General features: G+C 66.6%; 183 protein-coding genes, 1 tRNA gene and 1 pseudogene. 106 read left to right on the top strand and 79 right to left on the bottom strand.

Going from position 1 to position 194,208, the window contains the following annotated elements; translation table 11 throughout:
* The 5 genes from AC1DEL_RS16425 to AC1DEL_RS16405 form a co-directional block, all read right to left on the bottom strand.
* Positions 1-104: transposase (locus AC1DEL_RS16425; protein ID WP_477109024.1), on the bottom strand; the 104-nt coding region annotated here is incomplete at its 3' end.
* Positions 105-191: 87 nt separating this feature from the next.
* Positions 192-824, bottom strand: coding sequence for a YidB family protein (locus AC1DEL_RS16420; protein WP_092298743.1), 633 nt, complete (start codon positions 822-824; stop codon positions 192-194).
* Between the two features lie 26 nt (positions 825-850).
* Positions 851-1,603, bottom strand: a complete 753-nt coding sequence (locus AC1DEL_RS16415) for a 16S rRNA (uracil(1498)-N(3))-methyltransferase (protein WP_092298746.1) — start codon at positions 1,601-1,603, stop codon at positions 851-853.
* 7 nt (positions 1,604-1,610) lie between these two features.
* On the bottom strand, positions 1,611-2,042 hold the full coding sequence (locus AC1DEL_RS16410) for a VOC family protein (protein WP_092298749.1): 432 nt from the start codon (positions 2,040-2,042) through the stop codon (positions 1,611-1,613).
* 36 nt (positions 2,043-2,078) lie between these two features.
* Positions 2,079-2,933: a spermine/spermidine synthase domain-containing protein gene (locus AC1DEL_RS16405; RefSeq protein ID WP_477108724.1), complete on the bottom strand. Its 855-nt coding sequence runs from the start codon at positions 2,931-2,933 to the stop codon at positions 2,079-2,081.
* 130 nt (positions 2,934-3,063) lie between these two features.
* Between AC1DEL_RS16405 and tkt the strand changes: the two genes are divergently transcribed.
* Entirely contained in the window at positions 3,064-5,100 is a 2,037-nt protein-coding gene (gene tkt, locus AC1DEL_RS16400) for a transketolase (protein ID WP_177219983.1), read from the top strand.
* An 82-nt stretch (positions 5,101-5,182) separates the two neighbouring features.
* Positions 5,183-6,181 carry a type I glyceraldehyde-3-phosphate dehydrogenase gene (gene gap / locus AC1DEL_RS16395; protein WP_092298755.1) on the top strand — a complete coding sequence of 333 codons (999 nt, stop codon included), beginning with the start codon at positions 5,183-5,185 and terminating at the stop codon, positions 6,179-6,181.
* 54 nt (positions 6,182-6,235) lie between these two features.
* On the opposite strand, the gene AC1DEL_RS16390 is transcribed toward gap, so the two are convergent.
* Positions 6,236-6,847 (bottom strand): flavin reductase family protein, encoded by a 612-nt coding sequence (locus tag AC1DEL_RS16390; RefSeq protein ID WP_092298758.1) that lies wholly within the window; start codon positions 6,845-6,847, stop codon positions 6,236-6,238.
* A gap of 271 nt (positions 6,848-7,118) precedes the next feature.
* Here AC1DEL_RS16390 and AC1DEL_RS16385 point away from each other — a divergent pair, with 271 nt between their 5' ends.
* The 3 genes from AC1DEL_RS16385 to AC1DEL_RS16375 all read left to right on the top strand — a co-directional run bounded on the left by AC1DEL_RS16385 (position 7,119) and on the right by AC1DEL_RS16375 (position 9,365).
* Positions 7,119-8,117 carry a LysR family transcriptional regulator gene (locus AC1DEL_RS16385; RefSeq protein WP_477125969.1) on the top strand — a complete coding sequence of 333 codons (999 nt, stop codon included), beginning with the start codon at positions 7,119-7,121 and terminating at the stop codon, positions 8,115-8,117.
* Positions 8,118-8,279: 162 nt separating this feature from the next.
* Positions 8,280-8,762 (top strand): Hcp family type VI secretion system effector, encoded by a 483-nt coding sequence (locus AC1DEL_RS16380; RefSeq protein WP_477125970.1) that lies wholly within the window; start codon positions 8,280-8,282, stop codon positions 8,760-8,762.
* A gap of 9 nt (positions 8,763-8,771) precedes the next feature.
* Positions 8,772-9,365 (top strand): peptidoglycan recognition protein family protein, encoded by a 594-nt coding sequence (locus AC1DEL_RS16375; RefSeq protein ID WP_477125971.1) that lies wholly within the window; start codon positions 8,772-8,774, stop codon positions 9,363-9,365.
* Between the two features lie 512 nt (positions 9,366-9,877).
* Here AC1DEL_RS16375 and fur read toward each other — a convergent pair.
* A complete protein-coding gene (fur, locus tag AC1DEL_RS16370; protein WP_092298769.1) occupies positions 9,878-10,309 on the bottom strand; it encodes a ferric iron uptake transcriptional regulator in 432 nt (143 codons plus the stop codon).
* 127 nt (positions 10,310-10,436) lie between these two features.
* Here fur and AC1DEL_RS16365 point away from each other — a divergent pair, with 127 nt between their 5' ends.
* From AC1DEL_RS16365 to AC1DEL_RS16325, 9 genes are all read left to right on the top strand, one after another.
* A complete protein-coding gene (locus AC1DEL_RS16365) occupies positions 10,437-11,072 on the top strand; it encodes an outer membrane protein assembly factor BamE (RefSeq protein WP_092298771.1) in 636 nt (211 codons plus the stop codon).
* 95 nt (positions 11,073-11,167) lie between these two features.
* A complete protein-coding gene (dapB, locus tag AC1DEL_RS16360) occupies positions 11,168-11,965 on the top strand; it encodes a 4-hydroxy-tetrahydrodipicolinate reductase (protein WP_092298774.1) in 798 nt (265 codons plus the stop codon).
* 183 nt (positions 11,966-12,148) lie between these two features.
* The gene (leuS, locus tag AC1DEL_RS16355; RefSeq protein ID WP_477105714.1) at positions 12,149-14,770 is read left to right on the top strand and encodes a leucine--tRNA ligase; all 2,622 of its coding nucleotides are present in this window, start codon (positions 12,149-12,151) and stop codon (positions 14,768-14,770) included.
* A gap of 29 nt (positions 14,771-14,799) precedes the next feature.
* Complete coding sequence (locus tag AC1DEL_RS16350) at positions 14,800-15,306, top strand: LPS-assembly lipoprotein LptE (protein ID WP_092298781.1); 507 nt, start codon at positions 14,800-14,802, stop codon at positions 15,304-15,306.
* A 28-nt stretch (positions 15,307-15,334) separates the two neighbouring features.
* Positions 15,335-16,405 carry a DNA polymerase III subunit delta gene (holA, locus tag AC1DEL_RS16345; RefSeq protein WP_092298784.1) on the top strand — a complete coding sequence of 357 codons (1,071 nt, stop codon included), beginning with the start codon at positions 15,335-15,337 and terminating at the stop codon, positions 16,403-16,405.
* 100 nt (positions 16,406-16,505) lie between these two features.
* Positions 16,506-17,786 (top strand): glutamate-5-semialdehyde dehydrogenase, encoded by a 1,281-nt coding sequence (locus AC1DEL_RS16340; protein WP_092298787.1) that lies wholly within the window; start codon positions 16,506-16,508, stop codon positions 17,784-17,786.
* 49 nt (positions 17,787-17,835) lie between these two features.
* A complete protein-coding gene (locus AC1DEL_RS16335; RefSeq protein ID WP_092298790.1) occupies positions 17,836-18,258 on the top strand; it encodes a CopD family protein in 423 nt (140 codons plus the stop codon).
* 48 nt (positions 18,259-18,306) lie between these two features.
* Positions 18,307-18,912 (top strand): 2-hydroxychromene-2-carboxylate isomerase, encoded by a 606-nt coding sequence (locus AC1DEL_RS16330; protein ID WP_092298793.1) that lies wholly within the window; start codon positions 18,307-18,309, stop codon positions 18,910-18,912.
* Positions 18,913-18,992: 80 nt separating this feature from the next.
* Complete coding sequence (locus tag AC1DEL_RS16325) at positions 18,993-20,267, top strand: THUMP domain-containing class I SAM-dependent RNA methyltransferase (protein WP_477159126.1); 1,275 nt, start codon at positions 18,993-18,995, stop codon at positions 20,265-20,267.
* Between the two features lie 22 nt (positions 20,268-20,289).
* Here the strand turns inward: AC1DEL_RS16325 and AC1DEL_RS16320 are convergent, their stop codons facing one another.
* From AC1DEL_RS16320 to AC1DEL_RS16300, 5 genes are all read right to left on the bottom strand, one after another.
* Entirely contained in the window at positions 20,290-21,339 is a 1,050-nt protein-coding gene (locus AC1DEL_RS16320) for a response regulator (protein WP_092298799.1), read from the bottom strand.
* Between the two features lie 264 nt (positions 21,340-21,603).
* Entirely contained in the window at positions 21,604-23,079 is a 1,476-nt protein-coding gene (locus AC1DEL_RS16315) for an NAD(P)(+) transhydrogenase (Re/Si-specific) subunit beta (protein ID WP_477159125.1), read from the bottom strand.
* Positions 23,076-23,399 (bottom strand): NAD(P) transhydrogenase subunit alpha part 2, encoded by a 324-nt coding sequence (locus tag AC1DEL_RS16310; protein WP_477108740.1) that lies wholly within the window; start codon positions 23,397-23,399, stop codon positions 23,076-23,078. Before AC1DEL_RS16310 ends, AC1DEL_RS16315 begins: the two co-directional genes overlap by 4 nt.
* 123 nt (positions 23,400-23,522) lie before the next feature.
* A complete protein-coding gene (panD, locus tag AC1DEL_RS16305; RefSeq protein ID WP_092298805.1) occupies positions 23,523-23,888 on the bottom strand; it encodes an aspartate 1-decarboxylase in 366 nt (121 codons plus the stop codon).
* 75 nt (positions 23,889-23,963) lie between these two features.
* A complete protein-coding gene (locus tag AC1DEL_RS16300; RefSeq protein ID WP_092298808.1) occupies positions 23,964-25,085 on the bottom strand; it encodes a Re/Si-specific NAD(P)(+) transhydrogenase subunit alpha in 1,122 nt (373 codons plus the stop codon).
* A gap of 345 nt (positions 25,086-25,430) precedes the next feature.
* On the opposite strand from AC1DEL_RS16300, the gene AC1DEL_RS16295 reads away from it, so the two are divergent.
* The 5 genes from AC1DEL_RS16295 (at position 25,431) to mnmA (ending at position 29,198) form a co-directional block, all read left to right on the top strand.
* A complete protein-coding gene (locus AC1DEL_RS16295) occupies positions 25,431-26,189 on the top strand; it encodes a TorF family putative porin (protein ID WP_477125972.1) in 759 nt (252 codons plus the stop codon).
* A gap of 131 nt (positions 26,190-26,320) precedes the next feature.
* A complete protein-coding gene (locus AC1DEL_RS16290; RefSeq protein ID WP_092298814.1) occupies positions 26,321-26,677 on the top strand; it encodes a hypothetical protein in 357 nt (118 codons plus the stop codon).
* A complete protein-coding gene (locus tag AC1DEL_RS16285) occupies positions 26,664-27,635 on the top strand; it encodes a 4-hydroxy-tetrahydrodipicolinate synthase family protein (protein WP_092298818.1) in 972 nt (323 codons plus the stop codon). Before AC1DEL_RS16290 ends, AC1DEL_RS16285 begins: the two co-directional genes overlap by 14 nt.
* Positions 27,616-28,122, top strand: coding sequence for an NUDIX hydrolase (locus AC1DEL_RS16280; protein ID WP_092298821.1), 507 nt, complete (start codon positions 27,616-27,618; stop codon positions 28,120-28,122). The genes AC1DEL_RS16285 and AC1DEL_RS16280 overlap by 20 nt, the downstream gene beginning before the upstream one ends.
* Positions 28,119-29,198, top strand: coding sequence for a tRNA 2-thiouridine(34) synthase MnmA (gene mnmA, locus AC1DEL_RS16275; RefSeq protein ID WP_477125973.1), 1,080 nt, complete (start codon positions 28,119-28,121; stop codon positions 29,196-29,198). Before AC1DEL_RS16280 ends, mnmA begins: the two co-directional genes overlap by 4 nt.
* A gap of 54 nt (positions 29,199-29,252) precedes the next feature.
* On the opposite strand, the gene AC1DEL_RS16270 is transcribed toward mnmA, so the two are convergent.
* Positions 29,253-29,870: a glutathione S-transferase C-terminal domain-containing protein gene (locus AC1DEL_RS16270; RefSeq protein WP_477159124.1), complete on the bottom strand. Its 618-nt coding sequence runs from the start codon at positions 29,868-29,870 to the stop codon at positions 29,253-29,255.
* Between the two features lie 398 nt (positions 29,871-30,268).
* On the opposite strand from AC1DEL_RS16270, the gene purB reads away from it, so the two are divergent.
* The 8 genes from purB to AC1DEL_RS16230 all read left to right on the top strand — a co-directional run bounded on the left by purB (position 30,269) and on the right by AC1DEL_RS16230 (position 38,987).
* Positions 30,269-31,645 carry an adenylosuccinate lyase gene (gene purB, locus AC1DEL_RS16265; RefSeq protein ID WP_092298830.1) on the top strand — a complete coding sequence of 459 codons (1,377 nt, stop codon included), beginning with the start codon at positions 30,269-30,271 and terminating at the stop codon, positions 31,643-31,645.
* Between the two features lie 256 nt (positions 31,646-31,901).
* Positions 31,902-32,486: a cytochrome b gene (locus AC1DEL_RS16260; protein ID WP_441592270.1), complete on the top strand. Its 585-nt coding sequence runs from the start codon at positions 31,902-31,904 to the stop codon at positions 32,484-32,486.
* A gap of 33 nt (positions 32,487-32,519) precedes the next feature.
* On the top strand, positions 32,520-33,095 hold the full coding sequence (locus AC1DEL_RS16255; protein WP_092298836.1) for a YceI family protein: 576 nt from the start codon (positions 32,520-32,522) through the stop codon (positions 33,093-33,095).
* Positions 33,096-33,174: 79 nt separating this feature from the next.
* On the top strand, positions 33,175-33,765 hold the full coding sequence (locus AC1DEL_RS16250) for a YceI family protein (RefSeq protein WP_092298839.1): 591 nt from the start codon (positions 33,175-33,177) through the stop codon (positions 33,763-33,765).
* Between the two features lie 334 nt (positions 33,766-34,099).
* The gene (locus AC1DEL_RS16245) at positions 34,100-35,491 is read left to right on the top strand and encodes a class I SAM-dependent methyltransferase (RefSeq protein ID WP_477159123.1); all 1,392 of its coding nucleotides are present in this window, start codon (positions 34,100-34,102) and stop codon (positions 35,489-35,491) included.
* Positions 35,463-36,851, top strand: a complete 1,389-nt coding sequence (locus AC1DEL_RS16240; protein WP_477159122.1) for a sensor histidine kinase — start codon at positions 35,463-35,465, stop codon at positions 36,849-36,851. Before AC1DEL_RS16245 ends, AC1DEL_RS16240 begins: the two co-directional genes overlap by 29 nt.
* A 7-nt stretch (positions 36,852-36,858) precedes the next feature.
* A complete protein-coding gene (locus AC1DEL_RS16235; RefSeq protein WP_092298845.1) occupies positions 36,859-37,992 on the top strand; it encodes a hybrid sensor histidine kinase/response regulator in 1,134 nt (377 codons plus the stop codon).
* A complete protein-coding gene (locus tag AC1DEL_RS16230; RefSeq protein ID WP_092298848.1) occupies positions 37,989-38,987 on the top strand; it encodes a response regulator in 999 nt (332 codons plus the stop codon). The genes AC1DEL_RS16235 and AC1DEL_RS16230 overlap by 4 nt, the downstream gene beginning before the upstream one ends.
* A 67-nt stretch (positions 38,988-39,054) precedes the next feature.
* On the opposite strand, the gene secF is transcribed toward AC1DEL_RS16230, so the two are convergent.
* The 5 genes from secF to queA form a co-directional block, all read right to left on the bottom strand.
* Entirely contained in the window at positions 39,055-40,029 is a 975-nt protein-coding gene (gene secF / locus AC1DEL_RS16225; protein ID WP_092298851.1) for a protein translocase subunit SecF, read from the bottom strand.
* Between the two features lie 24 nt (positions 40,030-40,053).
* Positions 40,054-41,919, bottom strand: a complete 1,866-nt coding sequence (gene secD, locus AC1DEL_RS16220; protein ID WP_092298854.1) for a protein translocase subunit SecD — start codon at positions 41,917-41,919, stop codon at positions 40,054-40,056.
* 237 nt (positions 41,920-42,156) lie between these two features.
* Positions 42,157-42,483 (bottom strand): preprotein translocase subunit YajC, encoded by a 327-nt coding sequence (gene yajC / locus AC1DEL_RS16215; RefSeq protein ID WP_092298857.1) that lies wholly within the window; start codon positions 42,481-42,483, stop codon positions 42,157-42,159.
* Positions 42,484-42,694: 211 nt separating this feature from the next.
* Complete coding sequence (gene tgt / locus AC1DEL_RS16210; protein ID WP_092298860.1) at positions 42,695-43,825, bottom strand: tRNA guanosine(34) transglycosylase Tgt; 1,131 nt, start codon at positions 43,823-43,825, stop codon at positions 42,695-42,697.
* 15 nt (positions 43,826-43,840) lie between these two features.
* A complete protein-coding gene (gene queA, locus AC1DEL_RS16205) occupies positions 43,841-44,893 on the bottom strand; it encodes a tRNA preQ1(34) S-adenosylmethionine ribosyltransferase-isomerase QueA (protein ID WP_441592274.1) in 1,053 nt (350 codons plus the stop codon).
* Positions 44,894-45,044: 151 nt separating this feature from the next.
* Between queA and recG the strand changes: the two genes are divergently transcribed.
* The 5 genes from recG (at position 45,045) to ubiA (ending at position 50,252) form a co-directional block, all read left to right on the top strand.
* A complete protein-coding gene (gene recG, locus AC1DEL_RS16200) occupies positions 45,045-47,231 on the top strand; it encodes an ATP-dependent DNA helicase RecG (protein ID WP_477105712.1) in 2,187 nt (728 codons plus the stop codon).
* Between the two features lie 110 nt (positions 47,232-47,341).
* Positions 47,342-48,298 (top strand): LysR substrate-binding domain-containing protein, encoded by a 957-nt coding sequence (locus AC1DEL_RS16195; RefSeq protein ID WP_092298869.1) that lies wholly within the window; start codon positions 47,342-47,344, stop codon positions 48,296-48,298.
* Between the two features lie 201 nt (positions 48,299-48,499).
* The gene (locus AC1DEL_RS16190) at positions 48,500-48,694 is read left to right on the top strand and encodes a hypothetical protein (RefSeq protein WP_092298872.1); all 195 of its coding nucleotides are present in this window, start codon (positions 48,500-48,502) and stop codon (positions 48,692-48,694) included.
* A 90-nt stretch (positions 48,695-48,784) separates the two neighbouring features.
* On the top strand, positions 48,785-49,270 hold the full coding sequence (locus AC1DEL_RS16185) for a Dps family protein (protein ID WP_092298875.1): 486 nt from the start codon (positions 48,785-48,787) through the stop codon (positions 49,268-49,270).
* Between the two features lie 88 nt (positions 49,271-49,358).
* Entirely contained in the window at positions 49,359-50,252 is an 894-nt protein-coding gene (gene ubiA / locus AC1DEL_RS16180) for a 4-hydroxybenzoate octaprenyltransferase (protein ID WP_092298878.1), read from the top strand.
* A gap of 43 nt (positions 50,253-50,295) precedes the next feature.
* Here the strand turns inward: ubiA and proC are convergent, their stop codons facing one another.
* Together proC and AC1DEL_RS16170 are read right to left on the bottom strand one after the other, a co-directional pair.
* On the bottom strand, positions 50,296-51,126 hold the full coding sequence (gene proC, locus AC1DEL_RS16175; protein WP_092298881.1) for a pyrroline-5-carboxylate reductase: 831 nt from the start codon (positions 51,124-51,126) through the stop codon (positions 50,296-50,298).
* 81 nt (positions 51,127-51,207) lie between these two features.
* Complete coding sequence (locus AC1DEL_RS16170; RefSeq protein WP_092298884.1) at positions 51,208-51,897, bottom strand: YggS family pyridoxal phosphate-dependent enzyme; 690 nt, start codon at positions 51,895-51,897, stop codon at positions 51,208-51,210.
* 65 nt (positions 51,898-51,962) lie between these two features.
* On the opposite strand from AC1DEL_RS16170, the gene AC1DEL_RS16165 reads away from it, so the two are divergent.
* The 3 genes from AC1DEL_RS16165 (at position 51,963) to AC1DEL_RS16155 (ending at position 54,717) form a co-directional block, all read left to right on the top strand.
* Positions 51,963-53,006, top strand: coding sequence for a type IV pilus twitching motility protein PilT (locus AC1DEL_RS16165; protein ID WP_092298887.1), 1,044 nt, complete (start codon positions 51,963-51,965; stop codon positions 53,004-53,006).
* Positions 53,007-53,021: 15 nt separating this feature from the next.
* Positions 53,022-54,161, top strand: a complete 1,140-nt coding sequence (locus AC1DEL_RS16160) for a PilT/PilU family type 4a pilus ATPase (RefSeq protein WP_092298890.1) — start codon at positions 53,022-53,024, stop codon at positions 54,159-54,161.
* A 61-nt stretch (positions 54,162-54,222) separates the two neighbouring features.
* Positions 54,223-54,717 carry a glutathione peroxidase gene (locus tag AC1DEL_RS16155; protein ID WP_092298893.1) on the top strand — a complete coding sequence of 165 codons (495 nt, stop codon included), beginning with the start codon at positions 54,223-54,225 and terminating at the stop codon, positions 54,715-54,717.
* Between the two features lie 23 nt (positions 54,718-54,740).
* On the opposite strand, the gene AC1DEL_RS16150 is transcribed toward AC1DEL_RS16155, so the two are convergent.
* The 9 genes from AC1DEL_RS16150 to AC1DEL_RS16110 all read right to left on the bottom strand — a co-directional run bounded on the left by AC1DEL_RS16150 (position 54,741) and on the right by AC1DEL_RS16110 (position 64,320).
* Complete coding sequence (locus AC1DEL_RS16150) at positions 54,741-55,433, bottom strand: helix-turn-helix transcriptional regulator (protein WP_092298896.1); 693 nt, start codon at positions 55,431-55,433, stop codon at positions 54,741-54,743.
* Between the two features lie 112 nt (positions 55,434-55,545).
* Complete coding sequence (locus tag AC1DEL_RS16145) at positions 55,546-56,271, bottom strand: LrgB family protein (RefSeq protein ID WP_092298899.1); 726 nt, start codon at positions 56,269-56,271, stop codon at positions 55,546-55,548.
* Entirely contained in the window at positions 56,268-56,657 is a 390-nt protein-coding gene (locus tag AC1DEL_RS16140) for a CidA/LrgA family protein (protein ID WP_092298902.1), read from the bottom strand. The genes AC1DEL_RS16145 and AC1DEL_RS16140 overlap by 4 nt, the downstream gene beginning before the upstream one ends.
* 185 nt (positions 56,658-56,842) lie before the next feature.
* Entirely contained in the window at positions 56,843-58,093 is a 1,251-nt protein-coding gene (gene glcF, locus AC1DEL_RS16135) for a glycolate oxidase subunit GlcF (RefSeq protein ID WP_477108699.1), read from the bottom strand.
* A 28-nt stretch (positions 58,094-58,121) separates the two neighbouring features.
* Positions 58,122-59,228, bottom strand: a complete 1,107-nt coding sequence (gene glcE, locus AC1DEL_RS16130; RefSeq protein WP_092298909.1) for a glycolate oxidase subunit GlcE — start codon at positions 59,226-59,228, stop codon at positions 58,122-58,124.
* Positions 59,229-59,268: 40 nt separating this feature from the next.
* On the bottom strand, positions 59,269-60,231 hold the full coding sequence (locus tag AC1DEL_RS16125; protein WP_092298912.1) for an ion transporter: 963 nt from the start codon (positions 60,229-60,231) through the stop codon (positions 59,269-59,271).
* A 60-nt stretch (positions 60,232-60,291) separates the two neighbouring features.
* Positions 60,292-61,800, bottom strand: a complete 1,509-nt coding sequence (locus tag AC1DEL_RS16120) for an FAD-linked oxidase C-terminal domain-containing protein (RefSeq protein ID WP_092298915.1) — start codon at positions 61,798-61,800, stop codon at positions 60,292-60,294.
* Between the two features lie 195 nt (positions 61,801-61,995).
* The gene (locus AC1DEL_RS16115; RefSeq protein WP_092298918.1) at positions 61,996-62,886 is read right to left on the bottom strand and encodes a LysR substrate-binding domain-containing protein; all 891 of its coding nucleotides are present in this window, start codon (positions 62,884-62,886) and stop codon (positions 61,996-61,998) included.
* A gap of 15 nt (positions 62,887-62,901) precedes the next feature.
* On the bottom strand, positions 62,902-64,320 hold the full coding sequence (locus AC1DEL_RS16110; protein WP_092298921.1) for an FAD-binding oxidoreductase: 1,419 nt from the start codon (positions 64,318-64,320) through the stop codon (positions 62,902-62,904).
* A 140-nt stretch (positions 64,321-64,460) separates the two neighbouring features.
* Here AC1DEL_RS16110 and AC1DEL_RS16105 point away from each other — a divergent pair, with 140 nt between their 5' ends.
* The 4 genes from AC1DEL_RS16105 to AC1DEL_RS16090 all read left to right on the top strand — a co-directional run bounded on the left by AC1DEL_RS16105 (position 64,461) and on the right by AC1DEL_RS16090 (position 70,453).
* On the top strand, positions 64,461-65,015 hold the full coding sequence (locus tag AC1DEL_RS16105; protein WP_092298924.1) for a cob(I)yrinic acid a,c-diamide adenosyltransferase: 555 nt from the start codon (positions 64,461-64,463) through the stop codon (positions 65,013-65,015).
* Between the two features lie 194 nt (positions 65,016-65,209).
* On the top strand, positions 65,210-67,159 hold the full coding sequence (gene dnaK / locus AC1DEL_RS16100) for a molecular chaperone DnaK (RefSeq protein ID WP_477125975.1): 1,950 nt from the start codon (positions 65,210-65,212) through the stop codon (positions 67,157-67,159).
* 173 nt (positions 67,160-67,332) lie between these two features.
* A complete protein-coding gene (gene dnaJ / locus AC1DEL_RS16095; protein WP_477159121.1) occupies positions 67,333-68,466 on the top strand; it encodes a molecular chaperone DnaJ in 1,134 nt (377 codons plus the stop codon).
* A gap of 115 nt (positions 68,467-68,581) precedes the next feature.
* Positions 68,582-70,453: a chorismate-binding protein gene (locus tag AC1DEL_RS16090; RefSeq protein ID WP_477159120.1), complete on the top strand. Its 1,872-nt coding sequence runs from the start codon at positions 68,582-68,584 to the stop codon at positions 70,451-70,453.
* Between the two features lie 24 nt (positions 70,454-70,477).
* Here the strand turns inward: AC1DEL_RS16090 and AC1DEL_RS16085 are convergent, their stop codons facing one another.
* The 9 genes from AC1DEL_RS16085 to AC1DEL_RS16045 form a co-directional block, all read right to left on the bottom strand.
* The gene (locus AC1DEL_RS16085) at positions 70,478-71,155 is read right to left on the bottom strand and encodes an energy-coupling factor ABC transporter ATP-binding protein (protein ID WP_092298936.1); all 678 of its coding nucleotides are present in this window, start codon (positions 71,153-71,155) and stop codon (positions 70,478-70,480) included.
* On the bottom strand, positions 71,152-71,850 hold the full coding sequence (locus tag AC1DEL_RS16080; protein WP_092298938.1) for an ABC transporter permease: 699 nt from the start codon (positions 71,848-71,850) through the stop codon (positions 71,152-71,154). The genes AC1DEL_RS16085 and AC1DEL_RS16080 overlap by 4 nt, the downstream gene beginning before the upstream one ends.
* Positions 71,851-71,860: 10 nt before the next feature.
* The gene (gene panB, locus AC1DEL_RS16075; protein WP_092298941.1) at positions 71,861-72,682 is read right to left on the bottom strand and encodes a 3-methyl-2-oxobutanoate hydroxymethyltransferase; all 822 of its coding nucleotides are present in this window, start codon (positions 72,680-72,682) and stop codon (positions 71,861-71,863) included.
* A 52-nt stretch (positions 72,683-72,734) separates the two neighbouring features.
* The gene (locus AC1DEL_RS16070) at positions 72,735-73,376 is read right to left on the bottom strand and encodes a deoxynucleoside kinase (protein ID WP_092298944.1); all 642 of its coding nucleotides are present in this window, start codon (positions 73,374-73,376) and stop codon (positions 72,735-72,737) included.
* A 32-nt stretch (positions 73,377-73,408) separates the two neighbouring features.
* The gene (gene folK / locus AC1DEL_RS16065) at positions 73,409-73,927 is read right to left on the bottom strand and encodes a 2-amino-4-hydroxy-6-hydroxymethyldihydropteridine diphosphokinase (protein WP_092298947.1); all 519 of its coding nucleotides are present in this window, start codon (positions 73,925-73,927) and stop codon (positions 73,409-73,411) included.
* A gap of 1 nt (position 73,928) precedes the next feature.
* Positions 73,929-75,506 (bottom strand): polynucleotide adenylyltransferase PcnB, encoded by a 1,578-nt coding sequence (pcnB, locus tag AC1DEL_RS16060; RefSeq protein ID WP_441592287.1) that lies wholly within the window; start codon positions 75,504-75,506, stop codon positions 73,929-73,931.
* Between the two features lies 1 nt (position 75,507).
* Complete coding sequence (locus tag AC1DEL_RS16055; RefSeq protein WP_092298953.1) at positions 75,508-76,182, bottom strand: histidinol-phosphatase; 675 nt, start codon at positions 76,180-76,182, stop codon at positions 75,508-75,510.
* Positions 76,183-76,287: 105 nt separating this feature from the next.
* On the bottom strand, positions 76,288-76,995 hold the full coding sequence (gene hda, locus AC1DEL_RS16050) for a DnaA regulatory inactivator Hda (RefSeq protein WP_092298957.1): 708 nt from the start codon (positions 76,993-76,995) through the stop codon (positions 76,288-76,290).
* A gap of 51 nt (positions 76,996-77,046) precedes the next feature.
* Positions 77,047-78,117, bottom strand: coding sequence for an AI-2E family transporter (locus tag AC1DEL_RS16045; protein WP_092298960.1), 1,071 nt, complete (start codon positions 78,115-78,117; stop codon positions 77,047-77,049).
* A gap of 184 nt (positions 78,118-78,301) precedes the next feature.
* Between AC1DEL_RS16045 and purM the strand changes: the two genes are divergently transcribed.
* Positions 78,302-79,354, top strand: a complete 1,053-nt coding sequence (gene purM, locus AC1DEL_RS16040) for a phosphoribosylformylglycinamidine cyclo-ligase (protein ID WP_477159119.1) — start codon at positions 78,302-78,304, stop codon at positions 79,352-79,354.
* 93 nt (positions 79,355-79,447) lie between these two features.
* Here the strand turns inward: purM and AC1DEL_RS16035 are convergent, their stop codons facing one another.
* From AC1DEL_RS16035 to mutL, 3 genes are read right to left on the bottom strand one after another with little or no spacing between them, the layout of a single operon-like run.
* Positions 79,448-79,945, bottom strand: a complete 498-nt coding sequence (locus tag AC1DEL_RS16035) for a GNAT family N-acetyltransferase (RefSeq protein ID WP_441592292.1) — start codon at positions 79,943-79,945, stop codon at positions 79,448-79,450.
* Positions 79,946-79,987: 42 nt separating this feature from the next.
* Positions 79,988-80,962 carry a tRNA (adenosine(37)-N6)-dimethylallyltransferase MiaA gene (miaA, locus tag AC1DEL_RS16030; protein ID WP_477125977.1) on the bottom strand — a complete coding sequence of 325 codons (975 nt, stop codon included), beginning with the start codon at positions 80,960-80,962 and terminating at the stop codon, positions 79,988-79,990.
* 10 nt (positions 80,963-80,972) lie between these two features.
* Entirely contained in the window at positions 80,973-82,931 is a 1,959-nt protein-coding gene (mutL, locus tag AC1DEL_RS16025) for a DNA mismatch repair endonuclease MutL (protein WP_454757329.1), read from the bottom strand.
* 110 nt (positions 82,932-83,041) lie between these two features.
* Between mutL and AC1DEL_RS16020 the strand changes: the two genes are divergently transcribed.
* The gene (locus AC1DEL_RS16020; protein WP_092301041.1) at positions 83,042-83,707 is read left to right on the top strand and encodes a VTT domain-containing protein; all 666 of its coding nucleotides are present in this window, start codon (positions 83,042-83,044) and stop codon (positions 83,705-83,707) included.
* A gap of 18 nt (positions 83,708-83,725) precedes the next feature.
* On the opposite strand, the gene AC1DEL_RS16015 is transcribed toward AC1DEL_RS16020, so the two are convergent.
* Positions 83,726-84,574: a SirB1 family protein gene (locus AC1DEL_RS16015; protein ID WP_092301038.1), complete on the bottom strand. Its 849-nt coding sequence runs from the start codon at positions 84,572-84,574 to the stop codon at positions 83,726-83,728.
* 13 nt (positions 84,575-84,587) lie between these two features.
* Positions 84,588-86,138, bottom strand: coding sequence for a murein biosynthesis integral membrane protein MurJ (gene murJ, locus AC1DEL_RS16010; protein ID WP_477108687.1), 1,551 nt, complete (start codon positions 86,136-86,138; stop codon positions 84,588-84,590).
* A 285-nt stretch (positions 86,139-86,423) separates the two neighbouring features.
* Here murJ and rpsT point away from each other — a divergent pair, with 285 nt between their 5' ends.
* Positions 86,424-86,690: a 30S ribosomal protein S20 gene (rpsT, locus tag AC1DEL_RS16005; RefSeq protein ID WP_092301032.1), complete on the top strand. Its 267-nt coding sequence runs from the start codon at positions 86,424-86,426 to the stop codon at positions 86,688-86,690.
* A 159-nt stretch (positions 86,691-86,849) separates the two neighbouring features.
* Here the strand turns inward: rpsT and AC1DEL_RS16000 are convergent, their stop codons facing one another.
* On the bottom strand, positions 86,850-87,155 hold the full coding sequence (locus AC1DEL_RS16000) for a DUF3579 domain-containing protein (RefSeq protein ID WP_477159118.1): 306 nt from the start codon (positions 87,153-87,155) through the stop codon (positions 86,850-86,852).
* Positions 87,156-87,579: 424 nt separating this feature from the next.
* Between AC1DEL_RS16000 and argF the strand changes: the two genes are divergently transcribed.
* Both argF and ppnP read left to right on the top strand, forming a co-directional pair.
* Positions 87,580-88,503, top strand: coding sequence for an ornithine carbamoyltransferase (gene argF, locus AC1DEL_RS15995; protein ID WP_092301026.1), 924 nt, complete (start codon positions 87,580-87,582; stop codon positions 88,501-88,503).
* Positions 88,504-88,580: 77 nt separating this feature from the next.
* Complete coding sequence (gene ppnP / locus AC1DEL_RS15990) at positions 88,581-88,892, top strand: pyrimidine/purine nucleoside phosphorylase (RefSeq protein ID WP_441592300.1); 312 nt, start codon at positions 88,581-88,583, stop codon at positions 88,890-88,892.
* A 31-nt stretch (positions 88,893-88,923) separates the two neighbouring features.
* Here the strand turns inward: ppnP and murB are convergent, their stop codons facing one another.
* Entirely contained in the window at positions 88,924-89,934 is a 1,011-nt protein-coding gene (gene murB / locus AC1DEL_RS15985) for a UDP-N-acetylmuramate dehydrogenase (protein WP_477125978.1), read from the bottom strand.
* Between the two features lie 78 nt (positions 89,935-90,012).
* On the opposite strand from murB, the gene AC1DEL_RS15980 reads away from it, so the two are divergent.
* Positions 90,013-90,498 (top strand): YajQ family cyclic di-GMP-binding protein, encoded by a 486-nt coding sequence (locus AC1DEL_RS15980; protein ID WP_092301017.1) that lies wholly within the window; start codon positions 90,013-90,015, stop codon positions 90,496-90,498.
* 42 nt (positions 90,499-90,540) lie between these two features.
* Here the strand turns inward: AC1DEL_RS15980 and AC1DEL_RS15975 are convergent, their stop codons facing one another.
* The 3 genes from AC1DEL_RS15975 to AC1DEL_RS15965 all read right to left on the bottom strand — a co-directional run bounded on the left by AC1DEL_RS15975 (position 90,541) and on the right by AC1DEL_RS15965 (position 92,099).
* Positions 90,541-91,002 carry a DUF192 domain-containing protein gene (locus AC1DEL_RS15975; protein ID WP_092301014.1) on the bottom strand — a complete coding sequence of 154 codons (462 nt, stop codon included), beginning with the start codon at positions 91,000-91,002 and terminating at the stop codon, positions 90,541-90,543.
* A 168-nt stretch (positions 91,003-91,170) separates the two neighbouring features.
* Positions 91,171-91,362: a hypothetical protein gene (locus tag AC1DEL_RS15970; RefSeq protein WP_092301011.1), complete on the bottom strand. Its 192-nt coding sequence runs from the start codon at positions 91,360-91,362 to the stop codon at positions 91,171-91,173.
* 110 nt (positions 91,363-91,472) lie between these two features.
* Entirely contained in the window at positions 91,473-92,099 is a 627-nt protein-coding gene (locus tag AC1DEL_RS15965; protein ID WP_092301008.1) for a pseudouridine synthase, read from the bottom strand.
* Between the two features lie 238 nt (positions 92,100-92,337).
* On the opposite strand from AC1DEL_RS15965, the gene icd reads away from it, so the two are divergent.
* Positions 92,338-93,588 (top strand): NADP-dependent isocitrate dehydrogenase, encoded by a 1,251-nt coding sequence (gene icd / locus AC1DEL_RS15960; protein ID WP_441643883.1) that lies wholly within the window; start codon positions 92,338-92,340, stop codon positions 93,586-93,588.
* 90 nt (positions 93,589-93,678) lie between these two features.
* Here icd and AC1DEL_RS15955 read toward each other — a convergent pair whose 3' ends face one another.
* Positions 93,679-94,410 (bottom strand): carbonic anhydrase, encoded by a 732-nt coding sequence (locus AC1DEL_RS15955; protein ID WP_477125979.1) that lies wholly within the window; start codon positions 94,408-94,410, stop codon positions 93,679-93,681.
* Positions 94,411-94,610: 200 nt separating this feature from the next.
* On the opposite strand from AC1DEL_RS15955, the gene AC1DEL_RS15950 reads away from it, so the two are divergent.
* A complete protein-coding gene (locus AC1DEL_RS15950) occupies positions 94,611-95,075 on the top strand; it encodes a VOC family protein (RefSeq protein WP_092300999.1) in 465 nt (154 codons plus the stop codon).
* A 206-nt stretch (positions 95,076-95,281) separates the two neighbouring features.
* Here the strand turns inward: AC1DEL_RS15950 and AC1DEL_RS15945 are convergent, their stop codons facing one another.
* The gene (locus tag AC1DEL_RS15945) at positions 95,282-95,488 is read right to left on the bottom strand and encodes a cold-shock protein (protein ID WP_092300996.1); all 207 of its coding nucleotides are present in this window, start codon (positions 95,486-95,488) and stop codon (positions 95,282-95,284) included.
* A gap of 538 nt (positions 95,489-96,026) precedes the next feature.
* Here AC1DEL_RS15945 and clpS point away from each other — a divergent pair.
* The 4 genes from clpS (at position 96,027) to AC1DEL_RS15925 (ending at position 100,679) form a co-directional block, all read left to right on the top strand.
* On the top strand, positions 96,027-96,353 hold the full coding sequence (gene clpS, locus AC1DEL_RS15940) for an ATP-dependent Clp protease adapter ClpS (RefSeq protein WP_008644942.1): 327 nt from the start codon (positions 96,027-96,029) through the stop codon (positions 96,351-96,353).
* Positions 96,350-98,647 carry an ATP-dependent Clp protease ATP-binding subunit ClpA gene (gene clpA / locus AC1DEL_RS15935; RefSeq protein ID WP_092300994.1) on the top strand — a complete coding sequence of 766 codons (2,298 nt, stop codon included), beginning with the start codon at positions 96,350-96,352 and terminating at the stop codon, positions 98,645-98,647. Before clpS ends, clpA begins: the two co-directional genes overlap by 4 nt.
* 184 nt (positions 98,648-98,831) lie before the next feature.
* Positions 98,832-99,830, top strand: coding sequence for a tripartite tricarboxylate transporter substrate binding protein (locus tag AC1DEL_RS15930; protein ID WP_477159117.1), 999 nt, complete (start codon positions 98,832-98,834; stop codon positions 99,828-99,830).
* Between the two features lie 3 nt (positions 99,831-99,833).
* Entirely contained in the window at positions 99,834-100,679 is an 846-nt protein-coding gene (locus AC1DEL_RS15925; protein ID WP_477125981.1) for a VOC family protein, read from the top strand.
* A 22-nt stretch (positions 100,680-100,701) separates the two neighbouring features.
* Here the strand turns inward: AC1DEL_RS15925 and dut are convergent, their stop codons facing one another.
* The 6 genes from dut to AC1DEL_RS15895 form a co-directional block, all read right to left on the bottom strand.
* Positions 100,702-101,199, bottom strand: coding sequence for a dUTP diphosphatase (dut, locus tag AC1DEL_RS15920; RefSeq protein ID WP_454757327.1), 498 nt, complete (start codon positions 101,197-101,199; stop codon positions 100,702-100,704).
* 84 nt (positions 101,200-101,283) lie between these two features.
* The gene (locus tag AC1DEL_RS15915) at positions 101,284-102,318 is read right to left on the bottom strand and encodes an LLM class flavin-dependent oxidoreductase (RefSeq protein ID WP_454757326.1); all 1,035 of its coding nucleotides are present in this window, start codon (positions 102,316-102,318) and stop codon (positions 101,284-101,286) included.
* 12 nt (positions 102,319-102,330) lie between these two features.
* Positions 102,331-103,530: a bifunctional phosphopantothenoylcysteine decarboxylase/phosphopantothenate--cysteine ligase CoaBC gene (coaBC, locus tag AC1DEL_RS15910; protein ID WP_477125982.1), complete on the bottom strand. Its 1,200-nt coding sequence runs from the start codon at positions 103,528-103,530 to the stop codon at positions 102,331-102,333.
* A 22-nt stretch (positions 103,531-103,552) separates the two neighbouring features.
* Positions 103,553-104,095 carry a signal peptidase II gene (gene lspA / locus AC1DEL_RS15905; RefSeq protein ID WP_092300975.1) on the bottom strand — a complete coding sequence of 181 codons (543 nt, stop codon included), beginning with the start codon at positions 104,093-104,095 and terminating at the stop codon, positions 103,553-103,555.
* A complete protein-coding gene (gene ileS / locus AC1DEL_RS15900) occupies positions 104,095-106,974 on the bottom strand; it encodes an isoleucine--tRNA ligase (RefSeq protein ID WP_477125983.1) in 2,880 nt (959 codons plus the stop codon). The genes lspA and ileS overlap by 1 nt, the downstream gene beginning before the upstream one ends.
* A 113-nt stretch (positions 106,975-107,087) precedes the next feature.
* Complete coding sequence (locus tag AC1DEL_RS15895; protein WP_441592313.1) at positions 107,088-108,086, bottom strand: bifunctional riboflavin kinase/FAD synthetase; 999 nt, start codon at positions 108,084-108,086, stop codon at positions 107,088-107,090.
* A 190-nt stretch (positions 108,087-108,276) separates the two neighbouring features.
* Between AC1DEL_RS15895 and AC1DEL_RS15890 the strand changes: the two genes are divergently transcribed.
* Complete coding sequence (locus tag AC1DEL_RS15890; RefSeq protein WP_092301064.1) at positions 108,277-110,082, top strand: ATP-binding response regulator; 1,806 nt, start codon at positions 108,277-108,279, stop codon at positions 110,080-110,082.
* A 69-nt stretch (positions 110,083-110,151) separates the two neighbouring features.
* Here the strand turns inward: AC1DEL_RS15890 and AC1DEL_RS15885 are convergent, their stop codons facing one another.
* Positions 110,152-110,811 carry a response regulator gene (locus tag AC1DEL_RS15885; protein WP_092300966.1) on the bottom strand — a complete coding sequence of 220 codons (660 nt, stop codon included), beginning with the start codon at positions 110,809-110,811 and terminating at the stop codon, positions 110,152-110,154.
* Between the two features lie 234 nt (positions 110,812-111,045).
* Here AC1DEL_RS15885 and purN point away from each other — a divergent pair, with 234 nt between their 5' ends.
* From purN to nadC, 6 genes are all read left to right on the top strand, one after another.
* Positions 111,046-111,705, top strand: a complete 660-nt coding sequence (gene purN, locus AC1DEL_RS15880; RefSeq protein WP_092300963.1) for a phosphoribosylglycinamide formyltransferase — start codon at positions 111,046-111,048, stop codon at positions 111,703-111,705.
* Positions 111,702-113,102 (top strand): RsmB/NOP family class I SAM-dependent RNA methyltransferase, encoded by a 1,401-nt coding sequence (locus AC1DEL_RS15875; protein WP_477125984.1) that lies wholly within the window; start codon positions 111,702-111,704, stop codon positions 113,100-113,102. The genes purN and AC1DEL_RS15875 overlap by 4 nt, the downstream gene beginning before the upstream one ends.
* A gap of 12 nt (positions 113,103-113,114) precedes the next feature.
* Entirely contained in the window at positions 113,115-114,428 is a 1,314-nt protein-coding gene (locus AC1DEL_RS15870; protein WP_477125985.1) for a mechanosensitive ion channel family protein, read from the top strand.
* Positions 114,429-114,730: 302 nt separating this feature from the next.
* Positions 114,731-115,921 (top strand): DesA family fatty acid desaturase, encoded by a 1,191-nt coding sequence (locus AC1DEL_RS15865; protein WP_477159116.1) that lies wholly within the window; start codon positions 114,731-114,733, stop codon positions 115,919-115,921.
* Between the two features lie 139 nt (positions 115,922-116,060).
* Positions 116,061-117,215: a quinolinate synthase NadA gene (nadA, locus tag AC1DEL_RS15860; RefSeq protein ID WP_092300951.1), complete on the top strand. Its 1,155-nt coding sequence runs from the start codon at positions 116,061-116,063 to the stop codon at positions 117,213-117,215.
* A complete protein-coding gene (nadC, locus tag AC1DEL_RS15855) occupies positions 117,212-118,075 on the top strand; it encodes a carboxylating nicotinate-nucleotide diphosphorylase (protein WP_441592319.1) in 864 nt (287 codons plus the stop codon). The genes nadA and nadC overlap by 4 nt, the downstream gene beginning before the upstream one ends.
* Positions 118,076-118,133: 58 nt before the next feature.
* Here nadC and nadB read toward each other — a convergent pair whose 3' ends face one another.
* From nadB to radC, 4 genes are all read right to left on the bottom strand, one after another.
* Positions 118,134-119,753, bottom strand: coding sequence for an L-aspartate oxidase (gene nadB, locus AC1DEL_RS15850; RefSeq protein ID WP_477125986.1), 1,620 nt, complete (start codon positions 119,751-119,753; stop codon positions 118,134-118,136).
* A gap of 180 nt (positions 119,754-119,933) precedes the next feature.
* Positions 119,934-120,104 (bottom strand): 50S ribosomal protein L33, encoded by a 171-nt coding sequence (gene rpmG / locus AC1DEL_RS15845; protein WP_008644909.1) that lies wholly within the window; start codon positions 120,102-120,104, stop codon positions 119,934-119,936.
* 13 nt (positions 120,105-120,117) lie between these two features.
* Complete coding sequence (gene rpmB / locus AC1DEL_RS15840; RefSeq protein ID WP_006575661.1) at positions 120,118-120,351, bottom strand: 50S ribosomal protein L28; 234 nt, start codon at positions 120,349-120,351, stop codon at positions 120,118-120,120.
* Between the two features lie 204 nt (positions 120,352-120,555).
* Positions 120,556-121,248: a RadC family protein gene (radC, locus tag AC1DEL_RS15835; protein ID WP_092301061.1), complete on the bottom strand. Its 693-nt coding sequence runs from the start codon at positions 121,246-121,248 to the stop codon at positions 120,556-120,558.
* A gap of 118 nt (positions 121,249-121,366) precedes the next feature.
* Here radC and AC1DEL_RS15830 point away from each other — a divergent pair, with 118 nt between their 5' ends.
* The 7 genes from AC1DEL_RS15830 to AC1DEL_RS15800 all read left to right on the top strand — a co-directional run bounded on the left by AC1DEL_RS15830 (position 121,367) and on the right by AC1DEL_RS15800 (position 128,575).
* Positions 121,367-121,858: an FKBP-type peptidyl-prolyl cis-trans isomerase gene (locus AC1DEL_RS15830; RefSeq protein WP_092300942.1), complete on the top strand. Its 492-nt coding sequence runs from the start codon at positions 121,367-121,369 to the stop codon at positions 121,856-121,858.
* Positions 121,859-121,884: 26 nt separating this feature from the next.
* Entirely contained in the window at positions 121,885-122,850 is a 966-nt protein-coding gene (ispH, locus tag AC1DEL_RS15825; RefSeq protein WP_177220010.1) for a 4-hydroxy-3-methylbut-2-enyl diphosphate reductase, read from the top strand.
* Positions 122,851-123,526: 676 nt separating this feature from the next.
* Positions 123,527-124,729: a branched-chain amino acid ABC transporter substrate-binding protein gene (locus tag AC1DEL_RS15820; protein ID WP_477159115.1), complete on the top strand. Its 1,203-nt coding sequence runs from the start codon at positions 123,527-123,529 to the stop codon at positions 124,727-124,729.
* A gap of 218 nt (positions 124,730-124,947) precedes the next feature.
* Entirely contained in the window at positions 124,948-125,883 is a 936-nt protein-coding gene (locus tag AC1DEL_RS15815; RefSeq protein ID WP_092300933.1) for a branched-chain amino acid ABC transporter permease, read from the top strand.
* Positions 125,884-125,896: 13 nt separating this feature from the next.
* Positions 125,897-127,051, top strand: coding sequence for an ABC transporter permease subunit (locus AC1DEL_RS15810; protein ID WP_477159114.1), 1,155 nt, complete (start codon positions 125,897-125,899; stop codon positions 127,049-127,051).
* A 13-nt stretch (positions 127,052-127,064) separates the two neighbouring features.
* The gene (locus AC1DEL_RS15805; protein ID WP_477125987.1) at positions 127,065-127,841 is read left to right on the top strand and encodes an ABC transporter ATP-binding protein; all 777 of its coding nucleotides are present in this window, start codon (positions 127,065-127,067) and stop codon (positions 127,839-127,841) included.
* 17 nt (positions 127,842-127,858) lie between these two features.
* Positions 127,859-128,575 (top strand): ABC transporter ATP-binding protein, encoded by a 717-nt coding sequence (locus AC1DEL_RS15800; RefSeq protein ID WP_092300924.1) that lies wholly within the window; start codon positions 127,859-127,861, stop codon positions 128,573-128,575.
* Between the two features lie 79 nt (positions 128,576-128,654).
* Here AC1DEL_RS15800 and AC1DEL_RS15795 read toward each other — a convergent pair whose 3' ends face one another.
* The gene (locus tag AC1DEL_RS15795) at positions 128,655-129,842 is read right to left on the bottom strand and encodes an acetylornithine transaminase (RefSeq protein WP_092300921.1); all 1,188 of its coding nucleotides are present in this window, start codon (positions 129,840-129,842) and stop codon (positions 128,655-128,657) included.
* A 278-nt stretch (positions 129,843-130,120) separates the two neighbouring features.
* A complete protein-coding gene (locus tag AC1DEL_RS15790) occupies positions 130,121-131,176 on the bottom strand; it encodes a CDP-6-deoxy-delta-3,4-glucoseen reductase (protein ID WP_477125988.1) in 1,056 nt (351 codons plus the stop codon).
* A gap of 10 nt (positions 131,177-131,186) precedes the next feature.
* On the opposite strand from AC1DEL_RS15790, the gene AC1DEL_RS15785 reads away from it, so the two are divergent.
* From AC1DEL_RS15785 to AC1DEL_RS15720, 14 genes are all read left to right on the top strand, one after another.
* On the top strand, positions 131,187-132,215 hold the full coding sequence (locus AC1DEL_RS15785; protein WP_477125989.1) for an NAD-dependent epimerase/dehydratase family protein: 1,029 nt from the start codon (positions 131,187-131,189) through the stop codon (positions 132,213-132,215).
* 216 nt (positions 132,216-132,431) lie between these two features.
* Positions 132,432-133,394 (top strand): ABC transporter substrate-binding protein, encoded by a 963-nt coding sequence (locus tag AC1DEL_RS15780; RefSeq protein WP_092300912.1) that lies wholly within the window; start codon positions 132,432-132,434, stop codon positions 133,392-133,394.
* 52 nt (positions 133,395-133,446) lie between these two features.
* The gene (locus AC1DEL_RS15775) at positions 133,447-134,292 is read left to right on the top strand and encodes an ABC transporter permease (protein WP_477108738.1); all 846 of its coding nucleotides are present in this window, start codon (positions 133,447-133,449) and stop codon (positions 134,290-134,292) included.
* Complete coding sequence (locus tag AC1DEL_RS15770) at positions 134,289-135,068, top strand: ABC transporter ATP-binding protein (RefSeq protein ID WP_441592329.1); 780 nt, start codon at positions 134,289-134,291, stop codon at positions 135,066-135,068. The genes AC1DEL_RS15775 and AC1DEL_RS15770 overlap by 4 nt, the downstream gene beginning before the upstream one ends.
* 5 nt (positions 135,069-135,073) lie before the next feature.
* Positions 135,074-135,847 (top strand): histidine utilization repressor, encoded by a 774-nt coding sequence (hutC, locus tag AC1DEL_RS15765; RefSeq protein ID WP_477108672.1) that lies wholly within the window; start codon positions 135,074-135,076, stop codon positions 135,845-135,847.
* 145 nt (positions 135,848-135,992) lie between these two features.
* A complete protein-coding gene (hutH, locus tag AC1DEL_RS15760; protein ID WP_477125990.1) occupies positions 135,993-137,555 on the top strand; it encodes a histidine ammonia-lyase in 1,563 nt (520 codons plus the stop codon).
* Positions 137,556-137,612: 57 nt separating this feature from the next.
* A complete protein-coding gene (hutU, locus tag AC1DEL_RS15755; protein ID WP_092300903.1) occupies positions 137,613-139,307 on the top strand; it encodes a urocanate hydratase in 1,695 nt (564 codons plus the stop codon).
* 32 nt (positions 139,308-139,339) lie between these two features.
* Entirely contained in the window at positions 139,340-139,945 is a 606-nt protein-coding gene (locus tag AC1DEL_RS15750; RefSeq protein WP_441592332.1) for a HutD/Ves family protein, read from the top strand.
* The gene (hutI, locus tag AC1DEL_RS15745) at positions 139,942-141,195 is read left to right on the top strand and encodes an imidazolonepropionase (protein WP_092300900.1); all 1,254 of its coding nucleotides are present in this window, start codon (positions 139,942-139,944) and stop codon (positions 141,193-141,195) included. Before AC1DEL_RS15750 ends, hutI begins: the two co-directional genes overlap by 4 nt.
* Positions 141,192-142,598, top strand: a complete 1,407-nt coding sequence (locus AC1DEL_RS15740; RefSeq protein ID WP_477125991.1) for a formimidoylglutamate deiminase — start codon at positions 141,192-141,194, stop codon at positions 142,596-142,598. The genes hutI and AC1DEL_RS15740 overlap by 4 nt, the downstream gene beginning before the upstream one ends.
* A 27-nt stretch (positions 142,599-142,625) precedes the next feature.
* On the top strand, positions 142,626-143,441 hold the full coding sequence (gene hutG / locus AC1DEL_RS15735; RefSeq protein WP_092300894.1) for an N-formylglutamate deformylase: 816 nt from the start codon (positions 142,626-142,628) through the stop codon (positions 143,439-143,441).
* Between the two features lie 207 nt (positions 143,442-143,648).
* Positions 143,649-144,356 (top strand): hypothetical protein, encoded by a 708-nt coding sequence (locus tag AC1DEL_RS15730; RefSeq protein ID WP_441592335.1) that lies wholly within the window; start codon positions 143,649-143,651, stop codon positions 144,354-144,356.
* Positions 144,353-145,360, top strand: coding sequence for a M35 family metalloendopeptidase (locus tag AC1DEL_RS15725; protein WP_441592337.1), 1,008 nt, complete (start codon positions 144,353-144,355; stop codon positions 145,358-145,360). The genes AC1DEL_RS15730 and AC1DEL_RS15725 overlap by 4 nt, the downstream gene beginning before the upstream one ends.
* Positions 145,361-145,370: 10 nt before the next feature.
* Positions 145,371-145,745, top strand: coding sequence for a hypothetical protein (locus AC1DEL_RS15720; RefSeq protein ID WP_092300885.1), 375 nt, complete (start codon positions 145,371-145,373; stop codon positions 145,743-145,745).
* A 97-nt stretch (positions 145,746-145,842) separates the two neighbouring features.
* Here the strand turns inward: AC1DEL_RS15720 and AC1DEL_RS15715 are convergent, their stop codons facing one another.
* The 4 genes from AC1DEL_RS15715 to AC1DEL_RS15700 form a co-directional block, all read right to left on the bottom strand.
* Complete coding sequence (locus tag AC1DEL_RS15715; protein ID WP_092300882.1) at positions 145,843-147,471, bottom strand: bifunctional aspartate transaminase/aspartate 4-decarboxylase; 1,629 nt, start codon at positions 147,469-147,471, stop codon at positions 145,843-145,845.
* A gap of 19 nt (positions 147,472-147,490) precedes the next feature.
* Entirely contained in the window at positions 147,491-149,176 is a 1,686-nt protein-coding gene (aspT, locus tag AC1DEL_RS15710; RefSeq protein ID WP_092300879.1) for an aspartate-alanine antiporter, read from the bottom strand.
* Between the two features lie 271 nt (positions 149,177-149,447).
* Positions 149,448-150,209 carry a metalloprotease LoiP gene (gene loiP / locus AC1DEL_RS15705; protein ID WP_092300876.1) on the bottom strand — a complete coding sequence of 254 codons (762 nt, stop codon included), beginning with the start codon at positions 150,207-150,209 and terminating at the stop codon, positions 149,448-149,450.
* A 132-nt stretch (positions 150,210-150,341) separates the two neighbouring features.
* Positions 150,342-150,596, bottom strand: a complete 255-nt coding sequence (locus tag AC1DEL_RS15700; protein ID WP_092300873.1) for an RNA recognition motif domain-containing protein — start codon at positions 150,594-150,596, stop codon at positions 150,342-150,344.
* A 194-nt stretch (positions 150,597-150,790) separates the two neighbouring features.
* Between AC1DEL_RS15700 and ppk2 the strand changes: the two genes are divergently transcribed.
* The gene (ppk2, locus tag AC1DEL_RS15695; protein ID WP_441643871.1) at positions 150,791-151,648 is read left to right on the top strand and encodes a polyphosphate kinase 2; all 858 of its coding nucleotides are present in this window, start codon (positions 150,791-150,793) and stop codon (positions 151,646-151,648) included.
* 51 nt (positions 151,649-151,699) lie between these two features.
* Positions 151,700-153,151, top strand: a pseudogene (locus tag AC1DEL_RS15690) (SulP family inorganic anion transporter); the annotation flags it as partial.
* Positions 153,152-153,355: 204 nt separating this feature from the next.
* On the opposite strand, the gene AC1DEL_RS15685 reads toward AC1DEL_RS15690, so the two are convergent.
* A complete protein-coding gene (locus AC1DEL_RS15685) occupies positions 153,356-154,420 on the bottom strand; it encodes an AraC family transcriptional regulator (RefSeq protein ID WP_477125992.1) in 1,065 nt (354 codons plus the stop codon).
* A 180-nt stretch (positions 154,421-154,600) separates the two neighbouring features.
* Here AC1DEL_RS15685 and AC1DEL_RS15680 point away from each other — a divergent pair, with 180 nt between their 5' ends.
* The 3 genes from AC1DEL_RS15680 to AC1DEL_RS15670 are packed head-to-tail and all read left to right on the top strand — an operon-like array spanning position 154,601 to position 158,123.
* Entirely contained in the window at positions 154,601-155,581 is a 981-nt protein-coding gene (locus AC1DEL_RS15680; RefSeq protein WP_092300861.1) for a quinone oxidoreductase family protein, read from the top strand.
* Between the two features lie 11 nt (positions 155,582-155,592).
* Positions 155,593-156,441 carry a TauD/TfdA dioxygenase family protein gene (locus tag AC1DEL_RS15675; protein ID WP_477125993.1) on the top strand — a complete coding sequence of 283 codons (849 nt, stop codon included), beginning with the start codon at positions 155,593-155,595 and terminating at the stop codon, positions 156,439-156,441.
* Positions 156,442-156,461: 20 nt separating this feature from the next.
* On the top strand, positions 156,462-158,123 hold the full coding sequence (locus AC1DEL_RS15670; RefSeq protein ID WP_477125994.1) for a fatty acid--CoA ligase: 1,662 nt from the start codon (positions 156,462-156,464) through the stop codon (positions 158,121-158,123).
* A gap of 84 nt (positions 158,124-158,207) precedes the next feature.
* Here AC1DEL_RS15670 and AC1DEL_RS15665 read toward each other — a convergent pair whose 3' ends face one another.
* The 3 genes from AC1DEL_RS15665 to AC1DEL_RS15655 are packed head-to-tail and all read right to left on the bottom strand — an operon-like array spanning position 158,208 to position 160,497.
* A complete protein-coding gene (locus AC1DEL_RS15665) occupies positions 158,208-159,185 on the bottom strand; it encodes a Bug family tripartite tricarboxylate transporter substrate binding protein (protein WP_477108664.1) in 978 nt (325 codons plus the stop codon).
* 43 nt (positions 159,186-159,228) lie between these two features.
* Positions 159,229-159,423: a DUF1289 domain-containing protein gene (locus AC1DEL_RS15660; protein ID WP_477108663.1), complete on the bottom strand. Its 195-nt coding sequence runs from the start codon at positions 159,421-159,423 to the stop codon at positions 159,229-159,231.
* Positions 159,424-159,441: 18 nt separating this feature from the next.
* Positions 159,442-160,497 (bottom strand): beta-keto acid cleavage family enzyme, encoded by a 1,056-nt coding sequence (locus AC1DEL_RS15655; protein WP_092300846.1) that lies wholly within the window; start codon positions 160,495-160,497, stop codon positions 159,442-159,444.
* Between the two features lie 160 nt (positions 160,498-160,657).
* Here AC1DEL_RS15655 and AC1DEL_RS15650 point away from each other — a divergent pair, with 160 nt between their 5' ends.
* On the top strand, positions 160,658-161,680 hold the full coding sequence (locus tag AC1DEL_RS15650) for an AraC family transcriptional regulator (RefSeq protein WP_092300843.1): 1,023 nt from the start codon (positions 160,658-160,660) through the stop codon (positions 161,678-161,680).
* A 28-nt stretch (positions 161,681-161,708) separates the two neighbouring features.
* Here the strand turns inward: AC1DEL_RS15650 and AC1DEL_RS15645 are convergent, their stop codons facing one another.
* Together AC1DEL_RS15645 and AC1DEL_RS15640 are read right to left on the bottom strand one after the other, a co-directional pair.
* Positions 161,709-162,878: a porin gene (locus AC1DEL_RS15645; protein WP_092300840.1), complete on the bottom strand. Its 1,170-nt coding sequence runs from the start codon at positions 162,876-162,878 to the stop codon at positions 161,709-161,711.
* A 155-nt stretch (positions 162,879-163,033) separates the two neighbouring features.
* Positions 163,034-164,635, bottom strand: a complete 1,602-nt coding sequence (locus AC1DEL_RS15640; protein ID WP_477159113.1) for a phospholipase D family protein — start codon at positions 164,633-164,635, stop codon at positions 163,034-163,036.
* A gap of 193 nt (positions 164,636-164,828) precedes the next feature.
* Here AC1DEL_RS15640 and AC1DEL_RS15635 point away from each other — a divergent pair, with 193 nt between their 5' ends.
* From AC1DEL_RS15635 to aspT (AC1DEL_RS15575), 13 genes are all read left to right on the top strand, one after another.
* On the top strand, positions 164,829-166,346 hold the full coding sequence (locus AC1DEL_RS15635; protein WP_441592352.1) for a DUF3300 domain-containing protein: 1,518 nt from the start codon (positions 164,829-164,831) through the stop codon (positions 166,344-166,346).
* A 66-nt stretch (positions 166,347-166,412) separates the two neighbouring features.
* A complete protein-coding gene (locus AC1DEL_RS15630; protein ID WP_477110304.1) occupies positions 166,413-167,294 on the top strand; it encodes a DUF2950 domain-containing protein in 882 nt (293 codons plus the stop codon).
* Positions 167,295-167,536: 242 nt separating this feature from the next.
* Positions 167,537-168,109: a BPSL1445 family SYLF domain-containing lipoprotein gene (locus AC1DEL_RS15625; RefSeq protein ID WP_092300828.1), complete on the top strand. Its 573-nt coding sequence runs from the start codon at positions 167,537-167,539 to the stop codon at positions 168,107-168,109.
* A 20-nt stretch (positions 168,110-168,129) separates the two neighbouring features.
* Positions 168,130-169,095 (top strand): sensor histidine kinase, encoded by a 966-nt coding sequence (locus AC1DEL_RS15620; RefSeq protein ID WP_441592356.1) that lies wholly within the window; start codon positions 168,130-168,132, stop codon positions 169,093-169,095.
* Positions 169,096-169,099: 4 nt separating this feature from the next.
* The gene (locus AC1DEL_RS15615) at positions 169,100-169,759 is read left to right on the top strand and encodes a response regulator transcription factor (RefSeq protein WP_092300823.1); all 660 of its coding nucleotides are present in this window, start codon (positions 169,100-169,102) and stop codon (positions 169,757-169,759) included.
* 170 nt (positions 169,760-169,929) lie between these two features.
* Positions 169,930-170,301, top strand: a complete 372-nt coding sequence (locus tag AC1DEL_RS15610) for a response regulator transcription factor (RefSeq protein ID WP_477105695.1) — start codon at positions 169,930-169,932, stop codon at positions 170,299-170,301.
* Between the two features lie 109 nt (positions 170,302-170,410).
* Positions 170,411-171,640 carry an efflux RND transporter periplasmic adaptor subunit gene (locus AC1DEL_RS15605; protein WP_092300817.1) on the top strand — a complete coding sequence of 410 codons (1,230 nt, stop codon included), beginning with the start codon at positions 170,411-170,413 and terminating at the stop codon, positions 171,638-171,640.
* Positions 171,637-174,852, top strand: a complete 3,216-nt coding sequence (locus AC1DEL_RS15600; RefSeq protein ID WP_477125996.1) for an efflux RND transporter permease subunit — start codon at positions 171,637-171,639, stop codon at positions 174,850-174,852. The genes AC1DEL_RS15605 and AC1DEL_RS15600 overlap by 4 nt, the downstream gene beginning before the upstream one ends.
* A complete protein-coding gene (locus AC1DEL_RS15595; protein WP_477125997.1) occupies positions 174,849-176,339 on the top strand; it encodes an efflux transporter outer membrane subunit in 1,491 nt (496 codons plus the stop codon). Before AC1DEL_RS15600 ends, AC1DEL_RS15595 begins: the two co-directional genes overlap by 4 nt.
* 1 nt (position 176,340) lies before the next feature.
* Complete coding sequence (locus AC1DEL_RS15590) at positions 176,341-176,922, top strand: DUF1344 domain-containing protein (RefSeq protein ID WP_092300808.1); 582 nt, start codon at positions 176,341-176,343, stop codon at positions 176,920-176,922.
* A gap of 28 nt (positions 176,923-176,950) precedes the next feature.
* Positions 176,951-177,343 (top strand): hypothetical protein, encoded by a 393-nt coding sequence (locus AC1DEL_RS15585; RefSeq protein WP_441592361.1) that lies wholly within the window; start codon positions 176,951-176,953, stop codon positions 177,341-177,343.
* A gap of 154 nt (positions 177,344-177,497) precedes the next feature.
* Positions 177,498-179,162, top strand: a complete 1,665-nt coding sequence (locus tag AC1DEL_RS15580) for a bifunctional aspartate transaminase/aspartate 4-decarboxylase (protein ID WP_092300803.1) — start codon at positions 177,498-177,500, stop codon at positions 179,160-179,162.
* A gap of 39 nt (positions 179,163-179,201) precedes the next feature.
* Entirely contained in the window at positions 179,202-180,887 is a 1,686-nt protein-coding gene (aspT, locus tag AC1DEL_RS15575) for an aspartate-alanine antiporter (protein WP_092300800.1), read from the top strand.
* A gap of 49 nt (positions 180,888-180,936) precedes the next feature.
* Here aspT (AC1DEL_RS15575) and AC1DEL_RS15570 read toward each other — a convergent pair.
* Positions 180,937-181,021, bottom strand: a tRNA-Leu gene (locus AC1DEL_RS15570).
* Between the two features lie 163 nt (positions 181,022-181,184).
* Between AC1DEL_RS15570 and AC1DEL_RS15565 the strand changes: the two genes are divergently transcribed.
* Positions 181,185-182,102 carry an alpha/beta hydrolase gene (locus tag AC1DEL_RS15565; RefSeq protein WP_441592364.1) on the top strand — a complete coding sequence of 306 codons (918 nt, stop codon included), beginning with the start codon at positions 181,185-181,187 and terminating at the stop codon, positions 182,100-182,102.
* A 13-nt stretch (positions 182,103-182,115) separates the two neighbouring features.
* On the opposite strand, the gene AC1DEL_RS15560 is transcribed toward AC1DEL_RS15565, so the two are convergent.
* The 4 genes from AC1DEL_RS15560 to AC1DEL_RS15545 form a co-directional block, all read right to left on the bottom strand.
* Positions 182,116-183,006 carry an NAD(P)-dependent oxidoreductase gene (locus AC1DEL_RS15560; protein WP_477108653.1) on the bottom strand — a complete coding sequence of 297 codons (891 nt, stop codon included), beginning with the start codon at positions 183,004-183,006 and terminating at the stop codon, positions 182,116-182,118.
* A 125-nt stretch (positions 183,007-183,131) separates the two neighbouring features.
* The gene (locus AC1DEL_RS15555; RefSeq protein ID WP_477125998.1) at positions 183,132-184,565 is read right to left on the bottom strand and encodes a DUF1996 domain-containing protein; all 1,434 of its coding nucleotides are present in this window, start codon (positions 184,563-184,565) and stop codon (positions 183,132-183,134) included.
* Between the two features lie 113 nt (positions 184,566-184,678).
* Positions 184,679-185,827 carry a methyltransferase gene (locus AC1DEL_RS15550; protein WP_092300789.1) on the bottom strand — a complete coding sequence of 383 codons (1,149 nt, stop codon included), beginning with the start codon at positions 185,825-185,827 and terminating at the stop codon, positions 184,679-184,681.
* A 54-nt stretch (positions 185,828-185,881) separates the two neighbouring features.
* The gene (locus AC1DEL_RS15545; protein ID WP_092300786.1) at positions 185,882-186,823 is read right to left on the bottom strand and encodes a CysB family HTH-type transcriptional regulator; all 942 of its coding nucleotides are present in this window, start codon (positions 186,821-186,823) and stop codon (positions 185,882-185,884) included.
* Between the two features lie 172 nt (positions 186,824-186,995).
* Between AC1DEL_RS15545 and AC1DEL_RS15540 the strand changes: the two genes are divergently transcribed.
* From AC1DEL_RS15540 to cobA, 7 genes are read left to right on the top strand one after another with little or no spacing between them, the layout of a single operon-like run.
* Positions 186,996-187,769, top strand: coding sequence for a sulfite exporter TauE/SafE family protein (locus tag AC1DEL_RS15540; RefSeq protein WP_092300783.1), 774 nt, complete (start codon positions 186,996-186,998; stop codon positions 187,767-187,769).
* A 31-nt stretch (positions 187,770-187,800) separates the two neighbouring features.
* The gene (locus AC1DEL_RS15535; protein ID WP_477125999.1) at positions 187,801-189,483 is read left to right on the top strand and encodes a nitrite/sulfite reductase; all 1,683 of its coding nucleotides are present in this window, start codon (positions 187,801-187,803) and stop codon (positions 189,481-189,483) included.
* Between the two features lie 20 nt (positions 189,484-189,503).
* Complete coding sequence (locus AC1DEL_RS15530) at positions 189,504-190,079, top strand: DUF934 domain-containing protein (protein WP_092300777.1); 576 nt, start codon at positions 189,504-189,506, stop codon at positions 190,077-190,079.
* The gene (locus tag AC1DEL_RS15525; RefSeq protein WP_441645624.1) at positions 190,076-190,882 is read left to right on the top strand and encodes a phosphoadenylyl-sulfate reductase; all 807 of its coding nucleotides are present in this window, start codon (positions 190,076-190,078) and stop codon (positions 190,880-190,882) included. Before AC1DEL_RS15530 ends, AC1DEL_RS15525 begins: the two co-directional genes overlap by 4 nt.
* Before the next feature lie 26 nt (positions 190,883-190,908).
* The gene (cysD, locus tag AC1DEL_RS15520; RefSeq protein ID WP_092300771.1) at positions 190,909-191,868 is read left to right on the top strand and encodes a sulfate adenylyltransferase subunit CysD; all 960 of its coding nucleotides are present in this window, start codon (positions 190,909-190,911) and stop codon (positions 191,866-191,868) included.
* A 23-nt stretch (positions 191,869-191,891) separates the two neighbouring features.
* A complete protein-coding gene (locus tag AC1DEL_RS15515) occupies positions 191,892-193,196 on the top strand; it encodes a sulfate adenylyltransferase subunit 1 (protein ID WP_092300768.1) in 1,305 nt (434 codons plus the stop codon).
* A 39-nt stretch (positions 193,197-193,235) separates the two neighbouring features.
* Positions 193,236-194,024: a uroporphyrinogen-III C-methyltransferase gene (gene cobA, locus AC1DEL_RS15510; protein ID WP_477159112.1), complete on the top strand. Its 789-nt coding sequence runs from the start codon at positions 193,236-193,238 to the stop codon at positions 194,022-194,024.
* A 68-nt stretch (positions 194,025-194,092) separates the two neighbouring features.
* Here cobA and AC1DEL_RS15505 read toward each other — a convergent pair.
* Positions 194,093-194,208: IS3 family transposase (locus tag AC1DEL_RS15505; protein WP_441592170.1), on the bottom strand; the 116-nt coding region annotated here is incomplete at its 5' end.

Raw genomic sequence — 194,208 nt, 5'->3', positions numbered from 1 at the left:
CCGCTGTCTATTTCATGGCGTTTGGCGATCTCACCATAGCCTGCCTGACCGTCCAGGTAGCTCTGGATAACTGTCAGCCTGAACTGCTCCGAGTACCGATACATGAAAACACCCCAAAAGTTGGTGTCCAACTTTTGGGGTGCAGTTCATTGCAGCGGGCATTTTCTTTTTGCAGGTTCGGACGGGGCAGGTCAGGCCGATGGCGGCAACTGGCCGTTCGGCGTGAGCCGGTCGATCAGCTCGGGCAGGCCCTCGCTGAGGCTGGCCGCCACGTCGTCCTGCGACATGCCCGTGGTTTCCGCCAGCGATTGCAGCGCCCCGCTGCCGCCGAGTGCGCCGCTCAGGTCCGCCGGGCTGACCGGCTCGTTGGCGCCGCCGCCAATCCACGAATCCACCTGCTGGCCGAGACCGGCCTGCGAGAGCATGTCGCGGAGCGCGCCGATGCCGCCCGTGGCCGCACCCATTGCCTGCGCGCTGCCGGTGGCCTCGCCCTGGCCGCCCAGCAGGCCGCCGAGCAGCGAGCCGAGGTCCATGCCGCCGGGCGCCGGCGCGCTGCCACCGCCCAGCATGCCGCCGAGCATCCCGCCCAATCCTCCAAGTCCACCCAGTCCGCCAAGCCCGCCCGCCGCGCCCGGATCGCTCGCGTCGGCCGGCGCCACGCTGCCATCGGCGCCCTGTGTCTTGTTGCGCATCGCCATCATGGCCAGCAGGCCGAGCGCGATCATCAGCTTCGGATTCATGCCGCCCCCGCCGGGCTGGCCATCTTCGCGTTGCCCGCCCAGTTGGCCGAGCACGCCGCCCAGCACGCTATCGAGTAGTCCCATCATCGACTCCTTTGGAGTTTGGAAGGTCAGAATCCGCCAAGTACGGCGTTCAGGGCCGCCAGGCAGGTCAGCCCGGCGGTTTCGGTACGAAGGATGCGCGGCCCCAGCGACACGCCCGTGAATCCGGCGCGGATCGCCGCCGCCTCTTCCTCGGGAGATAGCCCGCCTTCGGGGCCGATCACCAGCGTTACGCCCTGTTCGCGCCAGGCATCGCGGTGCGCGGCGGCCAACTCGGGCAGCGACGCCGACGCGCGTGGCGAAAGCAGCAGCCGCGGCGCACCTCCAGCCGGTTGGGCCGATGCCGCCAGCCACGCTTCCAAGGTAGCCAGCGGCGCCACGTCCGGCAAGCGGTTCCGTCCGCATTGCTCGCACGCGGCCTGCACAAGGGCCTGCCAGTGCGCCTGGCGGCGCGCGGCGCGGTCGCCCGACAGCCGCACGACCGAGCGCGCAGCCTGCAGGGGCTGGATCTCGGTGACGCCGAGTTCGACGGCTTTCTCGATGAGCCAGTCCATCTTGTCGCCGCCGGCCAGCCCCTGCGCCAGCGTCACGCGGTAGGGCAGTTCGGCCTCGGCCGGGTCGTGGCCGGCCACCTGCGCGGTGGCGTGCCGCTTGCCGATGTCCGCCAGCGTGGCCGCGTGGCTGCCGCCGCGGCCGTCGAACAGCGTGATGGCGTCGCCCGGGGCGAGGCGCAGCACCTGGATGTGACGCACCACGGCGTCGGGCAAGTCGAGCACGGCATCGGCAGTCAGTGCCGAGTCAATGAAAAAGCGAGGGGGCATCAGTCAGTCAGGAGTTGGCGGGCGCCTTGGCCGGGTCGAGGCGGGTGGCGAAGCCCCAGCGGTAGCCATCCGGGTCTTCGACCATGCAGTAGCGGTCGCCCCAGAACTGGTCGGCGGGCGGCATCACGCTGATGGCGCCGGCGGCGAGGGCCTGGGCGTAGATGGCGTCCACGTCGCCACAGTAGACATAGAAGGTCTGGGGGGCTTCCACGCCGAGCGAGCGCGGCGTGCGGGCGGTGCTGCCCCAGGCGCCTTCAGGCGCGAACATGACCACGAGTTCGCCCTGGTAGTGCATCTCGGCGTGGGTCGGCACGCCGTTTTCGTCGAGCACATGGCCGGCGGTGAAGCCGAACGCGCGGCTGTAGAAGTCGAGCGCGGCGCGACCACTGGCCACCGTGAGGTACGGGGTCAGCCAGGGCGTGTTGGACGGTCTGGGCATGATGGTCTCCGGATGGGCAGGCGTTTCCGGTGCATGTTACTTGGAGCCGCCGGCGCTGTCGAAGATCGCCTGCAGATGGCGCGGGTGCGTGAACAGCGTCGGATGGAGATCGGCGTGGTAGCAGCGCAGCGCGGACGCAAGCTGCCACTGGCGCAGGCGCGCGGCGATCTGGCTCGCGGGGCAGGCGGCGATGTCGAGTGCGTCGCTGGTCAGCGCGATCCCCCACAGCGCGCCGTAGGCCGGGATGAACGTGGCGAGCGGCGCCACATGGGCGAATAGTTCGCGCAGGCGCGCCAGCAGCAGCCGGGCTGTGTCGGGCCGGTGCAGCGGCGGGCCGAGGTGGATCGACATCGCCCCGCCCGGCGCCAGGCAGCGGCGCGCGGCCTGCAGGCCGTGGAGGGAGAAGAGGGCGGTGGCCGGGCTGCCATCGTCGGCTTCGGTCAGATCGAAGACGATCAGGTCGAAGCGCCGGCCGGCGCGGCCGAAGGCTTCCATCAGCCCGAGCGCGTCGCCGATGGCGATGTGCAGGCGCGGATCGTCGGGCTTGCCGGGCGCACTCAGGGCGCCCTGATGGATGCCCGGCAGCCATTCGCGCGCCAGGCGGACCACCTCGGCGTCCAGTTCGGCCACCACCACCTCGCGGATCGTGGGAATGCGCAGCAGTTCGAAGGCCGAGCCGCCGTCACCGCCGCCCACTACCAGCGCACTGCGCGGGCTGCCGTGCGCCGCGGCCATGGGATGGACCATCAATTCATGCTGGATCCAGGCGTCCGCTTCTGTGCTCATCACGCGGCCATCGAGCCGGAAGATGCGGCCAAATTGGGCGCTGTCGCCAATTTCGATCTGTTGATGGGCGGAACGTGACGCCGCAACCACATGGATATCGCCCAATGTGGCGCCTACGCCGGGTGCCAGCCATTCGGTCCAGCTTTGACGACCCCTTCGAGCCGTGCCCGGGCGTCCGGAAATACCCTCTGCTTCTGCTAAAATTGCGGTTTTCCCGCGCTCAGGTTCTCGCCGCATGTCTGCCCTCGCCCATCCCGCCACCAGCCCTTTCGCCTCGCAGCCCGCCAAATTGATGGCGGACGCCATCCGCGTGCTTGCCATGGACGCCGTCCAGCAAGCCAATTCCGGTCACCCCGGTGCACCGATGGGCATGGCGGATATCGCCGTGGCGCTCTGGGGCCGGCACCTGAAGCATAACCCCACGAACCCGCACTGGCCCGACCGCGACCGCTTCGTGCTGTCCAACGGCCACGGCTCGATGCTGGTCTACGCGCTGCTGCACCTGACCGGCTACGACCTGCCGATCGAGGAACTGCGCAACTTCCGACAACTGCACAGCAAGACCGCCGGCCACCCCGAGTACGGCATCACGCCGGGCGTGGAAACCACCACCGGCCCGCTGGGCCAGGGCATCACCAACGCGGTGGGCATGGCGCTGGCCGAGCGCCTGCTGGGCGAGGAATTCAACCGCCCCGGCTACGACATCGTCAACCATCACACCTATGTGTTCCTGGGCGATGGCTGCCTGATGGAAGGCATCAGCCACGAAGCCTGCTCGCTGGCCGGCACGCTCAAGCTGAACAAGCTGATTGCGATGTGGGATGACAACGGCATCTCGATCGACGGCGACGTGGTGCACTGGTTCGCCGACGACACCCCGAAGCGCTTCGAAGCCTACGGCTGGAACGTGATCCGTGGCGTGGACGGCCATGACGTGGTGGCCGTGGACAACGCCATCGCGCAGGCCAAGGCCAGCGACAAGCCGACCCTGATCTGCTGCCGTACGATCATCGGCAAGGGTGCCCCGAACAAGCAAGGCGGCCACGACGTGCACGGCGCCCCGCTGGGCGGCGCCGAAGTGCTGGCCACGCGCGAGGCGCTGGGCTGGACGCACGCCCCGTTCGAACTCCCGCAGGACGCCTACACCGCCTGGGACGCCAAGACCAACGGCAACGCGCTGGAGCGCGCCTGGAACGCGCTGTTCGAGTCGTACGCCGAAGTGCATCCGTATGAAGCCGGCGAATTCACGCGCCGTATGCGCGGCGAGCTGCCGGGCGCATTCGACGCCGCCGTGGACGCCTTCATCGCCAAGTGCGAGGAAAAGGCCGAAACGATCGCCACGCGCAAGGCCAGCCAGAACACCATCGAGGCCTTCGGCCCGGTGCTGCCCGAATTCCTGGGCGGCTCGGCCGACCTGACCGGCTCGAACCTGACCAACTGGTCGGGCAGCCAGGCCGTGCGCGTGGACGCCTGGGGCAACCACATCAACTACGGTGTGCGCGAGTTCGGCATGAGCGCCATCATGAACGGCATCACGCTGCATGGCGGCTACATCCCCTACGGCGCCACGTTCCTGACTTTCTCGGACTACAGCCGCAACGCGCTGCGCATGGCCGCGCTGATGCGGATCCGCTCGCTGTTCGTGTTCACGCACGATTCCATCGGCCTGGGCGAAGACGGCCCGACCCACCAGTCGATCGAGCACGTGGCCAGCCTGCGCCTGATTCCGAACATGGATGTCTGGCGTACCGCCGACACCACCGAGACCGCCGTGGCCTGGGCCGAGGCGATCCGCCGCGAGAACGGCCCGAGCTGCCTGATCTTCAGCCGCCAGAACCTGCCGTTCCAGCGCCGCGATGACGTCACGCGCGCCAATATCGCACGCGGCGGCTATGTGCTGCGCGATGGCACCAACCCGCGCACCAAGCGTCCGGACGCGGTGATCCTGGCCACGGGCTCCGAAGTGGGCCTGGCCGTGGGCGCCGCCGAGCAGCTGGCTGCCGATGGCGTGCACGTGCGCGTGGTATCGGTGCCGGCGACGACCGTGTTCGACAAGCAGGATGCCGCCTACAAGGTCAGCGTGCTGCCGGCTGGCGTGCCGCGCGTGGCAGTGGAGGCCGGCGTCAGCGACTTCTGGTGGAAGTACCAGGTCCAGGCGGTGGTCGGCATCGACACCTTCGGCGAATCCGCCCCGGCCGGCGTGCTGTTCAAGCACTTCGGCTTCACGGTGGAAAACGTCGCCGATACCGTGCGCGCCACGCTCGCCCAGTAATTCCCGCCCGCGCGGCAGCCGGTGCGACGCGCCGGTTGCGGCGCCGGCCCCGCTTTCATCGATCGCACTCTAGGAGATAGACATGACCATCAAGATCGGCATCAACGGCTTCGGCCGCATCGGGCGCATGGTATTCCGTGCCGCCGTGGCCAACTTCAAGGACGTTGAAGTGGTCGCCATCAACGACCTGCTCGAGCCCGATTACCTGGCCTATATGCTCAAGTACGACTCGGTGCACGGCCGCTTTGACGGCGAAGTGGCCGTGGACGGCAACACGCTGGTCGTGAACGGCAAGAAGATCCGCCTGACCGCCGTGAAGGACCCGGCCGAGCTGAAGTGGGGCGAGGTGGGCGCGGACGTGGTCATCGAATCGACCGGCATCTTCCTGACCAAGGAAGGCGCACAGAAGCACATCGACGCGGGCGCGAAGAAGGTGATCATGTCGGCGCCGTCGAAGGACGACACCCCGATGTTCGTGTACGGCGTGAACCACGCCTCGTACAAGGGCGAAGCGATCATCTCGAACGCCAGCTGCACGACCAACTGCCTGGCCCCGGTGGCCAAGGTGCTGAACGACAAGTGGGGCATCAAGCGCGGCCTGATGACCACGGTGCACGCCGCCACGGCAACGCAGAAGACCGTCGACGGCCCGTCGAACAAGGACTGGCGCGGTGGCCGCGGCATCCTGGAAAACATCATCCCTTCGTCGACTGGCGCTGCCAAGGCCGTGGGCGTGGTAATTCCGCAGCTGAACAAGAAGCTGACCGGCATGTCGTTCCGCGTGCCGACCTCGGATGTGTCCGTGGTCGACCTGACCGTCGAACTCGAAAAGTCGGCAACTTACGATGAAATCTGCGCCGAAATGAAGGCACAGAGCCAGGGCGCGCTGAAGGGCGTGCTGGGCTACACCGAAGACAAGGTCGTGGCGACGGATTTCCGTGGCGACGCGCGCACCTCGATCTTCGACGCCGAAGCCGGCATCGCGCTGGATGGCACCTTCATCAAGGTCGTGAGCTGGTACGACAACGAGTGGGGCTATTCGAACAAGTGCCTGGAAATGGCACGCGTGGTGGCCAAGTAATCGTCGCAGGCTGGACGAAGTACGATAAAAAACGCGCCTTCGGGCGCGTTTTTTTTATGGCTGCGAGGCGAGTGGCGGTAGCGGCTGGGCGTCGACGCCGTCGCCATCGACAATGAAATGGCCGCCGGCCACATGGTGGATGGTGCGCAGTGCATCGTGGCCGGCAAAGTGCCAGCGGCCCTCGCTGAACACGCGGCCGTCGGCATGCGCGGCCACCACTTCGCCGAGGAACAGGTCATAGCCGGCCTGGATGGCAGGTTCCGGCAGCAGCCGGCATTCGAGCCACGCGGCACAGCCCTCGAGCAACGGCGCACCGACGACATCGCCCTGGAAAGTCTGCAGTCCGTAGGCGGCGAACTTGTCGATCCCTTGCTGCTCGGAGATGGCCAGGCCAGAACTGGAGCCGAGGGCTTGCGTGACATCCACCTGGCTCACCGTCGGCACGTGCAGCGCGAATTCACCGCTGGCCTCGAGCAGTTGGCGCGTCCACGTGGCTTTGTCGAGCACCACGGCCACCTTCGGCGGTGCGAAGTCCAGCGGCATGGCCCAGGCCGCCGCCATGATGTTGCGCTGGCCGCCATGCGCGGCGCTGACCAGCACGGTCGGGCCATGGTTGAGCAGCCGGTAGGCTTTGGCGAGTTCGACGGGAAGGCGGTGGGACGTCATGGCGCGAAATCGGACGATTCTGAGTGAAAGATGCGGGCTTCCGCTCACTATACGCCGTCGGCGCAAAGGCTTCCGAGGCGTCTTTTGACATTATCTGTCGCTATCCAGTCAAATCCCGCCCAATCCGAGCCCTCGTAGTGCGAGAAATGATGAATTTGCTTTTCCCGGTAGTTTTTTTCTCTTACACTCGGAAGAATCTGTTGAACTCTGATGTGCAGCCAGTGAAAGTGGTGGGGCCATCTAAGCGTGGGCATAACAACCGGGCCTGATCATGGTGAATGTGGATACCAAGCTGCTGGTGATTTTCACCGAGCTGCTGAGCAAGCGAAACGCCACATATGTGGCGGAAAAGATGCATATGACCGCACCTGCGGTCTCGCATTCGCTTGGCCGCCTGCGCGAGATCTTCGACGATCCTCTTTTTATCCGCGTGCCTCACGGCCTTACGCCGACGCCGCGCGCGCTGGAACTGGGCCCCAAGATCCGCGACATGCTGGATCTCTGGTCGTCCATCAATGAAGGTGAAGTCGACGACTTCGACCCGGCTATCGCGACCGGCACCTTGAATATCGGCTTTGCCGCCGAACTGGGCGACACGGTCTTCAATCGTTTCATTCTCCGTATCAAGCAGATGGCGCCGGAACTGCACATCCGGCTAGTCGAATCCCATTCGTGGGAATCGGACGTCGCTTCGATGCGCGCCAACGAGCTGGACCTCGCATTTTCGCCATTCCCGACCCGGCATCCGGAGATCGTCGAGGAGATGGTGACGTCGTTGAACCTCTGGGTTTGCGCCCGCAAGGACCACCCGCTGCTCAAGACCGATTTGACGCTTGAGCAATACCTCGATTGCAGCCATATCTTCATGGCGCACTCGGGCGGCGCCGGCCGTCCGGCTCCGTCGCTGATTCCGCTCGATTACGCCCTGCAGCAACGAGGCCTCAAGCGCAATGCGACGCTGACGGTACATTCGTGGCGCGCCCAGGCCGAACTGGCTGCCCAGACTGACATGATCTTCACGGTCAACGCGCTGACCAAGGACATGGCCTGCGAGACCTACGGCCTCAAGGCCTTCCCGCTGCCGGCTGAGCTCAACACGATGCTGGGCCTGAACATGTTCTGGCACCGCAGCCGCAACACCCACCCCATGCTGGTGTGGGCGCGCGGCCTGTTCCGGCAAGTGGTAGCCGAGTTCGTCGGCGTCCAGGCTGTCACCCCGCGCGGCCTGCGTGTGGTGGAAGAGCAGGATCAGGATATTCCGCAGCCGTAATCGGACTCTGCAGCAAGCGGTTAAACGACTCGGGCGCCTTGTGCGCCCGAGTCGTTTTTCATTGTGGCTTCGCAAAGCGGCAGCAGTTTCGGACATGTCTCATATCCGGCCAGGTGATGCCCTGCTAGCGTGGTAATCCGCAACCAAGGCAGGGAGCATTGAATGGCGCAGGACATTTTCTTGAACCTCAGCGGCATCGCGGGCGAGTCCATCGACGCGACGCATTCTGGTGATATCGAAGTGCTCGAGTGGGCGTGGTCCGTCAGGCAACCCGCAAACATGCACGCAGGCAGCGGGGGCGGCGCCGGCAAGTGCGCCGTCGAGGATCTGACGTTTGACCACTATACGGATCGGGCCTCGCCCAATCTTGTCCAGTACTGCCTCACCGGCAAGCATATTGCCCGCGCCATCCTCGTCATGAGAAAGGCGGGCGGATCACCACTCGAATATCTGAAGATGACGATGGAGGACGTGCTGGTCACGCAGGTGGCTCCCGTCTACTACAACACCATGCGCGTGCCGAGGGAGCGCGTGGCGCTGTCGTTTTCGCGATTCCGGCAGGAGTATGTCTTGCAGAACGCGGGTGGCGGTAGTGCGGGGACGATAGGGGTGGGGTACGACGTCAAGGCCAATACGGTGATTTGAGGAGAGGTCATGTTGCTTATATCGAAGAGCGGCATCGTTGACGCCGAGCGGGTCAAGGTGAAGATCTTTCCAGGATTGGAGAGAACCCCCATGCTCAAGGTCAACGGGATAGTGGTCCACCAAACGAACTCTTCCACATCGGGCAGTACGTTCGCGCATTATCAGAAGGCGGGAGCGCATGGCGCGCATTTTCTGATCGACAAGGATGGGACGATATACCAGACCGCATCCGTGTATAAGCGTACCAACCATGTTGGCTGGCTTAAATCACGCTGCCTGGAAACCAGGCAGTGTGCGCCTGCCGAATTTCGGGATGCGCAGAGAATCAAGGGGATCAAGAAGCTCTCCGCGTATGAGCACAAGAAAGAGTCTCCAGCGCGATATCCGGGCAACAATGACTCAATCGGAATTGAAATCGTTGGCCGGGAAATCGGTAAAGTCGAGGGATATGAGGCCGTCAACGAAGCGCAAAATAGATCGTTGCGTTGGCTAGTCAGGGAGCTCGCCGAAACGTTGGGAGTGTCGATGCGCGAAGTGCACAAGCACCCCGACATATCCTACAAAAAGCCGTCGGAAGCGAGGTCGGCGAAATGGCAGGACTGAGAAACGCCGCACTAGCGCTATGTCTCTTGAGTGGGCTAGCAACTCATTCTTACGCTAGAGACGTTAAGAAGGTCGTTGTGGAGAGCGTCGGCCTGAGCGATATAGAGGGGGTTGCCGAGGAGGCCTGCAAAGCGTTTAAGCCAACCGCTTCTCAGATCCGGGCGTATTTCTCAAGAGCTTATCCAGTTGACGGATTCTGGTCGACTAATAAATTCTATTCTCCGTGCCATGCGAAAGGCTCTGTGGAATTTTCCGACGGAAATGCGGGGCGGTGGATCCTGACGTCCAGTGGCATCGCCGAGTTGACGTGGAACCTAAGCGGGCGGGTAGTGCTATATCACGAGAAAAATGGGTGGAGCGACCCATTTCGAGGCATGTACGATGGGCCGGAGCAATAGCGCGGCCGAGGGGAGGCGAGGGGGCAACGACTCGATCTAGCCTCCCAAATAAAAAAACCGGCGCCGAGGCGCCGGTTTTTGTTGCCTGCTCGCTGGGTCATGGCCCGCGGCGGCTTATCGTTTGGGTCTGTGGGGACAGTCGTTCTTGGTGCAGTTGCCGTACAGCGACAATGCGTGTTCCTGCAGTGCAAAGCCGCGCTCGCGCGCAATGCTTTGCTGGCGTTGCTCGATGTCGGAGTCGAAGAATTCCTCGACCCGGCCGCAATCGAGGCACACCAGGTGATCATGGTGCTTGCCTTCGTTGAGTTCGAAGATCGCCTTGCCTGATTCGAAGTTGTTGCGCGACAGCAGACCCGCCTGCTCGAATTGGGTCAGGACGCGATATACCGTGGCGAGACCGATATCCATGTGCTCGTTGAGCAGGATGCGGTACACGTCTTCGGCGCTCAGGTGGCGCTGTTCACTGGTCTGGAAGATCTCGAGGATCTTGAGGCGGGGGACGGTCGCCTTCAGGCCGATGTTTTTGAGGTCCGCCGGACTCGGCATAGGCGTGACTCCCTAGAGTACAATGTCTGGATAGTTGAATCATAAGGGTTTTGGCGACAAAAGTCGCCCCGGTGCCACGGCCTGTACCGGACCCGGCACTATCCTTTCCCGTCTGAAAGCGAGATCCATGCGTTCATTCCGTACGACCGCCATGCGCCTGCCGCTGGTGTCTTCCCTGCTGGCGGCCGCCGTGCTGGCCGGCGCCTGCTCGGCCTATGACAGCACGTCGCGCAAGGTGGCCGACGCCATCACGCCGTATCGTATCAATATCGTACAGGGCAATTTCGTCTCGCGTGAGGCAGCGTCGCAGTTGCGCGAAGGCATGACGCGCGATCAGGTCCGCTTCCTGCTGGGCACGCCGCTCTTGACCGACGTTTTCCACGGCAATCGCTGGGATTACGTGTTCTCGTTCCGCCGCGGCAGCACGCCAGTCGTGCAGCAGCGCCGCTACACGGTGTTCTTCGATGGCGACAAGCTGGTCAAGTTTGGCGGGGACGAACTGCCGTCCGAATATGAGCTGATCGCCGAAATCGACGGGATGAAGGCAGCCCTGCGCAACCAGACGCCGGGCAAGATCGTGACGAGTTCGAGCAGCGCACCGGCTGACGCCCCGGCCACGCCGGCACCGGCCGCACCGGCAGGCGCTGCCGATAGTGCCGCCCCCGTGCCGCCGACCGCCGCGCCGGCCCCCGAAGCCGCCCCGGCTCCGGCCACCCCGCCAGCCACGCCCACGCCCGACACGTCCGCCAAACCGGCAAGCTGACCGGCACGCGGCCCGTTGCGGGCCGCGCCCGGACGCCATGCCGCCTCGCCGCCCCGGCCGGGCGGCGCCCCTTCCCCCGACATCGCACAATCACCATGAATATTGCAATCGCAGGCGCTTCCGGCCGCATGGGCCGCATGCTCATCGAACATGTGCTGAATACCGACGGCGTGACGCTGACCGGCGCGCTCGACGTGCCCGGCGCCGCCGCGCTGGGCCAGGATGCCGGGCTATTCCTGGGCCGCGCCACGGGTGTGACGATTTCGTCCGATGTGGACGCCGTGCTCGGCGCCGCCGACTGCCTGATCGACTTTACGCGCCCCGAAGGCACGCTGGCCCACGTGGCGGCGGCGCGCCGGCTCGGCAAGAAGATGGTGATCGGCACCACGGGCTTCGACGCCGCCGGCAAGCAGGCGTTGGCGGACGCTGCCAAGTCGATCGCCATCGTCTTCGCCGCGAACATGAGCGTGGGGGTGAACGCCACCTTCAAGCTGCTGGAAGTGGCGGCAAAGCTACTTTCGACCGGCTATGACATCGAGATCATCGAAGCCCACCATCGTCATAAAGTGGACGCGCCATCGGGCACGGCGCTGGCCATGGGCGAGGTGGTTGCCGGCGCGCTGGGCCGCAGCCTGGACGATTGCGCCGTCTACGCCCGCGAAGGCCATACCGGCCCGCGCGACGCCAACAGCATCGGCTTTGCCACCGTGCGCGGCGGCGATATCGTCGGCGATCACACCGTGATGTTCGCCGGCATTGGCGAGCGCATCGAGATCAGCCACAAGTCGTCGAGCCGCCAGTCGTACGCCGATGGCGCCGTGCGCGCGGCGCGCTTCCTGGCCGACAAGCCGGCCGGCCTGTTCGACATGCAGGACGTGCTGGGCCTGAAGTAAGCCCGGCACACGCCAAAAATTGCCGAAAATGGCCCGCCGCGTGGCCATTTTCAGACTTTTCGCCGTCCGTGGCGGGTGTCCGCCACGGTTATAATCGGCTCTTTCGCAAATCGGTCCGCCCGGCACCCCAGGTGCGCGCGGAACGCCGTCCCCGATCCGACGTCCTGATCCGTCGTACCAAACATGCAAGACAAATATCTTCCTTCCGCCGTTGAACAAGCCGCCCAGCAGCACTGGCAGGCCACCGAAGCCTACAAGGTGGCCGAGCACGCTGTGGGTCCCGACGGGAAGGAGAAGTCGAAATTCTACGCCTGCTCGATGCTGCCGTACCCGTCGGGCAAGCTGCACATGGGTCACGTGCGGAACTACACGATCAACGACGTAATGGCGCGCTACCTGCGCATGAACGGCCACAACGTGCTGATGCCGATGGGCTGGGACGCGTTCGGCATGCCGGCCGAGAACGCCGCGCTGAACAACCACGTGGCGCCAGCCGCCTGGACCTACGACAACATCGCTTACATGAAGAAGCAGATGCAGTCTATGGGCCTGGCGATCGACTGGTCGCGCGAGGTGGCAACCTGCAGCCCGGACTACTACCGCTGGAACCAGTGGCTGTTCCTGAAGATGCTGGAAAAGGGCATCGCCTACCGCAAGACCGGCACGGTCAACTGGGACCCCGTGGACCAGACCGTGCTGGCGAACGAGCAGGTCATCGACGGGCGCGGCTGGCGCTCGGGCGCGGTGGTGGAAAAGCGCGAAATTCCGATGTATTACCTTCGGATTACCGATTATGCGGACGAGTTGCTCGGTGATCTGGATGCGCTGGGCTGGCCCGAGCGCGTCAAGGTCATGCAGCAGAACTGGATCGGCAAGAGCACCGGCGTGCGCTTCGCGTTCCCGCACAAGATTTCGGGCGCGGACGGCAAGCTCGTCAATGACGGCAAGCTGTACGTGTTCACGACCCGTGCCGACACSATCATGGGCGTGACGTTCTGCGCCGTGGCCGCCGAGCACCCGCTGGCTACCCTGGCCGCGGCGAACAACCCGACGCTGGCCGCCTTCATCGACGAATGCAAGCACGGTTCGGTCATGGAAGCCGACATGGCGACCATGGAGAAGAAGGGCATGCCGACCGGGCTCCAGGTCGAGCACCCGCTGACCGGCGAGCCGGTGGACGTCTGGGTCGGCAACTATGTGCTGATGAGCTACGGCGACGGCGCCGTGATGGGCGTGCCGGCGCACGACGAGCGCGACTTCGCGTTCGCGAACAAGTACCAGCTGCCGATCCGGCAGGTGGTGGACGTCAAGGCCCAGCCGTTCTCCACCGAAGCGTGGCAGGAATGGTACGGCGACAAGGAAGCCGGCAAGCTGGTCCACAGCGGCAAGTACGATGGCCTGGGCTATCAGGCCGCCGTCGACGCCATCGCGGCCGACCTCGCCGCCAAGGGCCTGGGCGAGAAGAAGGTGACCTGGCGCCTGCGCGACTGGGGCATCTCGCGCCAGCGCTACTGGGGCACGCCGATCCCGTTGATCCATTGCGATGCCTGCGGCGTGGTGCCGGTGCCCGAGCAGGACCTGCCCGTGGTGCTGCCGGAAGACCTCGTGCCGGACGGCACCGGCAATCCGCTGAACAAGGACCCGCGCTTCCTGAACTGCACGTGCCCGTCCTGCGGCAAGCCCGCGCGCCGCGAGACGGACACGATGGATACGTTCATCGACTCGTGCTGGTACTACATGCGCTACACGTGCCCGGACGCCCCGACGATGGTCGACGCCCGCAACGACTACTGGATGCCGATGGACCAGTACATCGGCGGCATCGAGCACGCGATCCTGCATTTGCTGTACGCSCGCTTCTGGACCAAGGTCATGCGCGATATGGGCCTGGTCAAGTTCAGCGAGCCGTTCACGAACCTGCTGACGCAGGGGATGGTGCTCAACGAGACCTATTACCGCGAGGACGCCTCCGGCAAGAAGCACTGGTACAACCCGGCCGAGGTGGACGTGCGGACCGACGAGCGCGGCCGCCCGCTGGGTGCCACGCTGAAGGCGGACGGCCAGCCGGTGGTGATCGGCGGCGTGGAGAAGATGTCGAAGTCGAAGAACAACGGCATCGACCCGCAGGCGCTGATCGACCAGTACGGCGCCGACACGGCGCGCCTGTTCGTCATGTTCGCCGCGCCGCCCGAGCAGCAGCTCGAGTGGAGCGGTTCGGGCGTGGAGGGCGCGTCGCGCTTTCTGCGCCGCGTGTGGAACTTCGCCCATGCCAACGCGCAGGCGATTCGTGACGGCGCCGGCACGGCGTTCACGGCCGATGACGCCGCGCTGCGCCGCGACCTGCACGGCGTGTTGAAGCAAGCGAATTACGATTATCAGCGCATCCAGTACAACACCGTGGTCTCGGCCACGATGAAGATGCTGAACGCGCTGGAAGACGCTAAGGGCGCCTCGCCGGCCGCGCGCCGCGAGGGCTTCGGCATCCTGCTGCGCGTGCTGTATCCGGTGGTGCCGCACGTTACGCACGCGCTGTGGCAGGAGCTGGGCTACGCCGAGCAGGGCGGCGACCTGCTGGACGCCGCCTGGCCGCAGGTGGACGAAGCCGCGCTGGTGCGTAGCGAGATCGAACTGGTGCTCCAGGTGAACGGCAAGGTCCGTGGCAGCCTGACGGTGCCGGCCGATGCCGATCGCGCCGCCATCGAGGCCACGGCCGCCGCGAGCGAGATCGTGGCGAAGTTCGCCGCCGGCGCCGCGCCCAAGAAGATCGTGGTTGTGCCGGGCCGACTCGTCAACGTGGTGCTCTGAGGCGCCCGGAAACAAGGGAATTGCGAAGCATGGACGGAATCAACACAGGACGTCGCAGGGTGCTGGCCGCGATGGCGGCAGCCGGCTTGCTGGCCGGCTGCGGCTTTCACATGCGCGGCAACGCCGACTTCGCGTTCAAGCGACTCTATATTGGGCTTCCGGCCAATTCGCTGATGGGATCGGACCTGCGCCGCAACATCCGCAATGGCTCGGACACGCAGATCGTCGATGATCTGAAGGAAGCCGACGCGATTCTCGATGTGCTGGGTGACACCCGCGGCAAGTCGATCCTGTCGATCACGACCGAGGGCGTGGTGCGCGAATACCGGTTGACGCAGCGGTTCAGCTTCCGCCTGCGCGACCCGGCCGGCAAGGAACTGATTCCGCCGTCGCAACTGGTCCTGACCCGCGACCTGACCTACAACGAAGCCAACACGCTGGCCAAGGACTACGAGGAGCAGCAGCTCTATCGCGACATGCAGCGCGATATCGTCCAGCAGCTGATGCGCCGCCTGGCCTCGGTCAAGGCCATCTGAGAGCGGCTAGACTCCGCCCCGCACCGCGATGCAACTGAAGCTCGACGGACTCGACGCGCACCTGAAGCAGGCCCAGGCCAAGGGCATGGCGCCGCTGTACGTCGTGCATGGCGACGAACACCTGCTGGTGCTCGAAGCGGTAGACCGGCTGCGCCGCACCGCGCGCGAGGCCGGTTTTTCCGAGCGGGACGTGCTCGTGGCCGAGCGCGGCTTTCACTGGAGCCAGCTGGTCGAGGCCCAGCAGTCGATGTCGCTGTTCGGCGACCGGAAAATCGTGGAATTGCGGATCCCGACCGGCAAGCCCGGCAAGGATGGCGGCGAGGCGCTGCGCGCCGTGGCGGCCCAGCCGTCGCCGGACGTGGTGATGCTCGTCACGCTGCCCCGGCTTGATTTCGCCACATCCAAGTCAGCGTGGTTCCAGGCGCTGGAGTCCGCCGGGGTATCGATCAAGGTCGATGCCGTGGACCGCACGCGGCTGCCGGCCTGGGTTGGCGAGCGGCTGGGATTGCAGCAGCAGCGCGTGGAACCGGGCGAGGCCGGGCGCCGCGCGCTCCAGTTCATCGCCGACAAGGTGGAAGGCAACCTGCTCGCCGCCCACCAGGAAATCCAGAAGCTCGGCCTGCTGTACCCGCCCGGCGTGCTTACCTTCGACCAGGTGCACGACGCGGTGCTCAATGTGGCCCGTTACGACGTCTTCAAGCTGTCCGAGGCGATGCTCGGCGGCGACGTGCCGCGCCTCACGCGCATGCTCGAAGGGCTGCGCGGCGAGGGCGAGGCCACGGTGCTGGTGCTCTGGGCGCTGACCGAGGAAATTCGCGTATTATCCAAAGTCCGGCAAGGGCTGGCGGCCGGCAAGCCGGCGGGCGTGCTGATGCGCGAATTGCGCGTCTGGGGCCCACGCGAGCGGTTGGTGCCGCAGGCCGCGCAGCGGTTGGCGCTGCCGCAGCTGGAAGCCGCGCTGGCCATGGCCGCCCGGCTGGACCGGCAGGTCAAGGGCCTATCCGACCTGCCAGGCGCAGGCGGCCTGGGCGGCAGCCTCCCGGCCGAGCCATGGGATGGCCTGCTGCAACTGGCGCTGATGATCGCGCGCCCGGCCTGAGTTTCCGATCGACCGGTCGCCTGACCTACCCGCACGACACCGGCCCCCGGGCCCCCGAGACACTACTACGCAGTCGAGCCAGGAACGCCTGGACACCATCATGACCGAGTTCGATCTCAACGCTTACATGGACCGCGTTGGCCAGCAGGCCCGCGCGGCGTCGCGCGCGATGGCGCGGGCCACCACGGCCGACAAGAACCGCGCGCTGCTGACCATCGCCGCCGCCATCCGCCGGGATGCCGACAAGCTCAAGGCCGTGAATGCGCGCGATGTGGAGCGTGCCCGGGCCAACGGCCAGGACGCCGCGTTCGTGGACCGCCTGACGCTGTCCGACAAGGCCATCGACACGATGGCGGCCGGGCTGGAGCAGATCGCCGCGCTGGCGGACCCGATCGGCGAGATCACCAATATGAAGTTCCGCCCGACCGGCATCCAGGTCGGTCAGATGCGCGTACCGCTGGGCGTGATCGGCATCATCTATGAGTCGCGCCCGAACGTGACCATCGACGCCGCGGCACTGTGCCTGAAGTCCGGCAACGCCACGATCCTCCGCGGCGGCTCCGAAGCCATCGAGTCGAACACGGCACTGGCCGCGCTGGTGGCGGAAGGGCTTTCGTCGGCCGGGCTGCCGGCCGAGGCCGTGCAGGTCATCGAGACCACCGACCGCGCCGCCGTGGGCCGGCTGATCACGATGACGGAATATGTCGACGTGATCGTGCCGCGCGGCGGCAAGAGCCTGATCGCGCGCCTGATGGAAGAGGCCCGCGTGCCGATGATCAAGCACCTGGACGGCATCTGCCACGTCTACATCGACACCGATGCGGACCTGGACAAGGCCATCCGCGTGGCCGACAACGCCAAGACGCAGCGCTACGCGCCGTGCAACACGATGGAAACGCTGCTGGTGTCGCGCGACATCGCCGCCGCCGTGCTGCCGCCGTTGGCCAGCATCTATCAGGAGAAAGGCGTGGAGCTGCGCGTCTGCGCCGCCACGCGCGCCACGCTGGAAGCGGCCGGCTTCGGCAAGCTGGTCGATGCCACCGAGGAGGACTGGCGCCTCGAATACCTGGCGCCGGTGCTGGCCATCCGCACCGTGGACGGGCTCGACGCGGCCATCGACCATATCAATACCTATGGCTCGGCCCACACCGATTCGATCATCACCGAGAACTACACCGCCGGCATGCGATTCCTGCGCGAGGTGGATTCGGCCAGCGTGATGATCAACGCCTCCACGCGCTTCGCCGATGGTTTCGAATACGGCCTGGGCGCGGAGATCGGCATTTCCAACGACAAGCTCCACGCACGCGGCCCGGTCGGGCTGGAGGGGCTGACTTCGTTGAAATACGTCGTATTCGGGCACGGGGAAATCCGGACCTGAGGATTGCCGGCCACGCTTCTTAAAAACGCCAAAACAACGTCCACCACCAATGCTCTGGGTCAAGTCGTTCCATATCGTCTTTGTCGTGTCGTGGTTCGCGGGGCTGTTCTACCTGCCGCGCATCTTCGTCAACCTGGCGATGGAGACCGATCCGGCCGGCGTGCAGCGGCTGCTGCTGATGGCGCGCAAGCTGTTCCGGTTCATGACCATGCTGGCCGTGCCGGCCGTGGTGTTCGGGCTGTGGCTGTACCTCGGCTATGGCATCGGACGCGGCACGGGGCAGGGCTGGATGCACGCCAAGCTGGCGCTGGTGCTGGTGCTGATCGGCTACCACCACGGCTGCGGCGTGCTGTTGCGCAAGTTCGAGCGGAGCGCCAATGCGCGCTCGCACACGTTCTATCGATGGTTCAACGAAGTGCCGGTGCTGGTGCTGCTGGCTATCGTGATCCTCGTGGTCGTGAAGCCGTTTTAAGCGATCTACGATTCAGCGTTCTCCCCCAAAGCCTTACATGAGGTCATGATGAGCAAGCAGGTCGAGTACTTCCTGGCGCCGCAGTCCCCGTTTACCTACCTCGGACATGCCCGCTTCGTCGACATCGCCAACCGCCATAACGCCCAGGTGCTGCTGAAGCCGGTGGATCTTGGCAAGGTGTTCGCGGTGTCCGGCGGCGTGCCGCTGGCGCAGCGTCCGCCGCAGCGCCAGGCATACCGGCTGGTGGAACTCGAGCGTTGGAGCCAGTTCCTGAACATGCCGATGCATCTGCATCCGACGTTCTTCCCGGTGTCCGGCGATGCCGCCGCCCGGCTGATCATCGCCGCGCAACTGGCGCACGGCACGGCGCGCGCGCTGGAGTTGACCGGCGCCATCTGCCGGGGCGTGTGGGCGGACCAGCGCAATATCGCCGATGCGGCCACGCTGGCGCTGATCGCGGACGAGGCCGGCCTGGACGGCGCCAATCTGCTCAAGGCCAGCGAGGGTCAGGCCGTGCAGGCCGCCTACGCGCAGAATACGCAGGACGCGCTCTCGGCCAACGTGTACGGCGCCCCGTGGTTCGTGCTGGATGGCCAGCCGTACTGGGGCCAGGACCGCCTCGATTTCCTGGACCGCGCCCTGGCCGCCGACTAGCGGTCCGCCGCGCGGTCCGCTACGCTAGTCTCACTCCCGTCCGCCACGGCGGACGTTTTTGTTTGCAGGATGTTCTTCCCATGACCCAAGCCTTCTTTGCTCCTTGCCCGCGTGGCCTGGAATCCGCCCTTGCCGAGGAACTGCGGGAAATCGCCCAGTATCCGGCCGTGGTGGCCGCCGCGCCGTTCCAGGTGCATCGCGAGGTGCCGGGCGGCGTGCCGTTCTCGGGCGAGATGGCGGCGGCCTATGCCGTCAACCTGCACTCGCGCATCGCCAGCCGCGTGCTGCTGYGCGTGGCGCAGCGCGGCTACCGGCATGAGGACGATGTCTACGCGCTGGCCCGCCAGCAACGCTGGGATCAGTGGTTTTCGCCGGATGAGTCGCTGCGGGTGGACATCACCGCGCACAAGTCACCGCTGCACAGCCTGAACTTCACCGCGCTGCGCGTGAAGGACGGTGTTTGCGATGCCATGCGCGAGGCGCTCGGCGACCGTCCCAGCGTCGATACGGTCAGCCCGGATGTGCGGATTTATGCGCATTTGACCGAGTTCGACTGCACGCTCTACCTCGACACCACCGGCGAGCCGCTGTTCAAGCGCGGCTGGCGCATGGAGAAGGGCGAGGCGCCGCTCAAGGAAAACCTCGCCGCCGGCATCCTGCGGCTGGCGGGATGGGTGCAGGGCCAGACCGACCGCCCGTTCTTTGATCCGATGTGCGGCAGCGGCACGTTCCTGGTGGAGGCGGCGCAGGTGGCGCTGGGCCTCCCGCCGGGCGGGGCGCGGACCTTCGCGTTCGAATGGCTCAAGGGCATGGACAACAAGGCCTGGCAGGCCCTGCGCGCCGATGCGCAACGCGCCAAGGAGGCGGCGGCCAAGGGCGTGGCGGCGCTGGAGATCGCCGGATCGGACATTTCCACGGACATGCTGACCATGGCGGACGCCAACTGGCAGCGCGCCGGGCTGCCGGGCGAGGTGCCCCTGAAGCAGGTGGATGCGCGCTTTGTGCAGCCACCGTTCGCCACGCCGGGCGTGATGCTGATGAATCCGCCCTATGGCGAGCGGATCGCCGTGCGCGGCGAGCAGCGCCGGGGCGCACTGCCCGAGGCCCCGCGCGACGAGGCCGAGGAGGCCGCCGCGAACCAGTTCGCCAGCGCCTTCGCTACCACCTTGAAGCAACACTTCGCGGGCTGGCAGGCGTGGGTGTTCACGGGCGACCTGAGTATGCCGAAGCGCCTGCGGCTCAAGGAATCGCGCCGCACGCCGCTCTACAACGGCAATATCGAATGCCGGCTGTTCCGCTTCGACATGGTGCGCGGCGGCAACCGCAAGGAAGGCGGGGAAGCGCCGAAGGAATAAGGGGGATGCGGGACGGTCAGGCTTATGCCTGCTTGTTCCGGCCCGTCAGCGCCTCGGGGTTGCGGGCGAAATCGCTCAGGAACCCCTGCAGGCTCACCACCGGCTCCTGGAGCAGGTGGCGCGGCAGGTCGAACAGCGCGTAGAAATATTCCTCGCGCCCTTCGCACCGCTCGGCCGGCAGGCAGTATTGCTCCCAGTCGGCGCACGCCGGCGTGTACATGCCGTTGCCGGGCCAGAAGAACGGCACGATGCGGCCCTCCCGCAGCCCTTCGATCAGCGTGGCCGGCGCCTCGTAGGCTTCGGCCGACTCCACCTGGCTCATCAGCCCGGCGCGCGTCTCGATCACCATCAGCGTGGCATGTCCCTGCGCCGTCAGCAGCAGGATGCCCACCGGATTCGGATACAGGTAGTACTCGACGAAGCCATAGCGCGCGGCGGTCTGGCGCACGCGGTCGGCCATCACCGGATCGGACAGGAACGCGTACGAGTGCCGCGTGAGCAGGTCGCGCAGCGTGCGCGAGATTGCCGCGAAATACTGTTGCTGGAGTGCGTCGATTTCCTGGTCGAGCCGCGCCACCATGTTCGGATCGTGCTTCTTCACATAGCGGTCGATCAGCCCATGGTTGAAGCCTTGCACCGCAATGCTTTCGTCGGCGGTGCCGGTCAGCAGGATGGTCTTGCACGGCAGGTCCTGCAGCGCCTGGCAGAACTCGAGGCCATCCATCTGCGGCATCGAGTAGTCCACCACGATCACCCCGGGCTGCATGAAGCGATGGATGTCGTGGACCTGGCGATAGATGCGGTCCACGTCGAGTTGCACGGTGCGCCGCTCGCTCAGGAAGGTCAGGTCGTCGTGGGTCACGCGCACGGGCAGGAAGGCCGGATGCCGGGTGGCATAGGCTTCGCGGATCCATGTCAGTGCCTCGCGCGGGTCGGTGAAGCTCACCACGGCGCGCGACGCGTCCATCTGGAATGCCAGGCTGTCGATAAACGATTTGCTGTCGTCCACCAGCACCGTCAGGACGGGGTGATGGAAGACCGACAGGTTCCTGTCATGCGGGCTGAATGTCATGGTGCGATCTACGCTGCGRCCGGCAGCGAATGAAGAGCGAGGGTTTGGGGGCCGTGGCAAGCCAGTATAGCGCGCGGATGGGTCCACGCAATGTTGCCGCACCAAAGGAGGCCAAAAGCAAACGGCCGGCGTTGGTTGCCGGCCGCATGTCTTCGATTTCGTTGATTTCAGGTCTTCACGCCGCTTTAATCACCGAGGGTTTCCGGCCTGATTGTCAGTCGGATTCCGATTCCGATTCGGATTTGCGTTCCGCGGTGTCCGGCCTTATTCCACGGCCTTGAACATGTCCTCGACCACCTTCTTGGCATCGCCGAACACCATCATGGTCTTGTCCATATAGAACAGCTCGTTGTCCAGGCCCGCGTACCCGGCCGCCATCGAGCGCTTGTTCACGATGATGGTCTTGGCCTTGTACGCCTCCAGGATCGGCATGCCGGCGATGGGCGACTTCGGATCGGTCTTGGCGGCCGGGTTGACCACGTCGTTGGCGCCCAGCACCAGCACAACGTCGGCCTGCCCGAACTCGCTGTTGATGTCCTCCATCTCGAAGACCTGGTCGTACGGCACCTCGGCTTCCGCCAGCAGCACGTTCATATGGCCCGGCATGCGGCCCGCCACGGGGTGGATCGCGTACTTTACGATCACGCCCTTGTCGTGCAGCTTCTCGGTCAATTCTTTAAGTGCATGCTGAGCGCGGGCCACCGCCAGGCCGTAGCCGGGCACGATGATCACGGTTTCGGCATTGCCCATCAGGAACGCGGCGTCGTCGGCCGAGCCGGACTTCACGTTGCGCTGGGCCTGCGCGCCGGCCGGGCCGGCTGCCGCCGCGTCGCCGCCGAAGCCGCCCAGAATCACGTTGAAGAACGAGCGGTTCATCGCCTTGCACATGATGTACGAGAGGATGGCACCGGACGAGCCGACCAGCGAGCCGGCGATGATCAGCATCGGATTGTTCAGCGAGAAGCCGATGCCCGCCGCCGCCCAGCCCGAGTACGAGTTCAGCATCGAGACCACCACAGGCATGTCCGCGCCGCCGATCGGGATGATGATCAGCACGCCCAGCACGAAGGCCAGCGCCAGCATGATGAGGAACGGCAGCCACGCCTGCGACAGGAAGAAGATGATGCCGAAGCCGAACATCGCCACGGCCAGCAGCAGGTTCAGCCAGTGCTGGCCCGGGAACACCACCGGGGCGCCCTGGAACAGCCGGAACTTGTAGCGCCCCGCCAGCTTGCCGAAGGCGATCACCGAGCCCGAGAACGTGATGGCGCCGACGAAGCAGCCGATGAACAGTTCGATCCGGTTGCCGGTGGGAATCAGGTGCGAGCCAGCCGGCGCGATGCCGAACGCAGCCGGCTCCGCCACGGCGGCCACGGCGATGAACACCGCCGCGAGACCGATCAGCGAGTGCATCGCCGCCACCAGTTCCGGCATCTTGGTCATCTCGACCTTGCGCGCCACATAGGCGCCGATGCCGCCACCGACGACCAGCGCGCCGAAGATCAGCGCCAGGCCCGTGCCCACCGACGACTGGGCCGTGCCCGCCGCCAGGAACTCCTCCTYGAGCTTGACGATCAGCGCCAGCGTGGTCACCACGGCGATGGCCATGCCGATCATGCCGAAGGTGTTGCCCTTGCGGGCCGAAGCGGGGTGGGACAGGCCCTTGAGCGCCTGGATGAAGCAGACCGAGGCCACGAGGTACAGCAGCGTGACGAGGTTCATGCTGACGAGTCCGGTCATCGTGCCCCCTCCTTGCCAGCCAGCTTCTTCGGTTCCTTCTTCTTGAACATCTCCAGCATGCGCTGGGTCACGAGGAAGCCGCCGAACACGTTGACGGCCGCCAGCGCCACCGCCAGCGTGCCCATGACGCGGCCCACGCTGCCTTCCGTGAGGCCGGCCGCCAGCATGGCGCCGACGATGATGATGGCCGAGATCGCATTGGTCACGGCCATCAGCGGGGTGTGCAGGGCCGGCGTTACCGTCCAGACCACGTGGTATCCCACGTAGATTGCCAGCACAAAGATGATCAGGTTGATCACCGTGTGGTTCACCATCTCCATCGACTTCTCCTCGTTGCTTTCGAATTCTTCGTGCTTCGTATCGATGTGGGACTGCAGGGCCGGCACCGCCACCGCGCCGGGCGGCTCGCCCCGGGCGCGGCTATCGCAAAAAATCCAGAAAGATCAGTCGATCTTCTTGATTTCCTTGATGCGGTTCTTCTCGTCCACCAGGATGACCTTGGGCTTATAGGTCTTCACTTCCTCGTCGCTCATCGGTGCGTAGGTGCAGATGATCAGGTGGTCGCCCAGGTGCGCGCGGCGCGCGGCGGCGCCGTTCAGCGAGATCTCGCCGCTACCGCGTGCACCCTTGATGATGTACGTGGAGAAGCGCTCGCCGTTCTGTACGTTGTACAGCTCGATCTTTTCGAACTCCTTCATGTCGGCAGCGTCGAGAAGATTCTCGTCGATGCCGCACGATCCCTCGTAATGGAGGTCCGCCTGCGTCACGGTGACACGGTGGAGCTTGGCGCGGAGCATGTTGCGTTGCATGGGTGATACGTCCTTGGTTGAGGCTGGGTGGGCCGTCCGCCGGTGTGTCCTGGCGTGGCGGCTCCGGTTGGGAATCTAGGCGGCCTGCCTGACGAGCTGGCCGTCCTTGCACATCAGGCAGGCGGCGACGATGTCGTCCTCAAGGTTGAGCGTGTAGCGCGCATCCTTGTCGACGATCAGCTTGAGGAAGTCGAGCACGTTGCGCGCGTAGAGCGCCGAGGCGTCCGCGGCGACCATGCCGGCCAGGTTGGTGTAGCCGATCAGGACCACGCCGTGGCGTTCCACGACCTCGTCGGCCACGGTCAGCGGGCAGTTGCCGCCCTGGGCGGCGGCCAGGTCGACCACTACCGAGCCGGGCTTCATCTGCTTGACAGTGTCTTCCTGCAGCAGCACGGGCGCCTTGCGGCCCGGGATCAGCGCGGTGGTGATGACGATGTCGGCCTGCGTGGCGCGCTGGTGGACCAGTTCCGCCTGGCGGCGCATCCAGTCGGCCGGCATGGGACGGGCGTAGCCGCCCACGCCCTGGGCGATCTCGCGTTCCTCGTCGGTCTCGAACGGTACGTCGAGAAATTTGGCGCCAAGCGACTCGATCTGCTCTTTTACGGCGGGGCGGACGTCCGAGGCCTCGATCACGGCGCCCAGCCGCTTGGCCGTGGCAATCGCCTGGAGACCGGCCACGCCGGCGCCAAGGATCAGCACGCGCGCGGCCTTCACCGTGCCGGCGGCCGTCATCAGCATCGGCATGAAGCGCTGGTAGTGGTGCGCGGCCACCAGCACGGCCTTGTAGCCGGCGATGTTGGCCTGCGACGACAGCACGTCCATGCTCTGCGCGCGCGTGGTGCGCGGCGCGGCCTCGAGCGCGAACGCGGTGATGGCCGCACTGGCCATGCGCGCGTTGTTCTCGATATCGAAGGGATTGAGCATGCCCACCAGCACGGCGCCCGGCTTGATCTGGGCGCGCTCGGCATCGTCCGGTGCCCGCACCTTCAGCACCAGCTCGGCGCCGAAGGCATCGGCAGCCGTGCCGATCCGTGCGCCGGCGGCTTCGAACGCCGCGTCGGGAATGCTGGCGCGTACGCCTGCGCCAGCCTGCACCGTGACCTGATGCCCTTGGGCAACGTACTTCTTGATGGTCTCCGGGGTGGCGGCGACGCGTGCCTCGCCTGCCCGCGTTTCCTGCGGGATGCCGATATGCATCGTCAATTTCTCCTTTAGCTGGCGTCGTATCTGATTGGGCGGGCTGACGTCCTGGCCCGTTGGTCCACCGCGGCGCGGCGCACCAATTTTTGCGCAGCTTACCCGAAACTTACGTTCGGTGGTGACTGCCCGGTCGACGATTTGTGCGGTCGCCACGACTCATTTTTGCGACGCATGAAACGACTCGTTTAATGCAGGCCGGATTCCCTCTTGATTCGAACATGTTGCCGGGGCGTCCAATCTTGATGCCGATTTGATGCGCCGCTCCGTATCGTGACGGGTACGCCGCTTTCCCCCTTTTTCGGGGAAGGGCGCCTCCAAACACCCGTTACGCATCCAGCATCCATGATCGCTACCCGCCTTACCGCCCTCGTACTCCTTGCCGCCCCGTGCGCCACCGCGCTCGCCCAGGAGGCGGAAGCCTCGCCGCACACCTTCACCGCCAATGTCACGCTGGCCAGCGAATACCGCTACCGGGGCCTGATGCAGTCCGACCGCCGCCCGGCCATCCAGGGCGGGTTCGACTACACCCACGCGAGCGGGCTCTACCTCGGCAACTGGAACTCAAGCATCAGCTGGCTTTCGGACAGCAACGCGGAAGTCTCCGCCCCGGTGGAGATGGATTTCTACGGCGGCTTCCGCAACACGTTCAAGCTGGCCGACGCCGAATTCAACTATGACCTCGGCGTGCTCGAGTACTACTACCCTGGCGATTATCCGAGTGGCTTCACGCGTCCCTACACCACCGAGGTCTATGCCGGCATCGGCTACGGCCCAGTGTTCCTCAAGTACTCGCACGCGCTGACCAACCTTTTCGGATTTGGCGACACCAAGAACAGCTACTACATCGACCTCACGGCCAACGTGCCGCTCAATATGTGGGACCTGACGGTCAACGCGCACGTGGGCTACCAGGGCGTGAAGAACCTCAGCGACGCCTCGTATACCGACTGGAAAATCGGCGTGACCAAGGACTTCGGCAAGGGCCTGAGCGTGGCCGTAGCCTACCTCGACACCAACGCCAAGCGTGGCACTTATACGAATTCGCATGGCCGCTACATGGGCAAGGCGACCGCGCTCGCGTCCATCACAAAGACGTTCTGACCGGGTTCGACGACGCGGCGTTGATGCGTTGTTGATACCCGGCGCCGCGATTGCTGCATCAATTTGAGACGCCGCTCCCTAGCATGGAGCCATGTTCCACAGACGATCCGCCCCGCGCGGATTCAAGCGTAATGCGACAGTCGCGACAGTCCTCGAGCCTCGCCGTTGCCTTTGCCACCGTCCCGCGCCGCCGCGCCGGGCGTGACGCCCTGCCAGCCTCCGCCGCCAGCGATGGCCACTGGATCCGCCTGCGCCTGGCGGTGGCCTCGGCGCAGGTCTTCATGCTGCGCCAGACGCTGCACGTGGCCATCGGCAAGCTCGCCCGTGTGTATGTGGTGGAGGTGGACCATCGGCACGGGGAAACCACGCTCCATGTGGAAGTGGAGCGCGCCGGCCGCGACGCCGCCATGCACGCCATCATGACCGCGCTGCCGGCCGCCGAGTTCGGCATCACGACGATGCTGGGGAGCGATCATGCCGCGCACTGATTCGGTCATCGGCGATGGCCTGTGGCTGCCGCTGGTCACGCCGCTGCGCCACGGCGCGCCCGACCTGCGCGCCGCCCAGCAACTGGCCGCGCACTATGCTGGCGCCGGTGTGGATGGCCTGATCGTGCTCGGCACGACGGGCGAGGGCGGCCTGCTGACCGAGGCAGAGCGGCTGATGGTCACCGCAGCCGTGCTTGAGGTGGCGCAGGGCCGCATGCCGGTCATGGCGGGCGTGGGCGGCGTGGACACGCGCTCGGTCTGCGAGCAGGTGCGCACGCTGGATCGATTCGACCTCGCCGGCTACCTCGTCCCGCCGCCGTACTACCTGCGCGTGTCGGACGAGGGCATCGCCTGGCACGTGCGCCGCGTGGCCAGCCAGACGGCGCGCCCGCTGATGCTCTACAACGTGCCGAAGCGCACCGGCTCCACGATTTCCCCCGCGCTGGCACTGCGGCTGGCCGACCATCCGCAGGTCGTGGCGATCAAGGAATGCGACCGCACCGGGCTGCGCGCGTTGGCCGGGCAGGATGCCCTGCGCGTGTTCTGCGGCGAGGATGCCGCCATGCTCGACCACCTGCTGGCCGACGGCGCAGGCGTGGTGCCGGCTGCCGCCCATATCCGCCCGGACTTGTTCGTCCGGCTGCTGCAACTGGCCCGCACCGGCTGCGACGAAGCGGCGCGCGCGCTGTTCCGCCAGCTCTCGCCGCTGATCGACCTGATGTTCGCCGAGCCGAACCCCGCGCCGGTCAAGGCCGCGCTGGCGCTGGCAGGCCTGGCCCGCGCCGAGGTGCGCCAGCCGCTCACGCCGGCCACGCGCGCGCTGACGGCCCGCCTGGAAGCGGCCATGGCCCTGCTGCCGCCCGCGGTGTTTCCGCCCTTTCCGCCTTCATCCCTGCACATTCCGACAGCAACCGGTAAAATGCCGGATTGCTTAAAAAATGTGCATCATGTCACGTGAATGGAACGCCAGCGTCACAGTTGCCGCTGTCATCGAACGCGGCGGCCGCTTCCTGTTGGTTGAAGAGGAAACGCGCGACGGCCTGCGGCTGAACCAGCCGGCCGGCCACCTGGAAGCGGGCGAGAGCCTGATCCGCGCCGTCGTGCGCGAGACCCTCGAGGAAACCGCCCACACCTTCGAGCCGCGCGCGCTGATCGGCTGCTATATGAGCCGGGGGCTCTCCTCGCGCGACCAGGGCGACACCACCTATATCCGCTTCGCCTTCACGGGCGACCTCGGCACGCTCGATGAAGGCCGCCAGCTCGATACCGGCATCATCCGCACGCTGTGGATGACCGCCGAGGAACTGCGCGCCTGCCCCGAGCGCCATCGCACCCCGTTGCTGATGGCCTGCGTGAACGATTACCTCGCCGGCAAGCGCTTCGCGCTGGATGTGCTTTATACGCATCCCACAAGCGTGGCGGTCAGCACCGGAGACGCATCGTGAGCGGCAAGCGGGTGGTGGTGGGTATGTCGGGCGGGGTCGATTCGTCGGTCACCGCGTGGCTGCTCAAGCAGCAGGGGTACGAAGTCATCGGCCTGTTCATGAAGAACTGGGAGGACGATGACGACAGCGAATACTGCTCCACGCGCGAGGACTGGCTCGACGTGGTGTCCGTGGCCGACCTGATCGGCGTGGACGTGGAGGCGGTGAACTTCGCCGCCGAGTACAAGGACCGCGTGTTCGCCGATTTCCTGCGCGAATACTCGGCCGGGCGCACGCCCAATCCGGACGTGCTCTGCAATGCCGAGATCAAGTTCAAGGCGTTCCTGGACCACGCGATGTCGCTCGGCGCCGAGACCATCGCCACGGGCCACTATGCGCGCGTGCGGCAGGCGGACAACGGGCGCTTCGAGCTGCTCAAGGCGTTCGACCACACCAAGGACCAGAGCTACTTCCTGCACCGGCTGAACCAGGCGCAGCTGTCGCGCACGCTGTTCCCGCTGGGCGAGATGCCGAAGACGCGCGTGCGCGAGATTGCCGCCGAAATCGGCCTGCCGAACGCGAAGAAGAAGGATTCGACCGGGATCTGCTTTATCGGCGAACGGCCGTTCCGCGACTTCCTCAATCGCTACCTGCCGACCAAGCCGGGGCCGATGAAGACGCCCGAGGGCAAGGTGGTGGGGGAGCACATCGGGCTGGCGTTCTATACGCTGGGCCAGCGCAAGGGCATTGGCCTGGGCGGCAGCCGCGAAGGCAGCGGCGACGCCTGGTACGTGGCGCGCAAGGACATGGCCAATAACACGCTTTACGTGGTGCAGGGGCACGACCATCCGTGGCTGCTGACGCCGGTGCTGGAAGCGGCGGACCTGTCCTGGGTGGCGGGTGAGCCACCTGCGGCCGGCGCCGAGATGGCGGCCAAGACGCGCTATCGCCAGAGCGATGCGGCCTGCCGCGTGGAAGCGGCCAACGGCGAGGCGCTGAAGCTGGCCTTCGCCGAAGCGCAGTGGGCGGTGACGCCGGGGCAGTCGGCCGTTCTCTACGACGGCGACGTCTGCCTGGGCGGCGGCATCATCCAGTAATTGTCTGATGAGGCACATCGGCGCACAGAGGCGCCGGCGTGCCCAATCTACCGCTCAACCCGCCGAAGGCGGGGCGGTGTCGATGAACGACTGGCGCTTCTCGATCTTTTCCTGGAACGCGGCGAGGTTCGGGTACTGCTCGCGCCAGGCGATGTCCGGGAAACGGAAATCCAGATAGGCCAGCGCGCAGCCCACGGCCACATCGGCCAGGGTGAAATGGATGCCGGTGCACCACGGGCGGTCGCCCAGGCCGGAAGACATCGCGCCCAGTGCGGCGTCGATCTTGGTCCGCTGGCGCTTGACCCATGATTCGCTGCGCTGGCCCTCTTCGCGCTGGGTGGTTTCCAGGCGGACCAGCAGCGCGGCGTCGAGCAGGCCATCGGCCAGGGCTTCCCAGCAGCGYACYTCGASGCGCTCGCGGCTGCCCTGCGGAATCAGGCGGCCGACTGGCGACAGCGTATCGGCGTATTCGGCGATCACGCGCGAATCGAAGACCGCGCCGCCATCCTCCATGACCAGGCAGGGCACCTTGCCGAGCGGGTTGAACTGGCCGATGATGGTCGCGGGCGACCAGACGTTCTCCTCGATCATCTGGTAGTCGACCTTCTTTTCCGCCAGCACGACGCGCACCTTGCGCGCGTACGGGCTGGTGTGGGACGCATACAGCTTCATGTTCTCCCCTTGAGCTTGTTATGAAGTGCATCGGCGCTCTGTGGCTGCCATGGCGCCCTGGCGGGCGGCATGTCGATGGACTTCATAACAGGCTACTGGAACGGCGAGCGCGAGTATACCCGCGCCGGCCCGCGGATGCCGTGTCAATGCGGCGCTTCGCACGCTCTGTGTCGCCTGACCCATGGCGCGCCGCACAGGCGCGGTGGGCGATGGTAAAATCCCGCGTTGCGCGATGCCGGCCAGCCCTTTGTGGCGTGCCGGCGGCAGGTCCGATGGCGCGCCCGGCGGCTCGCCCCGTGCGGCGCATCGGTCGCTTGAAGCCGCCCGCCTCGCCAGTCTTCGCATGGTTACCGCGCCCCCGCGGAAACCCGTCTTCCCTCTTTCTCCCGGTTGCCAGCATGTCCACCCCATCCCTTTCGCCGCTCACCGCACTGTCTCCCATCGATGGCCGTTATGCCGCCAAGGCCGACGCGCTGCGCGAGTGGCTCTCCGAGGCGGCCTTCATGCGTAATCGCGTGAAGGTCGAGGTCAACTGGCTGATCGCCCTGGCCCAGGCCGGCCTGCCGGACGTGCCGAAGTTCTCGGCCGATTCCGAGGCGAAGCTGCAGGCACTGGTGGAGAACTTCACCGAAGCCGACGCCGCCCGCATCAAGGACATCGAGGCCGTGACCAACCACGACGTCAAGGCCGTGGAGTACTGGCTCAAGGAACAGGTCAAGGGCAACGCCGAGCTGGAGGCCGCGAGCGAGTTCATCCACTTCGCCTGCACCTCGGAAGACATCAACAACACCTCGCACGGCATGATGCTCAAGGGCGCCCGTGACGGCGTGCTGGTGCCCACGCTCCAGCGCGTGCAGGCCCGCCTGGTGGAACTGGCCAAGGCCAACGCTACCCAGCCGATGCTGTCGCGCACGCACGGCCAGCCGGCCAGCCCGACCACGCTGGGCAAGGAAATGGCCAACGTGGCCGCCCGCCTGGCGCGCGCCATCGAGCGCATCCAGCGCGTGGAACTGCTCGGCAAGATGAATGGCGCGGTGGGTAACTACAACGCCCACCTGTCGGCCTACCCGACGTTCGACTGGGAAGCGTTCTCGAAGCAGGTGATCGAGTCGCGCCTGGGCCTGAGCTTTAACCCGTACACCATCCAGATCGAGCCGCACGACTACATGGCCGAGCTGTTCGACGCCATCGCGCGCGCCAACACGATCCTGCTGGACCTGAACCGGGACGTGTGGGGCTATATCTCGCTGGGCTACTTCAAGCAGCGGACCAAGGCCGGCGAGATCGGCTCGTCGACGATGCCGCACAAGGTCAATCCGATCGACTTCGAGAACTCGGAAGGCAACCTCGGCCTGGCCAACGCCGTGCTGCGCCACCTTTCGGAAAAGCTGCCGGTTTCGCGCTGGCAGCGTGACCTGACGGACTCCACCGTGCTGCGCAACATGGGCGTGGCGTTCGGCTACAGCCTGCTGGCCTACGAGGCCTGCCTGCGCGGCCTGGGCAAGCTGGAAACCAATCCGGAACGCCTGAACGAAGACCTCGACAACTGCTGGGAAGTGCTGGCCGAGCCGGTGCAGACCGTGATGCGCCGCTTTGGCGTGCCGAACCCGTACGAACAGCTCAAGGAGCTGACGCGCGGCAAGGGCATCTCGCGCGAGGCGCTGCAGACCTTCGTGTCGGGCCTGGCGATTCCGGACGATGCCAAGCAACTGCTGCTGGACATGACGCCGGCCAGCTACATCGGCAAGGCCGTGGAACTGGCGAACAAGATCTAAGGGCGCAGGGGACCCGGAAGGGTCTGAAGCGATGAGGAAGAAGGGCTGGCGTTGCGCTGGCCCTTTTTTTCGCCCCTGCGGCAATGCGTCACATCAAATCATTTGAACGACTTCATGAAGTTCCGCATCTCATAGCGCACGGACGAATGCCAATAATGCGAGAATTCCTGCCAGCAGGGTAGGGCGACACAAGCCCCCGCTGGCCGATGGCCGGTCCGGACGATCGCTATAAGAAAAATCGAAGGGATTCACAGACATGACTTCATACGGGGTGCACAGCGTCGCGCGCAGTCGCGGCGGCAATGGTGCCAATGGCTACACGGCGACCGCTATCGGCCTGCACTGGCTGATCGCGTTCGGCATTTTCGCGGCGTTCGGGCTGGGCCTGTACATGACCGGCATTCCGGGCCTGACGCCGACCAAGCTCAAGCTCTTCTCGTGGCATAAATGGCTCGGCGTGACGATCTTCGCCGTGGCCGTGCTGCGCGTGCTGTGGCGCGCTACCCACGCCGCACCGCCCGTGGCGGCCGGCACGCCGGCCTGGCAGGCCCGCGCCGCCGCCGCCGCGCACCATCTGCTGTATGTGCTGATTATCGTGGTGCCGCTGACCGGCTACTTCTATAGCCTATCGGCCGGCGTGCCGGTGGTCTACCTGGGTCTCTGGAAGATGCCGGTACTGATCGAGGCCAATACCACGCTCAAGCCGATCCTGCAGGCCGCCCACGCCTGGCTCAACTACCTGATGGCAGGTATCGTGCTGCTGCACGCGGCCGCCGCCATCAAGCACCAGGTGATCGACCGCGACGGCACGCTCGCCCGGATGATTCCGTTCCTGCGCTGAATGACATCGTATTTTCCTGAGAGGAGTGCACCGATGAAACGCATGACCCGTCCTGGCGCCATCGTCGTGGCCGCCGCGCTGGCCACGGCCGGCCTGGCCGCCAACCTGGCCTGGGCGCAGATCGACACAGCCAAGAGCACCGTCACCGCCACGGCGCGGCAGATCGGCGTGCCGATGGAAGGCAAGTTCAAGAAATTCGACGCCACGGTCGATTTCGACCCGGCCAAGCTGGCCACGTCGTCCGCCAAGGTGGAAATCGACGTGTCGAGCTTCGAGATCGGCGATGCCGAGACCACCAAGGAGGTCAAGGGCAAGGACTGGTTCGACGCTGCCAAGTATCCCAAGGCCGTGTTCCAGTCCACCGCCATCAAGGCCGGCGCGGCGGGCAAGTACGATGTGACTGGCAAGCTGACCATCAAGGGCAAGACCCTGGACGTGGTGGTGCCTGCCACGTACAAGCAGGACGCGGCAGGGCAGGTGTTCGACGGTGTGCTGCCGATCAAGCGCACCGTGTTCAATATCGGCGACGGCGAATGGAAGGACACTTCCGTGGTGGCCGACGACGTGCAGATCAAGTTCCACATCGTAACCCCGGCGAAGAAGGGCTGAGGCAGGCCGCGTGCCCGCCCATCGATTTCCTCGCTGTATTTCGACTTTCCTCTCCAACCTTTTGACGGGAGACCTAGACATGAAGATGCGCACCCTGTTCGCGGCTGTTGCCGCTGCCTCCGCCACGCTGGCCGCCGGCGCCGCCATGGCCAATGCCGTGACCTACAACGTGGACCCGACCCACACCTACCCGAGCTTCGAGGCCGACCACCTGGGTGGCCTGTCCAACTGGCGCGGCAAGTTCGACAAGTCGACCGGCGTGGTCACGCTGGACCGCGCGGCCAAGGCCGGCACGGTCGAGATCAAGATCGACCCGTCGTCGATCGACTTCGGCAACGCCAAGCTGAACGAGCATGCCAAGGGCCCGGAAATGTTCGACGTGCAGGCCTTCCCGGAAGCCACGTACAAGGGCAAGTTCTCGAAGTTCAAGGGCGACGTGCCGACCGAAGTGGATGGCGTGCTGACGCTGCGCGGCGTGTCCAAGCCGGTGAAGCTGGAAATTCGCCAGTTCAAGTGCATCGAGCACCCGATGCTCAAGCGCGAGGCATGCGGCGCCGATGCGGTGGGCCAGTTCAACCGCGCGGACTTCGGCATCGACTACGGCGCGAAGTACGGTTTCAAACAGGACGTCAAGCTGGCGATCCAGGTGGAAGCCGTCAAGGCGGACTAAGTCAGGCGTTTGTTACAAGACGCGAAGGGCCGGCAACACGCCGGCCCTTTTTTTCGTTCCTGCCGATACCCCTCTTCATGGCGCGGAAGCAATGTTGTATGGTTTCCGACAGCCACAGTRCAATGGCTCGCCGCAGTCCCACCTTCGGGGGCGCCGCGCCTGCCATTCCTGGCGTGCGTCTGCCCCATAACCGGTCACGCGCATTGTTATGAGTATTGGCTGCATTCCCTGATTCCGGTATCCCCGCCGCAAGCTTCTTGCCTGAGCTGTACCCGGCCGGCCCCTTCGGGTGCCCCGGCCCGCAGCGTTCCCTGGATTTCCCTGGCGCGATACCGTGTACTCCAAAACGCAAATCGATCCGGTAGTTAGCTTCCGCAACTCGCAGGGCGAGCAGGTGCGGGGCACGATCATCAATCTCCAGCGCAAGTCGCTGGTGATGGAAATCTACAATCCTTACTCGATCGTTCAGGTCAGCGAGGTGCTCAGTGAGCTGAGCGTGCGGATGGGGGCGAAGAACGCCTACCTCGGCAAGGCCGTGGTCATGAGCCTGGTGAATACCGGCCTGACCGCCGTGGTCTCCCTGACGCTGATCGACGAATGGCGCGAGCTGACCGACGTCAACGACGCACCGAAATCGGTCGCGCGCGAGGCCGAACTCTTCGTGCAGGACTGGGACACCCGTTTCAATATCCGCCGCGACTACCAGATCGTGGTCAACGAGATGCGCGCGTATCTCTCGGAGGTGTCGCGCTGGGTCGAGCAGGTGGACCTGACCGAGTCGCTGCCGAAGACCGAGGGGCGCCTGCGCGAGGACGTGTTCTACGAGCTGGCCGTGCCGCTGATGGGCAAGGTCAAGGTCTACCTGGACTGGCTCGAGGGCGAGGCCCAGCAGGTGGACCCCGAGATCGCCCCGGTGCACCGTACCTACGCCCAGGCGGCCCTGCACCCGCTGCTGCTGCGAGCCCCGTTCGTCTATCGGACATTTACGAAGCCGCTCGGCTATGCCGGCGACTACGAGATGGTCAACCAGATCCTGAGCGACCCGCAACAGGGGCCGACCACGTACTTCCAGATCGTCAACACGGCGTTTCTGAAGGCGGCGGTGGCCACCGCGCACCGCAACCGGATCGACCTGCTGGTCGATTACCTGACCCGCCAGGCCGAGCGCGCGCGCGCCGAAGGCCGGCCGTTCCGCGTGCTGAACGTGGGCTGCGGGCCGGCGTTCGAGATCCAGCGCTTCGTGCGCGAGTATCCGAATCCGGAACTGCTGTCGTTCCAGCTCGTGGATTTCAGCGAGGAAACGCTCGCTTACACGCGCAGTTCCATCGAGCGCTCGGCGGCTTCGGCCGGGCACAAGGTGTCCGTCGACATGGTCCACCAGTCGGTGCATGACCTGCTCAAGCGCCGCATCTCGCCCGACGACCCCACCACGCGTACGTTCGACGCCRTGTACTGCGCCGGGCTGTTCGACTACCTGTCGGACAAGGTCTGCGCGCGGCTGCTGACCTATTTCGCCTCGCGCACGCGCCCGGGCGGCAACCTGCTGGTTACGAATGTCCACTCCGACAACCCCGAGAAGTTCGGGATGGAGCACCTGCTGGAGTGGTACCTGATCTACCGCGACGAGGCCAGTATGGCCTCGCTGCTGCCGGAGAACTCGAATGCCCACCGACTCTATGTCGATGAAACCGGCGTCAATGTCTTCGCCGAAGCCGCTATCCAGTGACGCCGAGGCGGCGCCGTCCGCCCCGGCCGCGCGTGGCAACGAGCTGTACGCCGGCTACCAGTCCGAACTGGCCGACTTCCGCCTGGCGTTCAGCCGGGGCGGCGCCTACACGGCCATCGTACTGGTGCTGCTGGGCGTAGGGCTCGACTACGGCCAGTATCCGGACAAGCAGCTGCCATTCGCCGTGGCGCGGATCGTGGTGTCGCTGCTGATCGCCGGGGTGATCGTCGCGCTGTACAGCAACGCCGGCCGCCGCTTCGCGCCGTGGCTGACGATGTCGTGGCTGCTGCTGCCGCAGATCATGATCGCGTGGATGATCTCGCAGACCGAAGGCGTGGAGTCGCCGTACTACGTGGGCCTGAACCTGGCGATCTTCGCCTCGGGTATCGCGCTGCCGTTCGGGCTCTGGCAGAACCTCGTCTTCGGCGTGCTCTCGTACCTGCTCTACGCCGCGGCGTGTTTGCTGCACTCGGGCGGCGTCGAGCCGATGGGCACTTTCATCGTCAATTCGCTGTTCCTGCTCTTTGCCGCGGCGGCCAGTGGCGTGTACACGTTCTTTAATGAACGGGCGCGCTTCATGCTGTTCCGCCTGAAGGCCGAAGTGGCTGACAAGAACACCGAACTCGAGGTCATCAACCGCAAGCTGGTCGATATCAAGGGCCAGATGCTCCAGCAGGAGAAGATGGCGGCCATCGGTACGCTGGCGGCGGGGTTGCTGCACGAAGTCAACAATCCGGTGAACTTCTGCCTGATGGCGATCGAGGTGGCCATGGAGGAACCGGTCACCAAGAACGAGCCGGGCCTCGAGGAATGCCTGGTCGATGCCAAGCAGGGCATGCAGCGCATCCAGCATATCGTCTCCGACCTGAAGACATTCGCCTACCGCAAGCCGGGGGCCGAGGTGGAGGGCACCCCGTTCCTGTTCGAGAAGGCGCTCGACTCATCGGTCCGGCTGACCGCGCACGAGTTGCGCGGCGTAAAGGTCACGCGCGARTTGCCCRMCGATACGCTGGTRMTGGGCGACGAAGCGGCSRTKATCGGCGTGCTGATCAAYYTKTTYTCSAATGCCGCGCTGGCCATGCGMAAGGCCGGTACGCAGCAGCCTGCCATCCACACCACGGTGAAGTGGACCGATGGGCGGATGCACGTGGCCGTACGCGACAACGGGCCGGGCATCGCGCCGGAGCATCTCGCGCGCGTGTTCGAGCCGTTCTTCACCACCCGCGAGGTGGGCCAGGGGCTTGGCCTCGGGCTGTCGATCAGCTACGCGGTTGTCGAGCGCCACGGCGGCGTGCTGTTTGCCGAGAGCGAACTGGGCCAGTGGGCCGCGTTCAGCTTCGACCTGCCGCGCGCGGAGTGAGGGGGCAATGAGCGATACCAGCCAGCCGCGCCCGACCGTGCTCTACGTCGATGACGAAGAGATGGCGTGCAAATACTTCGCGCGGGCCGTCGGCAACGAATATGAGGTGCTGTCGGCCACCAGCGCCGATGCCGCCATGGCGGTGCTGCACGCACATCACGCGCAGATTTCCATTCTAGTAACCGATTTCCGCATGCCGGGGCGTGATGGCGGTGATTTGCTGCGCCAGGTGGCGCAGGAATACCCGCACATCGTCCGCCTGCTCGTGACGGCCTATGCCGACAAGGACATGCTGCTGAAGACCGTGAACAGCGGCGAGGTCTTCCGCATCCTGGAAAAGCCGCTGGCCGTGGCCGAGATCCGCGACGTGCTGAGGCTGGCCGGCGAGCGCCACCGGGAACGCGCGGTCCGTCAGCAGCGCCTGATGGCCATCGACGAGACGCTGGCGTTCCTGGCCCATGAGCTGAACACCCCGCTGGCGGCCATCGCCAACTTCGCGCGCGGCATCGGCTCGCGCGTGGCGGGCGAGTACAGCCCGCAGCGCAACGCCGAGATCGGCCATGCGGCCGGTGCGATGCATGACAACGCCCAGTATTGCCTGGCAGTGCTGTCGTCGTTCCTGCAGTCCGTGCGCAGCAGCGCGGGCACGGTGGCGCCCAAGCCGGGTGTTGGGCAGGAGGTCAGCGCGGGCGCGTTGGTGGCGTCGCTACTGGATACCTATCCTTTTGCCGATAACCAACGTGACTGGGTGCAAGTTGAGCTGCATGGCGATTTTCCGGTGCCGACGCTGCCGAATTGCGTGGCGCTGGTGCTGTCGTCCGTCATGAGCAACGCGCTGCGGGCGCTGGGCGACGTGCCCACGCCGGCGCTGCGCTTCGTGGTGGTGGCTGGCGAGCGCCCCGAGATCCGTATTGCTGACAATGGTCCCGGCATTCCCCCGGAAGTGATGGACCGGCTGCTTGTGGACCCGGTCACGACGCACGCGGCGGCCGGCGGCAGCGGCCTCGGCATGATTTTCTGCAACCGCGTGATGCAGTCGTTCGGCGGCGGCATCCGCATTGCGTCGGCAACCGGGGCCGGCACCACCGTTACCCTCGATTTCCCAAATTTCAAGAATCGTATGCACAGGAGTGATCGATGAGCGAACTGAATACTACGCAGGCACCCCCGGCGATTCTGTTCGTCGATGACGAGGCCACGGCCGTCAAATACTTCCAGCGCGCCATTGGCCAGCTGGCTCCGGTGGTAACCGGCGGCTCGGTGGAGGAGGGCAAGGCCCTGCTCGACGCCCATGCCGATAGCCTCGCCGTGCTGGTTTCGGACCAGCGCATGCCGGGCGAGTATGGCAATGAACTGCTGCGCTACGCGCGCGAGCGCTACCCGCACATTGTGCGCATCCTGACCACGGCCTATTCGGAACTGGACCAGACCGTGGAAGCGGTGAACCAGGGCCAGATCCATCGCTATATCAAGAAGCCGTGGGATATCACCGCGCTGCGCATGGAGCTGAAGCAGGCGCTGGAGCTGGCCGGGCTGCGCAAGGAGCGTGACCAATTGCTGCGCGAGAAGCTGTCGGTGCTGCAAAAGCAGACCGTGGCCACGCGCGTCGGCATGGTGCAGGCGTTGTGCGCGAGCCTGATCGGCCCGGGCCGCTTCCAGCCGGTGGAAACCTATCTCGCCGGCACCTCGCTGGCTGGCGCGCGCAACGCGGAACCTGACTGGCAACGCCTGGACTACGCCGATCTGGTCGGCGCGGAGAGTCAGCGCAGCGGCACGTTCGGCCACGCAGTGGGCAAGCGGCTCATCGAATTGCGAGGTCGTCTGGCCGGGAAGGGTGCCGCCGACGCGGTGGCGGTCCTCGCCGAAACGCTGGGCGACGGCGCCGTGCGGCGCGACGGCGATACTGTGACCTGGCTGGCCCCGTCGGCGCTCGGCGAGTTCGTTGGCAACCCGGTGGGCGAGGTGGTTTCGGCCGGGCACGCCGACTGGCTGGCCGTTCTGCTATGGATCGAGGAAGCCGGTGGCGCGCTGAAGTTGCAGCGCGAGGCCGATGCCATCTCGGCACGCGCCGGCGTGCGGACCGAGACGTTCGCTTCGGACCGCCTCGCGGTGTGGATCGAGCAGCTGTCGGACTAAGCCTGCGGCATAGCAACGAAAAAGGCGCCCTCGGGCGCCTTTTTCGTTTCCAGCGTGCCAGCAGCCGTCAGGCCTGCGCGCCGAAGTTCGGGTCGTTGCGGTCGTTGGTATCGCCGGGCTTCTTCTCGCCCTTGATCAGGTCCTCGCGCTTCACGCCCAGCCACATCGCCAGCGCCGCAGCCACGAACACCGACGAATAGATACCGAACAGGATACCCACCGTCAGGGCCAGCGCGAAGTAATGGAGCGTCGGGCCGCCGAAGAAGAACATCGACAGCACCATCATTTCGGTCGAACCGTGCGTGATGATGGTCCGCGACATCGTGCTGGTGATCGCGTTGTCGATGACCTCGTGCGTGGTCATCTTGCGGTACTTGCGGAAGTTCTCGCGAATCCGGTCGAAGATCACGACCGACTCGTTGACCGAGTAACCCAGCACCGCCAGCACCGCCGCGAGCACCGACAGCGAGAATTCCCACTGGAAGAACGCGAAGAAGCCCAGGATGATCACGATGTCGTGCAGGTTGGCGATGATGCCCGCCACCGCGAACTTCCACTCGAAGCGGAACGACAGGTAGATCACGATGCCGGCCACCACGCACAGCAGCGCCAGCAGGCCATCCGTGGCCAGTTCCTTGCCCACCTGCGGGCCGACGAACTCCACGCGCTGGAGCTTCACGTCCGGCGTGGCGGCCTGCAGCGCGCCCATGACCTGCTCGCTCTGCTGGGCCGAGGTCACCGGCTTGCCGTCCGGACCCTTCTGCAGCGGCAGACGGATCATGATGTCGCGCGAGGTGCCAAAGTTCTGCACCTGCACGTCGGTGTAGCCGAGCTTGCCGACCTGTCCCCGAATCTTCTCAAGGTCGGCCGCCTGCGAGTAGGTCACCTCCATCACCGTACCGCCGGTGAACTCGATCGACAGGTGCAGGCCCTTCTGCCAGAGGAAGAAGACAGCCGCGGCAAACGTCAGGAAGGAAATCACGTTGAAGACCAACGCGTGCTTCATGAACGGAATGTCGCGCTTGATGCGGAAAAATTCCATGATGTTGTCCTGATGTGTCCGTGCTTACTTGGCGACCGGCGTTTCGGTGTCCGGCTTCCAGATCTGGCCGATGGCCACGCTCTGGAGCTTCTTCTTGCGGCCGTACCAGAGGTTGACCAGGCCGCGGTTGAAGAACACCGCCGAGAACATCGAGGTCAGGATGCCCAGGCAGTGCACCACCGCGAAGCCGCGCACCGGGCCCGAACCGAAGGCCAGCAGCGCGAGGCCGGCGATCAGGGTGGTCACGTTGGAGTCCAGGATGGTGGCCCACGCGCGGTCGAAACCGACCGCGATGGCCATCTGCGGCGAGGCCCCCGAGCGCAGCTCCTCGCGGATACGCTCGTTGATCAGCACGTTGGCGTCGATGGCCATGCCCAGCACCAGCGCGATAGCGGCGATGCCCGGCAGCGTCAGCGTAGCCTGCAGCATCGACAGCACGGCAATCAGCAGCAGCAGGTTCACGCCCAGCGCGGCCACCGAGAACATGCCGAACAGCATGTAGTACAGCACCATGAACACGGCGATGGCGCCGAAGCCATAGGCCACGGAGTCGAAGCCCTTCTGGATGTTGTCCGCGCCCAGCGACGGGCCGATCGTGCGTTCCTCGATGATGTCCATCGGAGCCGCCAGCGAGCCGGCGCGCAGCAGCAGCGCCAGGTCATTGGCCGCCTCGGTCGAGTACGAGCCCGTGATCTGGAAGCTCGAACCCAGTTCCGACTGGATCGTCGCCACGGTCAGGACTTCACCTTTGCCCTTCTCGAACAGCACGATGCCCATCGGCTTGCCGATGTTCTCGCGCGACACGTCACGCAGCACGCGGCCGCCCTGGGCGTCGAGCTTGATGTTGACGGACGGGCGCTGGTTCTGGTCGAAGCCGGCCGAGGCGGATTCGATGCGGTCGCCGGTGAAAATCACCTGCTTCTTGAGGACCACCGGCGCGCCGTTGCCCTGGGTGAACAGCTCGCTGCCGAACGGCACCGGGTCGCCCGGACGCGGGTTGCGCGGCGCGTCGTTGTCGGCCAGGCGGGCCTCCAGCGTGGCCGTGCGGCCGATGATGTCCTTGGCCTTGGCGGTGTCCTGCACGCCGGGCAGCTGCACCACGATGCGGTCCGCGCCCTGTTGCTGGATCACCGGCTCGGCCACGCCGAGTTCGTTCACGCGGTTGTGCAGCGTGGTGATGTTCTGCTTGACGGCGGCGTCCTGCACGGCCTTGCGGGCTGCGTCGGTGAACGTGCCGACCACGTTGTTGCCGTCCATCGTGAACGACAGTTCCCGCAGGCTGTCGGCCAGCACGGCGCGCGCGCGGTCGCCATCGGCGGCGCTGCCGAAGCGCACGATCAGGCGGGCGCCATCGCGGTCGATGCCGCCATGGCGGATGTTCTTGTCACGGAGCAGGGTGCGGGCATCGCCGGACAGGCTGTCCAGCTTCTTGTCCACCGCGCCCTTCATGTCCACCTGGAGCAGGAAGTGCACGCCACCGCGCAAATCCAGGCCCAGGTACATTGGCAGCGCGTGCATCGCGGTCAGCCAGCGCGGCGAACCGGACAGCAGGTTCAGCGCCACCACGTAGGTCGGGTCGGCCGGATCCGGGTTCAGCGCCCGGGTCAGCGCATCCTTGGCCTTGAGCTGCTCGTCCGTGGTGCGGAAACGCGCCTTGACCGAGCCGGACTGGCCGGACACGTCGAAGAACACGCCGTCAGGCTGGAGCTGACTCTGCGCCAGCACCTCCTCCACGCGCTTCTGCATGGACAGGTCGACCTTGACGGTGGCCTTGGCGGACGAGACCTGCACGGCCGGGGCCTCGCCGAAGAAGTTCGGCAGGGTGTAGATGATGCCGATGGCCAGGGCCACCAGGATCACGATGTACTTCCAAAGCGGATAACGATTCATCTCTGGCCAGTCATTGCGGTTGGCGTGGCCGACGGGCGCGCGGGGGGCGCGCCGATCCGGCCGGACCGGTTGGCAAACAGCCGCCTGGCAGCCCTGGCCGGGTCCGGTATGGACCCGCGGGCTGGTTCAGGCGGCTGCTGGGGCATGCGCACGGCAAGATGAACAGCCGTGCTGACGAACATGCCGGGAAAATCAGGCGGGTTCAGGCGCCGCATGCGTGGCGCCCGGCGGGCCCGGTCAGAGCGACTTCAGCGAGCCCTTCGGCAGCACCGTGGTCACGGCATTCTTCTGCACGGTGACTTCGGTGCCTTCGGAGATTTCCACTACCACGTATTGCTCGTTGACCTTGACCACGCGGCCCAGGATGCCGCCGGCGGTGACGACTTCGTCATTCTTGGCCAGCGCTTCCATCATCGCCTTGGCTTCCTTCTGGCGCTTCATTTGCGGGCGGATCATGATGAACCACAGCACCGCAAACATCAGGATGATGGGCAGGAAGCTCATCAGGCCACCCGCCGCGCCACCGGCGCTGGCAGTCTGGGCAAAAGCGTTGGAAATCAGCACGTTACTTCTCCGTCACAAAGGTCAATCAGGGAATCGGGCATTCTATCACCCGTGTTTGTCCCGCCAGAGCATTCTAGGTTCGAATTGCGGGTTTGTTCGGGGTGATTTGCACGTCCTTTTCCAGACGTTGCAGACACCCGCCAACATTCGACCATGCCACCGCCCGAAGTTCATTCGGTTGTCTGGTTTTCAGAACATTCTCAAGCGGCGCCTACTTGGTCCCGCGCGCGCGGTGCTCGGCGAACTGGCGCCGGAACGGCTCGAAGCGGTGCTCCTCGATAGCCGTGCGCATCTCGCGCATCAGTTCCAGGTAGTAATAGAGGTTGTGGATCGTGTTCAGGCGCGCGCCGAGGATTTCGCCCACGCGGTGCAGGTGGTGCAGGTAGGCGCGCGAGAAATTGCGGCAGGTGTAGCAGCCGCAGGTCTCGTCCAGCGGGCGCGGGTCGTTGCGGTGGGCCGCGTTGCGGATCTTCACGTCGCCAAAGCGCGTGAACAGCCAGCCGTTGCGGGCGTTGCGGGTCGGCATCACGCAGTCGAACATGTCCACGCCCGAGGCCACGCCGGCCACCAGGTCTTCCGGCGTGCCCACGCCCATCAGGTAGTGCGGCTTGTTGGCCGGCAGGCGGGGGCCCACGTGCTCCAGCACGCGCATCATGTCTTCCTTGGGCTCGCCCACGGACAGCCCGCCGATGGCGTAGCCGTGGAAGTCCAACTCGGACAGCCCGGCCAGCGACTCGTCGCGCAGATCCTCGAACATGCCGCCCTGGACGATGCCGAACAGCGCGTTCGGGTTGTCCAGCCGCTCGAACTCGTCGCGCGAGCGCTTGGCCCAGCGCAGGCTCATGCGCATCGAGCGCGCGGCCTCGTCGTGCGTGGCGGGGCGGCCATCGATCTCATAAGGCGTGCACTCATCGAACTGCATGACGATGTCCGAGTTCAGCGTGCGCTGGATCTGCATCGAGATCTCGGGCGACAGGAACAGCTTGTCGCCATTCACCGGCGACGCGAACGTGACCCCATCTTCGGTGATCTTGCGTAGTTCTCCGAGTGAAAACACCTGAAAACCGCCTGAATCGGTCAGGATGGGCTTGTCCCAGCCGACAAAGCGATGCAGGCCCTCATGCGCCTCCACCACGTCCAGCCCGGGGCGCAGCCACAGGTGGAAGGTGTTGCCGAGGATGATCTGCGCGCCGATCTCGTTCAGTTCGAGCGGCGACATGGCCTTGACCGAGCCATAGGTGCCCACGGGCATGAAGATGGGCGTCTCCACGACGCCGTGGTTCAGGGTGACGCGGCCGCGGCGGGCGTTGCCATCGGTGGTCAGCAGTTCGAAATCGAGCATTTGGCGGGTCTCAGGTCAGTCCAGGCGGGTCAACAGCATGGCGTCGCCGTAGCTGAAGAAGCGGTAGCGTTGATCCACGGCGTGGCGATAGGTGGCGCGGATGGCCTCCACGCCGGCCAGCGCCGAGACCAGCATCAGCAGCGTGGACTTGGGCAGGTGGAAGTTGGTGATCAGGGCATCGACCAGCCGGAAGCGGTACCCCGGCGTGATGAAGATGTCGGTGTCGCCGCTGTGCGGGGCCAGCGTGCCGTCCGCCGCCGCGGCGGATTCGAGCGCGCGCAGCGAGGTGGTGCCCACGGCGATCACCCGGCCGCCGCGCGCGCGGGTCTCGCGCACCGCCTCGGCCAGTTCGGGCGTGATGGCGTACCACTCCGCGTGCATCTTGTGTTCGGCGAGATTCTCCGTCCGCACCGGCTGGAACGTGCCGGCGCCCACGTGCAGCGTCAGGAACGCGCGGCGCACGCCCTTGGCATCGAGCCGCGCGAACAGCGCGTCGTCGAAATGGAGCCCGGCCGTCGGCGCCGCCACGGCGCCCGGGTTGCGGGCATAGACGGTCTGGTAGCGGGTTTCGTCGTAGGCGTCGGGATCGTGCGTGATGTAGGGCGGCAGCGGCAGGCGGCCGTATTGCTCGATCAGGTCCAGCGCGGGCGCGGGAAAGCGCAGCGTGAAGAACTGGTCGACGCGCGGCCCCACCGTCACGGCGAAGGCATCGTCGGCCAAGTGCAGTTGGCTGCCCTCAGCGGGCGTTTTCGACGCGCGCACCTGCGCCAGCACCGTATGGCTGTCGACCACGCGCTCCACCAGCACCTCTACCCGGCCGCCGCTCGGCTTCTGGCCGAAGAAGCGCGCCTTGATCACGCGGGTGTCGTTGAAGACCAGCAGGTCGTTGGGACCGAGGTAGTCCAGGATGTCGCTGAACGCGCGGTCGACCAGACGCACGGCGTCGGCACGGTCTTCCGGCGCGGTCCGCTCCACCACGAGCAGGCGGCTGGCGCTGCGGTCGGGCAGGGCGGATTGCGCGATCAGCTCGGGCGGCAGGGGAAAATCGAAGTCGGATAGCGTCAACATTGCTTCAGAATAGCGGGCACGGCAAGCGGGTGGCGGCACCGGGTTAGGGCGTCGTCACAGGCATGGGTACAATCGGCGAATCCGACATTGTAAGGCTTGGGACGTCCGCGCATCGGCCAGTCCCCCGTTTACCGCCCATATTCACGCGCTGATGCCAGGCACCGCCACCGACTCCCTCGACCGTCGCCACGATAGCGAAAACAGCGAACCCAGCGACCGCAACGACACGTCCGTCGAGCGCGCCCCGAAGGGCAAGCCGGCCGCGCCGGCCAAGCCGTCGTCGGCCGTGGCCCGCCTGGCCAAGCTGGGGCTGCGCCGCCCGGTGGACCTCGTGCTGCACCTGCCCATGCGCTACGAGGACGAAACCGCGCTGGAAACCATCGGCGAGGCCATCCGCCGCGCCGGCATGGGCCTGGCCGCGCAGGTGGAGGGCGAGGTCATCTCGAACGAGGTTACCTTCCGGCCGCGCCGCCAGCTGGTGGTCAAGATCGCCGACGACACCGGCGAGCTGACGCTCCGCTTTCTCAATTTCTATGGCAGCCAGACCAAGCAGATGGCCGAAGGCGTGCGCCTGCGCGTGCGCGGCGAGATCCGCGGCGGCTTCTTCGGCGCCGAGATGGTCCACCCGCAGGTGCGCCCCGTGGTGCCCGGCGAGGCCCTGCCAGACCGCCTGACCCCGGTCTATCCCGCCACGGCCGGCATCTCGCAAGCCTATCTGCGCAAGGCGATTGGCGGGGCGATGTCCCGCACGCCGATGCCCGAGACGCTGCCGCAGGCCGTGCTGCAGGGCCCGGTTGCCCAGCTAAAGCTGGCGCCGCTGGCCGATTGCCTGCGCCTGCTGCACAACCCGCCGCCGCAGGAGAGCGAGGCCGCGCTGGCGGACCGCTCGCACCCGGCCTGGCAGCGGATCAAATTCGACGAATTGCTGGCCCAGCAGATCTCGCTGCGGCGCTCGCAGGCCGCGCGGCGCGAGAAGAACGCGCCGTCGATGCCGCGCCACGCGGACGGGCTGCTCACGCGCTTCCTGGCCGCGCTGCCGTTCCGGCTGACCGGGGCGCAGGAGCGCGTGGTGGAGGAGATTGCCGCCGACATGACGCGCCCGCACCCGATGCACCGCCTGCTCCAGGGCGACGTGGGCAGCGGCAAGACCATCGTGGCCGCGCTGGCCGCCTGCCAGGCCATCGACGCCGGTTATCAGGCCGCCCTGATGGCACCCACTGAAATCCTCGCCGAGCAACACTTCCGCAAGCTTTCCGCGTGGCTGGAGCCGCTGGGCGTGCCCGTGGTCTGGCTGGCCGGCAGCCTCAAGGCGAAGGAGAAGCGCGAGGCCGCTGCGCGCGTGGAATCGGGCGAGGCGCAGCTGGTCATCGGCACTCATGCGTTGATCCAGGACACCGTGCGCTTTGCGCGGCTCGGGCTGTCCGTGGTCGATGAACAGCACCGCTTCGGCGTGGCGCAGCGGCTGGCGCTGCGCGGCAAGGCGGGGGAGGCGGACACGAAAGCCGCGCCGGACAAGGTTCCGCATCAACTGATGATGTCGGCCACGCCGATCCCGCGCACGCTGGCCATGACCTACTACGCCGACCTCGATGTGTCCGTGATCGACGAACTGCCGCCGGGCCGCACGCCAATCGTGACCCGGCTCGTCAACGACGCGCGGCGCGACGAGGTGATCGAACGCGTGCACCACGCCGCCGCCGAGGGCCGCCAGGTCTACTGGGTGTGCCCGCTGATCGAGGAATCGGAGGCGCTCCAGCTACAGACTGCAGTCGAGACGTATGAAACGCTAATCGCCGCGCTGCCGGACCTGCGCGTGGGGCTGGTCCACGGCCGCCTGCCGCCCGCCGAGAAGGCTGCGGTCATGGGCGATTTCAGCGCCAACCGGCTCCAGGTGCTGGTGGCGACCACGGTGATCGAGGTGGGGGTGGATGTGCCGAACGCCTCGCTGATGGTGATCGAGCATGCCGAGCGCTTCGGCCTGGCCCAGCTGCACCAGCTGCGCGGGCGCGTGGGGCGGGGCAGCGCGGAATCGGTCTGCCTGCTGATGTATCAGGCGCCGCTCTCGCCCACGGCGCGCGAGCGGCTGGCCACGATGCGTGAGACCACCGATGGCTTCGAGATCGCCCGGCGCGACCTCCAGATCCGCGGCCCCGGCGAATTCCTGGGCGCGCGCCAGTCGGGCGAGGCCATGCTGCGCTTTGCCGACCTCAACACCGATGCCTGGCTGGTGGACTATGCCCAGGAAGCTGCCGAACTGATGCTGGCGCGCTTCCCCGAGGCCGTGGAAGCGCATCTTCTGCGCTGGCTGGGGGGGCGGGAGCACTTTTTGAAGGCGTGACGGCGCATAAGACAAGCCTTATATGTGCCTAAGACGATACATTACAGTGCCGATCTGACAGAAGGCGCAATCGAAGTTAAAATCTATCGCCTAACCGAACCTGATAAGTCATGACGCTCACCGAACTCAAGTACATCGTCGCCGTGGCGCGCGAGCGCCATTTCGGCCGGGCGGCCGAGGCGTGCTTCGTTTCGCAGCCGACGCTGTCGGTGGCCATCAAGAAGCTGGAAGACGAGCTGACCGTGCAGATCTTCGAGCGCGGCACCTCCGAGGTGTCGGTGACGGCCATTGGCGAGCAGATCGTGGCCCAGGCCCAGCGCGTGCTGGAGCAGACCATGGCCATCCGCGAGATCGCCAAGCAGGGCAAGGACCCGCTGGCCGGGCCGCTGCGCGTGGGCGTGATCTATACGATCGGGCCGTACCTGTTGCCGATGCTGGTCAAGCAGATGATCGGCACGGTGCCGCAGATGCCGCTGATGCTGCAGGAAAACTATACGAACAAGCTGATCGAACTGCTCAAGCAGGGCGAGATCGACTGCGCGATCATGGCCGAGCCGTTCCCGGATTCGGGCCTGACCGTGCGCCCGCTGTACGACGAGCCCTTCGTGGTGGCCGTGCCGCGCGGCCATCAACTGGCCGAGCAGCGCAGTGTCGATCCGGACGAACTCAAGCAGCAGACCATGCTGCTGCTGGGCAGCGGGCACTGCTTCCGCGACCACGTGCTGGGCGTGTGCCCGGAGCTGTCGCGCTTCTCGCAGGCCGCCGACGGCATCCAGAAGACCTTCGAAGGGTCGTCGCTTGAGACGATTCGCCATATGGTGGCCAGCGGCGTGGGCATTACCGTGCTGCCGCGCACCTCGGTGCCCGACCTGAAGCCGCGCAACGACATGCTCGCCTACGTGCCCTTCGCCGATCCGGTGCCGGACCGCCGCGTGGTGCTGGCGTGGCGCAAGAGCTTCACGCGCCTGCCCGCCATGGAGGCGCTGGCCAATGCGGTGGCGGCGTGCGACCTGGCCGGCGTGAGCCGGATTGGCGACGCGGCGTCCGTGGAAGCGGTGGCCGCCTGAGCGGATTCTCACGACATCCACGTCGACATCGATCACGGCAGGGGCGCTTCCCTGCCGTTTTTGTTTGCGCCGCATCGAGACATAGCCAATCGCTATGCAATAGGTTGATATTATCGAATGTGAAGTTCGATAGATTTTCCTATACTTCACTCATCGACACCCCGCCTGCGGGGCATCCACCGACTGAAGCGGAGAAACACCATGACGATGCTCGACCTGTTCGTGACCGAATTCCAGCAACTGCGCACGGCCGCCGACGAGGGTCCGCGCACCGAGGAGGCCAGCCGCCTGCGCCGCAAGGTGGTGCGCAAGGAGATCGGCATGGCCATCGTCGCGCTGGGTGCGATGGCGATGTTCTTCCACGCGGCGCAGGGTTTTGCCTTCCTCGGCACATAAAGCTAATGCGATAATGGCCGCCGACTGCCCCCCGACAATCTGAATGGCGTGGGCTGGATTCCTCGTGGCTACAAACGGAGCTGAACGACCATGGCAAAGAAGAATGAGATGAGCGTGAACATCGGCATGTCCGACAAGGACCGCAAGAAGATTGCGGAAGGCCTGTCCAAGCTGCTGGCGGATACCTACACCCTCTACCTCAAGACCCACAACTTCCACTGGAACGTGACGGGGCCGATGTTCAACACGCTGCATACGATGTTCGAGACGCAGTACACCGAGCTGGCGCTGGCCGTGGACGCCATCGCCGAGCGGATCCGCGCGCTGGGCTACCCGGCACCGGGCACGTACAAGGAGTACGCGAAGCTGTCGTCGATCGCCGAGGAAGAAGGCGTGCCCGACGCGACCGAGATGATCCGCAAGCTGGTGGAAGGCCAGGAAGCCGTGGTGCGCACCGCGCGCTCGCTGTTCCCGGCCATCGATGCAGCGGGCGACGAGCCCTCGGCCGACCTGCTGACCCAGCGCATGCAGACGCACGAAAAGACCGCGTGGATGCTGCGCGCGATGCTGGCCTGAGTCTGTCTGACCAGCGCACAACGCGTCACGGCTATCCACGCCGCGACGCGTTTTTTGTTTTGTCTCGCCAGAAGTGAACGCAGTCCCCATGTCCGAACATTCCGCCGCCCCGCCGCAACCCCGCCGTCCCGGACGCCTCGCGCTCTACGCGCGGCTGGTGCGGATCGACAAGCCCATCGGTACCCTGCTGCTGCTGTGGCCCACGCTGTGGGCGCTGTGGATGGCTGCCGAAGGGCCGCCCGCCTGGGGTATTTTCTGGATTTTCTTCGTCGGCACGTTCCTGATGCGCTCGTCGGGCTGCGCCATGAACGACTGGGCCGACCGTGACTTCGACAAGCATGTGAAGCGCACCAAGGAGCGGCCGCTGACCGCTGGCTACATCGCCGGCTGGGAGGCGCTGGTGGTGGCCGCCGTGCTGGCGCTGGCGGCGTTCGCGCTGATCCTGCCGCTGAACGGGCTGACCAAGGCGCTGGCCGTGGTGGCGGCCGTGGTAGCCGGCACCTATCCGTTCTTCAAGCGATTCTTCGCGATTCCGCAGGCCTACCTCGGCATTGCCTTCGGGTTTGGGATTCCGATGGCGTTCGCGGCGGTGCAGGGGGAGGTGCCCCCCGTGGCGTGGCTGATGCTGCTGGCCAACGTCTTCTGGTCCGTGGCCTACGACACCGCCTATGCGATGGTCGACCGTGACGACGACCTGCTGATCGGCATCAAGACCTCGGCGATCACCTTCGGTCGCTTCGACGTGGCGGCGATCATGCTCTGCTACGCCGGCTTCCTGGGCCTGATGGCCTGGGCTGGCGCGCTGCTGGGGCTGGGCTGGCCGTATTACGCCGGGCTGGTGGGGGCGGCCGGTCTGGCCGGCTACCACTACACGCTGATCCGTGACCGCGACCGCATGAAGTGCTTCGCGGCGTTCCGGCACAACAACTGGCTGGGCGGGGTGGTGTTCGCAGGAACGGCGCTCGCCTACTGGCTGAAGTAAGCGGCCGTTCAGCGTTGGTCCGGACTCCCGCCCGGACTATTCCTCAGTCCTTGCCGAACTCGGCGCCCATCTCGCGGCCCCGGGCCGCCGCCGCGTGCATGGCGCGGACGAAGGCGTCCTGCATCTTGTCCGCGTCCATCGACGTCAGCGCCGCGTAGGTCGTGCCGCCCTTCGATGTCACGCGCTCGCGCAGCAGGGACACCGGCTCCGACGACTCGGCAGCTAGCGCGGCCGCGCCCCGGAACGTCTCCACGCCCAGCTGGCGGCCCTGTTCGGCGGTCAGGCCCATCTCCTTCGCCGCGCGCTCCATGGCTTCGATGAAGTAGAAGACGTAGGCCGGGCCGCTGCCCGAGAGGGCCGTCACGGCGTCGATCTGGTTGTCGTCATCGACCCAGACGCACTGGCCCACGGCTTGCGCCACAGCCGTGGCGATGGCGCGGTCCGCCTTGCTCAGGCCCGGCGCGGCGGCCAGGCCGGTCATGCCCATGCCGGCCAGCGCCGGGGTGTTGGGCATCGCCCGTACCAGGCGCGAGGTGCCCAGCCAGCGGCCCATGTCCTGGAGCCGGATGCCGGCCGCCACGCTGATGATCAGATTGCCCTGGCTGGCGCCCAGATGCGGCACGAGCGGCGCCACGGCGTCGCGGAACTGCTGCGGCTTGACCGCCAGCACGATGACGTGGCTGGCGCCGAAGCGGGCGTCCGGCGCGGCCTGGGTCCGGACGCCGAGCGTCTGTTCCAGCCGCTGGCGGGCATCGTCCGACGGATCGATGACGCAAATGGCGCGCGCGGGCACGCCGCGGGCCACCAGGCCGCCGATCAGGGCGGAGGCCATGTTGCCGCCGCCGAGGAAGCCGAAGGTGAGCGTATCGAGCATGTCTTTCCTTGTCTTTTCCGAATGTTGCCGGGTCGATGCGTGTCGCCCGGCGTTCTTGTGGGTGGGGGGGGCGCTGCGCCGTCAGGCGCGCGCGCCGAAAATCGCGGTGCCGATGCGCACCAGTGTGGCGCCCTCGGTGATGGCCGCGCCCATGTCCGCGGACATGCCCATCGAGAGCGTGTCTACGTGTAGACCGGATTGCCGGAGTTGATCAAGCAACCCGCGCAGCGCCGCGAACGGCCGGCGCTGGGCCTCCGGGTCGTCGGCCGGCGCCGGAATCGCCATCAGCCCGCGCAGCCGCAGGTTCGGCAGGGCGGCGATGGCCTGCGCCAGCGGCAGTACCTCGGCCGGCGCCACGCCGCTCTTGCTGGCCTCTTCGCTGATATTGACCTGGATGCAGACCTGGAGCGGCGCCATGCCCACCGGCCGCTGGGCCGACAGCCGCTCGGCGATCTTCAGCCGGTCGATGGCGTGGACCCAGTCGAACTGCTCGGCCACCGGCCGGGTCTTGTTACTTTGCAGCGGGCCGATGAAATGCCAGGCGATCCGGTCGCGCAGGTCGGCCAGGGCGGCGATCTTGTCGAGGCCTTCCTGGACGTAGTTTTCCCCGAAAGCGGCCTGCCCGGCCTGGAAAGCCGCCCGCACGGTGGCCGGCGCGACGGTCTTGGAGACGGCCAGCAGGGTGACCGCGGACGGGTCCCTGCCGGCTTGTTGTGCAGCCGCCGCGATGTCATTTAGCACGGCTTGCAAGTTGGCGGCGATTACAGACATAATCCGGCGGACATACCAAAGAAGTACACAACAACAAGTCGTATATTAGGGTGGGGTCATTATAGATGGACATCGCGCAGCTATTGGCTTTTGCGGTCAAGAACAAGGCATCCGATCTCCACCTCTCGGCAGACATGCCGCCGATGGTGCGTATTCACGGGGATATGCGGCGGATCAACGTGGCGGCCATGGGCCACAAGGACGTCCACGCCATGGTGTACGACATCATGAGCGACGTTCAGCGCAAGAGCTACGAAGAACGCCTCGAGGTCGACTTCTCGTTCGAGATTGCCGGCCTGTCACGGTTCCGGGTCAATGCCTACACCACGCAGCGCGGCTCCGCCGCCGTGTTCCGGACCATTCCGTCGAAAGTCCTGACGCTCGATGACCTCCATGCACCGGCCGTGTTCGCGGACCTCTGCATCAAGCCACGCGGTCTCGTGCTCGTGACCGGGCCGACCGGCTCGGGCAAGTCGACCACGCTGGCGGCCATGGTCGATCACCGCAACGACAACGACATGGGTCACATCCTCACGGTGGAAGACCCGATCGAATTCGTCCACACCTCCAAGAAAAGCCTGATCAACCAGCGCGAACTGGGCCCGCACACGCATTCGTTCTCGAACGCGCTGCGCTCGGCGCTGCGTGAGGATCCGGACGTGATCCTGGTGGGCGAATTGCGTGACCTGGAAACCATCCGGCTGGCGCTGACCGCCGCCGAAACCGGCCACCTGGTCTTCGCCACGCTGCACACGAGTTCCGCCGCCAAGACCATCGACCGGGTCGTGGACGTGTTCCCGCCCGAGGAAAAGGACATGGTGCGGACCATGCTGTCGGAATCGCTCGAGGCCGTGATCTCCCAGACGCTGCTCAAGACGCGCGACGGCAACGGCCGGACCGCGGCGCACGAGATCATGATCGCCACGCCCGCCATCCGCCACCTGATCCGCGAGAACAAGATCGCGCAGATGTACTCGATGATGCAGACGTCGAGCGGTATGGGCATGCAGACGCTCGACCAGTGCCTGAGCGACCTGATCAAGCGCGGCATGATCAACTACAACGACGCGCGGGCGATTGCCAAGAATCCCGACGCCTTCATGGGCTAAGGGGAGGCCGACGCCATGCTCGACCGCGAATCCGCCGCGAAGTACATCAACGACCTGCTAGAGCTGATGGTCAACAACCGCGGCTCGGACCTGTTCATCACGTCCGAATTCCCGCCGGCCATCAAGGTGGACGGCAAGATCACGCCCGTCTCTCAGCAGCCGCTCAACCCGGCGCAGGCGCTGGGCCTGGTCCGTTCGATCATGAACGAGCGCCAGGTGAAGGAATTCGACGAAAGCCGCGAGTGCAACTTCGCGATTACCGCGCCGAACGCCGGGCGCTTCCGCGTCTCGGCCTTCATCCAGCAGGGCAAGGCCGGCATGGTGGTGCGGACGATCAACACGCGCATTCCGTCGGTGGAAGACCTGGACCTGCCCACGTCGCTCCATGAGATCGTCATGGCCAAGCGCGGGCTGGTAATCGTGACCGGCGCCACGGGCTCGGGCAAGTCCACCTCGCTGGCGGCCATGCTCGACCACCGCAACGCGCACTCGTACGGCCACATCATCACGATCGAGGACCCGATCGAGTACGTGCACGCGCACCAGAACTGCGTCGTCACGCAGCGCGAGGTCGGCATTGACACCGAGTCGTGGCACGTGGCGCTGAAGAACACCCTGCGCCAGGCGCCGGATGTGATCCTGATCGGCGAAATCCGCGACCGCGACACCATGGAATACGCGATGCAGTACGCCGAGACGGGCCACCTGTGCCTGGCCACGCTGCACGCCAACAACGCCAACCAGGCCATCGACCGGATCATCAACTTCTTCCCCGAGGAGAAGCGCCAGCAGCTGCTGATCGACCTGTCGCTGAACCTCAAGGCGATGATCTCGCAGCGGCTGCTGCCGCGCGCCGGCCGCAAGGGCCGCGTGCCGGCCGTGGAGATCATGATCGGAACGCCGCTGGTGGCCGACCTGATCTTCAAGGGCGAGATCCACGAGCTCAAGGAAGTTATCAAGAAGTCCCGTGAGCAGGGCATGATCTCCTTCGACCAGGCGTTGTTCGAACTGTACGAGGAAGAGAAGATCGCCTACGAGGACGCGCTCAAGAACGCCGACTCGCTGAATGACCTGCGCCTGATGATCAAGCTCCACAGCGCCCGCCACCGCGACGCCGACCTGGGCGCCGGCACCGAGCACCTGAACGTCATTTGATCGGACGACCGGCGGGCGCGGTATGCTCGCGGTTGTCTGCAATGCATTCTCCGGAGCCGCCATGAGCAACGTCTACCAGTTCGAAGCGAAGTCCCTGTCCGGCCAGCCGGTGCCGCTGGCCGATTTCCACGGCAAGGTGCTGCTGATCGTCAACACGGCCAGCGAGTGCGGCTTCACGCCCCAGTACGCAGGGCTGGAGGCGCTGCACGAGGCCTACGAGCCGCGCGGCCTGGCGGTGCTCGGCTTCCCCTGCAACCAGTTCGGCAAGCAGGAGCCGGGCGACGCGGCGCAGATCGGCCAGTTCTGCGAGACGCGCTTCCAGGTCAAGTTTCCGATGTTCGAGAAGATCGAGGTCAACGGCGCCGGTGCGCATCCGCTCTACAAGTGGCTGACCTCGGAAAAGCCCGGCGTGCTCGGCACCCAGGGCATCAAGTGGAACTTCACCAAGTTCCTGCTGCGCCGCGACGGCACGGTCTTCAAGCGCTACGCGCCCACGACCAAGCCCGAGGACATCCGCGCGGATATCGAGACGCTGCTGAGCGATCCGGCAGCCTGATGGGTCAGCCGGGCCTGACTGCCTCAGCCCGGCATATCGGACTGCACCGCGCGCAGGAAGCCGTTGAGCGAGCGGTCCGGCGTCTCGTGGAATTGCTCGTCGAGGATCTCGATGGTGCGGCAGCGGTCCAGCCGGAAGCTGCGATAGTCGGACCGCGCCGTGCACCACGCCGCCAGCAGCCAGACATTGCCCCAGAAGAACAGCCCCAGCGGCTGCACCACGCGCTCGGTGACGCGCTGCTGGGCATCGATATAGTCGAGCCGCAGCAGCCGTTGCGCGCCAATGGCGCCATGCACGGTGTCGAAGGCCTCGCGCACGGCCGGATGGTTGAGGTACTCGGGCGCGAAAATCCGGCTCTGCTGCGCCGCCACGCGGCGCGGGGGCGGCAGGGCGGCCATCAGCTTCTCCAGCGCCGGATCCGCCGCCGCGGCCAGCGCGCCGCCGCCCCAGGCCTTGAGCAGGCGCAGGCCGGCGACCATCGCTTCCACTTCCATCGCGGTGAACATCAGCGGCGGCACATCGTAATCCGGCCGCAGCCGGTAGCCGATGCCAGCCTCGCCCTCCACCGGCACCCCCGACAGCGACAGCGCCTGGATGTCACGGTAGACCGTGCGCTCGGACACGCCCAGCCGCTGCGCCAGCAATGCCGCCGTGGTCAGCCGGCGGCCACGCAGGACCTGCACGATCTGGAAGAGGCGGTCGGCACGGCGGCTCATGGGCTGGGGAAGAATGAAGGAGGCGGGGGGCCGGATGGGCGCATCATGCCCGCCGGCTCCTGACAGCGTACTGTCAGGAGGGTGTCAGGGGTGGCAGGGGAACCCGCCCCGGTCAGTGGGGCATCCATGCCGCCAGCACCGGCACCACGATGGCGGTCAGCACGCCGTTCAGGCCCATGCCCAGCGCGGCGAAGGCGCCGGCCTCCTGGTTGACCTGGAACGCGCGCGCCGTGCCGATGCCGTGGGCCGCCACGCCGGTGGCGAAGCCGCGAATCACGTAGTCGCGCACGCGCAGCATGTTGAGCAGGCCGGTGGTGCTGACCGCGCCGATGATGCCGGTGGCCATCACCAGCACGGCCGTCAGCGAGGGCAGGCCGCCGATCTTCTCGGACACCCCCATGGCGATCGGGATCGTGACCGACTTGGGCGCCAGCGAGCGCACCACCTCGGGCGACGCCCCCAGCGCGTAGGCGATGCCCACCGCCGACACCACGGCCACCAGCGATCCCGCCACCAGCCCGCAAAGCAGCGGGAAGACGTGCGCGCGCAGCTTCGGCAACTGGGTGTAGAGCGGCACCGCCAGTGCCACCGTGGCCGGCCCGAGCAGGAAGTGGACGAACTGCGCCCCGTCGAAGTAGGTCTTGTACGGCGTGCCGGTCACGGTCAGCACGGTGACGAGGATGGCCACCGAGATCATCACCGGGTTGGCCAGCGGCGAGTACCGCGCGCGCTCGTAGATCCGGAACGCGAAGACGTAGGCGATCAGCGTGGCGGTGAGCCCGATCAGCGGGCTGGCCGACAGGTAGACCCAGATCTCGTTCAGACGCGGCGACATCATGGCTGCGCCCCGCTATCGGCAGCTTCGGCGGCTTCGGCCTGGGGCGGCGCCGGCTTGCGCATCAGCGCCCGGGTGACCAGCGCGGTCACGACGATGGCCAGCCAGGTGGAGATGACCAGCGCGACGACAATCGGCATCCATTCGCCGCCAATCCGGTTGGCGTGGACCATGATGCCGACGCCGGCCGGCACGAACAGCAGCGACAGGTGCTTGAGCAGCTCGCTGGTGGTGTTCTGGATGATGGGGAGCAGGCGGTTGTCGAAGACCAGCCAGCCGAAGAGCAGGAGCATGCCGATCACAGGACCGGGCACGGGCAGGCGCAGCGCGTAGCTGATCACCTCGCCCACGGTCTGGAAGACCAGCAGGATGGCAAACGTCTGGAGCATGGGGGCGCATCAGGGTCGAAATGTGCCGACATGGTACTCCGATGGCGCGGGCCGTGTTTTGCTCCCCTCTCCCTTTGGGAGAGGGCTGGGGGAGAGGGCAGGCGCATCCACGAAGCGTCACCGCGCAGTTCGCTCAATCCCTCTCCCCCGACCCCTCTCCAACAAGCGGGCGAGGGGAGAACTCCCTACGCGCAGACCATGCGCTCCACCAGTTCCACCCAGTGCATCACCGGCGTGTCGGTGCCGCTTTGCAGGTGCGTGATGCAGCCAATATTGGCCGAGACGATGGCATCGGGCGAGGAGGCCTGGAGCTTGGCGAGCTTGTCGTCGCGCAGCGGATAGGACAACTCCGGCTGCAGCACCGAGTACGTACCCGCCGAGCCGCAGCACAGGTGGCTGTCGGCGCAGAGCCGCACCTCGATGCCCAGGCCGGTCAGTAGCGCCTCCACCTTGCCGCGGATCTGCTGGCCGTGCTGAAGCGTACAGGGCGGATGGTAAGCCACGCGCCGGCCGTCGCGCGGCACGGCGCCGGCCAGCTTGTGCAGGTCGTCGGCGAAGTCGGGCAGGATCTCGGACAGGTCGCGCGTCATCGCCGAAACCCGTGCCGCGCGCTCCGCGTAGGCGCGGTCGTGGCGCAGCAGGTGGCCGTAGTCCTTCACCATCACGCCGCAGCCGGAGGCCGTCATGACGATGGCCTCCGCGCCGGATTCGATATAGGGCCACCAGGCGTCGATGTTGGCGCGCATATTGTCCAGCCCGCCGTCGTGGTCGCCGGTGTGGAAGCGGATCGCGCCGCAGCAGCCGGCCTCGCTCGCCACCACCAGTTGCACGCCGAGCTTGTCCAGCACGCGCGCGGTGGCCACGTTGATGTTGGGCGACATCGCCGGCTGCACGCAGCCGTCCAGCAGCAGCATCTTGCGGGTGTGCGTGGTGCGCGGCCACGGCCCCGTCGGCGAGGTGATCGCCGGCAGCTTGTTGCGCAGCGCCACCGGCAGCATCGGACGCATCATCTGGCCGAGCTTCAGCGCCGGGCCGAACAGCTTCGGCCGGGTCAGCCCCTCGCGCAGCAGCCAGCGCGCCATCCGCTCTTTTGCGGGGCGGTGGATGCCTTGCGCCTCGAGTCGCTCATCCACCACCTTCCGGCCGATATCGACCAGCCGCCCGTACTTCACGCCGGACGGGCAGGTCGATTCGCAGTTGCGGCAGGTCAGGCAGCGGTCCAGGTGCAGCCGCGTGCTTTCCGTCACGGGCTGGCCCTCGAGCATCTGCTTCATCAGGTAGATGCGGCCGCGTGGGCCGTCCAGCTCATCGCCGAGCAACTGGTAGGTGGGGCAAGTGGCGGTGCAGAAGCCGCAGTGCACGCACTTGCCGACGATGGACTTGGCTTCTTCGCCTTCGGGCGTGTTGCGCAGGAATTCGGCCAGTGTGGTTTGCATGGTTCGGGGGGCTTGGGCGGTGGGCGGCTCAGAGGCCGGTGTACAGGCGCTGCGGATTGAAGATGCCGGCGGGGTCGAAGGTGGCCTTCAGCCGCTTGTGGATGGCGGCCAGCGGGGCCGACAGCGGCGTGAACACGCCAACTGCCTTGTCGCCGTTGCGGAACAGCGTGGCGTGGCCGCCGGCAGCCTGGGCGATGGCGCGCACCGAATCGGCCGAGACCGTGGCGGGGTCGCCCTCGGGCGCCAGCCACCAGCGCTGGCCGCCGCCCCATTCCACAAGCTGCGTGCCGGGCAGGTCCAGCGGCGGGGCGATGGGCGGCACGGCGATGCGCCACAGTGCGCGGCCATGGTCTTTGGTGTGGGCCGGGGCGAAGAAGGGGTGCGACTGCTCGCGCAGCGCGGCCCAGAGCGCGAGCGCCTCGCCGGGCTCGACGCGATCGCCGCCCAGCTTCTCGCACGCGGCGCGCACGGCCGCCGTGGCGCCCGAGAGCCGCACGTCAAGCACGCCGTCCTGCCACGCCGACGCCGCGATCGGCAGCGGCTGGCCGCCCCAGCGGTTCAGGCGCTCGATGGCTTCGGCCTGCGGCAGCGCAAAGCGGAGCGTGGCGTCGTCGAACGGTATCGGCAGCACCTTCAGCGAGACCTCCAGGATCAGGCCGAGCGTGCCGAGCGAGCCGGTCAGCAGCCGCGAGACGTCATAGCCGGCCACGTTCTTCATCACCTGCCCGCCGAAATGCAGCACCTCGCCGCGTCCGTCCATCAGCTGCACGCCGAGCACGAAATCGCGCAGCGCGCCCACTGACTGCCGGCGCGGGCCGGACAGCCCKGCCGCCACGGCGCCGCCCAGCGTGGCGATGCCGGGCGCGGCGAAATGCGGCGCCTCGAAGGCCAGCATCTGGCGACGTTCGGCCAGCGCGGCCTCGATCTCGGCCAGCGGCGTGCCGCAGCGTGCCGTGACCACCAGCTCCGCCGGGTCATAGTCGACGATGCCGGCGTAGGGGCGGGTGTCGAGCACGGTGCCGACCAGCGCCTGGCCGTAGAAGTCCTTGCTGCCGCCGCCGCGCAGGCGCAGCGGGGCGCGGCTGTCGCCGGCCTGGCGGATGGCATCGCGAAAGGCGTCGAGTGTGGCTTCCATATGGGGGACCCTTGGCGTTTTTTGTTGGGTTGTCGTCGAATCAGGGCTGGCGCGGCGGCGTCTTGCCGGGGCCGCCGAGATCCTCGAACCCCGTCGGGTTCTCGACCTGATAGGGAGGCAGCACCGTCCCGCAATGCTTGCAGAAGCCCGCGTCGGGGTCGTGCCCCTCGGTCAGGCAGTGCTCGCAACAGCGCGTGGTCAGCGGCCGCCGGATGATGCTGGCCGCCAGTTCCGCGCCGACGATGCCGGTCGGGAAGGCGATGATCCCGTAGCCGAGCAGGATGGTCAGCGAGGTGATGAACTGCCCGATGGGCGTGCGCGGCACGATGTCGCCGAAGCCGGTCGTGGTCAGCGTGACGATGGCCCAGTACATGCTGACCGGGATGCTGGTGAAGCCGTGCCGCGGGCCTTCCACCACGTACATGATCGTGCCGAGGATGATCGTGATGATGAACACGGTGCCCAGGAACACGAAAATCTTGCGGCGGCTGTTGGACAGCGCCATGGCCAGGATCTGGGCTTCCTCGAAATAGACCGTGAGCTTGAGGATCCGGAACACGCGCAGCAGCCGCAGCAGCCGCACGTCGATCAGGAAGGCCAGTTCTGGCACGAAGAACGCGGCCCAGGTCGGGATGATCGAGATGAAGTCGATGATGCCGAAGAAGCTGAACGCGTAGCGCAGCGGCCGGCGCACCACCAGCAGCCGCATCACGTACTCGGCCGTGAACAGCAGCGTGAACATCCACTCCAGCAGCGTGAACGCCAGCCCGGCGCGCGCGTTGATCGACGGCACGCTGTCCAGCATCACGATGGCCACGCTGGTCACGATGGCGATCAGCAGCACGATGTCGAACAGGCGCCCCTGGCGCGTGTCGGCCTCGAAGATGATCGTGTACCAGCGCTGGCGCCAGCCGGCTTCGGGCTGGCCCAGGCGCTGCCGGGTGCGCGCGTTGAGGAAGCGCTCCTGGCGGGCGTCCCGTTGGTGGGTGTTGGGGTTGGGCATGGGTGGCGATGGTGAGCGGGTAGCGGTGGGGCGCGTGGCCCGCCCGGTACCCGCCCGCGCTCAGAAGCGCGGCAGGTCCGGATGCGGCAGCAGGCCGCGCCTGACGTGCATCTTGCCGTACTCGGCGCAGCGCGCCAGCGTCGGGATGGCCTTGTCCGGGTTCAGCAGCCGGGCCGGGTCGAAGGCGGCCTTCACGCCGAAGAACGCATCGCGCTCGGCCGGCGAGAACTGCACGCACATCGAATTCAGCTTCTCCACGCCCACGCCGTGCTCGCCGGTGACGGTGCCGCCCAGTTCCACGCAGGACTCCAGGATGTCGGCACCGAACAGTTCGGCGCGATGCCATTCGTCGAGGTCCTCGCCGTTGAACAGGATCAGCGGGTGCATGTTGCCATCGCCGGCATGGAAGACGTTGATGCAGCGCAAGGCGTACTTGCGTTCCATCGCCTCGATCCGCTTGAGCAGCGTGCCGATGTGCTTGCGCGGGATCGTGCCGTCCATGCAGTAGTAGTCGGGCGAGATGCGCCCGGCGGCCGGGAAGGCGTTCTTGCGCCCGCTCCAGAAGCGCAGCCGTTCGGCCTCGCTCTGCGACACCGTGATCCGCGTGGCGCCCGAGCGGCGCAGCACCTCGCTCATCCGCTCGATCTCCTCGGCCACTTCCTCGGGCGTGCCGTCCGATTCGCACAGCAGGATGGCGGCGGCGTCGAGGTCGTAGCCCGCCTTGACGAACTCCTCCACGGCGGCCGTGGCGGGCTTGTCCATCATCTCCAGGCCGGCCGGGATGATGCCGGCGGCAATCACGTCGGCCACGGCGTTGCCGCCTTTTTCCACATCGTCGAAGCTGGCCATGATGACCTGCGCGAGCTGCGGCTTGGGAATCAGCCGGACGGTGATCTCGGTGGCGACGGCCAGCATGCCCTCGGAGCCGATCAGCGTGGCCAGCAGGTCCAGGCCCGGCGCGTCGGGCGCCTCGGAGCCGAAGACCACCACATCGCCCTCCATCGTCACGGCGCGCACGCGCAGCACGTTGTGCACGGTGAGGCCGTACTTGAGGCAGTGCACGCCGCCCGAGTTCTCGGCCACGTTGCCGCCGATGGAGCAGGCGATCTGCGAGGACGGGTCGGGTGCGTAATAGAGATTGTGCGGCGCGGCGGCCTCGGAGATGGCGAGGTTGCGCACGCCGGGCTGGACCACGGCGGTGCGCGAGTAGGAATCGACCGAGAGGATGCGCTTGAACTTGGCCAGCGACAGCACCAGCCCGCCGGCGATGGGCATCGCCCCGCCCGAGAGGCTCGTGCCGGAGCCGCGCGGCACTACCGGCACCCCGAGTTCGTGGCACAGGCGCAGGATGGCGCAGACCTGTTCCTCGGTGTCGGGCAGGACCACGGCGTCGGGCACCTGGCGGTAGGCGGCCAGGCCATCGCACTCGTACGGCACGGTGTCCTCGGCCTTCCAGAGCACGGCGGCAGGCGGGAGGATGCGGGCCAGGCCGGCCAGCAGCGCGGCGCGGGGGCCGTCGGCCTGCGTGGCAGCGCCGGCCAGGGTGTGGGCGTCTTGCGGGGCGTTCATGGCAACTCCTTGACGAGCCGGCCGCCGCGCATCGCTTCACGCACCCGGCCGGGACGGCAGACTATAGCGCAGGCCCCCTGCCACGGGAGCCTTCGCCCACGTGAATTCGGCATGGCAAGCCGATCAAAACTGCTCATGCCATGCGCCCCGGCCCGGCTGGCGCGCGCTTCTCTCTCCAGCCTAGTGGCCCGGACGCTACCAGTCCAGCCCGAGCAGCCAGTCGACGAAGTAGCGCGCCTCTGGCTGGAGCGGCGCCTGCTCGCGCTCGACGATGTAGTAGCCGTGCGGCGAGACCGATTCCACATCGAGCAGCTTGACCATCTGTCCGGCGGCCAGCCACTGGCGCGCCATGCGCTGGCGCACCAGTCCCACGCCCTGGTTCGAGACGATGGCTTCCAGCATCAGGCCGATATCGTTGAATTGCGGGCCGGTCTGGGGCTCCGGCCAGTCGAGCCCGGCGGTCTCGAACCACGGCCGCCACGGCTCCAGCGGACTGCGCAGCAGCACGAGGTTGTGCAGGTCGTCTGGCTTGGCGATGGCGCGCCCGTTGACCCGCTCGTAGTACTCCCGCCCGCACGCCGGAAACACCGGTTCGACTAGCAGTTTCGTGGTTTTGAGGCCCGAATAGCGTCCCGTGCCGTAGCGGATCTCGACATCGGTGTCCTCGGCCTTCACATCGAGGAAGGGCACGGACAGGTGCAGTTCCAGGTCGATATGGGGGTAGAGCGCGCCGAACTCGGGCAGGCGCGGCACCAGGTGCTGCCGGCCGAACGTCGGCGGAATGGCCACCCGCAGCCGCGTGCGCAGCTTGTTGTACTCGGGGCGGGCCAGTTCGTTGAGGGACTTCAGCGCGTCCTGCACATTGCGCTGGTAGCGCGTGCCGGCGGCGGTGAGCCGCAGCGCGGCGTTGGAGCGCACGAACAGGTCGTCGCCCCATAATTCCTCCAGATTCTTGATGCGGTGCGAGACCGCGCTGGGCGTGACGGACAGTTCTTCCGCCGCACGCGCGAAGCTGCCAAGCCGCGCGGCGGCCTCGAACGCGATCAGCAGGTGCAGGGGCGGGACGCGGTGGAACACCGATGCCATGGCGCGGGCCCCCGGTCAGCGCGCCGCGCTGAAGATCTTGCCCGGATTCAGAATCTGATTGGGATCGAGCGCCGCCTTGATCGCCCGCATCAGGTCCAGTGCGTCCTCGCCGTGCTCCTGCACGAGGAAACCCATCTTGTGCAGCCCCACGCCGTGCTCGCCGGTGCAGGTGCCGCCCATGGCCAGCGCCCGTTCGACGATGCGGCGGTTGATGTCCTCCGCCTCGGCCATTTCCTCGGGCTTGGCCGGGTCGACCAGGATCGCCACGTGGAAGTTGCCATCGCCGACATGGCCGACGATGGGGCAGGGCAGCTGCGAGGCGTTCAGGTCGCGCTCGGTCTCGGTCACGCAGTCGGCCAGGCGGGAAATCGGCACGCAGACGTCGGTTGTCACGGACTTGCAACCGGGCTTGAGCTGCAGCATCGCAAAGTAGGCCGTATGGCGCGCATTCCAGAGCCGGCTGCGGTCTTCGGGGCGCGTGGCCCATTCGAAGCCCTGGCCGCCGTGCTCGTCGGCAATCTGCTGCACGGTTTCGGCCTGCTCGCGCACGCCGGCCTCGGTGCCGTGGAACTCGAAGAACAGGTGCGGGGTTTCCGGCAGCGTGAGGTTGTCGTGGCGGTTGATCGCGCGGATGGCCAGCGCATCGACGAACTCCACGCGGGCCACCGGCACGCCAAGCTGGATGGTCTGGATCGTGGCGCGCACGGCGTCGCCCATGCTCGGGAACGCGCACACGGCGGCCGAGATCGCTTCCGGCTGCGGGTAGAGCCGCACGGTGACCTCGGTGATGATGCCGAGCGTGCCTTCGCTGCCGACGAACAGCCGGGTCAGGTCATAGCCGGCCGACGACTTGCGCGCCTGGGTGCCGGTGCGGATCACGCGGCCGTCCGCCGTGACCACGGTCAGGGCCAGCACGTTCTCGCGCATCGTGCCGTAGCGGACCGCGTTGGTGCCGGAGGCGCGCGTGGCGCACATCCCGCCCAGCGAGGCATCGGCGCCCGGGTCGATCGGGAAGAACAGCCCGGTGTCCTTGATTTCCTGGTTCAGCTGCTTGCGGGTCACGCCCGGCTGCACCGTCACGGTCAGGTCCTCGGGATGCACCGCCAGCACGCGGTTCATCTGGGAGAGGTCCAGGCTGATGCCCCCGGCCACGGCCAGCAGGTGGCCTTCGAGCGACGATCCGGCGCCGTAGGGGATCAGCGGCACCCCATGCTGGTTGCAGAGGCTGGCCAGTTCGGCGATTTCCTCGGTGGTGTGGGCGAAGACCACGGCGTCCGGGGCGGCGGGCGGGAACGGGGATTCGTCGCGGCCATGGTGGGCGCAGACGCCGGCCGAGGTGGAAAACCGTTCGCCGAAGCGGGCGGCCAGTGTCTCGGCCAGGGCAACGGGAAGGGGACGGCGCGCCAGGGCGGCGGCGGGCGTGGGGTGGTTCATGCTTTTGTCTCCGGCGAATCCCGCCATTCTACGCCGTCCGCGTCACGCGGCGGACCGCATCGCGGCGCCCGGAACCCGCCCCGAAGCCCGGGTTCGGGGCCATAATTGCGCCACTTCAAACCAAGACGAGGGAGACCGGCATGGGTAACCGCCTGTCCAAGATCGCCACCCGCACCGGTGACGCCGGCACCACCGGGCTGGGCGACGGCAGCCGCACGGGCAAGAACAGCGAGCGCATCGCCGCCATCGGCGACGTGGACGAACTGAATTCCCACATCGGCCTGCTGCTGACCGAGCCGGACCTGCCGGATGACGTGCGCGCCGCCCTGCTCCATATCCAGCACGACCTGTTCGACCTGGGCGGCGAGCTGTCGATTCCGGGCTACACGCTGCTCAAGGAAGCGCAGGTGATCCAGCTGGACGACTGGCTGGCGCACTACAACGCGAACCTGCCCCGGCTGGCGGAGTTCATCCTGCCGGGCGGCAGCCGCGCCGCCGCCCAGGCCCACGTCTGCCGTACGGTGTGCCGCCGGGCGGAGCGGGCGCTGGTGGCGCTGGGCGCCACCGAGGCCCTCAACGAGGCGCCGCGCCAGTACCTGAACCGGCTCTCGGACCTGCTGTTCGTCCTCGCCCGGGTGCTGAATCGGGCCGGCGGCGGCACCGACGTCCTCTGGCAGCGCGAGCGGCAGTCCTGATATCCGCCAAAAAAGATAACAATAAGCCACTTTTTGGCCGCTCCCGACGCAGGCACGGTGCTACCCCGCAAAACCGAGAAAATTACTCGGAATTGCGGGTTCTGCCCTTGAAATGCCCCCGGACGGCCACATTTCGCACTCAGGTTGAATTGCAGCCGCTGCGCCAAAGCAGGGCTCAATAGGAGAGAACACAAATGGGTAAGATCATCGGTATCGACTTGGGTACCACCAATAGCTGCGTTGCGATCCTGGAAGGCAACACGCCGAAGGTCATCGAGAACGCCGAAGGCACGCGCACCACCCCGTCGATCATCGCCTACATGGAAGATGGCGAGATCCTGGTCGGCGCGCCGGCCAAGCGCCAGGCGGTCACGAATCCGCGCAACACGCTGTACGCCGTGAAGCGCCTGATCGGCCGCAAGTTCGAAGAAAAGGAAGTGCAGAAGGACATCGGCCTGATGCCCTACGCCATCGTCAAGGCCGATAACGGCGACGCATGGGTGGGCGCGCGTGACCAGAAGCTGGCCCCGCCGCAGGTGTCCGCCGAAGTGCTGCGCAAGATGAAGAAGACCGCCGAGGACTACCTGGGCGAGCCGGTGACCGAAGCCGTGATCACCGTGCCGGCTTACTTCAACGACTCGCAGCGTCAGGCGACCAAGGACGCCGGCCGCATCGCGGGCCTGGACGTCAAGCGCATCATCAACGAGCCGACTGCCGCCGCGCTGGCGTTCGGCATGGACAAGAACGAGAAGGGCGACCGCAAGATCGCCGTGTATGACCTCGGCGGCGGCACGTTCGACATCTCGATCATCGAGATCGCGGACGTGGACGGCGAGAAGCAGTTCGAAGTGCTGTCGACCAACGGCGACACCTTCCTCGGTGGCGAGGACTTCGACCAGCGCATCATCGACTACATCATCGGCGAGTTCAAGAAGGACCAGGGCGTTGACCTGTCCAAGGACGTGCTGGCGCTGCAACGCCTGAAGGAAGCCGCTGAAAAGGCCAAGATCGAGCTGTCCAGCTCGCAGCAGACCGAGATCAACCTGCCGTACATCACGGCGGATGCCTCGGGTCCGAAGCACTTGAACCTGAAGATCACGCGCGCCAAGCTGGAAGCGCTGGTGGAAGACCTGATCAAGCGCACGATCGACCCGTGCCGCACCGCCATCAAGGATGCGGGCGTCAAGGTGGGCGATATCGACGACGTGATCCTGGTCGGCGGCATGACCCGCATGCCCAAGGTGCAGGAGCAGGTGCGCGAGTTCTTCGGCAAGGAAGCGCGTAAGGACGTGAACCCGGACGAAGCCGTGGCCGTCGGTGCCGCCATCCAGGGCTCGGTGCTGTCGGGCGACCGTACCGACGTGCTGCTGCTGGACGTGACGCCGCTGTCGCTGGGCATCGAGACGCTGGGCGGCGTGATGACCAAGATGATCAGCAAGAACACGACCATCCCGACCAAGCACGCACAGGTCTTCTCGACGGCCGACGACAACCAGCCGGCGGTGACGATCAAGGTGTTCCAGGGCGAGCGCGAGATGGCCAGCGGCAACAAGCTGCTGGGCGAGTTCAACCTGGAAGGCATTCCGCCGTCGCCGCGTGGCACGCCGCAGATCGAGGTCTCGTTCGACATCGACGCCAACGGCATCCTGCACGTGGGCGCCAAGGACAAGGCCACCGGCAAGGAAAACCGCATCACTATCAAGGCGAACTCGGGTCTGTCGGAAGACGAGATCCAGCGCATGGTGAAGGACGCCGAGGCCAACGCCGAGGAAGACAAGCGCGCCCGTGAGCTGGCCGATGCCCGCAATCAGGCCGATGCGCTGGTCCACTCGACCCGCAAGGCCGTGGCCGAGCATGGCGACAAGCTCGAGGCCGGCGAGAAGGAAAAGATCGAAGTCGCGATCAAGGAACTGGAAGACGCCGCACGCGGCGGCGACAAGGCCGAGATCGAAACCAAGATCAACGCGCTGTCCGAAGCGAGCCAGAAGCTGGGCGAGAAGGTCTACGCCGACATGCAGGCCAAGGCCGGTGAAGCCGGCGGTGCAGCCGGTGCCGCGGGCGGCCAGCAGCAGCAGTCCCAGGCGCAGCCGCAGGACGATAACGTCGTGGACGCCGAGTTCAAGGAAGTGAACGACAAGAAGTAAGCGGGAATCAGCGGGAGCGGCGCAGGTGCATCCAGCGCCACTCCCGCCCCGACGCCGGGCGATGGTGTTCTGACACAGGGTGAGAAACCGTGGTCGAACACCTCGCTCGGCTTTTTTGCTATTCGCCCGACCGGTGATTCTTTGCCGGGCAGGCCAATCAGGTAAGAGCCACCATGGCAAAACGTGACTATTACGAAGTGCTCGGGGTAGGCAAGAACGCGAGCGACGAAGAGATCAAGAAGGCTTATCGCAAGCTCGCGATGAAGTACCACCCGGACCGCAATCCGGACAGCAAGGAAGCGGAAGACAAGTTCAAGGAGGGCAAGGAAGCGTACGAGATGCTCTCCGACCCCGAGAAGAAGGCGGCCTACGACCAGTATGGCCACGCCGGCGTGGACCCGAACATGGCTGGCGGCTTCGGCGGCGGCCAGGGCTACGGCGGGTTTGCCGAAGCCTTCGGCGACATCTTCGGCGACATCTTCGGCCAGCAGGGCGGCCAGCGTCGCGGCAACGGCCCGCAGGCCTACCGTGGCGCCGACCTGCGCTACAGCATGGAAATCTCGCTGGAGCAGGCCGCGCATGGCCACGAGGCGCAGATCCGCGTGCCGCACTGGGAAGACTGCGAACACTGCCACGGCAATGGCGCCGAGCCGGGATCGTCGGTGGAAACCTGCCCGACCTGTAACGRCGTGGGCCAGGTGCGTGTGTCGCAAGGCTTCTTCACGATGCAGCAGACCTGCCCGAAGTGCCACGGCAGCGGCAAGTTCATCCCCAAGCCGTGCGTGAAGTGCCATGGCCAGGGCAAGCTGAAGTCGCAGAAGACGCTGGAAGTGAAGATTCCGGCCGGCATCGACGAAGGCATGCGCATCCGCTCGTCGGGCAATGGCGAGCCGGGCATCAACGGCGGCCCCCCGGGCGACCTGTATGTGGAAGTGCACATCAAGGCGCACGAGGTATTCGAGCGTGATGGCGATGACCTGCACTGCCAGATGCCGATCTCCTTCGCCACGGCGGCGCTGGGCGGCGAACTGGAAGTGCCGACGCTGGGCGGCCGCGCCAGCTTCCCGGTGCCGGAAGGCACGCAGGGCGGCAAGACGTTCCGGCTGCGTGGCAAAGGCATCAAGGGTGTGCGGTCGGGCTATCCCGGCGACCTCTACGTCCATGTGAACGTGGAAACGCCGGTCAAGCTGACCGAGGCCCAGAAGGACATGCTGCGTGAATTCGACCGCTCGGTGCACGAGGGCGGCTCGCGCCACAGCCCGCAGGAGCAGTCCTGGCTGGACAAGGTGAAAAGCTTCTTCAGCTAAATCGCCGGATTGCCCGGCAGGCAGGACGATGAAACCGGCCACGTGACCAGCGTGGCCGGTTTTTTCATGCCCGGCGCGGCGATAATGCGGCATTGATGCACCCTGCCGAGTTGCCGTGGTTCCGCCGTCCCCCGCCCCCTCCAGCGCCAGTTTCGACCCCTTCGTCCTGCTTGACGATGCCGCCGCCGCACCCGGCGTGGCGGCGTCGCGCCTCTATACGGGGTTTGTCCAGGCCGATGTCCTGCCCGCCGGCACCGATCCCGCCACGCTGGATGCGCTGCTGGCCGCCGGCTGGCGCCACGGGCTGCATGCCACGCTGTTCGCGCCGTACGAGTACGGCGGGGCGCTGGTCGGGGCGCCGGTCCATTGCGGCGATGCGCTGCCGTTCCATGACGGCGCGCTGCAACTGCTCTGGTTCCGCGACCTGGCCCGGCTTGACGGCGACGCCGTAGGCGCATGGCTGGCCGCGCGGGCAGAATCCTCCCCGGCCGGGGCGATGGACGTACGCGCCGAGCCGTCGCACGCCGTCTACGCGGACGCCATCGCGCGCATCCACGCCTATATCGCGGCCGGCGATACCTATCAGGTGAATTTCACGCAGCGGCTCCGCTTCTCCGCCTTCGGCGACCCGGTGACGTTCTACGCCGCGCTGCGGGCCGCGCAGCCGGTGCCGTTCGGCGTGCTGGCCTGGCTACCCGGCGATGGCTGGGTGCTGTCGCTATCGCCCGAGCTGTTCGTCGAACACGACGGCGCCGGGCATCTGGTGACCCGGCCGATGAAGGGCACCGCGCCGCGCATCGGGGACGCCGAGCAGGATGCCCGCGCCGCGCGCCGGCTGGCTGCCGACGCCAAGAACCGKGCCGAAAACSTGATGATCGTSGACCTGCTGCGCAACGACCTGGGCCGCATCGCCCAGCCCGGCAGCGTGGCCGTGCCCGACCGCTTCGTGGTCCAGCCATTCGGCCGCGTGCTGCAGATGACCTCCACCGTGACGGCCACGGCGCGGCCCGGCACCGGCTTCGGCGCGCTGATGGCGGCGCTGTTCCCATGCGGCTCGATCACCGGCGCGCCCAAGCGGCGGACCATGCAGATCATCGCCGAACTGGAAACCGCGCCGCGCGGCCTCTACACGGGCGCCATCGGCTGGCTCGATGCGCCGGCCGATGGCCAGCCCTGCGGCGCCTTCGGCATGTCCGTGGCCATCCGCACGCTGGTGCTGGGGCCGCAGGGTGACGACGGCCTGCGCCGGGGCGAGATGGGGGTGGGCGGCGGCATCGTCCATGACAGCGTGGCCGCCGACGAATTCGCCGAGTGCGGCTGGAAGGCGCGCTTCCTGACTGCGCACGATCCCGGCTTCACGCTGTTCGAGACCATGCACGCGCGCGATGGCGTGGTGCTGCACCGCGAGCGCCATCTGACGCGGCTGGCGCATTCCACGGCCGTGTTCGGCTTCGCGTTCGACCAGCCCGCCGCGCGGGCGGCCATGCAGGCCGAGGCAGGGCGGCTGGGCGATGGCGACTGGCGGCTGCGGATGGCCGTCGACAAGGCCGGCGTGCTGGCCTTCGCGAGCGGCCCGCTGGCGCCGCGCGCCGAGCCGGTGGCGCTACTCGACCTGGCCGCGACGCCCTTGCCGGTGGCCGACCCGATGCGCCGCCACAAGTCCAGCGCCCGCGCCACGTTCGATGCCGGCTGGCAGGCGGCCGAGCGCGAGGGCGGCTTCGACGCGCTGTTCTTCAACACGCGCGACGAGTTGCTCGAAGGCGGACGCAGTTCGGTGTTCGTGAAGGTGGGCGGGCGCTGGCTGACGCCGCCGCTGTCGGCGGACATCCTGCCGGGCGTGATGCGCGCCGTGGTGCTCGAAGCGGGCGACGCACTGATCGACGGCCCGATCGAACAGGCCGTGGTCACGCGTGAGATGGTGCGGCACGCCGAGGCCATCGTCATCGCCAATGCGCTGCGCGGGACGATGCGGGCGCGGCTGCGCTAAATAGGAAGCGTAGGCGCCAGCCGCCTACCGATGCCGCGTATCGAGCCGGCCGTCCCCCAGTTTCCATCTGACCACCCCGGGCAGGTTGATCAGTTCCCGGTCGTGGCAGACCATCACCACGGAGCGGCCTTCCGCCGCCAGTTCCCCGATCAGCGCAATCACCTGCTCGCGCGCGTGGCCGTCGAGGTTGGAGGTCGGTTCGTCGAGCAGCAGCAATTCCGGCTCCAGCACCTTGGCTCGCGCCAGCGCCACACGCTGGACTTCGCCGCCGGACAGCTTCTCCGGCGCGGTGTCCTGCACATGGACGATGCCGGCCCAGCCCAGCGCCGCGCCCACGCGTCGCTCGATCTCGTCGTGCGCCACGCCCCGCGCCCGCAGGCCATAGGCGATGTTGTCGCGTACCGAGGTGCGGAACAGGTAGGGATGCTGGTGCATATAGGCCACGCGCTGGCGCAGCGCGGGCGGGAGCGGCGTCAGCGGCGCCTCGCGGTGCTTGCCGCCTTCGTCTTGCCACGCCACGGTCGCGCCCGGTGCCGGCTCCAGCCCGGCCATCATCCGCAGCAGCGTGGACTTGCCCGCGCCGTTCACGCCGGTCAGCGCCACGGCGGCGGCGCGCGGGAATACCAGTTCGGGGATGTCGAACAACTGGCGAGCGCCGACGCGCCGCGCCAGTCCCCGCACCGTCAGCAGTGCGCTGGTCATCGCCGGAACCCTCCCGCGCCTTGCAGCCAGGCGAGCATGATGTTGACGGCCAGCGCCAGCGCCACCAGCACGATGCCGAGCGCGATGCCCTGCGCGAACTCGCCCTTGCTGGTCTCCAGCGCGATGGCCGTGGTGATGGTGCGCGTGGAGCCTTCGATATTGCCGCCGATCATCAGCGCSGAGCCCACCTCGGCAATCACGCGCCCGAAGCCGGCCACCACGGCCGCCATCAGGCCGAAACGCAGTTCGCGCAGCACGGTGAAGAAGGTGCGCCAGCGGCCGGCGCCGAGCACCCAGGCGGTCTCGCGCAGGCGCGGATCCGCCGCCTGCATGGCCGCGAGCGAGAACGCCAGCACCACGGGAAAGCCGATCACGGCCTGCCCGAAGACCATGCCGGATGGGGTGAACAGCAGGGAGAAACTACCCAGCGGCCCCTGCCGCGTGAACAGCAGGTAGAGCACCAGGCCAACCAGCACCGTCGGGAACGACAGGAAGGCCTGCGCCAGCACCACCACCACGCGCCGGCCGGGAAAGGCATGGGTGGCGATCAGGTAGGCGGCGCCGATGGCCGGCACGGTAGCCAGCGCCAGGCCGAGCACCGCCACCATCAGCGAGGTCCAGACGATGAACCATAGCGCGCCGTCCCCGCTGCCCAGCAGGCGGAAAGCGTCCAGCGTGGCCGTGCCGATCTCCACGTGGGCGCGCTCAGGCGGAGAACGTGTGCTCGACGGCCGGGAAGCTCCCGTCCTTCACGGCGGCGACATAGGCGCGCACGGCGGCCTCGATCGAGGTCTGGCCGTCCATGAAGTTGCGCACGAACTTGGCCTTGCGGCCCGGATAGATATTGAGCATGTCCTGCAGCACCAGCACCTGGCCGGAACAGTCCACGCCGGCGCCGATGCCGATGGTCGGAATCGTCAGCTGTGCCGTGACCTCGCCAGCCAGCGCGGCCGGCACGGCTTCCATGACGATCAGCTGCGCACCGGCGGCCTGCAGCGCCAGCGCGTCACGCTTGAGCTGCGCGGCGCCGGCATCGGTCTTGCCCTGCACCTTGAAGCCGCCCAGCGCGTGCACCGACTGCGGGGTCAGGCCGATGTGGGCGCACACCGGAATGCTGCGCTCGACCAGGAACTTCACGGTGGGAGCGAGCCAGTCGCCGCCTTCCAGCTTCACCATCTGCGCGCCCGCGCGCATCAGCGCGGCGGCGCTCTCGAAGGCCTGCGTGGGCGTGCCGTAGGTGCCGAACGGCAGGTCCGAAACCAGCAGCGCGGTCTGGTTGCCGCGCGCCACGCATTCGGTGTGATAGACCATGTGCGGCAGCGTGACGGGCAGCGTGGTCTGCTGGCCCTGCATTACGTTGCCGAGCGAATCGCCGACGAGGATGACTTCCACGCCGCAGAAATCGAGCAGTGCGGCGAAGCTCGAGTCGTAGGCAGTCAGCATGACGATCTTGTCGTCCGCGGCACGCATGGCCTGGAGCTTGGGAATGGTGACGGTCTTGCGGGAGGGGTCGAGGAGGTAACTCATGGCAGTGCCCGTGGGGGTGTGTGGCTGCCTGGGCCTGAGGCGGGCAGGGCGGTCAGGGGGCCGCGAGATTCAGGAAGGCCTTGCGGCCCCGCATGTTCTCGATGCGCGACAGTAGTGTACGGAAATCGCCGTCGTTGTCCACCGGATTGAAGCGCGCGGTGTCCACGATCAGGACCGGCGCCTCGTCGTAGCGGTGGAACAGTTCGCCGTAGGCGTCGGTCAGCCGCTGGAGGTAGGTCTCGTCGATGCCGGACTCGCCAGGCAGGCCGCGCCGCGCAATCCGCTCGCGCAGCAGCGACGGCGTGGCCTGGAGCATGATGACCAGGTCCACGCGCTGGGCCGGCACCTGGAGCCGGGCGGCGAGCGCGTCGTAGAGCGCGAGTTCGTCGGCTTCGAGGGTCAGCGCCGCATAGAGGCGGTCACGTGCGTAGAGGAAATTGCCGATCACGCGCTGGCCGGCCAGCAGCGCGGCCTGCCATTGCTGGATCTGGGTGGCGCGCTGGTCCAGGCAGTGCAGTTGCATCGGCAGGGCATAGCGCTGCGGTTCGCGGTAGAAGCGTTCGAGGAAGGGGTTCTGGCGTGCGCCGTCAGGTAGTTCGCCGGCCTGGAGCGTGCGGGCCAGGCGCTGCGCCAGCGAGGTCTTGCCGGAGCCGACGGGCCCTTCGACGACGATGCGGCGCAGATGGTCGAGCATGGCTCGTGGGGTGCCGATGGATCAGGCGTGGATCACGCCTGCGTGCCGCCTTCCTGCAGGCGGGGGCATTTGCATGAGGAAAACTTCTCGATGCGCTGGTCGCGCACGCCGGGCAGGAAGTCCGCCGCGCGGCCACGGCCCGGGATGACCAGTTCGCCGTCCAGCTCCACCAGCGGCACCAGCACGAAGGCGCGCTCGGTGATGCGTGGATGCGGCACGGTCATCGCCTCGGAGTCGATCCGGTCGGCGCCGAACAGCAGCAGGTCGAGGTCCAGCGTGCGCGGCGCGTTGTGAAACGGGCGCTCGCGGCCGAACTGGTCCTCGATGTGGTGGCAGATGCGCAACAGCTGCGGCGCGGTGAAGGACGTCTCCACCTTCACCACGGCGTTGAAGTAGTCGTCGCCGCTGGCGTCGACGGGTGCGGTGCGGTAGAACGAGGACTTGGCCAATACCGTGATGCCGACCTGCTGGGCCAGGCACACGATGGCGTCCTTCAGTGCCTGGCGGGCATCGCCGAGATTGGCGCCGATGCCGATAAAGGCAAGTGTCATGTTATTCCTCCGGCTGGGCGCGGCCGGACTCCGATGCGGCTTGACCCCCCTCCGCCGCGTCCGTGTCGCCCCGGGAAGAAACTTTATCCGATTTCCGCGGACCGCGCCGACGACGCTTCTTGCGCGCCGGGCCCTCGCCATCGACGCCCGCGAAGCCTTCGCCCTCGTCGGCACCCTGGCCGCCCTGGCCACCGGCGGCGCCCGAGCCACCCTTGCCGCGCTTCTGGCGGGTGGCCTCGATCATGTCTTCGCGCGTATCGGGCGGCGCGTTCTGGAAGTCGGTCCACCATTGGCCGATTTCAGCCGGCTGTTCGCCCGATTCGCAGCGCAGTTGCAGGAAGTCATAGCCGGCACGGAAGCGCGGCGATTCCAACAGGCGGAACGGCATGCGGCCCACGCGCTTCTCGAAGCGCGGCTGCATGCCCCAGATGTCGCGCATGTCGGTGACAAAACGACGCTGGATGGCCAGTTGGCCGGTCTGCTTCTCCAGCACCATGTCCATGGCCGTGTTGAGCGCGGCAATCGCGTGCTCGCCCTCGTCGCGCAGCTTGTTCCAGCGTTGCAGCACGTGGTGCCACAGCAGCGCGGCGAACAGGAAACCGGGCGACACCGGCTTGCCGGCCTGCACGCGGCGGTCGGTGTTGTCGAGCGCCAGCTGCACGAAGCGCTGGCCCATCGGCTGCTCCAGCGCCACGTCCAGCAGCGGCAGCAGGCCCTTGTGCAGGCCGGCCTTGCGCAGCTCCTGCAGCGAGGCCCAGGCGTGCCCGGACATCAGCAGCTTCAGCATTTCGTCGAACAGGCGCGCGCTCGGCACGTTGTGGATCAGCGGGGCCAGTTCGGCGATGGGCTCGCGCGTCGCTTCGTCGATCGAAAAACCTGTCTTGGCCGCGAAGCGCACCACGCGCAGCATGCGCACCGGGTCTTCGCGGTAGCGCGTGACCGGGTCGCCGATCATCCGCAGCGTGCGCGCGCGGATGTCTTCCATGCCGTGATGGTAGTCATGCACGGTCTGCGCGGCCGGGTCGTAGTACATCGCGTTGATCGTGAAGTCGCGGCGCTCGGCGTCCTCGGCCTGGGAGCCCCAAACGTTGTCGCGCAGCACGCGGCCGCTGGCGTCGATCGCGTGCGTCTTGCTGTCCAGCTCGGCGCGCTTCAGGCGACGGCCCTCGGGCAGCGTCTCGCTGGCAATGGCGTCCACCAGCGCGCGGAACGTCGAGACCTCGATGATTTCCTGCTCGCGGCCGCCGTAGAAGGTCACGTGCACGATCTGGAAGCGCCGGCCGATGATGCGCGAGCGGCGGAACAGTGCCTGCACCTCTTCGGGCGTGGCGTTGGTCGCCACGTCGAAGTCCTTCGGCTTGATGCCGAGCAGCACGTCGCGCACGGCGCCGCCGACGATGAAGGCCTGGAAACCGGCCTGCTGGAGCGTGGCGGTGACCTTGACCGCGTTGCGCGAGAGCAGCGTGGGGTCGATCTGGTGTTCGTCCACGTTGACGATGCGCTGCGTATGGGCGCGCCCGGTGCGGCGCAGCTTGGGGCCAGGCTTGCCGAGCAGCCGGTTGATGAGCTTCTTGATCACGTCAGAACAGGTCCATGATGCGCCAGCCGGCCGCGGCCGCATGGTTGCGCAGGCGGTCGTCGGGATTGGCGGCGATCGGCTCGCTGACCTTTTCCAGCAGCGGCAGGTCGTTGGCGGAATCGCTATAGAACGTCGTGGTGCCGAAGTCTTCCCACTGGGTGCCGAGGCCCTTGAGCCACTGCTCCACGCGGGCGATCTTGCCCTCGCGGAAGCTCGGCACGCCGAAGACCTCGCCCGTGAAGGCGCTTTCCGGCTTGCCGTCGGACGTGGCCGGCTCGGTGGCGATCAGGTGCTTGATGCCGAAGGCCTGGGCGATCGGCGCGGTGACGAAGCTGTTGGTAGCCGTCACCACGGCGCACAGGTCGCCCGCCTCCAGGTGCTTGTAGACCAGCGCCTTGGCCTGCGGGGTGATGACCGGGTCGATCACCTCGCGCATGAAGCGCTGGCGCCAGGCGTCCAGCCGGTCACGCGGATTGGCAGCCAGCGGGGCCAGCGCGAAGCGCAGGAACGCCTGGATATCCAGGGTGCCCGCCTTGTATTGCCCATAGAACTCGTCGTTCTTGCGACGATAGGATTCCTCGTCGACAACGCCCATGCGGACCAGGAAGCGGCCCCATTCGTGGTCGCTGTCGGTGGGGATCAGGGTGTGGTCGAGGTCAAACAGTGCCAGATTCATGGGCGGCGATTTTACATTAAGGTACACATGGCGGTTGGCGCGGCTTGGCGCGCCAGGACCATTTTGGGAGCGGATTTCGTGCCAGCTTCGGCGCGGATTCGCGATTTATTCGCGGAATTCCGCAAACATCTCGCGCAGCAGCGGCAGGGTGACCGCGCGCTTGCGCTCGAGCGAATACGTGTCCAGCGCGTCCAGCAGGGCCATCAGGCTGGGCATGTCGCGGTAATGCCGCGTGACCAGCCAGTGGGGGATTTCGGGCGATAACTGCAAGCCACGCTCGCGCGCGGCCTGCAGCAGGGCGGCCATCTTGTCGTCATCGGACAGCGAGGCCACCTGGTAGACCAGCCCCCAGCCGAGCCGGGTGCGCAGGTCTTCACGTACCGGCATGGCACGCGGCGCCAGGCCGCCCGCCACCACCAGCGCGGTGCGCACGTGGGCGCGCACCTCGTTATACAGCGAAAACACGGCGATCTGTCGCGCTTCGTCGAGCAATTCCACATCATCGACGGTGTAAAGCCGGCAGGACGGGTCGAAATTGAAGTCGGCGAGCGCGTGGTGCGGGCTCAGGTAGCGGCAGTTCAGGCCGGTATGGAGCGCCGCGTCGCACACTGCGTGCAGCAGGTGGGTGCGCCCCGAGCCGACCTCGCCCCACAGGTAGATCAGCCGGTCGTTGGCGTGTTCCTGGGCGATGGCGGCCGGCAGCTCGCGCAGGCGCTGCACCGGCTCCCGGTTCGAAGCCACGAAAAAGTTCTCGAACGTGGACGGCGGCGGACTGCCGAGCTCGAGCGAAAGCTGCTTATGACGCGATGACATGACGTTTTCGTAACTTCCTACCTCGGTTCCATCAGTTTCTGTGGGCTTCAATCAGTTGCGATACAGATCGCTAGCCATGTAAACGCGCCGGATCTGCCGCGCGCCGACCAGCAGCACCGCACAGGTCGGCAGGGCCAGCAGCACGCCGAAGAAGCCAAACAACTGGCCGAATGCCAGCAGCGCGAAGATCACCACCAGCGGGTGCAGCCCGATGCGCTCGCCCACCAGGCGCGGCGTCAGGTAGAAGCTTTCCACGAACTGCCCGATGCCGTATACCACGGCCACGGCGCCCAGCCCGTACAAATTGCCGAATTGCAGCAGCGCAGCCAGGATCGCCAGCGCTAGCCCCAGCCCGAAACCGATGTACGGGATGAACACGGCCAGCCCGGTGAACACGCCCACCGGAACGCCCACCTCGAACCCGGCGATGGTCAGCCCGATCGAATAAAGTGCAGCAAGGATCACCATAACCAGGATCTGGCCGCGCAGGTACTGGGAAAGCAGCGCATCGGTCTCATTCGACAGCTCGCGCACCTTCGGGACCCAGCGGCGCGGCACCAGCCGCTCGATACGCCGCATGACCATATGCCAGTCCATCATCAGGTAATACATGACGATGGGGATGATGAACAGCATCCCGAACACGCTGATCAGGGCCGAGCCGGACACCTTCGCATAATTCAGCAGCACCTGGAACAGGTCTTCCGGGCTCGCCGCGAAGCGGTCCTGGAGCATGTTGCGCAGGCCGGGGAAGTCAAAGCGCACGCGCACCCCCAGTTCTGCCAGGCGGGGCGACACCACATTGTTGAGCTTTTGCAACAGCAGCGGCACCTGCTCGCGGATCTGCGGGATCTCGCGCTGGAGCACGGCGATCAGCAGCAGCACCAGCAGCACCACGATAATGGTCAGCAGGCCGATCATCAGCGTCACGCCGATAAAGCGCGGCACGCGGCGGCGCTGCAGCCAGTCCACGCCCGGCGTGAGAATGTACGCAAAAATGAACGCGAACAGGAAGGGCGTGAGCACCGGCGCCAGCGCCACGATGGCGGCGAACAGGCCGGCGGCCACGACGATCCAGATCAGGATACGTTTGGAGTCTGGCGAGAGCAGGGGAGCGTTCATCGAAAGGGTCCGGAAACCGCCGGGCGGGGCACTTTGGCCGGTCTGGTGACCGGGTGTCGCCGCGAAACTGGTAGCCGGGAGCCTGTATCCGTTAAAATCGCGATTCTAACGGACTCGCGCCCGCCCTCCGTGGCGCCGGGCGCCGTAATCCACACTTTACCTCGTCAAAGACAAGCAGGATCTCATGAGCGCATCCCAGAACGCCGGCCAGGCAGGCCTTTCCTACCGCGATGCCGGTGTTGACATCGACGCCGGCGACGCGCTGGTAGACCGCATCAAGCCGTTCGCCAAGCGCACCATGCGTGAAGGCRTGATGGCCGGCATCGGCGGATTCGGCGCGCTGTTCGAACTCTCGAAGAAGTTCCAGGAGCCGGTGCTGGTGTCCGGCACGGACGGCGTGGGCACCAAGCTCAAGCTGGCCTTCCAGCTGAACCGCCATGACACCGTGGGCCAGGATCTGGTGGCGATGAGCGTCAACGACATCCTGGTGCAGGGCGCCGAGCCGCTGTTCTTCCTCGACTACTTCGCCTGCGGCAAGCTGGACGTGGACACGGCCGCTACCGTGATCCAGGGCATCGCTCATGGCTGCGAACTGGCCGGCTGCGCGCTGATCGGCGGCGAGACCGCCGAAATGCCGAGCATGTACCCGGACGGCGAGTACGACCTGGCCGGCTTCGCGGTGGGCGCGGTGGAAAAGCGCAAGATCATCGATGGCAGCACGATTATCCCGGGCGACGTGGTGCTGGGCCTGGCTTCGTCGGGCGCGCATTCGAACGGTTACTCGCTGGTGCGCAAGATCATCGACGTGGCCAAGCCGGACCTGAACGCCGACTTCCACGGCCAGCGCCTGCAGGACGCCATCATGGCGCCGACGCGCATCTACGTGAAGCCGCTGCTCTCGCTGATCGAGACGCTGCCGGTCAAGGGCATGGCCCACATCACCGGCGGCGGCCTGACCGAGAACGTGCCGCGCGTGCTGGCCGACAACGTCACCGCCGTGATCCAGAAGGATGCCTGGACGCTGCCGCCGCTGTTCCAGTGGCTCCAGGAGCAAGGCCGCGTGGCCGATGCGGAAATGCACCGCGTGTTCAACTGCGGCATCGGCATGGTCGTGATCGTGGCGAAGGAAGACGCCGAACGCGCGATCCGTCACCTCCAGGCGGCTGGCGAAGCCGTGTGGCAGATCGGCGAAATCCGCGAACGCGAGGAAGGCCAGGCTCAGACCGTGGTGGTCTGAGCGCGGTCCAATCCCTCGCAGGATGGCAAAACGCCCGATGGCAACATCGGGCGTTTTTGTTTTTGGGCTTGCTCGATGCAGGGGCGCAGGGCCTCAGGGCTGGCCGCCGAGCTTGGTCAGCGCATCCCCGGTCACGCGGCAGATGCGCCAGTCCGGCATCACGTTGGCGCCCATCGCCTGATAGAAATCGATCGACGGCTGGTTCCAGTCCAGCACCGACCATTCGAAGCGCCCGCAGCCGCGCGCCACGGCGATGCCGGCCAGATGGCGCAGCAGCGCCTTGCCCAGTCCGTGGCCGCGCCACGCGGGCTCCACGAACAGGTCTTCGAGGTACAGCCCCGGCTTGGCCAGAAAGGTCGAGAAATTGTGAAAGAACAGCGCGAAGCCAACTGCCTGCCTGCCGGCTGCCGTCTCCACCTCCACCAGCACCGCCTCGGCATGTGGGCGGTCGCCGAACAGCGCGGTCTGGATTTTTTCCGGCGTGGCTTCGACGAGATGGGTGAGCTTTTCATACTCGGCCAGCGCGGCGATCAGGCGAAATAGCGTGGTGCTGTCTGCGGGCTCGGCAGGGCGAATGGCGAAGGCGGTCATGGGAACGGTAGTAAGCGGCGAATGCGGGAGCGTGCGGGAATGCTACCCCAACATCCCAGCCAGCCGGGCCACCTGGGCCACGTAGTCCGGGGCGAGGCAGTCCACGCTGACGCGCTCGGGCGTGCTGCGCAGCCAGGTGAGCTGGCGCTTGCAGAGCTGGCGCGTGGCGGCGATGCCGCGTTCGCGCATGGTCGAGGCATCGCAGGCGCCGTCGAGGAACTCCCACACCTGCCGGTAGCCGACGCAGCGCATCGACGGCAGGCCGAGATGCAGGTCTCCGCGCGCGCGCAGCCGTTGCACCTCGTCGATCAGGCCGCCGGCCAGCATCGCATCGAATCTTTCCGAAATCCGCGTGTGCAACACCGCGCGATCCGACGGCTCCAGCGCAATCACGCGGTAGCGCGCATCGGCCGCGCCGGTGAAGGTGCGGGCATCAGCCTGGCGGGCCAGCAGCGCGGACATCGGCTGTCCGCTTAGTCGGAAAATCTCCAGCGCGCGCTGGATGCGCTGCGCATCGTTGGGCGCCAGCCGGGCGGCGGTCACCGGGTCTACCTCGGCCAGCATCGCGTGCAGCGCCGGCCAGCCGCGTTCGGCCGCCCGGGCGTCGAGTTCGGCGCGCAGCGTGGCGTCGGCCTGCGGCAGGTCGTTCAGGCCCTGCGTCAGCGCCTTGTAATAGAGCATGGTCCCGCCCACGATCAGCGGCGCCCGGCCGCGCGCGCGGATCTCGGCGATCAGCCGCTCGGCATCGGTCACGAACTGCGCGGCGGAGTAGCTGTCGACTGGATCGATGATGTCGATCAGATGGTGCGGCACGCTGGCCAGTTCGTCGCGCGTGGGTTTGGCGGTGCCGATGTCCATCTCGCGATAGACCAGCGCGGAGTCGAGGCTGATGATCTCCACCGGCGTGTGCGCGGCCAGCGCCAGCGCGGCGGCGGTCTTGCCGGAGGCGGTGGGGCCGAGCAGGCAGACGACCGGCGCCAGGGCGGAAGACAGCGGAGCGGAAGACAGCGCAGACATCGACAAACTGTTACTGGCCACGCAGGAACAGCCGGTCCAGCTCGGCCACGGTGAGCTGCACCCAGGTGGGGCGGCCGTGGTTGCATTGGTCGGCGCGCTCGGTCTGCTCCATCTGGCGCAGCAGCGCGTTCATCTCTTCCAGCGTGAGCTTGCGATTGGCGCGCACGGCGCTGTGGCAGGCCAGCGTGGCGAGCAGCTCGTTCTGGCGCTCGGCCAGCACGCGCGAGCCGCCATAGGACTGGAGGTCGCGCAGCACGTCGCGCGCGAGCGCCTCGGCATCGGCCTGCTTGAGCAGTGCGGGAATGGCACGCACGGCCAGCGTGGTCGGGGAGACCGGGGCGATGTCGAAACCGAGCAGGGTCAGCGTTTCCTGATGTTCCTCGGCCGCGCCGATCTCGACCGGGCTGGCCGGCAGCGTGACCGGGATCAGCAGCGGCTGTACGGCTAGTTCACGCGCTTCGAGTGCCGTCTTGATCTGCTCGTACAGGATGCGTTCGTGCGCTGCATGCATGTCCACCAGCACCAGCCCGCGCGCGTTCTGCGCCAGCACGTAGATGCCGTGGAGCTGGGCCACCGCGTAGCCGAGCGGGTGATCGGCCTCTGCGCCGTCCGTATCGTGCTGGACGAAGGGCGAGGAGGTGCCCATCGGCAGGCGGTCGAGCAGGCTGGGCGGTTCGTCGGCCCGGGCGGCCTGGGCATCGGCCAGCCAGGCGGGCGGCTGCGCGGACGGCTGCCAGGCGCGGCCGGCGCCATCGCCAGTGGCCTCGCGCACCATGCCGAGATAGGCCTGACGCGGCTGAGCGATGCCGAGTTCGGTCTGGCGGCCTGCGGAGTAGTTAACCCACTGCGGCGCCGCGCCGGGTACGCCGCCGGCCATGCCGCTGCCCCCGATCGGGCTTGCGTTCGGCATCATGGCGCCATCCGCTGCATCGGTATGCAGGCTGTCGCCCTGTTCGCCGGCCTGCCGCGCCAGGCAGCGCTGCACGGCGTGGTAGACGAACTGGTGCACGGCGCGGGATTCGCGGAAGCGCACCTCGATCTTCGACGGATGCACGTTCACATCGACCATTTCCGGCGGCAGGTCCAGGCACAGCACGTACGACGGGAAGCGGTCGCCATGCAGGACGTCCTGATAGGCGCTACGCACGGCGTGGTTGAGCAGCTTGTCGCGCACAAAACGGCCGTTGACGAAGAAGTACTGCTGGTCCGGCCGCCCCCGGGACGCCGTGGGCAGCCCCGCGAAGCCATAGAGGTGCAGCGTGCCGGCTTCCTCGTCCAGCGCCAGCCGGGCGCGTGCGAAGTCGGTGCCGAGCACCTGCGCGGTGCGCGTGGCCACGTCGCCGCCGTTCCAGTGCTCGAGCGGCTTGCCGTTGTGATGGACCGAAATTGTGACATCGGGCCGCGCCAGCGCCGCCCGCCGGATCATCTCCAGGCAGTGTCCCAGCTCGGTTTGTTCCGTTTTAAGGAACTTTCGGCGCGCTGGCGTGTTGAAGTACAGGTGCTGCACATCGACCATCGTGCCGACCCCGCCCGAGGCGGGCTGGAGATGGCCGGTGTCGGCGCTGACCTGGGTGGCATGGGCGGCATCGGCGGTGCGGCTGGTCAGCACGAGGTGCGAGACCGAGGCGATGGACGCGAGCGCCTCGCCCCGGAAGCCCAGCGTGAGCACCGACTCCAGTTCGTCGAGCGAGGCGATCTTGCTGGTGGCGTGGCGCGTCAGCGCGACGGGCAGTTCGTCGGCGGGAATGCCGCAGCCGTTGTCCGTGATGACCATGCGCCGCACGCCGCCTTCCTCGAGCCGGATGGCCAGCTGCGTGGCGCCGGCATCGAGTGCATTTTCGAGCAGTTCCTTGACCACCGAGGCGGGCCGTTCCACCACCTCGCCGGCGGCGATCTGGCTGATCAACTGGTCCGGCAGGGCGCGGATGGGGCGGCTGGGCTGGGTGGTGCGGAGGGCGTCGGCAGGCATGCGGCGATTATACGTGCGGCCGGACACCTTTTCGGCACACTTGGGCCGCCCGGGTGACGGACGCGCCCGGCGGCTCTTGTATCATGGGGACCTTCTTCTAGGGGATCAGTTTGGACACCGTATTGCAACTGCTGGACATGGTCCTGCACATCGACAAATTCCTCGGCCAGTTCGTTCAGGACTATGGCGTCTGGGTGTACGGCATCCTGTTCGCCATCGTCTTCGCCGAGACCGGCCTGGTGGTGCTGCCGTTCCTGCCCGGTGACTCCCTGCTGTTCATTGCCGGCGCCATGTGCGCCACCGGCGCGATGAACGAGTGGGTGCTTTGCGGCCTGCTGTTGGTGGCCGCGATCACGGGCAACACGGTCAACTACTTCGTGGGGAGCTGGATCGGGCCGAAGGTGTTCGACCACCAATGGCGCTTCCTGGACCAGAAGGCGCTGCGCAAGACGCACGACTTCTACGAGCGCCACGGTGGCAAGACGCTGGTGATGGCGCGTTTCATCCCGATCGTGCGGACTTTCGCGCCGTTCGTGGCGGGGGTGTCGCAGATGACGTTCGCGCGCTTCCAGATGTTCAACGTGCTTGGCGCGGTGGCCTGGGTCTGCGGACTGGTGTTCGCCGGCTACTTCTTCGGCAATTTGCCCTTCATCAAGCAGTACCTGAACCTGATCGTGCTGGCGGGCATTGGTGCGGCGGTGGTGCCGCTGGTGCTGGGCGGGCTGTGGAAGCTGGTACGCGGCAAGCCGCGCACCCGTGCGGATCTCAAGGACTGATGGGGATGAGCCCAGCGATTAGCTGAGGCTCCGGCTCATCATCCGCAGCGCCGGCATGCGGTCGCGGATCTGGGTCGTATCGGCCGCATCGGGACGGGCCTGGACGTAGGCTTCCAGGTCCTCCAGCGCCGGCCGGAAGCACTCCAGGTTGGCATACGCCAGCCCCCGATCGCGCACTTCCTCGATCGAATTCGGCAACAGGATCACCAGGCGGTTCTGCACCGCCAGCAGCCGTTGCCAGCGCGATTCCTGCAGGTAGATCGCCTTCAGGTTGCGCAGCAGGCGGGCGACGATCTCGCGGTGGCTCGCCACCTGCAGGAACAGCCCCAGCGGCACCTGGTTCGGGTCCGAAATCCCCTCCCGTTCGAGGTAGGGGTCCAGCATCTCCTGCAGTTGCTCCTTCGACAGCGTCTCCCCGGTGAGCGGGTCCAGCACCACCTCGCCGGCGGGGATGGTCATGCGCACGAGGAAATGATTCGGGAACGACACGCCCTTGAGCGGCAGCCCGATCTGCTGCCCCAACTCCATATAGAGCACGGCCAGCGTGATCGGAATGCCGCGCCGCTGGCGCAGCACCACGTTCAGGTAGGAATTGTCCGGATCGTAGTAGTCGTTGGCGTTGGCGCCGAAACCGAGATCGCGGTAGAAGAAATGATTGAGCAGGCGCAGGCGCTGGATGGCGGGCGTGCCCTCGGCAATCCGCCGCTTGAGCCGCAGCGCGAGTACGTCGAGGGAGGCCAGTTCGGCTTGGAGGTCGAGGTCCGGGTACGCGTCCTGGGCGATGGAGAGCGCGGTTTCCGTCAGCGGGATGCCGTTTTCGTCGGCCACGAGGCTGGCGAAGTAATCCAGGACTTTCGTGGATGTCATTGCGGGTTCCTGACTAGCCGGCGCGGCGCCGGAAGGCGGCGTAACGCAGCCCCATGATCCACAGTGTACCGAAGTAGACCACCGCCGCAAGTACCAGGCACGACGCCATCAGCGCGATGCGCGCAAGCGGCGTGGCGCCCATCGCCACCCAGTCGAAGTTCCGGGCGAACCACAGCAGCATGCCCGCCAGGATCAGCACCGCCGCGAGCAGCCGGGCGAGAAACAGGCCCCAGCCCGGGGCCGGCCGGTAGAAGCCGCGCCGGCGCAGGCCGAAGAACAGCAGCAGGGCGTTGACGGTGGCGCCGAAGCTGATCGACAGCGCCAGCCCGGCGTGGCCCAGCAGCGGCACGAAGACGTAGTTCGACGCCTGCGTGATGACCAGCACCAGCAGCGCGATCTTCACCGGCGTGCGGATGTCCTGCCGCGCGTAGAAGCCCGGCGTCAGGATCTTGATCAGGATCAGCGCCACCAGGCCGGTGCCGTACGACACCAGCGCCTGGCGCGTCATTTCCACCGCGTGGGCGTCGAACTTGCCGTAGTGGAACAGCACGGCCGTCAGCGGCGTGCCGAACACGAACAGGCCCACGGCGGCGGGCACGGCCAGCAGGAAGGTCAGGCGCAGGCCCCAGTCGAGCAGGCCCGAGTACTCCTCGCGGTCGTCCGTGGCGCTGGCGCGCGAGAGGCTCGGCAACAGGATGGTGCCCAGCGCCACACCCAGCAGCGCGGTCGGGAATTCCATCAGGCGGTCCGCATAGGTCAGGTACGAGACGCTGCCGGCGGCCAGGTGCGAGGCGATATTCGTGTTGATGATCAGGCTGATCTGCGCCACCGACACGGCCAGCAGCGCCGGCAGCATCTGACGGATCACGCGCCGCACGCCGGCGTCCGACCAGGCCGCGCGCAGGTTGAACGAGAGCCGCGGCATCACGCCGAGCCGGCGCAGCGCCGGCACCTGGATGACCAGCTGGAGCACGCCGCCCGCCAGCACGCCCCAGGCCTGGGCATAGATCGGCTGGCTCATGTGCGGGCCGACGAACAGCGCCGCCACGATCAGGCAAAGGTTCAGCAGCACCGGGGTGAAGGCCGGCACGGCGAAGTTGCGCCAGGTATTGAGGATGCCCGACGCCAGCGCCACCATCGAGATCAGGCCGATGTACGGGAACATGACGCGCGTCATGAACACTGCCGAGTTGTAGGTCTCGGAGTCGCCCCGGAAGCCGGTGGCCACCACCGTCATCACCACCGGGGCGCCGATCACGCCCAGCACGGACACCGCCACGAGCACCCAGGACATCACCGTGGCCACCGCGTCGATCAGGTGGCGGGTCTCGTCCGGCCCGCGCTTGCCGTGGTATTCGTTCAGGATCGGGACGAAAGCCTGCGAGAATGCGCCCTCGGCAAAGACCCGGCGTAGCAGGTTAGGTATGCGAAACGCCACATTGAAGGCGTCGGTCATGTCCGAGGCGCCGAAGGCCCGGGCAATCAGGATTTCGCGCACCAGCCCCGTGATGCGGGAGAGCATGGTCAGGCTGCTGATGGTGGCAAGCGCTTTGAGCAGGTTCAAGATGGGCCGTGAAAGTTGCTGCGGCGCCACGTATGAGGCGGGGGCCGGCTGGGAATGTGGCGGCTATTATACGGATCGGGCCGCGCGGCACGCCCAGGATGCGGCAGGTGCGTATCGGTCTTGCCCACCGTGCCGGCATGTGTGTATAATCGCCGATTCGCAAAGGACAGTCGCGTTCCGGATTCGTGTGTCAGAGCATCCCGGGTCGCACGATGTGACTTAATTGTTGCGTCCCAAATTATTGCGTCGCCCCGGGCGCGCATTCTGAATTCAGGAAGAAATTACATGGCAAATTCCGCACAAGCCCGCAAGCGCGCGCGCCAGGCCGTCGCCCAGAACGCTCACAACTCGAGCCTGCGTTCGCGTCTGCGCACCGCCGTCAAGGCCGTTCGCAAGGCAATCAACGCTGGTGACAAGGCCGCCGCTGCCGAGATCTTCAAGCAGTCGCAGACCGTGATCGACAGCATCGCCGACAAGAAGATCGTGCACAAGAACAAGGCTGCACGTCACAAGTCGCGCCTGTCGGCTGCCATCAAGTCGATGGCTGCCTGATTGCCGCACGGGCCGCTTCGGCGGTCCTGTAGCAGTCCGAGTGGTACCGCAGTGCGCCGGATCGGCATCGGTCCGGTATGAAAAAAGCTCGTCAATGCGACGAGCTTTTTTGCGTTCTGACGCCAGCTTGGCCCGGGTGTCCGGGCCGGGCAGGGATCTTCAGTCGTTCAGGAAGCAGGCTTCCACCACCTGGAGGTTGTTGTCGCGGGCGAAGTTGAGGACGAAGTCGAGCGCCTTCGGCTCGATGTCGCGCAGGCGGGTGTCGACCACCACGTTCTTCACGCCGGCCACGATCACGGGCCGCACATAGGGCGAGTAGGTCAGGCGGGGATCGCCAGTGTCGCCCTCGGGGCGAAATTGCGCCATCACGCCACACAGCCGCTCCGCCCAATCGCTCGGTCGAAAGGTCTTGCCTTCCTTGGTGAYGCCTTGGATGAAGTATTCGCGAACGTTGGGGGTGGTCATGGGACTGCGGGGATAAGACGGTGACTCGACGGTAAACCCGCTGGACGGGCGCCCGTTTGACGYGTCCGGMSGGCGATTGGTTCGCRCGCATCCGGATGGGAGAGCGGGGCGCTTTGTCTGCGGGGGCACTTTTGATGCCGACGGCGGGCGGTGGCATGGGTATGCCGGGGCCCCGCGTGAATCAGCCAGTATTATATCTTATATAAGACCTGCGCATAGGGGCGAATCCTGTCGGGAAGCTGTCAGCGCGAGCATGCGGGCTGATCTGCCCGGGCTCGCCAAAGCTGGAATAATCCCTTATGATTCTTGCAATTACATTGCGTAAGCGACGCGAAAGGCGGCTCCGCGACACGCTCCGACCCTCAGGGACAGCCAGTACCGGCTTCCGGGTTGCGTGTCCTGATCGAGCCGCCTTCTTTGTTTTATGAGCCCAACCCCGATCAAGCATTACCTCCAGTTCAGCGATTTCGGACCCGAAGAGTACGAATACCTGCTGGACCGCGCGCGGATCCTCAAGGCCAAGTTCAAGAACTACGAGACATGGCACCCGCTGCACGACCGCACGCTGGCCATGATCTTCGAGAAGAATTCCACGCGCACGCGCCTGTCGTTCGAAGCCGGCATCCACCAGCTCGGCGGCCATGCGGTGTTCCTGAACACGCGTGACTCCCAGCTGGGCCGCGGCGAGCCGATCGAGGACGCCGCGCAGGTGATCTCGCGCATGGTCGACATCATCATGATCCGCACGTTCGGCCAGGAGATCCTGGAGCGTTTTGCCGCGCATTCGCGCGTGCCGGTCATCAACGGGCTCACCAACGAATACCACCCGTGCCAGGTGCTGGCCGATATCTTCACCTACATCGAGCAGCGCGGCAGCATTGCCGGCAAGACGGTGGCGTGGATCGGCGATGCCAACAACATGGCGTACACCTGGATCCAGGCCGCCGAGCGCCTGGGTTTCACGTTCCATTTCTCGGCGCCGCCGGGATACCAGCTCGATCCGGCCATGGTGCCGGCCACGGCCGCACACCTCGTCAAGGTGTTCGATAATCCGCTCGATGCCTGCCAGGGCGCGCACCTGGTGACCACCGATGTCTGGACCAGCATGGGCTTCGAGGCCGAGAACGACGTGCGCAAGCGCGCGTTCCAGGACTGGATGGTGACCACGGCGATGATGGACCGCGCCACCGATGACGCGCTGTTCATGCACTGCCTGCCCGCCCACCGTGGCGAGGAAGTGGAAGCGGCGGTCATCGACGGCCCGCGCAGCGTGGTCTGGGAGGAAGCCGAGAACCGCCTCCACGTGCAGAAGGCGCTGATGGAATTCCTGCTCTGCGGCCGCTACTGAACACCGCGCCACACCCGACGAAATGGGGCCTGCAAGGGCCCCGTTTTTACGTCCAAATCCCTGAGGAGAATGAACAAATGAGTCAGTTCGACAATGTTTCCGTCGTCAAGAAGGCCAACCTGTACTTCGACGGCAAGTGCGTGAGCCACACGGTGGTGTTTCCCGATGGCACGCGCAAGACGCTGGGCGTGATCTTCCCGGCCACGCTGAACTTCAATACCGGCGCGCCGGAGATCATGGAGATCAACGGCGGTAGCTGCCGCGTGCGTCTGGCCGGTTCGGAGGAATGGAAGACCTATGCTGCGGGCCAGCAGTTCGACGTACCGGGCAACAGCAATTTCGATATCGAAGTGACCGAGACGCTGGACTACGTCTGCCACTTTGGCTGATTTGCCGGGGTGAGGGGGCCGCGCAGCGGCCTCAGAGGATCACCGGCTCCGGCTCGATCCGCACGCCGAAGCGCGCCTGGACCGTATCGACGATGCGGTCCGCCAGCTTCAGCAGCGCGGCACCCGTGCCGCCGCCGTGGTGTACCAGCACCAGCGCCTGTTTACCGTAGACGCCCACCGGGCCGTCGTCCAACCCCTTGAACCCGCACTGATCGATCAGCCAGCCCGCCGCGAGCTTGTAGCCGCCATCGGGCTGTGGATAACTGACCAGCGACGGGTGCGCGGCCAGCAGCGCGTTGCGCAGCGCGGCATCGACCACAGGATTTTTGAAGAAACTGCCAGCGTTGCCGATCTGGGCCGGGTCCGGCAGCTTGCGCGAGCGAATGGCCACCACGGCATCGCGGACCCGGGCCGCATCGGGCGCCGCCACGGGGTCCAACTCGCGCGCCAGTTCGCCATAGTTGAGCACCGGCACCCACGCCTTCGGCAGGCGCAGCGTGACGGCGGTGATCAGGTAGCGCTCGCGCCCCTCGCGCTTGAACAGGCTGTCCCGGTAGCCGAATGCGCACTGTTCGCGATCCAGGGTGACGAAGACGCCAGTCTGGCGGTCATAGGCGCGCAGGCTGGCGAAGCGCTCGCGCAACTCCACGCCATAGGCGCCGATGTTCTGGATCGGCGCCGCGCCGGCCGTGCCGGGGATCAGGGCGAGGTTTTCCAGCCCGGGGTGGCCGTCCGCGATGGTGCGGCCCACCAGCCCGTGCCAGTTCTCGCCGGCGCCGGCGGTGACCAGCCAGTCGTCGCCGTCTTCCGCCACCGCGTAGCCGGGAATTTCCATCAGCAGCACCAGCGCGTCGAGGTCGCCAGTCAGCACCACGTTGCTGCCGCCGCCCAGCACCACCAGCGGCAGGCCCTGCGCGCGCGGGTCGGCCAGCGCGGCCAGCAGGTCGGCTTCGGAGCGAATGTGGGCCGCGAGGCGCGCCCGGACATCGAAACCGAATGTATTGTGCCGGCGCAGGGGATAGAATTCGTGGAAATCTGCCATCAAGGGAAGGGTTTGCGGCCGCCGCGGCGGGCGACCCGGACTGCGGGGTAGGCCCGATTATACGTAGGAGAATCGAAAATGCCGTCGTTCGACGTAGTGTGTGAAGCCAATATGGTGGAAGTGAAGAACGCCGTGGAGCAGTCCAACAAGGAAATCTCCACGCGCTTCGACTTCAAGGGCTCCGACGCCCGTGTGGAGCAGAAGGAAGGCGAGCTGACCGCGTTTGCCGACGATGACTTCAAGCTCGGCCAGGTCAAGGACGTACTCATCAACAAGATGGCCAAGCGCAACGTGGACGTGCGCTTCCTCGACTACGGCAAGACCGAGAAGATGAGCGGCGACAAGCTCAAGCAGGTCATCACGATCAAGAAGGGCGTGACTGGCGACCTGGCCAAGAAGATCGTCCGCATGATCAAGGACAGCAAGATCAAGGTGCAGGCCAGCATCCAGGGCGACGCCGTGCGCGTCTCCGGCACCAAGCGCGACGACCTGCAGTCGGTGATCGCGCTGCTGCGCAAGGATGTTTCCGACGCGCCGCTGGACTTCAACAACTTCCGCGACTAAGCGCCCGCCGGCGCGGCGGCCTGCGCCGCGCCGAGACCTGTCTTATTGCGCCTGCCGCGCCTGCTGCGGCAGGCCGCCAATCTTCGCGCCCGGCTTGATGCCCTTCTGCGCGAACCATCCCTTGTTCATCTCGAGCGCATAGCGCACCGCCGCGCGCGGGCAGTGGTTGTCTTCGCTCTGCGGGGCCATGTCCTCGATGTTCACGATGCTGCCGTCGTCGGCCAGGAAGGCGATCGAGAGCGGCAGGTTCGTGTTCTTCATCCAGAAGCAGTGACCCGCCTTCTCATCGAAGACGAACAGCATGCCGGCGTTGGCGGGCATGGTCTTGCGATACATCAGGCCACGCTCGCGCGCCTCCGGGGAGGCGGCCACTTCGGCCTGGATGGCATACATGCCGGCCGTCAGCGGGATCACGGGCAGCGCGGCCTGCGCCTGGGCGAGGCTGGCGAAGGACGTCAGCGCGGCGGCGCCGGCGGCCAGCAGAATCTTGGGCACGAGTTGCATGGCTTGGGAGAGGATTTGGATGTTCGACCGCCGAGAGCATAGCGCAGCCCGGCGCCACCGCGCTTGCGCGGACACATCGGCGCAAGAAAAAAGGCAGGCCGCCGATGCGCGCCTGCCTTTCCGAGGGGCGGCGCGCCGGGCTTGCGCCGGGCCGCCGCAGCACCGCCCTTACTGGGTGGTGGTTGCCGAAGCTGCCTTCTTGGTGGAGGCGTGCTTCGTGTGCTTTTTCTTGCTGGTCTTCGCGGGCTTGGTGGCTTCCTTGGCGGCCGGTGCAGCGTCCGTGGCGGGAGCGGCCGGAGCCTGGGCAAACGCGCCAGTGGCGAACAGTCCGACAACCAGGGCAGCGATCAGTTTTTTCATTGCGAGTACCTCAAAGTGGGTTCTGCGTAGGGAAATCGACGGGACCGTGGCTGTCCCGTCTGCCCTCTGAAACGGCGCGCGCAATCGCGCCGTTGACGTCGCGCTTGTCACTATTTGTAACGGCGCCTTACCGGTGGACGAGCCTGCGGGCGAGGGGATGGCCTTGGCGACGACTGCGGCAGGCCGAGCACGGCCGGGTCGATCTCGCACCAGGCGCCAGGCGCCAGTCCCAGCTCGGGCAAGGCCAGCGCGCCGATGCCCACGCGCACCAGCCGCAGCGTGGGAAACCCCACGGCGGCGGTCATCCGCCTGACCTGGCGATTCTTGCCCTCGCGGATCTGCAATTCCACCCAGGTGGTGGGGATGGCCGCGCGGAACCGGATTGGCGGATCGCGGGTCCAGAGCCAGTTGGGTTCGTCGACGATGCGCGCCGAGGCGGGCAGCGTGCGGAAATCGCCAAGATCGACGCCGGCGCGCAGCGTGGCCAGCGCGGCGGCATCCGGCACCCCTTCGACCTGCGCCAGGTAGGTCTTGGCCAGCTTGTGGTGCGGGTCCGCGATGCGGGCCTGGAGCGCGCCATCATCGGTCAGCAGCAGCAGGCCCTCGCTGTCGGCATCCAGCCGGCCGGCCGGATAGACGCCGGGCACGCGCACGCAGTCGGCCAGCGTCGGCCGCGTAGGGTGCGCGGAGAACTGGCTCATCGTGTTGAACGGCTTGTTCAGGGCAATCAAGGTCATGGGCGCGAAGTATGCCAGCGCGGGCGGACTGCGGACAGCGGCCCGATTTGGCGAATCCCAAATCCATGTTGCATAATAATAAGACTAGTCTTATGTCTTATATAAGACTCATTTGACAATATCCATGCGAACCGAGCAGCGAGGCGGGCTTCCCCTCTACAATGCCTCGCATCAGTCACGCATTGGCGTTGCCGGGCACCGGCCGGGCAGCGGACACAACCCGCAAGTGGAGACGTTCATGTACCAGCACATCAAGGTCCCGGCAGGCGAGAAGATCACGGTCAACGCCGACTCCTCGCTCAACGTGCCGGACAATCCCATCATTCCGTATATCGAGGGCGACGGCACGGGTGTGGATATCACCCCGGTGATGCTCAAGGTGGTGGACGCAGCCGTGGAAAAGGCCTACGGCGGCAAGCGCAAGCTGGCCTGGATGGAGATCTACGCCGGCGAGAAGTCCACGCGCCTCTACGGCCCGGACGTGTGGCTGCCGGACGAGACGTTGCAGGTGGTGAAGGACTACGTGGTGTCGATCAAGGGTCCGCTGACCACGCCGGTGGGCGGCGGCATCCGCTCCCTGAACGTGGCGCTGCGCCAGCAGCTCGACCTTTACGTCTGCCTGCGCCCGGTACGCTACTTCAAGGGCGTGCCCTCGCCGGTGCGCGAGCCGGAGAAGATCGACATGGTGATCTTCCGCGAGAATTCGGAAGATATCTATGCCGGCATCGAGTGGGAGGCTGGCAGCGAAGGTGCCAAGAAGCTGATCAAGTTCCTGCAGGACGAGATGGGCGTCAAGAAAATCCGATTCCCGGAGACGTCGGGCATCGGCGTGAAGCCGGTTTCGCGCGAGGGCACGCAGCGGCTGGTGCGCAAGGCGATCCAGTATGCAATCGACAACGACAAGCCGTCGGTCACGCTGGTGCACAAGGGCAACATCATGAAGTTCACCGAGGGTGGCTTCCGTGACTGGGGCTATGAGCTGGCGCTGCAGGAATTCGGCGCGGAGCTGGTCGACGGCGGCCCGTGGTGCAAGCTGAAGAATCCGAAGACGGGCCGCGATATCGTCATCAAGGACGCGATTGCCGATGCCTTCCTGCAGCAGATCCTGCTGCGTCCGGCCGAGTATTCGGTCATCGCCACGCTGAACCTGAACGGCGATTATGTCTCTGACGCGCTGGCGGCCCAGGTGGGCGGCATCGGCATTGCGCCGGGCGCGAATATGTCCGACACCGTGGCCATGTTCGAAGCCACCCACGGCACTGCGCCGAAATATGCCGGCAAGGATTATGTGAATCCAGGCTCGGAAATCCTCTCGGCAGAAATGATGCTGCGCCACATGGGCTGGACCGAAGCGGCCGACCTGATCATCCGGTCGATGGAAAAATCGATCCAGTCGAAAAAGGTGACCTACGACTTCGCGCGGCTGCTGGAAGGCGCCACGCAGGTGTCCTGCTCGGGGTTCGGACAGGTGATGATCGACAATATGTAAGGGCGGTTCCGGCCTCACTGGCCGAAGTCGAAGACAAAACCCCGGTGGCTGAAAGGCCGCCGGGGTTTTTTGTTGGATTGCGGGTACCCCTTACTGACTCAATCCAATCGTCCGCCCATTCAACGGCTGTACCGGCCGGGCGTTCATTGGATAAAGCGCCTTGAATGCCGCGATCTGCGCCGCCGAGATTCCTACCGGCTGCTTTATCACGTGCCACAGCACGCCCTCGCTGCATGGCGGCGTGGTCAAGCTGCCGGTGTAGGCAAAATAGGTGCGATCCTTCGGCAGCAATGCCTCCGGGTTCAACGTGCCAGCCAGTTTCACCGGCTCGGCGCCGTGGGCCGGCATGGACGAGAAAACCTGTTCGATGATTGGATTGGCGCCGCCCTCCTCGAATAGCACGGCCACGACGGCGAATTGCCCGGTACTGTTCATATGGACCATGTGCGCGACCATCGGATAGGTCTTGCCGTCGATGACCTCTTCGCTCGGGGTATGGAAGTGGAACTGGATGAGTTCGTAGTCGCCCGAAGGCAGGTGCGCCTTGCTGCCGCTCTCTGGCCGCACGGCGATGGTGTGGCCGTTGTTGAGCACCTTGGCGCTGCCGGCGGCGTACGCGAAGTGGATCGGCTTGAACCCGCCGGGCACGGCACCGCGGATGTCAATCGGCGATTGTTCCTTGCCGAGCTTGCAAGTCGCGTATTCGGCGTCCAGGTCGCCCCAGGCGGGGCTTTCGTAGGTCCACGGTGCGTGATGCGGCGCTGCCGCAATCGCGCTCAAGGCGCACGTGGATAAGAGGACGGCGGACAGCAACTGTTTCATGTGAAATTCCGTTTCTGAGGGGCGCGGCGCGCAGTCTACCGGCTCGCGTGCCGGACCAGAACGTCAAGACGGTATTTTCAGAAATGCACGATGTGCATGCCGCCGCGCCATATGCATTGCACCGCGACATGGTCCCTTCTGGCGATTGACCTCGCCATCCGCTACAACATCAGAACTCAGTGTTTTACGAGGAGACCTTCATGGATGACCCGTTTGGAAGACGCGCGCTCGGGGCGGCGCTCTTCTACAAGGATCCGCTGACCGCGCTCGACTGGCTCGAACGCGCGTTTGGCTTCGAGCGCGTGATGGTGATTACCGACAAGGAGGGCCATCTCGTGCATTCGGAGATGCGCTATCGCGACAGTTACCTGATGGTGGGGAGCGAGTGGGCCGACTACACGGCCAGCCCGGCGTCGGTTGGCGGCAAGAACACGCAGGCGGTGCACGTGCACATGCCGGACGGTCTCGACGACCATTGCGAGCGGGCGCGCGCCGCCGGCGCGGTGATCGTGCGCGAGCCGGAAGACCAGTTCTACGGCGATCGCGTCTATTCGGCGCGCGACCCGGAGGGCCATGTCTGGAGTTTCGGGCAGTCGGTGCGCAAGGTCAGCCGCGAGGCGGCCGAGCTGTCCAGCGGGCTGAATATCGAGGGGTGGACTGGCTGACGCATGCCGCGCCGACCGTGCAAAACAAGAAGCCCGGTTTTCACCGGGCTTCTTGTTGGATGCGTGGCGTGTCGCTTGTGAACCGCTACTGCAGCGTGCCGCGCTGGCGGACCAGCGTGGCACAGGATCCCGTTCCGGGGGAGCGCGTCCCCCCGCATCCGTTTGACCGCCGCGGCTCTGAGGCCCGTACGGTCGCGGCGCGACTTTTACTGCGCGTCCTGGATATTCGTGGCCTGCTTGCCCTTAGGGCCCTGCACCACCTCGAACTCCACGCGCTGGCCTTCCTTCAGCGTCTTGAAACCCGCCATCTGGATTGCCGAAAAGTGCGCAAACAGTTCTTCCTCGCCATCGTCCGGCTTGATAAAACCGAAACCCTTGGCGTCATTGAACCATTTGACGATACCGCTAGCCATAAACTCCCCCAACGAAAAAACAGATTTTCAAGCGGGGAAACCTGTGGCCAGCCGCATGACGCCGGCGCGCCCGCCGGGCCGATCCTTGTCGGATTCGGCCGGTGGAATCGCCGGGTCTTGTGGAGCGCGTGGCAAGACATTGCGATCCGCCTGATAATCAGGTGGAAAACGTCGTGCCGACGCCGGTCGTGGGCCTCCCTGCTCACGGAATCATCCGGGCCGGCCTTGTACGTTTGGCTCGCCGGTCGGGCCTGGATGTGCGACCGATTTTTCTGGCAAACCACCATACTGTCAAGCTGGCAGATTCCCCACTCGGCGTAGGGTGTGGCGGGATTGAAACGGCGCGGAATGGTACCTTTGCGACAGGCGTGCAGCCTGCCCGAAGGCCGGGCGCGCCGTGCACCACGGACGTGCGGCGTAAGTCGTTTGCGGCATTTCCGTGCGTTCGGACACGTTGGAACTTTCCGAAGGTGTGGCCCTTGAATACGTGGCCATTTCCCCAAATTGCAGACTTGTGAGTAAGGGTTAGAATAAAGCCATGGCGACACGGCTGGCGAATACCCCACAACGCGAGACAGGCACCGTCATCGAACGGAAGGAGCAACAGCTCAAACCCCCGGCGATGTACAAGGTGGTCCTGCTCAACGACGACTACACACCGATGGAGTTCGTCGTGATGATCCTGCAGCAGTATTTCAGCAGGGACCGGGAAACGGCGACGCAGATCATGCTCACCGTCCACCGGGAAGGCAAGGGCGTTTGCGGTATCTACACGCGGGATATCGCGGCGACCAAGGTCGAGCTTGTATCAACCCATGCGCGGCAGGCGGGCCACCCGTTGCAGTGCGTGATGGAGGAAGCATGATTGCGCAAGAATTGGAAGTAAGCCTGCACATGGCTTTTGTCGAAGCCCGCCAGGCGCGCCACGAGTTCATTACCGTGGAACACCTGCTGCTGGCGTTGCTCGACAACCCGACGGCAGCCGAAGTGCTGCGCGCGTGCGCAGCCAATATCGAGGACTTGCGCACCAGCCTGAAGAACTTCATTGCCGATAACACCCCAGTCGTACCGGGGTCGGACGAGGTGGACACGCAACCCACGCTGGGCTTCCAGCGGGTGATCCAGCGCGCCATCATGCACGTGCAGTCCACGTCCAACGGCAAGAAGGAAGTCACTGGCGCCAATGTTCTGGTGGCTATCTTCGGCGAAAAGGACTCACATGCGGTCTACTACCTGCAACAGCAGGGAGTGACGCGCCTCGATGTCGTCAATTTCATCAGCCACGGCATCCGCAAGGACCAGTCCGAGCCGGCCAAGCACGGCGAGGGTAATGCCGAGGGCGAGGGTGGCGACGGCAAGGAAAGTCCGCTCGAGCAGTACACCCAGAACCTGAACGCCCTGGCCAAGGCCGGCAAGATCGATCCACTGATTGGCCGGGATTCCGAGGTGGAGCGCGTGGTGCAGGTGCTGTGCCGCCGACGCAAGAACAACCCGCTGCTGGTGGGCGAGGCTGGCGTGGGCAAGACCGCCATCGCCGAGGGTCTGGCGTGGCGCATCACGAAGAACGAGGTGCCCGACATCCTGGAAAAGGCTGTCGTGTACTCGCTCGACATGGGCGCGCTGCTGGCCGGCACCAAGTATCGGGGCGATTTCGAACAACGCCTGAAGGGCGTGCTGAAGTCGCTCAAGGACAATCCGAACGCGATCCTGTTCATCGACGAAATCCACACGCTGATCGGCGCAGGCGCCGCCTCGGGCGGCACGCTGGACGCCAGCAACCTGCTCAAGCCGGCGCTGTCGTCTGGGGCGCTCAAGTGCGTCGGTGCGACCACGTTCACCGAATATCGCGGCATTTTCGAGAAAGATGCGGCCTTGTCGCGTCGTTTCCAGAAGATCGACGTGGTCGAGCCCTCGGTAGACCAGACCGTGCAGATCCTGCGTGGCCTGAAGTCTCGCTTCGAGGAGCACCACGGCGTCAAGTACGCCGCCGCGGCACTGACTGCTGCAGCCGAGCTGTCAGCGCGCTTCATCACCGACCGTCATCTGCCGGACAAGGCCATTGATGTGATCGATGAGGCAGGTGCTGCGCAGCGCATCCTGCCGAAGTCGAAGCAGAAGAAGACCATTGGCAAGGGCGAGATCGAGGACATCGTCTCGCGCATCGCGCGGATCCCGCCGCAGAGCGTGAACCAGGACGATCGCAGCAAGCTGCAGACGCTGGATCGCGACCTGAAGTCGGTGGTGTTCGGGCAAGACCCGGCCATCGAGGCGCTGTCGTCGGCCATCAAGATGTCGCGGGCTGGCCTGGGCAAGACGGACAAGCCGATCGGCTCGTTCCTGTTCTCGGGCCCGACCGGCGTCGGCAAGACCGAAGTCGCCAAGCAGCTCGCCTTCATCATGGGCATCGAGTTGCTCCGCTTCGACATGTCCGAATACATGGAGCGCCACGCGGTCAGCCGCCTGATCGGTGCGCCTCCGGGCTATGTCGGCTTCGATCAGGGTGGTTTGCTGACCGAGGCGGTGACGAAGAAGCCGCACTGCGTGCTGCTGCTCGATGAGATCGAAAAGGCACATCCGGATATTTTCAATATCCTGCTGCAGGTGATGGACCATGGGGCGCTGACCGATAACAACGGCCGGCGCGCTGACTTCCGCAACGTGATCATCATCATGACCACGAACGCGGGGGCGGAGACCATGAACCGCGCCACGATCGGCTTCACGAGCGCGCGCGAGCAGGGCGACGAAATGGCGGACATCAAGCGTATGTTCACGCCGGAGTTCCGCAACCGCCTGGACGCGACCATCAGCTTCCGTTCGCTGGATGAGGAAATCATCCTGCGCGTGGTGGACAAGTTCCTGATGCAACTGGAAGAGCAGTTGCACGAGAAGAAGGTGGAAGCGAGCTTCACCGAGACCCTGCGCAAGTTCCTGGCCAAGAAGGGCTTCGATCCGCTGATGGGTGCGCGGCCGATGCAGCGCCTGATCCAGGACATGATCCGCAAGGCACTTGCCGACGAACTGCTGTTCGGCAAGCTGGTGACCGGCGGCAAGGTGGTCGTGGACCTGGACGAGGGCGATCAGATCAAGCTGACGTTCTCCGAGGCCGATCCGGAACCGCCGGAGGCACCGGAAAGCGAACAGCGCGCCGAGGCCTGAACCTGACGAGGCGTTGCGGGCCGGCCTCAGTGCCGGCCCGTTTGTTCCTGGATTGTTCCATTTCTGGGCGATCAACGATGCCCGCGCCAGCAACGTGGGCGATCATCGGGCAAAATAGAGGGTGGCGGCGTGCCGCCCTTTCTTTTTTGTACGCGGTCGGTTGACCGCCCAGCCTGAGTTATCGATGTCTTCTCCCGAACGCGCGCGGCTCCGCCGCCTGCTGCTCAAGACGCTGCCGATGGGGGCCATGCTGGCGTYCTTCGCTGCCGTGACCCATGCCGACACTGGTATCGGCAACCGGCCGATTGCGATGGTGTTGCCGTTCCCACCGGGTGGCAGCGTGGACATCGTCGCGCGCCAGCTGCAACCGGGGCTGAAGACTGGCCTCGGCCAGACCGTCGTGGTCGACAACAAGCCCGGCGCGGGCGGCCTGATCGCCAGCAGCACCGTGGCGCGCGCCAAGCCGGACGGCACGACGCTGCTGATGGCGTTCGATACGCACGCGATCAACCCATTTGCGTACAAGAACCTCCCGTACGACACCTTCAAAGACTTCACGCCGATTACCCAGTTGGTGCGTTTTCCGCTGGTCATTGCCGCGAACCCGGGCGTGGGTGCATCGAACGTCAAGGAATTGATCGAGCTGGCCAAGGCCAAGCCGGGCGGCATCCGCTACGCCTCGTCGGGCATCGGCAGCCTGAATCAGCTTGCCGCCGAGGCGCTGGCCACCGAGGCCGGCGTGCAGTTCCTCCACGTGCCCTACAAGGGCGGCGGCCCTGCCGTGCAGGCCGTGCTGGCGGGCGAGGTGGACGTGTTCTTCAGCAGCTTCGCGGCAGTGCAGGCGCACGTCGCGGCCAAGACCATCAAGGTGCTTGGCGTGACTGGCACGAGCCGCATCCGCCAGTTGCCGCAGGTGCCGACCGTGGCCGAGCAGGGCTTCAAGGGCTTCGAGGCCTATTCGTGGATCGGCGTGTTCGGCCCGGCCGGCATGCAGCCCGCCACGGTGATGCGACTGCACGACGCGTTGGCGGAATCGATCCGTCAGCCCAAGGTGGTCGAGGCGCTGTCGGCACAGGGGTTCGAGATCGCCGTGGGTACGCCGGCGGACCTCGGCAACCTGGTGCGGCACGAGCACGACAAATGGCAGGCCGTGGCCCGCAAGGCCAATATCCAGTTCGAATAAGCGATGACGGCTGTCTCCGAACCGTTCGATCACGCCGTGGTGGTCTGCGGCGATCTTGATGCCGCCGCCGCCAATTGGCGTGCACTCGGCTTCACATTGACCCCGCGCGGCTATCACACGCTTGGTTCGCAGAACCACTGCATCATGCTGGCGCGCGATTATCTCGAGCTGCTCCACGTGACCGCGCCGAGCCCGAGCCGCCAGTATTACTGGGACGCCCAGCAGCGCGGCGACGGTTGCGCGGCGATGTCCTGCAAGAGCCGCGATGCGTTTGCCACGGCGGCACGACTGCGTGCGGCGGGCTACAAGACATCCGATCCGATCGAATTCTCTCGGCCGGTGCGGCTGGACGATGGTTCGGAGCATCCGGCCACCTTCCGCGTGACGGCTCTCGACGAGGCCCCCGGCGCGCGTTACTTCGTCTGCGAGCACCGCACGCCCGAGCTGCTGTGGCGTCCGGAATGGCTGGCGCACGCAAACGGCGCCACCGCCATCGAGGCAGCCTACTTGGTTGTGGAAGCGGGGCAGGTGGGGGCGGCGGCTGCCGCCTATGTGGAGATCACGGCCGGCAAGCTGATTGCCGCCGATGATCGCGTCGCGCGCATCGCGGTGGATGGCGCCGAACTGGTTATCTCGACGGCCGCCGCGCTCGCCGAGGTGACGGGTACGCTACAAATTACCGCCGAATCGACGGGCTATGCCGCGATCCGGCTCAGGACCTCGGATCTGGCGAAAGCGCGCACTTGCTGGGGCACGCAGTCGATTGCCACCGTGGACCTTGGCCCGCAGGCCACACTGATCCCGGCGGCCAGCGCCAACGGCGTGGCGCTGATCTTCGCGCAGGCCTGATCGAGCCTTACAGGTTCGGCGCTCAGCCGGCCTTGGCGTGATGCACGCCGGTCGAGCCAAAGCCGCCCGCGCCGCGGGCGGTGTCCGCCGAGAACTCGGTCACGGTCGTGAATACGGGCCGCAGCACCGGCACGAACATCATCTGGGCGATGCGCTCGCCGGGCTGGATCACGATCGGCTCGGTGCCGGGCGCATTGCGATTCCACACACTCACCATGATTTGGCCTTGGTAATCGGCGTCGATCACCCCGATCGAATTGCCGAGCACGAGACCTTTCTTATGTCCCAGGCCCGAACGCGGCACGATGGTGGCGGCCATGTACGGATTGCCCATGTGCACGGCGATGCCGGCCGGCACCAGTTGCGCGGCGGTGCCGGGGGCGATGCTGACCGGGCCGTCCACGCAAGCATGCAGGTCGATGGCGGCGGCCATGTCGCTCTGGTAGGCCGGCAGGCCCCAGTCATTGAGGCGGGTGTCCAGGACCTTGATTTCAACGGCGGGGTTCAGGGGTGCGGTCATGTGCAAATCCGGGTAGTTGGCTCAGGAAAGAGCCAGGAAAGTATCTGAAGAAGGCGGGATGGGATGATACCGCGCGTGCGCGGCTCAGCCGGCCGACGCGCCGGAGAGGTCGAACGCCTCGGCGAGCAACTGGTAGGTGCGCAGCCGCGCCGCGTACGAAGCCGTCACGCTCAGCACCACCAGCTCATCGGCCGCGAAGCGCTCGCGCAGCGCCAGCATGCGCTCGGCCACCACCTCGGGCGTGCCGCAGATGGTGCGCGGACGTTCGCGCTCGATGATCATGCGATCGCGCTCGCTCGGCGTGAAATCGGCCGCCTGGGCCAGCGAGGGGATCGGCGCGTTGACGCCATACGCCATCTGCAGGCGGCGGATGTCCACGGCGCGCTCCAGTTCTGCCGCTTCCGCCTCGGTATCGGCGCAGATCACGAAGACCGCCGCCGCGCTGTAGGGGGCATCCTCATAGCCGGGTTCGAAGCCGGCCCGGTACTGCTGCGCCACGGCGTGCCCGCCATGGGCATTGATGAAGTGGGCGAAGGCAAAGCGGAGGCCGAGCTTGGCGGCCAGCGCGCCGCCGAAATCGCTTGAGCCGAGCACCCAGAGTTCGGGCCGGGTGTCGATGGCCGGCTGCAGCAGCACGCCTTCGGCCACGTGGCCGGGCGGCACCTCGCCGCGCATCAGCCAGGCCAGGTCCTGCACCTGCTGGGGAAACTGGTCGCCCCGGTTGTACTGGCCCATGGACACGGCCTGCGCCGTGCGCATGTCGCCGCCGGGCGCGCGGCCCACGCCCAGATCGATCCGGTTCGGGAACAGGCCTTCGAGCATGCGGAACTGCTCGGCCACCTTGAAGGGGCTGTAGTAGGGCAGCATCACGCCGCCCGAGCCGAGCCGAATACGGTTTGTCACACTGCCGAGCCGCGCCAGCATGACCTCGGGCGCCGGGTTGCACACGCCCTGCAGGCCATGGTGCTCGGCGCACCAGTAGCGGGTGTAGCCGAGGTCGTCGGCGAGTTGGGCCAGTTCGACGGTGGCGGCCAGCGCGTCGCGCGCGCTGTGGCCGGCAATCACCGGGCTCTGGTCGAGCACGGACAGGCGCAATTTGGGACGATTCACAGCAGTCATGCTTACGAAGGCTCAGACGGGTTTGCGCGGCAGGCGTTGGCCGATGGCGGCCACGAGGTCGCGTGCGAGCGAGAGCTTGTCCGCGCGCGGCAGCCGGGTCATGCCGCCCGCATCGAACAGCACGATCTCGTTGTCGTCCATACCGAAGGTGTGGTGGCCGATGTTGCCCACCAGCAGCGGCACGCCCTTGCGCTGGCGCTTCTGCTCGCCGTACTGCTCCAGGTTCTCGCTTTCGGCGGCGAACCCCACGCAATAGGGCGCATCGGCGCGCGCGGCCACGGCGGCCAGGATGTCCGGATTCTGGATGAACTGCAGCGTTGGCGTGTCGGTGTCGTTGGCCTTCTTGAGCTTCTGCCGGGAGACCTCGGCGGGGCGCCAGTCGGCCACCGCTGCCACGGCGACGAAGACGTCGACATCACGCAACTGCGCCATCACCGTGTCGTGCATCTGCTGGGCGCTGCGCACGTCGGTGCGCACCACGCCGCGCGGCGTCTCCAGCGCGGTGGGGCCGGCCACGAGCAGGACATCGGCGCCGGCCTCGCGAGCGGCGCGGGCAATCGAGAAGCCCATCTTGCCCGACGACAGGTTGGTGATGCCGCGCACAGGATCGATCGCCTCGAAAGTCGGCCCAGCCGTGATCAGCACGCGCTTGCCGGCGAGCGGCTTGGGCTGGAAGAAGGCGACGAGATCCTCGACGATCTCCGCCGGTTCCAGCATCCGACCGTCGCCAATCTCGCCGCACGCCTGGTCGCCGGTGCCCGGGCCGAGGATCGCCACGCCGTCCGCGCGCAGTTGCGCGGCGTTGCGCTGCGTGGGCGCGGCGGCCCACATCTGGCGGTTCATCGCCGGCGCCACCAGTAGCGGGCATTCACGCGCGATGCAGAGCGTTGTCAGCAGATCGTCGCACAGGCCGTTGGCCACCTTGGCCAGGAAATCGGTGGAGGCTGGGGCGATCAGGATGGCATCGGCCTCGCGCGAGAGGTCGATGTGGGCCATGTTGTTATCGATGCGCGCGTCCCACTGCGACAGGAACACGGGTCGCCCCGAGAGCGCCTGCATGGTCACGGGCGTGATGAAGTGCGTTGCCGCCTCGGTCATCGCCACCTGCACGGTGGCCCCGGCCTTGGTCAGCAGGCGGACCAGCTCGGCCGACTTGTAGCAGGCGATGCCGCCGGTCAGGCCAAGGACGATGTGCTTGCCTCGCAGATCCATGGGTAGGCTCTCAGGGTTCCAGTCAGTGACGACGAACGCGTCGCAGTTCGTCCAGAATCAGCAGCACCGCGCCGACCGTGATGGCGCAATCGGCCACGTTGAACGCCGGGAAATGCATGTTGCGCCAGTGGAAGTCGAGGAAGTCGATCACATGGCCGTACAGCACGCGATCCACGACGTTGCCGATGGCGCCGCCCAGGATCAGGGACACCGCCAGGCAGAACAGCTTCTGTCCCGTATGGCGGTACAGCAGCCAGACGATGAACCCGCCCACCACCACGCCCAGCAGCGTGAAGAACCAGCGCTGCCAGCCGCCGGCATCGGCCAGGAAGCTGAACGCCGCGCCCTTGTTATAGACCAGCACGAGGTTGAAGAAGCGCGTGACCGGGCGCGACTCGCCGTACTGGAACGACCGCGTGATCAGGATCTTGAAGAACTGGTCGATCAGGACCACCAGCAGCGCGAAGGCCATCCAGAGCCACGGCGTGACGTTGGCACTGCCACGGCTCTTGGAGGTTTTGCGGGCCGGCGTGGCGCGCGTCGATCGGGTGGAGGACGATGCCATCAGGCGTGGCTCCTGTGTTCACCGGCGCCGAACAGGTTGCTGTCGCAGCGGCCGCAAAGGGTCGGATGTTCGGGGTTATGGCCCACATCGGCGCGGTAATGCCAGCAACGCTCGCACTTTGCGTGCGCCGACGGCGTGACTGTGACGAGCAGGTCGCCGCCTTCCGGCGCGGCCGTGACCTTGGCCGCAGAGGTCAGCAGCACGAAGCGCAGGTCGTCGTGCAGGCTTTGCAGGGCCTCCAGCACCGGGCCACCGGCCGCGATCGTGACTTCGGCCTGCAGCGACGAGCCGATCTCGCCTTCCACACGCACCGACTCCAGCTGCTTGGTCACTTCCGCGCGCACGGCGCGGATTTCGTGCCACTTTTGCAGGAGATCGTCGGCGTTGTCGACGGCGGGCACCGCGTAGTACGTGCTCGTGAAGATGGTGTCCGTGTGCGCGGTGCCGTGGGCGAAGACCTGCCATGCTTCCTCGGCCGTGAACGACAGGAACGGCGCCATCCAGTGCAGCATGGCCTGGGTGATGTGATACAGCGCGTTCTGGGCGGCGCGGCGGGCCTGCGAGTCGGGCGCCGTGGTGTACAGGCGGTCCTTGAGCACGTCCAGGTAGAAGCCGCCCAGGTCTTCCGAGCAGAAGGTCTGGAGCTTGGCCACCACCGGGTGGAACTCGTACGCCTGGTAGTGCGACAGCACTTCCTTCTGCAAGCGGTCCGTCAGGGCCACGGCGTAGCGGTCGATCTCGAGCCATTCCGAGGCCGGCAGCGCATGCTTGGCGTGATCGTAGTCGGTCAGGTTCGACAGCAGGAATCGCAGCGTATTACGAATCCGGCGATAGCCTTCCACCACGCGCTTCAGGATTTCGTCCGAGATCGACAGTTCGCCGGAGTAGTCCGTGGAAGCCACCCACAGGCGGATGATCTCGGCACCCATCTTATTGGAGATGTCCTGCGGCGACACGGTGTTGCCGACCGATTTGGACATCTTGCGACCTTCGCCGTCCACGGTGAAGCCGTGGGTGAGCAGCGCCTTGTAGGGCGGCTTGCCGTACAGCATCGAGGCGGTCAGCAGCGACGAGTGGAACCAGCCGCGGTGCTGGTCCGAGCCTTCGAGGTACAGGTCTGCCAGACGGCCATCGGGGGTATCGGCGGACGGATCGTAGAGGTCGTCGCGGTGCGAGCCACGGATCACGGTCCAGTGCGTGGTGCCGGAGTCGAACCAGACGTCGAGCGTGTCGCGGTTCTTCTCGTAGACGGCGGCCTCATCGCCTAGCAATTCCTTCGGATCGAGCGCCTGCCAGGCCTCGATGCCGTGCTGCTCCACGCGCTGGGCGATCTGCTCCAGCAGCTCCGGCGTGCGCGGATGCAGGGCGCCCGTTTCCTTGTGGACGAAGAACGCCATCGGCACGCCCCATTGGCGCTGGCGCGAGAGCGTCCAGTCCGGGCGGTTGGCGATCATATTGTGCAGCCGCTGCTTGCCCCAGGCGGGGAAGAACTCGGTGGCCTCGATGCCGGCCAGCGCGGTTGCGCGCAGCGTGGGGCCGTTGTCGACCGGGTTCACGTCCATCCCCGCGAACCACTGCGAGGTGGCGCGGTAGATGATCGGCGTCTTGTGACGCCAGCAGTGCATGTAGCTGTGCTCGTACTTATGCGAGTTGAACAGGTTTCCAGACTCGCGCAGCACCTCCACGATCTTGGGGTTCGCGGCCCAGATCGACAGCCCGCCGAACAGCGGCAGCGTGCTGGCGTAGACGCCATCGCCCATCACCGGGCTGATGATGTCCGCGTCGGGCATGCCGTGCGCCTTGCACGACTGGAAGTCTTCCACGCCATAGGCCGGCGCCGAGTGGACGATGCCGGTACCGGTATCGGTGGTCACGTAGTCGCCGAGGTAGACCGGCGAGGTGCGCGCGTAGCCGGCATCGATCTTGGCCAGCGGGTGGTGGAAGCGGATTTCCGACAGCGCGTCGCCGCGCGCGGTGGCCACCACGCTGCCTTCCAGCGCGTAGGTCTTGAGCTGTTCCTCGACGCGGTCCTTGGCCAGGATCAGGAAGCCGCGCGGCGTGTCCACCAGCGCGTATTCCACTTCCGGGTGCATGTTCAGCGCCTGGTTGCTCGGGATGGTCCACGGCGTGGTGGTCCAGATCACCACCCAGCCGGGCTTGCCTTCGAGCTGCGCCACCGGCACGTGGAAGGCGTGCGCGAGCTTGTCGACTTCCGCGAACGGGAAGCCCACGTCGATCGACAGGTCGGTCTTGTCCTTGTACTCGACCTCAGCCTCGGCCAGCGCCGAACCGCAGTCGAAACACCAGTTCACGGGCTTCAGGCCGCGGAACACGTAACCCTTCTCCATGATCTTGCCCAGCGCACGCAGCTCATCGGCTTCGTTGCTGAAGTTCATGGTCAGGTAGGGGTGGTCCCAGTCGCCCAGCACGCCCAGGCGCTCGAAGTCCACCTTCTGGCGGGCGATCTGTTCGGTGGCGTAGGCGCGGGCCTTGGCCTGCACTTCCTGCACCGGCAGGCCCTTGCCGAATTTCTTCTCGATCTGGATCTCGATCGGCATGCCGTGGCAGTCCCAGCCCGGCACATACACGGCGTCCAGCCCTGTCAGCCCGCGCGCCTTGATGATCATGTCCTTGAGGACCTTGTTCACGGCGTGGCCAATGTGGATGTCGCCGTTGGCATACGGGGGGCCATCGTGCAGCACGAACTTCTTCGCGCCCTTGCGCGCGGCGCGAATCTTCTTGTAGAGCTGCTTGTCCTGCCACTGCTTCACCCATTGCGGCTCGCGCTTGGGCAGGTCGCCACGCATGGGGAAGGGGGTATCCAGCAGGTTCACCGGATACTTGCTTTTCTCGGGCTTGGCGCGTTTCTCGTCGGACATGTTCGATTCTCGGGGCAATTCAGTGGGGCGCGGCGGGTGGAATGGCCGGCGCGCTGGTCATGGGGTATGGCGGGGCGGGTCCCGGCTGCTGCACCTTCGGCAGCGGCCGGCCGCTAGCTAATTCGGTCGGTGGCGGAGGTGGCGAAGTCGCGCCGGCCCGGGCCGGCCTCGGTGCCGCCGGGGGCGGCCAGGCCGAAGAAGGCGCGGGCGTCGAGGGTGTCCTGGGCGATGGCCGCCGTCAGGGCCTCGAGCGTGTCGAAGCGCGCTTCATCGCGCAGCTTCTTCATGAATTCCACGCGGACCAGCTTGCCGTAAAGGTTCTCGTTGAAGTCGAACAGATGCACTTCCAGCAGCACGCGGCCGGCATCCTCGACGGTGGGGCGCACGCCGATGCTGGCCACGCCGGGCAACGGATGATCGGCCAGCCCGTGCACCTGCACCACGAAGATGCCGTTCACGGCGGGCCGCTTGTGCGAGATCTTGAGGTTCAGCGTCGGGAAACCGAGGTCGCGGCCGAGCTTGCGGCCGTGGATCACGTGGCCGCTGATGGCGTAGCCATGGCCCAGCAGGCGTCGGGCGTGTTCGAGGTCGCCATCGGCCAGCGCCTGCCGCACGGCCGAGCTGGAGATACGGATGCCGCCTTCGGAGACGGAGCCCATTTGCTCGACGTCGAAGCCGAACTGGCGGCCCGCTTCCTCAAGATAGGCAAAGTCGCCGGCGCGGCGGGCGCCGAAGCGGAAATCATCGCCCACCAGCACCCAGCGCGCGTGCAGCCCGTGCCAGAGCACGTTCTCGACGAAGGCTTGCGGAGACTGGGCGGCGAAATGGGCGTTGAAGTGTTCCACCACCACGCGGTCCACCCCGTTGCGGCGCAGGGCGTCGAGCTTGTCGCGCAACAGCGCGATGCGCGTGGGCGCGCGCTCGGGTGTGAAGAATTCGCGCGGATGCGGCTCGAACGTCATTACACAGAGCGGCAGGCCGCGGGCATCCGCGGCGGCGCGCGCGCGCGCGAGCAACGACTGGTGGCCGCGATGCACACCGTCGAAATTGCCGATGGTGAGCGCGCAGGGCGCCCGGCTTTCGGCGTTGGGCAGGCCGCGGAAGACTTTCACGAGGACGGCGGACTAAGCGTTTTGGGGAAAGGGGGCATTATAAGGCGAATGGGGCGGCTTGCCCCGCTTTGGGGGCGGACCGGGGCGGGCAGGGCGGCGCCTTGCCCGCAAGCGTTGACTTTGTGCGTCATCCGGCCCGCCAGGCGTGGCGCCCTCAGGCAAAAGGCGGCATGATATGCGCGACTCCGACATGCCACGGCCCCCTTTGAACGCGCTGCTCAACAAGATCTTGCCCCCGCCCGGGCCACAACTGGACACCGAGACGCGGGCCAAGCTGCTTGCCACGGTGCACCGCGTTTCGCCCACCGGCATCGCCGCGTCGGTCCTGCTACCGTGGCTGACCGCCGCTGCCTTCTGGAGCGAGGCCAACCACTTCGCCCTGCTGGCCTGGTGCGCGATCATGGCGGTCCTGACCGCCGGCGGCACCTGGTTCTACCTTGGCTACCAGCGCGACGCCGGCAAAATGAGCCGTTCGGCGCACACGCGCAAGTGGTGGAACCACATGCGCGCGATTGCCTTCCTCACCGGCCTGACCTGGGGCAGCTCCGCGCTGCTCCATCTGTATTCCAGCTCCGTGGTGTTCTCGAGCGTGCTGTACTTGCTCACGCTCGGCGTGCTGGCGGGCGGCGCCACCTCGCAGTCGCCTATCCCGTCGAACCTTGTCTTCGCGGGCGTCCCGATCCTCGTGCCGAATGTCTTGCTGGCCGATTTCGCCTTCCCGAACCATGGCGGCTACGTGCAGGTGCTGCTCGCCCTGTACGCGCTGATGCTGGCGCGGCACGCGCTGAACCTGCAGCAGACGCTGGTGCGCGCCATCCAGCTGGAGAGCGAAAGCCGCCGGCTGGCCAAGCAGTTCCAGGAGGAAAAGGAGCGCGCGCTCCACGCCAGCGAGGAGAAATCCCGCTTCCTGGCCGCTGCCAGCCACGACCTGCGCCAGCCCGTGCATGCGCTGGTCATGCTCGTGGAAGCGTTGCGTGCGCGCAACCAGTCGAGCTCGCTCCATCCGCTGGTGGAGCAGGTGGCGGCCGGCACGCAGACCATCGACCTGCTGTTCCGGTCCTTGCTCGACCTCTCCAAGCTCGAAGGCCGCAAGGTGCTGCCGACGCTGGAGCCCTGCGAGCTGAGTTCGCTGATCAACGATGTCATGAGCCAGTTCGCCGCCGATGCGCGCGACAGCGGCCTGACCCTGAGCCCGCGCGTGCCGAGCGAGCTGTACGCGATGGCCGAGCCGGTGCTGCTGCGCCGCGCGCTGTTCAACCTCGTGCAGAACGCGCTGCGCTATACCAAGCGCGGCGGCGTGCTGGTGACGGCGCGGCAGCGGCGCAAGCACATCCGGCTCGAAGTCTGGGACACCGGCGCCGGCATCACGCCCGAGCACCTGCCGGACATTTTCTCGCCGTATTACCAGGTCCATAACCCGCAGCGCGACCCCTCGCAGGGCCTGGGGCTGGGTCTGGCGATCTTCAAGGAATGCGTGCGGTTGATGCGCGGCACCTACGGCGTGCGCTCGGTGCCGGGCAAGGGCTCGGTGTTCTGGTTCGCGCTGGCGCCGGTGCCGGCGGAGACCATCGAAGCCGTGCGCGCCATGCGCGCCAACGTCCAGGCGCAGGAGGCCAAGCCGGAACGGCTGCGCGGCACCGTGCTCGTGGTGGACGACGACAGCCAGATCCGCAAGGCCTGGATCGCGCTGATGGAGGCGTGGGGCATCCGCGTGGCCTGCGCCGCCCATGGCGCCGAGGCCGACGCGCTGTTCGCCAAGGGGCTGAAGCCGGACATCATCTTCTGCGACCTGCGCCTGCCCGGCAGCGAAAACGGGCTGGACCTGCTCGAACGCTGGCAGACCACGCAGCCCCAGGCGCGCAGCGCGCTGCTCACCGGCGACCTGAAATCGGCGGCGCTCCAGGCGGCCGAGGAGGCGGGCTACTTCGTGCTGCCCAAGCCGGTGGACCCGAGCAACCTGCGCATGCTGCTGCGGCGCTGGCTCCATCCGGCCTGATCGCTGTTCTGCAATGCAAAACGCCACCGCTAGGGGGGTGGCGTTATTGCTTGAAGATCCTACGATGAATTACTGGCGAAGCCGGAACCGTTCCATGCGCGACATGACCTGCATCCGCGTGCGCACGCCCAGCCGTTGCAGAATGGCGGAGACGTGCTCCTTGACCGTATTCTCGGTGAGGCCCAGCTTGCGGGCGATGACCTTGTTCGGCAGTCCTTCCAGCACCAGCGCGAGCACCGAGCCCTGGCGCGGCGTCAGGCCCAGTTCGGCCGGCGTCACGGGAATGCCGTGGGCGGGGCCGAAGGACTGGGAGCGCCCGGAGAGCGCCTCGTCGGTCGGGAAGCTGGTATCGCCGGCCAGCACTTTGCGCACGGCGGCCGTGAACGCGTTGGCATCGAGGTGCTTGCCCACGAAGCCGCAGGCGGAGAGCGCCCGCGCGCGGCCCACGATCTCTGGCGTGGCCTCGGCGGACATGAAGATGAAGCGCGCGCTCGGGATCACGGTCTTGAATGCCAGCATGGCATCGAAGCCGGTACCGTCGTTCAGCCAGATATCGAGCAGCACGATATCGGGGCGCAATCCCTGGTTTAGCGAGTGGAGGGCTTCCTTGGCACTGCCCGCCGCGTGGACGGCGACATCGGGCATCACCTCCGCGAGAAATGCGGTGGTGCCTGAGAGGGCCATAGGATGATCATCGACCACCAACAAAGTCGGTGCAGCGTTCGACATGCGTATTCCCGTCTAATTTCCCGTCTCGTCCTTGTTGTCACCTACTTGCACAGTGGCGCGTGGACGTAGTGACCACTCTATCAGAGCGGGGGAGGCGTCACAATCCATCACACAGGGGTATATGCATCGTACTGGGCGCCGCGCGCCCGCTCCGGAGGCCGGTTTCGCGTGAATTAAGTACCTAATGTGCTCGCTTTGCAAGCGTTTGGACCACAGCTTGGTAGAATCGCGCCGATGAAAAATATTGTGATCCTGATTTCCGGGCGTGGCAGCAACATGGAAGCCATCGTCCGGGCCTGCGCCGCGGAGCAGTGGCCGGGGCGCGTGGCGGCGGTGCTGTCGAACCGTCCCGACGCCAGCGGTCTGGCGTTTGCGGGGGAACACGGCATTGCCACGGGCGTGGTGGACCACAAGCAGTACCCTGATCGTGCCGGTTTCGATGCGGCGATGCGCGATGCCATCGACGCGCACCAGCCCGATCTCGTTGTGCTGGCGGGCTTCATGCGCATCCTGACGCCCGAGTTCGTGGAGCATTACGCGGGCCGGATGCTGAATATCCACCCGTCGCTGCTGCCCAGTTTCCCGGGTCTCCATACCCATCGCCAGGCCCTTGAGGCCGGCGTCAAGTTTCACGGGGCGACGGTCCATTTCGTCACTCCGGAGCTCGATCATGGTCCGATCGTGCTGCAAGCAGCACTCGATGTTCTGCCTGGCGACACTCCCGAGTCGCTCGCCACGCGTTTGCTCGACTGCGAGCATGTGATGTATCCCCGCGCCGTCCGCTGGTTTGTGGAAGACCGTCTGCAGGTACGAGACGGCGTGGTTCAAGTTCAACCGGCCGAACCGCAGTGGTTCCTGGCCCTCTCCGCTCCGGCGGCAGGCATCTCTCAATGAGTCGTAATCCCGCAACACCTCAGGACAAAATCCAGCGTTCGCGCGGCAGCAAAGGCAAGGGCAGCCCGATCCGCATGGCCCCCACGCCGCGCCCGCAAGGGGTGGATGGCGCACATGGGCGCTCGGGTAGCCTGCAGGCTTTCCACCTGCAACACATCGAACGGCTGCTGGGCAAGGTGCTGCTGTTCGCACGCCCGGCCGACGCCGTGGTCAGCTACTACTTCCGCGAGAACGCGAAACTCGGTCATCGGGATCGCGGCATCATTGCCGAGGCAATCTATGCAGTGTTGCGCCGACGCGTCGAATTCGGCCAATTCGCCGAAAGTGGCACCGGTGCGGCCACCCGCCGACTGGGCCTGCTGGGCCTCGCCGCGACGCTGGGCCGCGATGTCCTGAGCCCGTTCCTTTACCCGGATGAAGCCGAGTGGCTGGACCGTCTGACGACGATCGAGCGCTCCAGCCTCTCGCCGCGCGTGCGGGCGAACCTGCCGGAATGGCTCTACGACGACCTCGTCGCGCACCATGGCGAAGCCTTCACCACCGCCCTCGGCGATGCGTGGCTGCGTCCCGCGCCGCTGGATCTGCGCGTGAACACGGCCAAGATCTCCCGCGAAGAAGCGCTGGCCGAACTGGAAACGGCTGGCATCGCCGCCGAAGTCGCCCCGATGTCGCCCGCCGGCATCCGCCTCAAGGGCAAGCCCGCGCTGAACCAGTTGCCGCTGTTTATCAACGGCGGCGTGGAAGTGCAGGACGAAGGCAGCCAACTGCTGTGCCACCTCGTGGCGCCCAAGCGTGGCGAGATGGTTGTGGATTTCTGCGCCGGCGCGGGTGGCAAGACGCTGTCGCTGGGCGCCGCCATGCGCTCGACCGGCCGGCTCTACGCCTTCGACGTCTCCGAGAAGCGTCTGGCCAACCTGAAGCCGCGCCTGGCGCGCAGCGGGCTGTCGAACGTCCATCCGGTGCTGATCGATTCCGAACGCGACGCCAAGATCAAGCGTCTGGCTGGCAAGATCGACCGCGTACTGGTGGATGCGCCTTGCAGCGGCCTCGGCACCCTGCGCCGCAACCCGGACCTGAAGTGGCGCCAGTCGCCGGAGTCGGTGGTGGAGCTGACCGCGAAGCAGTCGGCCATCCTTGACTCGGCGGCCCGCCTGGTGAAGGGCGGCGGACGAGTCGTATATGCGACTTGCAGCGTGCTGGAAGCTGAAAACGAGGCAATCGTCCGCGATTTCCTGGCAACCCACGAGAATTTCCGCCTCGTGCCGGTGGCTGAAGTGCTGGCCGAGCAAAAGATCGAAGTGCCCCAGTTGCCGGCAGAAGGCGGCATGTTGGCGCTGTTTCCGCATATCCATCAAACCGATGGCTTCTTTGCGGCGGTGTTGGAACGCACCCGATAAGCCCCGGCGCCCATGGAGCATTCCGGATTTGGCAAGATGCTGGACGACCTGCTCCGCGATGCAGGCGGGCCGGGCTTCTTCTGGCAGCTTGGGGTGCTGGCCGCCTGCCTGGTGGTGGCATGGCCGCTCGCGCGCCATGTGACCCGCCGGCTGGAAGCGCGCTACGAATCCTCGAGTTTCTCGCTCCGGCTGGCCGCCGTCAGCCTTGAGCGGGCGATGTTTCCGCTGATTGGCTGGCTGCTGGTCCTGGCCGCGCGCTTCGCGCTGGCGCCGTTCCTGTCGATCAGCGTGTTGCGGCTGGCGCTGGTGCCGCTGTTCGGCATCACCTCGCTTTATGTCGGCTTCTATATCCTGCGGCGCGTATTGTCGGGCAACGGGCAGTTGCACGGCATGCTGGTGCTGGTGGAGAAGGTGCTGACCACGGCGGTCTGGCTCGGCATGGCGCTGTACGTGCTGGGCGTGCTGTCCGACGTGATGGCGTGGATGCATGCGGTGCGCTTCTCGATCGGCGGCAAGCACGACGTCAGCCTGGCCAGCACGCTGATGGCCGTGGTCTGGATTCTGCTGACCGTGCTCGCGGCGATGTGGTTTGGCTCGTGGCTCGAGGAGCGGCTGATGCGCGCGCCGAGCCTCGATTCGAACCTGAAGGTGGTGCTTACGCGCATCGCCAAGGCGTTGCTGCTGCTGGTGTCGCTGCTGCTGAGCCTGTCGCTGGTCGGCATCGATCTGACCGTGCTGTCGGTATTCGGCGGCGCGCTGGGCGTGGGCCTCGGCCTGGGCCTGCAGAAGATCGCCAGCAACTACATCTCGGGCTTCATCATCCTGCTGGACCGCTCGGTCAAGCTCGGCGACCAGATCACGGTGGACAAGTACACCGGCATCGTCTCGCAGATCCGCACCCGCTACACCGTGGTGCGTAATGGTGACGGCGAGACGCTGGTGCCAAATGAGCAACTTGTCGCCCAATCGGTGCAGAACCATTCGTTTTCAGGGACAAATGTGCGCGTAGCGACACGCGTGCAGGCCGACTACGCCGCCGACCCCGAAACGGTGATCACGCTGCTCCAGGATTGCGTGCGCGGCCTGCCGCGTGTGCTGCCCGAGCCGGCCCCGGCTGCGTTTCTTGTCATGTTTGCGGACAGCGGCATCGAGTACGAGGTGGCGGTCAACATTGCCGACCCGCAAAACGGCAAGCTCGGGGTGCAATCGGCGATGAATCGTGCTATTTGGCGCACTTTCCGCGAACATGGCATCTCGATCCCGTATCCCCAGCGGGAGATGCGCGTGCTGGCATCCCAGGCGGCGCCTGCGCCACCCCTCGCATGAAAGGGGAACGAAAGCCATAGGGGGCACTCAAAGTCGGGGAAAAAGCGGATGTTCGAGTGGCGCCGATCCGGTAGAATACCGGGTTGACGCGCGCTTGCAGAGCAAGCCGCAGCCCCACACAAAACAGCCGCCAGATTGCAGCGGCTCGTGCCTTCGCCCGGCTCCCATACTGTTTCGACAGGTTGCGCCAGGCGCCAGTAATAATCGCAATCGCCTGATTTCGCAGTCTTTTTTCTGCGCGTTCGCCGTGCCGCACCATTGTGCCGCGCTGCAAGACCTTCGATTCACAGACGGAGAACAGTTTGTTCGACTCAATTCTTGACTGGGCCGCCAACGGCCTTGCCAACTGGTCCTGGTGGGAGATCGTGATCTTCACCCTCGTGGTGACGCATATCACGATCGCCGGCGTGACCATTTTCCTGCACCGCTGCATGGCGCACCGGTCGCTGGACCTGCACCCTATTGCGCAACACTTCTTCCGCTTTTGGCTCTGGCTGACGACGGGCATGGTGACCAAGGAATGGACCGCCATCCACCGCAAGCACCACGCCAAGTGCGAGACCGAGGACGATCCGCACAGCCCGCAGACCCGCGGCATCCGCAAGGTGCTGCTGGAAGGCGCGGAGCTGTATCGCGAGGAAGCCAAGAACAAGGAAACCGTCGCCAAGTTCGGCCATGGCACGCCTGACGACTGGGTCGAGCGCAACGTGTACTCGCGCTTCGCCTGGCAGGGCGTTGGCCTGATGCTGATCATCGACSTGGCGCTGTTCGGCGTGATCGGCCTGTCGGTCTGGGCCGTGCAGATGCTCTGGATCCCGATCCACGCGGCCGGCATCATCAACGGCCTGGGCCACTGGTGGGGCTATCGCAACTACGATTGCGAGGATGCTTCGACCAACGTGTCGCCGTGGGGCTTTATCATCGGCGGCGAAGAGCTGCACAACAACCACCACACGTATCCGACGTCGGCCAAGTTCTCGATCAAGTGGTACGAGATCGATGTGGGCTGGTGGTACATCCGTGCGATGCAGTCCGTGGGCCTGGCCAAGGTCAAGAAGACCCCGCCCAAGGCGCGTCTGGTGGATGCCCGCCCGGTGGACCACAACACGCTGGAAGCGATCATCGCCAACCGCTACGACGTTATGGCGCGCTACGCCAAGGCCGTGAAGAGCGCATACAACGAGGAACTGGAGAAGCTGAAGGAAGGCCGTGCGGCCGACTACAGCCACTTCAAGCTCGCCCGCAAGTGGTTCCATCGCGAGGAAGGCAAGCTGGCCGCGCCGCAGCGCCAGCAACTGGCCAGCATCGTCGAGCAGAACAAGGCGCTGCATACCTTCGTGGAAATGCGCCGCGAACTCGCCGCGATCTGGGGTCGTTCGAGCCTCACACGCGAGCAGCTGCTCCAGCAACTGCAGGCGTGGTGCCATCGCGCCGAAGCCAGCGGAATCCAGGCCCTGCAAGAGTTTTCGCTGCGCCTGCGCCGGTACGCCTGATACAATTCTCGTCGCGCCCGCATGGTAAAAGCCCCGCCCCTGGCGGGGCTTTTCTTTTCGCTACACTCCCCCATGTCCAGGTCAGACCGCGTGCTTCCAAGCGCGGCGGCCCACGGGTGCCCCGAGGAGTACTGCTGAGATGACCCCACAAACGATCAAGTCCATCGAGTTCGAGAAACCGAACCTGACGGATACCGAAAGCGCAGCCGGCGGCAGTTGCGTGGCCCATGCCTGGGCCAAGGTACCGCCCGCGCTGACCCCCGACGAGCGCCAGGCACTCAAGGCCCGCATCCGCAAGCTGCTCAAGGAGCGCAACGCGGTGCTCGTGGCGCACTATTACGTCGATGCCGACCTGCAGGACCTGGCCGAGGAAACCGGCGGCTGCGTGTCGGACTCGCTGGAAATGGCGCGCTTCGGCCGCGATCATGCGGCCCAGACGCTGGTCGTGGCCGGCGTGCGCTTCATGGGCGAGACCGCCAAGATCCTGAGCCCCGAGAAGACCATCCTGATGCCGGACCTCGACGCCACGTGCTCGCTGGACCTGGGCTGCCCGGCTGACGAATTCTCGGCATTCTGCGACGCCCACCCGGATCGCACGGTGGTGGTCTATGCCAATACCAGTGCGGCCGTGAAGGCCCGTGCGGATTGGATGGTGACGTCGAGCATCGGCCTGAAAATCGTCGAACATCTACACGCGCGCGGCGAGAAAATTCTCTGGGCACCGGACAAGCACCTCGGCGGCTACATCCAGAAGGAAACCGGCGCCGACATGCTGCTGTGGCAGGGCTCCTGCCTGGTGCATGACGAGTTCAAAGGCATCGAGCTGGACCTGCTGCGCAAGGACTATCCGAATGCCAAGATCCTGGTGCACCCGGAATCCCCGGCCAATGTGGTGGCGCAGGCGGACGTGGTGGGTTCCACGAGCCAACTGATCGCGGCGGCCCAGCACCTCGACGCCAACGAGTTCATCGTGGCCACCGACAACGGCATCCTGCACAAGATGCGGATGGCCGCGCCGGGCAAGCACTTCATCGAGGCTCCCACGGCCGGCAACAGCGCCACCTGCAAGAGCTGCGCGCATTGCCCGTGGATGGCCATGAATGCGCTGACCAATCTGGCCGAAGTGCTGGAAACGGGGCGCAACGAGATCCAAGTGGACCCAATCATCGGCCAGCGCGCCGTTACCTGCATTGATCGGATGCTCAACTTCGCCGCGCAGCAGAAGGCCAATGTGCGGCCGGCCAGCGATCTGGCCCAGACGGGCGCGCTGTTCCAGGGAGTGGGCCCGGCATGACTGTGAATTCCGTGTTCGATAGTTACGGCCCGGCGCTGCCCGCGGCGCTGGCAGCCAACGTGCAGGCCGCGATTGCCGAGGATGTGGGCACCGGCGACCTGACGGGCCTGCTGATTCCGGCCGACAAACCCGTGCAGGCGCGCGTGATCGTGCGCGAGAGCGCGGTGCTGTGCGGCCAGCCCTGGTTTGAGGCGTGTATGGCGGCCGTCGATGCGCGGCTCCAGGTGCGCTGGCTCAAGGAAGAGGGTGCGCGGATGGCCCCCGATGATGTGGTGTGCGAGATTGCCGGCCCGGCCCGTGCGCTGCTGACGGCGGAGCGGCCATCGCTGAACTTCCTGCAACTGCTGTCCGGCGTGGCCACGGCCACCCGGCGCTATGCGGATCTGATTGCCGGCACGCGGGCCCGCGTGCTCGACACCCGCAAGACGCTGCCCGGCCTGCGCCTGGCGCAGAAGTACGCGGTGCGCATCGGCGGCGGCGAGAATCAGCGGCTGGCGCTCTATGACGGCATCCTGATCAAGGAAAACCATATCGCGGCGGCGGGCAGCATCACGGCGTCCATGCAGGCTGCGCTGGCGCTGGGCACGGACGCCTCGGTGCAGATCGAGGTGGAGTCAATCGCCGAACTGGAAGAGGCACTCGCTGCCGGCGCCAAATCGGTCCTGATCGACAACTTTACGGTGCCGATGATGCGCGAAGCGGTGGAAATCAACCGTGGTCGGGCGCTGCTGGAGGTGTCGGGCGGCGTCAATGCCGAGTCGATTCGGGAATTCGCCGAAACGGGCGTGGACCGGATCTCGGTGGGCGCGCTGACCAAGGATGTGCGCGCGACCGACTATTCGCTGCGGATCGTTGGGTAACGCGCAAAGCGCATCGCAAAAGGGAAGGGGCCGTATCGGCCCCTTTTTCACGTCTGTTTTACGACTTTTGCTTGTTCTGTCGATGCTGCGCCGCGCGGCCCAGCAGCGGCTGGAGCACGGTCGGCAACGCCTTGGGCAGCGTGTCGGGGTAGTCGCGGCTGAAGTGGAGGCCCCGGCTTTCGTGGCGCGAGTACGCGCTGTCGACGATCAGCGCCGCCACTTCGACCAGATTGCGCAGTTCCAGCAGGTCGCGCGTGACGCGGAAGTTGGCGTAGTACTCGGCAATTTCCTCGCGTAACAGACCAATCCGGTGCTGGGCGCGCTCGAGGCGCTTGTCCGTGCGGACGATGCCGACGTAGTTCCACATCATGCGGCGCAGTTCGTCCCAGTTGTGGGACACCACCACTTCCTCGTCCGCATCGGCCACGCGGCTGGCATCCCAGGCGGGCAGGCTGATATCCGGCGCGCCGGCCTTGTCCTGCCGGGCGATGTCCTCGGCGGCTGCGCGACCGATCACCATGCATTCGAGCAGCGAGTTGGAGGCCAGCCGGTTTGCGCCGTGCAGGCCGGTGCAGGCGGTCTCGCCCACGGCATAGAGGTTCGACAGGTCCGTGCGACCCGCAGTGTCGGTCACCACGCCGCCGCACGTGTAGTGGGCGGCCGGTACCACGGGAATCGGCTCGCGGGTGATATCGATGCCCAACTCCAGGCAACGTGCGTAGATCGTCGGGAAATGTTCCTTCAGGAACGCTTCCGGCTGGTGCGTGATGTCGAGGTAGACGCAGTCGAGGCCGCGCTTCTTCATCTCGAAGTCGATCGCGCGCGCCACCACGTCGCGCGGTGCCAGTTCGGCACGCGGATCGTGGTCGGGCATGAAGCGGGTGCCGTCGGGCAACTTCAGCAGGCCACCTTCGCCACGTACCGCCTCGGAAATCAGGAACGACTTGGCGTAGGGGTGGTAGAGGCAGGTCGGGTGGAACTGGATAAATTCCATGTTCGACACCCGGCAGCCGGCACGCCACGCCATGGCGATGCCGTCGCCGGTCGCAGTGTCGGGGTTGGTCGTATAGAGATAGACCTTGCCCGCGCCGCCGGCGGCCAGCACCGTGTGGGTGGCCGTGATGGTACGCACGGCGCCCGTGGTGTCGTCGAGCACATAGAGGCCGTAGCAGCGGTTGCCTGGCAGGCCGAGCTTGGTGGCCGTGATCAGGTCGATCGCGAAGTGGTCCTCGATGATCGTGATGTTCGGGTGCTGGCGTGCCTGCTCGGTCAGCGTGGTGACCACGGCGTGGCCCGTGGCGTCCGCCGCGTGGATGATGCGGCGCCGGCTGTGGCCGCCTTCGCGCGTCAGGTGGAAGCCCAGTTCTGCCTGGGCATCGCGGGTGAAGGGCACGCCCCGGTCGATCAGCCACTGGATTGCCTCGCGTCCATGCTCCACGATGAAGCGCGTCGCGCCTTCATCGCACAGCCCGGCGCCAGCGACCAGCGTGTCCTGCGTGTGTTCGTCGTGGCTGTCGCCGGAGTCGAGCACTGCGGCGATGCCGCCCTGGGCCCAGTCGCTGGCGCCATGCGTCATGGCGCGCTTGCTGAGGATGACAACCCGGTGGCTATCGGCCAGTTGCAGCGCGACGGTGAGGCCGGCCAGCCCGCTGCCGACGATCGCGACGTCGAAGTTCATGGTGCAGGGTTCGCGCGGAGCGAATGCGCGTCAGGGAAAGCTGGAAAGTGTACACCCGCATACCGGTTCGCGGACGCCCCAGCCCTTGCCGCATAAGGGTTTGCGGTCAATAAAAACGGGCAACAAAAAACCCCGCGAAGCGAGGTGCTCGGCGGGGTTCTTCATCGGAGACCGGATCAATTACTTGATCTTGGTTTCCTTGTAAGGCACGTGCTTACGGGCGACGGGATCGAACTTCGAGATCTCCATCTTTTCCGGCATGGTGCGCTTGTTCTTGGTGGTCGTGTAGAAATGACCCGTACCTGCGGTCGATTCCAGCTTGATCTTGTCGCGTCCGCCTTTGCTGGCCATGTTGTACTCCTATTTAGACTTCGCCGCGTGCGCGCAGGTCGGCGAGCACGGAGTCGATGCCTTTCTTGTCGATCAGGCGCAGGCCGGCGTTCGAGACGCGCAGGCTCACCCAGCGGTTTTCCGATTCAACGAAGAAGCGGCGATTCTGCAGATTGGGCAGAAAACGGCGCTTGGTCTTGTTGTTTGCGTGGGAAACGTTGTTGCCGACCATCGGCGCTTTCCCGGTCACTTGACAGACGCGTGCCATGAAGCACTCCTAAATCTTATTCGTGGACAATGTTCGCAACAGATCAACAAAAGGCGCGCGGGCCCGGACTGCAGCGGATTGAGACTTCAGCAAAACGAACATTATAGACCGGAAACGACTGGCGAATCAACGCCTTCCGCGCTGAGGGGAAGACTTAGTGTTGTGCCGCAGGTTTGCCGTGCTGCCGGGATCACGTGGACGCGCTCACGTGGGCGGGACGGCGGGCAGCCGGTCATGCTCGGCGAACGAATAGATATCGCTGCCGGCGACAATGTAATGGTCCAGCAGCCCGATGTCCAGCACGGCGAGCGCCCGGGCGAGGTGCCGTGTGGTGGAAAGGTCAGCGAAGCTGGGTTCTACGGGGCCGTGCGGGTGGTTGTGGGCGACGATGACATGGGCGGCGTTGTATGAAAGCGCTTCGCGCGCCACTTCTCGTGGATAGACCGTGACGCCACCCAGGGATCCGCGTCCAAGCTCTACATTGGCGAGCAGGCGGTACGCACTATCCAGATAGAGGGCGATGAAGACCTCGTGCGGCAGGCGCGACAGCGTCAGCCGCAGGTAGGCGCGGACCGCGCGCTCGGAATCCAGGCCGCGCGGGGCCTTGAGCGTCTCGGCCAGCGCGCGCCGGGTCAGTTCCGGCACCACGCGCAGCTGGGCCTGCTTGGCGGCGCCCATGCCCTTGATCGTGGCAAGGGTATCGGTATCTGCGGCAAACAGCCGCGTCAGCGAGCCGAAGCGCCCCAGCAGCTCCCGGGCGAGGTCCACGGCGCTCTTGCCGGGGCTGCCCACACGTAGGAAAACAGCGAGTAATTCGGCGTCGGACAATGCTCCCGGGCCGCCCAGCGCCAGCTTTTCGCGGGGGCGCTCCTGGGCGGGCCAGCGGGGAATTGGCAGCATCGACATCGAATCGTCTCCAGAAATTGCCACACTAACTGTCATGCCGGCTGCGACGGAGGCCGGCGGCAGACGGGCCAGTCGAATACAATACGGGTTGTTGACCGGTTGATCACCCATGAATTTGCAAACTTTTGCGTCAGAAGCGGAAGGCGGCGGCGCGGCTGCCCGCAAGACAGTCCTGGCGGACTCCTTCCTGACCCTCCACTACAGCATCTCCCTCGAGAACGGCACCGAAGTCGTGAGCACGTTCGAGGAAAAACCCGCCACGCTGCTGCTTGGCCAGGGCCAGCTCGCGCCCAACCTCGAGGCGGCGCTGCTCGGCATGCCCGAGGGCCAGCGCATGACTTACCGCCTGGCGCCGGAGCATGCCTTCGGCCCGCGCAACCCCGAACTGCTGCAGTGGGTCTCGCTGGCCACGCTGCGCGAGAACAGCTCGTTCGAGGAAGACTATTCGCCCGGCGACCTCGTGGAATTCAATGCACCGAACGGCGGCAAGTACGCCGGCGTGCTAAAGGAATTCGGCGAGACCGCCGCGCTGTTCGACTTCAACCACCCGCTGGCCGGACAGACCATCCTGTTCGATGTCCAATTGATCGGAATTCTCTGATGTCAGCCGTTGTGACGGACCCCAGCATGCCCGAGCTCACCCTCCCCATCGACGCCGAGATCCTGATGGCGCAGCCGCGTGGCTTCTGCGCCGGCGTGGACCGCGCGATCGAGATCGTCGAACGCGCGCTGGCGCTGTTCGGCGCGCCGATCTACGTGCGCCACGAGATTGTCCACAATGCCTACGTGGTGGCCGATCTGCGCAACAAGGGCGCGGTGTTCGTCGACGAACTCGACGAAGTGCCACCCGGTTCGACCGTGATCTTCAGCGCGCATGGCGTGTCGAAGGAAGTGCGCGCAGACGCCACCGCGCGTGGCCTGACCGTGTTCGACGCCACCTGCCCGCTGGTGACCAAGGTGCACGTCGAGGTAGGCAAGATGCGCGCCGAAGGCTGCGAGATCATCATGATCGGCCACAAGGGGCACCCCGAGGTGGAAGGCACGATGGGCCAGGCCGAGCGCGGCATGCTGCTGGTGGAGTCGGTCGAGGACGTCAACCGTCTGGCCGTGTCCGACCCGTCGCAACTGGCCTACGTCACGCAGACCACGTTGTCGGTGGACGAGACTGCCGAGATCGTGGCGGCGCTGAAGGCGCGCTTCCCGGATATCCGCGAGCCCAAGAAACAAGACATCTGCTATGCCACGCAGAACCGCCAGGACGCCGTGAAGTTCATGGCGCCGCAGGTGGAAGTGGTGATCGTGGTGGGCAGCCCGAACAGCTCGAACTCGAACCGCCTGCGCGAGCTGGCGGACCGCCTCGGCGTGCCGGCCTACATGGTCGACGATCCTGACCAGCTCAAGCCCGAGTGGGTGGCAGGCAAGCGCCGGATCGGCCTGACCGCAGGGGCCTCGGCCCCCGAAGCACTGGCCCAGGCCATCGTCGAGCGCCTGCGCACGTTCGGCGTGCGCAGCGTGCGAGCGCTGGAAGGCGTGGAGGAGAACATGTCCTTCCCGCTGCCGCGCGGCCTCGCCAGCGTGTCCGTGCAGTCCTGATCCTGCCTGTTTCCGCCTGATTGCCGGACATCGACCTGAAACGGGTCGGTGTCCGCGCCCGTCGTTCTCCCGTCCCGCCGCTTCTTCTTCCTTCCCCGTTTTTCGCTGTTCTGCCATCGCACCGCGCTGGTGCGTATCGTTGCGTCCGCTATTTTTGTCGCGACGTGCGCTGCCGCACTATCGGAGACATTTAAGGACTTACAAAACCGCGCCCGGCGCCATAATGCCGCAATACGTGTCTTAACACCCAGACAATATCAGGGTAATCCCCGAGGATGGGGTTTTCCCTATTATGGTGCGGCGCTACATTCTGCACATTAGAGAGGCGGCCCGGTATTTGAAATGAAATACCTAATTAATACCTGGCCATTATATGTGGCGCGGCGCAGGCTTGTGACGTGGCGCAAGCGCCTCCGGCGAGACTCGGGCACGATTCTTGTAAGCACAGGTGACGGGTCTGCCAAATGGGCGGAGATTGCCCCAATCTGTGCATTGGGGAAATTCCCTAGCGCAATTGGTGGGTAAATGGTTCAGGTTGTTGCGTCGCGTATTGCATCCGCAAAGAAAGGGGATACAATGCGCGCGTTTCAAATTGAAACTAAACAAAGGGCGGTCCAGGGAATACGTCCGGGAGGCGTAGTATTTCCCTGTTTTTGTGAATCCTAGGAGATCACTCATGCAATTCACGTTTGCCAAGATTCTGCCGATCGCGGCCGCTGTGGCGCTGGTCGCTGCATGTGGCAAGAAAGAAGAAAAGCCGGCTGATGCGGCAGCATCGGCACCTGCCGCGGCGGCACCGGCTGCAGGTGGCGGTGAAACCATCGTCAAGATCGGCCACGCGGCTCCGCTGACGGGCGGCATTGCCCACCTTGGCAAGGACAACGAAAACGGCGCGCGCCTGGCCGTGGAAGAAGTCAACAAGACCGGTCTGGAAATCGGCGGCAAGAAGATCAAGCTGGAACTGGTGGGCGAAGACGACGCCGCCGATCCGAAGACCGGCACCGCCGTGGCCCAGAAGCTGGTGGACGCGAAGGTCGTCGCCGTGGTGGGTCACCTGAACTCGGGCGTCTCGATCCCGGCTTCGAAGATCTACAGCGATGCCGGCATCGTCCAGATCTCGCCGTCGTCGACCAACCCCGACTACACCAAGCAAGGCTTCAAGACCACGTACCGCGTGGTGGCTACCGACGCCCAGCAGGGTCCGGCACTGGCCAACTACGCCGCCAAGAGCCTGGGCGCCAAGAGCGTGGCCATCGTCGACGATGCCACCGCCTACGGCAAGGGCCTGGCCGACGAGTTCGAGAAGACCGCCAAGGCTTCGGGCGTGAACGTGGTGGCACGTGAAGCCACCAACGACAAGGCCACGGACTTCAAGGCCATCCTGACCAAGATCAAGGGCAAGAAGCCGGACGTGATCATGTACGGCGGCATGGATGCCACCGGCGGTCCGTTCGCCAAGCAGGCCAAGGAACTGGGCATCACCTCGAAGATCGTGGGCGGCGACGGCGTGTGTACCGACAAGGTGGCTGAGCTGGCCGGCGATGCCGTGACCAACATCATCTGCTCGGAAGCCGGTCTGGCCCTGTCGAAGATGGAAGCCGGCGACGACTTCCAGAAGCGCTACCAGGCACGTTTCAACGCCCCGGTGCAGATCTACGCACCGTTCACGTATGACGCCGTGATGGTGGTCGTCGATGCCATGAAGCGCGCCAACTCGTCCGAGCCGGCCGCCATCCTGGCCGAAATGCCCAAGACGAACTACAAGGGCGTGATCGGCAACATCGCCYTCGACGAAAAGGGCGACATGAAGGAAGGCACCATCACGCTGTACGAGTACAAGGACAAGAAGAAGTCCGTCCTCGACGTCGTGAAGATGTAATTCCGGGCTTACCGGCCCATCCGAACGGCACCGTGAGTATTTTGCGGTGCCGTTCTTTTTAGTCTCGCCAACGGTTGACAGCATCCTTACCATGGATGGAACAGGGCGGGCAGCACACCAGCAAGTCATCACCTCTCTACCCGACCCATCCAACATTACCGTCCCACCCACGGCATCCACACCATGCCGCGCGGCCTGGGGCTGAAGCAGGAGTTTTCATGGATATCTTTATCCAGCAGATCGTGAACGGTCTGGTGCTCGGCAGCATCTATGCGCTGATCGCACTGGGCTACACCATGGTCTACGGCATTCTGGGCATCATCAATTTCGCGCACGGCGACGTGCTGATGATTGGCGCGCTGACCGCGCTGTCGGCCATCATGGGGCTGCAGAAGTTCGCGCCCGGCCTGCCCGAGTGGCTGACGCTGGTGATCGCCACGCTGATCGCCATGCCCGTCTGTGCAGTACTGTCCTTTTCGATCGAGCGGATTGCCTACCGGCCGCTGCGCAACGCGCCGCGCCTGGCCCCGCTGATCACCGCCATCGGCGTCTCCATCATCCTCCAGACGATGGGCATGCTGATTTGGTCGCGCAACCCGCTGACCTTCCCGCAGCTGCTGCCCTCGAGCCCGATCGACATCGGTTCCACGGGCGCCACCATCACCGGCAAGGAAATCGTCATCATCGGCATGGCCGTGATGGTGATGGCTGGCCTGCTGGCCCTGGTCAACCGCACCAAGCTCGGCCGCGCGATGCGCGCCACCGCCGAGAACCAGAAGGTGGCGGGCCTGATGGGCGTGAACCCCAACTTCGTGATTTCGGCCACGTTCATGATCGGCGCCGCCCTGGCGGCGCTGGCAGGCGTGATGATGGCCACCAACTACGGCAACGCGCACTTCTACATGGGCTTCATCCCCGGGCTGAAGGCGTTCACCGCCGCGGTGCTGGGCGGCATCGGCAACCTGGCCGGGGCGATGGTCGGCGGCATGCTGCTGGGCCTGATCGAAGCACTGGGCGCCGGCTACATCGGCGACCTGACCAACGGGGTGTTCGGCTCGAATTACCAGGACGTGTTCGCGTTCGTCGTGCTGATTACCGTACTTGTGTTCCGTCCGTCCGGCATCATGGGCGAACGCGTGGCCGACCGCGCCTGAGGAGAGCGAATCCATGAATACTCCGATTCCATCCACGGCCGTCGCGGCACCGTCGCGCGTGCCGGCCAAGACGCTGGCGGCCCTGCTGGGCTTCCTCGTCGTGGCGCTGTGCGCGCCATTCTTCGTCCAGACCTTCGGCGGCAACTACTGGGTGCGCGTGCTCGACTTCGCGCTGCTCTACATCATGCTGGCGCTGGGCCTGAACATCGTGGTCGGCTTTGCCGGCCTGCTGGACCTGGGCTACATCGCGTTTTACGCGGTGGGCGCCTACCTGATGGCGCTGCTCGGTTCGCCGCACCTCGCCAACCAGTTCGAATGGATCCATCAGCTGTTCCCGAACGGGCTGCATCTGTCGATGTGGTTCGTGCTGCCCATTGCACTTGGGGTGGCGGCGCTGTTCGGCGTCATGCTGGGCGCGCCTACCCTCAAGCTACGGGGCGACTACCTGGCCATCGTGACGCTGGGCTTCGGTGAGATCGTTCGTATTTTCATGAACAACCTGGACCGCCCGGTCAACATCACCAACGGCCCCAAGGGCATCACGGCGGTAGACCCGGTGCACATCTTCGGCTTCGACTTCTCGAAATCCCACGAGATCTTCGGGCTGAAGTTCACGCCGGTGTTCATGTACTACTACCTGCTGGTGTTCCTGGTCATCGTGATCGTGTTCATCTGCCTGCGCCTGCAGAACTCGCGGATCGGCCGGGCCTGGGTGGCGATTCGTGAAGACGAGATTGCCGCCAAGGCGATGGGCATCAACACCCGYAACRTSAAGCTGCTGGCGTTCGCCATGGGCGCCTCGTTCGGTGGTGTGTCGGGTGCTGTATTCGGCGCATTCCAGGGCTTTGTCTCGCCCGAGTCGTTCACGCTGTGGGAATCGATCTACATCCTGGCCATCGTGGTGCTGGGCGGCATGGGCCATATCCCGGGCGTGATCCTGGGCGGCATCCTGCTGGTGGGCTTCCAGGAACTGCTGCGCGTGGTGGCGGAGCCGATGCAGACCGGCCTGTTCGGCCATGTCATCGTCGATGCCGAGGTGCTGCGCCAGCTGATGTTCGGCCTGGCACTGGTGGGGGTGATGCTGTATCGCCCGGCCGGCATCTGGCCGTCGCCGCGCAAGGAAGATCGCCCGGTGGTGCGCCGGGCGGGCAGCGTTGGCCGTTTCTGACCAGGAGGACATCATGAGCAACAACGAATTCCTCCTGTCCGTACAGGGGGTCAACAAGCGCTTCGGCGGCCTGCAGGCCCTGTCCGACGTGGGCCTGCAGATCCGCAAGGGCGAGATCTACGGCCTGATCGGCCCCAACGGCGCCGGCAAGACCACGTTCTTCAACGTTATCACCGGCCTGTACACGCCCGATTCCGGCGAGTTCGTGCTGGGCGGCAGCGCCTACCAGCCGACGGCCGTGCATGAAGTGGCCCGGACCGGCATTGCCCGCACGTTCCAGAACATCCGCCTGTTCGGCGAGATGACCGCGCTGGAGAACGTGATGGTGGGCCGCCACGTGCGGAGCAAGGCCGGCGTGCTCGGCGCGATCTTCCGTCCGCCCTCGGTACGGCGCGAGGAAGAGGGCATCGAGGACATGGCCCACGATCTGCTGGACTACGTCGGCATCGGCAAGTACGCCAACTTCACCGCGCGCAACCTCTCCTACGGCCACCAGCGCCGCCTGGAGATTGCCCGCGCGCTGGCCACCGAGCCCAAGCTGCTGGCGCTGGACGAGCCTGCGGCCGGCATGAACGCCACCGAGAAGGTGGAGTTGCGCGGCCTGCTCGACAAGATCCGCAACGACGGCCGCACCATCCTGCTGATCGAGCACGATGTGAAGCTGGTGATGGGCCTGTGCAACCAGATGACCGTGCTGGACTACGGCAAGGTCATCGCCCAGGGCCTGCCGCAAGACGTGCAGAACAATCCCGCGGTGATCGAGGCTTACCTCGGCGCATCGGCACACTAAGGCGGGAGAGACGCGCAATGAAACAGACAGTACTGAAGATTTCCGGCCTGAAGGTCGCCTACGGCGGCATCCAGGCCGTCAAGGGCGTGGACCTGGACATCCACGACGGCGAGCTGGTGACGCTGATCGGCGCCAACGGCGCGGGCAAGACCACCACCATGAAGGCCATCACCGGCCTGCAGGGCTGGGCCGGCGGCGACGTGGAGTACATGGGCAAGTCGATCAAGGGCGTGCCCAGCTACACGCTGCTGAAGCAGGGTCTGGCGATGGTGCCGGAAGGCCGCGGCGTGTTCGCGCGCATGACCATCACCGAGAACCTGCAGATGGGCGCGTACACGCGCAACGATGACGCGGGCATCAAGCGCGATATCGACCGCATGTTCGAGACCTTCCCGCGCCTGAAGGAGCGGGCGGACCAGCTGGCCGGCACGATGTCTGGCGGCGAGCAGCAGATGCTGGCCATGGCGCGCGCGCTGATGAGCCAGCCCAAGCTGCTGCTGCTGGACGAGCCGTCGATGGGTCTCTCGCCGATCATGGTCGAGAAAATCTTCGAGGTGGTCCGCACGGTGTCCGCGCAGGGCGTGACCGTACTGCTGGTGGAGCAGAACGCGCGCCTGGCGCTGCAGGCTGCCCACCGCGGCTACGTGATGGAGTCCGGCCTGATCACCATGAGCGGCGACGCCAAGCAGATGCTGGACGACCCCAAGGTGCGCGCGGCCTACCTGGGCGAGTAATCGCCCGGCAGCATCCCGGCCAGTAAAAAAGCCTCGCGATTCGCATCGCGAGGCTTTTTTTATCGACCGAAGCCGGGGATCAGGCCAGCTTCTTGAGCAGCGTGCGCAGCATGCCGATCATCTGGTCGATCTCGCCGCGCGTGACGTTCAGCGCCGGCATGAAGCGCAGCAGGCCCGGACGCGGGGCGTTCAGCAGCAGTCCTTCCGGCCCCATGTCGCGGGCTTCTTCCACGATCTGCGCGCCGATCTCCTTGTTCAGCACCAGCGCGCGCAGCAAGCCTTCGCCACGCTCGCCACCCAGGCCGAATTCGGCCGACAGCGCCAGCAGCTGCTCGCGCAGGTACTCGGCCTTGGCCTTTACCTCGTCCAGGAAGCCCGGCGCGGTCAGCTGGGCGATCACGCTGCTGCCCACCGCCGTCATCAGCGGGTTGCCGTTGTAGGTGCCGCCCTGGTCGCCGGCCTCGAAGCTGGCCACCTCGGCCTTGCAGAGCAGGGCGGAGAGCGGCACGCCGCCGCCGATGCCCTTGCCCAGCGTCATGATGTCCGGCTCCACGCCCGACAGCTCGTAGGCGAACAGCGTGCCGCAGCGGCCGCAGCCGGTCTGCACTTCATCGACGATGAACAGCAGCTTGTGCTTGTCCGCCAGCGCGCGCAGGCCTTGCATGAACTCGCGCGTGGCGGGAATCACGCCGCCTTCGCCCTGCACCGGCTCCAGCATGATGCCGACGGTCTTGTCGGTGATCAGGGCCTCCACGGAAGCCAAATCGTTCAGCTCCGCCTTCGGGAAGCCCGGCACCTGCGGCGCGAAGATGGTGTCCCAGCCGGCCTTGCCCGACGCGCTCATGGTGGCGAGCGTGCGGCCGTGGAAGCTGTGGTCCATGGTGATGATCTCGTACGCGCCGTTCTTGTGCTTGCGCCCCCACTTGCGGGCCAGCTTGATTGCGCCTTCGTTGGCCTCGGCGCCGCTGTTGGCGAAGAAGACCTTGTCGAAGCAGCTGTTGTCGGTGAGCTGCTTGGACAGCACCAGCATCGGCTCGTTGTAGAAGGCGGGGCTCGGGTTCAGCAGCTTGCGGGCCTGCTTCTCCAGCGCCTCGATCATGCCTTCGTTCGAATGGCCCAGGCTGTTCACCGCCCAGCCCTGCACGAAGTCCAGGTATCGCTTGCCGTTATGGTCCGTCAGCCAGGAGCCCTTGCCTTCGGTGAAGACCAGCTCGGGGCGGTTGGTGATGTACATCAGGGATTGGACGGGAAAATCGGCAAATGCCATGGCGGACTCCTGGGTTCGGCGAGTAAGGGGTGAGAGGATCAGACCGGCAAAAACAAAAAGCCACGGGGGTTGCCCGTGGCTTGTCGACCTGAACAGATGCGATGGACGGTCAGCCGCGAGGCACCCTGAGAGGGAGCGACGTACGTGCGCGGCGTCGGAGCATGATCGTGTTCATGTCGGCCAATATAAGGCGCATGCACCCGGGTGTCAAAACCAAATGTGGAAAGTCTGGCAGACCCGGGTGGCATTGTTGTGTCGACGGAACGGCTTGGGGGTGGTCAGGCGGCCCCGGCCGGGTGCATGTCGGCCTCGGACGTGAACGAATCGGCGAAGAACGCGTCCTCGTGCAGTTTGCACTGGGCGGTGAAGTCCGTGCGGGCCGCGTTGACCATCACCGGGGCGCCGCAGGCGTAGACCTCGTGGCCGGACAGGTCCGGATGATCGTCGATCACGGCCTGGTGCACGAAGCCGGTGCGGCCCGCCCAGTTGTCCTCGGCCTGGGCGTTGGAGATCACCGGCACGTACTGGAAGTTCGGCAGGTCGCGCGCCCACTGCTCGCACAGCGCGTGCATGTAGAGATCGGCCGGGCGGCGGCCGCCCCAGTACAGCGTCATCTTGCGGTCGATGCCGGTATAGGCGGCATGCTCGACGATGGCCTTGATCGGCGCGAAACCCGTGCCGGAGGCCAGCAGGATGATCGGCTTGTCCGAGTCCTCGCGCAGGAAGAAGCTGCCCAGCGGGCCTTCGAAGCGCAGGATGTCGCGCTCCTTCATGGCCGGGGCGCCTTCCTTGGCACCGAACACGTAGTCGGTGAACGCGCCGCCGGGCATATGGCGGATGTGCAGCTCGATCGGGCCTTCCTCGTGCGGCGGCGTGGCGATGGAGTAGCTGCGGCGCTTGCCGTCCCGCAGCAGGAATTCCACGTACTGGCCGGCCAGGTACTGCATGCGCTCGGTGGCGGGCAGTTGCAGGCGGATGGCGATCACGTCGTCCGCCAGGCGCTCCAGCGTGCTCACGCGGCAGGGAATCTTCTTGATGGGGATGTCACCGGCGCCGTGTACTTCGCGGCACTCGATGGTGATATCCGAAGTGGCGTTGGCGCAGCAGAACAGCGCGCGGCCTTCGGTCTTTTCCTGGGCCGTCAGGGCCGAGGCGGCATGGTCGCCCTGGACGAAGCTGCCTTCGACCACACGGCCCTTGCAGGAGCCACAGGCGCCGTTCTTGCAGCCGTAGGGCAGGCCGATGCTGTGGCGCAGGGCCGCGCCGAGGATGGTTTCATCGGCAGCCACCTCGAACTTGTGGCCGCTGGGCATGACGGTTACTTGATAAGCCATAATCAGGTCTATGAGCCAAATTCTGTCGCCGCATGCGGCATTGTCTTACTCCCGGGCGGGTCGCCGCCTGGGCCGTCCGCGCCTGCTGATCGTCGGCTGCGGTGATGTCGGTTCGCGGGTGCTGCGCCTGCTGGCGGCACGCATGCGCGTGTTCGCCGTGACGTCGCAGCCTGCCCGGCGGGCCGAGTTGCGCGCCGCGGGCGCGGTGCCGCTGGTGGCCGATCTGGACCGGCCTGCCACGCTGGCAAGGCTGCGTGGACTGGCGGACCGGGTCATCGACCTGGCCCCGCCGCCCGCGCAGGGGAATGGCGATCCGCGCACACGTGCCTTGCTGGCTGCGTTGCGCCGTACGGCATGGCGCCGCGCCCGGTCGGGGCGCATGGCTGCCCACGCCGCCAGCGAGGCCGCCATTCTACCCGAGCGAGGCTGGCACCGCGCGTTTGAGGCGGCGGCCCGGCATCAGTCCGCCGGAGCCTTTGTCTATGCCAGCACGACTGGCGTCTATGGCGATCGGGGCGGCGCCCGCGTCCAGGAATTCGACACCGTGCGGCCGAAGACGCCCCGGGCGCGCCGGCGCGTTGCGGCCGAGTCCGCCGTGCGCCAGTTCGGGCGCGACGCAGGCTGGCGCGCCAGCATCGTCCGCATTCCCGGCATCTACGCGGCGGACCGCCTGCCTGTAGCCCGCCTGCACAAGGGCACGCCGGCGCTGGCGCCGCAGGACGACGTCTACACCAGCCATATCCATGCCGACGACCTCGCCCGCACCATGATCGCGGCGCTCTGGCGCGGCCGGCCCCAGCGCGTGGTGCACGCCAGCGACGACACCGAGCTGCGCATGGCCGATTACTTCGACCTCGTGGCAGACCGCCGTGGCCTGCCCCGGCCCCCGCGCATCACCCGCGAGCAAGCGCGCGAGGTGATCGAACCGGCACTGCTGAGCTTCATGAGCGAATCGCGCCGGCTCGACAACGGCCGGCTCAAGCGCGAGTTGCGGCTGCGGCTGCGCTATCCCACCGTCACGGACTTCTTCGACGCCTGACTGGGCCCTGACCCAGCCTGCGGCTCCCTGGCACACCGCTTGCGATTCCTATCGCCGCGGTGCTGCTGTCTATACAGGACTGTGCACAATCACCCCATAACGGTGCGATTCAAGGCGTATTCGGCGCTTTTATAGGGCACTCGCCTAGTGCAAACCCCGCGTTGACTTGTATAGACAGGCATTGCACCATTGCCCGACCACAAAGGAGCCGACAGCATGACCCTGCACCGCCGCGCAACGCTCGCCGCCATCGCCCTCGCATCCCTCGTCACCACGCTCGCCGTCCCGGCCCACGCGCAGAACACGCCCGTGACGCTCGGCATGAGTGGCTGGACCGGCTTCGCCCCGCTCACGCTCGCCGACAAGGCCGGCATCTTCAAGAAGAACGGCGTGGACGTGGATATCAAGATGATTCCGCAGAAGGACCGTCACCTGGCGCTGGCCTCGGGCGCGATCCAGTGCGCGGCCACCACGGTGGAGACCCACGTGGCCTGGAATGCCAACGGCGTGCCGATCACGCAGATCGTGCAATTAGACAAGTCTTATGGCGCGGACGGCCTGGCCGTGCGCGGGGATGTGAAGTCCTTCGCGGACCTCAAGGGCAAGACCATTGGCGTGGATGCGCCGGGCACCGCGCCGTACTTCGGCCTGGCGTGGATGCTCAAGAAGAACGGCATGACGCTCAAGGACGTGAAGCTGACCACGCTGTCCCCGCAGGCCGCGGCGCAGGCTTTCGTGGCCGGGCAGAACGATGGCGCGATGACCTACGAGCCGTATCTGTCGACGGTGCGCGCCAATCCGGACAAGGGCAAGATCCTCGCCACCACGCTCGACTACCCGATGGTCACCGACACCCTCGGCTGCGCGCCGAAATGGCTCAAGGACAATCCCAAGGCCGCCCAGGCGCTGGTGGACAGCTACTTCGAGGCGCTTGAGATGATTCGCAAGGATCCGGCCAAGTCGAACGAGATCATGGGGGCGGCGGTCAAGCAGACCGGCGAGCAGTTCGCCAAGTCGTCGGCCTACCTGCGCTGGCAGGACAAGGACGCCAATCGCACCTTCTTCGCGGGCGAGCTGGCCAGCTTCAGCAAGGAGGCCGCGGCCGTGCTGCTCGATATCGGCGTGATCCGCCAGGCGCCGGACGTGACCACGCTCTATGACGCCCGATTCCTCAAGTAAGCCGGAGGCCGCCGTGAGCCAGATTTCCCAGGTTTCCACGCCCGTGGCGCGCATGCCCGCACCGGCGAACGGTGCAAGCGGCGATGACAGCACCGCCGCCGCGCGCCGCCGCCATCCGTGGCTGTCGCCGCTGGTGCCGGTGGGCGGCCACGCGCGCTGGCTGCTCGGCCTGTCGTTCTTCGCGGTCTTCTTCGCGGTGTGGGCGGCGGTCACGCTGGGCGGCTTCGTGCCGCGCACCTTCCTGGCCGACCCGCTGACCATGGCGCGCGAAGGCGTCGTCCTGTTCACGCAATACAACTTCCTCGGCGACATCGGCATGACGGTGTGGCGCGTGGTCGGCGGCTTCGTGCTGGCCGCCGTGCTGGCCGTACCGCTCGGCATCTTCATGGGCGCGTACAAGGCGGCGGAAGCGTTCTTCGAGCCCTTTGTCTCGTTCTGCCGCTACCTGCCGGCCTCGGCCTTTATCCCGCTGCTGATCCTCTGGGCCGGCATCGGCGAGACGCAGAAGCTGCTGGTGATCTTCATCGGCTCGTTCTTTCAGATTGTGCTGATGGTGGCGGTGACGGTGGGCGGGGCGCGCAAGGATCTGGTGGAGGCCGCCTACACGCTCGGCGCTACGCCGCGCGGCATCGTGCGGCGCGTGCTGATTCCGGGCGCGGCGCCGGAGATTGCCGAAATCCTGCGGCTGGTGCTGGGCTGGGCCTGGACCTATGTGATCGTGGCGGAGCTGATCGGCTCGTCGTCCGGCATCGGCCACATGATCACGGACAGCCAGGCGCTGCTCAACACCGGGCAGATCATCTTCGGGATCATCGTTATCGGCTGCATCGGGCTGGTGTCCGATCTCGTCTTCAAGCTGGCCAACCAGCGCCTGTTTCCGTGGAGTTCGATCAAATGAGCGCGCTGTCGATCCAGCAGGTTTCTCGTACTTTTTCGAATCCGCGCGGTGGCGTCACCCAGGCGCTGCTGCCGGTGGACTTCGATGTGCGCGATAACGACTTCGTCACCATCCTTGGCCCGTCAGGCTGCGGCAAGTCCACGCTGCTGCGCATCGTGGCAGGGCTGGACACGCCCTCGGGCGGGCGCGTGCTGCTCGACGGCCAGCCGGTGGCCGGGCCGGGCGCCGATCGCGGCATGGTGTTCCAGTCGTACACGCTCTTTCCGTGGCTGACCATCGAGCAGAACGTGCGCTTCGGCTTGCGTGAGCGCGGCATGAGCGCGGCGAACCAGAAGGAGCGGAGCGACTATTTCATGGCCCGCGTGGGGCTGCGCGGCTTCGAGCACCACTACCCGAAGCAGCTCTCGGGCGGCATGCAGCAGCGCACGGCGATTGCCCGCGCGCTGGCCAACGACCCCAAGATCCTGCTGCTCGACGAGCCGTTCGGCGCGCTGGACAACCAGACCCGCGTGCTGATGCAGGAGCTGCTGCTCGGCATCTGGGAGTCCGCGCGCAAAACGGTATTATTCGTCACGCACGATATCGACGAGGCCATCTTCATGGCCAACCGCGTGGCGGTGTTTTCCGCCAGACCGGGTCGGATCAAGAGCGAGATCGCGGTGGATTTCCCCCATCCGCGCCATTACACGATCAAGACTTCGCCCGAGTTCTCCGCGCTGAAGGCGCGGCTGACCGAGGAAATTCGTGCCGAGGCCATGGCCGCGGCCGAGCACTGACCGCCATGAATCACCCCGCTGCCGGCTCCATCCCGACCAACCCCTCCACGACTTCGGCCCCCTCCGCGCTCTATCAGCAGGTGAAGGAGTACATCGCCCGCCAGATCCAGAGCGGCGCATGGCAGCCGGGCGACCGCGTGCCGTCGGAGCAGGAGCTGGTGACCCGGTTCTCGGTGTCGCGCATGACCGTCAACCGGGCGCTGCGCGAGCTGTCCGAGCAGGGCAGGGTGGTGCGCGTGGCCGGCGTGGGCACCTTCGTGGCGGAGCACAAGCCGCAATCGACGCTGCTCTCCGTGGTCAACTTGCAGGACGAGATCCGCATGCGCGGCCATGACTATGCGTGCGATGTGATCCTGGTGGAGCGCGTCTCGGCGTCGATCGAGGTGGCGGCGGCGCTCGAGCTGCGCACCGGCGAGTCGGTCTATCACTCGGTCTGCGTGCATCGCGAGGATGGCGTCCCGGTGCAGCTGGAAGACCGCTACGTCAATCCGCGCGTGGCGCCGGACTTCATCACCCAGGATTTCCGCGATACGCAGCCGGGCGAATACCTGCTGCGCAACGTGCCTTACGACCAGGTGGAACACGTGGTCGATGCGATTGCCGCTACCCCCGAGCAGGCCGCGCAACTGGAAATGCCGCCGACCCAACCGTGCCTGCTCCTGACGCGGCGCACCTGGACGAGTGGCGTGCCGGTCACGTTCGTGCGCTGCCTGCATCCGGGCAACCGCTATCGCCTCGGCAGCCGCTTCCGCGCCGACGGCAATCCGGCCTTCGGCTAAAACTGAGTAGCTGGGGCCAGTTAGTACTGGCCTTCGGCCCCCATTTTCGACTAACCTGTATAGACAGGCTCATACAACTGATTTTAGAACGCGGTTGAGCCGATTCTCAAAAGATCCCCAAAGATCCAACAGGACGATGCAGCACATGACCACTCCCGATTCCCGCCCCGACCTGACGCTGGACCCCGGCCACGTCACCCTGGCCGACCTGCGCCGCATCTACCGGGGCGAAGTGCGCCTGGTGATGGCGGACGCGGCCTGGGCCGGCGTGCGCGCGGCGCAGGCCACCGTGCAGGACATCATCGACGCCGACGCCGTCGTCTACGGCATCAACACCGGCTTCGGCAAGCTGGCCCAGTCGCGCATTCCGCATGACAAGCTGGCCGAGCTGCAACGCAACCTCGTGCTCTCCCACAGCGTGGGCACCGGCCCGGACCTCGCGGCGGACACCGTGCGCCTGATCCTGGCGATGAAGGCCATCAGCCTCGCGCGCGGCCATTCGGGCGTGCGCCCGGCCGTGATCGAGGCGCTGCTGGCGCTGGCCAACCACGGCGTGACGCCGTGTATCCCGGCCAAGGGCTCGGTGGGCGCCAGCGGCGACCTCGCCCCGTTGGCCCATATGTCGTGCACGCTGATCGGCGTGGGCGATGTCTATATAGATAGCCGCCGCGTGCCGGCGGCGCAGGGGCTGGCCCACGCCGGGCTGGAGACCTTCGCGCTCGGCCCCAAGGAAGGGCTGGCGTTGCTGAACGGCACGCAGGTGTCCACGGCGCTGGCGCTGGCCGGCCTGTTCGCCGCCGAAGACGCCTTCGCGGCCGGATTGGTGGCCGGGGCGCTCTCGCTCGAAGCCATCAAGGGCTCGGTCAAGCCGTTCGATGCGCGCATTCACGCCGCGCGGGGCCAGGTCGGCCAGATCGAGGTGGCCGGCACGGTGCGGGCGATGCTCGACGGCAGCGAGATCGTCGATTCCCACAAGGGCTGCGGTCGCGTGCAGGACCCGTACTCGATCCGCTGCCAGCCGCAGGTGATGGGCGCCTGCCTGGACAACCTGACTCATGCCGCGCGCATCCTGCGCATCGAGGCCAACGCGGCGTCCGACAACCCGCTGGTCTTCCCCGAACAGGGCGACGTGGTCTCGGGCGGCAACTTCCACGCCGAGCCGGTGGCCTTCGCCGCCGACATCCTCGCGCTGGCCATCGCCGAGATTGGCGCGATTTCCGAACGCCGGCTGGCGCTGCTGCTCGATACCGGGCTGTCCGGCCTGCCGCCGTTCCTGGTGCGCGATGGCGGCCTGCACTCCGGTTTCATGATCGCGCAGGTGACGGCGGCGGCACTCGCCTCCGAGAACAAGTCGCTCTCGCATCCGTCCAGCGTGGACAGCCTGCCCACCTCCGCCAACCAGGAAGACCATGTGTCGATGGCCACCTACGGCGCGCGCCGGCTCGGCGAGATGGCGGCCAATACAGCGGTGATCGTCGGCATCGAGGCGATGGCCGCCGCGCAGGGCATCGAATTCCATCGGCCGCTGAAGTCGTCGCCGCTGGTGGAGCAGGAACTGGCGCGCATCCGCGCCCGCGTGGACTTTGTCGAGGGCGACCGCTACCTCGCGCCCGACATCGAGGCCATGAAGCAATGGGTCGTGCAGGGCGATGCCGGGGCCGGCTGGCCCGAGGCCGTGCGCGCGATCCTGCCGACGAATGCCAGCTGATTTCAGCCTCTGACCCCCATCTGACAAATTCGAATCTCCCAACGGAGCCCCCCGACCATGAACGCTAACGAACACCAATTCCAGCGCGGCCAGCGCGAGATCCGCGCGCCGCACGGCAGCCAGTTGCATTGCAAGAACTGGCTGATCGAAGCTGCCTACCGGATGATCCAGAACAACCTCGACCCCGATGTGGCCGAGCGCCCGCAGGACCTGGTGGTCTACGGCGGCATCGGCAAGGCCGCGCGCAACTGGGAATGCTTCGACGCCATCCTGGACAGCCTGCGCCGCCTGGGCGAGGACGAATCGCTGCTGGTGCAGTCGGGCAAGCCGGTGGGCATTTTCCGCACGCACCCGGACGCGCCGCGCGTGCTGATCGCCAACTCCAACCTCGTGCCGCACTGGGCCAACTGGGACAAGTTCAACGAGCTGGACCGCGCCGGACTGATGATGTACGGCCAGATGACGGCCGGCTCGTGGATCTATATCGGCACGCAGGGCATCGTGCAGGGCACCTTCGAGACCTTTGTCGAGGCCGGCAACCAGCACTTCGGCGGCGACCTCGCCGGCAAATGGATCCTGACGGCCGGGCTGGGCGGCATGGGCGGCGCGCAGCCGCTGGCCGGGGTGCTGGCCGGAGCCTGCGTGCTGGCCATCGAGTGCGAGGAATCGCGCATCGACTTCCGGCTGCGCACGCGCTATGTGGACAAGAAGGCCACTACGCTGGACGAGGCGCTGGCCATGATCGCCGACGCCACCGCGAAGAAGGAGGCCATCTCGGTCGGCCTGCTCGGCAACGCCGCCGAGATCGTGCCGGAGCTGGCGCGTCGCGCCCAGGCCGGCGGCATGCGGCCGGACATCGTCACTGACCAGACCTCGGCCCATGACCTCGTCAACGGCTACCTGCCCGAAGGCTGGACCGTGGCGCAGTGGGAAGACCTGCGCCAGCGCGACCCGAAGGCGGTGGAAGCCGCCGCGCGCGCGTCCATCGTCAAGCATGTGAAGGCGATGCTGGCCTTCAAGGCGATGGGCGTGCCGACGCTGGACTACGGCAACAACATCCGCCAGGTGGCGTTCGACGAAGGCGTGAAGAACGCGTTCGATTTCCCGGGCTTCGTGCCGGCRTAYATCCGYCCGCTGTTCTGCCGSGGCAAGGGGCCGTTCCGCTGGGTGGCGCTCTCGGGCGACCCGGAAGACATCTACAAGACCGACGCCAAGATGAAGGAGCTGTTCCCCGAGGACAAGCACCTGCACCGCTGGCTGGACATGGCGCGTGACCGCATTGCCTTCCAGGGCCTGCCGTCGCGGATCTGCTGGGTGGGGCTGGACGAGCGCCACCGCGCCGGGCTGGCGTTCAACGAGATGGTGAAGTCGGGCGAACTCAAGGCGCCCATCGTGATTGGGCGCGATCACCTCGACTGCGGCTCGGTGGCCTCGCCGAACCGGGAGACCGAGGCCATGCGCGACGGTTCCGATGCCGTGTCAGACTGGCCGCTGCTCAACGCACTGCTGAATACCGCCGGCGGCGCCACCTGGGTCAGCCTGCACCATGGCGGCGGCGTGGGCATGGGCTTCTCGCAGCATGCCGGGGTCGTCATCGTCTGCGATGGCACCGACGCTGCCGCGAAGCGCATCGAACGTGTACTCTGGAATGATCCGGCCACGGGCGTCATGCGCCATGCCGATGCCGGTTACGAGAGCGCCATCGCCTGCGCCCAGGAGAAGGGCCTGGACCTGCCGATGGTGAAGGGTTGAAGGGTTGAACGCTTGAAAGGTTGGAAGCGAGCATGAAGGAACTGGAGCCGGGTGTGGTGCGGTTTGCCCTCGACGCCATCGCCCCCACGCCGTGGAAGAACGGCGGCGGTACCACGCGCGAGATCGCCGTGTGGCCGCCGGGCGCGGGCATGGACGCCTTCGCGTGGCGCGTAAGCGTGGCGGACATCGTCGCCGACGGGCCGTTCTCGGCCTTCCCCGGCATTGACCGCCAGATCGCGCTGCTGGACGGCGCCGGCGTGCATCTGCAGGCCCACGACGACTCGTTCTGCCACCGGCTCACGGCCATCGGCGAGCCGTTCGGGTTTGCCGGCGACACGGCCGTGCACGCCACGCTGGTGGAGGGCCCGACGCGCGACTTCAACGTGATGTCCCGGCGCGGGGTGTGCCACGCCGACGTGACCCTGCAGCGCCAGCCGTTCGACGTGGAAACCGGCAACGACGCCGTGATGGTGTTCGTGATCCGGGGCGAATGGCGCGGTGCCGATGGCCTGACGCTACGGGATGGCGAGGGCCTGCTGGTGTCGGCAGGCGCTGCGCCGGGCCGGCTGGCGCTGGCACCGGCCGAAATCTCCGCGCTGTGCCTGCGCGTGTTGCTGCAAATGGAGCCTGCTCAATGACGATTTCCCACGCGCCGTCTGCCGATGGCGTCTGGCACCACTGCCACCTGCTGCCCGAGCCCGGGCAGGACACGGCGCTCCGCGATGGCGCTATCGTCGTGGCCGATGGCCGCATCGTCTGGATCGGCGCGCACGCGGCGCTGCCGGACAGTTATCTCCACCTGCCGCGCCACGACGCCGGGGGCGCCTGGATCACCCCCGGTCTGGTCGATTGCCATACCCATCTGGTTTATGGCGGCCAGCGCGCCGACGAGTTCGCGATGCGGCTGGCCGGCGCCAGCTACGAGGAGATTGCCCGGGCCGGTGGCGGCATCGTCTCCACGGTGCGCGCCACGCGCGAGGCCGACGAGGACACGCTGTTCGCCCAGGCCGCGGCGCGGCTGCAGCCGCTGCTGGCCGAAGGCGTGACCGCCATCGAAATCAAGTCCGGCTATGGACTCTCGCTGGACGCCGAGCGCAAGCAGTTGCGCGTGGCGCGCCGGCTCGGCACGGCCTTCGGCGTCACCGTCCACACCACCTTCCTGGGTGCGCACGCGCTGCCACCCGAGTACGTGGGCCGGGCGGACGACTATATCGATCTGGTCTGCGACACCATGCTGCCGGCGCTGGCCGGGGAAGGGCTGGTCGATGCCGTGGACGCATTCTGCGAGGGCATCGGCTTCTCGCCCGCGCAGACCACCCGCGTGTTCGAGGCCGCCACGCGGCACGGCCTGCCCGTCAAGCTCCATGCCGAGCAACTCAGCAACCTCGGCGGCGCGGCGCTGGCGGCGAGCTTCCACGCGCTGTCCGCCGACCATCTCGAACATCTGGACGAGGCCGGCGTACGCGCCATGGCCGCCGCCGGCACCGTGGCCGTGCTGCTGCCGGGCGCCTACTACTTCCTGCGCGACACCCACCTGCCGCCGCTGGCGCTGCTGCGCGAGCACGGCGTGCGGATTGCGCTGGCGACCGACCATAACCCGGGCACCTCGCCGACCACCTCGCTGCTGCTGATGATGAACATGGCCTGCACGCTGTTCCGCATGACCGTGCCCGAGGTGCTGGCCGGGGTGACCACCCACGCGGCGCACGCGCTGGGCGCGGCGGACCGGCATGGCACGCTCGCCGCCGGGCGAGCGGCGGACTTCGTGCTGTGGCAGGTGGCCACGCCGGCCGAGCTGGCCTACTGGTTCGGCCGCAATCCCTGCGCGGCAGTGGTGCGGCAGGGACGTATCTATCCGACTGGGGCTAGCGTGGGGGGCACGCCATGAGCGCGGGCCATCTCTTCGCACCGTCCGCCCTGCTGCCCGAAGGCTGGGCGCGCAACGTCCGCCTGGGCTGGGACGCGCAGGGCAGGCTGACCGAGGTCACGCCTGACGCCACCGCCGCCCCGGGGGACGAACACGCGGCGGGCCCGGTGCTGCCGGGCATGCCCAACCTCCACTCGCACGCATTCCAGCGCGGCTTTGCCGGGCTGACCGAGTACCGCAGCATCACGGCGGACGAAGACCCGGCCGGCGGCGACTCGTTCTGGAGCTGGCGCACGCTGATGTACCGCTTCGCGCTGCGGCTCTCGCCGGACGCGCTGGAGGCCATCGCCACCCAGCTCTATATAGAGATGCTGCGCGCCGGCTATACCAGCGTCTGCGAATTCCATTACGTCCATCATGATCCGGAGGGCCAGCCGTACGCCACGCCCGCCGAGATGTCGCTGCGGCTGCTGCGCGCGGCGCACCGGGCCGGCATCGGCATGACGCTGCTGCCGGTGCTGTACCAGACCGCCGGCTTCGGCGGCAAGCCGGCGCAGGCGGACCAGCGGCGCTTCCTGCACGACACCGATGCCATGCTGGCGCTGCTCGCCGACCTCGCCCCGGCCTGCGCCGAGCACGGCGCGCGGCTCGGGCTGGCGCCGCACTCGCTGCGCGCGGTGCCGCCGGAGAGCCTGGCGCGCGCCGTGGCCGGGCTGCATGCGATGGACGCCACCGCGCCGGTGCACATCCATATCGCCGAACAACAGAAGGAGGTCGATGACTGCCTCGCGTGGTGCGGCGTGCGGCCGGTGGAGTGGCTGCTCGATCACGCGCCAGTCGATGCGCGCTGGTGCCTGATCCACGCCACGCATATGGATTGGGACGAGCGCCGGCGGCTGGCCCACAGCGGCGCGGTGGCCGGCATCTGCCCGACCACCGAGGCCAATCTCGGCGATGGCGTGTTCGATGCCGCGCCCTACCTCGCCCAGCAGGGCGCGTGGGGCATCGGCTCGGACAGCCACGCGAGCGTGAGTGTGGCTGAAGAACTACGAACCTTCGAATACGGCCAGCGGTTGGGCCTGCAACGGCGCAATGTGCTGGCTTCGGCGCAGCATGCCCAGGTGGCGGACCGGCTCTGGCTCGAAGCCGTGGCCGGCGGCGCCCGCGCGGCGGCGCGTAACGTGGCCGGGCTGGCGGTGGGCCAGCAGGCCGATTTCCTCGTGCTGGACGGCGCCCACGCCACGCTGGCGGGGCTGGACGGCCCGCGCGCGCTGGCGACCCACGTGTTCGCCAGCCACGGGCATGAGACACTAGCGGAAGTCCGCACCGCCGGCATGCGCCGGGTGCAGCAGGGTTCGCATCCGCAACAAACGGAAGCGGCCCGGTTGTTCGCCGCCACGCGCGCCGGCCTGCTGGCCGACTGATCTCCTGAAGCAGCCCCCTACATCACGATGTCCTTCACCACCGATACCCCCGCTTTCACCCTGCATCGCGGCACGCGCCCGCTGCTGGTGTCGATGCCGCACGTCGGCACGTACCTGCCCGCGCCGCTGGCCGCCCGCCTCACGGCCGAGGCGCGCACCGTGCCCGATACCGACTGGCACATGGACCGGCTCTATGAATTCGCGCGCGAGCTGGGCGCCTCCGTGCTGATGGCCACCCATTCGCGCTACGTGGTGGACCTGAACCGCCCGCCGGACAACGCGAACCTGTACCCCGGCCAGGACACCACGGGCCTGTGCCCGGTCGACACCTTCGACAAGACGCCGGTCTACGCCGATGGATCGAAGGGCCCGGACGACGCCGAGATCGCCCAGCGCCGCGACGCGATCTGGCATCCGTACCACGCCGCCCTGCAGGAAGAACTGAAGCGCCTGAAGGCCGAGCACGGCACCATCGCGCTGTGGGACGCCCACTCGATCCGCTCGGTGCTGCCGCGCTTCTTCGACGGCAAGCTGACCGACTTCAACCTCGGTTCGGCGGATGGCGCGAGCTGCGACAAGGGCCTGGCGGACGATGTGCTGGCGATTGCCAGCGCGGTGCCGGCGCACACCGCCGTGCTCAATGGCCGCTTCAAGGGCGGCTACATCACGCGCCAGTACGGCAACCCGGCCAACGGCGTGCACGCGATCCAGCTCGAGCTGACGCAGTCGTCGTACATGGAAGAGGTCTACCCGTTCGCCTACGACCCGTCGAAGGCCGGCGCCATCCAGCCGGCCATCCGGCAGATGCTGGAGACGGTGCTGGGGTTTGTGGAAGCGCGCTGAGGGTTTGAGGCGCTGACCCTCTTCCGCTGTTGGGGGAAGGGCGCCTGACTCAGGCCGCTATTGCTCGGGGACAATTGCATTCCCATTGCAATTAGGAAGTGGCCCCGAGCGATTTCATTGATCGCGTCGCATTCAAGAGAATTGCTATAGACGTTGGTGATCGCATTGCGTCAGCCTTTTGGCTTTTGCCAGGAAGGGAGACGTAAGGTGAAGCAAAACGACGCGCCGAATGCAAGGCCATGCGGGCACATCCTGCATACGGATCCACCTCTCTACGTGCTCGTCACGTACTGCCCGCAGCGCGCTCAACCGGACTTCGTCCGGGCCTCCTGCGAGGCCATCGACGAGACCTATCATGGGCGTCCTGGCAATGCCCTGACGGTTTTTCTGTCGCCGTTCGATGCCTATCTGTCTGCGGCATACATCTCGCAACCCGGCGAGCCGTATCACGTCGTGCACGCCGCTCGTTTCGACCCGCGCGAACTGATCCACACCAACGGCGGCAAACTCCATATTTCCCTTCATTGCGGTTTCGGGGCTCACGACGGGCGACTCGTCAGACGGCGTGCGGGCAGTATCGTGACGCTCTCGGCGGAACAATCCTGGGACATTGATTCCCACAACGTCAGTGCCGTCGATATCAACCTCACGGATCATGACCTCAAGGGATATCAAAGCCTTCGAGACGCTGCAGGACTCTTCGCGCACGCGGAATCCCACGCGCCGTTCCTGAGCCTGCCTCACCCGGCAAGGGCGCAGGCCGTCGGGCGCGCCATTGCTTGCATGGAAGGCACCGTGGATCTGTCGCACAAGGCGAACCAGTGCGCGATTTATGATCCGGAAGCCGGCGCATGGCATTTCGTCCCCATCGGCGTGTTCTTCGACGCCCAGAATGAGGAGGCGTGCCCATCATGACATCGGCCGATACGCGTTACTTGATCGGGGAAGGTGACAAGACTGGAACAGGCGGCTATCAGTCCGCCAGCAGCCCGTCGACCAATATGGGGAAGCGCATTGCGTTGGAAGGAGACTATGCGAGCTGCCCCGCCTGCAAGGCTGGCGGTCCCGTCTATAACGACTGCGACCCGCGATGGTACGAGAACGGAAAAGCCGTGCTCGTCGAGGGCGCCCGGGTCTTCTGTCAATGCAAGGAGAAGCCGCGTGTTTTTGCCTCGCAACGCACGATGTCCACTGAGGTGGTCAGCGGGAATACTGGTGCTACCGCGCCGACGGTCCTGTCTCCTTCGCAATGGGTAGATGCAAGCCGTCACAAAGCCAGCCATAGGGACACCGCGACGGCGCTGGCAGATCATCCCACGCTGATCTGCCCGAACATGACCAATGACGCCTTCGCCGCGCTCGCGATGGATCTATGCGCGATTCTCGTGGCTCGCACCGAGGCACGACTGGCGGAATTGCGCCGCTGGGATGCCGAAGCCAGACGCAATGTTCAAACGTGGTTTGGCGTTACGGATAGCCGGACACGCGAGACGCTGAGCAGTGGGTTGGGCCGGATGCTGGCCGTATTCAGGCGCTTGCGGCCGGCCAATTTCGTACGGTACTCGCCTTCGGCGCTTGAGTTTGTTGGCTGTGTTTCCAAGCCGGACGCAGAAAAGCGCGGCGTCGTTGCGGCTGTTTGCAAACCGGACGTCAAGACCCATACGATTGCCATAGCATTGAATTTCTGCGAGATGCCGGATGACCATGACCGCAAAGACTCTCAACTCCTCACCTTGGCACATGAGGTCTCACATTTCCACGACACCATGGATACCGAGGATCATCACTATTTCCTCTGGAATGCCATCGCGCTTGCGCGCGCCAGGCATCCCGCATGCATCACGAACGCAGACAACGTGGCGGGGTATGTTGTCGTACATGGCCCGATCCCTGATAGCTTTGGCGTTGGTATGCGGTAGCGCCATCGCAATGGCATGCAAGCCGGGCGAGCAGTTCAACGCGAGGTTTTCCACCGAGGCCGATCAGTTAGCCGGTGCGGAGGCTGGCAGGCTAGGTGCCTGGGTTGCGGAGCTGCAGCGCAGCTACCCAAAACGCGATCTGTTCATCCTGGTGAGCTATGTAAAGGAACGGGGAGCATCCGAGGCCATTGCGGAGCGGCGCGCCGACTGGATAAAGGATTTCCTTGTCAGCATGGGCGAGGAGCCGAAGACCATCGTCTACGGCGGGGCGACGGTGCGCCTGAATCCGACAGGGCGGGACTACAGCGGCGCCACCGATTCCTCTGTCGCCATCGAATTTGGGCCGGGGTGCCCGAATCGATGCTGCGGAGCGCTGCGCGAGTAATTGGGCGCCAGCGGCGCTTGAATGCCGACGGTTTTCTCCCCTCGCCCTTCGGGAGAGGGGCGGGGGAGAGGGCAGGCGGTTCAACCTGCCCCGCCGCTTACTTCTTCGTCACCTTCGCATCGGCCTTGTTGCCGGTCGCCTCGTTGTACCGTTCGACATATTCCTCGAACAGTTTCCGGATCGAGCGGCCGATCTTCACGTAGTCGGACTCGTTCAGGTTCGCCAGCGACACGCGGCCGGACGGATGCTGCGTGCCGAAGCCCCGGCCCGGCAGCAGGACCACGCCGGCTTCTTCGGCCAGGCGGAACAGCAGTTCCACCGGCTCGGCCGAGCCCAGCACCCACTTCACGAACTCCGGCCCGATGGCCTTGCCGCCCAGTTGCTCGATGTCGAGCAGGGTGTAGTAATCCACCGCATTCGGGTCGTCCGCGTTCTCCGGCGCGATGCCGATCTCGCGGAACAGGGCGGCCTTGCGGTTGCGGATCAGCCGCTTCATCGCCTGCTTGTAGGCGTCCGGCGTGTCCATCAGCGAGAACAGCGAGAACAGCACCATCTGCACCTGCTGCGGCGTGGAGAGCCCTGCCGTGTGGTTCAGGGCCACGGTACGGCTGTCCGCCACGATGCGGTCGATGAACTTGAGCTGGTCCGGCGTGGTGGTGATGGAGTTGTAGCGCTTGTGCAGTGCCTTGCGCTGCGCCTCCGGCAGCTTGGCCAGCTGCTCGTCGAAGATGTTCTCGCGGTGCGTGGCAATCACGCCCAGCCGCCAGCCTGTGGCGCCGAAATACTTCGAGAACGAGTACACCAGGATGGTGTTGCGCGGGCAGAGCGCGAACAGCGAGACGAAGTTATCGGCAAACGTGCCGTACACGTCATCGGTGAGGATGATCAGGTCCGGGCGGGATTCGACGATGGAGGCCAGGTACTCCAGGCTCTCGTCGCTCATCCGCACGGACGGCGGGTTGCTCGGGTTGACCAGGAAGAAGGCCTTGACCTTGGGGTCGCGCAGCTTGTCCAACTCCTGCTTGGAGTACTGCCAGCCCGCCTTCGGGTCGGCATCGACCATCAGCTCCACGAGCTGGTAGTCGTTCAGCTCGGGGATCTCGATATAGGGCGTGAAGATCGGCATGCCCAGCGCGATGGTGTCGCCGGCCTTGATCAGGTGGTTCTCGCGGAACGAGTTGAACAGGTAGGTCATGGCGGCCGTGCCGCCTTCCACCGCGAACAGGTCGAACTCGCCGATGAACGGATGGTCGCCGATCATCTCCTTGCGGATGTACTGGCCGACGACGACCTCGGACAGCTTCAGCATGCGGTCCGGCACCGGGTAGTTGCAGGCCAGGATGCCTTCGCACATCTCGTACAGGAAATCCCCGGCGTTCAGGCCGAGCTGGTCGCGCACGTAGGACACCGCGCCGGCCAGAAACTTCACGCCGGGCACGTTCTCGAATTCCCGGGCGAAGAGGTCGAAACGCTCCTCGATGCCATCCCGCCGCGGAAAGCCGCCCACGCCCTCGGGCATGTACGAGAACGACCGCTCCGACTCGCGCATCGCGAACAGCCCCAGTTGCCAGAAGCCATGGCGTGGCACGGTGGCCAGGAAGTTCGGATTGCCGCGCCCGGCGTTGAGCATCAGGCGGTTGGCGTCGCCGCTGGCCAGCTGGATCAGTTCGTCCTTGAGTTCGAACGGCGACAGGCTGGAGAGTTTTGCAAGATCCGGTTTGCTCATCAATCGCTCCTTCAGGAAATCAGACCAGTCCGACCACGAGCGGACCCAGCAGGGTCAGCAGCACGTTGGCCAGCGCGTAGGTGATGGCGAACGGCACGGTGGGCACCGGGCTTTCCGCCTTGTCGAGGATGCCGCCGAAGGCGGGGTTGGCGCTGCGCGAGCCAGACAGCGCGCCGGCCAGCAGCGCGGCGTTGTCGTAGCGCAGCACGTAGCGGCCGAACAGCATGGTCAGGAACAGCGGCAGCAGGGTGACCACGGCGCCGAGCAGGAAGATGGTCACGCCACTGTCGCGCAGCGTGTGCACGGCCTGCAGGCCCGAGTTGATGCCGACGATGGCCACGAAGGCGGCCAGGCCGAAGTCCTTCAGCAGCTGGCACGCGGCCGTCGGCATGGCGCCGTACATCGGATGCTTGGACCGCGCCCAGCCGAACACCAGGCCGGACAGCAGCGCGCCGCCGCCCGAGCCCAGCGTAAGCGGGATATCGCCGATGCGCACTACCAGCAGGCCGATCAGCAGGCCCACCAGCACGCCGGTGCCGAAGTAGACGAAATCGGTCTTCTCGCTCGGCACCAGCTCGTAGCCGGCGCGCTCGGCGGCGCGCCTGGTGTCCGCCGGGGTGCCGTAGAAGGTGATGATGTCGCCGTGCTGGAGCTTCAGGTCGGGCAGGATCGGCAGCGCGTGGTCGTAGCGCTCGATGCGTTCCAGGTACACGCCGTGCCGCATCTCGCGCTCCACCCCGGCCACGATCTCGCCCAGCGGCTTGTTGTTCATGCCAGTGGCCGTGAACACCGCGCGGCGGGTCTGCATGACCATGCCCATGCCTTCCGCATCGGCAATTTCCTCGCCGATCTGGAGCGCCGTGGGCACCATGGCGTCGCGTCGGCCCACCAGCAGCACGACGTCGCCCTCGTTCAGCACCGTGTCCTGCTTGAACTCGAGCGCCTTGCCGCCGCGCTGGATTTTCTCCACCGTGACGAGGTCCTCGCCGCCCATCTCGATCTGGGCCACGGTCTTGCCCGCCGCCCCGCCCACGCGGAACAGCCGGCCCACCAGCCGGGGCAGCGCGCCGGCCTGGCCCGGCCCGAACTGCGGCAGGCCGCCGTGCATGGACGCCTCCACCTTCTTCGAGTCAGTCTTCAGGTCGCTGCCCATGAAGCGGGGCAGGATGTTCACGCAGACGATGATCGCGCCGAGCGAGCCGAACACATAGGTCACCGCGTAGCCTATCGCCACGTTGGCCTGCATGATCTTCACCTGGTCCGGCGGCAGGCCGAGCTTGGTGATGGCGTCCCCGGCCGTGCCGATGATGGCCGACTGGGTCATGCCGCCCGCCGCCAGCCCCGCCGCGATGCCCTTGTCGAGGTGGAAGATCTTGGCCAGCACCACCACCGTGACCAGCCCCGCCACGGCCATGAACACCGCCATGGCGATCTCGCGCAGCGAACTGCGGTTCAGCGAGTTGAAGAACTGCGGGCCGCTTTCATAGCCCACCGCGTAGATGAAGACCGCGAACATCACGGCCTTCACGCCGTTGTCGATCTCCACGCCCACCTGGCTGATGATCACGGCCGCCAGCAATGAGCCGGCCACGCCACCCAGCTGGAACTTGCCGAACGTGATCTTGCCGATGGCGTACCCGACCGCCAGCGACAGGAACAGCGCCGACTCGGGTGACTTCTGGAAGATGGTGTGCAACCAATCCATGGGACCTCCTGAAACGCGACACAGGGTCAAAGTTTTGACGGGGAACGGCAGGGGGTGTGTGACGCAGCGGGAGGCGAACTGGGAGGGCGGGTGAAATCCATGGCGCGGCGGGGGCTCCTCGTCGGACGCCTGCCGGGGGCGGCAGACGTGAAGGATTATCCGCGTGGCGTTATTCAGCCCGTACTGAATTGTTTTGGATGCGTATTAAACGCATTGGAGGAATGTGACGAATCGGACGCCGCGCCGGGGGTGGCGCCGGCGTCGCAAATCATTACTTGCCGCTGGCAAGCCGCTCCTGGATATGCTGGGCGCGCTGGGCCGAGCCCGGGTGCGAGCTGAGCATGCTGGACTGGCCGCCATCGAGCGTCGCCATCTTCTGGAACGCGGTGACCAGCGCCTGGCGATTGGCGCCATTCCTGGTCAGCAGGTCGAACGAGTAGTCGTCGGCGGCGCTTTCCTGGCGCTGGGAGAACTGCGCGTTGACGAACTGCTCGCCGATGGCGGCCAGTTGCGACGAGGACAGCGCGGTCAGCGTGGCGTTGCCGGTGGCGCCGAGCAGCCCGCGCGCGGCGGCGGTGGTGTAGGCCACCTGCATGGCCGACTTGGTGTGGCCGAGCGCCACGTGGCCGACCTCGTGGCCGAGCACGCCGCGGACCTCGTCGTCGCTCATCATGTCCATCAGCCCGCTGTAGACGCGCACGCAGCCGTTGGCCATGGCCCAGGCGTTGACGTCCTTGGTCACGTAGACCTTGGCGTCCAGCGGCAGGCCGGTGTTCTGCAGGCCACTCATGACCGTGGCCAGCCGCTTGGTGTAGGGGCTGTCGGCCGGGGCGAGCGTGTTCTTCTTGTCCATCTCGGCGCAGGACTGGTCGGAGAGCTGCTTGACGCTCATGTCGGAGAGCGTGGCGGCGGTGAACAGGCTGCCGCCGGCCTGCGTCAGGCTGTTCATGTCGGCACCGGCGCAGCCGGCGAGCAGCAGCGCGCAGCCAAGGGCCGCGCTGGCCGATGCGGCGGGGGCGGTGAAGCGGTTCATAGTCTTCCCTGAGTCGTCAAATGTCATGGCATGCAGACAACATCCACGGGGGATGCGGCGCAGGGAAAGGATAGGCAAGCCGGCGGGGGGCTGGCTAGTGGAGTTCGTCCGACATGGCTGACGGCGGGTGGCTCAGGTAAACCGCTCGTGCAGCACCATCACGGACAGCCGCTTGTTCTTCCAGTACATGTCGTGGATGCGCGGGCGCAGCAGCTGGAGCGCGTCCGCATCCACTGCGTGGAAGGTCAGCATGACCGAGGGGCGCGAGCCGTCGCCCTCGATATGCTCGATCTCGTCCGGCGCCGGAATGCCGTACTTGCCGAGGAAGGCGAGCAGTTCCTCGTCGGTGGTGCCGTCCGGTACGTTGGTCAGCATGAATAGGGCCATGATCGCGCCTCCTGGCGGAACCGGGTGAATGGCGGGTCGGCGGTGCCCGCAATCGAACCTTAGCCCCACGCGCCGCGCGCGGCAACCGGGGCGGGCCCAAAGGCCAATCTGTTTCCCTTTGCCTCCGCCCGGCAAAGCCACCACACTGTAAGCGGAACGCTCCCTGTTTCTCCCCTGCCAGAGGAGGGCCGCGCATGAGCAAGTCATCGAAGAAGGGCAAGGACCGCGCGCCGGAGGACTCGTACCCGTCTCCCCCGCCGCCGCCGCCGGAGGCGGGCGCGCGCATGTCGAACAAGGACTATCTCGCGGCGCTGCGCGAACTCCATGTGGAGCTGGTCAAGCTCCAGCAATGGGTGGTGCAGAGCGGCAGCAAGATCTGCATCGTCTTCGAGGGGCGCGACGGCGCCGGCAAGGGCGGCACGATCAAGGCGCTGACCGAGCGCGTGAGCCCGCGCATCTTCCGCGTGGTGGCACTGCCCGCCCCGACCGACCGCGAGAAGAGCCAGATGTACGTGCAGCGCTACCTGCCGCACCTGCCGGCCGCCGGCGAGATCGTCATCTTCGACCGCAGCTGGTACAACCGCGCCGGCGTGGAGCGCGTGATGGGTTTCTGCACGCCGGACGACGTGGAGAGCTTCCTGCGCTCCGTGCCGCTGGTGGAGCGCGCCATCGTCGCCTCCGGCGTGATCCTGATCAAGTACTGGCTCGAAGTGAGCCAGGCCGAGCAGACCCGGCGGCTCCAGGCGCGCATCCACGATGGCCGCAAGACCTGGAAGCTGACCGGCATGGACCTGAAGTCCTACAGCCGCTGGTACGACTATTCGCGTGCGCGCGACGCCATGTTCGCCGCCACGGACACCCCCGACACGCCCTGGTACGTGGCCGATTCGAACGACAAGCGGCGCGCGCGCCTGAACATCATCAGCGACCTGCTGGATCGGATTCCGTACCAGGCGCCGGCGCGCAAGCCGCCCAAGCTGCCCGAGCGCCAGAAGCGCGGCGGCTACCGCGAGTCGGACCACCCGTTCCGCCATATCGCCACGCGGTACTGACGATATTGACGATACCGGCGCCGCCAGGGCGCTGGCACGCGGAGGGCGCGCATGAAAGCCGATGGAGCGCTGCACGGGTGGATGCCGGCCTGGCTGGCCGGCTATCGCCGCGAATGGCTGCGGCCCGATGTGGTCGCGGGCCTGGGTGCGGCGGCCGTGGTCATTCCGAAGTCGCTCGCCTACGCCACCATCGCCGGGCTGCCGGTGCAGGTGGGGCTATACACGGCCTGCGTGCCGATGGCGATCTACGCGCTGCTCGGCACCTCGCGGCTGCTCAGCGTGAGCACCACTACCACGCTGGCGATCCTGGCCGGCGCGGCGCTGGCGCAGGTGGCTGCCGCCGATCCTTCGGCAAACCTGCTGGTGGCCTCGGCCACGCTGGCCCTGCTGGTGGGGCTGGTGCTGGGGACCGCGTGCGCGCTGCGGCTCGGCTTCGTCGCGGACTTCATCTCGGAGCCGGTGTTGGTGGGCTTCAAGGCCGGCATCGGCATCGTCATTGTGGTCGACCAGATTCCCAAGCTGCTCGGCATCCATTTCGCCAAGGGGTCGTTCCCGCACAACGTGTGGGCGATCGTGCAGGGCGCGCCGCATGCGTCGATGCCGACGTTGGCGATTGCGCTCGTCACCCTCGCCCTGCTGGCGTTCATGGTCTGGCGCCTGCCCCGGGCGCCGGCGCCGCTGATTGCGGTGGCGCTCGGCGTGGCGGCCGTGGCGCTGCTGGACCTGCCGGCGCGCGGCGTGGAGATCGTCGGGCGGGTGCCCACGGGGCTGCCGGCGGTGATGCTGCCGGACCTGTCGATGGTGGCCACGCTGTGGCCGTCCGCGCTCGGCATCGCGCTGATGAGCTTCACCGAGACCATCGCCGCCGGCCGGGCCTTTGCGCACGAGCGCGAGCCGCCGCCGCAGCCGAACCGCGAACTGCTGGCCACGGGGCTCGCCAATGCCGGCGGTGCCCTGCTCGGGGCGATGGTGGCCGGTGGCGGCACCAGCCAGACCGCTGTGAACCAGCGCGCCGGGGCACGCTCGCAACTCGCCGCGCTGGTCACGGCCGGCGCCGCGCTCGGCACCATGCTGCTGCTGGCGCCGGTGATCGGCCTGATGCCCAATGCCACGCTGGCCGCCGTGGTTATCGTCTATTCGATCGGGCTGATCGATCCGGCCGAGTTCCGCGCCATCCGCAAGATTCGGCGCATGGAGTTCGTGTGGGCGCTCGTCGCCATGGCTGGCGTGGTGGGGCTGGGCACGCTGCAGGGCATTCTCGTGGCGATCATCGTGTCGCTGCTGGCGCTGGCCTACCAGGCGGCCGACCCGCCGCTGTACGTGCTGGCCCGCAAGCGCGGCACCAATGTGTTCCGGCCGCTCTCGCCGGAGCATGCCGGTGACGAGGTCTTCGCCGGGCTGCTGATCCTGCGGCCCGAAGGGCGCGTGTTCTTCGCCAATGCGCGGCGGTTGGGTCAGCGCATGCGCCAGCACGTGACGGAGGATATGCCGCGCGTGGTGCTGCTCGACCTTTCCGGTGTGATCGATCTCGAATACACGGCGCTCAAGATGCTGATCGAGGCCGAGCGCGCTGGGGGAGCAGGGCGTGTCGCTGTGGCTGGCCGGGCTGAACCCCGAGGTGCTGGCGATGGTGCGCCGCGCCACGCTGGCCGACGCGCTGGGCGCGCACCGGATGTTCGCCACGCTCGAACAGGCGCTGGTCCGGTTTCAGTCGCCGGAAACTTCGTCGCCGGCGGCTTCGTCGTCGTAAGCCGTCTCGTCAGGCGGCCCCGGCACCCGCGTGGCGGCCTGCGCGCGCCATGCCGAGGGCGCCATGCCGAACTCCCCCGTGAACCAGCGCGTGAACGTGCTCGGTGAGCCGTAGCCGAGCAGCACCGCCACCTGCGCCAGCGGCACCCGGGGGTTCTCCACATGGCGCGGGGCCTGCTCGCGCCGCACMGCGTGCAGGATGTCGTGGAAGCTCGCGCCTTCGTCGCCGAGCGCGCGCTGCAGCGTGCGCAGGCTCATGCCGAGCCCTTGGGCGACGGAAGCACCGGTGGCGCGGCCCATCGGCAACAGCAGGGCGATGGCGCCGCGTACCTCATGCGCGACGGTCGGCGCGGCGGGTCGGGGCAGCGCCTCCACCACGCGCTGGGCGTGGCGCGCCATGGCCGGATCGGCGCCCGGATTCGGCACGTCGAGGTCGACGGCGCGGCAGACGATGCCGTTGTACTCGTCGTTGAAGGCCAGCCCGCAGCGGAACAGTCGCCGGTGCACGCTCTCGTCGGCAGGCGCCGGGTGCGTGAAGCACACGCGCAGCGGCTGCCAGCGTGCGCCAAGCAGCGCGTTGCAGAGGCGGAAGACCACGCCCATCGCCAGTTCGCCGGCCTGGCGCGAGGGCGCCTCGGCCACCACTTCCACGCGGATGATGACCGAGCTGCCGGCGTCTTCGAGCAGCATCGCCACGGATTCGTTGACCAGATGGCGGTAGCGGATGATGGTGGCCAGCGCCGCGCGCAGGTTGGGCTGGTGGGCGATCAGCAGGCTGATGACGCCGAAGTCCGCCAGCTGGCGCGACTCGGCCATGCGCAGCGCGAAGTTGTCGCAGCCGCTGGCTGCCGCCGCGTCCTCGAGCAGCGTCACGCAGGCGGCCATCGGCACACGGAAGTCCGGATCGGCCAGCAGGGTGCGCTTGAGGCCGGCCTGGCGCAGCAGGGGCTGCACATTGAGCCCGCGCGCCTCCGCCACTTCGAAGAAATTGGTAAGCGCCGCGGCGCGTATCCGTGTATCCAAGCCGTCTCCCCTGGCTGTGTGCCCGGTGTGATCCCGGGCATCCGTGCGCCGATGATAGGCGCGGGTGGCGCGAATTGCAAAGTCGATGGAAGGAATTGTCACGCGTGCCGCGACCCCCCGGGCCTACATTGGGGTCAACGCGGCGCAAGGTGTGCCGCTCCGCCTGACAGGAGAGTTGGCATGGCAAGAATCGTACGCATGATGGAAACGGGTGGCCCCGAGGTACTGCGGCTGGAAGAGGTGGAAGTGGGCGATCCCGGCCCGGGCCAGGTCCGCATCCGGCACGTGGCTGTCGGCCTGAACTACGCCGATACCTACTTCCGCAACGGCACGTATCCGGTGCCGCTGCCGTCCGGCATGGGCGTGGAAGCGGCTGGCGTGATCCAGGCCGTGGGCGAGGGCGTGCGTAACGTCGCCGTGGGCGACCGCGTGACCTACACCGGCTTCCTGAACACGCTCGGCGCGTACAGCAGCGAGCGCATCATGCCGGCGGCGCCGCTGATCCGGCTGCCCGAGTCGATCGGCTTCGAGACCGCCGCCGCGATGACCATGCGCGGCCTGACCGCCGCCTACCTGATGCGCCGTATCCACGCGTTCCGGCCGGGCAACACCATCCTGCTGCACGCAGCCGCTGGCGGCGTGGGCTTGATCGTCTCGCAGTGGGCCAAGCTGCTCGGCCTGACGGTGATCGGCACGGTGTCCACCGATGCCAAGGCCGCCATCGCCGCCGCCCATGGCTGCGACTACACCATCAACTACAGCCATGAGGATGTGGCCCAGCGCGTACGCGAGCTGACCGACGGGCAGGGCGTGGACGTGGTGTTCGACAGCGTCGGCAAGACCACCTTCATGTCCTCGCTGGACTCGCTGCGTCGACGCGGCACGCTGGTCTGCGTCGGCACGGCTTCCGGCCCGATCCCGCCGTTCGACCCGGTGCTGCTGGCGATGAAGGGCTCGCTGTTCGTCACGCGCCCGGCGCTGGCCGACTACATCGCCGATCCAGCCGAGAAGGCGGAGCTGGCGGGCGAACTGTTCGACCACGTCGGCGCCGGCCGCATCGGCATCGAGATCCACCAGACCTATGCCCTCGAAGATGCCGTGCAGGCGCACCGCGACCTCGAGTCGCGCCGCACGACCGGTTCGTCGATTTTCGTGATTTGAAGGAGACCGCCATGCGAGTGGAACCCCTGACCTGCCATATCGGCGCCGAACTGTCCGGCGTCAACCTGGGCGAGGCGTCGCGCGATGCCGGCCTGTTTGCCGAGATCAAGTCGGCGCTGCTCCAGCACAAGGTGCTGTTCCTGCGCGACCAGGACATCACCCGGGCCGAGCACGTGGCCTTTGCGCGCCGCTTTGGCGAGCTGGAGGACCACCCGGTGGTCGGCAGCGACCCGGAGCACCCCGGCCTGGTGCGCATCTACAAGTCGCCCGACAGCAAGGTGGAGCACTACGAGAACTCGTTCCACTGCGACGCCACCTGGCGCGCCGCGCCGCCGATGGGCTGCGTGCTGCGCTGCGTGGAAACCCCGCCCGTGGGCGGCGACACGATCTGGGTGAACATGGCCGAGGCGTACCGCCGGCTGCCGGACGACATCAAGATCCGCATTCACGGCCTGCGCGCCAAGCACAGCATCGAGCACACCTTCGGCGCCAATATGCCGCCGGAGAAGCGCGCCGGCCTGGCGGCCCAGTTCCCGATGGTGGAGCACCCGGTGGTGCGCATCCACCCGGAAACCAGCGAGCCCGTGCTGTTCGTCAACGCCTTCACCTCACACTTCGCCAACTACCACCGGGGCGACACCGTCCGCTTCGGCAAGGACTTCATGCCCGGCTCGGGCGACCTGCTGCAATACCTGTGCGCGCAGGCCGAGGTTCCCGAGTTCCAGGTGCGCTGGCGCTGGACGCGCAACAGCGTGGCGATCTGGGACAACCGCTGCACGCAGCACTACGCCGTGCAAGACTACGCGCCTACCGTGCGCAAGATGGAGCGCGCCGGCATCGTCGGTGACGTGCCTTACTGACTGACCGCGAGATGCCTCACATGACAGATTTCAAGACCGATGCCCGCATCGTCTCCACCCCCTCGGCCTACGCCTACCCACTGCTGGTCAGCCAGTTGCTCGTCAACGCGCTGAGCCTGAGCCCGGAGCAGGAGATCACCTACCAGGGCACCACGCGCTACACCTACCGGGCGTTCCGCGGCCGCATCGGCCAGCTGGCCTCGGCGCTGGGCGCGCTGGGTGCCCGCCACGGCAGCACCGTGGCCGTGATGGACTGGGACAGCCACCGCTACCTGGAATGCTATTTCGGCGTGCCGATGATGGGCGCCACGCTGTTCACCGTGAACGTGCGGCTTTCGCCGGCGCAGATCCTGTACACGCTCAACGACTCGCAGGCCGAGATCGTGCTCGTGCACCGTGACTTCCTGCCGCTGCTCGAGGAGATCCGCGACCAGCTAACCGGCGTCAAGCGCTTCGTGCTGATGGCCGATGGCGAGCCGGCGCCGGCCACCACGCTGCCGCTCGACGGCGAGTACGAGGCGCTGCTCGCGGCGGCCTCGCCGGACTACCCGTTCGCGGAGTTCGACGAGAACACCCGCGCGGCGATGTTCTACACCACCGGCACCACGGGCGACCCCAAGGGCGTGTCGTACAGCCATCGTCATATCGTGCTGCACGCGCTGACCACGGCCACCACGCTGTGCTCACCGCGTACGGGCCAGCGCCTGCATCGGGAGGACGTGTACATGCCGATCACGCCGATGTTCCACGTGCTGGCGTGGGGCATCCCGTACGTGGCCATCCTGCTGGGGCTGAAGACGGTACTGCCGGGCCGCTACGTGCCGGCGCAGCTGCTGGCGCTGCGTGCGTCCGAGGGCGTGACGTTCTCGCACTGCGTGCCGACCATCCTCCAGATGCTGCTGCTGACCGCCAGCGAAAACGGGCAGGACCTGTCCGACTGGCGCGTCATCATCGGCGGCTCGGCCCTCCAGCCGGCGCTGTGCGCGGCGGCGCTCGATGCCGGCATCGACGTGTTCTCGGGCTACGGCATGTCCGAGACCGGACCGATCGTCGCGCTGGCCCAGCTCGCGCCCGGTGTCCGTCCGGCCAGCCGCGAGGCCGAGATCGCCATGCGCTGCGCCACGGGGCGACCGGTGGCGATGGTCGACTTCCGCATCGTGGACGAACAGATGCGCGACGTGCCGCACGATGGCCGCCATCAGGGCGAGATCGTGCTGCGCGCGCCGTACCTGACCGAGTCGTACCACGGCAAGCCGGAGGCCTCCGAAGCGCTGTGGGCCGGCGGCTACCTGCATACGCAGGACATCGCCGTGATGGGCGCGGATGGCGGCGTCCGCATCGTCGACCGCATCAAGGACGTGATCAAGACCGGCGGCGAGTGGGTGTCGTCGCTCGAGGTGGAGGGGCTGGTGGCGCAGGTGCCCGGCGTGCGCGAGTGCGCAGTGATCGGCGTGCAGGACGCACGCTGGGGCGAGCGGCCAATGGCCTTCGTGGTTGGCCAGCCCGGCCACGCCGTGGATGCGGCCGATATCCGCCAGCGCCTGCTGGACCATGTGGCCGGCAACCGCCTCAGCAAGTTCGCCGTGCCGGAGGCGGACCGCATCGTCTTCGTGGCGGAGATCCCCAAGACCAGCGTCGGCAAGATCAACAAGAAGCAGTTGCGCGAATCCGCGCAAGGCTGACCCCGGCCGGGGAAGGAGAGCAGCAAAAAGGCCAGCCGCGAGGCTGGCCTTACTCATTGCCCGATCGGATCGGGCGGGATTGGATCAAGGCTGGATATTGAACGTCTTCACGATGCCTGCGTTGCGGTCGAACTCGGCGCGCACGGACTGGCTCAGTTGCGGTAGCGGCAGTTCGGCGATGGGCTCGTAGCCGAGCGCTTCCATGCGGGCGCGGACCTTGGGGGTCTGCGCGGCCTTGTCGACGGCGGTCTGGATCTTGCGCGCCAGGTCTTCCGACATCTGGCCCGAGGCCACCACGCCGATCCAGTTGCTGAAGTCGACGTCCGGATAGCCGAGTTCGGCGAAGGTCGGCACGTCAGGCAGCAGTGGCGAGCGCGTCTTGGCGGCCAGCGCGTAGGGCTGGAGCTTGCCGGCCTTGATCAGCGGCAGCGAGGTGACCATGCCGTCGTACATCACGGCGATCTGGCCGCCCATGACTTGCGTCAGGGCCGGGCCGGAACCCGCGAACGGCACGTGCTGGAGGTCGATGCCGGTCTTCTGGTTGACGATCATCCCCGCGTAGTGAGAGGCCGTGCCGGCGCTGTACGAAGCAAAGCCGAGCTTGCCCGGATGCGCCTTGGCGTAGCTGACCAGGCTCTTGAAGTCCTTGGCCGGCAGTTGCGGCGCGCCGACCATCAGCAACCGCGAACGCGCGATGGCGGCCACGGGGCGGATGTCCTTGAGCGGATCGAAGTTGCTTTTCAGCACGTGCGGGATCTCGGTCAGCACGTTGCTGGCCGTGACCATGATGGTCTGGCCATCGGCCGGTGCGGCGATCAGCGTGTGGATGGCGATGCCGCCGCCCGCGCCGGGCTTGTTGTCGACCACGACCGGCTGGCCGAGATCGGCGGAAAGCTGCTCCGCCAGCAGGCGGGCGACCACGTCCATGGTGCCGCCAGCGGGGGCCGGCACGAGCATGCGTACCGGCTTGTTGGTCCACGCAAACGCGGCCGGCATGGCCAGCGCGAGCAGGACAGCCACGGCGGTGCGCCGCGGTATCAGGTGGGCAAGGCGTTGGGCCATGCTTGTCTCCGTTCGATGTATTGGAATAGTAGGGCAGGCACGCTCAGGCGGCGTGTCTTGTTCCCGTATTGCCGGGATTGCGGCGCTGGGCGATGGCCGCCAGCGTGGCGGCGCGCTCCAGCAGCGTCATGCGGGGCCAGCGGCCGATCTCCAGGGGGGTACGGCGACACCCCTGGCAGAACTGGCCGGACAGGTCCATGCGGCAGATATTGATGCAGGGATCGGTCAGTGCGTCCATGTCGTGCGTCAGCCAGTATCAGGCGGGACGGCGCGGCAGGTTGCGCTCGCCGGCCCGGCGGTTCGGGGCCATGCCGTGCGCGCGCAGCGTCTCTTCGGCGCTGTCGTACCAGGTGCCGATGCGGTAGATCGCGCGGGCTTCCTTGCCGGTGGCGATCTCGCGGCCCAGTTCCTTGGCCACGCGCACGCACTGCTGGATCTGCTGCACCGAACTCATGCGATTGCCGTGCTGGTCGATGATGGTGTCCTCGATGCCGCAACGCGGGTGCAGGCCCATCGCCATCGCCATCATGTTGAACGGCAGCACGTTCTTGAGCAGCGACTCGGCCGTCAGCGTGCAGCCATCCGGCGCGCGGTGGATGAAGTTGAAGAAGTTGAACGGGTTGGGGCCGTCGAAGCCGCCGCCGATGCCGATCCAGGTCAGGTTCAGCGGACCCAGGTAGACCCCGGCGCGCACCAGGCGCTCGAGCGTCTCCAGCGCATGCATGCCGGTCAGCTGGAAGTGCGGCTGCACGCCGGCGCGTTGCAGGCGGCGCAGGTGCTCGGCCACCCAGGCCGGGCCGGCCGGCACGGTCATCTCGCTGTAGGCCGCCTGGTACGCCGGGTTCTCGAGCGAGGTGCCCGCGACGTACTCGGGGTACAGCAGCTCCATGATGTTCATCTGCGTGGTGTTGATGGCCACGGTCACCTGGTCGGGCTTCGGCGTGAGTTCGGCCAGCATGTGGCGCGTGTCGTCCGAGAGCCATTTGGCGGATTCGCCTTCGTCTTCCGGTGCGAACGAGATCGACCCGCCCACCTGGATGATCATGTCCGGCACGGCCTTGCGCACGCCGGCGATCAGCTCGTTGAACTTGGACAGGCGCTTGGAGCCCTTGCCGTCGAGTTCGCGCACGTGCAGGTGCAGCACGGTGGCGCCGGCTTCGTAGCAATCCACGGCTTTCTGGATCTGGGCTTCCATGGTGACGGGGATGTCTTCCGGGAAGTCCTCGGGCATCCACTCGGGGCCGTACGGCGCCACGGTGATGACCACTTTGTCCATGGTCTCGGGGTGAAGGGAATCGTCAAGAAATTGCATGTTGTCTCCTCGCTGGGTGCGGTGGGAATGTGCGGACGGCACGCGGGGCGCCGGTGTCCGAAGTATCGGCCAGCGGGTATACGCGGTTTGACATGACGGGACATTGAATTAACCTGTGGGGACACCCCGGGAAAGCACGCATCCATCCTTCTATGTGCCTATGTCCTATACGTTGCGCGGCGCCAGCCTGACCCATTACGTGGATGTGGCGCGGGCCGTCGGGCTCGACCCCTACCAGCAGTTGCGCGCGGCGCGCATCGCCCGTTCCGCGTTGCTGGATCCCGACTTGCGCATCCGGGCCGAACTGGTCGGCGGGCTGCTCGATGCCTCGGCGCAAGCGGCCGGCGTGGACGACTTTGGCCTGCGCATGGCGGCGCTGCGCGAGTTCTCGAACCTGGGCCCGCTGGCCTTCGTGGTGCGCGAGGCACCCACGCTGCGCGAGGCGCTGGTGTCGATGGTTCGCTATATGGACCTGCAGAACGAGGCGCTGGGGATGTGGGTGGAAGAGGCGGGGCCGCTGGTAGTGATCCGGCTGCAGATTCTGAGCGAGCGGCCCGGCACGATGCGCCAGGCCTCCGATCTCGCAGTGGGGGTGATGTTCCGCATGCTGCGCCTGTTCCTGGGCACCGGGTGGCGGCCGCGCAGCATCAGCTTCACGCACGCGGCGCCGGCCAGCACGGCCACGTCGCTGCAGCTGTTCGGCATGCCGGCGGACTACGGGCAGGATTTCGATGGCATCGTCTGCCAGGCGGCGGACCTGGAGGCGCCGCTGCCATCCTACGACCCGGTGATGGCGCGGCAGGTGAAGCAGTACCTCGGCACGCTGCTGGCGCAGTCGTCCGCGACGATGCAGGACCAGGTGCGCAAGCTGATCTACGCGCTGCTGCCCACCGGCCTGTGCACGGTGGATCGCGTGGCCCAGCACCTCAGCGTGGATCGGCGCACCGTGCACCGGCGGCTGGCGCAGGAAAAGACGACGTATTCCGATGTGCTCGATGCGGCGCGCGCGGACCTCGTGCTGCGCTACATCGACAACGCCACGCGGCCACTCTCGGAAGTGGCCACGCTGCTTGGGTTTTCATCGCTCAGTGCTTTTTCGCGCTGGTTCTGCGGCCGCTTCGGCTGTAGCGTCACGGCCAGGCGCATGGGCAAGGCGGAGGCAAAAACGACCACCGCCGGCTGAGGGGCTGGCGGCGGTTTGAGCACGGGGCTCAGAAGCGGTGGCGGATGCCCACGGCGGCGCCGATCATCGACCGTTCGCCATTGCCCAGCGCGTAGCTGTTGCCGAGCGAGAGGCTGTTGGCGTAGACCGTGGCCAGCGATTCGAGCATCAGGCCGGCATTCTTGGCGTAGGCGGTGGTCAGGTACACGTCCGTGCGCTTGGAGAACGCGTAGTTGGCCACGAAGCCGATCTGCCACGGGTTGGCGAGCTGCGTCGCGCCGGCCAGGCTCTTGAGATCGTCGTAGTGATACTCGAGCGTCAGGCCGACGGCCGGCGTGAGTTGGTAGAGCGCGCCGATCCAGTACAGGTCGTCGCGCTGGATCACCGTGCCGCCCGCGTTCTTGTTCTGGCCCCAGCGGTAGCCGGCCATGATCTTGGCATCGCCAAAGCCGTAGCTGCCGCCGATGGCCGCCTTGCGCAGCGTGCCGCTGCTGGTGCCGATGGTCGGGTTCCACTGGTCATAGCCGACGGTGACCCCGAACGGGCCGGCCGCGTAGGCCACGGCCGCGCCGTAGGCGGTGTCGCGCCGGAACGAGCCCGGCACTTCGCCGTTGCCGCCGATCGGCGTGGCCACACCCACCGTGGCCGGCAGCGCCAGGCCGGTGCCGAAGGACCAGTGCGCCAGCGCCGTGACCGGGCCGAACTGGCCCGTGTACTTGATGGTGTTGTCTTCGCGGAAGTTGGCGCCCGACTGCAGCACCACCGGCTCGTACTGGGTGGCGTAGGCGGTGGGCGAGAAGTTGGCGAGCGCCTCGAACATCGACGTGTACTGGCGCCCGAAGGTGATCTGCCCGAGTCCCGTGCGCTGCAGGCCGACAAACGCCTGACGTCCGAACATCCGGCCCGACTGCTGCAGCGTGCCCGAGTCCAGGCTGAAGCCCGACTCCAGCACGAACATGGCCTTCGCGCCGCCACCGAGGTCCTCGGTGCCGCGAATACCCCAACGGGAGCCGGCGAGGCCGCCCGAGTTCATGCGTACCACGTCGTGACCCTGCCCGCGGTTGAACTGGTTCGTGGCGACCGGCACCGCGCCCACGTGATTCGCGTATTCGACGTTCACGTCGGCCACGCCATATAGCGTGACCGCCGATTGTGCTTGTACTGCACCCGTTCCCGCAGTGGTCATCAGCGCCGCTGCGGCAATATTCCTGGCCTTCATGTTGTCTCCGTGTCTCGGTTCGAGTTATGTGCAACCGGGTCGGAGTATTGGCGGAACGGGCGCTGCCGATTTGACTGTCGGGGACAATCCTTTTTCATTTCGGGACAGATCGGGAAAACGCGAACCTGCCCTGCAGGACGGGCGCGGCAGTCACTTCACAACTGCGATTCGATGGGAAACAGCCCCATGAACCACACGCCGACGCGCCGCAGCACCGAGGACTCGGGCTCCGTGGTCAGCGGGGCGGCGTCCGGGTTCGCCTCGTCGATCCAGATCAGTTGGCGGCCCCGTTCGGGGTCGTCCTCCTCCGCGAGCCGCCACGCAATGCGCCCCAGATTCGGCAGGATCGCGCCGGCCACCTGCGCGGCCAGCGCCGGGCTCACGCAGACCACGCCCAGCTCCGTGTTGAGCTGCACCGAGCGCGGGTCCAGGTTCATCGAACCGATAAAGACGGCGCTGTCGTCGGCGACGAAGGTCTTGGCGTGCAGCGACGCGCGCGAGCTGCCGAACGCCGACAGCTTGGTATTGCCCGATTTGGTCGATTTTGCCGATGTTCCCGCCGCGGCTTCGGGGTCGTGCATCGGCTTGACCTCGTACAGCACCACGCCCATGCGCAGCAGGGTCTCGCGGTAGCGCTTGTAGCCGGCGTGCACGGCTGCCACGTCGGTGGCGGCGAGCGAGTTGGTCAGCACCGTCACGGCCACGCCGCGCTCGCGCAGCGTGCGCAGCCACGCCACGCCGGCCTCGCCGGGCACGAAGTAGGGCGAGACGATCAGCAGCGTGCGCTGCGGCTGCATGTCCAGCGCGCGGAGTTGGGGCACCAGATGTCCCGCCGTGTCGTCGGCGGCGCGCGTGATCTTGCCGGGATCGTCGTAGAGCAGCGCGGCACGGCCCCACGCGGCAGCGGCGGGCGGCTCGGCGAGTACCTGCCGGAGCCGCTCGCGCGCGTGCACGGCGTAGGGGTGGTCTTGTTGGGCCGCCGCCAGCGCATCCAGCCGCTCGCGTAGCGCGGCCACGGCTTCCGGGTCGGCGCTGCGGCCGGTCAGCGTGCCCACCGGATAGGCCGCCTCGCTGTTCCAGTAGGCGTCGAACGCGCCGGAGACCTCGCGCACGATGGGGCCGTGCGTCAGCACGTCCAGATCGCCAAAGCTGACGGCGGGCGATGCGCCGAAGTACTCGTCGCCGATATTGCGSCCGCCGAYGATGGCGGCCTGGTTATCGGCGATCAGCGCCTTGTTGTGCATGCGCCGGTTCACGCGCGAGAACTCCAGCAGCGCGCCCGCACGCCGGAAGGCGCGGCTGGCCACCGGGTTGAAGATGCGCACCTCGATGGCTGGATGGGCGTCCACGGCCAGCAGCAGGTTGTCGTCGGCGCCCACGCCGATGTCGTCCAGCAGCACGCGCACGCGCACGCCCCGGTCCGCCGCGCGCAGCACGGCATGGGCCAGGGATCGGCCGGTGGCGTCGTCGTGCCAGATGTAGTACTGGAGGTCGAGCGAGCGCTCGGCCTTTTCCGTCAGCAGCACGCGGGCGATCAGCGCGTCGACGTTGTCCGCCAGCAGGTGGAAGGCGCTCTGGTCTGGCGGGTCAGGGCGACGCTGCGCGGCGAGGCGGCCGAGCGTGGTTTGCGCGGTGTCTGTCATCGCGTGGCTCGGTTCACCGTCCGCCGGGGGCAGGCTGGCGCAGCCGGACAGCAGCGCGGCTGCCACCATCGTGACCATCGCCACCCGGGCCAGCACGCGTGAGGCAGCGGTCATGCATGTCTCCCGGGGAAGGGCAGGCCGCCCGCGCTGGCCAAGTCCAAAGGCCAATACAAATTGGCGCCGACGGCGTCGAGAATGGGAATGCTTGCCCCGGGAAAAGCAAGCGTTACGGCTACGCAAGAGGTGCTACGAACATAGTCCGGCATCGCGGAGATTGCAAACCGCTTCCCGGAGAGAGGAGGCAGCCATGGCTCGTTGGCTCGAGCGACTGATGTCCTGCGCGCGCGTTCTGGTCGCCGTGGCGTGGCTTGCCATGTTCACCGCACCCGGTGTCCCGGCGGCGCAGACCCCTGCACCCGCCGCGCCGCCGGCATCCACCGCGCCTGCGGCGCCGACCTTCAAGCCCGAGGAACTCGAGTCCCTCGTGGCGCCGATCGCGCTCTATCCCGATTCCGTGCTCTCCCAGGTGCTCATGGCGTCCACGTATCCGCTCGAGATCGTGTATGCGGCGCGCTGGGTCAAGGCCAATCCCAATGTGAAGGGCGACGCCGCGGTCAAGGCCGTGGAGAACCAGCCCTGGGATGTCAGCGTGAAGTCTCTGGTGGCCTTCCCGCAGGTGCTGGAGCCGATGAGCGACAAGCTGGACTGGACGCAGAAGCTCGGCGACGCGTTCCTGGCCCAGGAGCGCGATGTGCTGGCGGCGGTGCAGCGCCTGCGCGCCCGCGCCCGGGACTCGGGCAACCTCAAGACCAACGAGCAGCAGAAGGTGTCGGTGGAGCCAGGGCCCGCGCCGGTGCAGGGCCAGCCGCCACCGGTCGCCGAGACCATCATCCGCGTCGAGCCGGCCAACCCACAGGTGATCTATGTACCGGCCTACAACCCCACCGTGGTCTACGGCTCATGGGGCTATCCGAGCTATCCGCCGTACTACTGGCCCCCGTATCCGGCCTACTACCCGGGGGCGGCGCTGGCCACCGGCTTCGCCTGGGGCGTGGGGCTGGCAGCGGCGGGCGCGATCTTCGGCGGCTGCAACTGGGGCGGCGGCGATGTGAATATCGACGTCAACCGGGCCACCAATATCGACCGCAATTTCGACCGCACCAAGGTGCAGGGCGGCGGCAAGTGGCAGCACGATTCCAGTCACCGGCAGGGCGTGTCGTACCGGGACAACGCTTCGCGCGAGAAGTACGGCAAGAACTCGGGCGGGGCGGACCGCCGCAGCGACTATCGCGGCAGGGAGGGTGGGCGCGAGGGTGGACGTGATGGTGGCCGTGAGGGCGGACGTGAGGGCGGACGTGAGGGTGGGCGCGATGGTGGCCGTGACGGCGGACGCGATGGCGTCGGCGGCGATCGGGCAACAGCTTCTGATCGGTCAGCAAACCGGGGCGACCGGCAAGGGGGCGACCGGGGCGACCGCCAAGGCGCCGGCGGCGACCGCGCGCAGGCCAGCAATCGGCAAGCCAGCGACCGCAGCCTCAGCACGGACCGTGGCCGGGGCGACATGGGCTCGGGCAGCGGGGCAGGCCGGGACAATGCCTTCCAGGGCGTAGGCGGCGGGCAAAGTGCGCAGCGCGACATGGACCGTGGCCGCGCCAGCTCGCAGCAATCGAACTTTGGCGGCGGGCACGCCAGCAGCCGTGGAACCGGCGGCGGTGGCGGTAGTCACGCGGGCAGCCGTGGCGGCGGGGGAGGCGGCGGCTTCGGCGGCGGCGGTGGCCGTGGCGGCGGTGGGGGTGGCCGTGGTGGTGGCGGCGGCAGGCGCTGAAAAGGGGAGACGATGACCGCGCGATCAACGCACCGCCTGGGGCGGCTTGCCGGAAGGGCCCGCTGGATGGCGGCCACGACAGCCATCGTGATGGCCTTGACATGGCCATGGCCGGGCCCGGCGTGGGCCGCCAGCCAGCGGCATTTCCCATCGCCCGAAGCCGCCATGCTGGCATTCGGCGATGCTGTGGCGACCAGCGACGACGCCGCGCTGGGGACCTTGCTCGGTGCCGACTACCGGCGCCTGATCCCGCCCGTGGGCGCGGACGCACGCTACCGCTTCCTGAGCGCCTGGAGTGTGTCGCACAAGATACTTCCCGAGGGTGCCGACCGCGCCCTTGTGGCGGTGGGCGACGATGGCTGGACCTTGCCGGTGCCGCTGGTGAAGTCGGCGCAGGGGTGGTACTTCAACGTGCCCGAGGGCGTGGACGAGATGCGCGTGCGGCGTATCGGGCGCAATGAGCTGGCTGTCATCCAGACCATGCTGGCGGTCTGCGACGCCCAGCGCGAATACGCCAGCGTCGATCATGACGGCGACGGCGTGCTGGTCTATGCCGGCAAGCTGTCCAGCTCGCCCGGCAAGCGCGACGGCCTGTACTGGCCCACGGGCGGCGGCGAGCCGCCGAGCCCGCTCGGCCCCGCCTTCCTGGCTGTCGGCAAGGGCAATACCACGCAGGACGGCTACTACGGCTATCGCTATAAATTGTTGACGGCACAAGGACCGGCGGCGCCCGGCGGTGCCTACGACTACGTGGTCAACGGCCGGCTGTTCGGCGGCTTTGCCATCGTGGCGTGGCCCGTGCGATACGGCGATACCGGCGTCAAGAGCTTCATGGTCAACCACGAGGGCCAGGTGTACGAAGCCGACCTCGGTCCCAACAGCGCGGCGCGCGCGCAGGCCATGACCCGCTTCGATCCTGGCCCGGGATGGGCCAAGACGGCCCCCTGAGCCTCCGGCGCCGCCCCCGCAGGGCGGCGTCCGTGTGCAGGAAGAGATTGCAATTGCGCAGGCCGCCCACTAATGTGAAAGCCGACCATACATAGATCACGAATCTGGCGAATTCGCTTTGTCGTCTTTCTTGACGATTCCTGGCCTTATCCGGGGTGCAGCGCAACGTATATCCGGGCGCAGTACGCGCAGATCGCGCAGTCAGCAAAACATGGACGCACAAGCTCCAGGGGGTAACTGCCATGAATCGTCGTTCGTTCACGACCCTGCTCGGCGTGGCCGCACTGGCCAGTCTCAACGCCGCCTGTACCACCTCTTCCGGTTCCGCCTCGGATAACGCCAGCAAACGCAAGGAAATCGACGCGGGCGCGGACGGCGCGCTGAACCGGCTCTATAGCTCGGTCAACGGCTCGCAGGCCCTGGCCAGCAAGGCCACCGGGATTCTCGTCTTTCCCAAGATCATCGCCGCCGGGCTGGGTATCGGCGGCGAGTACGGGGAGGGCGTGCTCCGCACTGCCGGCCAGCCGGCGGGCTACTACCGCACCTCCACCGCGGCCTTCGGGCTGATTGCCGGCGCGCAGTCCAAGATGATGGTGATGATGTTCATGACGCCGGAAGCCTTGCAGAAGTTCCAGCAAAGCAAGGGCTGGACGGCCGGGGTGGACGGCTCCGTCGCGGTGGCGCAGGTCGGCGCCAACGGGCTGATCGACACCAACACGGCGCGCGCGCCGATCGTCGCCTTCGTGGTGACGAATGCCGGCCTGATGGCGAACCTCTCGCTGGAAGGCACCAAGATCAGCAAGCTCGACATCTAGTCGGGCCGCGGAGAGACCGCATGAGCCGATCCCCCCGGATTCCACATGGGACGACGTGGCTGTTGGCAGTGGCCAGCGTGGCCGCCGGCTGCGCAGTGGCGGACGCGCTGTGGCGCGCATTGCCGCACAAGCGCGCCCCGCCGCGCGCGCCGGCGCCGCGCACCGGGCGGCTGCGGCGGCGCGGCGAGAACGGCGCCGATGCCGACTATGCCTCGCTGATGCGCTCGTCCCGGCTCTCCAGCATGGGCGAGCTGGCCGGCTCGCTGGCCCATGAACTCGACCAGCCGCTGACCGCCATCGTCAGCAATGCCCAGGCCGCGCGCCAGTACCTGGAGTCCGATGTCATCGACATGGACGAGGTGCGCGAGATTCTCAAGGACGTGAACGACGAAGCGTGCCGAGCCAGCGCCACGGTGCGGCAGATCCGCGCGCTGATCAAGGGCGAGTCCCGCGTGCTGGGGCCGCTGGACATCGGCGCCGCCATCGACGAGGCCCTGGCGCTGGTGCGTGGCAACGCGCTCGGGCGCGGCATCGTGCTGACCCGGCAGGTGGCGTCGCCGCTGCCGCGCGTCAATGGCGATGCGGTGCAGATCCAGCAACTGCTGCTCAACGTGCTGCTCAACGCCTGCGATGCCGTGGACCGGGGCGTGCCCGGCAGTGGCACCCCGCGCGAGGTCACGGTGATGGCGCACGTGGCGGAGGGGATGGTGCAGATCGCGGTGCGCGACAGCGGCGCCGGCGTGGACCCCGGCGACCTCGAGCACATCTTCGAACCGTTCGTCACCTCGAAGCCGCAGGGCATGGGGCTCGGGCTGTCGATCAGCCGTGCCATCGCCGCGCGCCACGGCGGCACGCTGGACGCGTGGAACAACGCGGACCGTGGCATGACATTCCAGTTTTCGCTGCCCCAGGAAGGCATGCCCACACGACGCGGCGTCCGCATGCCGCGCGGGCTTGCCATGGCCGAATCGTCTTTCAAAGGATAGCGCCATGAGCGAACACGTTCCGACGGTGTATATCGTCGACGATGACCCCGGTGTCGTGCGCGCGCTGGTGCGGCTGGTCAAGGCGCACGGCTACCAGGCGGTGGGCTTCAACGATGCCTGGGCCTTCCTCGATGCGCGCGCGGCGGACCCCGGTCCGGCCTGCGTGATGCTGGACCTCCAGATGCCGGGCATGGACGGCATCACGCTCCAGCGCCGGCTCGACGGCGAGCTGCCGGTGATCTTCGTCACGGGCCATGCCGATGTCCCCTCCACGATCCTGGCCATGCTGGCCGGCGCCACGGACTTCCTGCTCAAGCCGGTGCAGGAAGACGCGCTGCTGGCGTCGCTCGAACGGGCCTGCCGCTGCGCCGTGGCGCGGCACATGGAACACGAGGAAATGGCCGACCTGCGCGAGCGGCTCGACCGCCTGACCCCGCGCGAGCGCGAGGTGATGGCATGGGTGGTCACCGGCCGCCTGAACAAGCAGGTGGCCAGCGAACTGGGCACGGTGGAGAAGACCATCAAGGCCCATCGCGCCAGCGTCATGCGCAAGCTGGAGGTCGGTTCGCTGGCCGAGCTGGTGCGCATGGCCGACAAGCTCGGCCTGCCCGCCGTGGCCGCCGCACGGACACCCCACCGCGCGGGTGCGGGCGCCGGGGCCTGAGCGCTCCCCACGCAGACGGGTGAAGGGCCGGGGTGCACACCCCGGCATGGCGCGCCGCCTGGGCGGGACCATGGCCCAATATCGCGGGGGCGGGGCATCTCGTAGGCTACGAGCATCAGCGATGCTTGCGCGATTGCCGATCCTGCCGATGGTCAACCTGTGGTCAATCTATGGGGCCTACCGAGACCTTTGTCGTCATCGTCGATGACGACGACGCCGTAGCCCGCGCGATTGCGCGGCTGCTGCGCGCCGCCGGCGTCGTCGTGGATACCTACGCCAGCGGCCTGACGCTGCTGGACCGCCTCCACGCCGACCCCGGCTACCGCCCCGACTGCGTGATCCTCGATGTCTGCATGTCCGATATTGACGGCCTGGAAGTGCAGCAGCGGCTGATGCCCATCGGCCTGCCCGTGCTGTTCATCACCGCCTATGACGTGCCCGAGGCGCGCACCCGCGCGCTGGCCAACGGCGCGCTGGGCTATCTGCGCAAGCCGTTCAACGCGTCCCAGCTGCTCGCCCTGATCCCGCCCCCCCGGTCCTGACGCGGGGTGGCCCTTGGTCCAATTGCCATGGATTGCGGCGCGGCACAAGCTAGGTCGAGAAGCGCCCTTTGCATGGCGTGGGCGTGGCATGTGTGGATGGGAGACCGCAATGCGCAGCAGGATCGGCCGAGGGGGAGTGACGCTGCTGGCGGCGCTGGTGCTGGTGCTGGGCGCGGGCTGCGGGAAGGAGGAGCGCAAGGCCGCGGCGCCGCCGGTGACCGACGTCGGCGTCATCACCGTGTCGTTGCGTGACGTGCCGCTGAACTTCGAGTTCGTGGGCGAGACGCAGAGTTCCCAGCAGGTGGAGATCCGGGCCCGCGTGAACGGCTTCCTGGAGCAGCGCACCTACACCGAGGGCTCGCTGGTCAAGGCCGGCGACGTGCTGTTCCGTATGGACCAGAAGCCATTCCAGGCCGCGCTGTCCGCCGCCAACGCGGAGCTGGCGCAACAGCAGGCGCGGCTGACCACGGCGCGCGCCAACCTGAACCGCGTACGGCCGCTGGCCGCCAAGAACGCCTTGAGCCAGAAGGACCTCGACGACTCCACCGGCCAGGAACAGGCCGCGGCGGCGGCTGTCGAGCAGGCCAAGGCCAACGTCGTCAACGCGAAGCTGAACCTCGGCTATACCACCATCACCTCGCCCGTGAACGGGCTGTCCAGCTTCGCCAAGAAGCAGGTGGGCTCCTATATCGACCCCACCAACAGCCTGCTGACCTACGTGGCCAAACTGGACCCGATGTGGGTCAACTTCAGCCTCTCCGAGAACGAAGTGCTGCAAACACGCTCCCAGACGGCATCGGGCGCGCTGCGCATGCCTGAGCGCGGCGCGCTGGAGGTGGAAGTGATCATGGCCGACGGCAGCGTCTATCCGAGCCGGGGCCGCATCGCCTTCCAGGACGCCTCCTTCAGTGCCGAGACCGGCACCTACCTCGTGCGGGCCGAGGTGGCCAACCGCGATGGCCAGCTACGGCCGGGCCAGTTCGTGCGGGTGCGGGTGATCGGCGCCCAGCGCACGCGCGCCATCACGGTGCCGCAGGAGGCGGTGATCCAGGGCCAGCGCGGCGAATCGGTCTGGACCGTGGACAAGGACAACAAGGCGCAGTCGCGCGCCATCGAGGTGGCCGAATGGACCGAGGGCAACTGGGTGGTGCGCTCCGGCCTGCGCGAAGGCGACGTGGTGATCGTGGACGGCACGGTGCGGCTCGCGCCCGGCGCGCCGGTGCGGCCCACACCGGTAGGGGCGAAGCCGGCCTCCGCGCCGGCAGCCCAGGGCGCACAGAAATCGGCTGACCAGAAATCGGCGGCCCAGCCCGCGCCCGGTGAGAAGGCCGCGCCATGACGCTGTCGCACTTCTTCATCGACCGGCCGATCTTTGCATCGGTGCTGTCCATCATCATCGTGGTGGGCGGGCTGGTGGCGATGTTCAACCTGCCGGTGGCGCAGTTCCCGGACATCACGCCGCCGAGCATCACGGTGACCACCACATACCCCGGGGCGAGTTCCGAGGTGGTGGCGCAGAACGTGGCCGCGCCGATCGAGCAGCAGGTGAACGGCGCGGACAACATGCTCTATATGTCGTCCACCAGCTCGTCCACCGGCAACATGACGCTGACGGTGTACTTCGAGATCGGCACCGACCCGTCGCTGGCCCAGGTGGACGTGCAGAACCGCGTGAACCTGGCGCTGCCCACGCTGCCGGATGCGGTGACCAAGCAGGGGGTCTCGGTCCAGAAGCGGTCGTCGGCGTTCATGATGGTGATCGCGGTCTACTCGCCGGACAACAGCTATCCGCAGACCTTCGTCGACAACTACACCAACATCTACATCCTTGACGCGCTGAAGCGGATTCCCGGCGCCAATCAGGCCGCGATCTTCGGCACGCCGGACTACGCGATGCGCGTCTGGCTGCGGCCGGACCGCATGGCGCGGCTCGGCATCACCGTGGAGGACGTGAAGAACGCGGTGGCGGCGCAGAACGAGCAGTTCTCGGCCGGGCGCATCGGCTCCTCGCCGACCGACGGGCCAGTCAAGCAGACTTTCCCGGTGGCCACCAAGGGCCGCATGACCGAGCCGGCCGAGTTCGACAACATCATCCTCCGTGCTGCCTCGGGCGATGCGGCCATCGTGCGGCTGAAGGACATCGGCCGGGCCGAGCTGGGTTCGAAGGACTACTCGCTGCGCAGCCGCTTCAAGGGCAAGACCGCCACGCTGATGGCCGTCTACCAGCAGCCGGGCGCCAACGCGCTGGACGTGGCCAAGCAGGTGCGCACCACGCTGGAGACCATGAAGAAGTCGTTCCCGCCCGGGCTGGAGTACGAGGTGGCGCTGGACACCACGGAGTTCGTGCAGGAGTCGATCAACGAGGTGGTGCATACGCTGCGCGACGCCGTGATCCTGGTGATTTTGGTGGTCTACCTGTTCCTGCAGAGTTTCCGCGCCACGCTGGTGCCGATCCTGGCCGTGCCGGTGTCGATCATCGGCACCTTCATGGCGATGTCGGCGTTCGGCTTTTCGGTGAACATGCTGACGTTGTTCGGGATGGTGCTGGCCATCGGCATCGTGGTGGATGACGCCATCGTGGTGATCGAGAACGTCGAGCGGAATATGGTCGAGTTCAACATGCCGCCCAAGATCGCCGCCAAGCACGCCATGGACGAGGTGGGCGGGCCGGTGGTGGCCATCGTGCTGGTGCTGCTGGCCGTGTTCATCCCGGTGGCCTTCCTCTCCGGCATCACCGGGCAGCTGTACAAGCAGTTCGCCATCACGCTGGCGGTGTCGGTGTTCCTGTCTGGCATTGTGGCGCTGACGCTGTCGCCCGCGCTGGCGGCCATCCTCCTCAAGCCCGGCACGCACAAGAAGAACCGATTCTTCCAGTGGTTCAACCGCAGCTTCGACCGCATGGTGGAAGGCTACGGCAGCAGCATCCAGCTGGTGATCCGCCGCGTGTTCATCTCCGTGGCGCTGGTGCTGGCGCTGATCGTGGCGAGCGTGCTGCTGTTCCTGCGCATTCCGTCGTCGTTCCTGCCCGTGGAGGACCAGGGCTACCTGTTCGGCGCGGTGGTGCTGCCGGACGCGGCGAGCCTGGACCGCACCGGCGACTTGTCCAAGCGCGCCGAGCAATGGTTCGCGGCGCAGCCGGGCGTGAAGTCGGTGGCCACGCCGGACGGCTACAGCCTGATCGACTCCCAGAACAAGTCCAACGCCGGCACGCTGTTCATCACGCTGAAGAGCTTCCACGATCGCGGCAAGGGCGAGAGCGCCGAGGACCTGATCACCAAGGCCAATCGCGAGTTCTCCACCTGGCGCGAGGGGCTGGTGATCCCGGTCAATCCGCCGTCCATCCCGGGACTTGGCACCACGGGCGGTTTCGAGTTCTGGCTGCAAAGCACCGGCGACGGCACCTACCAACAGCTGGAGGCGCGCGCGCGGGCCTTCATCGCCAAGGCGCGCCAGCGGCCCGAGCTGCGCAGCGTGAGCACGACGATCAACACGCGCTCGCGCCAGTTGCTGGTGGACCTGGACCGCGAGCGCGCCGAGACCCAGGGCGTGCCGGTCGATCAGGTCTACTCGGCCCTGCAGACCATGTTCGGCTCGCTCTACGTGAGCCAGTTCCCGAAGAACAGCCGGCTGTTCCAGGTCATCCTGCAGGCCGAGCCGCAGTTCCGTTCGCGCCCGGAAGACCTCGACAAGGTCTATGTGCGCAACACCCATGGCGACATGGTGCCGATCAAGGCCGTGACCACCTCGCGCTACGTGGCCGGCGCGGACCTCGTCACGCGCTTCAACAACTTCCCGGCCGCCAAGATCACCGGGGACGCCGCGCCCGGCTACAGCTCCGGGCAGGCGCTGACCGCCATGGAGGAAGTGGCCGCCGAGGTGCTGGGCGAGGGCTACAGCTTTGCGTGGAGCGGGCAGGCGTATGAGGAGAAGAAGGCCGGCTCGACCGCCGCCATGGTGTTCGCCTTCGCGCTGCTGATGGTGTTCCTGATCCTGGCCGCCCAGTACGAGAAATGGTCGCTGCCGATCGGCGTGCTGCTGGCGGTGCCGTTCGCGCTGTTCGGCGCGCTGGTCGCCATCCTGATACGCGGCATGCAGAACGACGTGTACTTCCAGATCGGCCTGACGGTGCTGATCGCGCTGGCGGCCAAGAACGCCATCCTGATCTTCGAGTTCGCGGTGGAGATGCGCATCAAGGAGGGGCTGAACGCCTACGACGCGGCGGTCAAGGCGTCCAAGCTGCGGCTGCGGCCGATCATCATGACCTCGCTGGCCTTCATCCTGGGCTGCATTCCGTTGGCCATCGCCAGCGGAGCTTCCGCGGCGAGCCGGCAGTCGCTCGGCACGGGCGTGATCGGCGGCATGCTCGGCGCCACGGTGATCGCGGTGTTCTTCATCCCGATGTTCTTCTGGGCGCTGGAGCGCCGCACCGCCGGCAAGGTGCCGGACCAGCCGACGCCGGGCCATCCGCCTTCGGGTCATCCGCCCGAGCCGGGGCTGGAGCCGCCCGCCGATGCGCCGGCCGCGCCGGTGCGCCGGGGAGACCCGCCATGAGCCACGTGCACTGGCAGGCGCTGGTTGGTGCCGGCGCCTTGATGGCAGGCGGCTGCGCGGTGGGGCCGGACTACGAACGGCCCGCCGTGGACGTGCCCGAGACCTATCGCTTCGCGGAGACCCCGCCGGCCACGGCCACGCCTACGGCTGCCACGCCCACCACGCCCACTACGCCCGCCATCGATCCGCAATGGTGGGGCCAGTTCGGCGACCCGGTGCTCGACGCGATGATCGCCCAGGCGCTGGAGCGCAATCGCGACATCCTGATCGCCGCCGCCCGTGTGGACGAGTACTACGGGCGCGTGATGTCCACGCGCGGCCTGATGTTCCCGCAGGTCGGCGTGGAGACGTTGGCAAGCCGTCAGCGCCTGAGCAACAGCAGCGGCACGCTGTCGCCGGTGGGCAATCCGTTCAACCAGGTGCAGGCCGATGTGTTCGCCTCGTGGGAGATTGACCTGTTCGGCCGGCTGCGGCGCCTGACCGAGTCGGCCCGCGCGCAGTGGGCGGCCTCCGACGAGGCGCGCCGGGCCGTGGAGATTAGCGTGGTGGCGGCCGTGGCATCGGGCTACGTCACGCTGCGCGATCTGGATAACCGCCGGCTGGTGGCCGGCGACACGCTCGACAGCCGGGCGGGGGCGCTGGAGCTGTTCCGGCAGCGCTTCGAGGGCGGGGTGGTGTCCGAGGTGGAACTGGCGCAGGCGCAGTCCGAGTACGCGTCGGCGTTGACCTCGGTGGCGCTCTACGACCAGCTGGTGGCGCAGCAGGAGAACCTGCTGTCGGTGCTGATCGGTGAGAACCCGCGCGCCATGCCGCGCGGCCTGCCGATTGGCGAACTGCGCCCGCCGACGATTCCATCCGGCCTGCCGTCCGACCTGCTGGAGCAGCGCCCGGACCTGTTGCAGGCCGAGCAGCAACTGGTGGCCGCCAACGCCGAGATCGGCGCGGCACGGGCCGAGTACTTCCCGACCATCACGCTGACCGGGCTGTTCGGCGCGGCCAGCACGGCGCTTTCCGGGCTCTGGGTGGGCGCGGCGCAGACGTGGTCGTATGGCGCGTCGGTGGCGATGCCGATCTTCAGCGCGGGGCGGATTGCGGGCGATGTCCGGCAGGCCGAGGCACGCCAGCGGCAGGCGCTGCAGGGCTACCAGCAGGCCATCCAGACCGCGTTCCGCGAAGTGGCGGACGCACTGGTGGGCGTGCAGCGCACGCGCGATCAGCTCACGGCCAAGACCGCGCAGGTCGATGCGCTGGCGCGCTATGCCGCGCTCGCGCGCGACCGCTACGAGGGCGGCTACACCAGCTACCTGGAGGTGCTCGACTCGGAGCGCGCGCTGTTCTCGGCCCAGATCGACCAGTCGAGCCTGCGCGGTACCGAGTTCGGGCAGATCGTGCAGCTTTACAAGGCGCTCGGTGCTGGCTGGCCGCTGCGCGCAGCCGGCATCCCGCAAGCGGAGCGCCGGGATCAGGCATCCACAACGGAGAGATGACATGAAAAAACGAGTGCTGGTGATGGTGGCGATGATTGCCATGGCAGGCGCGGCGCAGGCCCAGCCGGATACCAAGGTGGATGTCACGCGTGGACAGGGGACGGCCACGATGACGGGCACCGCCAAGGTGAACGCGACGATCACGAAAATCGACGCGCCCACGCGCACGGTGACCCTGAAGACGCAGACGGGCAAGGTCGTCGACCTGGCCGTGGGCCCCGAGGCGCGCAACTTCGACCAGCTCAAGGTCGGCGACAAGGTGGCGGTGGAATACCGCGAGGCGCTGACGCTGAAGCTGGAGAAGGGGAGTGGGCCGCTGTCGATGGAAACCAAGCCCATCGAGGAGCGCTCGGCGCCGGGTGCCAAGCCGGGCGGCGTGATTGGGCAGGAGGTGACCGTGGTGGCCGATGTGGTGGCGGTCAGCCCGTCCAAGCACACCGTGACGGTGAAGGGGCCCAAGGGCAATGTCATGGACCTGATGGTGGAAGACCCCGCCCAGTTGGCCGAGGTGAAGAAGGGCGACCGCATCAAGGCCGTCTACACGCAGGCCGTGGCCGTGAACGTGCAGGCGGCGACGAAGTAGCCCTGTCGCACCTATCGCACCTACTGCCATGTCGCGCCGCCTTGTTGTCAACCTCCGCGTCTGCGCCGGCCTCGCCCTCTGTGCGATGGCCTGGCCGGCCCAGGCGTACTTCGACCATTTCCTGAACAACACCATCGTCGGCCGGCTGAGCCGCCCGCAGACGGAGACGCTGGCCGACATCTACCGCAAGGCCTTGTCCGAGAAGGACGATGGCAGCAGTACGCCGTTTGAGCTGCCAGCGGACAAGGACGCGAAGGCCGCCGAAGGCAGCATGACGCTGATCAAGACCACCCAAAAGGGGGATCAGCGTTGCCGTCAGGTGAAGTCGGAGTTCCGGCAGGCCGGCAAGTCCGAGAAATGGACGGGCTGGTACTGCCGCAAGGGCGACGGCGACTGGCGGCGCACGCAGATGAAGCAGTAGCCGGGCCGTCCCTCACTTGGGTGATGCGCGCTCCGCATGGTGGACCATGGTCCAATACCGGCGCGTGCCCCGGTTGAATATCTTGTTCAGGAAGCGGTGTCCGCGCTCGGCGCGGACGCTTTGACCATCGTTACCCCCTTGCGAGGCATGCACCATGAGCCGACACGATACGTCGAAGCTGGCGAGCCTTTCGCCCTTCGAACTCAAGGATGAACTGATCAAGCTGGCCGGGAGCGTGTCCAACCGGCTGATGCTCAACGCGGGGCGGGGCAACCCCAATTTCCTGGCCACCGTGCCGCGCCATGGCTTCCTGCAGCTTGGGCACTTCGCCATGATCGAGTCGGAGCGGGCGTTCTCCTACCTGCCCGTGGGCGTGGGCGGATTCCCGCGCCGGGCCGGCATCGAGGAACGCTTCGACCAGTTCTCGCGCCAGCACCATGACGTGCCCGGCGTGGCCTTCCTGACCGGCGCGGTCTCGTACGTGCGCGACCAGCTCGGGCTGGACGGCGGCGACTTTCTCTACGAGATGTGCGAGGGCTTCATGGCCTGCAACTACCCGGTGCCGGACCGGATGCTGCGGCTCAGCGAAAAGATCGTCAAGCAGTACATCCGCCGGGAGATGATCGGCGCGCATCCGTTCGAGGGCGACTTCGACCTCTACGCCGTGGAAGGCGGCACGGCGGCCATGACCTACCTGTTCAACTCGATGCGCGTGAACGGGCTGCTGCGCGCGGGCGACACCATCGCGCTGGGCATGCCGATCTTCACGCCGTACATCGAGATTCCCGAGCTGAAGGAATACAACCTCCACGAGGTGAATATCAACGCCGACCCGGCGGCCGGCTGGCAATACCCGAACGAGGAACTGGACAAGCTGCGCGACCCCAAGGTCAAGGCGTTCTTCCTGGTCAACCCGAGCAACCCGCCCTCGGTGCGGGTGAGCGATGCCAGCCTGGAATACCTGGCGGACATCGTCAAGGAGCGCCCGGACCTGATCATCCTGACCGACGACGTGTACGGCACCTTCGCCGACAACTTCGTCTCGCTGTTCGCCATGTGCCCGCGCAACACCATCCTGGTGTACTCGTACTCGAAGTACTTCGGCGCCACGGGCTGGCGGCTGGGGGTCATCGCCACGCATAAATCGAACTTGTTCGATGCGCAGATCGCCGCGCTGCCCGATGCCGACAAGAAGGCGCTGAACGAGCGTTATTCGTCCATCACCACCGAGCCGGCCAAGCTGCCGTTCATCGACCGCATCGTGGCGGACAGCCGCACCGTGGCCCTGAACCATACGGCGGGGCTTTCCACGCCGCAGCAGGTGCAGATGGTGCTGTTCTCGCTGTTCTCGCTCATGGACACGGCGGACACCTACAAGGACACCGTGAAGCGCCTGATCCGCAGCCGCAAGGCCGCGCTGTACCGCGGCATGGGAGCGAAGGCCGAGGCCGTGGACGAGAACGTGGTGGATTACTACACGCTGCTCGACGTGGAGCGCGAGAGCCGCGAGGTGGGGCCGGAGTTCGTGAAGTGGCTGCTGGACTCGATCAAGCCGCACGAGCTGCTGTTCCGGCTGGCCGAGGAGGCCGGCGTGGTGCTGCTGCCCGGTGGTGGATTTGGGACCCAGCATCCGTCCGGACGGGTCTCGCTGGCCAACCTCAACGAAGAGGACTACGTGAAGATCGGCCGCTCGGTGCGCAAGCTGCGCGACGAGTACCTGGAGAAATACCGGGCGCAGGGCGGCAAGGTGGGCAAGGCGGATAAATCGGACAAGTCCGAAAAATCTGACAAGTCGGGCAAGGGCAAGTCAGGCAAGTAGCCGCCCGCACCCAGAAGAACAACCCGAAGGAGGTGCTTCATGAACTGGTTCGTGACGACCCTGAAAGCCTACCCGGAGATCTCGATCTTCCTGGCGCTGGGCATCGGGTACTGGGTGGGCGGCAAGAGCTTCAAGGGCTTCAGTCTCGGGGCGGTGACGTCGACGCTGCTGGTGGCGATCGTGATCGGCATCCTCGGCGTCAAGATCTCGGCCAACGTGAAGTCGGTCTTCTTCCTGATGTTCCTGTTCGCGGTGGGGTACGGCGTGGGGCCGCAGTTCGTGCGGGGCATCGCCAAGGACGGCGTGCCCCAGGCGATTTTCGCGGTGATCCTGGCGGTGCTGTCGCTGGTGGTGTCGGTGGGGGCGGCGATGATCGCCGGCTATGACCTCGGCTCGTCGGCGGGGCTGTTCGCCGGCTCGCAGACCATTTCGGCGTCGATGGGGCTGGCGACGGACGCCATCAACCGGCTGGGCCGCTCGCCCGAGGAAACCAAGGAGTTGCTGGACGCCATGCCGATTGCCTACGCGGTGACGTATATCTTCGGCACGGTCGGCTCGGCCATCATCCTGGCGCAGATCGGGCCGAAGCTGCTGGGCATCGACCTCGTGAACGCCTGCAAGGAGTACGAGCACCTGCTGGGCGCCAGTGACGATGCCGCCGGCACGCAGTGGCACAACTTCGAGCTGCGCGCCTACAAGCTGGCGCCCGACGCGCCCTACATCGGCAAGACCGTGGGCGATGTGGAGTCCCACACGCAGGCGGGCTTCCGGGCGTTCATCGAGCGCATCCGGCGCGACGGCAAGATCATCGAGACGGACCCGTCCACGGTGCTGCAGGCCGGCGACGTGGTGGCGATTGGCGGCAAGCGTAACCAGCTGATCGAATTCCTTGGCCCGCGCGGCGCGGAGGTGGAAGACCGCGAGCTGCTGGACACACCCACCGAGGGCGTGGACATCTACATCACCAACAAGGCCGTGGATGACAAGACGCTCGAGGAACTGGCGCACGAGCCCGGCGCGCGCGGCGTCTTCTTGAGGAAGATCAAGCGCGGCCCGACCGAGACCGTGATCCCGGTGCTGCCGAAGACCAAGCTGTATCGCGGCGATGTGGTCACGCTGGTGGGCCGCACGCGCGACATCAACGCCACGGCCAAGACCCTCGGCTACGTGGACCGGCCGACCACGGTGACCGACGTGGCCTTCATGTCGCTGGCGATCACGGTGGGCACGCTGATCGGGGCCATCGTGCTGAACGTGGGGGGCATTCCGCTGACGCTGTCCACCGCCGGCGGCGCGCTGATCGCGGGGATCATCTTCGGCTGGTATCGCGCCATCCACCCGACCTTCGGCCGCATTCCGGAACCGACAGTCTGGTTCATGAACTCGGTGGGCTTGAACGTGTTCATCGCCGTGGTGGGCATCTCCGCCGGCCCGGGCTTCGTCGCCGGGCTCCAGAAACTCGGCATCAGCCTGTTCCTGTGGGGCATCTTCGCCACCGCCGTGCCGCTGTTCATCGGCATGTTCATCGCCAAGTACGTGTTCCACTTCCACCCGGCGCTGCTGCTCGGCGTCTGCGCCGGGGCGCGCACCACCACGGCGGCACTCGGCATGCTCTGCGAAGCGGCCAAGAGCCAGGTGCCGGGGCTGGGCTATACGGTGACCTACGCGGTCGGCAACACGCTGCTGACGATCTGGGGGATGGTGGTGATCATGATTTTGGCGTGAGGGGGCCAAAAAAGGGGAGTGGTGCGGGATGCACTCGCGGTGCGGGGGATGGTGCCCGGGGTCGGACTCGAACCGACACGCCTTGCGGCGGGGGATTTTGAGTCCCCTGCGTCTACCTGTTTCACCACCCGGGCATTGGGCGGCGATACCCGGACGGGCATCGCGCGGCGATGAACCGCGGATTATGCCGSAAATCGCCCCGCCGAACAACCGCCCCGGGCTTGCGGTAGCATAGCGCGCAGCGCCGCCCGCTTCGCCCCCGTCCTCGTCGCGGCGTCCCCATCGGAGCACCGTGACATGTCAGACCAGCCGTCCCTGGCCAGCCTTGCCGAGTTGCCATCCCAGGACCCCGCGTTCTACGCGCACGCCTATAACAACCGCGCCCGGGTGCCGGACAACGCCACGCACATGGCCCGCTGGGCTGCCGATTCGGCGCTGGTGCGGGCTGCCGCGGCGTCGTACCTCGAGAACCTGCCCTATGGCGACCCGGCGTCGCCCCATGCCGACGACGAGCGCCTCGACTATTTCCCCGCCACGGGCGTGCCCGCCGGCACCCGTCCGCCGCTGCTGGTGTTCGTCCACGGCGGCTACTTCCGCGCGCTCGACAAGCGCGACCACAGCTTCGTGGCCAGCCTGCTGCCCCGGCGCGGCGTGTCGGTGGCGATCATCAACTATTCGCTGTGCCCGGCGGTCACGGTGGAAACCATCGTCCGGCAGGTGGTGCAGAGCGTGGCGTGGCTGTACCGGCAGGGCGATGCGCTCGGCCATGATCGCGACCGCATCTTCGCGGCCGGGCATTCGGTGGGCGGGCATCTGGTGACCATGCTGATGGCGGCGCTGTGGCCGCAGGTGGGCGCAGACCTGCCGGTGGGCCTGATCCGGGGCGGTCTGTCGATCAGCGGCCTGTACGACCTCGAACCGCTGCGCCGCGCCGACTTCCTTCAGGTGGACCTGCGTCTGACCGAGTCAGATGTCGTGCGCCTTTCGCCGGCCTTCCTGCCGCCCGCCACGCGCGCGCCGTTGCTGACGGCGGTGGGCGAGATCGAATCAAGCGAATATCACCGCCAGAACGCGCTGATCCGCGCCGCCTGGCCGGACAACGCGCGCGAGGACATCCCGCTGCCGGGCCGCCATCATTTCAACGCGATGGACGACCTGGCGCGCGACGGCAGCCCGATGCTGCGCGCGCTGCTGGCGATGATCGGCGGGATGTAGGGGAGGGCAGGCTTTAGGACGCGTCCGAGTCCGGCGCCTGCTTGTGTTCCAGCAGGCGCAGCAGCGACGACGTGTCGTCGCGTCCCCAGCCGTTTGCCATCATCTGGTCGAGCTGGGCCGAGGTGACGCGCATCGCGGGCAGGTCCAGCCCGATCTGGTTGGCGATGTCCTGCGCCAGCCCGAAATCCTTGGCATGCAGCCGCGATTCGATGCCGGCGGCGAAGTCGCGCGCCACCATCTTCGGCCCCAGCAGATCGAGCATGCGGCTGCCCGCAAAGCCCGTGGAGATCGCCTGGAACACCTTGCCGGTGTCCACATCCTGCGCGGCGGCAAAGCGCATGGCCTCGGCGATGCCCTCGATATTCACCACCTGGGCGATCTGGTTGCACAGCTTGGCGACCTGGCCCGCGCCGTGGTCGCCGATATGCGTGATCGACTTGCCAATCAGGTTCAGCAGCGGCCGCACGGTCTCCAGGTGCTCGGCCTTGCCGCCGACCATGATGGTCAGCGTGGCGGCCTGCGCGCCGGTCGTGCCGCCCGACACCGGGCAGTCGAGCGCGTGGATGCCGCGCGCCGCCAGCGACTGGGCAATCTCGCGCGTGACGATCGGCGAGATTGTGCTGTGATCGACGCAGATCGTGCCGGGCGCGGCGCCCTCGATCACGCCATCCTTGCCGAGCAGCACCGTGCGCACGTCTTCCGACGAGGTGACGTTGGTGAACACCACGGCCGCTCCGCGTGCGGCGTCAGCCGGCGTGAAGCACGGTTCCGCGCCGAGCTGGCGGGCCGCGTCGGCGGCCTCCGGGCGGCGTACGAAGGCCCGTACCGTGTGGCCGCCAGCAATCAGGTGGCCGACCATCGGCGCGCCCATCGCGCCAAGGCCAATAAATGCAAGGGTGGTCATCCGCGGTTCCTTATCCCCATCGTAAAAAAAGCCATGTGCCGCCGGCTTGGGCGACACATGGCGAGGATAGCCGAGGATGCCGCACGGCGCCACGCAGGGGCCTGCGCGGGCTCCGGGGCAGGGGCTCAGAACGGCAGTTGTTGGATGGCGCGCAGGATTAGCAGGGGGCTGTTGGGCCCTTCCTTGCTGCTGAAGGCGAACGCATGGCCGGGGCGCACGGCCTTCACGCAGAACGAGATCGTCTTTTGGCCAGCCGCGAGTGCGTTGGCCACCGCCGCGCTGACATCGATCTGCCGAGATTGCTGCACATGGTTGAGGTGAAGCCGTCCGACGAACCGGCCGCCGCACGCTGGCGCGTTGGCCATGGTCAGGGTGTCTTCGTTCCACGCTGTGTCGGTGACGAAGACCTGCAGGATATCGGCCGCCGTGCCGGTGACGTTGCCGCCATGGAGCATGATCCGGTACTCGGGCTTGAAGCGGGCGGGCAGGGCCTGCGCGCCTTCAGGGATCTGGAACTTCATGTAGAAGCTCAGCGGCGGCGTGGCGCCTTGCGCCGCCTGCGTGGCCAGTTTCACGTCGCGGCCGAATGTCGTGTGGACGTCATCGCCGCCGCTGACCATCGCGTTAGCCTCGGGCGCGTTGTAGTCGTACGGAATCTCCCGCGCGCAGGCGCGTTCCTTGTTGAGGCATTGTTCGGTCAGATAGTGCATGGCCTTGGGCTGCCAGCCATTGAAGAAGTCGGCATGCCCCGAATACAGGGGACCCCAGTTCTCCTGGGACACCTTGCCATGGGCGTTCAGCGTCGGGTCCTTCGAGAGCTGCGCATGCGTGAGATCGCGCACCTGGCCCAGCGCATAGGCGAGATTGATGCTCAGGTGCGGCACGCGCACCGGATAGCCGACCGGGCAGGCGCCGCTCTGGTCGGCATAGGCCATGTTGTTGTAGCCGCCGTGATGGGAGCGCAGCGTCGGATTCAGGTTGATGCCGTCCCAGCAGGTGGGGAAGCTGATGCCGATGTTGAGTTGCGTCCCCTTCACCGGATCGGGCACGCAGTCAGTCGGGATGGTGTTGGTGTAGCCCCTGCGGCTGCCGGTGCACAGGAACGAGATGCGCGGGTTGGGCTGCGTGCCGGCGTGGTTGCCGGCCAGCATTTGCAGGCCGGTTGGCATGACACTGACCGGGTAGCGGTTGGAACTGGGCACCGCCACGTTCGAGTAGTAGGTCTTCTTGTAGGTGGGCGGCACGATCGTGCCGTCGGGCAGCTTCAGCGAGGGGGCCCAGTACGAGCTGGTGTCCGCAGCGTTCTCGCAGGTGGTGCCGGACTTTGCCAGCAGGTCGGCGCCCGTGGTGTAGGCGTCTGCCGCCGTGTTGCCGAAGAAGTCATGCCGCATCGCCGTGCCCGGCCGCTTCGGGTGAACGATGGGGTCGTCCGCCAGCGTGTGCGAGTACAGGCAGAGCGCATTGGCGCGGCCGTCGCGCAGGGTGCCCTGCGCCATTGCGGAGAAGCTGGCGGCCAGACCGCCCGCCAGCACAAGGGTTTTGAGACAGGAAGCGTGCATCGGTCGTCGTGGTTGTCGGAATGGCTGCCTGACAGGATCAGGCGCGGCCGATTCTAGCGACGACGGACGCAACGAATCGTCTCAATCTCCTTGTTCTTGATGCACTTGAATAATCAAAGTTTTTGCGAGGCCGCGAGGCGCCACAGCGAGGTCACCTCGGCCTTGCGGGCCTGGTGCAGCGGATCGTCCGGATCACTCGCCTTGGGATGGCGCGGGCGGATGTCGGAGCGGCCCAGCACCTTCAGCCCGGCGTCTTCGATCCAGCCCAGCAGTTCCTCGCGCGTGCGCAGGCCCAGATGCTCGGCGAAGTCGGAGAGCAGCAGCCAGCCCTGGCCGGCCGGCTCCAGATGCTCGGCAAGGCCGGCGAGGAAGCCGCGCAGCATGCGGCTCTCGGGATCGAACACGGCATGCTCGACCGGCGAACTCGGTCGCGCGGGCACCCAGGGCGGGTTGCAGACCACCAGCGGGGCGCGGCCAGCCGGGAAGAGGTCGGCCTCGACCACTTCCACCTGATGGGTCAGACCCAGCCGGCCGAGGTTGTCGCGGGCGCATTGCAGCGCGCGCGGGTCCTGGTCCGTGGCCACCACGCGGCGCACGCCGCGCTGCGCCAGCAGGGCCGCCAGCACGCCGGTGCCGGTGCCGATGTCGAAGGCGAGCTTGTCCGAGGGCAGCGCTTCCTTGGCGACGAGGTCGAGGTATTCGCCCCGCACCGGCGAGAACACGCCGTACCACGGGTGAATCCGTTCGCCCAGCACCGGGATCTCGACGCCCTTCTTGCGCCACTCGTAGGCGCCGATCAGGCCGAGCAGTTCGCGCATCGAGGCCACATAGGGCGCCGTGGCCGGGCCGTAGACCTGCGTGCAGGCCTCAGCCACCTCGGGCGCGCGGCGCAGCGGCACCACGTGGCCGGCGTCGAACGGCAGCAGCAGCATGCCCAGCGTGCGCGCGCGTTGCGACTGCGCCAGCCGGTGCTTGTGGAACGCCTCGGTCATGTTGGCCGGCGGCTTGGGCGCGCGCTTGGGCTTGCGGTCGGTGCGGCGGGCCATGGCCTGGAGCAGCTGGCGCGCGTTCTGGAAGTCGCCGCGCCAGAGCAGGGCCACGCCTTCGCTGGCCAGCCGGAACGCCGTGTCGGCGGGCGTCTGGTCATCGGCAATCACCACGCGCTTTGGCGGCGGCAGGCCGGCCTCGGAGCGCCACAGCGCGCTGCGCTCGGCGCCGTCTTCGGTCCAGTGGATGGTGGGGAGGGAGGAGGAGTCAGACATATCTATATAGAGGGAGGCGTGCGCCACATCGGCAGGCAATCTTAAATGTGCCGATTACAGCTCATAGGCCTCGTGATCGCCCGACATCGCCTGTTCCACGAGCTTGCGGTTCAGGGTGGGCGAGAACAATTCGATGAAGGTATAGACGAAGCTGCGCAGATACGCGCCCTGTTTGACGGCCAGATGGGTCACATTGGTGCCGAACAGGTGGCCGACCGGGATGCCGCGCAGGTTGCGGTCGCGCTCGGCATCGAACGCCACACCGGCCACGATACCAATGCCCAGGCCGATCTCGACATAGGTCTTGATCACGTCTGCGTCGATGGCCTCGAGGATGATATCCGGCTCCAACTGGCGCAAGGCGAATGCCTTGTCAATCTTGGGGCGGCCCGCGAAATTCGGATCGTAAGTGATCAATGGGTAACTTGCGATGTCCTCGAGCGCGATGTGCTTCTTTTCCAGCAAGGGATGGTCGGGCGGCGTGATGACCGTATGCGACCACTGGTAGCCGGGCAGCGACACCAGGCCCTTGTCCCCCGAGATGCCCTCGGTGGCGATACCGATGTCGGCCTGGTCGTGCAGGATCATGTCCGCGATCTGCGAGGGGTTGCCCTGCTGGATCGACAGCCGCACCTTGGGGTAGCGCTTGGTGAACTCGCCGATCACGCGCGGCAGGGCATAGCGCGCCTGGGTGTGCGTGGTGGCGATGGTGAAGTTGCCTTGATCCTGGGCAGCGTAGTCCTTGCCTACCCGCTTCAGGCTCTCCACCTCCTGCAGGATCTTCTCCACGGAGGTCAGGATGCGGCGCCCCGGCTCGGTCAGGCTGCGGATGCGCTTGCCGTGCCGCGTGAAAATATCGACGCCCAGCTCCTCCTCCAGCTCGATGATGGCCTTGGAGACGCCAGGTTGTGACGTATATAGCGCTTTTGCGGCTTCGGTCAGGTTGTAGTTCTGACGGACGGCCTCGCGCACGAAGCGGAACTGGTGCAGGTTCATATAACTCGGTGCGTATAAACAAACAACTTCTTATTAGTTTGAGATATGAGGCCAGTTTATTACGATTTTCGAACTTTGTTAAATAACGGCCTGCCCGTATTGCGTCCGCGCCCAGCCTGAACCCCGGCGAAGCGCGGAAGTGACGGAAAAGGCATTGTTGAGAACCCCCCGAATGTCCCTTGCGTATACCGCTTCCGGTCTGCTGGTAGGTATCTTGGTCGGCCTGACCGGGGTAGGCGGGGGTTCGCTCATGACGCCGCTGCTGACCCTGCTGTTCGGCTTCTCGCCGGCCACGGCGGTGGGTACCGACCTCGCGTTCGCTTCGATCACCAAGGGCTTCGGCACCATCGCGCACCGCGCCCATGGCCACGTGCAATGGCAGGTGGTGCGCCGCCTCTGCATCGGCAGCCTGCCCGCCGCACTGGTCGCCATCCTCGTACTCAAGAGCGCCGGCGAGCTGGACGCGCGCTGGCTGCACGGGATTCGGCTGATGATCGGCGTGTCGGTGCTGCTGACCGTATTGTCGCTGCTGTTCCGCAAGCAGATGCTGGCCTGGCTCGAACGCAACCCGCGTTTCCAGCTGGAAGGCCGCCGCCAGGTGGTGGCGACCGTGGTGGTGGGCGCCGTGATCGGCGTGCTCGTCACGGTGTCGTCGATCGGCGCCGGCGCGGTTGGCGCCACGCTGATCCTGTTGCTGTACCCCCATATGAAGCCGGCCGAAGTGGCTGGCACCGATATCGCCTACGCCGTGCCGCTCACGGCGGTGGCCGGGCTGGGCCACGTGTGGCTCGGCACCGTCGACTGGAATTTGTTGCTGGCGCTGCTGGTGGGCTCGATCCCCGGCATCTGGCTGGGCGCGCAACTGTCCCGGGCGCTGCCCGAGCGGCTCGTGCGCGCCGCCCTGGCCACCACGCTCACGCTGGTCGCCATCAAGCTCGTTTCCTAAGCATTCAACGAATACTGAACGGACCCACACCATGTATCAGTACGATCAATACGACCAGCGCATCGTCCAAGAGCGCGTTGCCCAGTTCCGTGACCAGGTGCGCCGCCGCCTCTCCGACGAACTGACCGAAGAGGAATTCCTGCCGCTGCGGCTGCAGAACGGCCTGTACATGCAGCGCCATGCCTACATGCTGCGCGTGGCCATTCCGTACGGCCTGCTGGCGTCGAAGCAGATGCGCATGCTGGCACATATCGCGCGCGAGTACGACCGTGGCTACGGCCACTTCTCCACGCGCCAGAACATCCAGTACAACTGGATGGACCTCGAGCGCGTGCCGGACGTGCTGGCCGACCTCGCCAGCGTGGAGATGCACGGCATCCAGACCTCGGGCAACTGCGTGCGCAACATCACGACCGACCACTTCGCCGGCGTGACGCCGGACGAGACCGTGGACCCGCGCGTGCTGGCCGAACTGCTGCGGCAGTGGAGCACCTTCCAGCCAGAATTCGCCTTCCTGCCGCGCAAGTTCAAGATCGCGATCTCGGCCTCCGCCAACGACCGCGCCGTGGTGCAGGTGCACGACATCGGCATCTACGCCTACCGGAACGCCGCCGGCGAGACGCGCCTGCGCATCCTGGCCGGTGGCGGCCTGGGCCGCACGCCGATCCTGGGCACGATCATCAAGGACGACCTGCCGTGGCAGCATCTGCTGACCTACGTGGAGTCGGCGATTCGCGTGTACAACCGCTACGGTCGCCGCGACAACAAGTACAAGGCGCGTATCAAGATCCTCGTGAAGGCCATCGGCGCCGAGAAGTTCGCCGCCGAGGTCGAGGAAGAGTGGCAGCACAGCAAGGACGGCCCGGGCACCATCACGCAGGACGAGTTCGCCCGCGTGGCGCAGTACTTCACTCCGCCGGCCTACGAGAAGCTGGCCGACACCGACGCCGGCTACGAGAAGCACCTGCTCGAGGACAAGGCGTTCGCGCGCTGGGTCAGCCGCAGCGTGCACGCCCACAAGGTGCCGGGCTATGCCGCCGTGACGCTCTCCACCAAGCCGGGCCCCGTCTCGCCCCCGGGCGATGCCACGGACAAGCAGATGGAAGCCGTGGCCGACCTGGCCGACCGCTACGGGTTTGGCGAGCTGCGCGTGGCGCACGAGCAGAACCTGGTGCTGCCGGACGTCAAGAAGCATGACCTTTTCGCCCTCTGGCAGGAAGCGAAGCAGGCCGGCCTGGCGACGGCCAACATCGGCCTGCTGACCGACATCATCGCCTGCCCGGGCGGCGATTTCTGCTCGCTGGCGAATGCCAAGTCGATCCCGATCGCGCTGGGCATCCAGGAGCGCTTCGACAACCTCGACTTCGTGTACGACCTGGGCGAGATCTCGCTGAACATCTCCGGCTGCATCAACGCCTGCGGTCACCACCACGTGGGCAACATCGGCGTGCTGGGCGTGGACAAGGACGGTTCCGAGTGGTACCAGGTGACGCTCGGCGGCGCCCAGGGCAACAACACCGCGCTGGGCAAGGTCATCGGCCCGTCGTTCAGCGCCGAGGAAATGCCCGACGTGGTGAGCCGCATCATCGAAACCTTCGTCGCGCACCGCGTCGAGGACGAGCGCTTCATCGACACGTTCGCCCGCATCGGCATCGCCCCGTTCAAGGAACGTGTGTACGCCGACAAGCAGCGCGAAGAGCGCGCCGAAGCCTGACGACCCCGGAGAGACTGAACATGGCAAAGATTATTCAACTGCAACGCGACGCCGCCGACCTCCGCCCCGTGATCGTCGAGGACGACTGGACCGTGCTGCGCGCCACCGAGACCGAGCCGCTGGACGACGCCCGCGTGGCCGCCGCCGCGCAGGGCACGGACGCCGTGCTGTTCCCGCTGTCGGTGTGGAAGGCGCACGCAGCGCTGCTGGCCGGCCGCGACAAGGCCATCACCGGCGTGTGGCTGGCTCCTGAAGACGAGCCGGGCGATGCCGAGGCGCTCTTCGACCGCGTGTCGCTGGTCGCCGTCGATTTCCCGGTGTTCCGCGATGGCCGCGGTTTCTCGTCGGCCTACCTGCTGCGCACCCGTTACCACTGGGACGGCCAGCTCCGCGCCATCGGCGACGTGCTGCGCGACCAGCTCAACTTCATGAAGCGCTGCGGCTTCGACGCCTTCGCGGTGCGCGCCGACAAGAACATCGACGACGCCATCAAGGGCTTCACCGAGTTCACGGTGGCCTATCAGGCATCGGTGGACGAGCCGCTGCCGCTGTTCCGCCGCAACCGTGCGGAAGTGACCGCCCGGGGCGCCGCATGAGCGCAGTGATCTCCGACATCCCCGTGGTGGAGCTGGGCGCGCCGGTGTCCGGCCTGCGCCCGCCCGCGCTGTGGACCCAGCCGGTCTACACGGGCACGGTGGAGGCGCTGGAAGCCAAGGAACGCGCGCTGGCCGAGCGGCTGGCCGAGATTGCGGGCCGCTTCTTCCGCGCCCGCTTCGCCACCAGCCTGGCTGCCGAGGACATGGTCCTGACCGATGCCATCCTGCGTGGCGGTGACGCCGTGCGCGCCGGCATCCGCGTGTTCACGCTGAACACGGGCCGCCTGCACGCCGAGACGCTGGCCGTGCTGGATCAGGTGCACACGCACTACGGCTACGCCATCGAGCAGTTCACGCCGGACCCGGAAGCGGTGGAGAACTACCTGAAGAACCACGGCCTGAACGCGTTCTACGACAGCGTGGACCTGCGCAAGAGCTGCTGCGGCATCCGCAAGGTGGAGCCGCTGAACCGCGCGCTGTCCCACGCCGATGCCTGGATGACCGGCCAGCGCCGCGAGCAGGCCGTCACGCGTGCCGAGCTGCCGTTCGAGGAGCTGGACGAAGCGCGCGACATCCCCAAATTCAATCCGCTGGCCGACTGGACCGAGGCCGAGGTCTGGGCCTATCTGGTGCGCCACAACGTGCCGGTGAACGCGCTGCATGCCAAGGGCTACCCGAGCATCGGCTGCGAGCCGTGTACGCGCGCTGTGAAGGCTGGCGAAGACGTCCGCGCAGGACGTTGGTGGTGGGAGAGCAAGGACTCGAAAGAGTGCGGGCTCCACGAGCAGAACATCAAGCATTGAAGTATTGAATCGAGGCCGAGAACGACATGGGCATCATGAACGACATCGCAGAAGCAGGGGTTGAACACCTGCTCCAGGTCCAGAACGACCACCTCGACCGGCTGGAAGCCGAGTCGATCTACATCATCCGTGAAGTGGTGGCCGAGTGCCGCAACCCGGCGCTGCTGTTCTCCGGCGGCAAGGATTCGATCGTCATGCTGCACCTGGCGCTGAAGGCCTTCCGCCTGGGCGACCGCAAGGTGGAACTGCCGTTCCCGCTGGTGCACATCGACACCGGCCATAACTACCCGGAAGTGATCGCCTTCCGCGACCAGCGCGTGGCGGAACTGGGCGCGCGCCTGGTGGTGGGCCATGTCGAGGATTCGATCAAGCGCGGCACGGTGCGCCTGCGCAAGGAAACCGACTCGCGCAACGCGGCGCAGGCCGTGACGCTGCTGGAAACCATCGAGGCGCACAAGTACGACGCGCTGATGGGCGGCGCCCGCCGCGACGAAGAGAAGGCCCGCGCCAAGGAACGGATCTTCTCGTTCCGCGACGAGTTCGGCCAGTGGGACCCCAAGGCCCAGCGCCCCGAGCTGTGGAGCCTGTACAACGCCCGCATGGCCTCGGGCGAGCAGATGCGCGTGTTCCCGATCTCGAACTGGACCGAGCTGGATGTGTGGCAGTACATCGCCCGGGAAAACCTGGCCCTGCCGCCGATCTACTATGCGCACGAGCGCGAAGTGGTGCGCAAGAACGGCCTGCTGGTGCCAGTGACGCCGATCACGCCCAAGCAGGACGGCGATGTGAGCGAGGTGCTGTCGGTACGCTTCCGGACCGTGGGCGACATCTCCTGCACCTGCCCGGTGGCCAGCACGGCCGCCAACCCGGTGGACATCATCGCCGAGACCGCGGTGACCGAGATCACCGAGCGCGGCGCCACCCGGATGGACGACCAGACCAGCGAGGCGTCGATGGAGCGCCGCAAGAAGGAAGGCTACTTCTAAGCCGCAGCCAAGGACCACACATCATGACTAGACAAGCATCTCACCAGGGCCTGCTGCGCTTTATCACCGCGGGTTCCGTGGACGACGGCAAGAGCACGCTGATCGGCCGCCTGCTGTATGACAGCAAGGCCGTGCTGTCCGACCAGCTGACCGCGCTGGCCAACGCCAAGAACAAGCGCACCGCCGGCGAACAGATCGACTTCTCGCTGCTGACCGATGGCCTGGAAGCCGAGCGCGAGCAGGGCATCACCATCGACGTGGCCTACCGCTACTTCTCCACGGCGCGCCGCAAGTTCATCATCGCCGACACGCCGGGGCACGAGCAGTACACCCGCAACATGGTGACCGGCGCCAGCACGGCGCACGCCGCCATCGTGCTGGTGGACGCCACGCGCGTGACCGTGCAGGGCGGCCGTGCCGAACTGCTGGCCCAGACCAAGCGCCACTCGGCCATCCTGAAGCTGCTGGAGATCCAGCACGTGATCGTCGCCATCAACAAGATGGATCTGATCGAGTACGACGAGCAGCGTTTCAACGAGATCCGTACCGCGTACACCGAACTGGCCGCGCAACTGGGCCTGAAAGATGTGCGATATGTGCCGGTGTCGGCGCTTCGTGGTGACAACATCGTCCACGCCAGCGACGCGATGCCGTGGTACTCGGGCGAGCCGCTGCTGCCGCTGCTGGAGGCCCTCCCAGTCGAGGAGCCGGCCCCCGAGGGCGACGCCGCGCTGCGCTTCCCGGTGCAGCTGGTGATCCGCCAGGACGGCGCCCAGTCGGACGATTTCCGGGGCTACGCCGGCCGCGTGGAAGCGGGCACCGTGCGCGTGGGCCAGAAGCTGCGCGTGCTGCCGGCCAACCGCGACGCCGTGGTGGCCGAAGTGCTGACGCCGAACGGCGCCGCCGACTCGGCCAACGCGGGCGACACCGTGACGGTGCGCCTGTCGGAAGACGTCGATGTATCACGCGGTGACATGTTCGTCGCCGCCGACGCCGCCTCGGTCTCGGCCAAGAAGCTGCAGGCCGACCTGTGCTGGTTCGACGACGAATCGCTGAATCCGTCGCGCAAGTACGTGCTCAAGCACACCACGGCCAGCGTGTTCGCGCGCGTGTCGGCGGTGGATCGCGTGCTGGACGTGCACACGCTGTCGCACGAGACCGGCCGCCATGACATCCGCCTGAACGACATCGGTTCGGTGCAGTTGTCGCTGCAGAAGCCGATCGTGTGCGATGTCTACGGCGATAATCCGGCGACGGGCGCGTTCGTGCTGATCGACGAAGCGACCAACCACACGGTGGCGGCGGGCATGATCCGTGCGTATAGCTGACATCGACATCGTCAGACGGCAAGTAGAACAGTGAGCGAGATGACCCCGCATCAAGACAAACGGACCGGACGCGTGACCCTGATTGGTGCAGGCCCCGGTGCGGCCGACCTCATTACGGTGCGTGGTGCACGCCTGCTGGGCGAGGCCCAGGTGGTGCTGCACGACGCGCTGGTGTCGCCCGAGATGCTGGCCTGGTGCCCCCAGGCGCAACTCGTGGAGGTGGGCAAGCGCTGCGGGCAGCGCAGCACCGCACAGCTGTTCATCAATCGCCAGATCGTGGACCTGGCCACTAAGTACGAGCGCGTGGTGCGCCTCAAGGGTGGCGACCCGATGCTGTTCGGCCGCGCCGACGAGGAACTCCAGGCGCTGGAAGCGGCAGGCATCGAGTATGAGGTGGTGCCGGGCATCACGGCAGCGCTGGCGGCCGCCTCGGCCATCCGCAAGCCGCTGACCAAGCGCGGCGTCTCCCGCAGCGTGGCCTTCGCCACCCAGGCCAAGGCGGCCGATGCGGTGGACGTGGAAGCCGACGTCCGCGCCGACACCATCGTCTATTACATGGGGCGCGACCAGGCGGCCAACATCGCCGCACAGCTGATCGCCCACGGCAAGCCCGCCACGACGCCCGCATGGGTCGTGGAAGCGGCCACCACCCCGAAGCAGCRCAGCCACCAGTTCACGCTGCGCCAGATGGCGGCCGGGGAGGCTGCGGCATGGATGGACCCCGTGCAGCCGAGCCTGCTGATGATCGGCGAGGCACTGGCGGATCGGGCGACGGAATCCGTGGAAGAGGCTGGGGCGGACGAACCCCATCACGAGCGCGCCGCCTGAGTCTTGGCGGGAGGCGTATGAAAAAGCCAGAGCGATGAACTGACCCCCAGAAGTTGGACGGTTGATGGCTAGGCCGGAAAGGGCTGAGTCCTGTATTGCACGGGACTCAGCCCTTTTAGTTTGAGCTTGATGCGGTCATGATTGTAGTAGTGAATGTATTGGCGCAGTCCATCCTGCAGTTGCT

The organism is Cupriavidus sp. 10L43_2 (assembly GCF_056395265.1).
The sequence above is the reverse complement of the archived record's forward strand: the minus strand, read 5'-3'. Positions and strand labels throughout refer to the sequence as shown.

Excerpts from the sequence above, each read along its gene's own strand:
- AC1DEL_RS15660 (WP_477108663.1), bottom strand. The coding sequence starts at position 159,423 with ATGGACGCACTGACCGATCCCTGCATCAATATCTGCCGCATGGACCTG.
- AC1DEL_RS15580 (WP_092300803.1), top strand. The coding sequence starts at position 177,498 with ATGAGCCGACACGATACGTCGAAGCTGGCGAGCCTTTCGCCCTTCGAA.
- AC1DEL_RS15615 (WP_092300823.1), top strand. The coding sequence starts at position 169,100 with ATGAGCGAACACGTTCCGACGGTGTATATCGTCGACGATGACCCCGGT.
- AC1DEL_RS16255 (WP_092298836.1), top strand. The coding sequence starts at position 32,520 with ATGAAACGCATGACCCGTCCTGGCGCCATCGTCGTGGCCGCCGCGCTG.
- hutC (WP_477108672.1), top strand. The coding sequence starts at position 135,074 with ATGAATCACCCCGCTGCCGGCTCCATCCCGACCAACCCCTCCACGACT.
- AC1DEL_RS16380 (WP_477125970.1), top strand. The coding sequence starts at position 8,280 with ATGGCGCAGGACATTTTCTTGAACCTCAGCGGCATCGCGGGCGAGTCC.
- AC1DEL_RS16410 (WP_092298749.1), bottom strand. The coding sequence starts at position 2,042 with ATGCCCAGACCGTCCAACACGCCCTGGCTGACCCCGTACCTCACGGTG.
- AC1DEL_RS15555 (WP_477125998.1), bottom strand. The coding sequence starts at position 184,565 with ATGCACGCTTCCTGTCTCAAAACCCTTGTGCTGGCGGGCGGTCTGGCC.
- AC1DEL_RS15925 (WP_477125981.1), top strand. The coding sequence starts at position 99,834 with ATGACGGCTGTCTCCGAACCGTTCGATCACGCCGTGGTGGTCTGCGGC.
- AC1DEL_RS15605 (WP_092300817.1), top strand. The coding sequence starts at position 170,411 with ATGCGCAGCAGGATCGGCCGAGGGGGAGTGACGCTGCTGGCGGCGCTG.
- hutI (WP_092300900.1), top strand. The coding sequence starts at position 139,942 with ATGACGATTTCCCACGCGCCGTCTGCCGATGGCGTCTGGCACCACTGC.
- AC1DEL_RS15560 (WP_477108653.1), bottom strand. The coding sequence starts at position 183,006 with ATGACCACCCTTGCATTTATTGGCCTTGGCGCGATGGGCGCGCCGATG.
- AC1DEL_RS16335 (WP_092298790.1), top strand. The coding sequence starts at position 17,836 with ATGCTCTGGGTCAAGTCGTTCCATATCGTCTTTGTCGTGTCGTGGTTC.
- AC1DEL_RS15950 (WP_092300999.1), top strand. The coding sequence starts at position 94,611 with ATGGATGACCCGTTTGGAAGACGCGCGCTCGGGGCGGCGCTCTTCTAC.
- AC1DEL_RS15550 (WP_092300789.1), bottom strand. The coding sequence starts at position 185,827 with ATGTCTGACTCCTCCTCCCTCCCCACCATCCACTGGACCGAAGACGGC.
- cysD (WP_092300771.1), top strand. The coding sequence starts at position 190,909 with ATGGGCATCATGAACGACATCGCAGAAGCAGGGGTTGAACACCTGCTC.
- purB (WP_092298830.1), top strand. The coding sequence starts at position 30,269 with ATGTCCACCCCATCCCTTTCGCCGCTCACCGCACTGTCTCCCATCGAT.
- secD (WP_092298854.1), bottom strand. The coding sequence starts at position 41,919 with ATGAATCGTTATCCGCTTTGGAAGTACATCGTGATCCTGGTGGCCCTG.
- AC1DEL_RS15625 (WP_092300828.1), top strand. The coding sequence starts at position 167,537 with ATGAATCGTCGTTCGTTCACGACCCTGCTCGGCGTGGCCGCACTGGCC.
- ispH (WP_177220010.1), top strand. The coding sequence starts at position 121,885 with ATGCCCGAGCTCACCCTCCCCATCGACGCCGAGATCCTGATGGCGCAG.
- hutG (WP_092300894.1), top strand. The coding sequence starts at position 142,626 with ATGTCCTTCACCACCGATACCCCCGCTTTCACCCTGCATCGCGGCACG.
- AC1DEL_RS16160 (WP_092298890.1), top strand. The coding sequence starts at position 53,022 with ATGCTCGACCGCGAATCCGCCGCGAAGTACATCAACGACCTGCTAGAG.
- AC1DEL_RS15655 (WP_092300846.1), bottom strand. The coding sequence starts at position 160,497 with ATGCAATTTCTTGACGATTCCCTTCACCCCGAGACCATGGACAAAGTG.
- AC1DEL_RS15590 (WP_092300808.1), top strand. The coding sequence starts at position 176,341 with ATGAAAAAACGAGTGCTGGTGATGGTGGCGATGATTGCCATGGCAGGC.
- ppk2 (WP_441643871.1), top strand. The coding sequence starts at position 150,791 with ATGAGCAAGTCATCGAAGAAGGGCAAGGACCGCGCGCCGGAGGACTCG.
- AC1DEL_RS15595 (WP_477125997.1), top strand. The coding sequence starts at position 174,849 with ATGAGCCACGTGCACTGGCAGGCGCTGGTTGGTGCCGGCGCCTTGATG.
- AC1DEL_RS15600 (WP_477125996.1), top strand. The coding sequence starts at position 171,637 with ATGACGCTGTCGCACTTCTTCATCGACCGGCCGATCTTTGCATCGGTG.
- AC1DEL_RS15945 (WP_092300996.1), bottom strand. The coding sequence starts at position 95,488 with ATGGCTAGCGGTATCGTCAAATGGTTCAATGACGCCAAGGGTTTCGGT.
- loiP (WP_092300876.1), bottom strand. The coding sequence starts at position 150,209 with ATGAACCGCTTCACCGCCCCCGCCGCATCGGCCAGCGCGGCCCTTGGC.
- nadB (WP_477125986.1), bottom strand. The coding sequence starts at position 119,753 with ATGAACTTCGACGTCGCGATCGTCGGCAGCGGGCTGGCCGGCCTCACC.
- AC1DEL_RS15585 (WP_441592361.1), top strand. The coding sequence starts at position 176,951 with ATGTCGCGCCGCCTTGTTGTCAACCTCCGCGTCTGCGCCGGCCTCGCC.
- aspT (WP_092300800.1), top strand. The coding sequence starts at position 179,202 with ATGAACTGGTTCGTGACGACCCTGAAAGCCTACCCGGAGATCTCGATC.
- dut (WP_454757327.1), bottom strand. The coding sequence starts at position 101,199 with ATGACCGCACCCCTGAACCCCGCCGTTGAAATCAAGGTCCTGGACACC.
- aspT (WP_092300879.1), bottom strand. The coding sequence starts at position 149,176 with ATGGATTGGTTGCACACCATCTTCCAGAAGTCACCCGAGTCGGCGCTG.
- tkt (WP_177219983.1), top strand. The coding sequence starts at position 3,064 with ATGTCTGCCCTCGCCCATCCCGCCACCAGCCCTTTCGCCTCGCAGCCC.
- AC1DEL_RS15800 (WP_092300924.1), top strand. The coding sequence starts at position 127,859 with ATGAAACAGACAGTACTGAAGATTTCCGGCCTGAAGGTCGCCTACGGC.
- panB (WP_092298941.1), bottom strand. The coding sequence starts at position 72,682 with ATGAGTTACCTCCTCGACCCCTCCCGCAAGACCGTCACCATTCCCAAG.
- fur (WP_092298769.1), bottom strand. The coding sequence starts at position 10,309 with ATGCCGAGTCCGGCGGACCTCAAAAACATCGGCCTGAAGGCGACCGTC.
- AC1DEL_RS16170 (WP_092298884.1), bottom strand. The coding sequence starts at position 51,897 with ATGTCTGTAATCGCCGCCAACTTGCAAGCCGTGCTAAATGACATCGCG.
- proC (WP_092298881.1), bottom strand. The coding sequence starts at position 51,126 with ATGCTCGATACGCTCACCTTCGGCTTCCTCGGCGGCGGCAACATGGCC.
- AC1DEL_RS16055 (WP_092298953.1), bottom strand. The coding sequence starts at position 76,182 with ATGAATCTGGCACTGTTTGACCTCGACCACACCCTGATCCCCACCGAC.
- folK (WP_092298947.1), bottom strand. The coding sequence starts at position 73,927 with ATGACACTTGCCTTTATCGGCATCGGCGCCAATCTCGGCGATGCCCGC.
- AC1DEL_RS15700 (WP_092300873.1), bottom strand. The coding sequence starts at position 150,596 with ATGGCCCTATTCATGCTGACCAACGTACCGGACGGCACCACCGACGAG.
- clpA (WP_092300994.1), top strand. The coding sequence starts at position 96,350 with ATGATTGCGCAAGAATTGGAAGTAAGCCTGCACATGGCTTTTGTCGAA.
- AC1DEL_RS15650 (WP_092300843.1), top strand. The coding sequence starts at position 160,658 with ATGTCCTATACGTTGCGCGGCGCCAGCCTGACCCATTACGTGGATGTG.
- AC1DEL_RS15630 (WP_477110304.1), top strand. The coding sequence starts at position 166,413 with ATGGCGGCCACGACAGCCATCGTGATGGCCTTGACATGGCCATGGCCG.
- miaA (WP_477125977.1), bottom strand. The coding sequence starts at position 80,962 with ATGTCTGCGCTGTCTTCCGCTCCGCTGTCTTCCGCCCTGGCGCCGGTC.
- AC1DEL_RS15975 (WP_092301014.1), bottom strand. The coding sequence starts at position 91,002 with ATGCAACTCGTGCCCAAGATTCTGCTGGCCGCCGGCGCCGCCGCGCTG.
- icd (WP_441643883.1), top strand. The coding sequence starts at position 92,338 with ATGTACCAGCACATCAAGGTCCCGGCAGGCGAGAAGATCACGGTCAAC.
- AC1DEL_RS15525 (WP_441645624.1), top strand. The coding sequence starts at position 190,076 with ATGAGCGCAGTGATCTCCGACATCCCCGTGGTGGAGCTGGGCGCGCCG.
- AC1DEL_RS15635 (WP_441592352.1), top strand. The coding sequence starts at position 164,829 with ATGGCTCGTTGGCTCGAGCGACTGATGTCCTGCGCGCGCGTTCTGGTC.
- AC1DEL_RS16300 (WP_092298808.1), bottom strand. The coding sequence starts at position 25,085 with ATGCATATCGGCATCCCGCAGGAAACGCGGGCAGGCGAGGCACGCGTC.
- AC1DEL_RS15770 (WP_441592329.1), top strand. The coding sequence starts at position 134,289 with ATGAGCGCGCTGTCGATCCAGCAGGTTTCTCGTACTTTTTCGAATCCG.
- AC1DEL_RS15740 (WP_477125991.1), top strand. The coding sequence starts at position 141,192 with ATGAGCGCGGGCCATCTCTTCGCACCGTCCGCCCTGCTGCCCGAAGGC.
- AC1DEL_RS16105 (WP_092298924.1), top strand. The coding sequence starts at position 64,461 with ATGGGTAACCGCCTGTCCAAGATCGCCACCCGCACCGGTGACGCCGGC.
- ileS (WP_477125983.1), bottom strand. The coding sequence starts at position 106,974 with ATGTCCGACGAGAAACGCGCCAAGCCCGAGAAAAGCAAGTATCCGGTG.
- AC1DEL_RS15720 (WP_092300885.1), top strand. The coding sequence starts at position 145,371 with ATGGCATGCAAGCCGGGCGAGCAGTTCAACGCGAGGTTTTCCACCGAG.
- AC1DEL_RS16190 (WP_092298872.1), top strand. The coding sequence starts at position 48,500 with ATGACGATGCTCGACCTGTTCGTGACCGAATTCCAGCAACTGCGCACG.
- panD (WP_092298805.1), bottom strand. The coding sequence starts at position 23,888 with ATGCAACGCAACATGCTCCGCGCCAAGCTCCACCGTGTCACCGTGACG.
- AC1DEL_RS16035 (WP_441592292.1), bottom strand. The coding sequence starts at position 79,945 with ATGACCGCCTTCGCCATTCGCCCTGCCGAGCCCGCAGACAGCACCACG.
- AC1DEL_RS15665 (WP_477108664.1), bottom strand. The coding sequence starts at position 159,185 with ATGGCCCAACGCCTTGCCCACCTGATACCGCGGCGCACCGCCGTGGCT.
- AC1DEL_RS15540 (WP_092300783.1), top strand. The coding sequence starts at position 186,996 with ATGTCCCTTGCGTATACCGCTTCCGGTCTGCTGGTAGGTATCTTGGTC.
- AC1DEL_RS16150 (WP_092298896.1), bottom strand. The coding sequence starts at position 55,433 with ATGAGCCGCCGTGCCGACCGCCTCTTCCAGATCGTGCAGGTCCTGCGT.
- AC1DEL_RS15915 (WP_454757326.1), bottom strand. The coding sequence starts at position 102,318 with ATGACTGCTGTGAATCGTCCCAAATTGCGCCTGTCCGTGCTCGACCAG.
- AC1DEL_RS16120 (WP_092298915.1), bottom strand. The coding sequence starts at position 61,800 with ATGAACGCCCCGCAAGACGCCCACACCCTGGCCGGCGCTGCCACGCAG.
- AC1DEL_RS16390 (WP_092298758.1), bottom strand. The coding sequence starts at position 6,847 with ATGACGTCCCACCGCCTTCCCGTCGAACTCGCCAAAGCCTACCGGCTG.
- AC1DEL_RS16070 (WP_092298944.1), bottom strand. The coding sequence starts at position 73,376 with ATGCTCGACCATCTGCGCCGCATCGTCGTCGAAGGGCCCGTCGGCTCC.
- AC1DEL_RS16115 (WP_092298918.1), bottom strand. The coding sequence starts at position 62,886 with ATGGCATCGGTGTTCCACCGCGTCCCGCCCCTGCACCTGCTGATCGCG.
- AC1DEL_RS15750 (WP_441592332.1), top strand. The coding sequence starts at position 139,340 with ATGAAGGAACTGGAGCCGGGTGTGGTGCGGTTTGCCCTCGACGCCATC.
- AC1DEL_RS15680 (WP_092300861.1), top strand. The coding sequence starts at position 154,601 with ATGGCAAGAATCGTACGCATGATGGAAACGGGTGGCCCCGAGGTACTG.
- AC1DEL_RS16045 (WP_092298960.1), bottom strand. The coding sequence starts at position 78,117 with ATGAACGCTCCCCTGCTCTCGCCAGACTCCAAACGTATCCTGATCTGG.
- AC1DEL_RS16015 (WP_092301038.1), bottom strand. The coding sequence starts at position 84,574 with ATGACATCCACGAAAGTCCTGGATTACTTCGCCAGCCTCGTGGCCGAC.
- AC1DEL_RS15645 (WP_092300840.1), bottom strand. The coding sequence starts at position 162,878 with ATGAAGGCCAGGAATATTGCCGCAGCGGCGCTGATGACCACTGCGGGA.
- AC1DEL_RS15805 (WP_477125987.1), top strand. The coding sequence starts at position 127,065 with ATGAGCAACAACGAATTCCTCCTGTCCGTACAGGGGGTCAACAAGCGC.
- AC1DEL_RS16145 (WP_092298899.1), bottom strand. The coding sequence starts at position 56,271 with ATGATGTCGCCGCGTCTGAACGAGATCTGGGTCTACCTGTCGGCCAGC.
- gap (WP_092298755.1), top strand. The coding sequence starts at position 5,183 with ATGACCATCAAGATCGGCATCAACGGCTTCGGCCGCATCGGGCGCATG.
- AC1DEL_RS15565 (WP_441592364.1), top strand. The coding sequence starts at position 181,185 with ATGTCAGACCAGCCGTCCCTGGCCAGCCTTGCCGAGTTGCCATCCCAG.
- AC1DEL_RS16365 (WP_092298771.1), top strand. The coding sequence starts at position 10,437 with ATGCGTTCATTCCGTACGACCGCCATGCGCCTGCCGCTGGTGTCTTCC.
- AC1DEL_RS15885 (WP_092300966.1), bottom strand. The coding sequence starts at position 110,811 with ATGTCGAACGCTGCACCGACTTTGTTGGTGGTCGATGATCATCCTATG.
- AC1DEL_RS15715 (WP_092300882.1), bottom strand. The coding sequence starts at position 147,471 with ATGAGCAAACCGGATCTTGCAAAACTCTCCAGCCTGTCGCCGTTCGAA.
- AC1DEL_RS16195 (WP_092298869.1), top strand. The coding sequence starts at position 47,342 with ATGACGCTCACCGAACTCAAGTACATCGTCGCCGTGGCGCGCGAGCGC.
- AC1DEL_RS16290 (WP_092298814.1), top strand. The coding sequence starts at position 26,321 with ATGCGACAGTCGCGACAGTCCTCGAGCCTCGCCGTTGCCTTTGCCACC.
- rpmB (WP_006575661.1), bottom strand. The coding sequence starts at position 120,351 with ATGGCACGCGTCTGTCAAGTGACCGGGAAAGCGCCGATGGTCGGCAAC.
- argF (WP_092301026.1), top strand. The coding sequence starts at position 87,580 with ATGAGCCCAACCCCGATCAAGCATTACCTCCAGTTCAGCGATTTCGGA.
- ubiA (WP_092298878.1), top strand. The coding sequence starts at position 49,359 with ATGTCCGAACATTCCGCCGCCCCGCCGCAACCCCGCCGTCCCGGACGC.
- lspA (WP_092300975.1), bottom strand. The coding sequence starts at position 104,095 with ATGGCATCGTCCTCCACCCGATCGACGCGCGCCACGCCGGCCCGCAAA.
- AC1DEL_RS15675 (WP_477125993.1), top strand. The coding sequence starts at position 155,593 with ATGCGAGTGGAACCCCTGACCTGCCATATCGGCGCCGAACTGTCCGGC.
- queA (WP_441592274.1), bottom strand. The coding sequence starts at position 44,893 with ATGTTGACGCTATCCGACTTCGATTTTCCCCTGCCGCCCGAGCTGATC.
- holA (WP_092298784.1), top strand. The coding sequence starts at position 15,335 with ATGCAACTGAAGCTCGACGGACTCGACGCGCACCTGAAGCAGGCCCAG.
- glcF (WP_477108699.1), bottom strand. The coding sequence starts at position 58,093 with ATGCAAACCACACTGGCCGAATTCCTGCGCAACACGCCCGAAGGCGAA.
- AC1DEL_RS15790 (WP_477125988.1), bottom strand. The coding sequence starts at position 131,176 with ATGGCTTATCAAGTAACCGTCATGCCCAGCGGCCACAAGTTCGAGGTG.
- AC1DEL_RS15815 (WP_092300933.1), top strand. The coding sequence starts at position 124,948 with ATGGATATCTTTATCCAGCAGATCGTGAACGGTCTGGTGCTCGGCAGC.
- AC1DEL_RS16385 (WP_477125969.1), top strand. The coding sequence starts at position 7,119 with ATGGTGAATGTGGATACCAAGCTGCTGGTGATTTTCACCGAGCTGCTG.
- AC1DEL_RS15970 (WP_092301011.1), bottom strand. The coding sequence starts at position 91,362 with ATGAAAAAACTGATCGCTGCCCTGGTTGTCGGACTGTTCGCCACTGGC.
- AC1DEL_RS15545 (WP_092300786.1), bottom strand. The coding sequence starts at position 186,823 with ATGAACCTGCACCAGTTCCGCTTCGTGCGCGAGGCCGTCCGTCAGAAC.
- coaBC (WP_477125982.1), bottom strand. The coding sequence starts at position 103,530 with ATGGATCTGCGAGGCAAGCACATCGTCCTTGGCCTGACCGGCGGCATC.
- AC1DEL_RS16415 (WP_092298746.1), bottom strand. The coding sequence starts at position 1,603 with ATGCCCCCTCGCTTTTTCATTGACTCGGCACTGACTGCCGATGCCGTG.
- AC1DEL_RS16340 (WP_092298787.1), top strand. The coding sequence starts at position 16,506 with ATGACCGAGTTCGATCTCAACGCTTACATGGACCGCGTTGGCCAGCAG.
- AC1DEL_RS16280 (WP_092298821.1), top strand. The coding sequence starts at position 27,616 with ATGTGCATCATGTCACGTGAATGGAACGCCAGCGTCACAGTTGCCGCT.
- AC1DEL_RS16350 (WP_092298781.1), top strand. The coding sequence starts at position 14,800 with ATGGACGGAATCAACACAGGACGTCGCAGGGTGCTGGCCGCGATGGCG.
- AC1DEL_RS15795 (WP_092300921.1), bottom strand. The coding sequence starts at position 129,842 with ATGGCATTTGCCGATTTTCCCGTCCAATCCCTGATGTACATCACCAAC.
- tgt (WP_092298860.1), bottom strand. The coding sequence starts at position 43,825 with ATGCTCGATTTCGAACTGCTGACCACCGATGGCAACGCCCGCCGCGGC.
- AC1DEL_RS16185 (WP_092298875.1), top strand. The coding sequence starts at position 48,785 with ATGGCAAAGAAGAATGAGATGAGCGTGAACATCGGCATGTCCGACAAG.
- AC1DEL_RS15725 (WP_441592337.1), top strand. The coding sequence starts at position 144,353 with ATGACATCGGCCGATACGCGTTACTTGATCGGGGAAGGTGACAAGACT.
- AC1DEL_RS15515 (WP_092300768.1), top strand. The coding sequence starts at position 191,892 with ATGACTAGACAAGCATCTCACCAGGGCCTGCTGCGCTTTATCACCGCG.
- ppnP (WP_441592300.1), top strand. The coding sequence starts at position 88,581 with ATGAGTCAGTTCGACAATGTTTCCGTCGTCAAGAAGGCCAACCTGTAC.
- hutH (WP_477125990.1), top strand. The coding sequence starts at position 135,993 with ATGACCACTCCCGATTCCCGCCCCGACCTGACGCTGGACCCCGGCCAC.
- rpsT (WP_092301032.1), top strand. The coding sequence starts at position 86,424 with ATGGCAAATTCCGCACAAGCCCGCAAGCGCGCGCGCCAGGCCGTCGCC.
- AC1DEL_RS16330 (WP_092298793.1), top strand. The coding sequence starts at position 18,307 with ATGAGCAAGCAGGTCGAGTACTTCCTGGCGCCGCAGTCCCCGTTTACC.
- AC1DEL_RS15780 (WP_092300912.1), top strand. The coding sequence starts at position 132,432 with ATGACCCTGCACCGCCGCGCAACGCTCGCCGCCATCGCCCTCGCATCC.
- murB (WP_477125978.1), bottom strand. The coding sequence starts at position 89,934 with ATGGCAGATTTCCACGAATTCTATCCCCTGCGCCGGCACAATACATTC.
- nadC (WP_441592319.1), top strand. The coding sequence starts at position 117,212 with ATGACTGTGAATTCCGTGTTCGATAGTTACGGCCCGGCGCTGCCCGCG.
- dapB (WP_092298774.1), top strand. The coding sequence starts at position 11,168 with ATGAATATTGCAATCGCAGGCGCTTCCGGCCGCATGGGCCGCATGCTC.
- AC1DEL_RS16110 (WP_092298921.1), bottom strand. The coding sequence starts at position 64,320 with ATGAACCACCCCACGCCCGCCGCCGCCCTGGCGCGCCGTCCCCTTCCC.
- AC1DEL_RS16085 (WP_092298936.1), bottom strand. The coding sequence starts at position 71,155 with ATGACCAGCGCACTGCTGACGGTGCGGGGACTGGCGCGGCGCGTCGGC.
- AC1DEL_RS15775 (WP_477108738.1), top strand. The coding sequence starts at position 133,447 with ATGCCCGCACCGGCGAACGGTGCAAGCGGCGATGACAGCACCGCCGCC.
- clpS (WP_008644942.1), top strand. The coding sequence starts at position 96,027 with ATGGCGACACGGCTGGCGAATACCCCACAACGCGAGACAGGCACCGTC.
- AC1DEL_RS16295 (WP_477125972.1), top strand. The coding sequence starts at position 25,431 with ATGATCGCTACCCGCCTTACCGCCCTCGTACTCCTTGCCGCCCCGTGC.
- AC1DEL_RS16285 (WP_092298818.1), top strand. The coding sequence starts at position 26,664 with ATGCCGCGCACTGATTCGGTCATCGGCGATGGCCTGTGGCTGCCGCTG.
- AC1DEL_RS15530 (WP_092300777.1), top strand. The coding sequence starts at position 189,504 with ATGGCAAAGATTATTCAACTGCAACGCGACGCCGCCGACCTCCGCCCC.
- AC1DEL_RS15670 (WP_477125994.1), top strand. The coding sequence starts at position 156,462 with ATGACAGATTTCAAGACCGATGCCCGCATCGTCTCCACCCCCTCGGCC.
- AC1DEL_RS16260 (WP_441592270.1), top strand. The coding sequence starts at position 31,902 with ATGACTTCATACGGGGTGCACAGCGTCGCGCGCAGTCGCGGCGGCAAT.
- AC1DEL_RS15875 (WP_477125984.1), top strand. The coding sequence starts at position 111,702 with ATGAGTCGTAATCCCGCAACACCTCAGGACAAAATCCAGCGTTCGCGC.
- AC1DEL_RS15890 (WP_092301064.1), top strand. The coding sequence starts at position 108,277 with ATGCCACGGCCCCCTTTGAACGCGCTGCTCAACAAGATCTTGCCCCCG.
- recG (WP_477105712.1), top strand. The coding sequence starts at position 45,045 with ATGCCAGGCACCGCCACCGACTCCCTCGACCGTCGCCACGATAGCGAA.
- AC1DEL_RS15870 (WP_477125985.1), top strand. The coding sequence starts at position 113,115 with ATGGAGCATTCCGGATTTGGCAAGATGCTGGACGACCTGCTCCGCGAT.
- mutL (WP_454757329.1), bottom strand. The coding sequence starts at position 82,931 with ATGCCTGCCGACGCCCTCCGCACCACCCAGCCCAGCCGCCCCATCCGC.
- AC1DEL_RS16375 (WP_477125971.1), top strand. The coding sequence starts at position 8,772 with ATGTTGCTTATATCGAAGAGCGGCATCGTTGACGCCGAGCGGGTCAAG.
- secF (WP_092298851.1), bottom strand. The coding sequence starts at position 40,029 with ATGGAATTTTTCCGCATCAAGCGCGACATTCCGTTCATGAAGCACGCG.
- AC1DEL_RS16310 (WP_477108740.1), bottom strand. The coding sequence starts at position 23,399 with ATGGAGATGGTGAACCACACGGTGATCAACCTGATCATCTTTGTGCTG.
- AC1DEL_RS16235 (WP_092298845.1), top strand. The coding sequence starts at position 36,859 with ATGAGCGATACCAGCCAGCCGCGCCCGACCGTGCTCTACGTCGATGAC.
- AC1DEL_RS15785 (WP_477125989.1), top strand. The coding sequence starts at position 131,187 with ATGAGCCAAATTCTGTCGCCGCATGCGGCATTGTCTTACTCCCGGGCG.
- AC1DEL_RS15535 (WP_477125999.1), top strand. The coding sequence starts at position 187,801 with ATGTATCAGTACGATCAATACGACCAGCGCATCGTCCAAGAGCGCGTT.
- AC1DEL_RS15830 (WP_092300942.1), top strand. The coding sequence starts at position 121,367 with ATGAATTTGCAAACTTTTGCGTCAGAAGCGGAAGGCGGCGGCGCGGCT.
- AC1DEL_RS16230 (WP_092298848.1), top strand. The coding sequence starts at position 37,989 with ATGAGCGAACTGAATACTACGCAGGCACCCCCGGCGATTCTGTTCGTC.
- AC1DEL_RS16155 (WP_092298893.1), top strand. The coding sequence starts at position 54,223 with ATGAGCAACGTCTACCAGTTCGAAGCGAAGTCCCTGTCCGGCCAGCCG.
- AC1DEL_RS15965 (WP_092301008.1), bottom strand. The coding sequence starts at position 92,099 with ATGACCTTGATTGCCCTGAACAAGCCGTTCAACACGATGAGCCAGTTC.
- AC1DEL_RS15955 (WP_477125979.1), bottom strand. The coding sequence starts at position 94,410 with ATGAAACAGTTGCTGTCCGCCGTCCTCTTATCCACGTGCGCCTTGAGC.
- AC1DEL_RS16320 (WP_092298799.1), bottom strand. The coding sequence starts at position 21,339 with ATGACATTCAGCCCGCATGACAGGAACCTGTCGGTCTTCCATCACCCC.
- AC1DEL_RS15610 (WP_477105695.1), top strand. The coding sequence starts at position 169,930 with ATGGGGCCTACCGAGACCTTTGTCGTCATCGTCGATGACGACGACGCC.
- AC1DEL_RS15980 (WP_092301017.1), top strand. The coding sequence starts at position 90,013 with ATGCCGTCGTTCGACGTAGTGTGTGAAGCCAATATGGTGGAAGTGAAG.
- dnaK (WP_477125975.1), top strand. The coding sequence starts at position 65,210 with ATGGGTAAGATCATCGGTATCGACTTGGGTACCACCAATAGCTGCGTT.
- AC1DEL_RS16125 (WP_092298912.1), bottom strand. The coding sequence starts at position 60,231 with ATGCCCAACCCCAACACCCACCAACGGGACGCCCGCCAGGAGCGCTTC.
- rpmG (WP_008644909.1), bottom strand. The coding sequence starts at position 120,104 with ATGGCCAGCAAAGGCGGACGCGACAAGATCAAGCTGGAATCGACCGCA.
- purN (WP_092300963.1), top strand. The coding sequence starts at position 111,046 with ATGAAAAATATTGTGATCCTGATTTCCGGGCGTGGCAGCAACATGGAA.
- hda (WP_092298957.1), bottom strand. The coding sequence starts at position 76,995 with ATGTCATCGCGTCATAAGCAGCTTTCGCTCGAGCTCGGCAGTCCGCCG.
- AC1DEL_RS16165 (WP_092298887.1), top strand. The coding sequence starts at position 51,963 with ATGGACATCGCGCAGCTATTGGCTTTTGCGGTCAAGAACAAGGCATCC.
- AC1DEL_RS16140 (WP_092298902.1), bottom strand. The coding sequence starts at position 56,657 with ATGCTCCAGACGTTTGCCATCCTGCTGGTCTTCCAGACCGTGGGCGAG.
- nadA (WP_092300951.1), top strand. The coding sequence starts at position 116,061 with ATGACCCCACAAACGATCAAGTCCATCGAGTTCGAGAAACCGAACCTG.
- AC1DEL_RS16420 (WP_092298743.1), bottom strand. The coding sequence starts at position 824 with ATGGGACTACTCGATAGCGTGCTGGGCGGCGTGCTCGGCCAACTGGGC.
- AC1DEL_RS15620 (WP_441592356.1), top strand. The coding sequence starts at position 168,130 with ATGAGCCGATCCCCCCGGATTCCACATGGGACGACGTGGCTGTTGGCA.
- AC1DEL_RS16250 (WP_092298839.1), top strand. The coding sequence starts at position 33,175 with ATGAAGATGCGCACCCTGTTCGCGGCTGTTGCCGCTGCCTCCGCCACG.